Origin of the sequence: Yersinia enterocolitica (assembly GCA_002082245.2) — a bacterium.
GTDB classification, from domain to species: Bacteria; Pseudomonadota; Gammaproteobacteria; order Enterobacterales; family Enterobacteriaceae; genus Yersinia; species Yersinia enterocolitica_E.
The window spans coordinates 2825900-3056585 of sequence record NBTC02000002.1 but is presented as its reverse complement, the minus strand read 5'-3'; the positions used below and the strand labels follow the sequence as shown (position 1 = coordinate 3056585).

The following is a 230686-nucleotide window of genomic DNA, read 5'->3' as shown; positions in this document are numbered from 1 at the left end:
GATTCAAACCCAATGGTTTATGAAATAGAACCCCTGACGTAGATGCGCCATCTGTCAGGAAGATGTTTTATAGAACAAAGAGATACGTTTGGAGACGCGGATGAAAAAGTTTTTAATTGCCCCATCTATTCTGTCAGCCGATTTTGCCCGTTTGGGTGAAGATACCGCCAAGGTGCTCGCGGCCGGGGCTGATGTTGTGCATTTTGATGTGATGGACAATCATTACGTTCCTAATCTGACCATCGGGCCGATGGTGTGTCAGGCCCTGCGTGACTATGGTATTACCGCGCCGATTGATGTGCATCTGATGGTAAAACCGGTTGACCGTATCGTCCCGGATTTTGCCAAAGCGGGTGCCACGTATATTTCATTCCATCCCGAAGCCTCTGAACACGTCGACCGTACCTTACAACTGATCAAAGAGAATGGCTGCAAGGCGGGCTTGGTGTTTAACCCTGCTACGCCGCTGAGTTATCTTGATTATGTAATGGATAAGCTGGATGTCATCTTGTTGATGTCAGTTAACCCCGGTTTCGGCGGCCAGTCATTTATTCCTGAAACACTGAATAAGTTACGTCAGGTACGTAAATTGATTGATGCCAGTGGCTATGACATTCGCCTGGAAGTGGATGGCGGGGTGAAAGTCGACAATATTCGCCAGATTGCGGCGGCTGGTGCTGATATGTTTGTAGCGGGTTCAGCTATTTTCAGCCAACCGGATTATGCTGCGGTGATTGATGCTATGCGCAGTGAGCTGGCGATGTCTGCTCATGACTAAATTCGATACTATCCGTGGTGTGGCGTTCGATCTGGACGGTACATTGGTTGATAGCGCACCAGGCCTTGCCAGTGCTATTGATATGGCGTTGCAGCATCAAGGCTTACCGGTTGCCGGTAACGCACTGGTATCCACCTGGATTGGCAATGGTGCTGATATTTTGGTCGAGCGTGCGTTACGCTGGGCAGGTCATGAGCCGGATGCTCAGTCAGTCACACATACCCGTGAGCTGTTTGATCACTATTATGCCAAAACGGTTGAACAGGGGAGCCAGCTATTCCCGCAAGTGAAAGCTACGCTGGCTCAACTGGCAGCCCATGGTTTGCCGATGGGGCTGATTACCAATAAGCCGACGCCGTTTGTTGCTCCTTTGCTGGCATCACTGGGTATCGCAGATTATTTCTCAGTAATTATTGGTGGCGACGATGTGGTAGTGAAAAAACCGCATCCGGCCCCGCTCTATTTACTGTTAGCTAAACTTGGCCTTCGCGCCAGCGAAATGCTGTTTGTCGGCGATTCGCGTAATGACATTATGGCTGCGCAGGCCGCGGGTTGCCCTTGTATTGGGCTGACCTATGGATATAACTACGGCGAAGCTATTGCCACCAGTCACCCCGATTGCGTGCTGGAGCATTTTGCCGATCTGTTGCCCGCCATCGGGCTGTCGTCTTTAAAAGATCAGGATGTATAAAATGAGTAAACCCACTGAATTAACCACTGTATCCAGTAAACCAATCAAGCCTATCGTATTTAGCGGCGCGCAACCGTCCGGCGAATTGACCATTGGCAATTACATGGGTGCGCTGCGTCAGTGGGTACAGATGCAGGATGATTATGAGTGCATTTATTGCATCGTTGATCTGCATGCCATTACTGCCCGTCAAGATCCGGCGCAGTTACGCAAAAGAACCTTAGATACGTTGGCGCTGTATCTGGCTTGCGGTATCGATCCGAAAAAGAGTACGATTTTCGTTCAGTCCCATGTGCCTGAACACTCTCAGCTAAGCTGGGCGCTGAACTGCTATACCTATTTTGGTGAATTGAGCCGAATGACTCAGTTCAAAGATAAGTCAGCCCGCTATGCTGAAAACATTAATGCCGGTTTGTTTGATTATCCTGTATTGATGGCGGCGGATATTTTGCTCTATCAAACTAATCAGGTGCCAGTCGGTGAAGACCAGAAGCAACATCTGGAGCTGAGCCGCGATATCGCTGGTCGATTCAATGCGTTGTATGGTGATATTTTCAAAATCCCTGAGCCGTTTATTCCGAAAGCCGGTGCGCGGGTAATGTCTTTGCTAGACCCGACCAAAAAGATGTCTAAATCTGATGACAATCGCAATAACGTCATTGAACTGCTGGAAGATCCGAAATCGGTGGTTAAAAAGATTAAGCGCGCGGTGACGGACTCAGACGAGCCAGCAGTTATCCGTTATGACGTAGAAAAGAAAGCCGGTGTTTCTAACTTGCTGGATATCTTGTCAGGTGTGACGGGTCAGTCAGTTCCTGAGCTGGAAGCACAGTTTGAAGGCCAGATGTATGGTCATTTGAAAGGTGCCGTGGCGGATGCTGTCTCGGGCATGCTGACAGAGCTACAGGCGCGTTATCACACTTATCGTGAAGACGAGGCTTTCTTGCAGGAAGTGATGCGTGAAGGGGCTGCCAAGGCGCGTGCTCGCGCGCAACAGACATTAGCTAAAGTGTACGACGCTATCGGTTTTGTCGCCCATCCGTAAGACTCAATAATATGAAGGGGGTTTGCCCCCTTCATCAGCAAGGTTTCCTAACCCACCTTTTCTACCTGTTCCGCTGTTTTGCTGTGATCAGTACTGGAGAACCAATTCAGTTTTTCACGTAAACGGACCACGCTACCGACGATGATCAGGCTAGGGCTGTTGACCTGCTGGGACAGTAATCCCAATTGGCTCAGTTCGCCGCTGACTACACGTTGATGCCGCGAGGTGCCATTTTCCACCAATGCCACAGACGTGGTAGCCGGCATCCCATGTTGAATCAGTTGCTGCTGAATTTCTCCCGCCTGGGATAACCCCATATAAAACACCAGCGTTTGTTTCTCTGCCGCCAGATTGGCCCAATCTAATTGAGCGTCTTTTTTGGCATGACCGGTAATCAAACGCACACTTTGCGCATGATCACGGTGAGTCAGGGGTATCCCGCTGTAGGCGGAGCAGCCGGAAGCTGCGGTAATTCCCGGCACTACCGAGAACGGAATCCCCGCTTCTGCCAGTGTTTCCAACTCTTCGCCGCCACGGCCAAAAATAAACGGGTCACCACCTTTCAAGCGTACCACTCGTTTACCCTGCTGTGCCTGTTGCAATAGGAGCTGATTGATACTTTCTTGCGGAACGCAATGGTAGCCGGACTCTTTTCCGACAAAAATCCGCTCGGCATCGCGCCGTACCAGATTCATCACCTCATCAGACACCAACCGGTCATACACCACCACGTCTGCTTGTTGGATCTGCTGTAACCCTTTTAACGTCAGCAAACCGGCATCTCCCGGCCCGGCACCCACCAGAACCACCTCACCGCGATCACTCAGCGGCGCATTGAACAGATGCTCAATATGTTGTTCGATTTGTCGCTGATCGTCGTTAGCCAATGATTGCGCCAGGCGGTCGTGAGTAAGCAGTTTTTCCCAAAAGCGGCGGCGATCGGCCATCGCGGTAAAATGTTGCTTCACCCGCTGGCGCAAATTGCCCGCCAATTGTGCCAATTGGCCCAAATGCTGTGGCAACATTGCCTCGAGTTTTTCGCGCAGCAAGCGCGCCAATACAGGGGCTTTACCGCCGGAAGATATCGCTATCATAATCGGCGAGCGATCAATGATGGACGGCATGATAAAGCTGGTGCGTTTCGGGTCATCCACCACATTGCAGAACACCCGCTGTAGATTGGCGCTCTGATAGACCAAGGCGTTGACTGCCACCTGATCAGTTGCTGCAATCACCAGCCACTTCTCTGCCAACAAATCCGGTACAAATTCGCCGCAGACTAATGTGAGCAGCCCCTGTTCCGCCCAGTGGTGAAACTGTGGCGTAAACTCACAGGCATTGACGGTAATTACCGCACCCGCATCCAGCAGCAAGCGAGCCTTGCGTTCGGCAACTTCACCACCGCCGACCAACAGGCAGGCTTTATGTTGCAGTTGGCAGAAAATCGGGAAGTAGTCCATCGGCAATCCTTCAGTCTAGGGGCGGAAGTGGCTATTGATAAGTTCAGTGATTGAAGGGGCGACCATACCCCGTGGCGCTTCGATGGTTTACACCGAATGGCTCCAACGGCACGTTTCCCCTTAATCAACATTCTCAGTACGTTACTGTTTCACAGCTTGCGGCGCGTTAACTGCCGCAGGTTGCGGGCGGTTTTCCCGTGGTGTGGCATACCAGTAGCCAAGGCCCATAAAGACTGCGCCTGACAAGGTATTACCCAGGGTTACCCACAACAGGTTGTGACCGATGCCACTTAAGGTGTAGGCCTCGCTATGATTACCAAACCAAGACAGGGCAAACAGTGTCATGTTGGCGACAGAGTGCTCGTAGCCTGAGGCAATAAAGGCCAGTAAACACCACCAGATAGCGATAAATTTGGCGGCACCCTCCACACGGATTGCCATCCAGATCGCCAGACAAACCAGCCAGTTACATAATACACCTTTGAAGAATAAGGTCATAGCGGGCGCAGAGGTTTTTGCTAATGCCGCGGTGTGTACCAAGCTGGTATCCACCGACAGCAGGTTACCGCCACCGTAGTAATAGAGCAGAGCCACAAAAACGGAACCCAGTAGATTTCCCAGCCAGGTTTGTGGCAATACTGCCCACATCTGGCTGGATTTGATGGTGCCGGCCTTCACACCGAAAGTCAGGAACATGGTGTGACCGGTGAACAACTCGGAACCCGCAATAATGACCAACGTCAGCGCCAGGCCGAAGGTGGCTCCCATTACCAGTGGGCGGTAAGCAGGATCGATTAGGTTACCCAGTGTGAAAATCAGAATAATGCCAAGGCCGACGTAGGCACCGGCCATTGCTGAGCCAATCCAGAAACCCAACGGGCTTTCTTTTGATAACTTGACGATGCGAGCCGCGTTGGCGGCGCATTTGTTGATCGTATCTGTATACATACTCATACCTGTGATCGAGAGTTATTTTATGGTTATCTGGTACTGACCGGATAACTGTTATTTATCACGCTTTGACTTGCACCATGCCGTCGCGAACTCGCACGTCATAATGGGCAACTGAGCGACTTTCATCTTCCAGACAGAAACCATCATGCAGGCGGAAGTGTTGCTTTTTCAGCGGACTGGCCACCCATAGATCACCTTGATGTTCCGCGATTAATCCGCGTGATAACACACTGGCCTGTGCGAAGGGATCTATATTGCTAATGGCAAAGAGTTGTTCGTCAGCATAAGGGCGGAAAACCGCGACATGCTGCTCACCGATCAAGCCGCATACGCCGCTACCGGGTAAAATATCGTTTAATGGACAAAGTGGAATCCACTGGCTCATACGTTATCCTCCAATTCCAACACCCGGACTGGGATACGCTCATCTGGGCGCGCTGGGCGATGTTGTTCACGTTCAGGTACCACTTGTACATTCGGGTCGCGTAGCGGGCTGTTAATGAAGTGGGCAAAACGAACCTGTGCTGCTGGGTTCTCAACCGTCACTTTCCATTCACAGGTCACTTTGTCGCGTAGGCGGGCAATATCGGCTTCCAACTGGTCGTTAATAGCTAACTTGTCGTCGAGGATCACGGCGCGCAGATAATTAATGCCGCCTTCCAGACTTTCCAGCCAGACGGAGGTGCGTTGCAGCTTATCGGCGGTGCGGATGTAGAACATCATAAAGCGGTCGAGGTAGCGCATCAGGGTCTCTTCATCCAGATCCGCTGCCAGCAGGTCAGCATGACGTGGCTTCATACCGCCGTTACCACAGACATACAGGTTCCAACCATTTTCGGTGGCGATAATTCCGACATCTTTACCCTGAGCTTCCGAACATTCACGGGTACAGCCGGATACGCCAAACTTCATTTTATGCGGTGTGCGAATGCCTTTGTAACGATGCTCCAGCGCCACACCAAAGCCGACGCTGTCGCCGACACCAAAGCGGCACCAGGTACTGCCAACGCAGGTTTTTGCCATACGTAGGGCTTTGGCATAGGCGTGTCCGGTTTCAAAACCGGCTTCAATGAGTTGCGCCCAGATAGCGGGCAGGTCATCTTTTTGCGCGCCAAACATCCCCACCCGCTGAGAGCCGGTCAGTTTGGTATACAAATTATAGTGTTTGGCGATACGGCCAATGGCTAACAGGCCATCCGGTGTGATTTCCCCGCCCGGTGAGCGAGGGATAACCGAATAGGTACCATCTTTCTGAATATTACCGAGGAAGTTATCGTTGGTATCCTGCAACGGCGTGTGTTGCGGCTCTAAGATATACTCATTCCAGCACGATGCCAGCAGTGACCCTACGGTTGGCTTACATACTTCACAACCGTAACCTTTACCGTATTTCTCCAGCAAGGCATCGAAGGACTTAATCCCTTCAACCCGAATCAGGTGATATAACTCTTGGCGCGAATAGGCAAAGTGTTCACACAAATGATGGTTAACTTCAATGCCTTGCTTACTCAGTTCGGCATTCAGTACCTGGGTGACCAGCGGAATGCAACCGCCACAACCGGTACCGGCTTTAGTGGCGGATTTCAGTGCGGCAACGGTGTGGCAACCCTGGCCGATAGCCTGAATGATGTCGCCTTTAGTCACATCAAAACAGGAACAGATTTGCGCGCTGTCCGGTAGCGAGTCCACGCCCATTGCCGGTTTGCTACCCGCATGGGCCGGCAGAATCAGGCTGTCCGGGTTTTCTGGTAATTCGATGTTGTTCAGTGCCAGTTGCAGCAAGTTGCCATAATCGGTGGTATCACCCACCAGCACTGCCCCTAACAGGGTTTTGTTATCTGCGCTAACCACCAGACGTTTATAAATTTCTTTACTTTCATCCAGATAAACGTAGCTACGAGCACCCTCAGTGCGGCCATGAGCATCACCAATCCCACCGACATCCACGCCCAGTAGTTTCAGTTTGGCACTCATGTCGGCACCGTGGAAGGCGTTTTCGCGGCCAAGTAGATGGTCTGCGGTGACCTGCGCCATTTTATAGCCCGGCGCGACTAAGCCAAAGGTGCGCTCTTGCCATGAGGCACATTCGCCAATGGCGTACACATCAGGGTCGGAGGTTTGGCAATAATCATTGATAGCAATACCGCCACGGCGCGCGGTGGCTAAGCCGCATTGGTGTGCCAGTTTGTCTTGTGGGCGGATACCGGTGGAGAAGACGATAAAATCTACTTCTAACTGGCTACCATCGGCAAACAGCATGGTTTTGCGGCTGTTTTGGCCTGAATGAATAATTTCTTGGGTATTTTTACCTGTATGGACTCTGACCCCCATGCGTTCAATCTTCTGGCGTAGTTGGTCACCCCCCATCGGATCAAGCTGTTCGGCCATTAATACCGGTGCAAACTCAATGACATGGGTTTCAACGCCAAGGCTTTTCAGGGCACCAGCGGCTTCCAACCCTAACAGCCCGCCGCCGATAACCGCGCCACGTTTGCTACGGCGAGTACAAGACTCAATCGCATTCAGATCTTCAATGGTGCGATAGACAAAGCAATCTTGCCCTTCACTGCCTTTAATCGGCGGGATCCACGGGTAAGAACCGGTTGCCATAATCAGCTTGTCGTAATACAGCGTACGGCCACTGTTGGAATGGATCACTTTCTCGGTGCGATTAATAGTGATGGCACGTTCGCCAACCAGCACTTTTACACCGTGCTTTTCATAAAAGCCTTCACGAACCAGTGATAACTCTTCCGCAGTGTGGTGGGAGAAGTAAGAAGAAAGATGTACCCGGTCATAAGCGATGCGCGGTTCTTCGCAAAATACGGTTATCTCAAATTGGTCTTTATCTGCTTTATCTAATAAGTCTTCGATAAAGCGGTGGCCGACCATACCGTTGCCGATGATGGCAAGTTTGACTTTGCTCATTTTTGCCTCAATTTTTAATTTTCTACGCTTACAGTAATCCTCCCTACACCGCACTTCTTGATGTAAATCAATTTGCTTTCCATATACCTCTAAGGTGGTAGATGGATGATTTTTAACGATTTTTGATAAGTTGCGGATTTCATTCATCTTTAGCTGAAAGGTTTCAGTTTTAGATTTTAAATGACGGGAAAAGAAAATCGGGCAGCATACTGTTGGTCGGGTAAGCTAAAGCAAATAGCTTTTGGTTATGACCAGAATATAAAAGGGATCATGGAGGCATCGATGACAACGCAATCCTTACCAAATCACTTACTCACCACTATCAATAATGTGCGGCTTGCCGGGCAAGCGGGCTTTTGGCAGATAACTATCGCGGAGGGCAAAATCAGTGCTATTAGCCCGCAGCCGGAACAGCAGACGGTTGGCGCCGGGGTGCTGGATGCGCAAGGTGGGTTGGCATTGCCGCCTTTTATTGAGCCACATATCCATCTGGATACCACCCAAACGGCCGGGCAACCGAGCTGGAATCAGTCAGGTACTCTGTTTGAGGGGATTGAGCGCTGGGCAGAGCGCAAAGCCTTGCTCACGCGCGAGGATGTTAAACAGCGGGCATGGCAGACGTTGAAGTGGCAAATCGCCAATGGTATTCAGCATGTCCGTACCCATGTGGATGTTTCCGATCCTAGTCTGACGGCACTCAGTGCGATGTTAGAGGTAAAAGAAGAAGTCAGCCCATGGGTGGATATGCAGATTGTCGCTTTCCCACAAGAGGGGATTCTCTCTTATCCCGACGGTGCCGCGCTGTTGGAAGAGGCGCTGCGACTGGGAGCTGATGTGGTTGGGGCCATCCCACATTTTGAATTCACTCGCGAATATGGTGTTGAATCTCTGCATATCGCCTTCGCCTTAGCACAGAAATATCAGCGGCTGGTAGATGTGCATTGTGATGAAATTGATGATGAGCAGTCACGTTTTGTTGAAACAGTGGCGGCCTTGGCGCACCGGGAAAATATGGGGGCGCGCGTTACCGCCAGCCACACCACAGCAATGCACTCCTATAATGGGGCTTATGCTTCCCGGCTATTTCGTCTGTTGAAAATGTCCGGTATCAACTTTGTCGCCAATCCATTAGTGAATATTCATTTACAAGGGCGCTTTGATACTTATCCGAAACGGCGTGGTATTACGCGGGTTAAAGAGATGTTGGCGGCAGAAATTAATGTCTGCTTCGGCCATGACGATGTATTCGACCCGTGGTACCCGCTAGGCACTGCCAATATGCTGCAAGTCCTGCATATGGGGCTACATATTTGTCAGTTGATGGGGTATAGCCAAATTAACGATGGGCTGAATCTGATAACCACCCACAGCGCCAGGACAATGCATTTATCTGATTATGGCTTGCAGCCAGGTAATAGCGCTAACCTGATTATTCTGCCCGCAGAAAATGGGTTCGATGCCGTGCGGCGACAGGTGCCAGTGCACTATTCCATTCGTCATGGAATGGTGATTGCCAAAACCCAGCCAGCCGAAAGCCGCATATATCTGGGGCAGGAAGAGGTAGTGAATTTTAAATAGGCGCTGCCCTGCAACCGTGATGGCGGCAGGGCAGTAAAACCGATAAATCAGTCAGTCACATGGCCGTGGCTGCGGTGCTTGGTGAAGAAGCCCAGAATCAGACACATCACAAACACTGCCAGGTACAGGCCGTTTGCTGTTGCCAGCGCGGCATGAACACCACTGTTGGCGACAATCGGGCCAGTCACCACGAAGGTCAGCATGGTACCGACAGTACCGCAGGTCAGGATGAAGTTAACCAGTTTTGGCGAAGAGACTTTGGTTTGCAATGAACCCAGAGTAATCAGTGTGGTGTAAATTGCACTGGAAACAAAACCCAACGCCAGAATGTAGTAGCTCAGGTATTGTGGGTTATCGGTGCTGACAAACAGATACATCGCCAGTGTTGCCAGTGCCGCCAGTACAGTTACGATGCGTTGTAGGTCAAAGAAGCGCAGGATAAAGCTGAACACCCACATCCCAATCATATAAGAGATCCAGAAGTTACTGACCAGTTGGCCAGCCTGACTGATATCCATATTGAACTATAAGGGCTTCCCCGGCATGTCAACACCGGTTTTTTCGGTTCCTGTCTGCTCGTCATTAAAATTAAAGGGGAGAGACTGCGGTACTATAAACGGTCATGAGGAATCGTAATCGATTCGGACCCTGATGAAAGACGCTCGTGAGATTCTTGTTCGTTTAACGGATACGTATATCCTGTACAATAGTCAGATATATCTCACGGGGTCTAACCCTTTATCATCAACGAGTTGCAGTTAAGATGGTTAATCAGTTTCGTGCTTTAGCTCACTGAGTACAACCTGAAATCATCACCATAATGTAGTGATGCCCAGCACAGTCTTGCATTTTTAGCCGCTATGGCCACAACGGCACGCCAGTATCCTCTGCGCTCAACTAGCGAGCAAACCCAACGACTGAATGAGTCTGTCTTTTTCTCGGCGCCAATCAGAACTGAACGAGCGCCCTGGACCAACAGCGTTCGTAGATACGAATCGCCCGCCTTCGTTATCCTGCCAAGCTTTGATTTTCCGCCGCTACTATATTGCGATGGCGTTAGTCCCAGCCAAGCTGCCAGTTGTCGTCCATTTTTAAAATCGTGTGCATTACCGATACTGGCGACCAGAGCACAGGCTGTTGTGGGGCCAATCCCTTTCAGTTCCATCAGTCGTTGGCTGCGGTGATCCGCTTTTGCCATGCGGGACAGGATCCGGTCATATTCAGTAACGTTATTTTCAATGCGATCAATGTGTTTCAGCAGGTCATCAACACATTGCTGAACCTGAAGCGGCAAAGATTTCTTCTGTTCAGATACCATGTGGCGCAGGGCATCTGTACTTTGTGGAGCGATGACGCCGAATTCAGAGATCAACCCTCGCAGGCGATTATATGTTGCTGTTTTCTCTTCGATAAAACCTTGCCGGGTACGATGTAAACACTGCATGGCCTGCTGGCTTTCGTCTTTCACTGGTACGAACCGCATATGCGGACGACGAACAGCTTCACAGATAGCCTGAGCATCAGCAGCATCATTTTTCCCTGATTTACCTGCCATACGGTAAGGCGATACAAATTTAGCTGCCATCAGGCGCGGTTCATGACCATACTGCCGAAACAACCTTGCCCAGTAGTGAGCCCCAGAGCATGCCTCCATCCCGATAACACAGGGAGGTAAACTGGCAATCAGCTCAGGAAGCGCAGCACGCGGTACTTTGGGTTTAACCAGAACAGTTTTACCGTGTTGGTCAACGCAGTGAACAGCAAACACATTTTTAGCAAGATCGATACCGACAGTAGTGATGGTCATAACGAATCCCTCCGGGGCTATGTTTACCCCATGATTGCATAAGAGTTAATCAGGCGCATATCCAGGGGAAGTCCCTTCCATTCGTTTTGGTAGCGTATTCCGGTACCCACTGGATAAAACCAAGTTGGCCAAGGATATAGCACAATGCGGCAATCGACAGGAACAGCACGCCAACCCCCCATTTCTCTTTCGCGACCGGTTTGCTTTGATCAGCGGCTTTGTGGCCCAGAACTGGGAACTCAGAGCACAGTGTTAGCACAAAAATACCGACATACAGCAGGCCGATACAAGCGTACACCCAGTACCATTCGATATGGCGTGCCAGCAGCATTGCGGCGGCGACAGGGAAAATCATCCCAGCCATACTGAAGAACGAATCGGTAAACAGCAGGCGTGAACCGCGCTGACGCCCCTCGTACATATGGGTTATCAGGAAGGTACCAATCGACATGGTTATCCCGCTGACCACCCCGAGGATGAACATGCTGATTGAGAAGACCATTAGATTATGGCCAACCATCAATCCGGCGATAGCAATCAACATCAGAATAAAGCCAAACACCAACTGGCGTTTTAATGGAATGATTTCCATTAACCAGGCATTGAGGAAGATGGAGATTAAAATACCCGCGTTAAGGAAAGTAAATGTGTTACTCATACTGGCAATAGGCAGATTGAAATACTCTGCGATATTCCCCATCACCATCCCGGTGACAATAACTAACGCACCAGTAAGGGCGTAAGAGAAGTAACTGATCCAAGTGAGCCGAATGCGATTGCTGTTATTCATAAATAGGCCTGTGCGTCAGTATCAAATAAATAAAGAGTTAAAGACAGATAATTGCTAAAAACGGACATAGGGCTAAAAGGAGGTCAAACCGGTTTTCAGCACTAAGGCGGCGGATCCTAGCACAGGCATAGTGAGTTTTTGTGATTTACATTCAACTTTTAATGTAATGACTGAAAAGCAATTGCGAATAATAGTGAGCCGTCACAGATTACGATGCGGCCTCAAATGATAAAGATTCTTAATTCTATTAAAGTGTGGGTCGTGTTAAGGTTGCTTCAGGTATGATTTGCCCCGCTTGTAGATCAGTAAAAACTCATATACCGGTCGCCCTTCAAGATACAGGGGTGTTGGCAGCCCTTGCTCAGCCCAGTCACTTAGTTATCTAAGCTGCAGGGGATTTGCTCGGTTGCCGTCTACCTGCATCTCAAAGTAACTTGGGTATAAAACTATTAATAAAACAGATAATTAATCCTCCTTACTTTCTTTTTTTCATCGATATAAAGGAATTTATCGTGATGAGAAGCGTGAACACCGATGTAACACCAACGGCGATAGGCTGCCGTTGAGCCAAATTCTTTATCAAAGAAGGCGCTTTTCTGCCTGGTTGGGGATAGCGGCGATCCTGATGTTATTTATCGCTCCGGTGGTTTCAGTTTCACTGGCGCTTTCGTATGAGCAAAAAACCATCTCAACGATGAGTGTGAGTGCTGCTAAGGCCAATTGTGCTATGGATATGGCGCATCACGCTGACCATCAACAGAGCCAGGCAACGGCCCAACATAGCAATACCGCACAGGCCGGAGGCGGTCATGATGGCATGATGATGGATCATGCAGCTTGTGGTTATTGTGTATTACTGACTCATTTGCCCCTACTGAATACAGCTTCCAAAGCGGATATTCGCTCTGCACTACTGTTAGCCGAGATCCCTCCGCCGTTATTTATCTATTGGTTAATTATTCAAGATACCTATTCAGAGAGCCAACCACGCGCACCACCTGCCTTTTATTCCTGATAATCCGATAAAAAATAAAAACCATTTTTCTGGTGTGGATAAATACTCACCGGAGTAATTTGTATTGCCCAAGGAATAATTATGTCTGGCAAGAGTAAAACCTATAAAAAAACATTATTAGCATGCGCAGTAACCGCTGCTTTTTCGGTATTTGCCTTAAATACCGTTGCCGCTACGCATGATCATCTGATGACTCATGATCCGGTGGCGAATAACACCATCAACGATAGCAGTGATAAAAAACTCAATGATGCTGATGTCATAACTGTTAGCGCGCCTCTTCATTCGCCGCTGGTTATCGTGACCTCGCCTAAAGCGCCGCGCCAACCTGTTCCCGCCAGTGATGGGGCTGACTATCTGAAAACTATCCCCGGTTTCTCGCAAATCCGTAATGGGGGTACCAATGGGGATGTGGTGTTCCGTGGCATGTTTGGTTCACGGATAAAAATTCTGACAGATGGTGGGGAAACACTGGGGGCCTGCCCATCAAGGATGGACGCGCCCACATCCTATATTTCACCAGAGAGTTTTGACCTGCTGACCGTAGTGAAGGGACCACAATCGGTGTTGTGGGGGGCTGGTGCTTCCGCCGGTACTATTTTGTTTGAGCGGCAACCCCCTCACTTTGACCAGGCGGGCATCAAAGGGAATGCCAGTCTATTGGTGGGCTCTAATGGTCGCTGGGATAAAAATCTCGATACCAGTTTAGGTAACGAGCAAGGCTATTTGCGCATGATGGGTAATCAGTCTCAGGCTGGTGATTACAAAGATGGCAATGGGGCGCGGGTGCCCTCGAAATGGGATAAATGGAATGCCGATATCGCCGTGGGCTGGACACCAGACAGCGATACGTTGCTCGAGCTAACGGCGGGTAAAGGTGACGGTGAAGCAAGGTATGCCGGGCGCGGTATGGACGGTTCCCAGTTCTTGCGCGAGAGTCTGGGCGCACGCTTTGAAAAAACAAATATCGGTGACGTGTTGGATAAAATTGAAGCCAAAGTCTACTACAATTATGCCAATCACATTATGGATAACAATACCTTACGCACACCACCGATGATGGCGATGTCCAGTAATGTGGACCGGCGCACGATGGGGGGCCGGGTCATGGGCACTTGGTTGTGGCGGGATCTGAAATTGGAGGCGGGTACTGATTTGCAAACCAATACGCACCGTAAAAATAAACAAGGCCATTGGGATAAAGATGCTCGCTTTACCAGCAACGGCTTGTTTAGCGAACTGACCTGGAGTGCCAGCGATCAGGATAAACTGATTACCGGTGCCCGCATTGACCATCATGAAGTCACCAATTATGCCCGTGCTTTTCAACCGACACGCTCTGCAACGCTCCCCGCCGGTTTCATGCGTTTTGAGCATAATCTGGCTGACTTACCGGTGATGTGGTACGCCGGTTTGGGCCATACGCAGCGTTTTCCTGATTATTGGGAGCTATTTTCGCCGACGTTCGGGCCTGTTGGCTCCAGCAGTGCTTTTGAGGGGGTGAAGAGTGAAAAGACCACTCAACTTGATATTGGCGCGCAATACAATGGTAAGCAGCTCAACAGTTGGGTCTCTGCTTATCTTGGTCGGGTCAATGATTTCATTTTGTTCAAGTATGACCCGAACAATCTGCGCATCAGTCAGGCAGATAATATCAACGCAACTATTATGGGGGGTGAGATGGGGGCCGGCTATGCCTTTAACGACAATTGGAAAGCTGACGCCAGCCTGGCTTATGCCTGGGGGAAAAATACCAGTAATCATCGTCCGTTGCCGCAAATCCCTCCCCTTGAAGCACGGTTAGGATTGACGTTTGAAGCAGGGGATTGGAGCAGCACGGCATTATGGCGGTTAGTCAGCAGCCAGCACCGGGTCGCGATTAACGAAGGGAATGTGGTAGGTAAAGACTTTGCTGATAGTGCGGGCTTCGGTGTGCTGTCTGCCAATGTGGCTTACAAGGTTACAAAACAAGTCAAAGTCAGCACTGGTATCGATAATCTACTGAATAAAGCGTACAGCGAGCACCTCAATCTGGCCGGTAATAGTGGATTTGGGTACTCGGCTAATACGTCGTTGAATGAGCCGGGTCGAACTCTTTGGGCAAAGTTGAATGTGACGTTTTAATAGAGCGACCCTTGGTACGTGAAGCAATAGGGGTGTTAGGCACGCAGTCGCATCACTTATTCATGTGAGTGATGCGGGTGATGAGCCTCTGATAAGGTTTATTCTGTGCCAGCAACGCCAATAACATTCGCTATCTTCATGAACGAAAAGAGAGATAAGCAGGAAAGAGCGATAACTTGCCACCGGGGCTGACTAGCGGAGTTGTTTCGGTGGCATAACAGAATCGCGCATAATAATTGTTGGCGGGAAACTGGCACTGGGGAGCTGCGGATTAATCAACAACTGGGTGGCGAATTGCGCCATTCCAACAATCGGGAAATGCAGACTGGTTAATGCCGGACTAACAAAAGGAGCGCGTTCGCCACTGTCATAGCAAATCAATGAAATGTCCTGTGGCACCTGCAAATGGTGTTTATTAATAGCCAACAGCGCGCCGATTGCCATTTCTTCGTTACAGCAATAGATAGCGGTTGGTAGGCGAGGCCGCTTTAAGATCTCGTCCGCGCGTTGATAGCCACTTTCCAGATCGTAAACGCCTTCCACACAGGCGGTAGGTTCTAAACCTGCGAGTTGCATGGCATCCAAAAAACCCTGACGGCGTAACACACTGGAATAGCGCTGAGAAGAACCACTGATACAGGCAATATGACGGTGGCCTGCATCGATAAGTACCTGAGTCGCCATCTGACTCGCATGCCGGTGATCAAAGGTCACACAGCGGGATTCAAGACCGGGAACCATCCTGTCTAATAACACAAATGACCGGCCTGCCGCTGCAAGTTGTTGCAGTTTCTCGTCACTGAGAAAACGTACATGGAGGATTAAACCATCGCAGCGTAAGTTATACAGGCGCTGAATTGCCTGCCACTCTTTATCAGCATTATCCCGCCCTTGGGTGACCAATAACTGCTTACCCTGTGATTCTGTTTCGGTTTGTACGAAGTCCATCAACGCGCCAAAAAAGCCACCGCGATATGAGGTTGTCACCAACCCCAAGGTATTACTTTGGCTGGAAGCCAGTGCACGTGCGGCAGGGTTTGGGGTGTAACCCAATACCGCGACCGCTTGTTCAACCTTTTCGCGGGTCAGGGTTTTGACATTGGTATCACCGTTGACCACGCGGGAAACCGTAGCGCGGGAAACCCCGGCTAATACCGCGACGTCTTCCAGTGTAACCATTTCATGCTCCTGTTTAGGCTAAAAGTAACCCTTGGCTATTGAGGCCGCAGGGGGTTAGCGGCGTTCGTGACTCACTCCAGACCGCAGCAATCAGCATTCAAATCTGCCGATTGGTCACCCGAATCGCTTGATTGCGCAAGTTCATCGGGATTTGTGCGGGTTATCTGGCTATAACGCCTATAGCGTTGGGTATAAAGTCAGAACCCGCAACAATAGTTAATTTACCATCACAGTTCTGTGAACTGAGGCAAGTAAGGTTTATTTACCTGTAGAACTTCCTCCAATAGTGGCTGAGCAATGCTGGCGTTAGCAATCAGTGGGTTAGTCACTAACGCCAACAAGGCACTACGACGGTCACCGTGAACCGCAGCTTCAATAGTCAGGCGCTCGTAGGCTTTTACTTGCTGGGTCAACCCATGCATAGCAACAGGTAATGGGCCGAAGGTGAGTGGGTGTGCACCTTGTGCATCAACAATACAGTTAGTTTCTACTACTGAGCCGTCAGATAAACCGCGAATTGCACCCCGGTTTGTTGTATTGACAACAAGTTGCGTACCTAAATTATTATGAATGGCACGAATAAGTTCCAGTGCAACTTCAGAATAAAATGATCCGCCACGGAAGCTGAGTTGCTCTGGTTTACTGTCCAAATGCGGATCAGCGTACAGCTCGAACAGCTCTTTTTCTACCTGCATAACTTGTTCCGCACGGGTGCCACGCTCGGCTGCTGCGGCCATCTCTTCTGCCAACATATCCTGAGTCTGATAGAAATAGCGATGATACGGACAAGGAATCGCCCCCATTGCCCGCAGGAACTCTGGCGGCCATGGTGCTTCCTTAATGTTGTTCATGGTTAGTGAGGCCCCGTCACACAACATGTCCAGTACCTCGGCGGTAACATCTTTGCCACGTTGTAACACCTCATGCACCCACACCATATGATTTAGCCCGGCAAAGCGCAGTTGGATATCTTCATAAGGTGCGTGGAGCAAGTTGGCAATCATATGGTGCATGCTGATTGGGACATTACACAAGCCGATGATTTTCGCTTTGCTATAACGTGTCACTGCTTCAGTAACGATACCGGCTGGATTGGTGAAGTTAATGATCCAGGCATCCGGCGCTAACCGCTCAACTCTGGCGGCAATATCAAGCATCACCGGAATGGTACGCAGAGCTTTGGCAAACCCACCAACCCCGGTAGTTTCCTGCCCAAGCAGGTTATATTTCAGCCCTAAACGTTCATCCGCGGCGCGTGCAGGGAGTTGGCCGACACGGAACTGTGTCAGGACAAAACTGGCTCCGGCAATCGCGTCATCCAGTGAGAAGTGAATGCTGACTTTTACATGCTCTAGCCCATGCCGGTCCAGCATTCTTCGGGTTAATGCAGCAATGATTTCCACTTTTTGACGGCCCAATTCGACATCAGCCAGTGCCAGTTCAGTGACCGGTAACTGGTCAATACGCTGAATCAGCCCATCAACCAACTCCGGGGTATAGCTACTACCGCCACCGATAATGGCAATTTTAAAGGTTTTCATCATTTGGCTTCCATATAGATTAATTAGAAATGAGAGCGCTCTCATTTGGAAGCAGACTAGCGATTAACCAAAAACAAAATGAGATGTTTCTCTCAAAAATGGCAGATAAGATAAAGGAAAATAAACAAGACGTGATCCCTATAGCAGAATTCCACTGTTGCCTGGGAGTGCGGGAATGGTTTAATTTGGCTAATTAATCATCATGGTGTGGTTTAACTGCTGAAGAGGCAGCTTTTCAGCCTAAATGCGCATTCTGTTACGTAAAATTCCGTAAATGGGTGGCATTGCGCGGGTCAGCTCTCTAGAATCAAAGCGCTTTTCCGTTGTTCGCATCCTACAGAAAGGAACCGTTAATGTTTAAACGTACTTTAGTGACCTTCATTGCACTTTGTTCCCTTAGCGCCGTGGCCCCCGCAGCGTTTGCTGCCGGTGAGCCTCATGTGTTGTTAACGACGTCAGTTGGGAATATTGAGTTGGAACTCAATAGCCAGAAGGCCCCGGTTTCAACACAAAACTTCGTTGATTATGTTAACAACGGCTACTACAACAACACTATTTTTCACCGTGTTATCCCTGGTTTTATGGTTCAAGGTGGTGGTTTTACTGCTGACTTCAAACAGAAAACTGCTAAAACACCAATCAAAAATGAAGCGGATAACGGCCTGCGCAACCTGCGTGGCACCATCTCTATGGCCCGTACTGCTGATAAAGACAGTGCTACCAGCCAGTTTTTCCTGAATGTGGCAGACAATGCCTTCCTTGACCACGGCCAACGTGACTTCGGTTATGCGGTGTTCGGTAAAGTGGTTAAAGGGATGGATGTGGTAGAGAAGATCTCCCAGGTTCAGACCGAAAATGTCGGCCCGTATCAGAATGTGCCGGTTAAACCTATCACTATCCTGTCAGCGAAAGTTTTACCTTAATCGCTGGTTACCAGCCTTCACGTTAAACCTCGAAGGCTGGTTTACAACCAAGCTGTCTTTTGCTTGCTGCCCACCTGCAACGCCACGTTCTTTGGGTAACAGTCGCATTGCTGTCATAAATTAATCCGTTTGCCCGAATCGGGTGCTTATAATCAATTATCTGTCTCTAACGTAAACGTGATGGGGTGAAGGTTTATGAGTGAAACATTGCTTATCGCGAAGGTGCCGCCGGCACAGGATTTAGTGATTTTATCGGCTCTGGCTAACCGTCATGGCTTGATTACTGGCGCGACCGGCACGGGTAAAACAGTCACCCTGCAAAAAATGGCTGAGCAATTTTCCCGTATTGGTGTGCCGGTATTTCTCGCCGATGTGAAAGGGGATTTATCTGGCATTGGGGCGGAAGGGGTTGATTCGGAAAAACTCCAAACCCGACTGGCAGCGATAGGTGTTACGGATTGGCAGCCACAAGCTTGCCCGATTGTGCCGTGGGATATCTTCGCTGAAAAGGGTCATCCGATCCGTGCCACTATTTCCGATCTTGGCCCGCTGCTGCTAGGTCGTCTGCTTGATCTGAATGACGTGCAAAGTGGTGTGTTGCAACTGGTATTCAAAATTGCCGATGACAACAACCTGCTGCTGCTTGATATGAAAGACTTGCGGGCTATCGTGCAATATGTTGGTGACAACGCGAAACAGTTCCGTACGCAATACGGCAACATCACGCCGGCCTCAATTGGTGCTATCCAGCGTGGTTTACTGGCTTTGGAAGAGCAAGGTGCCAATCAATTCTTTGGCGAGCCGATGCTGGATATTCACGATTTAATGCAAATCGACAGCCATGGGCAGGGAGTTATCAATCTGTTAGCGGCTGATCGGTTAATTAATCAGCCCAAACTGTATGCGATTTTTCTGTTGTGGTTGCTGGCTGAACTTTTCGAGCAACTTCCTGAAGTGGGTGATGTTGATAAACCTAAGCTGGTGTTTTTCTTTGATGAAGCCCATCTGTTGTTCAGTGATGCGCCAACGGCGCTGGTGGATAAAGTTGAACAGGTGGTCCGGCTGATTCGCTCGAAAGGGGTCGGCATCTATTTTGTGACGCAAAATCCATTAGATATTCCCGATAAAATCCTCGGTCAACTGGGCAACCGGGTACAGCATGCTCTGCGTGCCTTTACCCCACGGGATCAAAAAGCAGTTAAAGCTGCAGCTCAGACTATGCGCGCGAATCCGGCATTCAGTGCCGAACAGGTGATTACCGAATTGGGGGTTGGCGAGGCTCTCATCTCTTTCCTTGATGAGAAAGGGCGGCCTAATGTGGTCGAGCGGGGTATGGTTATCGCGCCACAATCAAAAATGGGCGCATTGGATGCGGCAGCGCGTAATCACGCCATCAATCATTCCCCACTATATGGTCGTTATGAAGAAGGGGTGGATCGCGAGTCTGCTTATGAGAAATTATCTGCGGGTGGATTCTCTACCATGGGGGATGCAGCGCCCGGAGGGGGGGCGGCTTCTCAGCCGTCAACCGATCAGCAGGGTAGTGCGGGCGGTGGTTTGATGGATGGGCTGAATGATTTACTGTTTGGTTCTACCGGCCCGCGCGGTGGCAAACGTGATGGTATCGTCCAGACGGCAGCTAAGAGCATGGCGCGGGACTTGGGGCGACAAATTTTGCGTGGTGTCTTGGGGTCAATTACCGGTGGGCGTAAGCGTTAACCTGATTTTTTGGATATGAAATGCTGCTATTGATCGATAATTACGATTCGTTTACTTACAACCTCTACCAGTATTTTTGTGAATTGGGGGCTGAGGTGGTGGTTAAACGTAATGATGAGGTACAACTTGCTGATATTGAAAAGTTATCACCCTCACATTTGGTGATTTCGCCTGGCCCTTGCACGCCCAATGAGGCCGGAATTTCTTTAGCGGCCATCAACCATTTTGCCGGAAAATTACCGATACTGGGTGTTTGCTTGGGGCATCAGGCACTAGGGCAGGCTTTTGGCGCACGTGTAGTGCGAGCGCGGCAAGTGATGCACGGTAAAACCACGGCTATTTGCCATAATGGTCAGGGGGTTTTTCGGGGGCTTAACCAACCGCTGACCGTGACCCGTTATCACTCTTTGGTGATTGCGACCGACTCATTGCCAGACTGTTTTGAACTGACCGCCTGGACGGAACATGAGGGAGTGATGGATGAGATTATGGGTATCCGTCATCGCACCTTGTCATTGGAGGGGGTGCAGTTCCATCCTGAGAGTATCCTCAGCGAGCAAGGTCATCAATTATTAGATAATTTCCTTAAAAATTAGCTGGTTGAGTTGTATTTATTATTTAATTGTTTTTTTTGTTTGCCTGATTGTGATTTTTTATGCATATTTTGTGATTATATTTTCATATACCAATAATTGGTAACTCAATGGATTATACCCAAAGTAATTGGAGTTGCAGATAGGCAGCCCGCAAACGAATCCTGATGAGCTTACACAGTCAAGTGATTCAGGTGACAAATCTGTCGGGAACAGATTTGAACGCTGCTTGCAGCGGCCTCGAAGAGGTGAGGCCCAGGGATGGGCCGAATAATGCGTGCAGCTAACAACCCTGTAGCTTCAAGTGCGAAGGGGATATCAGGGTGGACAGTATAATGGCGGATAAGTTAGCAGTAACTCGCAGTACATTCGATCAGGTTATTTTGCCTGTTTATGCACCAGCACAGTTCATTCCGGTAAAAGGGAAGGGCAGCCGAGTGTGGGATCAACAAGGCAAGGAATATATTGATTTTGCTGGTGGAATTGCGGTTACTGCTCTGGGGCATTGCCACCCGGCGCTGGTAGCGGCATTGCATCAGCAAGGTGAGACGTTATGGCATACCAGTAACGTTTTCACTAATGAGCCTGCACTGCGTTTGGCGCAAAAACTGATTGATGCCACCTTTGCGGATCGCGTGTTTTTTGCCAACTCGGGTGGCGAGGCAAATGAAGCGGCCTTTAAGCTGGCTCGTCATTATGCCATTGAACGTCATAGCCCCTATAAGACTAAAATCATTGCTTTCCATAATGCTTTCCATGGCCGCACCTTATTTACTGTATCGGTGGGTGGTCAGCCCAAGTATTCCGATGGTTTTGGCCCGAAACCTGCCGATATCATCCATGTGCCGTTTAATGATCTGGCTGCGGTGAAAGCCGTTATGGATGACCATACTTGTGCGGTGGTGCTCGAACCCATTCAGGGAGAAGGGGGGATCACCTCTGCGACGCCTGAATTTCTACAAGGGGTGCGGGCTTTATGTGATCAACATGATGCGCTGCTGGTATTTGACGAAGTACAAAGCGGTATGGGGCGTAGCGGCAAGCTATTTACCTATATGCATTATGGTGTGACGCCAGATATTCTGACCACGGCGAAAGCCTTAGGTGGTGGTTTCCCTATCAGTGCGATGCTAACCACGGAAGAAATTGCGTCGGTAATGGCGGTGGGAACTCACGGCACCACCTATGGGGGCAATCCTCTGGCCTGTGCCGTCGCTGAGGCTGCTCTGGATGTGATTAATACCCCTGAGGTACTTAATGGTATTGAACAGCGCCACAGCCTGTTTGTGCAGGCGCTGCAAGAGATCAATAACAAGTATCACCTGTTTGACGATATCCGTGGCATGGGGTTATTGATTGGTGCCGAGTTAACGCCGCAATACCATGGCCGTGCGCGCGAGTTGCTGATGGCTGCGGCGGCTAATGGCTTGATGGTCCTCAATGCCGGGCCAAATGTGTTGCGGTTAGCCCCTTCATTAGTGGTGGAGCTGGATGATATCAAACAAGGAATGGCGCGGTTAGAGCAAGCCATCGCCAGTCTGGTCCAGGGTTAACTCAATTATGGAGAGGTATTTTGCCTCTCCATTGCTATACATGCTCCCGTAATCTCTGACTGCGCCAAATACCGTGATGGGGTTGTTGTTGCCAAGCCATGGCAGACACCGTATGCATCACGCTTAAGTGTGACAAAACCCGGCGTAAATTACGTTCCAACTCAGAAATTTGTGTGTCCGGTGTGACATCCGGCATCTGCACGAAATCGTTATTCCCCTCGCTGTTGTCTGACTCCAGCCGTTGCTGGCATTGCTGAATGGCTATCTCACAGAGTTGTAAATAATCTGCCGCCAGTTCGACGCTGAGCTGAATGTGATATTTACCTGGTACTGAACTCCCCAAGGGATAAGCCCGCGTCAGGATAGTCATCTCATTGATATGCCCAACAATCAACTCACTGTGAGTGGCCCATAATCGCATATCTGCCAAATATTTTGAGTTGAACCCCGGCTCTTGCATCGCCTGATTTAAGGAGCTTAACACGGTGTTACTGGCCTTATTTACTTCAATGCGTTTATAGGCCAGTTGGTTGATATCAGGCTCAGGCGTCAGCAGCAAGCGCAAAATCTTCTGATATGCCTCTAGCGCCTGATGGGCATTCTTACGCAGTAAACCGCTCTGCCACTGAGGCCACAGCCATAGGGCGCTGGCAAAGGCCAATGCGCAGCCAATTAAGGTATCTAGCAATCGCGGAACCAAGAAGTCAGCGCCTTCTCCGGTCAATAATTGCAAGATATAGACTGCGGTTATGGTTCTGCCAACAACAGATAGCCCGTAGTTTTTACGTTGAACCAGATAAGCGGCAAGGGTAATGAGCAGCATAATGCCAAGGGTGGCACCCTCTGGCATTGGCAGATGCAATAGACCAGCGGCCAATATCAGCCCAATCAAGGTGCCGAGTGCACGGTGATGGATTCGTACCTTGGTGGCGTTATAACCGTTCTGCGTTACCAGCATCACAGTAAGCAAAATCCAATAAGGTTTGGGTAGATGAATTAAGTTACCGATATAGCTACCTGCTGCCAGTGTTACGCCCAGACGAGCCGCTTCCCGCAGTGCACCTGATTTGAACGACAGATAGCTGATCAACGCCGGCCAGAAAGGTTGTGGTTGTTGGCTGGACATCAGGTCACGGTCATACAGTGGTCGCCGGTCACTCAATAGCTGGGTCACGTGGCTGATATGGTAGTAGTAGAATTGTGCGACCGGGTTGTCTGGGTGTGCCTGTGCGATGCTTGCCAGTTCTGTCAGACCATCATCGGCAGTGAAATGCTCATCAGCATGGTGGTGATAGAGAATGTCGTTGGCGATGCTGCGCATTTGAGCTGAGATTTTCTGGCAATTACGGCGTATCACGCTCTCAATCTGTGTCTGCTCCATTAACTCTTGTGCTTTTTCTGGCTGAATCAGGGCCGCAGTAATGTGCTCTTGCAAATCGAGAGCCATTTGGAACAATCCCAACAACCGTTTCTGTTCTTTCTTCGTGGTGTTATGAATCAGATTAAATTGCTGATAAAGCTGATTAATCTTGTCCATAATCGCCTGTTGTCTGTCCAGCAGCGGCGGTATCGATTTTTCCGGCTCAAGGTGCTGAGCAAACAGGCTGTATTTGGTGTCACAATAATCGGCTAGTAAGCGATAAAGCTGACTCAAAGGTTCGCGAATCGGTTGATCCTTGCAGAGTCGGAACCATAACCCGTTAAACACCCCATACCACAGTGTCCCTACGGCACACAGCAACGGGGCTTGCCAGATCGGAGCGCGGCCCACCATGCTGAGGCTGAAAATAGCAGCAATCAGTGCCGCGGGTAACAAATGGCCATTCAATTGGCTAATCGCCCCACTCACTCCTAGAACTAATGCCAGGCTGAGCATGACAGCAGGCAACGGAATATCCCATAGCAGCAGTTGCTGGGTTAGGAAGCTACTCACAGTAAACAGCGCGCCGCCGACCAGCAGACGCCGGAAAAAATGTTGGTGTGGTGTATCCAGTGAGGCAATGTTGCAACAGGCGGGTATCAGAGAAAACATCAAGCCCAGCCGAAGTTCGCCGAGAGCGAACCCTAATGCTGCAGGCAGGCAGAGCACTAATGTTTGGCGTAGTGCGTAATTAACTTCAGGATGATAAATAAGCCGTTGCCATTTCATAAAGGCCCCAGAAATTTATTGATCACAAAAGATTAAAAAACTGATGCCGACAGTATCGGCACCAGTTTAGGGGGAATTAACGGGTGCCGTAGACGACAATCGTTTTACCGTGTGCGGAGATCAGGTTTTGATCTTCCAGCATTTTTAGTATCCGCCCCACGGTTTCGCGGGAGCAGCCAACTATCTGACCAATTTCCTGGCGGGTAATTTTAATCTGCATCCCATCTGGGTGGGTCATGGCATCAGGTTGTTTTGCCAGATTAAGCAGCGTTTGTGCAATACGCCCAGTCACATCAAGGAAAGCAAGGTTGCCCACTTTCTCAGATGTAATCTGTAAGCGACTCGCCATCTGTGAAGATAGGCGCATTAAAATATCTGGATTGACCTGAATCAGCTGACGGAATTTTTTGTAAGAAATTTCAGCCACTTCACAGGCGGTTTTTGCTCTAACCCAGGCGCTACGTTCTTGGCCTTCTTCAAATAATCCAAGTTCGCCGATGAAATCTCCCTGATTAAGATAGGAGAGAATCATCTCTTTACCTTCCTCATCTTTGATAAGCACCGCAACGGAGCCTTTCACGATGTAGTAAAGCGTTTCGGCCTTTTCACCTTGGTGAATCAGCGTACTCTTCGATGGATATTTGTGGATATGGCAATGAGACAGGAACCATTCGAGAGTCGGGTCTGTTTGTGGCTTGCCGAGAACCATTCGCTGTTATCCTCTGTTGTTATCGCTGCCTAACATAACAGGGCTCAGAGTTCCCTGTACGGCGTGCTTATAAAATACACTTTCTCGTAGCATATTAATTTGCTCAACTGCCGAAAGGTATAGCCAAGATACGTACCGGGTAGAAACCCTCCACTGAGTATTGAGAAGCTACCCTATTTAATTCTAGAAACAACACTTTCGGTTCTGTTTGTAGCACAGGATGAAGCCAGTGTCTTGTGTTGTATCGCTTCAGCATGATGAACATCGGGTTACATTGCCAGTTTGTAAATGAAAGGGTAGTCTGGATCAGAAAATTTAACCGGGAGCAAGAGTTATGCAGGCACGTGTAAAGTGGGTTGAGGGGCTGACATTTTTGGGTGAATCGGCATCAGGTCATCAGGTGTTGATGGACGGTAATGCTGGAGACAAAGCACCGAGTCCGATGGAAATGTTGTTAATGTCAGCAGGCGGTTGTAGCGCGATTGATGTGGTCTCTATTTTACAAAAAGGCCGCAATGATGTGCGTGATTGCGAAGTGACATTAACCTCGCAGCGTCGCGAAGAGGCACCGCGTCTATTTACGCAAATCAACCTGCATTTTATTGTCAGCGGCAAAGGTCTGACCGACAAAATTGTGGAACGAGCCGTTGAGCTGTCAGCAGAAAAGTATTGCTCCGTCTCACTGATGTTGGGTAAAGCGGCGACGATTACCCACAGTTTTGAGATCCGTGACATCGCCTAAGCAAACCCTTCGTACTTGAAGCTGCAGGGTTGTTAGCTGCGTTCGCTCACCCGAATCACTTACTTATGTAAGCTCATCGGGATGAGTTCGTTTGCCGCCTACCTGCAGCTCCAATTACTTTGGGTTGGGATAGAGTCAAATTATTTTTTTCTCTCCAGCCATTGCTATACTGCGGCTTCAAGAATGAAGGAGATTAACCGATTTTCTCCCCTTCCAGCAACTGCTGCACTAGCGGCGCCATAATCAGCTCCATTGCCAGCCCCATTTTTCCGCCGGGTACCACTAATGTATTGATATTAGAGATAAATGATCCTTGCAACATCGCCAGTAAGTAAGGGAAATCAATTTGATCCAAACCCCGGAAATGAATAACCACAAAGCTTTCATCCAGTGACGGAATCGCTTTGGCAGCAAACGGATTTGATGTGTCAACGGTTGGCACGCGCTGGAAGTTGATATGAGTGCGTGAGAACTGCGGCGTAATGTAGTTGATATAATCATCCATGGAGCGCACTACGGAATCCATCACCGCTTCACGCGAATGGCCGCGTTCGCCGGTATCGCGTACTAATTTCTGAATCCACTCCAGATTGACGATAGGTACCACGCCCACCAACAGATCGACGTGTTTCGCCACATCATGATGTTCAGTCACCACGCCGCCATGCAGCCCTTCATAAAACAGCACGTCGGTGGGTTGTGGTAATGCTTCCCACGGGGTAAACGTGCCGGGAATTTGGTTGTATGGCACCGCTTCATCATAGGTATGTAAATACTTACGTGAACAGCCAGTGCCGTGTTCACCGTATTCCGACACACTTTGCTCCAACTGGCCAAAGTCATTGGCTTCGGGGCCAAAATAGCTGATATGTCGGCCTTGATCTCGTGCTTTACGGATGGCTGCATCCATCTCAGGGCGGGTATAGCGATGGAAACTGTCACCTTCAATTTGCGCTGCGCGAATATTCAATTGCTGAAAGATCTTACGGAACGCCAGGCTAGTGGTGGTTGTCCCTGCGCCACTTGAGCCGGTAACGGCTATAACCGGATGTTTAGTCGACATATTAGCTGTAACTCCATGGGGGTTAGATCTTCAGTGACTGGGCTGCAATCGCCTGTTTTTTTATCGTTGATGATTATTTTTAGGGCAAAGTGGCGGGCTTGTCACCCTGTTTCAGCCAATGTCTTCGTAACAGCGAGAGGACTATTGCTGCTCTTCTGCTCCGGCGCGAAATGCGCTGCGCGGCATAATATTGATGGTTTCATGTAATTCGGACCACACCAATATGGCTTCACCGCTGATCAACTGGCGGCGCACATCCTCGACTTTTTGCGCTAATGAGCGCTCATGCTCGCCGTAATCGGTACCTTCACGTAACACAAAGGCTTCAAGTAAGTTATCCAGCGTTTCACCGTCAACTTGCTGCCAGGGAACTATCATTGCTGTTGCTCCAGATAAGGGGAAAGCCAGGCCGGAATACGTTGTTCCAGCCACATTTGTGGGTGTTTCAATGAGCCACTGACGAAACCAACGTGACCGCCATGTTCGGTTAACTGATAGTCAATATTGGCCGGTAACTCGCTGAGATCCGGGATAACTTCAGCCGTCATAAACGGATCATCTTTGGCATGAATGATCAGCAGCGGAGTCGTAATCTGCGGCAATAGCGGCAGGGCGCTGCAACGGCGATAATAATCAACGGCATCATTAAAACCATGAATTTTAGCAGTAATGACATCATCAAAATCTCTGATTCGCCGCAACCCTTTCAATTGAGCCAGATCCAAAGGCAGACTTCCGGGGTAATGCAAAAGCTTACGCGTGGCATTTAACTTTAGTTGGCCCAGTAAATAATGCTGATAGACCCGGGAGAAACCTTGCTCCATACGATTAGCACAGGGTTCAAGCATCAGTGGTGCTGACACCACCACTGCGGCCTGCAACAGGCTATCTTGGCCTTGCTCTGCCAAATACATCGCCAGCATATTGCCACCCAAAGAGACCCCGACGGCGGCGGTTGGCACCTGGCCATAGCGCTCTCGAAGCCAGCGGAGAAAGAAGCGAGCATCTTCTGTTTCACCGGAGTGATAAATGCGTGACTTACGATTTGGCTCTCCACTGCATCCACGAAAATGCATCACCACACCGAGCCAGCCTTTGGCTTGCCATGCACTTAATAACCCATGGGCATAAGGGCTGTAAAAATTACCTTCCAAACCGTGGAAGAGTACGACTCTGGGTTTATCTCTCGCCAGCTCGGGATTTTCACTCCAGGCCAGATCGACAAAATCGCCATCAGGCAGTTCCAGCCGTTGCCAGAACGGTTGCAATTGCACATGCCGTCTGACCAGTCGTGGCAACAGTGTTTGTAGATGTGGATTACTGGCTCCGGCCAGTGGGCGAAATAATTCATGCATATAGTGAATGGAAATCATGTTGTTGCTCTTGTGTGATCAATAACACACTGTTAGCTTCATGGGTATATCGCGCATCATTTTGGGTGAGAGGCACCCGTCTCATGGAACTGAGTTTATTTCTTTCAATGGTAGGCTTTCTTTGGGTTGCAGCTATTACCCCCGGTCCAAACAATATGTTATTGACCTCTGCGGGGGCTAACTTCGGCTTTATGCGTTCTATCTGGCTGATGTTAGGTATTATGTTAGGCATGCAGAGCATGTTGCTGTTGGTAGCTTTTGGTGTCGGCGGCCTGATTCTTATCTACCCCTCCCTCCATCTGGTTCTGAAAATTTTGGGTAGCCTATATCTGCTATGGCTGGCATGGAAAATTGCCACTTCTGCCTATGAGAAATTGGAAACCAATGTCGTACCGCCAAAACCGTTGCGTCTGTATCAAGGCTGGTTATTGCAGTTCCTTAATCCCAAAGCCTGGTTGATGGGACTCGGGTCAGTCGCCAGCTTCAGTATGACCGGGGCCGCTTATAATCATTCTATCGTAATGATAAGCCTTGGTATGTTTATGGTGAACCTGGTGGCCGGTATCATTTGGCTGGGTTTTGGTACTTTGATTGGGCGCTTGTTACGCAGCCGCCGTGCCTGGTTTAGCTTTAATATCTCGATGGGCTTGCTGACGGCAGCTTGTGTGTTATTGATTTGGCATTAATCAGTGGAGCTAATAGATGGCCTATAACTATTTTCATGTTGATGCTTTTGTTGGCGCAGGGTTATCTGGCAACCCGGCAGGGGTGTATCTGCTGAAGAAACCGTTGTCGGCCGCAGAGATGCAAAGTATCGCGGCCGAGATTAATTTACCGGAAACCAGTTTTGTCTGGGATGAAGGGGATAAATCGGCGATCCGCTGGTTTACGCCGGAACGTGAAGTCGACTTATGTGGACACGGCACATTGGCGGCGGCGCATGTGATGTTCAGCATCATTAATCCTGGCTTGCATGATATCTGTTTTCGCAGTGCCAGCGGTGACTTGTACGTCAAGCGCGATGGCGATAACTTCGGCCGACTGTCGCTGGATTTCCCTTCATTACCGCCCGACCAAATTGCTGTCGCGGCAGAGTTGAGTGCATTGCTTGGCAGCAACATTCAGCAGGTATGGCAGGCAAAATCTCTGTTGGTGGTGCTGGAAAACGAGCAGCAGGTACAGCAGTTACAACCCGATATTGTTGCGCTGATTGCCTATACCGGTCGTGGGGTGATTGTGACCGCGCCGGGTGATGAAGTGGATTTTGTTTCGCGTTACTTTACCCTTGGCAGCAATGAAGATCCGGTTACCGGCTCAGCCCATTGTACCTTAATGCCCTATTGGGTCGCGCGACTGGGAAGGTCATCACTGCACGCCCGGCAGATATCAGCACGCGGTGGCGAATTATTCTGCACCTTAGCCGGTGATCGTACTTTAATTGCCGGTGATGCCCGCATTTTTATGAAAGGCCAAATAGATCTTTAAGTTAACTGCATAGACAATTCCTTCAGATTTTTATTATCACTAAAAGGAATAAAGAATATTCTTTTATTCCTTTTATCGTATTACTCCTTCGGGTAACACTGTCATCTCAGAGCGCCCGGTGCGCTCAGGGTCGCAGCGATAGCGAATGACACAGTTAACCCAGCGGAGTGAACCATGGCGATAACCTTATCTTCTGCAAGTCTTACCGCCGCAATACGCGGCTTTTTACGGCCAGGTGGTGCACTGTTAGCTCTGTCGCTAGTTGCTGCCAGTGCACATGCTGTCGATGTGACAGTGGCTTATCAAACTTCCGCAGAACCGGCAAAAGTCGCGCAAGCGGATAACAGCTTTGCCAAGTTGTCCGGTGCCAATGTGGATTGGCGCAAGTTTGACAGCGGCTCTAGCGTTGTGCGGGCATTGGCCTCGGGTGATGTACAAATTGGTAATATCGGCTCCAGCCCATTAGCCGTTGCTGCCAGCCAAAAGGTGCCAATTGAGGTCTTCCTACTGGCGTCACAACTGGGAAGCTCAGAGGCGCTGGTGGTGAAGAAAGACATTAAAACCCCACAAGATTTAATTGGTAAACGTATTGCCGTGCCGTTTATCTCCACGACACATTACAGTCTGCTGGCAGCCCTGAAACATTGGGGAATTAAGCCGGATCAGGTCACAATCCTCAACTTGCAGCCACCTGCTATCGCCGCCGCTTGGCAGCGGGGTGACATTGATGGCGCTTATGTTTGGGCTCCTGCCGTTAACGAATTAGCCAAAACCGGTACCGTCCTGACTGATTCTGCCCAAGTAGGTCAATGGGGCGCGCCAACCCTGGATGTCTGGGTGGTGCGCAAAGACTTCGCCAAAGCCCATCCTGAGGTGGTTACCGCCTTCGCCCGCAGTGCATTGGCCGCCCAAGGTGCTTATCTGGCCCAACCAGAACAATGGCTGAAAAATCAGCAGTATCTGGGGCAGCTTTCGCGCTTAAGTGGTGTCCCTACCGATCAAGTGCCGGAGCTGGTGAAGGGCAATACTTATTTGCCTGTCGCTGAGCAGATAACGCAACTGGGTCAACCAGTGGATCAGGCCATCCGCGATACTGCCGCGTTCCTGAAAGAGCAAGGCAAAATCCCGCAAATTGCCAGTGATTATAGTGATTTCGTCACTGACCGCTTTGTGAAAGCAGTGCAGGCCACACCGCAGTCCTAGGAGTCATCATGCTAAACGTGCGCGGCCTGTGGGCCGAATATCAGGGCAAACCTGCCTTACAGGATGTGTCACTACAAATCGCATCTGGAGAGTTGCTCGTGGTATTGGGGCCATCAGGTTGCGGTAAAACCACGTTATTGAATCTAATTGCCGGATTTATGGAGCCTTCAGCTGGCAGCATCACTCTGGATGATATACCGGTTCACGGCCCGAGTGCCGAACGGGGAGTGGTGTTCCAGCATGAGGGCTTACTGCCGTGGCGGGATGTGGTCAGCAATGTGGAGTTTGGCCTGCAACTGGCAGGATTAAGCAAACAACAGCGGCGCGAAACTGCCCTGAAAATGCTTCATCGGGTAGGGTTAGCTGGTTTTGAACATCACCTTATTTGGCAACTCTCTGGTGGGATGCGCCAACGAGTAGGGATTGCCCGTGCACTGGCGGTTGACCCGCGCTTGTTGCTGTTGGATGAGCCGTTTGGCGCGCTGGATGCTTTTACCCGCGAGCAGATGCAAGAGCTGTTGCTGACTATTTGGCGTGATACCGGTAAACAAATTTTGCTGATCACCCACGATATCGAAGAGGCGGTGTTTCTGGCCAGCGAGCTGTTATTGCTGTCTCCAGGGCCGGGGCAGGTGGTCGAACGACTGTCGCTGAATTTTGGTCGGCGTTATGCCGCTGGTGAGCCATGCCGATCCATTAAGTCTGATCCTGAATTTATCGCCCGCCGCGAATATGTGTTGGGTAAAGTCTTCCAGCAACGGGAGGTATTGATATGAGCCTGCACAGCACGTTACGTAATCAAGCCGTCACGCTGCCGGTTCACCGCCTACCGGCTAACGATGAACCCCCGCTGATTGCCAAGAAAGCGGTTCGCCGTTTACCTGCGGGTAATGGCCTGTGGCTTAGCATCACTACTCTGATTGTGGTGGTCGCGTTATGGTGGGCGGTGACGGCGTTACAGCTTATCAGCCCACTCTTTTTACCCGCGCCGCAGCAGGTATTACATCAGTTATTGGTGATTGCCAGCCCGCAGGGGTTTATGGATGCCACGCTATGGCAACATCTGGCTGCCAGTTTGGGGCGAATTCTCATCGCATTACTCGCTGCGGTCGCACTTGGTGTTCCAACGGGCATTGCGATGGGGCTAAGCAGCACCGTACGGGGTGTGTTGGACCCACTGATTGAGATTTATCGCCCCGTTCCCCCCTTAGCCTATTTACCCCTTATGGTTATCTGGTTCGGCATTGGTGAAACCTCAAAGATCCTGCTGATTTATCTGGCGATATTTGCGCCGGTGACGTTAGCCGCTGTGGCTGGCGTGCGTAGCGTGGCACAGGTGCGGGTGAGAGCTGCTCGTGCATTGGGGGCCAGTCGCTGGCAGGTTTTATGGTTTGTGGTGCTCCCCAGCGCCTTGCCAGAAATCTTAACCGGTATCCGCATTGGGTTGGGTGTGGGGTGGTCAACGTTGGTGGCTGCGGAGCTTATTGCCGCTACGCGCGGATTGGGGTTTATGGTGCAATCAGCCGGTGAATTTCTCGCAACCGATGTCGTCATCGCCGGCATCAGTGTGATTGCTATTATCGCTTTTGGTATGGAGCTAAGTTTGCGGGCGATCCAACGTCGGCTAACACCTTGGTATGGAGCACAGCAATGAATGAACGCTTGGTAGTCACGCCGTTAGGGCCGCATATTGGTGCTTTGGTTGAGAATATTAATATTGCCCGCCCGTTGGGTGATAGTCAGTTTGAACAGCTTTATCACGCGTTACTCAAACATCAGGTACTGTTTTTCCGCAATCAGCCCATCACGCCATTACAGCAACGTGAACTGGCCGGGCGTTTTGGTGATTTACATATTCATCCGGTTTATCCGCACACCAAAGAGTGTGAGGAGATTATCGTGCTGGATACCCATGATAATAATCCGCCGGACAACGATAACTGGCACACCGACGTGACGTTTATTGCCAATCCGCCATTAGGTGCGATTCTAGCGGCAAAGCAGCTACCGCCAACCGGTGGTGATACCTTGTGGAGCAGTGGGATTGCGGCTTATGACGCACTTTCTGCTCCGTTTAAACAGCTTTTGGCCGGTTTACAGGCCGAGCATGACTTCGCGCACTCCTTCCCCGAGCACAAACATCGTGCGACCCCGGAAGAGCATCAACGATGGCTACTGGCTAAAGAGAATAATCCGCCGATATTGCATCCGGTGGTACGTACCCATCCGGTGAGTGGGCGTCAGGCATTGTTCGTCAATGAAGGATTCACCACCCGAATCGTTGAGTTGAGTGATAAAGAGAGCGATGCTTTACTGCGTTTCCTGTTTGCGCACACCACCAAACCCGAGTTTCAAGTACGCTGGCGCTGGCAGCAGGATGATGTGGCGATGTGGGATAACCGTGTCACCCAGCACTATGCCAATGCCGATTATCTGCCACAGCGGCGGGTGATGCATCGGGCGACTATTCTGGGGGATAGGCCGGTGTACCGGCCTGGTTAACGGGCGGTTTGATTTAGTCTGTGATTAACAATGAGCGGGCCGCTGCGTCAACAGCATCAACGGTGATGTCATCAACCTGTGGCCCGGCATGTAACAACACATGGCGGGTTAACGGGTACCAGCGCCGGTATTTTTCTGGCCGCGACTCAAACAGTGCGACGACCGGGATCTGTAATGCTGAACTGATATGGACCGGTGCGCTATCAGCCGAAATAACTACATCCAATTGACTGGCTGCGGCCACGAACTCATCAACTGACGGTGTGAATAGACTTCGGCCGTGGATGCTCGCCAGTTGCTGTTCACTTGGCGGTGCGATGGGATCATACAAAATCACTATCTCGGCCTGATCACTGAGCTTCAGTGCTAACTGTTGCCACTTTTCCCACGACCAACGCCGTTGCGGTGCTTTATTCGAGACAAACAGCCCGATGCGTGGCCGATTGTGTTCACCTAATTCTGCCTGCCATTTTGCCTGAAATTGTGGGTCAGGATAGAGATGTAACTTGAGCGTATCGATGTCGACCCGCCCCAGTTCGGGTAGCAGTGCAAAACCTGACAGTGCCTCATGGCGTATTGGCCGATTGGTCACATGGTCAGGATTGCGGTCATCAAATTCACTGCCCGGGTTATGCCAGCGGCTATCGACCACATTAAGTTGTTTAGCGAACTGGATACTGTTTTTGTTCATGCCACCGTTAGGGATAACCAGTAAATCAAAACGTAAACATCGCAGTCGCCAAATCAGGGCCAGACGATTAAACAGCGCCTTGATCCTGCCCGGTTGTTGGTTTCTTTCACATTGCTTACTGTAAACGTAGGTGTGAACGGTGCTGATATCGGGGTTACGTGCCAGTGCATCTCGATTGTATTTATTTGCCAGCACATGAATTTCGGCTGCTGGCCAGCGCTGCTTTAATGCATGTAATAAAGCAGTGGTACAAACCAGATCGCCAAGGAAATCAATTCGGATAACCAAAATGCGCTGCATCTATACATATTCCCAGAAGTAATTTTATGCCTTATTAAACATGAAAATTTCCTGAGTAATAACAAAAATAAACGTAAATTTGAGATCTATTTTGATAATGAATGCTTCTGCTGCGCATAACGCCATAGAGTGACTGATAAACGTACCGCTCGCCAGAACTCACTGATATTCCCCGCGCCCTGAAACAGCGCTTTGGGTAAGCCTAATGCCTTAAACTCAGCCGCGAGTGCCGAACGTTCTGGTGACGGGGATAATCTCTTACGCATCAACCCAAAAAAATGGCCGCTCTCCTGATTAGCGTGACGTAACAGCGCACGGCATAACGGCGGTTGTTGCGTGGCAGAAAGGTTAATTAGCGCGTTAATAATTCTAAGATAGCTATTGGCGCGAGCCAACAAGGCTTGGGGTGACGGAGAGAGGGTGATGGAGTGTGGGTTGGTGCGATAACCATAAAATGGCGTATCACAGAAACCGACACGTTGTACGGCGAGTGCCAGATGGGTGGTCCACAGAATATCTTCATGTAGCATTCCAGGGATGAATGCGAGTTGATGGGTCGCGACCAATTCGCGCCGAATCAATTGTAGCCATACATAATGTGGCCACTCATTATGTTCAATACTGCGAATAACCCATTGCTGGCCGCTAAGTATCTCGCTCCACGGCTGTTTATATAACAAGGGGCTGCTGGGCGCTAGGTGGGGATCAGTGGTAAAGGTAAAACCATTACCTATCAGTAAATCTAATTGCTGCCGATTGGCCTGTTGCAACCAAGTTGATAAAGCATCAGAGGCCAGCCAGTCATCGCCATCAACAAAAGCAATCCAGGGGGCGGTTGCCCGAGCGATTCCGGCATTACGGGCCGCAGAAAGCCCCTGATTGGCCTGATTAACAATGACCAGCCGCGAATCACGGCGCGCGGCGGCTACTAATATCGTCAGGCTGTCATCGGTCGAACCATCATTGACGGCAATGATTTCCAATGACACACCCGACTGCTGGTACAATGAATCCAGTAGTTGTGTGAGGTAAGCGGCGCAATTAAATACCGGAACCACCACACTAATATCCTTATTAGTCATGATCTTATTATCCTTAATACTGGCGTTTTCTGAAAAGCGGGTTATCCCGCTTCAAATATCTTAGTGAGGTTCTCCAACTGCTCCTGAGCATCTAGCCAGTGCATTTCAGTCTCTTCAAGTTTGGTTTTCACTTGCGTCTGCTGCTGTAAACATTGGGTCAAATCAGCCTTACGTGCAATATCGTATAAGGCAGAATCAGCCAATTGTTCTTCGATGACTGCCAGCTCGGTACTGAGCTTATCCATCTGTTTTTCCAGCGTCATAATCTGCTTACGCAATGGCTGAGTCTGGGTTCGGAACTCTGCCTCACGGCGTTTTTGATCTTTACGCTGTTGGGCACTATTACCTGACAACTCTTTTGTCGGATTATCCTGCTGGCTTTGCTGGCGCTGCACATCGACCAAAAATTGCTGATAATCTTCTAAATCGCCGTCGAATTGCTCTACTTTGCCATCATGCACCAGATAGAGGTCATCGGTGGTGGAACGCAGTAAATGGCGGTCATGGGAAACCACCACCAATGCGCCTTCAAAATCAATTAAGGCTTCGGTTAGCGCCTGACGCATATCAAGATCAAGGTGGTTGGTTGGCTCATCGAGTAGCAATAGGTTAGGGCGCTGCCAGATAATCAGTGCCAGTACTAAACGTGCTTTTTCACCGCCGGAGAAGCGGGCCGTTGGGTCAGTAACCTGATCGCCCTGAAAACCGTAGCCACCTAAATAGTCGCGCAGTTGTTGTTCCGACTCTTTGGGTGCCAGGCGGCTCATATGCTGTAGCGGTGATTCATCCGCACGCAAAAACTCCAACTGATGCTGGGCGAAGTAACCCAGTTTAATCCCTTTGGATAAACCAATCTCACCGCTTTGTGGCTCTAAAGTGCCGGCTAGTAACTTAATTAGCGTAGATTTACCCGCACCATTGCGCCCCAACAGACCGATGCGTGAGCCGGGGACCAGATTGAGCTTAATGGACTGCAAAATCGTACGATCACCATAGCCTGCGCTCACTTTCTCCATGCGGAGTAGGGGGTCAGGCAAACTTTCCGGTGTACGGAAGCTGAAGTGGAATGGGTTATCCACATGGGCAGGTGCAATCAGTTCCATCCGCTCAAGCATCTTGATGCGGCTCTGAGCTTGTTTGGCTTTAGTCGCCTGTGCACGGAAACGGTCGATATAGCTTTGTAAATGCGCCACTTTTTCTTGCTGATGCTGATACATCGACTGCTGCTGCGAGAGCTTGGTCGCTCGCTGGCGTTCGAAAGATGAATAGTTACCGGTATATTCATTCAGCGTCTGCTGTTCAATATGCAGAATCTTATCAATAATAGGATCAAGGAAATCGCGGTCATGAGAAATTAATACCAGCGTGCCAGAATAGCTTTTCAGCCACTTTTCCAGCCAGATAACCGCATCTAAATCCAAGTGGTTGGTTGGTTCATCCAGTAGCAGCAAATCAGAGCGGCAAACCAGCGCTTGGGCCAGGTTAAGGCGCATGCGCCAGCCGCCGGAAAATGAACGTACCGGTTGCTGTAATTGCTCTTGAGAAAACCCCAGCCCGTGTAGCAAACTGGCGGCACGGGATTGAATTGTCCAGGCATGGATGGCATCAAGTTTGCCGTGCACGGTGGCGATGGCATGACCATCGTTTTTTTCATTAGCGGCCTGAAGTTCGGCCTCCAATTGGCGATATTCGCGATCCCCGTCGATAACATACTCTATCGCCGGAATATCCAGTGCCGGAGTTTCCTGATTAACCCAGGCCAGTGCCCAGTTACTGGGGAAAGTGGCATTGCCCCCATCGGCGCTCAGTTCGCCTTTGAGCAACGCCAGCAGGGTGGATTTACCACATCCGTTCTTGCCGACCAGCCCGACCTTTTGGCCAGGATTAATCGTTGCTGTAGCGTTGTCCAGCAAGACGCGGGTACCACGTCGTATTTGAAGCGAAGAAAAAACAATCATAGAGTGCCGTATGTTTAGAGTTTACCCGTCATACTTCAAGCTGCATGTGTGTTGGCTGCGATCGCTCACCCGAATCACTTACTCTAGTAAGCTCATCGGGATTCTCTCGCTTGCCGCCTTCCTGCAACTCGAATTATTTTGGGTATATGTTAAATTATTATCCCCGTGGTTCTTGTCGCTACCGACGGGTAACGCCAATGACTTTGGGTATAAATCTTAGTCTTTTTTAGTCTTTGCGAAGTATGGTAACGGAAAAACCGGACCCTGACGACGCTTTGGAGGGGAATGATGTCGCAGCCACCGAAGGTTTTGCTGCTGTATGCCCATCCGGAATCACAAGACTCGGTGGCAAACCGGGTTTTACTGCAACCGGTGCAGCAGTTAGAACATGTTACTGTGCACGATCTCTATGCACATTATCCTGATTTCTTTATTGATATTCACCATGAGCAGCAATTGCTACGTGAGCATCAAGTTATTGTATTTCAACATCCTCTCTATACCTACAGTTGCCCGGCGTTGCTGAAGGAGTGGCTGGACCGGGTATTAGCTCGTGGGTTTGCCAATGGTGTGGGTGGTCATGCTCTGACGGGTAAGTATTGGCGCTCGGTAATTACCACCGGCGAACCGGAAGGGGCCTATCGGGTAGGGGGCTATAACCGCTATCCGATGGAAGATATTCTGCGCCCTTTCGAATTGACAGCGGCTATGTGCCATATGCATTGGATGAACCCGATGATTATATACTGGGCGCGACGTCAGAAACCGGAAGTCTTAGCCAGCCATGCGCAAGCTTATACGCAGTGGTTGCTGTCGCCGTTGCCTGCGGGAGGGCACTGATATATGGAAGGCTCAGCGCTACTTACTGCCATTTTATTATTTTTATTTGCCGCTGTGGTTGCGGTTCCTATTGCTCAACGCCTGGGTATTGGTGCGGTGTTGGGTTATCTGATAGCCGGTATTGCTATTGGTCCATGGGGGTTAGGTTTTATACGTGATGTTGACGAAATACTGCACTTCTCCGAGCTTGGTGTGGTGTTTCTGATGTTTATCATTGGGTTGGAGTTGAATCCAGCCAAGCTATGGCAGTTGCGGCGCTCTATTTTTGGTGTCGGTGCGGGTCAGGTTGTTATTACAGCGGCAGTATTGGGGGCATTACTCTATTTCACTCAGTTCGCCTGGCAGGCGGCGGTTATCGGTGGCATTGGTTTAGCAATGTCCTCGACCGCGATGGCATTGCAGCTAATGCGGGAAAAAGGCATGAACCGCAACGAAGGCGGGCAGCTCGGATTCTCGGTGTTACTGTTCCAGGATATGGCGGTTATACCTGCTTTGGCGTTGATCCCTATTCTGGCGGGGGGCGGTGGTGCTGCCAATGATTGGGTCAAAATTGGTATTAAAGTTGCGGCGTTTGCGGGCATGTTGATTGGTGGTCGCTATCTGCTGCGCCCCTTGTTTCGCTATATTGTCGCCTCTGGTGTGCGGGAGGTTTTTACTGCGGCCGCATTACTGGTGGTATTAGGTTCTGCACTGTTTATGGATGCATTGGGCCTATCGATGGCGTTAGGGACATTTATCGCCGGGATATTACTGGCCGAAAGTGAATTTCAGCACGAACTGGAAATTGCCATCGAACCTTTTAAAGGGTTATTGCTCGGGTTGTTCTTTATTTCGGTTGGGATGGCGCTGAATCTTGGTGTGCTATTCACTCACCTGCTGGATGTGTTGTTAGGTGTGCTGGCGCTGGTATTTATCAAAGGCACCGTATTGTATGGTTTGGCACGTACATTTGGCTTGCGCCGTTCGGTGCGCTTGCAATTTGCCGGAGTGCTCAGTCAGGGCGGTGAATTTGCTTTCGTCTTGTTCTCCGCTGCATTCTCTCAACATGTTCTAAATGCTGAACAACTGGCATTGCTGCTGGTGGTGGTTACGTTGTCGATGATGACGACACCATTATTGATGCAGGCTATCGATCGCATTCTGATCCGCCGTTATAACGCGCAGGAAGAGAGCGATGAGAAGCCGTTCGTGGAAGATAATGATCCGCAGGTGATTATTGTTGGTTTTGGGCGATTTGGTCAGGTGATTGGCCGCCTACTGATGGCGAACAAAATGCGTATTACCGTGTTAGAACGTGATGTCAGTGCGGTGAGTGTGATGCGCAAATACGGTTACAAAGTCTATTACGGCGATGCCACCGAATTGGAACTGTTGCGGGCCGCCGGCGCGGAAAAAGCTAAAGCTATTGTTATCACCTGTAATGAGCCGGAAGATACCATGACATTGGTGCATCTGTGCCAGCAACATTTCCCTGATTTGCACATTCTGGCGCGTGCCAGAGGGCGTGTTGAAGCACATGAACTGTTGCAAAATGGCGTCAAAGACTTCACCCGCGAAACCTTTTCCAGTGCGCTGGAGTTGGGGCGTAAAACGCTATTGGGATTGGGAATGCATCCACATCAAGCTTATCGGGCGCAACAACATTTCCGTCGTCTTGATATGCGGATGCTGCGTGAATTGGTGCCGCAGCATCATGGTGATGTGGCGCAAATCTCCAGAGTTAAAGAGGCCCGCCGTGAACTGGAAGATATTTTCCAGCGAGAAATGCTACATGAAAGTCGGCAGTTAGATGGGTGGGATGAATACGAATAATGTCGGAGAAAACGATGACAAGTGCTCTTAATAAGACAAAAACGCGCAAAAGATTTATCGCTGGAGCGGTTTGTACAAAATGTAAGGCATTGGATACATTGGCTTTATGGCGTGAAGATCAGGTAGAGGTGGTCGAGTGTGTCAAGTGTGGTCACCATCAACGCCAGACGGATGAACAGGTCAATCAACACGTCCGCCCGCATGAACAAGTGATCGGTATTTTCCATCCCGAGTAGCGTTATCCTTCGCGATTTTTTATGCTGGTGGGTACAGCGGTGCAGATTTCAGCTACAATCTGTGCCAATTTTTGTTCCAAGGGTAGGAGATATCATGAAAGTAGCAAAAGACTTGGTGGTCAGCCTGGCTTACCAGGTACGTACAGAAGACGGTGTTTTAGTTGATGAGTCTCCGGTGAGTGCGCCGTTGGACTACTTGCATGGACACGGTTCCCTGATCGCTGGTTTGGAAAAAGCGCTCGAAGGTCATGAAGCTGGCGACAGCTTTGATGTGCGCGTGAATGCAGACGAAGGCTACGGCAGCTATGATGAAAATCTGGTGCAGCGCGTACCGAAAGACGTCTTTATGGGCGTTGACGAGCTGGAAGTTGGCATGCGTTTCCTGGCTGATACCGATCAAGGTCCAGTACCGGTAGAGATCACTGCTGTTGAAGATGAGCACGTGGTGGTTGATGGTAACCACATGCTGGCGGGTCAGGATCTGAACTTCCACGTTGACGTGGTTGCTATCCGTGAAGCAACAGAAGAAGAGCTGCAACATGGCCACGTACATGGCGAGCATGATCATCATCATGAACACGGTGATGGTTGCTGTGGCGGTCATGGCCATGATGAGAGTGACCACGATCATGAACATGGTAAAGGTGGTTGTGGTAAGGGCGGCTGTGGCTGTCACTAAGATCTGACTCTGTCAGTCAAAAGCCAGCCTTGCGGCTGGCTTTTTGCTATCCGCATTAATAATGCGGAGGCGGTGTCTCTTCTGCTGGCGAGGCCATCATGGAAGACTGAGATTCGCGCAGTTTATCGGTCAACAAGCGCAGATGCTCCCGCAATTTGGTCATTTCCATTTGGTGCTCCGTCACGATCAAATTGAGTTCCTCAATCGTCACTTCCTGAAATGCCAGACGGCTTTCCAGCATTTCCAGCCGTTGTTCAAACAGGGATTGTTCCATATTAATTTCCTCTCATGACTGCAAACCATACCCTCTTATTATTTCCTATTTGATACTCATAGAGAAAAAACAGGGGAGGGGCGATTCTACCTGTAAAACGCCGTGATTGCCTTGCGAGGGTCAAGATATCGATAAAACGAAACTTCTTGTAGTAAAAAAAGTCTTAATATCACTTAATAGCATCAGCATAGAGATTGTTTTGTGTTCGCACAGACAGTTATAGTACAAGTTACACTTATAATCGTTGCTTGGGGTAAGTGTCCTTAAGCCAATGGAGAAATGGATGAAATCACTGTTTAAAGTAACGCTACTGGCTACCACCATGGCGCTGACCCTGAATACCTCTGCTACTTTCGCTGCTGAAGCAGCCAAAACCGCAGCCGCGCCAGCAACGACCAATAGCGCATTTAAAAATGATGACCAGCAATCTGCTTATGCATTAGGCGCATCATTAGGGCGTTACATGGATAATTCCCTAAAAGAACAAGAAAAGCTGGGTATTAAACTGGATAAAGACCAGTTGATCGCCGGTGTTCAGGACGCGTTTGCTAACAAAAGCAAACTGACTGATGCAGAAATTGAAAGCACTCTGCAAAGTTTTGAAGCTCGCGTAAAAGCTTCTGCTCAGGCAAAAATGGAGCAGGACGCTAAAGAAAATGCCGATAAGGGCGCTAAGTATCGCGATACTTTCGCTAAAGAAAAAGATGTGAAGAAAACCGCATCTGGCCTGCTGTACAAAGTAGAGAAAGCCGGTACTGGTGAAGCACCAAAAGACAGTGATACCGTGGTTGTTAATTACAAAGGGACACTGACTGATGGCACTGAGTTTGATAACTCCTACAAGCGTGGTGAGCCATTATCCTTCCGCTTGGACGGTGTTATCCCAGGTTGGACTGAAGGCCTGAAGCAAATCAAAAAAGGTGGCAAGATCACCCTGGTTATCCCACCAGAACTGGCTTACGGCAAAACTGGCGTCCCAGGTATCCCAGCTAACTCTACTCTGGTATTCGATGTAGAACTGTTAGATGTGAAAGCGGCACCAAAAGCTGATGCTCCAGAAGAGCAACCAGCAGCAGCTGCAGGCGAAAAAGCGAAGAAGTAATTCAGCTTAGTTCACCGATTCTGCTTATAACCGCTGCGATAATTGTCGTGGCGGTTTTTTTTGCGGCACATCTATCAATTTTCACTTCTGTTCGTTGATAACTTGACGGTTTATGGCTTGTGGGCTTAACGTCAATATCACGCGCAAACGCAAGGATTTTATCTCAGCATATTTGCTAGACTTAAAATCTAAGATATTGAGTTATGAGTCTGCCAACGATATTGAGACAGGCTTTACCTAGAGGATGGTGTCTTCGATGTCTAATTCGCTTCTCAGTAGCGAAACCAGTGAACTGGATTTACTGGATGAACGTCCGTTCAGTCAGACGGACCATGAAATACTAAAATCATACGAAGCTGTCGTTGATGGCTTAGCTATGCTTATTGGCGGCCACTGTGAAATCGTTCTGCACTCACTGGAAGATCTGAAAAGCTCTGCGGTAAGAATTGCGAATGGAGAACACACTGGAAGGCAAATTGGTTCACCGATAACCGACTTGGCTCTACGGATGTTGCACGATATGGCCGGTGCTGATAGCAGTGTTTCAAGAGCTTATTTCACCCGAGCCAAAAGTGGTGTACTGATGAAATCAGTCACTATCGCTATCCGTAACCGTGACCAGCGTGTTATTGGCTTGCTGTGCATCAACATGAATCTGGATGTGCCTTTCTCACAAATCATCCAAACGTTTATGCCGCCGGAAACGCAGGAAGTTGCTTCCTCGGTCAACTTTGCCTCATCTGTTGATGATTTGGTGGCGCAAACACTTGAATTTACCATCGAAGAAGTCAATGCGGACCGTAATGTTTCTAACAATGCGAAGAACCGCCAAGTGGTACTTAATCTTTATGAAAAGGGTATTTTTGATATCAAAGATGCCATCAATCAGGTTGCAGAACGGCTTAATATCTCTAAACACACCGTCTATCTCTACATTCGCCAATTCAAAAGTGGCGACCTTGTAGGGCACGACCGTTAATGTCTGGCGTGAAAAGATATTGTCTTATGGTCACTGGGCCTGCTTATGGTACGCAGCAGGCCAGTAGTGCTTATCAATTTGCACAAGCGCTGATAAATTCAGGTCACAGTTTGGTGAGTGTTTTCTTCTATCGCGAAGGCGTTTTGAACGCTAACCAATTAACTGCCCCTGCCAGTGATGAATTTGACTTGGTAAGGGCGTGGCAACAATTGGCGGCTGAACATGCTGTTATGTTGCATGTGTGTGTGGCGGCGGCATTACGCCGTGGTGTAACCGACCAACAGGAAGCCGAACAACTCAATCTTGCGGCAGCGAATCTGCAACCGGGTTTTACCTTAACCGGCTTGGGTGCGTTAGCCGAAGCCGCATTGACCTGTGATCGCATGGTGCAATTTTAATGGCAATGAAACGTGTCGCTTTTGTTTTCACCCAAGGTCCGCATGGCAATTCGGCAGGGCGGGAAGGGTTGGATGCCTTACTGGCCACATCGGCATTAAGCGAAGATTTAGGTGTATTCTTTCTGTCAGATGGTGTCTTGCAGCTATTACCTCAGCAACAACCGGAAATAATTCTCGCCAGAAACTATATTGCCACTTTCGGTGTCTTACCCCTGTACGATGTTGAGAATTGTTATATCTGCGAAGCCTCATTAGAGCAACGCGGGTTGAGTGGTGTGACGAACTGGATCCTTGATGTCGAGGTATTATCTCCGGTAAATTTACGTCGCCAATTGGCAACTTATGATGTTGTGCTGACTTTTTAATGGGATTTGGGTCGCTATAATGCTGTATACCGTCAGTCATTCTCCTTATCGTTGCGATTTATCTGCTTTGCTGAGATTAGTCACATCCGAAGATGAGATTCTCTTTCTACAAGATGGCGTTATGACTGTTTTGAAAAACAGTGAAAGTCTTAAGCTATTGTTAAATAACCCAGCTTCTCTATTTGTGTTAGAAGATGACGTTATTGCACGTGGTTTGTCTGGTCAAATTTCAGACAGCGCTACGCTAATCGGCTATACTCACTTCGTGGATTTGACCCTAAAACATCAGCAACAACTGGCATGGTAATGCAGTCAATGCTGTATATTTCTTGACACCTTAGATAGTCAGCCATAAAATTCTGCGTCCTCGTTCTCTGCCAGTCGTGCAAACGAGGGGGATTTATCACGTGTTTACGAAGCAAAAAACCAGGAGCTTTTTTAATAATGGCAACGATTAACCAGCTGGTTCGCAAGCCACGCAGCATGAAGGTTGCTAAAAGCAACGTTCCTGCGCTGGAAGCATGCCCGCAGAAACGTGGTGTATGTACCCGCGTATATACCACCACCCCGAAAAAACCTAACTCCGCACTGCGTAAAGTTTGCCGTGTGCGTTTAACTAACGGTTTTGAAGTCACCTCCTACATTGGCGGTGAAGGTCATAACCTACAGGAACACTCCGTGATCCTGATCCGTGGCGGTCGTGTAAAAGACTTGCCAGGTGTGCGTTACCACACCGTCCGCGGCGCGCTTGACTGCTCAGGTGTTAAAGACCGTAAGCAATCACGTTCTAAGTACGGCGTGAAGAAGCCAAAGGCTTAATGGTTCTCCGTTAAGTAAGGCCAAACATTTTCACATTAATGTCAAAATAAACTCTTAGAGTTTTGGACAACCCTGAATTAACAACGGAGTATTTCCATGCCACGTCGTCGTGTAATTGGTCAGCGTAAAATTTTGCCAGATCCTAAGTTCGGATCTGAATTGCTGGCTAAATTTGTAAATATCCTGATGGTAGATGGTAAAAAATCTACTGCAGAAGCAATCGTCTATACCGCGCTGGAAACCCTGGCTCAGCGTTCTGGTAAAGATTTTCTGGAAGCTTTCGAAGTAGCTCTGGATAACGTGCGCCCGACTGTCGAAGTTAAGTCTCGCCGCGTTGGTGGTTCTACTTATCAGGTACCAGTTGAAGTTCGTCCGGTTCGTCGTAATGCCTTGGCAATGCGTTGGATCGTTGATGCTGCTCGTAAACGCGGTGATAAATCCATGGCTTTGCGCTTGGCGAATGAACTGTCTGACGCAGCAGAGAACAAAGGTTCTGCTGTTAAGAAACGTGAAGACGTTCACCGTATGGCCGAAGCTAACAAGGCGTTCGCGCACTACCGCTGGTAATTACCACGCAGTAGCTATGCTAACCATGCGGGCGCTTTAATAGTTAACCCGCATGGTTAATCGAATGAACGCCTAAGGCAATAGAGGAATCAAATGGCTCGTAAAACACCCATTGAGCGCTATCGTAATATCGGTATCAGCGCTCACATCGACGCCGGTAAGACAACCACTACCGAACGTATCCTGTTTTACACCGGTGTAAACCATAAGATCGGTGAAGTTCATAACGGCGCAGCCACTATGGACTGGATGGAACAAGAGCAGGAACGTGGTATTACCATTACTTCTGCGGCTACTACCTGCTTCTGGTCTGGTATGGCTAAACAGTATGAACCACATCACATCAATATCATTGACACCCCAGGGCACGTTGACTTCACCATTGAAGTTGAACGTTCTATGCGTGTTCTTGACGGTGCGGTAATGGTTTACTGTGCAGTTGGTGGTGTTCAGCCACAGTCTGAGACCGTATGGCGTCAGGCGAACAAATATAAAGTCCCACGCATTGCGTTCGTTAACAAAATGGACCGCATGGGTGCTAACTTCCTGAAAGTTGTTGGCCAGCTTAAAGCTCGTCTGGGCGCGAATCCAGTTCCATTGCAACTGGCAATCGGCGCGGAAGAGAAATTCACTGGTGTTATCGATCTAGTGAAAATGAAAGCGATCAACTGGAATGAAGCCGATCTGGGTGTGACCTTCGAATACGAAGAGATCCCTGCTGATATGGCTGAGCTGGCTGCTGAATGGCACCAGAATCTGGTTGAATCGGCTGCAGAAGCGTCTGAAGAGTTGATGGACAAGTATTTGGGCGGCGAAGAGCTGACCGAAGAAGAAATCAAGAAAGCTCTGCGTCAACGTGTTCTGCGCAACGAAATTATCTTGGTTACCTGTGGTTCTGCGTTTAAAAACAAAGGCGTACAGGCAATGCTGGATGCAGTTATCGATTATCTGCCAGCGCCAACTGACGTTGAAGCAATCAACGGTATTTTGGACGATGGTAAAGATACTCCGGCTGTTCGTCATTCAGACGACAAAGAGCCGTTCTCTGCATTGGCATTCAAAATTGCTACCGACCCGTTTGTGGGTAACCTGACATTCTTCCGTGTGTACTCTGGCATTGTTAACTCCGGTGACACTGTGCTGAACTCAGTACGTTCGCGTGAAGAGCGTTTGGGTCGTATCGTACAGATGCACGCCAACAAACGTGAAGAGATCAAAGAAGTTCGCGCAGGCGACATCGCAGCAGCGATCGGCCTGAAAGACGTGACGACGGGTGACACCTTATGTGATCCAAAGCATGTGATCATTCTGGAACGTATGGAGTTCCCTGAGCCAGTGATCTCTGTTGCCGTTGAACCAAAAACCAAAGCCGACCAGGAAAAAATGGGTATGGCTCTGGGGCGTCTGGCAAAAGAAGATCCATCATTCCGTGTGTGGACTGACGAAGAATCAGGTCAGACTATCATCGCTGGTATGGGTGAGCTGCACTTGGATATCCTGGTTGACCGTATGCGCCGCGAATTTAGCGTGGAAGCAAACATCGGTAAACCTCAGGTTGCTTACCGTGAAACTATCCGCGATACCGTCAAGGACGTGGAAGGTAAGCACGCTAAGCAGTCAGGCGGTCGTGGTCAGTACGGTCATGTTGTTATCGATATGTCTCCGTTACCACCGGGTGGCGCTGGGTATGAATTCGTCAACGAAATCGTTGGTGGTTCTATTCCTAAAGAGTTCATCCCTGCTGTTGATAAAGGTATCCAGGAACAACTGAAGTCCGGTCCTCTGGCTGGTTATCCGGTTGTGGACGTTAAAGTGCGTCTGCACTACGGTTCTTACCATGATGTTGACTCCTCAGAATTGGCGTTTAAATTAGCCGGTTCTATCGCCTTTAAAGAAGGTTTCAAACGAGCTAAACCAGTTCTGCTTGAGCCAATAATGAAGGTTGAAATCGAAACCCCTGAAGATTATGCGGGTGACGTAATGGGTGACCTGAGTCGTCGTCGTGGCATGATCGAAGGTATGGAAGATACGTTAACTGGTAAGACTATTCGTGCCCAGGTTCCGTTGTCTGAAATGTTCGGTTATGCTACTGACCTGCGCTCTCAGACCCAGGGCCGTGCTTCATACTCTATGGAGTTCCTGAAGTATGCTGAAGCGCCGAGTAACGTCGCTCAAGCCGTTATCGAAGCCCGTGGCAAATAAGCTTTCGGGTTTAAAACAATGATCCAGTGCTCTCTCATAAGTGGTAGAGCACCAGAGTAAGGAATATAGTCGTGTCTAAAGAAAAATTTGAACGTAACAAACCCCATGTAAACGTCGGTACTATCGGCCACGTTGACCATGGTAAAACTACCCTGACTGCAGCAATCACTACCGTACTGGCTAAAACCTACGGCGGTAGCGCTCGTGCTTTCGATCAGATCGATAACGCACCAGAAGAAAAAGCTCGTGGTATCACCATCAACACTTCTCACGTTGAATATGACACCCCGACTCGTCACTATGCGCACGTTGACTGCCCAGGACACGCCGACTACGTTAAAAACATGATCACCGGTGCTGCTCAGATGGACGGCGCGATCTTGGTTGTTGCTGCAACTGATGGTCCTATGCCACAGACTCGTGAACACATCCTGTTGGGTCGCCAGGTTGGCGTTCCATACATGATCGTATTCATGAACAAATGTGACATGGTTGACGACGAAGAGCTGCTGGAACTGGTAGAAATGGAAGTTCGTGAACTTCTTTCTGCTTACGATTTCCCAGGCGACGACATTCCAGTAATCAAGGGCTCAGCTCTGAAAGCACTGGAAGGCGTTCCTGAGTGGGAAGCAAAAATTATCGAACTGGCTGAAGCATTGGATACTTATATTCCACTGCCAGAACGTGCTATCGATAAGCCATTCTTGCTGCCAATCGAAGACGTATTCTCTATCTCAGGCCGTGGTACTGTTGTAACTGGTCGTGTAGAGCGCGGTATCGTTAAAGTTGGTGAAGAAGTAGAGATCGTTGGTATCAAAGATACTGTTAAATCTACTTGTACTGGCGTTGAAATGTTCCGCAAACTGCTGGACGAAGGCCGTGCTGGTGAGAACGTTGGTGTTCTTCTGCGTGGTATCAAACGTGAAGATATCGAACGTGGTCAGGTTCTGGCTAAACCAGGTTCTATCAAACCACACACTACCTTTGATTCAGAAGTTTATATTCTGAGCAAAGACGAAGGCGGCCGTCATACTCCGTTCTTCAAAGGCTACCGTCCTCAGTTCTACTTCCGTACAACTGACGTAACCGGTACCATCGAACTGCCAGAAGGCGTTGAAATGGTAATGCCTGGTGATAACGTGAACATGGTTGTTACCTTGATTCACCCAATCGCAATGGACGACGGTCTGCGTTTCGCAATCCGTGAAGGTGGCCGCACTGTAGGCGCTGGTGTTGTTGCTAAAGTTATCGCTTAATTGCTTACTGATTAATTATTTTATTGATCAAGTAACCAAGGGTGCTTCGGCACCCTTTTTTATTGATAAAGTGAATAATCTTAATTGAAATAACACGCATTCTTATTTACACTTGAGAGATTGGTTAAGAAGTGAGTCTCTCTATGTATGTTTGTCTGTGTAATGCGGTATCTGACAAAGTTATCCGTAAAGCTGTACGTCAGCACCATCCACATACCATTAAACAACTGCGTCAATTGGTACCCATTGGTACAGACTGCGGTAAGTGCATCCGACAGGCCAGAGAGATACTGATCGAGGAACGCGCGAACATTCCAGAAATGAATGATGTTGCCTAATAGTTAGCAGGGAGAAGTATTCCCCACACTTTGCCATCTGGTACTACACTTTGTGTACTGGAAGCGGAGGGTATAGTTATGAAAGGCGATAAAAAGATAATTGCACATCTCAATACACTACTCGGCAACGAGCTAGTTGCCATCAATCAATATTTTCTCCATGCCCGAATGTTTAAAAACTGGGGGCTGATGCGCCTTAATGATAAGGAGTATCACGAATCTATAGACGAAATGAAGCATGCCGATAAATACATCGAACGTATTTTATTCCTCGAAGGTATTCCTAACTTACAGGACTTGGGTAAGCTGAATATTGGCGAGGATGTTGAGGAAATACTGAAATCAGATTTAGCTCTCGAGCTCGCCGGGGCGAAGGATCTGCGTGAAGGTATTGCTTATGCTGATTCTATCCATGATTATGTTAGTCGCGATTTATTGAAAGAAATTCTTGCTGATGAAGAGGGCCATATTGACTGGCTCGAAACAGAACTGAGTCTGATTGAGCGTTTAGGTATACAAAACTACTCTCAGGCACAGTTGGCGAAAGACTAAACACTTGCAAGATAGCTTGTTTATTAACCATAAGATTACGCAGTCAAAAAGAGTGAGAATCCTTCTTGGACTCACTCTTTTTTTCATTCCTACCGCACAAATTAACCTTATATCCCCTTAATTAAATTATCTGGCAAGTTTTTGCATAGATTCCCAACACTGACTTGCTTCCTGCTGGTATTTACGTATAATGCGCGGGCCTACCTAATCTTGGTTGGCCAGATTGAAACTAATCTGTCAGTCATAGCCTAGTGCTGTTACTGAACAATACTCCCGATATGGGGGTTATATGTTGAACGATTACACTCCCCCATCAATCGAAATGGGTGCGAGGAGTAATCATTTACGTTTATAAATAATTGGAGCTCTGGTCTCATGCAGAACCAAAGAATCCGTATCCGCCTGAAAGCGTTTGATCATCGTTTGATCGATCAATCAACTGCGGAAATCGTCGAGACTGCCAAGCGCACTGGTGCGCAGGTTCGCGGTCCGATCCCGCTGCCAACTCGCAAAGAGCGCTTTACCGTTCTGATCTCTCCGCACGTCAATAAAGATGCGCGCGATCAGTACGAGATTCGCACTCACAAGCGTCTGGTTGACATCGTTGAGCCAACCGAGAAAACCGTTGATGCTCTGATGCGTCTGGATCTGGCTGCTGGTGTAGACGTGCAGATCAGCCTGGGTTAATCAGGTCATTGAGCGATTGAGAGGTTGAAACAATGATTGGTTTAGTCGGTAAGAAAGTGGGTATGACGCGTATCTTCACTGAAGATGGCGTTTCAATCCCAGTAACTGTTATCGAAATTGAAGCGAACCGCGTAACTCAGGTCAAAAGCCTGGAGAACGACGGATACCGTGCTGTGCAAGTAACTACCGGTGCTAAAAAAGCTAACCGCGTTACTAAACCAGAAGCGGGTCATTTCGCTAAAGCTGGCGTAGAAGCTGGCCGTGGTCTGTGGGAATTCCGCCTTCCAGAAGGTCAAGAATTCACTGCTGGCCAAGAAATTAGCGTCGAAATCTTTGCAGACGTTAAGAAAGTCGACGTTACAGGTACGTCTAAAGGTAAAGGTTTTGCCGGTACTGTTAAGCGCTGGAACTTCCGTACCCAAGATGCTACCCATGGTAACTCCTTGTCTCACCGCGTTCCGGGTTCTATCGGTCAGAACCAGACTCCGGGCAAAGTGTTTAAAGGCAAGAAAATGGCAGGCCATATGGGTGATGAACGTGTAACTGTTCAAAGCCTGGATGTAGTACGTGTTGACGCTGAGCGCAACCTACTGCTGGTCAAGGGCGCTGTACCGGGAGCAACCGGTGGCAACCTGATCGTAAAACCGGCTGTCAAGGCGTAACGTCGAGGAGATAGGAATGGAATTGGTAATGAAAGACGCGCAAGGCGCGCTGACTGTTTCCGAAACTACCTTCGGGCGTGATTTCAATGAAGCGCTTGTACATCAGGTTGTTGTTGCTTACGCAGCAGGTGCCCGTCAAGGTACTCGTGCTCAGAAGACCCGTGCTGAAGTAACAGGTTCCGGTAAGAAACCGTGGCGCCAGAAAGGCACCGGCCGTGCGCGTGCAGGTTCTGTAAAGAGCCCAATCTGGCGTTCAGGTGGTGTGACCTTTGCTGCGAAGCCTCAGGATCACAGTCAGAAAGTAAATAAAAAGATGTACCGCGGCGCGCTGAAAAGCATTCTGTCCGAATTGGTACGTCAAGATCGTCTGATCATTGTCGAAAAGTTCTCTGTTGAAGCACCTAAAACTAAGTTGCTGGCGCAGAAACTGAAAGATATGGCTCTGGAAGATGTGCTGATCGTAACGGGTGAACTGGACGAGAACTTGTTCTTGGCAGCTCGCAACCTGTACAAGGTTGACGTTCGCGATGTAGCCGGTATCGACCCAGTTAGCCTGATCGCCTTCGATAAAGTGGTTATGACTGCTGATGCTGTGAAGCAAGTTGAGGAGATGCTGGCATGATTCGTGAAGAACGTCTGCTGAAAGTACTGCGCGCGCCGCATGTATCTGAAAAAGCGTCCGCTGCGATGGAAAAGAATAACACCATCGTTCTCAAAGTTGCCAAAGACGCGACCAAAGCAGAAATTAAAGCTGCAGTGCAGAAACTGTTTGAAGTCGAAGTCGAAGACGTTAACACCTTGCTGGTTAAAGGCAAGAGTAAGCGTCACGGTCAGCGTGTTGGTCGTCGTAGCGACTGGAAAAAAGCTTACGTCACCCTGAAAGAAGGCCAGAATCTGGACTTCATCGGCGGCGCAGAGTAAGTCGGAGGAGTAAAACAATGGCAATTGTTAAATGTAAACCTACATCTCCGGGTCGTCGCCACGTTGTTAAGGTGGTTAACCAGGAGTTGCATAAGGGTAAGCCTTATGCCCCGTTGCTTGAGAAATTAAGCAAAAGCGGTGGCCGTAACAACAATGGCCGTATCACTACCCGTCATATCGGTGGTGGCCACAAGCAACATTATCGTCTGGTTGACTTCAAACGCAACAAAGATGGTATCCCTGCAGTGGTTGAGCGTCTGGAGTACGATCCGAACCGTTCCGCGAATATCGCGCTGGTTCTGTACAAAGACGGCGAACGCCGTTATATCCTGGCGCCAAAAGGCCTGAAAGCTGGTGACCAGATTCAATCTGGCGTTGATGCGGCAATTAAAGCAGGTAACACCCTGCCTATGCGTAACATCCCAGTTGGTTCAACGGTTCATAACGTAGAAATGAAACCAGGTAAAGGCGGCCAATTGGCTCGTTCTGCTGGTGCATACGTTCAGATCGTTGCTCGTGACGGTTCCTACGTTACTCTGCGTCTGCGCTCCGGCGAAATGCGCAAGGTTCAAGCTGATTGCCGCGCCACCTTAGGTGAAGTCGGTAACGCTGAACACATGCTGCGTGTGCTGGGTAAAGCAGGTGCTAGTCGTTGGCGTGGTATTCGTCCTACCGTTCGCGGTACGGCGATGAACCCGGTAGATCACCCACACGGTGGTGGTGAAGGTCGTAACTTTGGTAAGCACCCGGTAACTCCGTGGGGCGTTCAAACCAAAGGTAAGAAGACCCGTAGCAACAAGCGTACTGATAAGTTCATCGTACGTCGCCGTAGTAAAAAATAATTAGAGGATAAGCCATGCCACGTTCTCTCAAGAAAGGTCCCTTCATTGACCTGCACTTGCTGAAGAAGGTAGAGAAAGCGGTGGAAAGCGGAGACAAGAAGCCAATTCGGACTTGGTCCCGTCGTTCAACGGTCTTTCCAAATATGATCGGTTTGACCATCGCTGTCCATAATGGTCGTCAGCACGTTCCCGTTTTTGTAGCCGATGAAATGGTCGGTCACAAACTGGGTGAATTCGCGCCGACCCGTACTTATCGCGGCCATGCGGCCGATAAAAAGGCTAAAAAGCGCTAAGGTAGGAGGAAGAGATGGAAACTATCGCTAAACATCGCCACGCTCGTTCTTCTGCTCAGAAGGTTCGCTTGGTAGCGGACCTGATTCGCGGTAAGAAAGTGTCGCAAGCTCTGGAAACTCTGGCCTATACCAACAAGAAAGCTGCTGGTTTGGTTAAGAAGGTACTAGAGTCTGCCATTGCTAACGCAGAACACAACGATGGCGCTGACATCGATGATCTGAAAGTCACGAAGATCTTCGTAGACGAAGGCCCTAGCATGAAGCGCATTATGCCGCGTGCAAAAGGTCGTGCAGATCGCATCCTGAAGCGCACCAGCCACATTACTGTGGTTGTGTCCGATCGCTGAGACTCTGGAGACTAGCAATGGGTCAGAAAGTACATCCTAATGGTATTCGACTAGGTATTGTCAAAGCTTGGAACTCTACCTGGTACGCAAATACCAAAGAATTCGCTGACAACCTGGACGGCGACTTTAAAGTTCGCCAATTCCTGACTAAGGAATTAGCGAAAGCTTCCGTTTCTCGCATCGTTATCGAGCGTCCAGCGAAGAGCATCCGTGTGACTATTCACACCGCTCGTCCTGGCATCGTTATCGGCAAGAAAGGTGAAGATGTCGAAAAACTGCGTAAGGTCGTAGCGGATATCGCTGGCGTTCCTGCACAGATTAACATCGCCGAAGTCCGTAAACCGGAACTGGACGCAAAATTGGTTGCTGACAGCATCACTTCACAGCTGGAACGTCGTGTTATGTTCCGTCGTGCTATGAAGCGTGCTGTACAGAACGCAATGCGTCTTGGCGCTAAAGGTATCAAAGTTGAAGTAAGCGGCCGCCTTGGCGGTGCTGAAATCGCGCGTACCGAATGGTACCGTGAAGGTCGTGTTCCGTTGCATACACTGCGTGCGGATATCGATTACAACACATCTGAAGCGCACACCACTTATGGTGTAATCGGCGTTAAGGTATGGATCTTCAAAGGTGAGATCTTGGGTGGTATGGCTGCTGTTGAACAACCGGAACCGGCTGCTCAACCTAAAAAGCAGCAGCGTAAAGGCCGCAAGTAAGGAGAATCGCTGATGTTACAACCAAAGCGTACAAAATTCCGTAAGATGCACAAAGGCCGTAACCGTGGCCTTGCGCAAGGTACGGATGTTAGCTTCGGTGAGTTCGGCCTGAAAGCTTGTGGCCGTTGCCGCCTGACGGCTCGTCAAATCGAAGCAGCCCGTCGTGCGATGACACGTGCAATTAAGCGTCAAGGTAAGGTCTGGATCCGTGTATTCCCGGACAAGCCGATCACCGAGAAGCCGCTCGAAGTGCGTATGGGTAAAGGTAAGGGTAACGTAGAGTATTGGGTTGCCCTGATCCAGCCAGGAAAAATGTTGTTTGAAATGGCTGGTGTACCTGAAGAAACTGCTCGCGAAGCATTTAAGCTCGCAGCAGCGAAACTGCCTGTAGGAACCACCTTTGTAACTAAGACGGTGATGTGATGAAAGCACAAGAGCTGCGTGAAAAAAGCGTTGAAGAGCTGAACACTGAGCTGCTCAACCTGCTGCGTGAGCAATTCAATTTGCGCATGCAGGCGGCTAGTGGCCAGCTGCAACAAACTCACCTGTCGAAACAAGTGCGCCGTAATATCGCACGTGTTAAGACTTTACTGACTGAGAAGGCGGGTGCGTAATGACTGAGCAAATCCGTACTCTGCAAGGTCGCGTAGTTAGTGACAAAATGGAGAAATCCATGGTTGTTGCTATCGAACGTGTGGTGAAACACCCTATTTACGGGAAATTCATCCGTCGTACGACGAAATTGCATGTACATGACGAGAACAATGAATGTGGAATCGGTGACGTGGTAGAAATCCGCGAATGCCGTCCACTGTCAAAGACTAAGTCTTGGACGCTTGTTCGCGTTGTAGAGAAAGCGATTCTGTAATAGAGTAGCCAACTCGAACATAATAAACGGCTCAGAAAGTGGGCCGTTTATTTTTTCTACCCATAATTTGGAAGCGGTGTTATAATGCTGCGCCCTCATTAATGGGGCTTTTAAACGACCTATTCTGGGTCCTAAAGTAGTAGTTGACATTAGCGGAGCACTAACATGATCCAAGAACAGACTATGCTGAACGTGGCCGACAACTCCGGTGCACGTCGCGTAATGTGTATCAAGGTTCTAGGTGGCTCGCACCGTCGCTACGCAGGCATCGGCGACATCATCAAGATCACCATCAAGGAAGCAATTCCTCGTGGCAAGGTGAAGAAAGGCGATGTTCTGAAGGCGGTAGTGGTGCGCACCAAGAAGGGTGTACGTCGCCCGGACGGTTCTGTCATTCGCTTCGATGGTAACGCTTGTGTTATTTTAAATAATAACAGCGAGCAGCCAATCGGCACGCGTATTTTTGGGCCGGTAACTCGTGAACTGCGTAATGAGAAGTTCATGAAAATTATCTCTCTGGCACCAGAAGTACTCTAAGGAGCGAACCATGGCAGCGAAAATCCGTCGTGATGACGAAGTTATCGTGCTAACCGGGAAAGACAAAGGTAAGCGCGGTAAAGTAAAGAATGTCCTGTCTGCTGGTAAGGTCATTGTTGAAGGTATCAACCTGGTTAAAAAACATCAGAAGCCGGTTCCGGCCCTGAACCAACCAGGTGGCATTGTTGAAAAAGAAGCTGCAATTCAAGTTTCCAACCTTGCGCTGTTCAACACGACAACCGGTAAGGCTGACCGTGTAGGCTTTAGATTCGAAGACGGCAAAAAAGTCCGTTTCTTTAAATCTAATAGCGAAACTATCAAGTAATTTGGAGTAATACGATGGCGAAACTGCATGATTACTACAAAGACGAGGTGGTCAAACAACTGATGTCTCAGTTTGGCTACAACTCTGTCATGCAAGTCCCTCGGGTCGAGAAGATCACCCTGAACATGGGTGTTGGTGAAGCGATCGCTGACAAGAAACTGCTGGACAATGCAGCAGCTGACTTGGCAGCAATCTCCGGTCAAAAACCGTTTATCACCAAAGCACGCAAATCTGTTGCAGGCTTCAAAATCCGTCAGGGCTATCCGATCGGCTGTAAAGTAACCCTGCGTGGCGAACGCATGTGGGAATTCTTTGAGCGTCTGATTACCATTGCTGTACCTCGTATCCGTGACTTCCGTGGCTTGTCCGCTAAGTCATTCGATGGTCGTGGTAACTACAGCATGGGTGTGCGCGAGCAGATCATCTTCCCGGAAATCGACTACGATAAAGTCGATCGTGTACGTGGTTTGGATATTACCATTACCACTACTGCGAAATCCGATGATGAAGGCCGTGCATTGTTGGCTGCTTTTAAATTCCCATTCCGCAAGTAAGGTAGGGTTACTGATGGCTAAGCAATCAATGAAAGCACGCGAAGTTGTTCGCGTGAAACTAGCTAACAAATACCGCGCTCAACGCGAGGAATTAAAAGCTATTATCTCTGGTGTGAACTCATCCGACGAAGACCGTTGGAATGCTGTTCTGAAGCTGCAGTCTCTGCCGCGTGATTCCAGCCCGTCCCGTCAGCGTAACCGCTGCAACCAAACTGGTCGTCCGCATGGTTTCCTGCGGAAGTTCGGGTTGAGCCGTATTAAAGTCCGTGAAACCGCAATGCGCGGTGAAATCCCGGGCCTTAAGAAGGCTAGCTGGTAATTGTCACCAATTGAATCACGGGAGTAAAGACAGATGAGCATGCAAGATCCGATCGCGGATATGCTGACCCGTATCCGTAACGGTCAATCCGCAAACAAAGTCGCGGTCACCATGCCTTCCTCCAAGCTGAAAGTGGCAATTGCCAACGTTCTGAAGGAAGAAGGTTTTATTGAAGATTTTAAAATCGAAGGCGACACCAAGCCTGTTCTGGAATTAGCTCTTAAGTACTTCCAGGGTAAGGCAGTGGTAGAAAGCATTCAACGTATCAGCCGTCCAGGTCTGCGCATCTATAAGAAAAAAGATGAGCTGCCAAAAGTTATGGCCGGTTTGGGTATCGCTGTTATTTCTACCTCTAAAGGTGTTATGACCGATCGTGCAGCTCGCCAAGCTGGTCTTGGTGGCGAGATTATCTGCTACGTAGCTTAATTCGGGAGGAAAGAATGTCTCGTGTTGCAAAAGCACCCGTCGTCATTCCTGCCGGCGTAGAGGTAAAACTCAACGGTCAGGTTATTTCGATAAAGGGTAAGAACGGCGAGCTGACTCGTACCGTCCATAGCGCTGTTGAAGTTAAGCAAGAAGAAAATACACTGACTTTCGCTCCACGCGAAGGCGCTGTAGACGGTTGGGCCCAAGCGGGTACCACTCGTGCACTGCTTAACGCAATGGTCGTTGGTGTTACCGAAGGCTTCACTAAGAAGCTTCAATTGGTAGGTGTAGGTTACCGTGCCGCAGTTAAAGGCAACGTGGTGAATTTAGCTTTAGGCTTCTCTCATCCAGTTGACCATGAATTGCCGGCTGGCATCACTGCAGAATGCCCGACCCAAACTGAAATCGTGCTGAAAGGCGCTGATAAGCAGGTGATTGGTCAGGTTGCAGCAGATTTACGTGCCTACCGTCGTCCTGAGCCTTATAAAGGCAAGGGTGTCCGTTACGCCGACGAAGTCGTGCGTACCAAAGAGGCTAAGAAGAAGTAAGGTAACACTATGGATAAGAAAGCAGCTCGTATCCGTCGTGCGACCCGCGCACGCCGCAAGCTCAAAGAACTGGGTGCGACTCGCCTGGTGGTACATCGTACCCCACGCCATATTTACGCGCAGGTTATTGCACCAAACGGTTCAGAAATTTTGGTAGCAGCTTCTACTGTAGAAAAAGCTATCAATGAGCAATTGAAGTACGCCGGCAACAAAGATGCCGCCGCAGCTGTAGGTAAAGCTGTTGCAGAGCGCGCATTGGAAAAAGGGATCACGAAAGTATCCTTTGACCGTTCCGGTTTCCAATATCATGGTCGAGTCCAGGCACTGGCAGATGCTGCCCGTGAAGCTGGCCTTCAGTTCTAAGGTAGAGGTGTAAGATGTCACACATCGAAAAACAAGCTGGCGAACTGCAGGAAAAGCTGATCGCGGTAAACCGCGTATCTAAAACCGTAAAAGGTGGCCGTATTTTCAGCTTTACCGCACTGACAGTAGTTGGTGATGGTAACGGTCGCGTTGGTTTTGGCTACGGCAAAGCACGCGAAGTTCCGGCAGCGATCCAGAAAGCGATGGAAAAAGCCCGTCGCGCTATGATTAATGTTGCTTTGGATAACGGTACTCTGCAGCACCCAGTTAAAGGTGCTCACACAGGTTCTCGTGTATTCATGCAACCAGCTTCTGAAGGTACCGGTATCATCGCCGGTGGTGCAATGCGCGCCGTCTTGGAAGTTGCAGGGGTTCATAACGTATTGGCCAAGGCCTATGGTTCTACTAACCCGATCAACGTGGTTCGTGCAACTATTGCAGCTCTGGAAGATATGAAATCCCCAGAAATGGTCGCTGCCAAGCGTGGTAAGTCCGTCGAAGAAATTCTAGGGAAATAACCATGGCAAAGACTATTAAAGTAACTCAAACAAAAAGCAGTATCGGTCGTTTGCCGAAACATAAGGCAACTCTGATCGGTTTAGGTCTGCGTCGTATTGGTCATACTGTAGAGCGTGAGGATACTCCTGCTGTGCGTGGTATGGTCAACTTGGTTTCCTACATGGTTAAAGTTGAGGAGTAACAGATGCGTTTAAATACTCTGTCTCCGGCTGAAGGTGCCAAGCATGCGCCGAAGCGTGTAGGTCGTGGTATCGGTTCTGGCCTGGGTAAAACTGCTGGTCGTGGTCACAAAGGTCAGAACTCACGTTCTGGTGGTGGCGTACGTCGTGGTTTTGAAGGTGGTCAGATGCCTTTATATCGTCGTTTGCCGAAATTCGGCTTCACCTCTCGCAAAGCTATGATCACGGCAGAAGTTCGTCTGTCTGAACTGGCTTTAGTGGAAGGCGACGTAATCGACCTGAACACGTTGAAAGCCGCTAACGTTGTTGGTACCCAGATTGAGTTCGCGAAAGTTATGCTTTCAGGCGAAATCACTCGTGCGGTAACTCTTCGTGGTCTGCGTGTCACCAAAGGCGCTCGTGCTGCTATCGAAGCTGCTGGCGGTAAAATTGAGGAATAAGTAGCAGATGGCTAAGCAACCAGGATTAGATTTTCAAAGTGCTAAAGGCGGATTAGGCGAACTGAAGCGCAGACTTTTGTTTGTTATCGGTGCGCTTATTGTTTTCCGTATCGGCTCTTTTATTCCGATTCCTGGTATCGATGCCACTGTGCTTGCTAAATTGCTCGAGCAGCAGAGAGGGACCATCATTGAAATGTTTAACATGTTCTCTGGTGGTGCTCTCAGTCGTGCTTCTATCTTTGCCTTGGGTATCATGCCGTATATTTCGGCATCGATTATTATCCAACTGTTAACGGTGGTTCATCCAGCGTTAGCAGAGATAAAGAAAGAAGGGGAGGCTGGCCGTCGTAAGATTAGCCAGTACACCCGTTATGGCACGTTGGTATTGGCTATATTCCAATCGATCGGTATTGCTACCGGTCTGCCGAATATGCCTGGGATGCAAGGTCTGGTAATCAATCCAGGCTTTGCTTTCTACTTTACCGCTGTTGTTAGCTTGGTCACCGGGACTATGTTCCTGATGTGGCTGGGCGAACAGATTACTGAGCGTGGTATCGGTAACGGTATTTCAATCATAATCTTTGCTGGTATTGTTGCTGGTCTTCCACCTGCAATAGCCCATACCATCGAGCAAGCTCGGCAAGGCGACCTGCACTTCCTCCTGTTGCTGTTGGTTGCAGTATTAGTGTTTGCAGTAACCTTCTTCGTTGTTTTCATTGAACGTGGTCAGCGTCGTATCGTCGTTAACTATGCTAAACGTCAACAAGGTCGTCGTGTTTATGCAGCACAGAGCACACACTTACCGTTGAAAGTGAATATGGCTGGGGTTATTCCAGCAATCTTCGCTTCCAGCATAATTCTGTTCCCTGCCACGATTGCATCATGGTTTGGGGGCGGGACAGGTTGGAACTGGCTGACGACTATTTCGATGTATTTGCAGCCGGGACAGCCGCTTTATGTGTTACTCTATGCGTCTGCAATCATCTTCTTCTGTTTCTTCTACACGGCGTTAGTGTTTAACCCGCGTGAAACAGCAGATAACCTGAAGAAGTCCGGTGCATTCGTGCCAGGAATTCGTCCGGGAGAGCAAACGGCGAAGTACATCGATAAAGTAATGACGCGTCTAACCTTAATTGGTGCGATGTATATTACTTTCATCTGCCTGATCCCGGAGTTCATGCGTGACGCGATGAAAGTACCATTTTACTTTGGTGGTACCTCCCTACTTATCGTAGTGGTGGTCATCATGGACTTTATGGCTCAAGTGCAAACTCTGATGATGTCTAGTCAATACGAGTCTGCATTGAAGAAAGCAAACCTGAAAGGCTATAACCGCTAATTCAGGGATGTTTGAGAAGTTACGGAGAGTAAAAATGAAAGTTCGTGCTTCCGTCAAGAAATTATGTCGTAACTGCAAAATTGTTAAGCGTAACGGTGTCGTTCGCGTAATCTGCAGTGCCGAACCAAAGCATAAACAGCGTCAAGGCTGATTTATCTTGCATATTTTTCTTGCAAAGTTGGGTTGAGCTGGCTAGATTAGCCAGCCAATCTTTTGTATGTGACTGCAATACTATTTGAGTATCCTGAAAACGGGCTTTTCAGAATGGTATTGCTGTATAAAATAGTAGGAGTGCATAGTGGCCCGTATAGCAGGCATTAACATTCCTGATCAGAAACATACCGTAATCGCGTTAACTGCGATCTACGGCATCGGTAAAACCCGTTCACAGGCTATCTGTGTTGCTGCGGGTATTGCTGAAAATGTTAAGATCAGTGAGCTGTCTGAAGAGCAAATCGAGAAGCTGCGTGACGAAGTTGCCAAGTACGTTGTAGAAGGTGATCTGCGTCGTGAGGTGACCCTGAGCATCAAGCGTCTGATGGACCTTGGGACTTATCGTGGTTTGCGTCATCGTCGTGGTCTACCAGTTCGCGGTCAGCGTACTAAGACCAACGCACGTACCCGTAAGGGTCCGCGTAAACCGATCAAGAAATAATCGGGGTGATTGAATAATGGCAAAGGCACCTATTCGTGCACGCAAGCGTGTAAGAAAGACAGTCTCTGACGGTGTGGCTCATATCCATGCTTCTTTCAACAACACCATCGTTACTATTACAGATCGTCAAGGTAACGCATTGGGTTGGGCAACAGCAGGTGGTTCCGGTTTCCGTGGATCTCGTAAGTCTACTCCGTTTGCAGCGCAAGTTGCAGCAGAGCGCTGCGCTGACGCAGTGAAAGAATACGGTATCAAGAATCTGGAAGTTATGGTTAAAGGACCTGGTCCGGGCCGTGAGTCTACTATCCGTGCGTTAAACGCGGCTGGTTTCCGCATCACTAATATTACTGATGTGACTCCGATCCCTCATAACGGTTGTCGTCCGCCGAAAAAGCGCCGCGTATAACGCTGCTTTTAGGTTTGTTGGAGAGAGAAAATGGCAAGATATTTGGGTCCTAAGCTCAAGCTGAGCCGTCGTGAGGGCACAGACCTGTTCCTTAAGTCTGGCGTTCGCGCGATTGACACCAAGTGTAAGATTGAACAACCACCTGGCCAGCACGGTGCGCGTAAACCGCGTCTGTCTGACTACGGTGTGCAGTTACGTGAGAAACAAAAAGTTCGCCGTATCTATGGTGTTCTAGAACGTCAATTCCGTAACTACTATAAAGAAGCAGCACGTCTGAAAGGCAACACAGGTGCAAACCTGTTGCAACTGCTGGAAGGTCGTCTGGATAACGTAGTTTACCGTATGGGCTTTGGCGCAACTCGTGCTGAATCACGTCAGCTGGTTAGTCATAAAGCTATCATGGTAAATGGTCGCGTTGTTAACATCGCTTCTTATCAGGTATCTCCGAATGACGTAGTCAGCATCCGTGAGAAAGCTAAAAAGCAGTCTCGTGTTAAGGCAGCTTTGGAGCTGGCTGAGCAGCGTGAAAAGCCGACTTGGCTGGAAGTTGATGCTGTCAAGATGGAAGGTGTGTTCAAACGTATTCCTGAACGTACTGATCTGTCTGCGGACATTAACGAACACCTGATCGTCGAGCTTTACTCCAAGTAAAGCTTAGTACCAAAGAGAGGACACAATGCAGGGTTCTGTGACAGAGTTTCTAAAACCGCGCCTGGTAGATATCGAGCAAGTCAGTTCGACGCACGCCAAGGTGACCCTTGAGCCGTTAGAGCGTGGCTTTGGCCATACTCTCGGCAACGCACTGCGCCGTATTCTGCTTTCATCTATGCCGGGTTGCGCGGTGACCGAGGTTGAGATTGATGGTGTACTGCATGAGTACAGCACCAAAGAAGGCGTACAGGAAGATATCCTGGAGATCCTGCTCAACCTGAAAGGGCTGGCGGTGAGAGTTCAGGGTAAAGATGAAGTTATTCTTACCCTGAATAAGTCTGGCATTGGCCCTGTGACTGCAGCCGATATCACCCATGACGGGGATGTCGAAATCGTCAAGCCGCAGCACGTTATCTGCCACCTGACCGATGAGAACGCATCTATTAGTATGCGTATCAAAGTTCAACGTGGTCGTGGTTATGTGCCGGCTTCTGCCCGAATTCATTCGGAAGAAGATGAGCGCCCGATTGGTCGTCTGTTAGTAGACGCATGCTATAGCCCTGTAGAGCGTATTGCCTACAATGTTGAAGCAGCGCGTGTAGAACAGCGTACCGACCTGGACAAGTTGGTTATCGAGATGGAAACCAATGGTACGATCGATCCTGAAGAGGCGATCCGCCGTGCGGCAACTATCTTGGCTGAACAGCTTGAAGCTTTCGTTGATTTACGAGATGTACGTCAGCCGGAAGTTAAAGAAGAGAAGCCAGAGTTCGATCCGATCCTGCTGCGCCCTGTTGACGATCTGGAATTGACTGTCCGCTCTGCTAACTGCCTCAAGGCAGAAGCTATCCACTACATCGGTGATCTGGTACAGCGTACCGAGGTTGAGTTGCTGAAAACGCCGAACCTGGGTAAAAAATCTCTTACTGAGATTAAAGACGTGCTTGCTTCACGTGGTCTTTCTTTAGGCATGCGCCTAGAAAATTGGCCACCAGCTAGCATTGCTGACGAGTAACCGGATCACAGGTTAAGGTTTTACTGAGAAGGATAAGGTCATGCGCCATCGTAAGAGTGGTCGTCAACTGAACCGTAACAGCAGCCATCGCCAGGCTATGTTCCGTAACATGGCCGGCTCTTTGGTTCGTCATGAGATAATCAAGACGACCCTGCCGAAAGCGAAAGAGCTGCGTCGCGTTGTTGAGCCGCTGATTACTCTTGCCAAGACCGACAGCGTAGCTAATCGTCGTCTGGCATTCGCCCGTACTCGTGATAACGAGATCGTGGCAAAACTGTTTAACGAGCTAGGCCCGCGTTTCGCGAGCCGCGCCGGTGGTTACACTCGCATTCTGAAGTGTGGCTTCCGTGCAGGCGACAACGCACCGATGGCTTACATCGAGTTAGTTGATCGTGCTGCATCGCAAGCAGAAGTAGTTGCTGCAGAGTAATCTGTAAACGCGTAAAAAAACCGGGCTTGCCCGGTTTTTTTACGTCTACAATTCAGTGATATGCGTTTATCCTTCCCATATATTGCCAATCCTCTCTTATTATTTTGCTACCGATCCTTTAACCTTAACTATTCTTCGATTTTATAAAGTCTGATCTCTTGGTCGTGATATGGAATTAATTGATGAATGGGCGGAACGACGCATTATTGATGCTCAGCAAAAGGGCGAACTCGATAATCTGTCAGGCAGCGGTAAACCACTACAGCTAGATGATGACTCCCTAGTTCCTCTTGATTTGAGAGCAGGTTACAGATTACTGAGAAATGCAGGGTACCTCCCCGTTGAATTGCAGGATCGTCAAGAAGCGCTTACTGTCGCCGAATTGTTGTCACAGATAGATAAGCAGCACGATAACTACCAGAATTTACATAAGCGCTTGGCATTATTGGAACTGAGATTGAGACAAGCAGGGTTTAGCACTGACTTTCTCCATCAGGAGTACCAACATAAAATGGTCGATAAACTGTCAAAAGAGGAGTAACTAAATGTTAAAAATTGGGCAACTCGCTAAACTGGCTGATGTTACACCAGATACTATTCGCTACTATGAGAAACAAGGAATGATGGATCATGGCAAACGGACAGAAGGTGGTTACCGACTGTATAGTGAACAAGATTTACAGCGTTTACGTTTTATCCGCTATGCGAAGCAGCTCGGGTTTACATTAGAAACTATCGCCGAATTACTGTCGATTCGTGTCGATCCTGAACATCATACCTGTCAGGAATCAAAAGCAATTGTGGATTCTCGATTACATGATGTGGAAAGTAAGATAACTGAGTTTAAAAGAATGCGTGAATCACTAAAACGCCTTAGTAATGCCTGCTGCGGAAGTACTCATGCAACGACTTATTGTTCTATTCTGGAAGCACTGGAACAAGGGGCGACTGAAGAACTCGCTAAAGACTAAATTTTAGGTGGGTAGTTTAAATCAGCTTACATTAGCAGTATTATGCGTAGGATTTTTAATCAATAAATTTATCAGTGAGGTTTTATTATGGCGGTATATCGACATACCAAGGGGAAAATTAAAGATAATGCGCTAGAAGCATTACTCCATGACCCACTTTTCAGGCAACGTATCGAGCAGAACAGTAAAGGAAAAGGAAGTTATCGGCGTAAAGAAAAATACGCAAAAGGTGGTAACTGGGAGGCCAGTGGTAAGCAATCAATAGATTCATTACCACTGGTCTTCTGATTTGAAAGCAGTAAAAAGCCATCGTATGATGGCTTTTACGTTTATCAAAACTGAACTTACTTTGATTGCTGCGCTTTCAGTAAATCACGAATCTCGGCTAACAGCTTTTCTTCTGTTGTTGGTGCTGGCGGTGCTGCAGGCTCTTCCGCTTTTTCACGGCGCATTTTATTCATTAGTTTCACTGCAGAAAATATAGCGAGTGCCACAATAACAAAATCGAAAATGCTCTGAATGAATGTACCGTAGTTCATTACTACAGCAGGTATAGTCCCTTCAGCAGCACGTAATATGAAATGGAATTGCTTGAAGTCGACCCCCCCAAGCAATAAGCCAAGTGGCGGCATGATGATGTCGGCAACAAGTGAAGAAACAATTCTGCCAAATGCGGCACCAATAATTACCCCGACTGCCAAATCGACCACATTGCCACGCATGGCAAATTCACGAAATTCCTTCATAAAACTCATAAATGACACCCCCTTTAAAAATGAATGACTTAATCTTAGCTAAATAAAACTCGGTAGAACCATAATTATAGAAAATTTTCCCACTATCTACGGAAATAGTTTTAATTTATAAATGGGTTCGAACTAGTTAATTATTAATAATTACAGGAAGAATGGGCTTGGTTGGAACAAACGCTCCACATCGGGCACGAATTTCTTGTGAGTAATAAACATCACTACGTGGTCACCCTGTTTAATTATGGAGTTGCTGTTGGCAATGATAACCTCATCCCCACGTACAATTGCCCCAATGGTAGTACCTGGTGGTAACTTTATATCCTCAACCATTCGGCCAACAACTTTTGATGTGGTTTCATCACCGTGGGCAATTGCTTCGATTGCCTCAGCAACACCTCGCCTTAATGAAGAAACACTGACAATATCCGCTTTACGGACATGACCTAAAAGGGCTGAAATAGTGGCCTGCTGCGGTGAGATGACAATATCAATAACGCTTCCTTGAACCAGATCGACATAGGCGCTACGTTGGATTAATACCATTGCCTTTTTTGCGCCCATCCGTTTTGCCAGCATCGCGGACATAATATTGGCTTCATCGTCATTGGTAATGGCAATAAAGACATCGACCTGTTCAATATGCTCTTCTGCCAGCAGTTCCTGGTCTGACGCATCGCCATAAAATACGATAGTATCGTGTAACATCTCGGCTAATTCGGCGGCTCGCTGCGGGTTACGCTCAATTAATTTTACACTGTAATCTTTTTCTAATCGTAGGGCTAAACCGGCTCCGACATTACCACCGCCAACAATCATAATGCGCTTATAGGGTTTTTCAAGACGTTGTAACTCACTCATTACAGCGCGGATATGCTGTGAGGCAGCAACAAAGAAGACTTCATCACCTGCTTCAATGATAGTTGAGCCCTGTGGACGAATTGGTCGGTCTTGACGAAAGATTGCTGCCACTCTGGTATCAATATGAGGCATATGTTCACGCAGAGAGGATAATGCATTCCCCACCAATGGGCCGCCATAATAGGCTTTTACCGCCGCAATACTGACCTTACCTTCAGCAAAATTAACTACCTGTAATGCACCAGGATATTCGATTAGTTTATAGATATTATCGATAACTAGCTGTTCCGGTGATATCAAATGGTCAATGGGTACCGCTTCTGGTAGAAAAAGCTTATCAGCTTCACGAATATATTCAGCCGAACGGATACGTGCGATGCGATTTGGTGTATTAAATAGTGAATACGCAATTTGGCAGGCAACCATATTGGTTTCATCAGAATTGGTCACTGCAACCAACATATCGGCATCTTCAGCCCCCGCTTCCCGCAAGACTCTCGGATGCGATCCATGCCCTTGTACTACACGCAGATCAAATTTATCTTGCAACTGGCGTAGGCGGCCAGAGTCAACATCCACAACGGTGATATCGTTGTTCTCGCCTACCAGATTTTCTGCCAGGGTTCCGCCAACTTGCCCCGCCCCAAGAATAATTATTTTCATAGCGTTCTCTGTTCCACACTGAAATTAGGTTTTGAGGCATAGCCAAAGCCACGATTATCTTTTGATTAACTTCGCATAAAAGAAACCATCGCCATCCTCAGGGTGTGGCAAGTTTTGTTTACCGGGAGTCGCGTTAGTACCAGTTTCAACCAATTCTGCTTCACAATGTCGTTGCAGGAAAGCGGCTATCTGTTGCTGATTCTCTTGCGGCAATATCGAACAAGTAGCATAAACCATTACGCCACCTTTCTTCAGTCTAGGCCAGATAGCTTCAATGATCTCAGATTGTAATTCTGCCAGATCGGCAATATCACTGTCTCGGCGCAACCATTTGATATCAGGGTGGCGACGAATCACACCGGTGGCAGAGCAAGGTGCATCTAGCAGAATACGATCAAATTGCTGATCGTCACACCATGTATCCGGGGTTCGACCATCGCCGACTCGCACCACTGCATGTAATTTCAGACGTTGTAAATTTTCCTTAACCCGGCTGAGCCGTTGTTCATCAATATCCACAGCTAATACATGTGCTTTTGGCGCAGCTTCGAGGATGTGTGTTGTTTTACCGCCCGGAGCGGCACATAAATCAAGGATCTGTTCACCATTTTGCGGATCAAGTAGATCAACACAACCTTGGGCTGAAGCATCTTGCACTGTTACCCAGCCTTGTTCGAAACCAGGCAGATCATTGACGGCGCACGGGGCAATAAGCCGTACTGCGTCGGGATAAAAGGCATGAGGTTCTGCATCTATCTCCGCTTGCTTTAACAGCTCGAGATATTCACCGCGGGTATGATGGAGACGATTTACCCGCAGCCACATTGGTGGCTTTTGGTTATTCGCGTCCACAATCTGCTGCCATTGTTCTGGATAGGCTTGCTTAATACGCGCTAATAACCAGCTAGGATGCAGGTAACGGCTATCACTATTTGCAGCGCGCTCCAGTAATTCCACTTGCTGACGCTGGAATTGACGTAGTACACCGTTGATCAACCCTTTTAGTTGCGGACGTTTCAGCGCAGTGGCACCTTCAACCGTTTCGGCTAAAGCAGCATGTGGCGGAATCCGGGTATAAACCAACTGGTATAGCCCGATCATAATCAGGTAGTGAAAAACACGCTGTTTACCAGTCATTGGGCGCGCCATCAACTGCTGGATACACCACTCTAGCTGTGGTAGAACACGCAAAGTGCCAAAACACAACTCCTGTAGCAATGCGCGATCTTTATCGGAAATATTTTTCTGTAGCCCAGGCAAAACGGTACTGAGCGATTGCCCCTGATCCAATACCTGGCTAATTGCTTTAGCAGCGATGCTGCGGAGATTATATGTGTTTTTCATAACCAAAAAAGCCGACAAACGTCAGCAAATAAAGGGAAAGTGGCCCGATGATGAAGTATCGGGCGATGAAACCTACATCCGTCATCTTTCAAGTTGCAGGGGTGTTGGCTGATCTCGTTACTTGACCATCTCTGGACCGGCCTTCCTGCATCTTGACATCTATTAGGTATATAGCTGTAGCTGCTGAGTTATTATGCTAGTTGACTACCGGGCGCAAACCATTCGCGACGTGAATTTAATAAGTCAGCTGCGGACATGGCTTTCTTGCCGGCTGGTTGCAGTTGCGTGATATTTAAAACGCCATCTGCGGTAGCCACTTGGATCCCATGTTTATCTGCATGAATGATGGTTCCGGGCTTGGTATTATCTACTTTAGGGAGTACCTGTGCCTGCCAGACCTTGATGAGCTGTTCATCAACGACAAAATAGCTAACTGGCCAAGGATTAAAAGCACGAATACAGCGTTCTAACTGAGCCGCAGAAAGTGACCAATCTAATTTGGCCTCCTCTTTACTTAGCTTTTCTGCATAAGTGGCTTGTGCTTCATTTTGTACTTCCGGCTGTGCACTGCCTTGCGCTAATTGCTGCAATGTTATCAATAAGCCCTGAGGGCCTAATTGCGCCAGCTTATCGTACATTGTCGCACTGGTATCATCCGGCTGAATGTCACATTCAATTTTATGCAGCATATCTCCGGTGTCTAGCCCAACATCCATTTGCATGATTGTTACCCCAGTTTTTGCATCACCGGCCCATACTGAACGTTGGATAGGCGCAGCACCACGCCAGCGTGGTAATAGGGAACCATGGACGTTAATACAGCCTAATCGCGGCATTGCCAAAACAGATGCAGGCAAAATCAGACCATAGGCAACTACGACCATAATATCAGCATTCAGATCAGCCACGAGATGTTGGTTCTCCTCGGGTCGTAGCGATTTCGGCTGAAAAACGGGAATACTTTGTTGTTCTGCCAATACCTTCACTGGGCTCGGGGTCAGTTTATTACCTCGGCCAGCGGGACGGTCCGGTTGAGTGAAAACACCAACAATCTGATGTTGGGAAGACAACAGCGCGCCAAGATGGCGCGCTGCAAAATCAGGCGTTCCTGCAAAAATAATCCGCAAAGAGTCAGACACGTTGGTTTCCTGCATTAGATGGGGTTAGTCGGCTCGGGCATTTAACTTGGCCATTTTCTCCAACTTTTGGCGGATACGCTGACGTTTCAGCGGCGATAAATAGTCCACAAACAGTTTGCCAACCAAATGGTCCATTTCGTGCTGAATACAGATTGCTAATAAATCATCCGCTTCCAGTTCGAACGGTTTACCATCACGGTCCAGCGCTCTGATTTTTACTTTTTCAGCGCGAGGGACTAATGCCCGTTGCTCAGGAATTGATAAGCAACCTTCTTCAATGCCGGTTTCACCGCTTTTCTCCAACAGCTCTGGGTTAATCAACACCAGGCGTTGGTCACGATTTTCCGAAACATCAATCACGATAATTTGTTTATGAACATCCACTTGGGTTGCGGCAAGGCCAATGCCTTCCTCTGCGTACATGGTCTCGAACATGTCGTCCACAATACGCTGGATTTCGCCATTGACTTCTTTTACCGGCGCAGCAATTTTGCGCAGCCGCTCATCTGGGTAATGTAATACTTGTAATACTGACATAAATATCTAGATCTGCGTCCGAGTAGTGAATGATATTCAATCTCTATTCTAGACATTTCCGGCTCTGATTGACAGCATCGTCTACCAATTGAACAAATCGGTGTCAGCATAGAAAGCAAGCCAGGGAGGCAATATGTTAGCGGCTGAATTATGGCTCAGGATGAGCAAGGTTAAGGGATTTGGGGTAGTGAAAAGCAGTGCATTGGTCAGACGGTTACTTGTCCGTGGTGATGTCCACCCCGGCAGATTGGCTGCTTACGGATTGGATGCTCAGCAATGCCAGCAGTTTTATCAAGTAGATCCCCGCTATATTGAGGCCAGTTTAACTTGGCTGAGTCAGCCTTCTCACCACTTATTAGCCTACGGTGAGCCAAGCTATCCACCCCGTTTGGCTCATATCTCTGCCGCTCCTCTGGTGCTGTTTGTTTCTGGCGAGCTCGATGTGTTGTATCGCTCTCAGATTGCCATGGTGGGTAGCCGTCATTTCAGCCACTATGGTGAGCAGTGGGGCTGTTACTTTGCTTCAGAACTGGCTCGAACGGGGTTGGTTATCACCAGTGGTCTGGCAATTGGGATTGATGGGATTTGTCATCAAGCGGCTTTGAATGCTAAAGGAAAGACCATCGCGGTATTAGGTAGCGGGTTGGAGAACATATATCCACGTCGACATCGTCATCTGGCCAAAGACATTGAGTGCCAAGGTGGAGCTCTGGTCTCTGAGTTTTTGACAACAGCATTGCCGGTCGCTGCCCATTTCCCCAGAAGGAATCGTATTATCAGTGGGCTAAGTTCTGCTGTATTAGTGGTTGAAGCTACGCTGAAAAGTGGCTCTTTGATTACTGCCCGCTATGCTATAGAGCAAGGGAGAGATGTTTTTGCTTTACCGGGGCCATTAGGGAGTGCAACCAGCGAAGGTGTGCACTGGCTGATTCAACAAGGCGCATATCTGGCGAGGTCAGCACAAGAGATAGCTACACAAGTGGGCGGTTCACTTCAATGGATATCATTGCCCGGGAAAGTAACTATTTCTGCATCAGAGGAGCAAGTTGAATTGCCATTTGCTGATGTGTTGGCTAACGTAGGAGATGAGGTGACACCCGTTGATGTCGTCGCCGAACGTGCCGGCCAACCTGTGCCAGATATCGTCAGCAAATTGCTTGAGCTGGAGTTAGCAGGGTGGATCGCAGCTGTACCCGGCGGCTATGTCCGATTAAGGAGGGCAGGCCATGTTCGACGTTTTAATTTACTTATTTGAAACTTATATGCATAACGAGTCGGAAATGCTTGTTGATCAAGACAAGATTACTGACGATCTTGCTGACGCAGGTTTCTATCGTGAGGATATCAACAACGCCCTGAACTGGTTAGAGGCTCTCGCAGACCTACAAGAAGGGCAGAAAGCACCTTATCTTTATGCTGCGGATCCGCAAGCATTGCGGATTTATACGGCGGAAGAAGCCCAACGTCTGGATACCACTTGTCGCGGCTTCATCCTATTTCTTGAGCAAATTCAGGTGTTACATCTTGATACCCGTGAGATGGTCATCGACCGTATTATGGCGTTGGACTCTAATGAGATTGACTTGGAGGATCTCAAATGGGTTGTGCTGATGGTGCTGTTTAACATTCCGGGTTATGAAAGTGCCTATCAGCAGATGGAAGAGCTACTTTTTGAAGTCAATGAAGGTTATTTGCACTAAGTGGTAGTATCGCTGGCTAATAACCTTATATAGAAGGCGTTATGACGAAAACAGTTATTGCCAAGGATAATGGGTCGTGTCCTGAATGTGGATCGGCTTTAGTCATTCGTAGTGGGGGTCATGGCCCATTCCTTGGTTGTTCACATTATCCCGGCTGCCAGTACATGCGCCCGTTGAAAGCACAATCTGATGGGCATATCGTGAAAGTTCTTGAAGGACAATATTGCCCTGAATGCGGTTCAGAAATGGTGTTACGGCAAGGGCGTTTTGGTATGTTTATTGGTTGTAGCCAATATCCACAATGTGATCATACTGAAGTTATTGATAAGCCTGATGAAACAGCGATTGATTGCCCACAATGTGGCCAAGGCAAGTTACTACAGCGCAAGTCCCGGTTTGGAAAGATCTTCCACGCCTGCAATCGCTATCCCGATTGCCAGTTTACAATTAATCAGCAACCCATTGCCGGAGAGTGTGCGTATTGCCACTATTCCTTGTTAATGGAAAAGAGAACCGCGCAAGGCGTAAAACGTTTTTGCGCTAGCAAGTTATGTGGGAAGGCAGTGGTAAGTGAGTAATAACAGCGTGAATAAACAAGAAAATAGTGGTGCTCTGTCAGATGTATTGCGGGCTTTGCAACAAGAAGAGGTCATCGCTTATCCAACAGAAGCCGTTTTTGGTTTAGGTTGTGACCCTGATAGTGAAAAAGCAGTAAATGCTTTATTAGCTTTAAAACAGCGGCCATGGCAAAAAGGTTTGATCTTAATCGCCGCTAACTATGAGCAGTTGAAGCCATATATTGATGACTCAATGCTGAATACAGCGCAACAGGAAATGCTCTTCTCCTGTTGGCCTGGGCCGGTAACATGGGTTATTCCAGCGCGCGCTAAGACACCGCGTTGGTTAACAGGCAGTTTTAGCTCATTGGCTGTAAGGGTGAGTGACCACCCACTGGTACAGCAGCTTTGCTCGCAATATGGCAAGCCACTGGTTTCAACCAGTGCCAACTTAAGCGGTCACGAGCCATGCCGTACAGAAACTGAAGTGAGAATGCAATTTGGCCCTTTTCTCCCAGTGCTCTCTGGCGAGGTGGGTGGTCGTTTGAATCCATCTGAAATAAGAGATGCGTTAACCGGTAAGCAATTTCGCCAAGGATAGAAAGTAGCATGGATCAGAATTTCGCAGTGTTTGGTAACCCCATTGGGCACAGTAAGTCGCCAAGGATTCATGCGCTTTTTGCCGAGCAGACAGGTATAGAGCATCAATACGGTATGGTATTAGCCGCTCATGGCGCTTTTGAGGAAACGTTAACGTCGTTTTTTGCAGATGGTGCATTAGGCGCGAACATTACCACGCCGTTTAAAGAGCGCGCTTATGCCAAATGTGATGAACTAACCGATCGTGCGTCACTGGCAGGTGCTGTCAATACTATCAAGCAATTAGAAGACGGACGCTTGTTAGGTGATAATACGGACGGTATTGGTTTGCTCAGTGATCTTGAGCGCCAGGGTTTGATCCGAGTCTCTGATCGGATCTTATTGATGGGCGCGGGGGGGGCTGCGCGCGGTGTGATCTTGCCGTTACTCTCTTATGGATGCACTGTGGTCATCACTAACCGGACTTATAGCCGCGCACAGCAGCTTGCCGAAGTCTTTCATCATTTGGGTGATATCGAGGCTGCCGAAATGCAGGCGCTGAGTGGACAGCAGTTTGACTTAATCATAAATGCTACCGCTGCTGGAATTCATGGCGAAGTACCAAACTTATCTAAAGATATTATGAGTCCTGCAACACGTTGCTATGACATGTTTTATCAAGTGGGGGATACACCATTTTTAGCTTGGGCTAAGCAGTTGGGTGTGGCGAGTTACGCTGATGGCTTAGGGATGCTGGTGGGGCAGGCAGCCCATGCTTTCAAACTTTGGCATGGTGTGATGCCACAGATAACACCGGTGCTAAATAAGTTGCGTGATGAACTGAGCCGATAGAAAGATATTCAATAATGCAGGGAAGGTAATGATTTACTCCCTGCATCTTATGTTACTGCTTATTTAGTTTCTGCCAGATAGTCATCTTTCCAGCGTACGTAGTTGCTCGCAGAATAAAGTAGGCCTTCTAATTCTGCCGGCGTTAAAGGGCGAACTTGTCTGGCTGGGCTCCCCATATAGAGGTAACCACTGACTAATCGTTTACCTGGGGAAACCAGACTCCCCGCGCCAATCATCACATCATCTTCGATAACTGCACCATCTAACAAAATAGACCCCATCCCCACCAGTACCCGATTGCCAATAGTACAACCGTGGAGCATCGCTTTATGGCCAACAGTAACGTCTTCACCAATAACTAGGGGGTTCCCTTCAGGATTATGCTCTGAATGATGGGTTACGTGTAACACACTACCATCTTGAATATTTGAACGAGCGCCAATGACGACCTGATTAACATCACCACGAATAGCAACCAACGGCCAGACACTGACATCATCACCCAAAATGACATTACCAATGATCACGCTCGATCCATCGATCATCACGCGTTTACCAAGAGTAGGTGAATAATGAAGATAAGGGCGGATAGGGTCGGACATAGCAATAGCCTCTCAATAAGATCACACTTTACCGGCAATACTAGCCTTTGCTGATGGAATTACAACCAATCGACCGTAGGGATCATAGGGAAAATGCAGCGGATCGACCAAGATCTGCACGTAAGGAGTGAAAAGTATTCAAACAGTAGAAAAAGGCGAAAAAAGAGTTGTGCAAAAAATTCGACTCCCTATAATGCGCATCCATCGAGACGGCACACAACGAATCAAGTAGTTAAGTGACCGGCAAAGAGAACAGAGAAATTCAACGAAATTAGTAGTTGACTCTGAATGAGGAAAGCGTAATATGCGCACCTCGCGTTACCAACCACCGGTTGCTAACGCACTGCTCTTTAACAATTTATCAGACAATCTGTGTGGGCACTCGCAAGACGATATCGAAGCCTGTTTCGGCAGGCAGAAGAAATATCAAAGTCTTGAAGAGTGACCAAAGCAGTACACATTTGAACTTCGGTTCGAATGCATATTTGCAGAAAGTAATCTTTGAGCATCGCTGCTTTTATTAGCAGCAAATCAAACAAATCTTAAATTGAAGAGTTTGATCATGGCTCAGATTGAACGCTGGCGGCAGGCCTAACACATGCAAGTCGAGCGGCAGCGGGAAGTAGTTTACTACTTTGCCGGCGAGCGGCGGACGGGTGAGTAATGTCTGGGAAACTGCCTGATGGAGGGGGATAACTACTGGAAACGGTAGCTAATACCGCATGACCTCGCAAGAGCAAAGTGGGGGACCTTAGGGCCTCACGCCATCGGATGTGCCCAGATGGGATTAGCTAGTAGGTGGGGTAATGGCTCACCTAGGCGACGATCCCTAGCTGGTCTGAGAGGATGACCAGCCACACTGGAACTGAGACACGGTCCAGACTCCTACGGGAGGCAGCAGTGGGGAATATTGCACAATGGGCGCAAGCCTGATGCAGCCATGCCGCGTGTGTGAAGAAGGCCTTCGGGTTGTAAAGCACTTTCAGCGAGGAGGAAGGCAGTCGTGTTAATAGCACGGTTGATTGACGTTACTCGCAGAAGAAGCACCGGCTAACTCCGTGCCAGCAGCCGCGGTAATACGGAGGGTGCAAGCGTTAATCGGAATTACTGGGCGTAAAGCGCACGCAGGCGGTTTGTTAAGTCAGATGTGAAATCCCCGCGCTTAACGTGGGAACTGCATTTGAAACTGGCAAGCTAGAGTCTTGTAGAGGGGGGTAGAATTCCAGGTGTAGCGGTGAAATGCGTAGAGATCTGGAGGAATACCGGTGGCGAAGGCGGCCCCCTGGACAAAGACTGACGCTCAGGTGCGAAAGCGTGGGGAGCAAACAGGATTAGATACCCTGGTAGTCCACGCTGTAAACGATGTCGACTTGGAGGTTGTGCCCTTGAGGCGTGGCTTCCGGAGCTAACGCGTTAAGTCGACCGCCTGGGGAGTACGGCCGCAAGGTTAAAACTCAAATGAATTGACGGGGGCCCGCACAAGCGGTGGAGCATGTGGTTTAATTCGATGCAACGCGAAGAACCTTACCTACTCTTGACATCCACAGAACTTAGCAGAGATGCTTCGGTGCCTTCGGGAACTGTGAGACAGGTGCTGCATGGCTGTCGTCAGCTCGTGTTGTGAAATGTTGGGTTAAGTCCCGCAACGAGCGCAACCCTTATCCTTTGTTGCCAGCACGTAATGGTGGGAACTCAAGGGAGACTGCCGGTGATAAACCGGAGGAAGGTGGGGATGACGTCAAGTCATCATGGCCCTTACGAGTAGGGCTACACACGTGCTACAATGGCAGATACAAAGTGAAGCGAACTCGCGAGAGCAAGCGGACCACATAAAGTCTGTCGTAGTCCGGATTGGAGTCTGCAACTCGACTCCATGAAGTCGGAATCGCTAGTAATCGTAGATCAGAATGCTACGGTGAATACGTTCCCGGGCCTTGTACACACCGCCCGTCACACCATGGGAGTGGGTTGCAAAAGAAGTAGGTAGCTTAACCTTCGGGAGGGCGCTTACCACTTTGTGATTCATGACTGGGGTGAAGTCGTAACAAGGTAACCGTAGGGGAACCTGCGGTTGGATCACCTCCTTACCTAACGATACGCATTGCGCAGTGTCCACACAGATTGTCTGATAGAAAGTAACGAGCAAATAAGGCCGGACTGAGAGATTAGTCGGACTTTAGTACCTTGTTGGGTCTGTAGCTCAGGTGGTTAGAGCGCACCCCTGATAAGGGTGAGGTCGGTGGTTCAAGTCCACTCAGACCCACCAACTCATCCTCATAGTGCGTTACAGACACACTCGTTTATACCCATAAACGTCGCGTGACTGCGCCTTGTCTGAGAATGAGTTATGCCGATAAGGTATTTTGCTTTTTATATGGGGCTATAGCTCAGCTGGGAGAGCGCCTGCCTTGCACGCAGGAGGTCAGCGGTTCGATCCCGCTTAGCTCCACCATATAAAAAAACTATTTCAAAACGTACTGCGGCCGTAAGGCACAGTGTGTTGTGAAATATTGCTCTTTAACAATCTGGAACAAGCTGAAAATTGAAACATTACAGCTGAAATTTATCTCTCCGTAGATGTACTGAGATAAAAAGTAACCTGTAATAGAGTCTCTCAAATAATCGCAATGCCAATGTGCATTCTGATGAAGAGAGTCGCGTGAGCTAAGTGAAGGCAAGGCGTACGGCACGGAGGAAGCGGAGTGAACTTCATGTTCATGAGCATTCCGAGTACCGCACAACGCTGTATTGACGACGCGCAACCGACTTGAACATAAGAAACACCTTTGGGTTGTGAGGTTAAGCGACTAAGCGTACACGGTGGATGCCTAGGCAGTCAGAGGCGATGAAGGGCGTGCTAATCTGCGAAAAGCGTCGGTAAGCTGATATGAAGCGTTATAACCGACGATACCCGAATGGGGAAACCCAGTGCAATTCGTTGCACTATTGCATGGTGAATACATAGCCATGCAAGGCGAACCGGGGGAACTGAAACATCTAAGTACCCCGAGGAAAAGAAATCAACCGAGATTCCCCCAGTAGCGGCGAGCGAACGGGGAAGAGCCCAGAGTCTGAATCAGTTTGTGTGTTAGTGGAAGCGTCTGGAAAGTCGCACGGTACAGGGTGATAGTCCCGTACACCAAAACACACTTGCTGTGAACTCGATGAGTAGGGCGGGACACGTGACATCCTGTCTGAATATGGGGGGACCATCCTCCAAGGCTAAATACTCCTGACTGACCGATAGTGAACCAGTACCGTGAGGGAAAGGCGAAAAGAACCCCGGCGAGGGGAGTGAAATAGAACCTGAAACCGTGTACGTACAAGCAGTGGGAGCCTACTTTGTTGGGTGACTGCGTACCTTTTGTATAATGGGTCAGCGACTTATATTTTGTAGCAAGGTTAACCGAATAGGGGAGCCGTAGGGAAACCGAGTCTTAACTGGGCGTCTAGTTGCAAGGTATAGACCCGAAACCCGGTGATCTAGCCATGGGCAGGTTGAAGGTTGGGTAACACTAACTGGAGGACCGAACCGACTAATGTTGAAAAATTAGCGGATGACTTGTGGCTGGGGGTGAAAGGCCAATCAAACCGGGAGATAGCTGGTTCTCCCCGAAAGCTATTTAGGTAGCGCCTCGTGAACTCATCTTCGGGGGTAGAGCACTGTTTCGGCTAGGGGGTCATCCCGACTTACCAAACCGATGCAAACTCCGAATACCGAAGAATGTTATCACGGGAGACACACGGCGGGTGCTAACGTCCGTCGTGAAGAGGGAAACAACCCAGACCGCCAGCTAAGGTCCCAAAGTCATGGTTAAGTGGGAAACGATGTGGGAAGGCATAGACAGCCAGGATGTTGGCTTAGAAGCAGCCATCATTTAAAGAAAGCGTAATAGCTCACTGGTCGAGTCGGCCTGCGCGGAAGATGTAACGGGGCTAAACCATGCACCGAAGCTGCGGCAGCGACACTTAGGTGTTGTTGGGTAGGGGAGCGTTCTGTAAGCCGTTGAAGGTGACCTGTGAGGGTTGCTGGAGGTATCAGAAGTGCGAATGCTGACATAAGTAACGATAATGCGGGTGAAAAACCCGCACGCCGGAAGACCAAGGGTTCCTGTCCAACGTTAATCGGGGCAGGGTGAGTCGACCCCTAAGGCGAGGCTGAAAAGCGTAGTCGATGGGAAACAGGTTAATATTCCTGTACTTGGTGTTACTGCGAAGGGGGGACGGAGAAGGCTAGGCTAGCCGGGCGACGGTTGTCCCGGTTTAAGCATGTAGGCGGAGCGACTTGGTAAATCCGGTTGCTTATCAACGCTGAGGTGTGATGACGAGCCACTACGGTGGTGAAGTAGTTGATGCCAAGCTTCCAGGAAAAGCCTCTAAGCATCAGGTAACATTAAATCGTACCCCAAACCGACACAGGTGGTCAGGTAGAGAATACTCAGGCGCTTGAGAGAACTCGGGTGAAGGAACTAGGCAAAATGGTGCCGTAACTTCGGGAGAAGGCACGCTGGCATTAGGTAATGGGACTTGCTCCCGGCGCCGAAGCCAGTCGCAGATACCAGCTGGCTGCAACTGTTTAATAAAAACACAGCACTGTGCAAACACGAAAGTGGACGTATACGGTGTGACGCCTGCCCGGTGCTGGAAGGTTAATTGATGGGGTCAGCCGCAAGGCGAAGCTCTTGATCGAAGCCCCAGTAAACGGCGGCCGTAACTATAACGGTCCTAAGGTAGCGAAATTCCTTGTCGGGTAAGTTCCGACCTGCACGAATGGCGTAATGATGGCCAGGCTGTCTCCACCCGAGACTCAGTGAAATTGAACTCGCTGTGAAGATGCAGTGTACCCGCGGCAAGACGGAAAGACCCCGTGAACCTTTACTATAGCTTGACACTGAACATTGAGCCTTGATGTGTAGGATAGGTGGGAGGCATTGAAGTGTGGACGCCAGTCTGCATGGAGCCAACCTTGAAATACCACCCTTTAATGTTTGATGTTCTAACTCGGCCCCGTGATCCGGGGTGAGGACAGTGTCTGGTGGGTAGTTTGACTGGGGCGGTCTCCTCCCAAAGAGTAACGGAGGAGCACGAAGGTTAGCTAATCACGGTCGGACATCGTGAGGTTAGTGCAAAGGCATAAGCTAGCTTGACTGCGAGAGTGACGGCTCGAGCAGGTACGAAAGTAGGTCTTAGTGATCCGGTGGTTCTGAATGGAAGGGCCATCGCTCAACGGATAAAAGGTACTCCGGGGATAACAGGCTGATACCGCCCAAGAGTTCATATCGACGGCGGTGTTTGGCACCTCGATGTCGGCTCATCACATCCTGGGGCTGAAGTAGGTCCCAAGGGTATGGCTGTTCGCCATTTAAAGTGGTACGCGAGCTGGGTTTAGAACGTCGTGAGACAGTTCGGTCCCTATCTGCCGTGGGCGTTGGAAGATTGAGAGGGGCTGCTCCTAGTACGAGAGGACCGGAGTGGACGAATCACTGGTGTTCGGGTTGTCATGCCAATGGCATTGCCCGGTAGCTAAATTCGGAAGAGATAACCGCTGAAAGCATCTAAGCGGGAAACTTGCCTCGAGATGAGTCTTCCCTGGGGCTTTAAGCCCCCTGAAGGAACGTTAAAGACTATGACGTTGATAGGCTGGGTGTGTAAGTGCAGCGATGCATTGAGCTAACCAGTACTAATGATCCGTGAGGCTTAACCTTACAACACCAAAGGTGTTTTAGATTTGAGAGATAGAAATTTTCAGCGAAGTTCCGAGATTGGGCTGGCTGGCTGTGTGTAGGATTACATAGCGGGTTAGTTTAGACAGAATTTGCCTGGCGGCCATAGCGCGGTGGTCCCACCTGATCCCATGCCGAACTCAGAAGTGAAACGCCGTAGCGCCGATGGTAGTGTGGGGTCTCCCCATGCGAGAGTAGGACACTGCCAGGCATCAAATAAGCAAAAGAGGCTACCCTAACGGGTGGCCTTTTTTGTTTGTCTGTTGTGCAGGTTCGATTCGAGCATGATATGCAGTTTGAACATTGAATAACTTTTTCTTTTTGCTTTCTGTCATTTTTATAACCCCCACCACAGAAAATAACCTTTTTTACCTTAAAATCATTCAATCAAAAATTGAAACGATGTTTTGATTGTGAGGTTTGAATGAATGCCGGTCTATTTGTCTGTTCGCTCGCCCTGTCAGCGATACTTACTGCCGCAACAGCACAGGCCAGTCCTGTGACGTATCAAAAAGAAGCTATTACTGAAAATAGTCTGCCAGTATTTTATCCACAGCTAAAAAAACAGATGACTTATCAAAGTTCATGGCTGGCAGGGAGATACACTGACTTTTCACAGTGGAAGAGTGACACCAGAAAGATCTTCCGACAAGCATTGCTCACCCCTGACTCAACAATTGCATTTTCAGCAGAGAAAATAGATCAGCAGGACCGTGGCCGCTATATTGCTGAAAAAATAGCATTAAACATCACAGATGAAAGCCGTGTCCAGGGCTTGCTATTAACACCGAAAAGCAAAGGCCCTCATCCGGCGATTGTTCTTTTGCATGACCATGGGTCTAAATTTGATATTGGCAAAGAGAAAATGATCCGGCCTTGGGGCGATAGCGCGCAGCTTGCCTCAGCGCAGGCTTGGTCGGATAAATTCTTTAGCGGTAAATTCATCGGCGATGAGTTGGCAAAACGCGGTTATGTTGTGCTTTCTATTGATGCTATTGGCTGGGGTGATAGAGGCCCTATCAGCTATGAGCAACAGCAGGCTTTAGCTAGTAACTTCTTTAATCTTGGCCGTTCATTAGCGGGCACGATGGCTTATGAAGATATACGAACGGTTGATTTTCTGGCGACACTTCCATCAGTTGACCGCCAACGTATTGGTGCTCTTGGATTTTCTATGGGAGCGTATCGTGCCTGGCAGTTAGCTGCATTATCGGATAAGGTCGCGGCCACTGCGGCTATCTCTTGGTTTGGTAACTATCAAGGTTTGATGACCCCAGGTAATAATGTACTTCGTGGGCAATCCGCTTTTTACATGCTCCACCCTGGTATTGCCAATAAGTTGGATTTCCCTGATATTGCCAGCTTAGCAGCACCAAAACCGATGCTTCTTTTTAACGGCGGGAAAGATAAATTGTTCCCATCGGATGCGGTCGAGCAGGCTTACAGTAAAGTGCATGCAATCTGGCGGTCACAAAATGCGGAATCACGCTTGGTCACTCGTAGCTGGCCTGCGTTGGGGCACGTATTTTACCAAGAGCAACAAGATGTGGTTTTCCCTTGGTTAGACCGCTGGTTGAAGCCATAAAAAAGGCCCCGAGGGGCCTTTTATCCGCCGAATACGATCAGTGAGAGCTACTTTGAGAGGCACCCAACCCCGTTTGTGAACGGACAAACTGTGCTTTGAAGCGCAGACGTTCTTGCTTACCTTCTTCTGAATTATCGGTGACGGAGAAGAACCATATCCCGACAAATGCCACTATCATTGAGAATAATGCTGGGTATTCATATGGATAAATTGGTTTTGCGTGCCCTAGAATGGTTACCCAGATAGTTGGGCCTAAAATCATCAGGAGCACCGCAGTCAGTAACCCCAACCAGCCACCAATCATTGCACCACGCGTGGTCAGTTTATCCCAATACATTGAAATGAAGATGATTGGGAAGTTACAACTGGCGGCAATGGAGAATGCCAAACCTACCATGAAAGCAATGTTTTGCTTCTCAAACAAAATCCCCAAGCCGATTGCCACAAACCCTAAAATAACGACTGTGATTTTAGAAACTCTCAGTTCATCGCGTTCATTTGCTTTACCCTTCTTGATGACACTGGCGTAAAGGTCATGAGAAACAGCAGATGCCCCCGCTAATGTCAGACCGGCAACCACCGCCAAAATAGTTGCGAAAGCAACTGCCGAGATAAAGCCTAAGAAGAAGCTACCCCCCACGGCATCAGCCAGATGCACTGCTGCCATATTATTACCGCCAAGCAGTGCCCCCGCCGCATCCTTAAAGGCTGGATTCGGGCCGACCAACAGGATTGCGCCAAAACCAATAATAAAGGTCAATATGTAGAAGTAACCGATAAAGCCAGTGGCATAGAACACGCTCTTGCGGGCTTCTTTGGCATCACTTACCGTAAAGAAACGCATTAGAATGTGTGGTAAGCCTGCGGTACCAAACATTAATGCCAAGCCGAGCGACAATGCTGATATTGGGTCAGAGACTAGCCCTCCAGGGCTCATGATCGCCAAGCCTTTAGGGTGAACTTTAATGGCCTCACTGAATAAGGTATTGAAGTTAAAGTTAACCGACTTCATAACCATAATGGCCATAAACGAAGCACCCGCCAGCAGTAACACCGCTTTGATAATCTGTACCCACGTTGTGGCTAACATGCCGCCAAACAAGACGTACAGTACCATCAGGATGCCCACCAACACGACAGCTACATGGTAGTTCAAGCCAAACAACAACTCTATCAGCTTACCGGCACCGACCATTTGAGCTATCAGATATAAAGCGACCACCACTAACGAACCACAGGCAGATAATGTTCTTATCGGCCTTTGTTTCAAGCGATAAGAAGCCACATCAGCAAAAGTATAGCGACCCAGATTACGCAGCCGCTCGGCAATTAAAAACAGAATGATTGGCCAGCCGATTAGAAAGCCGATGGAGTAAATCAAGCCATCATAGCCAGAGGTATAAACCAGCGCGGAAATACCCAGAAATGATGCCGCAGACATAAAGTCCCCAGCAATGGCCAAACCATTTTGGAAACCGGTTATGCGCCCGCCAGCGGTATAATAATCACCCCGGGAACGGGTGCGCTTTGATGCCCAGTAGGTAATATATAATGTCGCGCCAACAAACAGTACGAACATAATGATCGCTTGGATATTGAGCGGCTGGCGATGAACTTCGCCGGTAATTGCTTCTGCCTGTGACAGCGCAGGCAGAGTCAGTAAGGAAAGTACGGACCAATGGCGAGTCTTCATTGCTTCACCTCACGAAGAATTTCTGCCGTCAGACGGTCAAACTCGCCATTAGCACGAATAACGTAAATACCTGTAAGAACAAAAGAAATAACGATCAACCCCACACCAACGGGTATGCCGCGAGTAATGCTGGAGCCTGCATATAGCGGGGTACCGAGCCATTGTGGTTCGAAAGCAATAAGGAAAATGAAACCGACATACAGCGCTAGGGTAATGAGCGACAGTATCCAGGCAAAGCGGCCACGCTTTTGCACCAACTCTTTGAAACGCGGGTTATTTTCAATCTCTTGATAAATGCTGTCATTCATCAGAGTCTCTCCTTTGAGGCATTAATTAAGTTTGCCGCCGGTAGGCGGCACAATTTACGACGGTGTTTGCATTGATTGTTTTTCTTCCAGTAATTTGTCCACTACGCCCGGATCGGCCAGTGTTGAGGTATCCCCTAAGTTGCTGGTATCGCCAGCCGCAATTTTGCGCAGAATACGGCGCATGATCTTGCCTGAACGGGTTTTTGGCAGTGAATCAGTCCAGTGCAAAATATCTGGGGTCGCAATTGGGCCAATCTCTTTACGCACCCAATTACGCACCTCGGTATACAGCTCTGGTGTTGGTTCCTCACCGTGATTCAGCGTGATGTAGGCATAGATAGCTTGCCCTTTAATACTGTGTGGGACACCGACGACGGCAGCTTCGGCAATTTTCGGGTGTGAAACCAATGCGGATTCAATTTCAGCGGTCCCTAGGCGGTGACCTGAAACGTTAAGTACGTCATCGACGCGGCCGGTTATCCAGTAGTAGCCATCTTCGTCACGGCGAGCGCCATCACCACTGAAATACATGCCTTTAAAGGTTGAGAAGTAGGTCTGCTCAAAACGGTCATGATCGCCGAATAAGGTTCTGGCCTGACCCGGCCAAGAGTCGGTTATCACCAGATTGCCTTCGGCTGCACCTTCTTGCAGGTTACCTAAGTTGTCGACCAACGCTGGCTGTACCCCAAAGAAGGGGCGAGTAGCTGAACCGGCTTTTAACTCTGTGGCTCCTGGCAGTGGCGTTATCATGAAACCGCCCGTTTCAGTTTGCCACCAGGTATCAACAATCGGGCATTTACTGTTACCAATCTTGTTGTAATACCATTCCCATGCTTCCGGGTTAATAGGTTCACCAACTGAACCCATAATGCGTAGGGAGTCGCGTTTTGTCCCTTCGATGGCTTTGTCACCTTCGGCCATTAAGGCACGAATGGCGGTAGGAGCGGTATACAGAATATTAACCTGATGTTTATCGATAACCTGACCCAAGCGATTGACGCCTGGATAGTTAGGAACACCTTCAAACATCAGAGTAATAGCACCGCAAGCCAGTGGGCCATACAGCAAATAGCTGTGGCCGGTGACCCAACCAACGTCCGCGGTACACCAGTAGATATCGCCGGGGTGATAATCAAAAACGTATTTAAAGGTCAACGCGGCATAAACCAGATAACCGCCGGTGGTATGTAAAACCCCTTTTGGTTTGCCAGTAGAACCCGAGGTATAAAGGATGAACAGTGGGTCTTCGGCATTCATCTCTTCTGGCGGGCAGTCGGCGGAGGCTTCTTTTATCAGGTCATGCCACCACAAGTCTCTCCCGTCTTTCCAATAGCTGGCATTGCCAGTACGTTGGAAGACGACCACATTTTTGATACTGGTGATAGCTGGATTTTTTAGGGCTTCATCGACATTTTTTTTCAGTGGAATTGCGCGACCAGCACGAATGCCTTCATCGGCAGTAATCACCAGTTTTGAGTTAGAGTCGATAATTCGGCCAGCAACGGCATCAGGTGAGAATCCACCAAAAATAACAGAGTGCACGGCGCCAATACGCGCGCAGGCCAGCATAGCAACAGCGGCTTCTGGCACCATCGGCATATAGATTGCAACCACATCACCTTTCTTGATGCCCAGTTTTTTCAGCACATTAGCAAACTGGCATACATCGTGGTGAAGCTGTTTATAGGTGACGGTTTTTGATTGGTTAGGATCATCACCTTCCCAAATAATTGCGGTTTGATCGCCACGCTCTGCCAGGTGACGGTCAAGGCAGTTAGCTGCAAGATTCAGTGTGCCATCTTCGAACCAGCGGATGCTGATATGACCGGGGTCAAAGGAGGTGTTTTTAACCGTTTTATACGGTTTAATCCAATCAATAATCTTGCCATGTTCGCCCCAAAATTCATCTGGGTTCTGCACAGATTGTTGATAATATTGCTGATATTGTTCAGGGTTTATCAGGGCATGCTCTGCAATTGCAGTTGGAATAGGGTGTTTATGTATTTGGCTCATAATAGTTCTCCTTGAGATTGTTAATAATATGTCAATCAAAAGTTAATTATAGTGTGGAGGGCCGTTTTGTTTCTTTTTTGGGCGGCAGATCACGCATAAAAGATGTTGATTTAGAGACTTACTTAATGTGCTGCGTGGTGAATCGATATCTTAATGATAGGAGACGTGCCTTGTGATCATGCAATAAAGGAAAGGAAATGTGCAGATCAGCTCATTTCTAGCGTGAAATAAGAATATTGAAGGGGGAATGTCACTAAAAGTACTAATGTAGCGTGACTAATGCAATTTAATAGTAGTTGTTAACCAAAAAATTAAAAATTAATTTACAATCATCGGAAAGTTTATATTTTTATATTTTACTGTAATTAGAATTACATATATATATCAACTGAGAATATGAATATATAAATACAAAGCCCAATGGAATAAATATGCAATTTACTATTTTCTCTATTTGAATAAATTTCTCTTATTTCGCTGAAAAAAAATCGACTTTGGTTGCGAAACCTCCAGAATAAGCGGAGAATTAAAATGGCTGAATTTAACAAAATAAAAACAAAATAAGTGAAAAAATAAAACACAATGAGAGTTTATCATGTAATTTAATTTAGCTTGTTTTTTATACAGACAGTTGCGATGTTATTTGTCTCTGATGGATTTTATTATTTTAATAACAAATATTTACTGTGATCTAAAGATTTTTGGGGCTGAAGTTATGCCTCAGCATCATGTGGGCTTAGTGTAAACAAGGCTTGCAGAAGAGTGTCCAGAAATGATACTGATTTATAACGTGGTCGGCTGGCGGGAGGCTGAACCATACGTTTTATCAACTATAGCCCCGTATTTAATGATTAAGTATTCTATTTGAAATGCTTGGTAACTTGCATTTTATAGGATGCTTTGAGGAATTTTTAGGGTATGAAAAGTGTAAAAATAGGTCTGGCCTGGCAAATACTCATTGCGCTGGTATTAGGTATTTTGGTTGGTGCGGTTCTGCATAATCAAATTGAATCCAGAGAGTGGTTAGTTAGTAATATTTTAAGTCCAGCAGGTGATATCTTCATCCGCTTAATTAAAATGATTGTTGTACCGATAGTTATTTCGACCTTGATCGTGGGTATTGCTGGTGTTGGTGATGCGAAGAAGCTTGGGCGAATTGGCCTGAAAACCATTATCTATTTCGAAGTTATCACTACCATCGCCATTATTGTTGGGATCACCTTGGCGAATGTGTTTCAACCGGGGCACGGCATTGATATGTCGGCATTGACGGTGGTCGATATCTCCCAGTATGAAAAGACCACTGAGCAAGTACAAAGTGGTAGCCACAGCCTGGTGAGCACTATCTTGTCGCTCATTCCTGCCAACGTCTTCGCTTCCATGGCGAAAGGCGATATGTTGCCAATTATCTTCTTCTCAGTGTTGTTTGGTTTAGGGCTGTCTTCATTGCCAAAAGAAACCAAAGAGCCACTGTTGAATGTGTTTAAAGCAATTTCTGAAAGCATGTTCAAAGTCACTCATATGATTATGCGCTATGCGCCTATCGGGGTGTTTGGTTTGATCTCGGTGACGGTTGCCAATTTTGGTTTTGCCTCGCTTATTCCATTGGCCAAGCTGGTTATTTTGGTTTACGCCGCGATTCTATTTTTTGCACTGGTCGTGCTGGGCACCGTTGCCAGATTATGTAAATTACGTATCTGGACATTGATTCGAATTTTGAAAGATGAGCTGATTTTAGCTTACTCTACCGCCAGTTCAGAAACTGTATTGCCACGAATCATCGAGAAAATGGAAGCCTATGGCGCGCCAAAATCGATTACCAGCTTTGTGGTTCCGACGGGCTATTCCTTCAACTTAGATGGTTCTACCCTTTATCAGAGTATTGCCGCCATATTTATTGCCCAGTTATATGGTATCGAGCTGTCCATTGGGCAAGAGATCATTCTAGTCCTAACCTTAATGGTGACTTCTAAAGGGATTGCTGGTGTTCCGGGAGTTTCGTTTGTTGTCTTGTTAGCAACGCTAGGCAGTGTAGGTATTCCACTGGAAGGTTTGGCCTTTATCGCTGGTGTGGACCGTATTCTGGATATGGCACGTACCGCACTGAACGTGGTGGGGAATGCGTTAGCGGTGCTGGTTATTGCCAAGTGGGAACATCAGTTTGACCATAAAAAAGCCAAGGCATACGAGAAGGCGTTATTTGCACCAAAACAGACGCCGGTTAACCAAAGCTAATACTCTTTACCCTTGATGTTCCGGTGATGTTAGTCGCTCGTATTGGCCCGAATCATTTACTCATATAAGATCATTCGGGCTGATTTATTCGCTGCTTGGAGTTGGGCATTGATATTTGTAGGCCCCCTATCGATGAGCGACAGATAGGGGGTTTTTATTTGTGTCTATCATCAATAAAACACCAGTGACATTATTCATTTAGTCCTAAGCGGTATGACCAATGGATAAGCTCAGCGACTTTGTGCACATCCAGTTTTTTCATCATATTAAGGCGGTGGGTTTCTACGGTTTTTTGGCTGATAGAAAGGTGAACCGCGATAATACGATTACAAGCACCCTCGGTAATCAGTTTTAGGATCTGTCGTTCTCGTGGTGTTAGTACTGGTTGGCTGGCATCGCTACCTTGTGCCAGTTTATTAACCAGAGAACTATTGAGTGCGGGATCAATATAGCGTTTACCCACCGCCACCGTTTGAATGGCGGCCAGCAGAATTTGCTGTGGGCTTTTTTTCAGAACATAACCTAGCGCGCCACTGCTTAACGTTTTGCTGGCGTGATGTTCCTCATGACGGGCTGTTAATGCCAGAATCCTCATCGTCGGCCAGCGGCGAAGCAGTTGAATAATGACATCAAGGCCATCCATGCCAGGCAATCCGAGATCTATAATCGCAATGTCTGGTTCTGTCTGGCGGCATAAATTGTATACATCCAGCCCATTATCAGCTTGGCCAACAATTTGATAACGTGGATAAGCTGCCAACATATTTTTAATACCATTAATGATTAGTTCATGATCGTCGACAATCAGTAATTTCGTATTCATAAAGTTATTCCCTTTACCTGATGATTGAAATGGTGTCGCGGGGCTCCCGCGGTTGAAACAGAAAATGGATTATCTCGTCGAGGTGATCGATATCTTGCTGTGTAATGAGTTCATGATTTTCGACTGCTATTTCCAGCTGAATCACAGCGTCTTGTAACTCAATAAGGCCCGCTTGCCCGGCACAGCCTTTTAAGGTGTGAAGCTGGTGCGATAACGTGGGGGTATGGGTGAGAGACTCTCTCACTTGCTGCACTAATAGTTGCAATGATTGTAATAGTTTAAGGCGCAATGAGCTGTCAGCCAGATTCAATAGTGGCCTCGGTGTTGATAACTGGGGAGAGAGAGTGACCCCGCGTTCGAGCTGGAATTGTGCGGTCAGATCCAGTACTTCTGCCAGTTGGCTGAAAGTTACTGGTTTAGAGAGATAATGATTCATCCCCGCCTGACTGGCCCTTATCTTTTCCTCAGGATTGGTATTGGCACTTAATGCCGTAATCATGCAGCGATTATCCTGGTTGGTCGCATCATCACGCCAATAGCGGGTTGTTGCCAGCCCATCCATACCTGGCATACGAATATCCATCAGCACCAGATCAAAACGCTGCGTTTGGCCGAGGCGTAGTGCGATTTCGCCACTCTCTGCCAGAGTCACTTGATGCCCCAATTGGCGCAGCATCATGCCGGTGATATCTCGATTGGTTTCAGCATCATCGACTAACAATATGGTCATATGCCAAGGTTGTAGTGGGAGAGCATGTGGTATCTCTTGCTGAGATGAGGCGGGCTGCTTCTCTCCGTTAAGATGCTTTTTAACGTTGCTATATAAGCGACCGGGTAGGTAGCACAGCTCTTTATCGTTAAAGGGGGTCTGCGGCAGGTGTACTGATTGATTACCTTCTGGCGGGCAGGTTATCCCCCACGAAGATAATTGAGCATGTAATGGCTGTGGTGCACATATTTCACCTTTAAACGGTTTGAGCACTATTATCCCACAAAATGGCAGACTTAATGAGAAGCGACTACCGTGGTCTGGTAGGCTAAAAAGTGTAATATTCCCCCCCATCATTCTTGCCAGATTATCTGCAATAGTTAGTCCCAACCCCGTTCCCTGCCCGTGCTCATGGGTCTGGACAAAAGGGTGGAATATCTCTTGTTGAAGCTGCAAATCAATACCACAGCCGGTATCTTCAACAGTGAAGCAGAGCTGCTGGCCCTTACGGACTACATTGAGCCTAATATGGCCACATTGCGTGAATTTAACGGCATTGCCCAATAAGTTAACCAGAATCTGCTTTAAGCGTTGTTTGTCCAACTCCAGTTCCAGCGGCACATCCGAACTGACGTAAGTAGAGAGGGTGATGGCTTTACTCAAGGCCTGGCTATGAATAGTTAACATGGCCTGATCCAATAAGGGCAATAAGGCGGTTTTCTCTTGAGACAAGGCCATTTGCCCCGACTCAATACGTGAAAAATCCAACAGGTTGTTAACTATCATCAGTAAAGAATGTGAGCACTGGCGAGCGGTCTCGGCCAACCGATATTGCTCGCAGGTCAGTGGGGTATTTTGTAATAACTCAACCGCACCTAGCGTGCCATTTAAAGGGGTACGAATTTCATGACTGATAGTGGTTAGATGGACACTCTTACGGCGATTAGCCTGTTCGGCCAGCTGTTTTGATTTTGCCAGTGCCAGCGTGCGTTCCTTTACTTTCATTTCAAGGGTGTCGTACTGCTCATTCAAGGTGTCTAGCAAGTTGTTATAAGCACGAGCAATCTGCCCTAACTCATCCATGCGTTTCACTGGTAAACGCGGCTCCATCGCTTGTGGGCCGGTGGCACCAATAATATTGATGAAGTTCCATAGGGGAATAGCGAGGTAATATCGCAGTAATAAAGAGAGCACTAACGTGAGCAGCAGCAAAATAGCCAGTGCAAAGGGGAGTTGATGTAATGCGGGTTTGGCCGCTTCCCAGGCAAAACCGACGCGGGGATAAATAACTAACTGTTGCCAACCGGGGCCTTTTAACTGGGTTCTTAATACCAAATAATCAGGTGTTTGTTGCCAACCATCATGTAAATTTCGGTCTTTTAGCTGGCGAAGAATCTCATGTAACTGATGCGAAGGTATATTTTGCTGAGATATCGGTAACAACTCGCCACTCTTATCCAACCATAAATTAATATCTCTCTGTTCAACTGGCTGATTATCCGTCACCAACTCATTCAGTTTTAATGAGAATCCAGCTAATGAACCGGCGTGGTCACATGCGGCAACAGAAACATGCCAGCCTCGTTGTGGGCTATAAGTCGGCATCCCCCAAAAAATATTGTCATGGGTAGGAAATATTGGCAGTAAAAGTAATTCTTTACGTCGCTGGTTCAAATAGTTATTTGATACCGCCTGTGGTCTGAATATGGTAATACCTTCTTTGTTTTTAATCGTGAAACTGTCGAGATAATAAGTTTGACCAGAAGTTCCATATGCCTGAGCGATGCGAAGGTCATGTCTGGATTGGATGGCATTACACATTCCTGAACTAAAAGGAATATTGTCGCTCGGATCATCATCTGTATGTCTAATAGGCAATCGCCAGGTGGCTTGGTAACTTGTCTGGCGACTTATCAATGCGGTTGCGTCCCGTTCTGCGCCTTCAAATTGGTAATTACTTAAATCTGCGCGTAATGATGCCATGTGGGTTAATTCATTCACCAAACGTTGGCGTGTATCCTCATATGAGAAGAATGCCATGGCCGCAATTGAAATAAGCCATATGGCCATTAAGGTCATGCCCAGTAATAGTGTCAATCGAGTGACGAGTGATGATGAATTTTCCATAAAGTCACCTGACTGTTTTTTTTAGTACGCCACAGCCAAAATTTGATATCAAGAAATACACTGATTTCATTACTGCTCGTTATAGATTCATTTAGTTCTGTAAAAAGAGTAAATCAGGGTTTTACCTTATAACGAATATTTAATTACGGAGGATAATTAAATCGTACTGATGCAGGAGTTACCGCCGATGCTTGAAATGTTGAAGAGACAACCCTTAGTTAACGACATTGATTTATCAGATATTAATATTGTTCAATTCACGTTGAAGGGAATTCCTGCCAAAGCGATGGATTACCATCATTCTATTTGTATTGGTGTTTTTTTTATTGAGAGAAAAATGATATCCAATACTGTTATTCGATATATTGCACTTATGCTGGTGGCGCTGGAGAATACGCAGGATTTTGCTTTACAGTTTAACGATGGCAATTGGTGGTTATGGGGGCGATATACACTTGATAATAGCGAGAGGATCGCCGGTGAGAATCAAGATCTCTCGATGAAATTAGAACAAATTCATGCCGTTATTCAGCATTTAAGTGGCTTGGTAGCCACATTGAGTACTTCCCAAACAAACGTCTTAACCAAACCGAAGAAGCATGTCAGCAAGGCTATCTCATGAAAGAACTTGCCAGTTTAATATTACTGTTTTCAGTGTCACTGGCCCATGGACAAGCTATTCCCTGGCAAGGAGAGCCTTTCTTTATTTATAGCCGGGGTATGAGTGTATCTAACCTATTAAAAGATTTAGGGATGAATTATGGCATCCCGGTAGTCATTAGCCCGGAAATAAACGAACACTTTAGTGGGAAAATTCGCGACAAAACACCAGAAGCAATCCTGTCTAAATTAGCCGGTCTATACAATCTTACCTGGTACTATGATGGTGAAATACTCTATTTTTACAAAGCTCAAGCCATCCGAAGGGAATTTATATCGCCAGATGGATTATCAACGACAACTTTAATCAAATATCTACAACATAGCGGAGTAGCCGCAGGAAAAAACTGTGCGATAAAGGCTATTTCTCGTCTGGATGCTATTGAGGTTACAGGTGTTCCTATCTGTATTGAACGGGTGACGACATTGAGCAAAATGCTTTCGTCTCAAGCCCGTAAGCAAAACCAAAATAAAGAAACAGTGAAAGTCTTCCTGCTAAAATATGCCTCTGCGGCTGACTCTAATTATCAGTATCGTGATCAGCAAGTTAAATTACCGGGCTTAGTCAGCGTATTGCGCGAGATGAGTCAGGGCAATAGTCTGCCTTTAGTTGCAGGAAAAGAACAAGATGAGGCGCATACCAGCATGCCTCTTTTCTCGGCTGATCCTCGGCAAAACGCAGTTATTATCCGTGATCGTCAGGTCAATATGCCGGTCTATCGTAGTTTGATCGCCCAGTTGGATCAGCGGCCAGTTCAAATAGAAATATCAGTGACCATTATTGATGTTGATGCCGGAGATATTAGCCAGCTTGGTATCGATTGGTCCGCATCTACTTCCATTGGTGGCGCGGGTATCTCGTTTAATAGTAATTCGGGGAAAAATAGTGCTGATGGTTTCTCCACTGTAATTGGTGATACTGGGAACTTTATGGTTCGCTTGAATGCGTTACAAAAGAATTCACGTGCCAGAGTCTTATCACGCCCTTCGGTGGTCACCCTAAATAATATTCAGGCGGTACTGGATAAAAACGTAACGTTTTATACTAAGTTGCAAGGCGATAAAGTGGCAAAACTTGAATCGATCACCTCTGGGTCATTATTGCGAGTGACACCGAGAATGATTGATGCCGATGGTGTAAAAGAAGTTTTGCTTAATCTTAACATTCAGGATGGGCAACAGCAGGCGCCAATAAGCAGTAGTGAACCGTTGCCGGAAATACAAAATTCAGATATCTCAACGCAAGCCACGTTGCGTGTTGGGCAAAGTCTGTTATTGGGTGGCTTCATCCAGGATAAACAAATTGAGTCGCAAAACAAAATACCGCTACTGGGCGATATTCCATTATTAGGTGGGTTATTTCGCAGCACTGATAAGCAATCTCACAGTGTTGTCAGGTTATTTCTGATCAAAGCTGTACCGGTTAATACAGGGGAATAGCATGGCAGTACGGTTTAAACTCCGCCTGTTAAATGGTGAACTTAATGGGCGTGAGCTGATGTTACCTGAGGGGGAGTTTACGCTAGGGGGTCAGCAGTGCGACGTATTATTACCCTTACTTCAGGGGCAAATATTGACCTTGAGAATAAGTGATGAGCACATAACTTTGCAGACATCTGGGGATGTCTGGGTTAAGGGGGAGCGGTATGATTTACAACAGAAACTCCCACTCGGACAGGCGATTGAAACCGGGGGATTAATCTTGGTTGTTGGTGAGGCGGGCGATAATTTAAGTGATATTCATTATATCCCTCGCGCTCGGCCACGCTTATTACTCTGCTTATCTGTACTGGCATTTATCCTATTGTTACTGCTATCGGTAGTTATATTCTGGTTTATACAGCAGCCAAAAGCGCTACTGGCTTATCTTCCTCCTGATATTCCAACACAACTCTCAGAGCAGTTAAAGCAACCCGCTTTACAGGGGATAAAAGAAAACTGGTTATTAGATGGCAGTGTTGTTTTGAGTGGTCACTGTAGCTCATCACCCGCAGTGATTAAGTTGCAGAATTTCCTGGTTCTTAACCGTATTGTTTTTCGTAATCAATTAGTCTGTGATGACCATCTGCTCAGTAGCGTCAAGGATGTATTACACCAGTATGGCTATCAGGATATAGAGGTCGACACGGGGAAACATCCAGGGCATATCACAATCCATGGTGCTATTGAAATGGGGGGGCAATGGTTAAAAGTTCAGGAAACACTGGCGACAGTGGCTGGGTTAAAGGGCTGGGCGGTTATTAATAGCCATGATGGGCAAATTGCGCAATTAGTTGAGCGCTTGAGGGAACTGGGGTTATTAGGCTATCTCAGTATGGCGCAAAGTAATAAGGAAATCATTATCAGCGGTATATTGTCGCTCAGCCAACAACAACAACTGATGGAAATGTTGACAGCATTGGCCCGGCAACAACCGGACTTTCTGGCGGTGAGGTATCAGAATATTCCCACGTCAGATCAAACTGCTCAGCTTCTTCCCGCTGCAATTGTCAGCTATGGCGGAAATAAATTTTCAGGATTCGTGCAATTAGCTAATGGATTACGCTTACAGCAAGGGACGGTACTGGCGAATGGCTATAAAGTTATTTTTATTGGAGAGCAAGGCATATCATTACTAAAATCTAACAATTTAATCCATATACCCATGAATTTTTAAGGATTAGGAGATCAACGAGTGTCGCATATTACTGAACTGGAAGATGCTATTAAATATGACGAGAAAAAAACACAACAGAAGAATGCGTTGTTGGAAAATGGGAGGTTATTAATTTCACAACAATTGTCTCTACAGCAAACACCTGATAATTATAAAACTCTTAACAATATGATGCTGGCCCTAAGTAGTGCGGGGAAAATAATAGCAACACTGTCAACTCGCTATGGAAATTAAAAAACAATCATCATGCCATTTTATGGAAAAAATGGAATAAATATAAAAGACAGATGCTTTTTAGTGAGACAAAATAATATTATATATTTATCAGTGCATCAGGAAATTCAATATGAATGATAATGATTCTATTCAGAGCATGTTAGGGGACCTACACAGTCGGTATAGTAAATTACTGTCTGATCTAGGGAAGTTGAAAGGATTCCAGCAACAAATCGAATTACTGAAAGAAAAAGCCAAAAATGACAGTAAAGCAAGAGAGAGGTTAATTCGCTTGAATGAAGCCTTTCCGAATGGTTTAAATCAAGAAAAAGCACAAATGGTGGTATCTATTGCAAACATGAAAGTACAGTTTAAACAACTGGAGACGCAGCTCAGAAATATAAGTTCAGGTGAGGCAATGTAGTTAATCTCTTCCTGAAATATCATTATTATCTTGAGTTAAGGAGTATTTCTATGGTCGCGAACACTGGTGTAAATAAATCAGACAACACTTCCTCGTATGTTAACCAATCTTCCAATAATGAATTTAATTTTTCCGTTTTGGAAAATAAATTTAATAGTCTTCACAACAATATTAATAATGTTGGCAGTAATCTGAGTAATAATCTAAGTGAGCATGCTGATATTTTCAGTATGGGATTGAGTGCCTTTTATGAGTACCTGGACGTACTTGAATCACTTGCCAGAAGTGCCTATGACGCTATGCACACCCGATCAAAATATGCCAATGATATACAGGATAACGCTAATCAGGTTGATTCCGTAATTGCCGAAGCGGCTAAAGGTGACGATAAAACAACCAAGCCGCTACCGGATTCAGTTATCGAGTTTATGCGGGAGCATGGCATCAAAGTTGATAAGATGAGTATTGATGAGTATTTAAAGAAGAATGGGCCAGAACTGGATAAAGGACAATTACAGGCAGTAAAAGCGGCATTAGATAATGAAAAGACCCGCGCGTCAGATACCATGACTCAAGAACAATTACAGTTACAGAAGTTTATGCAAAGTTATAACGTTAATGTTAATAACATCAGTACATTGCAGACAGGTTTAAAAGATATATTAACGACGATTGCCCGCAATCTTTGTTAACCAAGTTATGGCCGTAAGGATGATTCGATATGAATATTGAACCTACTGATCAACTTATTAATTTTATGCGACGTGGCGGTTCTCTGCGTATGTTGGCAAATATGTCAGAGCAAGACTTGACGTTAATATATGAATATAGCGTACAACTTTGTCACGGCGGAGAATATGACAGCGCAAAAAAACTGTTAAATATATTGATTCGTTTCGACCATTGGAATTTTGCTTATTGGTTAACATTAGGTTCGTGTTATCAACAAACCGGGGATTGCCATCAGGCGATTTATTGCTTCAGCCGCGCGGGGCAAATTCAGGTCGATGACCCTCGTCCATCTTGTTTCGCTGGGGAATGTTATTCCGCTTGCGGCAATACTATTTATGCTGAAAAAGCATTCCGTGCCGCATTGAACTGGTGCCATGCTCACCCTGAGCAGGCTCAAGTCCGCCAGCAAGCTGAACGGGGACTGGCGGCATTATTACTGGAGGTGAGACATGCCTAATAGTATTGCATTTAAAGCCGACACACAGACTGATTGGGCACTGGCTGCCGCAGGTAAAAGCACACCTTTGGCACCGGCGAAAATGCCAGATTGGTGGGCAATTTCCGGGTTGTCACCCTCGGCGGATATGAATATGACGTCACCCAAGGTGACGCAGCAAAAAGCCCAGGCCGCCTTGGATCGCCTGCTGGTCGCCTTACCCCGTTCCGGCGCCAAAGCAGGGGACAGTGGCCGGCTTTCCCTTGATCAGTTGGGCAGTACAGATATGCAGCTTATCCTCTCGATGGCTGGCAACCTGAGCCTGGTTTTTTTTTCTGATTCCTGTAAGTCAATCCGCCAGCAGATGGAGCGGGCGACGGATGTGCAGACTTTTTTACGCGATAAACGGGTTAATGAGTATCAGCAACAGATTGATAAAGCAGTTCAGCAAGCGGATAAAGCTCACAAGGCTGGTATTTTCAACATGGTGCTTGATTGGGCCATCGGCTTAGCCGAGATAGTTTACGGTGCGATTAAGGTCTCTGCCGGGGTATTAACCGGGGATCCGGTGGCAATGGCTTCCGGGGTCGCATATTTGGCGGCGGGGACCGCCGGTTTGGTTAAAGCCGCCGCCGAAACGGCGATGCTGGCTGGAGCCTCAAAAGAGAAATGTCAGGAAGTTATTGATGTTGCAGGTAAAGTTCAACTCGGTTGTGAATGCTTTGCTATGGCAATCGACCTGTTTCAAGCCGCCCGCGCGATTAATGCCGCTCGAGCGGTGACCAAAGGGGCGGGTGATGTGCTAAAAGCGGGCGGAGCTGATGCGTTGACCGAAGCGATGAAGAATCTAAGTCAACAAAAAGTGCAACAGTTAACTGAACAGTTCGCCAAGAATGCCTGTAAGCAGATAACTGAAACGGAAATGGCCTTGATGCACAATATCAGCAACTCTTTTACCCACGCTGGCGTTGAAAAACTGGTGGGCGATGTGACGAAAGATCTGGTTAAAACCGCGATTAAGAAAGGCACTACGCTCACTGCGGAACAATTTACTCGCCAATGTACCAAGAAAATTATGAAGGAGATGGTTAAGAAAATAATAAAAGATATCAGCCTCTCACCATTAAATATAATGCAAAAAGTTACTCAAGGGTTAGTGCAGGTTAATAGTGGCCAGTTGGCGATCCAAAATGGAGGGCTGCAAAAAGAAATTGAAAAATTGATGCTTGATCAAGACTTCACGCAGTTTATGGATCAATGGGTTGAGCGGAATAAACAGCAGCAAAGTAAACAACTCAAAGATATCTCTCAGAGCGCACAAGACACATTGGAGAAATTAAGCGATAACATCCATCAAAGCGGCATGCTACAAACGAGAGTGGCAGGTTCATTAATATAATGAGGTTATAATGAATACACCTATCAGCCAGGACATAAAAATAAACGACAAAGCCCTACAGGCTGTCGATGATGATGGGAAATTAGATAATAATATTGGCAATATCATTAGTGATATCTCCGATATTATTTCCCAAATGTATGCATTATTTAAAAAAATGCGTGATTTACTGAGTGCCTATGGTGGGAAACAATTCTAACTTCTATTTAATATCAAAGCTACTGCTATGAAAAATCAACGCGAAGCTATCGATAAAACAGCATCAGCGGCCATCGCCAGCGGAGTTTGCTCCATGCTATCCGGTATATTTAGCGGCGTCGGTGCTGGAGCAGGCGACCGGTGGGGCGGTATTGGTGGGCATATTAGTAATGCTACTGGGCAATCTATTATCGGTATTGGGAAACTGGCCGAGGGTGATAAAGCCCGTGCTGCGGAAACCTTGCGCATGGCGAGTATTCTGCAAAGCTCTAGCTCTGATAGTTATTCAAAAAATTCCAATGAAATACAGGATAAAATAGTAGAGCTAAGGCAAGCATTCAAGGAATTTGGCAATACCTTGACTAACCTAATAAACCATATTTCCATGGCGGTGAAATTATGATATATGAAATTTAACTCTCAGTGCATTGAGCAATACTTACTCAGTAAAGGCTGTGTGACTCAAGCAGCCTTTTTCGAAAATAGCCCTATAAAATTAGGGCGTGAGTTTTTATTTGATGCATATCGGGTAATCTACCGTATTGAACAGCATGAATTAATTATTTGTTCTTTGGAGATTTCCACTGAAAAAAATACGACGGGGAATTTTTTGGCATTATTTAATTTCCTGCTCCATTTAGGTGAGGAAATTACTGATATATCGATAGTCAGGATGCTGATTATTAATAATGTCGCTAATCAGCCGTTGCGGTTGATCCGCAGTAGACTTATTCGAATATTAATAGTTAAAGGAGCATTCAGTAAAAATATCGATGGTAATGATTGGCTACTATTTGATGTCAGTACGGGGAAATAGAATTAAGGAGGCCCAATGGACGATTTTTCTGCCGATGATTTCCAGTCCCTGTGTGTAAAGATAAATAGTGTATTGAAAGAACAGAATATTATTCAGTACCCAATGAGTGATTTTAAGCAGCAACCTGATCCGCAGGAAGTAGAAACGCGCTATACACGGGGTTATCAGGCCTGGCTGGCAGATGACTATACTGCTGCGATTAGCGATTTTTCTTGGCTTACACTCTGTTGCCCCTTAGTGTCACGGTTTCATCTGGCTTTGGCCGCAGCTCTGCAAATGCAGCAAGAATATGCTCTGGCGCTGAGTGCTTATGCCGCCGCGCTATTACTGGATGCAAATGATCCTGAACCGGTATATCAAATGGCGGTTTGTTTACGCGCGCTGGATAAAGGGGCTGATGCCAGAGAAGCATTACAAACCGCCATTGAAATGAGTTATCTGAACCCTGAGTATGCGTCTACAGCAACGAAAGCCAATCGATTATTGAATGAAATATAAATGAAATAATACGAATGTTATGGCCAATATTTAAAAGGGGATAGCGATGGATGGCATAGACAATATTAATTGTGTTAATGATTTATCTGAGCCTAATGCGGTAGTTAAACCGAATATCGAGGGGAGACCCTCTATTAGCCCCCCTGAAGCATTAGCAAATGACTTTCTGAACAACACTGTTCCGAATGCTAAGGACAAAATAATTGAAATTTTTGTGACTCAAAAAGATATTGTTATTAAAGAGCATGAAATCAGCGTTAAGTTAGCCAAAAAACAGTTTTTCATCAATGTGATTGAGTTGACGGTTTCTCTGGCTTCATTTGTTGTCAGTGTTGGCATGAGTATTTGCAGTGGCGGGGCGGCGACCCCGGTTGCCATAATTACTGGGGTGAACTTAATGTTATCACTGTCTAACCTGGCATGCGCCTACCATAACTGGAATTGTGCCAGTAAAAATAAAGAGGGGCTAACCATGGGCAGTGATGCAATTCAGCAAGCTGCCTTTATGCTCGCTAAATCCTGTGGTGTTTCATCCGATAATTGCAAAAAAATCGCGCGCTACACATCGTTCTTTATTCGTGTTGGTATCGTGGCCTCTTTAGCAGGTATAGGGCTACTAACGCACCCGGTCGTTACCAACAGTTTATGTTTACTTGCTAAAAACTATAATCCAATAGTGGCCTCTATAACCAGTATTATTACTGCCGGTGCGCTAGGTGTGTGGATAAGTAATGATCATGATCAGAAAAAAGAAATAGAGGGTATTTTAAGGAGTAATGAGCTGGAAGCAAATGAAATACTAATAACAACTCATGCTGAGGGGGCTGCATATCGAAAAATCGGTATCATCAAGGATAATGTACAAACAAATTTCGCTTAGGGTGAATGCCGGATAGTCTCTTTAGTGTTATTTGTTAACCTTGTATAAGGTTAATTACTCTCTAAGGGATATGATGAAATCAATACAGTTTATTTTATTTCGGCAAGAGGGAACATTACGTAGCAACGGAGAATGTTATACCGTACCTGCGGGGAATTTGGTTGTTACCCACGAGTTGGCTACGGTATCTTCTTTCTCACAGAGCACTTTTATTTCAATATTGTGTCATTCGATAGATCTTTTACCTATATATCAAAACTTAGCCAGTAAAATGGTGCAGTCGAATAAATTTCGCTTACCCCATAAAATATCTGATCACTACAAAATATTGCCAGCAAATAAAGATGTTATTCACGCAACTGAACAGTTAATTGATATTGAGCGCTCAGCATCATTACGCTTTCTTTACCTGTATTGTTTAGGTCTGGATTCAGTTTATTTCTCCAGATTGTTGGAATCAATTGTGGGTACCAATAATGAGTTACTGGAGTTTTTTGAACAAAATCGCCTCAATCCCTGGACGGTATCGCGCTATGCCGATGAATTAGGTATTTCCACCCGTAAATTGAATTTTCTGTTTTACGAAAAATTCGGTATGTCTGCAAAGCAGTGGTTACTGGATCAGCGTTTGAAAAAAGGCTGTGAATTGCTGTTATCTACACAGCTACGCGTGGCAGATATCGCCATGGAATGCGGTTTTAGCAATCACGCACATTTTTCTGATAGCTTCCGTCGCCGTTTTCAGCAGTGCCCATCGCATATGCGGTCACTTATGGAATAGGGAGGTTTGATGGATATAAACGCATTAATGAACGAAATGACGAATAGCATTAATAAGATAAGTCAGGACTTTCAAAACCAGATGGCGGCCGGTAATCCCTCTGATCCTGAACATATGCTCAAGATGCAATTTGCCATGCAGCAGTATTCGTCTTACATCAACTTTAGCAGTGCGCTGATGAAGAATATTAAAGATATGACCAGTGGGATTATTGCCAAAATATGATCTTACTTTCAGCACAATGTCGCCAGTTGGTGGTTGAAGCCGCCTTGGCCGGGGTGAATCACAGCCTACAGGCTGAAGCCCAAAATATCCTTAATGTGTTACCCCAACTGATACCGGACCCTCAGGTACGTTTGGTCTGCGAGGCAATGCTGCTATTCGGACTTAATGACAGAGTGGCAGCGCTGGCGTTACTGGCAACATCCGCATCTGAAGATGCGCAGGCCATGTTGGCGTTGCTACAACAAGGGATCTCTGCTGCTGACTCAACGTCATTGGCGTTGCCGATAACAACGCGGCAGCCTCTGGTACTAAAGGCATAACACCGCAACGGTATAAAATTGCTTATCAACAAGGAGATCATTAGATGGAAATTGATGCCATTCAGGCTGCTTCAATGTTGAATACCCCCCTTCAGCCAGCGGCCGGTGAGCTGCAACAAATCGCCAAATTTACGCAGTTAATGCAACAGGCGGAACCTGGCACGGCAATGATGTCGCCATCCCAATTATTGGGCGTTCAGTCGCAATGGATGTACGCCACATTAGCAGTAGATTTAACGGCTAAAGTGGCCGGTGTTCTCGGGCAGAACATCAATAAACTGGTCAATATGCAATGAAGCACCTGCGGCGTGCGATAGCGCTCTTGCTGGTGGTGATCTCCCTTTCAGGCTGTGGTATGGAGCTATATAGCGGGCTTTCTGAGGGGGAGGCCAACCAGATGCTGGCGTTGCTGATGTTGCACCAGATTAAAGCCGAAAAGCAGTCCGAGAAAGGCGGGACGGTAGGGCTGAGTGTCGATAAAAGTCAGTTTATTAATGCAGTGGAACTGCTACGACAAAATGGTTTTCCGCGCCAGAAATTTACGACCGTGGATACGTTGTTTCCGTCGAACCAGCTCGTGACATCACCTGGCCAAGAGCAGGCCAAGATGGTCTATTTGAAAGAACAGCAGTTGGAAAGCATGTTGAGCCATATGGATGGGGTGATTCATGCCGATGTGACCATTGCCATGCCAGCGCCGACCGACGGGAAAAGCAGTGTTCCCCACGCCGCCTCAGTGTTTATCAAGTATTCCCCCGAGGTCAATTTACAAAGCTATCAGCCACAAATTAAAAATCTGATCCGCGATGGTATCCCCGGTATCGATTACTCACAGATTAGTGTGGTGATGCAGCCTGCCAATTATCGGTTTATCGCCGCTGAGCCACACCAGCACGCTGAGGCACAACTGAGCTTGCAATGGCTATTACGCCACGCCGGTGCGATACAGATAGCGTTAGGGCTGGTGTTGGTGCTGCTGGCTGGGTTGTCAACGGTGTGTTTATTACGCTATTTGCGCCGATAAATCGCTAATGGAAGGGGAAAGGGATGATATTACCGTTAACCGCTGATATCCGGCATTTGCATCAGTTAGCCTGGCGACCCGCACAGTTTGCCCATCCTCTATGGTTGGCAGCGATGGGAATTAAAACAGAGAACTACTGTTATGGCCGCAGTAAAGCGCTGGACAGAGTGTTGGATAATGCGCTAATTCAGCAACGAAAATTCCCACAGCAAGCCCTGCCTGCGGTGCTGAGCAAGCCGCAGCGAGAGCGAATGGCAAGCTATCCGCGCTTATCTGCCCACTGTCTGGCGCTGGGGTTGGTTCATTTACAATGTGGTGATTATTTGCGCCTACGGCGTTATCGCGAGAGGCTTTCGCCGCTGTTGGATGAGGCTGATATTCAACAACTCATTGGTATGGGATATCAGGGTCACCTGCCTGCCAGCTTAAGCTCACAGCATCTGCCCATGGTTGCCTTACGTCTGGGGCATAGCCTGGCACATCAGGTACGCCACGATGATGTGGTTTGGCGTGCAATCTCTATCTCATTACCTCCTCAGCCCCGTGCGTTATTTTTGTCCCAGGCCTTCTCTTTTGCGGTTGACGGTTGGTTAACCCGACTGGAGCGTTTGCTGTGAACCCTTTTCATCTCAGGATAGAGAAGTTTGATTATTCGCTGCCAGCGGGGCGAGTCATTGCGGCGGTTCAGTTACAGGAAATGGCGCAGAGTCGCGATATTTTGTCTGCTGCTCGGGTGCAGGCAGCCGAGATTGTGCAAGCAGCGCAGGATGAGTGCCGCGTGTTGTTGGCGCAAGCACGGCAACAAGCAGACATGCTGATGGTTAAAGCGCGGAGTCAAATAGAAGCTGAGGTGGTGGCGCAACATGTTGGCTGGCTAGTGGCGGCGGAGCAATTGGAGGCATCCTTGATTACACAAGCCCGTCAGCAGATTCTGGCAGCGATTACGGCGGTGGTAACTGCCTGGGCCGGTCAGCAATCTGTGGAACAGATTTTGATTCATCGGCTGGGGGCGCAAGTGGAGAAAATGGCGCACGATGAAAAGTTGCTCTTACAGGTTCACCCGCAGCATCTGCCTGCCGTGGTCTCTGCTCTGGGTGAACGGGTGCAGTGTGTGGGGGATGAGAGCATGCCTGAAGATACCGCCCGCTTAGGTTCGCCAATGCTGCAAGTCAGCCTTTCTCTGCGTAGCCATTTGGCGCAACTTATCCTTTGGCTACAGGAGCCAGCTCATGATTAGTGCCAATAATGTGTCAGAGACCTTGGCAGTTCACGGCTCTGAGCAACATGTGGGGAAGGCTCATGGCGAAGTAACCCCCGCACACTCAGTCATGGAATTGGCCAGCATTGAATTATCTGAAGTGAGACAAACCGCGCTGGAAGAGACGATGGAAGAGATCGGGCTGAGTCTCGGCTCCCGTTTGAAAGATCAAAAATCCATTGAGGCTGAGGAGCGTAATCTGCGCCGCCAACAGCTATTGGTGAAGTTGATAACCCAGCTCTCCGGTAGCAACGATATGCTGTTTTCACAGAACATTCCGCTTGATGTGGATATTGTTTCGCTTGCCAATAAGCTTCGACAGGGTGAGCTATCGGCAGGGCAGCAAGTGTTACTGTTGGCCGCCATGCTGGCACACAGCAAAAATAATCCATTACGCCGCCGCAGCTTATCGCAACTACTTGGCCCACTACTTGAGCGTGAAGGCTGGGAGGTTGAGCTATTTGGTCTGTTGGAGCTAGGCGCAGAGGGTAGCCGCTCGCTGGGAGCCGTCAAACAGTTGTTTCAGCAAAGTATTCATCAAAGTGAATTGTCGCTGGCGGAGTGGTTTACCCGGGTGAGTCGTTGGCCACAGCGCCAGCAACGTGTTCGGGTACTCATGCGTGCCGTCGCGTTTGATTTGTCCTGTCGGCCGTTCGCTCAATACGGTGAGCGTTTGTCCGCGACACTCCACCAGTTGCGCCGTTTGCTGATGTTTCTCGGGTTGGAAGACCATTGCAGCCAGGTGGGGAATGTCTGTGGCGTGGCAGGAGATATGATTCTGAACGAGGTACTGGCAGTGGTGGGGCAACCCTGGTTATTCAGTAGCTGGTTGCAGCCACGAATTGAAGCGATTACCGGTTCGGATGCAAAAGCACAGCGAGGATTCATTCGTCGGTTTTATGAGTTGTTTAAATTGATGCCAGTGGATTGTTTCAATGATCAGGAACAACAAGCACAAATTTTAGCCACCTTGCTGGAGATATGACTTTTCGTTTCAGGCGAACCCCCGATGGTTGATAAGGCATTAGCTGCTTATTCTTTTCATTGTTTATTCTCGTCATTTTTCAACTTGCAGGTGTGCTGGCTGCGCTCACGACCCGACCCGGCCACAACCGATTTGTCTCTTGCTTGCCGCCGGCCTGAATTTTGAAATCTATTATGTATAGCGAAAAGTTGCATCAAAAGGACATTGGTTATGGAGATGGATTTAGTTGTTACCCGTAACCTTCAATTGTTTATCCGCATGGCGGAATTGCCCTGCTCGGCTATCACCTCTCGCATGCAGTGGCAGATAGAAAAACGGATTATTTTCCTTGAGTGGCGAGCATCAAGGTTACTGCTCACTTGCGGTTTACAACAACGGCACTACAACCATGATGATCTGCTGCGGCTCCAGCAATGCTGGCGGCTTGAGCGATTTAATGGCGTGCCACAGCGTATCTACTTACTGAAAATGGGTATTATGGTCAGTTGCTCCCCGCCAGCATTGTCCGATGCTGAGTTTTGGTATCAGCTCTACCGGCAGCAGTGTGCCTTGCTGTGCCGACTGCCGGGAGCATGTCCATGAGGCAATCGGCGTTGATACGTGGCTTGCTGATGATAACTGCGCGGCAGGATATTTTTCTGGCGATCATGCTGTTGGTAGCGATCTTTATGATGATCCTGCCTCTGCCAACCGTGTTGGTAGATCTGCTGATTGCGATCAATCTGGCTTTCTCAGTCATCCTGCTAATGATCTCGATTTACCTGCGCGATCCCCTCGAATTCTCGGTTTTCCCGTCGTTATTGCTGATTACCACGCTCTATCGCTTGGCGCTGACTATCAGTACTACGCGCTTAGTGCTGCTCCAGCATGATGCCGGTGAAATTGTCGAGGCATTCGGTCAGTTTGTGGTTGGCGGTAATCTGGCTGTGGGGTTGATCATTTTTACTATTATCACCGTGGTCCAGTTTATCGTGATTACCAAAGGCTCAGAGCGAGTGGCAGAGGTCAGCGCCCGTTTCTCGCTTGATGGCATGCCCGGTAAGCAAATGAGTATTGATGGTGATATGCGGGCGGGCGTGATTGATGCGGCCGAGGCTGGGCGGCTAAGGGAGAGGGTGCAAAGAGAGAGCCGGTTGTTTGGGGCGATGGACGGCGCGATGAAGTTCGTTAAAGGCGATGCTATTGCCGGGATTATTGTCATTCTGGTGAATATTATTGGCGGCATCACCATCGGTGTGCTGCAACATAATATGTCGGCGGAACAGGCGATGATCACCTATGCGGTGCTCTCGGTTGGCGATGGGCTATGTGCCCAAATCCCATCGTTACTTATCTCCATTACTGCTGGGATTATCGTGACCCGCGTTCCTGGCGGCGATAAGCAGAGTTTGGCTAAAGATCTGGCGGTACAAGTGGGGCGTCAGCCAGATGCTTTATGGTTAGCCGCCGCCATCCTGACTGTTTTTGCTTTGTTACCCGGTTTTCCATTCCTGATCTTTATCATACTGGCGGCGCTGGTGGCCGCGCCTGCCTTTTTACTCTATCGCAAGAATCAGTCAATACGGCACAGAGGTACGGTAACGGGGGCTGGTGACAGTGGCTTATCTGCGGACCATGCAATGACACCAGGTGCGATACCTTTGATGTTGCATTGTGCGACCAACCTGGATTATCCCGAGTTGGCCCGAGATATTGATAGCTTGCGTTGGCGCTGGTTTGAGCATCTTGGCGTGCCATTGCCGGAGGTGGAGATCCGCAGTGATCCTACCTTGATTGAGAACAGCCTATCGATCCGGGTCTATCAGGAGCAAGTGCTGGAACTGACATTACCATCAGATGATTTGCTACTGACTCAGCCCAGTGCCCAGCTAGAGACGCGCAGCCAAAGGTTAGGCAGCAGAATGGGCACTTTTGAGTGGTTAGCTGCAGATCAGGGCAGCCATGCCAGCATCTTGGGCATCCCATATGTACAAGGGCATAAACGTATTATCTCTTGCCTGACACGGGTATTTGAGCGACATACGGCTGAATTTATTGGTGTGCAGGAAACCCGTTATCTGATGGATGCGATGGAAGGGCGTTACGGGGAATTAGTGAAAGAACTACAGCGCCAGATGCCGCTGGGCAAAGTCGCGGAGATACTGCAACGGCTAGTGGAGGAGGATGTGTCGATCCGGGATTTGCGCGCCATTTTCGGCGCGCTGGTGGTCTGGGCACCGAAAGAGAAAGACAGTGTCATGTTAACCGAGTACGTGCGCATCGCCTTACGCCGCCATGTGTGTCGCCGGTTCAGTAAAAACAGCGTCTGGTTACCGGTATTGCGGCTGGGAGAGGGGGCTGAGAACTTGATTCGTGAATCTATTCGCCAAACCTCTGCGGGTGCTTACTCGGCGTTAGCCGATAAACACTCACGCTTGATCCTCGACAAGATAAAAGCCGCTGTTGCACAAAACAGTGATGTTGTCCTGCTGACCGCCATCGATGTACGGCGTTTTCTGCGCAAAATAGTTGAGCGGGATATTTTCACGCTGCCGGTACTTTCCTGGCAGGAATTGGGTGATGAGATGAATATCAAGGTGGCAGGCACTATTGAGTTGATTGGTGATGAACTTGATGAAGCTGCCTGATAGTCCAACACTAAGTGCTCAGTTGCATCAGCAATTGCGCTTATCGTCTCTGCCGCCGGATGGTATCGCCTATCGCGGGCCAATACTGGATGTTGGCCCAACCCTATTACGCGCCAATCTGCCCGGTGTGGCGCTGGGGGAGTTATGCCGTATTGCGTCACCGGACATGCTGGCCGAAGTGGTCGCTATTGAACAACAGACCGCGTTGCTATCGCCATTCGCCTCTTCAGCCGGTTTGCGCAGCGGTCAGTGGGTGTCACCACTTGGGCATACCCACCGTGTCAAGGTGGGGCCATCACTGGTTGGGCGGGTTTTGGATGGTTTGGGGGTCGCCATGGATGGCGGCCCTCCGGTTATCGGGCATTGGCGTGAGTTGGATTGCCAACCCCCGGAGCCACTAACCCGCCAGCCGATTCGGCAAATACTGACCACCGGGATCCGGGCCATTGATGGCGTATTGAGCTGCGGTGAGGGGCAGCGAGTCGGTATTTTTGCGGCGGCAGGGGGCGGGAAAAGTAGCTTGCTGAGTATGCTCTGTGCGGGCAGCAATGCGGATGTCATGGTGTTGGCGTTAATTGGTGAACGTGGCCGTGAAGTGCGGGAGTTTCTTGACCAGGTGCTCACCCCTGAAACCCGTGCTCGCACCGTAGTGGTAGTCGCAACCTCTGATCGTCCGGCTCTGGAGCGGTTGAAGGGTATTTATACTGCTACTACCGTGGCCGAATACTTCCGTGAGCGCGGGTTGAAAGTGTTGTTAATGGTGGATTCGCTAACCCGCTATGCCAGAGCGGCTCGAGAAATAGGGCTGGCGGCCGGTGAACTGCCTGCGGCGGGCAGCTTCCCTCCCAGCGTCTTTGCGGCATTACCCCGCTTATTGGAACGGGCCGGTAACAGTGAATGCGGCAGTATCACCGCTTTTTACACCGTACTGGTGGAAGGGGACGATATGAATGAGCCGGTGGCTGATGAGGTGCGTTCGCTGTTGGATGGGCACATTGTGCTATCCCGCCGACTGGCCGGTGCCGGGCACTATCCGGCTATCGATATCGCCGCCAGTGTTAGCCGTATCATGCCGCAAATCGTCACGGTAGAACATCTGGCGCTGGCACAGAAATTGCGCCAAATACAAGCCTGCTATCAAGAGATCGAACTGTTGGTTCGCGTGGGTGAATATCAGGCGGGGCAAGACCCGCAGGCTGATGACGCACTGCAACGTTACCCGAAGGTCTGCGCCTTTTTGCAACAGGAGAACGCCTTATCGTGCCATTCCGACGCCGTCAGCCTCAACCACACCTTGGAACAACTCGGCCAAATAATCAATTGAACCACCCCGCGCTGGATATTTTGCAGCGCTTGCTCTGTTTACGGCAACGCAAGGAGCGCCGGTTACGCCAACAACTGTTCCGTTGGCAGCAAGAACAACAGCAGCAGGAACTGCAATTGATACAGTGCCGTCGCGAACGCTACCAGTTATGTCAGCAGTTACAACAACTTGTGCAATGGCGCGGTAGGTTGCTCCCCGCGCAAGCGGATCAGCAGAGAGTTTTACAACATCAGGTGTATCAGGCGGAGCGGCAGCAGCAAAAGCAAATTAGCGCGTTGCACGCTCTGGGGCTGCAACAACGGAGCGCTATAGCAGCACAACAGGCGCTGATACGGAGTAATCAGCGTGAACAGGAAAAATTACGGATGTTAATAAAAGATGAGTCGAATCGATATTGAAGGTGCATTACCTCTGCTCAGTGAGCATTATTTGGACGGTTATTCGCAGCGGCTAGTCGGTAATGAGAGACAAAAACAGCAATTTGCCCGTTATCTCTCTCCGCGCGTTCTTCCCATGGCGGAGATGGCCGATGCAATTACCACGGTGAGAGATCGTGGCTTGATATCCACTGATTACTGCATTGCCAGTGGGCCGTTGCGTGGGACACGCGTCAGTGTCAGCCTGGCTGTTCAGGGCTTAACTATTGTGCTCAGCCACGCCAATGGTGAATTGGTTGAACGTTTGCAACGTATACAGTCGCGCTGGCAACGGCAACTGCACTTGTTAGGCTTTCCCTGCTGGTTGGAGGTCATCCATGTTCGAGAGTCTGACGGCTGAATTACGCCAACTCAGCGCCGTGATTGGTCATGGGCGGCATTCGGCTGGGGTGTCTGCAACCTTCATCAAAGCTGGGGGCGAGGGGGTTTATCTGCCATTGCAATTTAACGGGCAGGAATGTGGCTTGTGGTTATCGCAGTCATGTTGGCAGCACTGGCTGGCTTATACGCTGGCAACGGATGATGCCCCTCTTCTGGCGGCAGAATTGGTGAATGCAATGGCGCATTGGGCCGTCAGTCCACTGCTTGCATCGCTACCTGAGTTGGTCATTCATGGCACGCCGCCTCAGGCGATGACACTGCTGACGCAGTGGGCGGTGGGGCTGACTTTCGAACTGGAAGGGCAGCAACTCAGTGTCGTGCTGTGTAACTGGCCGCCGGTGGCATTAATAGCAAGGTTATCCCACTGGCAGAGTGAGGCGCTGCCAGCCCAGCAAGATGCTGTCTGGCAAGCTGGCTTAGTGGTTGGTTGGAGTCATTTATCCTTACACCAGTTACAGCAAATCAGGCCTGGAGAGGGGGTGCGGATACTGGCGGCCGCTGAACTGGAACAGGGGAATTGTTGGTTATGGCAGAGGTCATCCGCGCAGATTTATATCAAATTAGAGGATGGAAACAAAGTGACAATTCAACAGGTTAATGACGATATTGACCGGTTGCTGGCGCTGGATATTGCCACGGTGACCCAAGAGCCACCGGCGGTGGCGCTAGAGCAATTACCGCAGACACTCGTCATGGAAATAGGGCGGCTGACACTGCCGCTGAGTGATATCAAGCAGTTAGCCGTCGGGCAAACACTGGACTGTAAAACCGCCTTCTACGGTGAAGTGAATATTCGTTTGCATGGGCAATCGGTCGGCAGTGGCAGCCTGTTGTGTTGTGATGAGCAGTTGATTGTGCGGATTGAGCAATGGTTTCTCACCGCTCACCCTTGATAATGCGGCGCTGTTGGGCTGAGGCTCTGAGGTTATTCAGGTCATGACCTGATTCCGGCTAAGGCGGGCTGGGCAAATACTGTGGGTATTGTTTTTACTCAACAGGCCAGCCTTTTGCGGAACCGATTATGGAGTTACTGAATTCGTCCTCTCAATTGATTGTCCTACTTTTTTTGCTGTCGGTGCTGCCACTGCTGATGGTGATGGGCACCTCATTCCTCAAACTATCGATAGTTTTTTCTTTGTTACGCAATGCGTTGGGTGTTCAGCAGGTGCCCCCTAATATCGCTATTTACGGGCTGGCCTTGGTGTTAACTATTTTCATCATGGCACCGGTTGGCTTAGATGTGCACGCCCGACTGCAAGATGAGCCGCTACCCAACGATATTGGCGCTTTGCTACAACATATTGATGATCATGCACTGGTGCCATACCGCGATTTTTTGCAACGTAATACCGATACAGAACAAGTCACCTTTTTTAACGATATCGTCCAAACCAAATGGCCCGAACGCTATCGCAATAGTGTAAAACCCAATTCACTGTTGATATTAATGCCTGCATTTACGCTAACCCAACTGACAGAAGCATTCAAAATCGGTTTGTTGCTCTACTTGCCGTTTGTGGCGATCGACTTAATTGTGTCCAATATTCTGTTAGCCATGGGCATGATGATGGTGTCACCCATTACCATTTCACTCCCATTCAAACTATTGATTTTTATTCTTATTGACGGCTGGGGATTGCTGCTAGGTCAGTTAGTGGGGTCGTACTTATGATTCTCCACCGAGGGCTGCATCAATGAGCAATGCCATTGTTGTTCATCTGGCGACCCAACTGTTGTGGATAGTTTTACTGCTCTCGATGCCAGTAGTGGTAGTGGCCTCCGTGGTCGGGTTAATTGTCAGTTTGTTGCAAGCGCTCACCCAAATCCAGGATCAGACATTACAGTTTTTGATTAAATTACTGGCGGTGTCCGCCACGTTATTGATTACCTACCATTGGATGGGGTCGACACTGCTGAATTATACCCAGCAGACCTTTTTGCAAATCACCAGTATGCGGTCCTGAGATGCCAGACTCTCTGTACTGGCTCGAGGCGCTGGGGTTGGCGATGATGCGCCCTTACGGCATGTTGCTGATATTACCCCTGTTTACTGCGCGCAGTCTGGGCAGTAGCTTATTGCGTAACGGCCTGGTTTTTGCCATCGCTTTGCCGGTCACACCACTGTTTTTCTCCCTGCCACTGATAACCCACGATAGCCTCATCGGTTGGTTTGGGGTGCTGTGTGTTGAGCTATTGATTGGGGTGATGATTGGCTTTGTCGCGGCGCTGCCTTTCTGGGCCATCGATATGGCGGGGTTCCTGATTGATACTCTGCGTGGTGCCACCATGTCCACTTTGTTTAACCCCAGTATGGGCATGGAATCGTCTATTTTTGGTGTGTTGTTTACGCAAATATTAACCGTACTGTTTTTATTATCTGGCGGTTTCAATCTGGTGCTGGCAGCACTCTACAGCTCCTATGACATTCTGCCTGCTGGCAGTGGTATTCGCCCCTCATCAGCAATGCTGCACTTCCTACAAAGTGAGTGGCTACTGATGCAGGAACTCTGTCTGAGCTTTGCGTTACCCGCGATGCTGGTGATGGTATTAGCTGATTTATCTTTAGGATTAATCAATCGCTCGGCACAACAACTGAATGTTTTCTTTCTGGCGATGCCGATTAAAAGTGCATTGGCCCTGCTTTTATTGCTGATTAGCCTGCCTTATGCCCTACATCACTATCTGGTGGGGATTAACCAGACCGAACAGAAGATAAACACACTTATCCCGCTGATAAATGGGGCTGCTGATGGGGGGTGAGAGCAGTGAAAAGAATGAAAAACCTACCGCGAAACGCCTGAAGGAAGCCAGGGAGAAAGGGCAGGTGATTAAAAGTGTTGAGATAACCTCCGGCGCCCAGTTAGTGGTGCTGGTGGTTTACTTTCTCCTGACAGGCTACACGTTGGTCGATCAGGCCATAGTACTTATCCGTAGCTCCATCAGCCAATTACAACAACCGTTGGCCATGGCACTGGCCCGCATTGGTGCGGAGTGCATGGCAGTACTTATTCATATTATGGGGATATTAGGCGGTGCGCTGATTTTAGTCACCATTCTGGCCGGTATCGCGCAAATCGGGCCGTTATTGGCAACCAAAGCGGTAGAGTTTAAAGGCGAACATATCAATCCAATCAATAATGCCAAACAACTATTCTCACTGCGCAGTGTGTTTGAACTGACCAAGTCATTATTGAAAGTAGGGGTGCTCACACTGATTTTCGGCTATTTATTGCTGCACTATGCGGTTTCTTTTGGTTATCTGGCTTACTGCGGAAGTCGCTGTGCGATCCCCGTCTTTGCCACATTAATGAGCTGGCTACTGGGTGCTCTGGTTGCCTGTTATGTGGTTTTCTCTTTGATGGATTATGCCTTTCAACGCTATAACACCATGAAACAACTCAAAATGTCTCTGGAAGAAATCAAGCGGGAACATAAAGACAGCAACGGAGACCCACACATCAAGCAGAAACGCCGACAGTTACAGCATGAAGTGCAAAGTGGCAGTTTCGCAAAAAACGTCAGACGCTCTACAGCAGTGGTCCGTAATCCCACCCATTTTGCGGTTTGCCTGTTTTATCACGCTGATGATGCACCCTTGCCCGTAGTGATTGAAAAGGGTCATGGCGAACAGGCCGGGCTGATCATTGCATTAGCAGAGGAGCAGGGTATCCCGGTGGTGGAAAATATTGCGCTGGCACGGGCATTACACCGCGATGTAGCCTGTGGCGATACCATACCAGAGCAATTCTTCGAGCCGGTGGCGGCTATCCTGCGCTTGGCATTGGCATTGGATTACCAGCTGCCAGCGGGTGAAGATAGCTGATCGTGGATGTTTCCTGCCTCTCCGGCACTGTTACTGACGTAACCTTTGATTAACATCTAACTTACGTCACAACATACTTCATTGAATGGATAATTGGCTTATTATATCTAGGTCTATTTTATCGTCGCCGCGAATAGTCTTGATATCGCAAGTGACTGTATCTATTTGGAGGTATCAGTGTGAGCTGGCAAGTATTTAAATCTCAATATCTGGTGCGCTTTTGGGCGCCACTACCAGCGGTCATTGCTGCTGGTATCTTATCGACTTATTACTTCGGCTTAACTGGTACCTTCTGGGCGGTGACTGGCGAGTTTACCCGCTGGGGAGGCCACCTCATGCAGTTGTTTGGCGCGCATCCGCAAGAGTGGGGTTACTTTAAAGTTATCGGATTGGAGGGGACGCCGTTAGATCGTATTGATGGCATGATGATTATCGGCATGTTTGCCGGATGTATCGCGGCGGCTCTGTGGGCTAACAACGTTAAGTTGCGCAAGCCTCAACACGGTATTCGCATCGCACAAGCGCTGGTTGGCGGCATTATTGCGGGTTTTGGTGCGCGTCTGGCGATGGGCTGCAATTTGGCGGCTTTCTTTACCGGGATTCCACAGTTTTCACTACATGCCTGGTTCTTTGCCCTTGCGACGGCGGCCGGCTCCTACTTTGGTGCCAAATTTACGCTGTTACCTCTGTTTCGCATTCCGGTAAAGTTACAAAAAGTGACGGCTGCATCGCCCTTGACGCAGCATCCGGCCCGCGCCGCACGCCGTTTTCGTCTTGGTATGGTGGTGTTTGTTCTGGCACTAAGCTGGTCGTTGATTGAGCTGTTCCGTCACCCAAAACTGGGCATCGCCATGTTGTGCGGTATTGGTTTTGGCTTGCTGATTGAACGTGCGCAAATTTGTTTTACCTCTGCGTTCCGTGACTTGTGGATAACCGGGCGTACTCACATGGCAAAGGCCATTATTCTTGGGATGGCGGTCAGTGCGATTGGTATTTTCAGTTATGTCCAACTGGGGGTAGCACCTAAGATTTTGTGGGCCGGGCCGAACGCGGTGATTGGCGGTTTGCTGTTTGGCTTCGGTATCGTGCTGGCCGGAGGCTGTGAAACCGGCTGGATGTATCGCGCGGTCGAAGGGCAGATTCATTATTGGTGGGTGGGGCTGGGTAACATTATCGGCGCGACCATTTTGGCCTATTATTGGGATGATTTCGCCCCTGCTTTGGCGACCAATTATGACAAGGTGAACTTGTTGCAGATCTTCGGGCCAATAGGCGGATTGTTGGTGACTTACCTGATGTTAGCCATTGCCTTTGCTGCCATGCTGTGGTGGGAAAAACGTTTCTTCCGTAAACAGAAAGCGGCCACATCCGTTCTGGCTAAGGAGCTACTATGAGTCATTCCTCATCGACAACGACCGTCATCGTACCTGATTACCGCTTAGATATGGTGGGTGAACCGTGCCCATATCCCGCGGTGGCGACGCTAGAAGCCATGCCGCAACTGAAGCCGGGCGAAATTCTGGAAGTGATCAGCGACTGTCCGCAATCGATTAATAATATCCCATTGGATGCGCGAAACTACGGCTATACCGTGCTGGATATTCAGCAGGACGGCCCTACGATTCGTTATTTGATTCAGCGCTGAGATAAGTAAGTCTATGGCTCTGATTTTTCCTTTGGGGTTAATGCCTTATCTGCTCAGTGGCCGGGGTGTAATCTGAAAATGTTTAGTTTGAGTGAGGCGAAATAAGTGATTAGGTGGCCATGAGCATTATTGTTATTAATAATATTCATGGTCTACCCGATTAGTTCAACTCAGTTGCGGTTTTGCTGGGTGTTGCCACCGCAAGAGACACGCCTGCGGCCCTAAGCCGTTTTAATATGCTGAATAACAAAGAGCTTTTGGTATTACTGACCATTCGTGGACTGGGGACTAGACCGGTCACACTGAGGACAATACCGTCCGGGCTTAACTGACTGAATTTCACTGATGGAGCCGGGGTATCAAGTATCGACTCGTGTTCTTCATAAGCTTCTATCAACAGTGCCTGTGCCAGTTCAACATCCAAATCCAGTGGGAAGGTCAGGGCAATGGTCACCACCCCTTGAGCATTAGCCATGGTGGCGTTACGCACATTCTGCGAAATCAATTGGGAGTTCGGGACAATAACTGTTGAGCGGTCACTGAGTTGGATCTCAGTAGCGCGAACATTGATGCGGCGAATGTCCCCTTCAACCCCACTGATACTGATCAAATCCCCCACTTTGACTGGCCGTTCGGTCAGCAAAATAATGCCGGAAATAAAGTTTTTCACAATCTCCTGCAAGCCAAAGCCGATACCCACCGACAGTGCACTGACAATCCAGGCTAATTTATTCCATTGGATACCCAGTACCGATAAGGTCAGTAGAATCACCAGCACGTAACCGATGTTACTGAAAAGCGTTACCGCCGAGGTCTTTATACCGGAATCCATCTGGGTTTGTGGCAAGAACTCATTATTCAGCCAACGCCGTGCGGCTTTGAGCACGTATAAACCGACCAGTAAGCAAACCAGCGCATTAAATAAGTTAGTGGGAACAATATTTAATTTTTCCAGACCTTCGCCACTTAATAACTCTACCGCTTTTTGCAGTAGTGAAATCGGGGTAGTGGAACCAAAGGTGCCATTAAGTAATGCGATAATAGCCAACAATATCAGCAGTACTTTGCTGGAGGCGGAGAGTAACGTTGCGGCCTGGGCTAAATGGCGGTCATCAATATTCAGTGATTGCTTAATGGCTTTACCGGCGCTGCTGGTGGGCGAGAAAATGCTTTCCGCCAAATCAACACACAGATGAACTAATAAATATAAACAGGCGATGACCAGACAGCTCCACACCAACTTGTAACTTAAGAATTTCGCCAGTGCGATATAACCGACTAACAATGACAGTAATATGGCTATTGCCGTAATGCCGATGGCGAAATGAATCAATCCCGCTAGCGTGGAATAGGCTTCAGGTTTTTCGCCATTTACCACCAGATTACGCCGTACCCGATTAGCACGTAACGGAATAATCGCCGCAGTAAGCGCCACCAGCAGCGCCGAAATACCATTACTAAAAATTGCCCCAGACACACTGATATTGATCATATTGTTCATCTGATCAAGGGCACCAAAAATCATGATGCAACTGGCTAGCAGAGGGGGGAATAGTCTCAGTGATGTGGCCACTTCATCAGCGATGGCAGGTAACCGCCATGAGGGGCGTTGGTTGGATAAAAATGCCCGCCCAAGGCCCGCGATTAAAGCGGAGAAGAACATGAGCTGAACAAATGCCAGCGCAAAATCCATCACTACCTGTGAGACATCCGGCGTGCGAGTAAAGGTTTGAGTGATACATTGCGCCACTGTGACGGTGATCAACACCGTACAAAGCGTGGTGGCTGAGGCCATAAAGCTGCGGCGTAGCGGGCCTGGTGGTAAGCATTTGGTACAAAACCAGGCGGTCAGCACATCGAGAAATTTAAAACCAAATATGCTGATTAAGAGTGCTAGCAGCAGATACATCGTGGTGCCGAAACGCCATTCGGGTTCCCAGGCGGCGCTCCAGGCATCGGCCAGCTCTTGGGTAAAATCTTTCAGTCGGCGGTCATCGTCAACATTGGGATTGACGATCGGTGCCCAGAAGTTCGCACCCAAAATGCTGCCAGAATTTAAGGCAATTTGTGATTTCAACGCGGTGCGCCGTAACGCGATGATCTGTGTTGCCAGGTTTTCCGCGTTGGTTTTGATAGCTTGGGCCTGATCATTCTGGCCATCTAACTGGATTTTACGGGTATTCAATATCCGCCGCTGCTGGGCGACTACTGGGGTCTCTGCCAATGCTCCGGCGGCAGGTAACGGGCCTAAAACCTCCAACTGTGTTTGCAGTTGTTCCCGCTTGGGCTTCAGGTCGGCTATCAAGATATCAGCATCACGCGCCAGTGCCAGTGCGGTCTCGTTTAGCACACTCAACTGGTTATCGGAGGTACTGGCAGAGACACTCTGTTTCAGCTTATCCAACTGTTTTTGTAGGCTAATCAGTTGTACTGATACTGCCGGTTTTACTGGCACCTCACTGTTTTCAGCCGTAGCATCTGATGCTATGGCGGCAACGCTGGTACCTGATATTGACGCAAAAATAAGCGTTAGCAGCAGCCACAGCAGCGGATAGTTTCTACGTGCAACAACGTACCCAATCTTTTTCATAAAACCGATCAGCCTGAAAGTGAGTGCCACAATTAACCCAAAAATCCGATAGGTGTGCTGTTAAAGCCAGCCTGACCGCCATTGTGGCACATTCTGCACCTTACGGAATAATCTTACTCCGATAATTACTCCCCTCACTCAAATGATAAAGATAATAATTATCATTGAAATTAACACTCTCATTTAATAGATTGTGCGCTGAACTTATGGACCCACGATATGTGGCACGCAGGCAATATTATTGCGCTGTGAAATAGCAATGGATGCTGATTATAACCATCTATTTTATATGCCTAATTATCTGGGGAAGATAACTATGTTTTCGGTTTTTGTCATAAAGCGTTCTGCTATTTTATGTTCATTGGCGATGTGTATTCCTTTCGCTTCGCTGGCTGAAGATACGATAGAAGTCACGGCCAAAGCAGGTAATGCTGCTGATCTCCCGACCTCGGGCTACACCGCGATAACCACCAAAGGGGCGACTAAAACTGATCAACCCTTAATTCTTACCGCCCAGGCGGTATCGGTGGTGACGCGTCAGCAGATGGATGACCAAAATGTCGCTACGATTAATCAGGCGCTGAATTACACTCCTGGCGTGTTCACCGGTTTTTCCGGCGGAGCCAACCGCTATGACACCATCGCACTGCGGGGTTTCCATGGCGGTGATGTGAACAATACCTTCCTCGATGGTCTGCGCTTACTCAGTGACGGCGGCAGCTTTAACGTGTTGCAAGTAGACCCGTGGTTCCTGGAGCGCATTGATGTCATCAAAGGCCCCTCTTCGGCACTGTATGGTCAGAGTATCCCCGGTGGTGTGGTGATGATGACATCTAAACGCCCACAGTTTACTTCTGAAGGCCATTTCCGCCTGACGGCCGGTAATAACAATACACAAGCGGTTGCCTTTGATTATACCGATGCTATATCCGAGCATTGGGCGTTTCGTCTCACCGGGATTACCCGTAACAGTGACACCATGTACGACCATCAGCGTGAAGAACGCTATGCCATCGCACCCTCATTGTTGTGGCAGCCGGATGAGAATACCTCTTTGTTATTGCGGGCTAATTTGCAAAAAGACCCTTCTGGTGGTTACCACAGTTCGGTGCCGGCTGATGGTAGCATCTATGGGCAGAAATTAAGCCGTGGCTTCTTTGATGGCGAAAGTAACCACAATGTATTTAAACGTTGGCAGCAAATCTATAGCTATGAATTTTCACATAAATTTGATGATGTTTGGTCATTCCGCCAGAATGCCAGTTACACCCATTCCAATACTCAGTTAGAACAGGTTTATCAGGGAGGATGGAATAGCGATCGCACTCTGATGAATCGCTATTATTCCGGTGAGGACTCCTCGCTCAACGCGTTTGCTATTGATAACCAACTGGGTGCTGATTTTGCTACCGCCGCAGTTGAACATAAAGTGATGCTGGGCTTTGATTTCCAGAAGTTCAGCAATAATCTGCGCAGCGACAGCGCTTTTGCGACCACACTGAACCCTTACACCGGTATTTCGGCGGGGAGCACGCTTTATAGCGATTATCTGTTGACCACTCCGGGCATCAACACCTCCTATTTAAACCGCCGCTATGAACAGAGTGGCATCTATTTGCAAGATGAAATGACGCTGGATAATTGGCACCTGAATCTATCAGGTCGTTATGACCGGATGAAAACTGAAAACATTAATAAGACTGCCAATAGTACCGATGAACGCACCGATAAACATGCCAGTGGGCGCGCGGCATTACTGTATAGCTTCGACAGCGGCATTTCACCCTATGTCAGCTACAGCCAGGCCATCACGCCAAGTCTGTTCCCGGATGCACAACAAAACTTATTGAAACCGATGACCAGCGAGCAGTATGAAGTCGGTATCAAATATCAGCCGCCGGGCAGCACTTCACTCTATTCCGCCGCTTTATATGACCTGACACAAAATGATGTGGCAAACCGTGCCGTGCCGGCGACCTATTTTGTACCAGCCGGTAAAGTTAATTCACAGGGGTTGGAATTGGAGGCCAGAAGCCAGGTTAATGACCGGTTAAGTGTGATTGCGGGCTATACCTATAATCGGGTGAAATTCAAAGATGCTATTGATGGTAATGATGGCAATACACCGGTGTTAGCACCGTCAAATATGGCATCACTGTGGGCGCAATATGAGGCAGGTTACGGCATCAATATTGGTGCGGGTATCCGCTATATTGGCAAGCAGTGGGCTGATGATGCTAATACTTTGCGCGTACCCTCTTATACACTGGGCGATGCCTCTGTCCGTGCTGATTTAGGCACTTGGGCTGCGTCGTTGAAAGGGGCATTTGTTCAATTGAATGTGAATAATATCGCCGACAAAAAATACGTCGCAGCCTGTTACAACACCTCTTATTGCTACTGGGGTGCTGAGCGCTCAGTGCTGGCAACCGTCGGTTATGATTTCTAACTAATAATACTGGCTTCGGTACGGTATTACACCGAAGCCAGTCTATTCAGCTTTAAGCTTATTTACTGCCATGAGAACCCTAACTCAGCGCCAGAACGGGCGGCTGTAATCCCGTTTGATATCATCCCGGCTTAGGCCAATATCCTTTAATTGATCTGAATTCAATCTTGACAGTGTATTCGCGGTTTTACGTCGTTCATTGCACTGGTATAGGTATCTGTATGCTTTCAGCCACACTTGAATAAAAATATTGTGGCGGCTTTTCGTTGCTCGAGCAGCCGACGAACAACATTCATCTATTTGATCTTCAATTATATTATTCATCATCGACTCCCCGTCATTAGGTGAGCCACTAGCATGAAACTTTGGCGAAAAACATTACAGATGCAAATGGGGACTATTATTTCCATACAGATATGCGATATATAAACTGAATGGTACAAATAAGCGCCATCTGTACTGGTCCCACTCAATTTATCAGGTGATATCAATGACTCGTTACCAACAACTGGCTGATATTCTTAGTCAACGGATTAAAGAGGGGCTGTATATTGCAGGGGAGCGGCTGCCTTCTGTCAGAGTATTGAGTGACGAGCATGGTGTCAGTATCAGTACCGTCCAGCAGGCTTATCGGCAGTTGGAAGAGTGCCTGCTAATTGAAGCGCGCGCGAAATCGGGCTATTTCGTGCGTTGCAGTTCAAACCTGCCTTCCTTACCGGCGACATGCACCCATGCCCAGCGGCCGGTAGAGGTATCACAGTGGGAAAATACGCTGGCATTTTTGACCAGGGGCGATCAAGCGAATGTTATCCATTTGGGCGTCGGTTCGCCCGACCTGTCTGGGCCGGGACTAAAAATACTCAGTCGATTGCTTAGCCGGATTAGCCTACACCAAAGCGAGGAAGTGCTGGAGTACGACAATATTTATGGTACCCCGGCTTTGCGTGAGCAAATTGCCCGGCTGATGCTGGATAGCGGTAATCATCAGTCGGCTGAAAATATCATTATTACTTCTGGCTGCCATGGCGCATTGGCTATCGCATTGGGGGCGGTTTGTCAGGCCGGTGATATTGTTGCTATCGATTCCCCCAGTTTTCACGGTGCGATGCAAACCCTGAAAGGGATGGGAATGAAGGTGATTGAGATCCCGACCGATCCGGTGGTGGGGATCAGTCTGGAGGCATTGGAAATGGCACTGGATCAATGGCCGATCAAAGTGATTCAGCTTACTCCAACCTGCAATAACCCTCTGGGCTACAATATGCCGGCCGAACGCAAAAAGGCTTTACTGACCTTAGCTCAGCGCTATGATGTGGCGATTATTGAAGATGATGTATATGGCGGGTTGGCTTATCAATACCCGCGCCCACCGACCATTGCCTCATTTGATGATGATGGTCGGGTACTGCTGTGCAGTTCTTTTTCTAAAACGGTGGCACCTGGTTTACGCATTGGTTGGATTGCACCGGGGCGCTATTTAGAGAAAGCGCTGCACATGAAATATATTTCTGCTGGGCGGGTGGCGTCGTTGCCACAACTGGCGATGGCTGAGTTTATCAAGCAAGGGCATTACATGCAGCACTTGCGCCGGATGCGCCGCCAATATCAACGTAACCGCGATATTATGACCAGTTGGGTAATGAAATACTTTCCACCGAGTACCTGTCTGAGCAGGCCGCAGGGCAGCTTTATGCTCTGGGTCGAGTTGCCTCATGGATTTGATAGCTTGCGGCTTAATCGCTGCTTATTACCACAGGGGGTACAGGTTGCCGCTGGGTTTATTAGTTCAGCTTCAGGGAAATACCGCAATTGCCTGCGGCTCAGCTACAGCAAACCAATGACCGCAGAAATCGAACGAGCAGTGCAAATTGTGGGTAAGGCAATTTATGAATTGTTGGCTGATGCAGAACCGAAGGTGGCGTTAGAAAAGCAAAGCTAGCCTTAGACGGGTGAGGTTAATGGCAAAGTGCCGGCGGCGCAGAGAATAGGCAGATGGTAACATCGCCCTTGGTGGTTCGAGCTGCGCCATCCCAGGCGCGACGTTTTACTCTTTTTTCTATTCTCACGGCTTCAGATCGCATCATCGTGATTTGTCGTCAGTCTGACTGGCCGCTCGCTTTGAGCCTCGCAATGTGTATCATTTACTGGCGCAGATAGATCTGTGGTAGTGCGGTTTCAGGGTGGCGTGAAATCCCCAAATCTGCCTGATACCAGCGAGTCAGCGTCTCGGCATTGAGCACTTCCGCTGGTGTGCCACAGGCCACCAGTTCGCCCTGTGCTAGCAGCAAAATACGATCGGCATAGAGTGCGGCCAGATTCAAATCATGCAACACACAGCACACCGCCAAGGGTTCTTGGTGGGTGAGCTGGCGCAATAGGCGCAGGGTATGCTGTTGATGATACAAATCTAATGCGGAGGTCGGTTCGTCAAGGAACAACCAGCGTGGTGTCGGTTGTGGTTGCCACAATTGTGCTAATACGCGGGCTAATTGTACCCGTTGTTGCTCACCACCAGACAGTGCGCGATAGTCACGCTGTGCCAGTGACAAACAGTCCGTTTGAGCCATCACCTCTTCTAAAGCTTGCCTATTTTGTGCCGCGCCATAAGGGGCTCGGCCCATCTGAATCACTTCGCTAACACTAAATGGAAAAGCCAGACTGCTGTATTGCCGCATGACTGCACGGGTACGGGCCAATTCCTGCGGCTGCCAGCTCTTCAGATCTTTGCCGAGCAATTGGCATTCGCCATCAGAAGGGGTGAGGTAGCCGGTTAACAAGCGCAGCAGGGTTGATTTCCCCGCGCCATTCGGCCCGATAATGGCTACCATTTCGCCGCTGGCAATTTGTAGCGAAACATTCTTGATTAGCCTCTGGCCCTGCACATGATAGGCGAGCTGATTAGCCTCTAATAACGCCGGCGGTGTTACTGCCTGATTAACTCCAGCTATATTAATCCCTGCTATATCAACCACTGAGTTGCTCCCGCTGACGTAAAATCAGCCATAGAAAATAAGGGCCACCCAGTAGGCTGGTTATCAACCCGACCGGCATTTCAGCCGGGGCGACTAAGGTACGGGCCAGAGTATCGGCGGTCAGTAATAGACAAGCCCCACCCAGTGCGGCACCGGGCAGCAACCAGCGGTGGTCAGCACCGATACGCATGCGGATAAGATGTGGCACGACCAGCCCGATAAAACCGATAACTCCACTGACAGCCACCGCGGCACCGATCAAGATGGCGCTCAGTAATAGCAAACGCAGCTTGGCTTGGCGTACATTAACACCGAGGTAGTGTGCCTCTTCATCTCCTAGCTGCAACAGATTCAACTGACGCGCCTGTAATAATCCAAGAACACAGGCGGGTAGGATCAGAGAAGCCGCCACCATCAGTGTTGACCATTGAGCCTGGCCTAAGCTCCCCATACTCCAGAGTGAGAACTGGCGTAATTGCTGGTCATCACTGATATAAGTCAGCACCCCGACCGCCGCACCGCACAGCGCATTAATGGCGATACCAGCCAGTAGCAGGCGGGATAAGTTGCCATGGCCCCAGCGGCTGAGGGTAAAAATAATGGCTGAGATGGCCAGGCTGCCAATAAACGCGCCGACCATATGGCTATAAAGGGCTAATAGTGGCGGCAGGCTGAATGGCATGACAATAATTAGCCCGACACACAAAGCGGCACCACTACTGATACCCAATAGGCCGGGATCAGCCAGCGGATTACGGAATAACCCTTGCATGATGGCACCGGAAACCGCCAGCGCGCAGCCGACAACCACCGCCAACAACACGCGCGGCAGGCGGATATTCAACCAGATATGCCACATAGCATCATCTAATGATGCATGCCACAAGGTACGGAACGAGAGCGTCAAAGCCCCCATATTGGCCGAGCCGAGTGCTAATAAGATTAGAACCATCAGTAAGATGCTCAGCATCAGGCGTGGATGGATACGGCAATTCATTGCGCTTGTTCCATGCCTTTGCGCAGCAGCGCCAGCACTTGCGGCGTTTCCAAGCCAAAGCCAAGTAATGCCATGTCATCCACCACTAACAGGCGCTTATGTTGACCCGCGGGTGTCAGGGCTATACCGGGTAATTTCCAGACCCCCTCATTGCCACCCAGTGCTTTCACACCGGCACTGGTAATCAGCAATAAGTCAGGTGCACTAGCGATAACCCCCTCTTGTGACAGTGGGCGGTAGCGGCTAAAGCCTTGCATGGCATTGCTACCACCGGCGGCACGGATCATGGCATCTGCGGCAGTATTCTGACCGGCAGCCATCGGTGTCAGGCCACCGTGACTCATAACAAACAGCACTTTTACCGGCAGTGGCGTACTGCTCACCGCAGCTAAACGTTGTTGGTAGTCTTTAATCAGTTTTTGGCCTTGTTCTGGCTGATGAAGCGCTGTGGCGACCGCACTAATCTTCGCCGTTACACTTTCCGGCGTGGTTTGTCCCGGTACAGTAACCACGTTAACCCCGCTGTCGGCAACCTGTTTGAGTACCAATGAGGGTTGAGCCAGTTCGCTGACCAACAGCATGGTCGGCTTCATCGCCAAAATCCCTTCGGCATTGAGCATTCGCATGTACCCCACGTCAGGCAGCTTCTGCACTGCCTGCGGTTGTAGACTGGTACTGTCACGAGCCACAATCTCGCCACCAGCACCGAGTGCATAGGCGATTTCTGTTACATCACCACCAATGGTGACAATACGTTCTGCGGCGAATGTATTTAGCGGCAGAATACCGGCGCTCAGTGACAGAATGAAAGGGAGTGACAGCAGCCTTAGTCTCATGCAGCGATATCCTTATTGATCAGGAGGGCAATCTGCTCACGCCATTGATTTTGTTCTGGTTGCCCTTCGGTGCGTTGACCATAAAGTTGAGCAAGTTGGGTACCATCGGCGGCAAACAGTTCCAAACTGGTGACAAACCCATCTTTGGTTGGTTTACGGGTGATCCAGCTTTCAGCAATAGCAGTTTCAATCAGATGCAGCGTAAAGCGTTTATTGAAAACGTTAATCCAGTCTTGATGCGGGGCCACTTTCTCAATTAAACCGGTGAAAATTTGCACGCAGCCGCGGTTACCCACAAAAATCATGATTTCGTTCTGATCCTGCTGGGCGATATTCAGTAGTTGTGTCAGTGAACTGTTATCAACACGATAGGCGAGATCATCCCCGACGGCGCGGAATGCTTGCTGGCGGGTCAAATTATTGCGCTTAAGCAACTGGAAGAATTGGTGTACATCGGTCATGGCACGCCATTCGGTATCCACGGTGGCATCATCAACTGTTGGCTCGGCCACTTCAGGTGTGCTCAGTGCTTCTAATGGCAATGCTGGATTTTCTGTACTGATAAACTTCGCCAGCACGGCTTGCCAAGCCACCATATCCGTCTGTTCAGTAGCATAGACTTTATGTAACGCATCACCCTGCTGGTCAAAGAACTGGATACTATGGCGCACACCGTGGCGTGTCTCTTCTGACAGTGTGAATGCACTGGCCCACTGATTGAGGAACAACCGCAAATCCAATTCACGCGGGTTAAGGATTAAACCCGCATGACCGTTCAGATGTTGATTCTGGTAACGGCCCATCTGCTCATGCACGGCATAGGTGTTGCGGGTGATAGCTTTGGCTTCCCCCACCGCCTCCAATGCGGCCAGTAGGGTGCGGGCATCGCCTTGTAAGCGTTTTGCATCATGACCCACACGGCTATGAGTCAATTCCGCTTCTGAAATACCCATTAGTGTCGCTAAATCACGCGCGTATTTGCCTGGGTTATCCGCTTTGGCTTGTATGTACTGCTCATATATAGATTTGCTCATTAATGACATCCTCGTTCTATTGATTTTTTATATGCAGGTGACAGCGTTAAATGATAATCCGGTAACCCATAAATTGGATTACCGGATGAGTAGTTTCAGACTATCTTTTTTTAATGAATTACCACTGGTAACTCACAAATAGCTTCGCGTTGCGGCCATCTTGTGGCACGCCTTGCGGCGCGTAGTACTCTTTGTCGAATGCGTTGCCCAGAACCACGGTAGTTGTGACACCTTTCAGTTGTTCCTGGCCTTTATAGCTGACATAGAAATCATTGAGACCATAACCGGCCTGACGTTTACCGGTGCTTAACGGTTTGGAGCGGTCAGCAAATGTGGCAATCCAACCCACCGCGAAACCACTGCTGGCAACCGGGATATCCACTACGCTGGTGACGGTATCCGGGTTAATGGACTCGAGCCATTTATTGGTGCTCTGATTTTTACCCCGGGTACGGTTATAGGCCAGATCCCAGTTAAACAGGGCTGTTTTATAGCTCATGGTGGCATCCCAACCCCAGATTTTTACCCGGTCGATATTCACTGATGATGTGGTCATCGCCGTCATATTAACGCTGGTGTCGATATAGTCTTTCGCATTGGTATCGAAGTAGCTGGCCTTGAATTGCAGGTCATCTTCAGCCATTAGCAAATCATTGAAACGTAAACCAAACCCGTACTCTTGGGTTTCATTAGTTTCCGGTTTTAGATTCGGATTGGGCACCCAGTAGTTGGTGAGTGTCATTCCCGGGCGGATAGGAATTGAGAAGTGTTTTGAGTCGTTGTACATCTCGCCCATGGTTGGTGCGCGGAAAGCTTGGGCATAGGAGCCAAACAGCATCAACCAGTCAGTGGGGGTAACACTCACTGCGCCGCGTGATGACCATTTGTCGGCATCGACGTCAGCATAGCCTTCGCTGCTGCCGCTATAGTTGTCATAACGGGTACCGGCTAAAATGGACACTGGCAGGTCGCGCAGGGTGATTTCATCTTGTAGCCAGCCGGAGCCAAACCGAATATCTGCTTGTGGGAAGCTGGTCGTCGCGCCTCCCGGCGTCTGCTCTTGTTTATAGGCTTCTGTGCCGTAAGTCAGCAGGTGTGATGCAAAGCTGTCGGTAAACAAACGCGTCCGGTTTTCCAGCTTTCCGCCTTCCGTGGTTTGTTTACGTCCCTCTTCGGTTGCACCTTGTGGCCGTGCATTGATTTCCACTTCAGAGTAGTAAACCCGTGCGGTGGCATTCAACCACTCCTGATCCAGTGGCTTAAGGTGGTAACTGAGTTGGGCATCACGTTGGATCGTTGAACGATTGGTTATGACATTGCCACTGGAAGCTGCACTGGTTTGTGGATTTTTGGGTTCTATTGCGTTGTTGTTGTAATAGCGCAGATTGGCACTCAGTGATTGAATCTGGTCAATATGCCATGTTCCTTTTGCCAGCACATTACTGATGGTTTCGTCATTTGGTGCATCAAAACCATTACTCTGACGGATATTGCCGATATCACGGGTACCGAAGGAGAGAATGCCATCAACATCATCGGTGCGGCCATAGGCACTGGCACCGAGGCCGAAACTGTGATCACCGGTAGCCGCAGAGCTGTAAACGCGGTAACCGGTATTTTGGCCCGCTAACAGCAAGTCAGCGGCATCGACAGTTTCAAAAGAGATAACACCACCTAATGCGCCACTGCCGTACAGCAGGGCAGATGGGCCACGTACTACTTCAACACGTTTCACCAGTGCCGGATCAAGGAAAGTGGCGTTCAGATGGCCGGTATCGGTACCTTGGCGAATACCATCAACCAGAGTCAATACACCTTGCTTACCGTAGCCACGTAGTGTCACATCCTGGCCGTTGACCCGCCCGCTGCCGGTGACGGTCAGCCCCGGTATTTTGCGCAGCATATCTGCCGCAGAGGTGGCGGTCTCGCTGGTCGGCGAGGTACCTTCAATCACGGTTACCATCATCGGTGCTTCAAAACTACTGCGCTCATTACCTGTTGCCGTAACCACCATGGTATCGGTAGTGTGCTTTTTACTGCTTGTCGGCGTGGTAGTGGTATCAGCCGCTTGAACGGCCAAAGGCAGCGTGCAAGCGATTGCCAAACTGAGTGGGGACCAGCGGAAACGGTCAGAAATGAAACGAGGCATGTCGGCAATTCTCCATATTTTCTATGCGAATAAAACAGATATATAGGTTGCTGGCTGCCTTGATTCGAGAATCTGGGTGGCTTGCTATCCCCTTCGTCTTTTGATGCTACAGCAGTATTAGCGGCCCGTTACTCGGCTCTGTACGGCTGCTGTTTTGCTGTAATACCCATGACGTGGGTTCTGTGTATGTTATTTGGTCAGTATTAGTTTGCCGGCCTTGGTCTGGCGCAGTTGATAGTGTTCGCCTTGATGGACGATAAAGGCGACACCGTGCTCTCCCAGCAGTTGTTCGCTGGTGACAGACAAGGGCTTACTTGCTGTCGGATACTCGACAGCAGGTTCGTCGTTCAACCTCGGTGTTTTATTCAACTGTGTGTCCATATATTTAGCACGGAAATGATAACGAGTATCAATATAATAAGCATTATCATGTATGATCGAATGTTACATCAAGACATATTTATTGTTAATTGATTTTTTAGCTGGCGAACTAAATCTGGCTCGACAAGTGCGTAAGTTTGATGCCAGTACCATCCGTGGCTCAAGGCCGTTAATGGTTGAATCAGGCAATCGCATGCGGGTCAGTAGTTGGTTTGGCTGGATGGACGAGATAATCGCGTAGCTGTACTTAGCCAAAAAACACCCACAGCCACGACGGTCTATGGCCTTCTGACGGCACTGGCAGAAAGTGAAGAAACTAAATATAATGAGGTCATACATTAACCAGAATTATATTAAGGAGGATTACTATGTTGACCCGTGAATTGTTTCTTTATTCACTCGTCTTTAGTGATCGTGATTGCTCAAGCGTTACCGGTATCGTGCTGCGATAACCTGCTTGAGCGAAGCTAACTAACACTCTGACAACTTCCCTCCGGCTTACCGGTTATCGTCGGCTTTATTGACGATAGGCATCTCTATGCCTGTAAAACTTGAGTAAGCAATGACCACATTACTTTCTGCAAAATCTGTCGGTTACGACAACACTTTCGGCCCACTGCTGGCTGAGATTTCCTTCGGCCTGAAAAAAGGTGACCGCATTGGTTTGATAGGCCATAACGGTTGTGGAAAAAGCACTCTGCTGAAAATCCTCAGCGGTGATCTTCCCGCCACGGCCGGTACTATCACTACCGCCAACCAGTGCCTGATGGCTCGGGTTGAACAACATCTCCCCGCCGCTTTAGATGATTGCACCTTACTGGATGCGGTGCTCAATCACCTCCCCAATAGCCTGCATCAACCAGAACGTTGGCAAGCAGAGGTTTTGCTCGTCAGCTTGGGGTTTGATGAACCCACTTGGACACTGACTGCCGGTACGTTAAGTGGTGGTCAGCATACGCGTCTGTTGCTGGCACGAGCACTGATCCGCCAGCCAGATTTGTTGCTATTGGATGAACCCAGTAACCATCTGGATTTACCTACCCTGCTGTGGCTGGAGCAGTTTCTCCTGAATTGGGGGGGCAGTTTTGTACTGGTTTCACATGATCGCAGTTTGCTGGATCGTGTGACCAACTGTACCTGGATTTTGCGTGACAAAAATCTGCAATTTATCCGCCTGCCTTGCACTCAGGCACGGCAGGCATTGGCGGAGAAAGATATCTCGGACAGTCATCGCCGTTTAGCCGAACAAAAGGAAATTGATCGGGTAGCAAAAAGCGCCAAGCGACTGGCCATCTGGGGCAGCGTGTATGACAACGAAAAGCTGGCGCGTAAGGCTAAACAAATGGAGAAGCAGGTCGATCGCCTCAAGGATGATCAAACTCAGGTTACCGCCGGTAATCAGTGGCAATTGCGCCTAAATGGCGAAGCTCTGGCGGCAGACCGAGTGCTGGCACTCTCAGATTTACGGGTTCGACCAGCGGCTCAGGCACCGGTGCTATTTGAATTGGCACAATTTCGGGTCAAAAGCGGTGATCGCGTCGCACTGGTAGGCCGCAATGGTTGCGGTAAATCTTCTCTGTTGCACTGCCTATGGCGGGCTTTTAGCCAACCAGAGACCGCCGACGTGGGAGTGACGTTCCATCCTAGGGTACGTGTGGGCTATTACGACCAAAGTCTGCAACAACTGCGTGACGAAGACACTCTATCCGAGGCTTTAGCCCCCTTTGCACCCTTGACCGAAGATCAGCGAAAAATGGCGTTGATCGGTGCCGGATTCCCCTATCTTCGGCATCAGCAGCAGGTTAGCACCTTGAGTGGTGGCGAGCGTTCACGCTTGTTATTTATCGGCCTGACACTGGCTAACTATTCATTGCTACTGCTTGATGAACCGACTAACCATCTTGATATGGAAGGTAAAGAAGAGCTGGCAAATACGCTGAAAACCTTCAGTGGTGCGGTGTTGCTGGTTTCCCATGACCGTACATTGATTGAACAAAGCTGCAATCGTTTTTGGTTAATCGATAAGCAGTGGTTGGAAGAGTGGCACCATCTAGAACCGGTCTATGCCATTTTGGCCGATAAACCCGCATCAGTTTCTGTGCCCGCCTCCACATTCGAACCTGAGTCGATAATGTTAGTGGAAAGTGAAGAAGAACAGTTGTTGGCTGAGTTGTTGGAATTAGAAAGTAAGCTGAAACAGGATCTGGCACGTAAGTTCAAGCATCAGAAGCCAGAGCTGCAATGCCAGTGGCGACAACAGATAGCGCAATTAAACACCTTACTTGATTTGACGTAATGCTCAAGCCGCAAGGATGCGGCTTGTTTTTGTGGCACGGCTAATCGAACTCAGCAAGCCCATTTTAGATTATAAAAACTAATCCAAATTCCAGAATGTCGACCGCGTTACATTTATTGAAATAAACAACTGGTTGAAAGATCAAGATCACTTCTTTTTGCTGTAATCATCACATTAATGCAGTTTTTTGTGTCGTAGCATCCTGCCGAACGAAATACATAATTCTTAGGAATTTTAATCTGCAAGGCTATGAAAGATGAAAATTTACAGTAACTTACCGATAACTCTCAATGATGTAATTGATGCACAAAAACGATTGAGAGGTCATATCTACAAAACAGGATTAGCGAGGTCGAATTATCTGAGTGAGCGCTGTCATGGCGAGATTTATCTGAAGTTTGAGAACATGCAACGTACCGGGTCATTCAAAATTCGCGGCGCATTCAATAAGCTCAGCTCACTCAGCGAAGAGGAGAGAAGGCAAGGGGTTGTGGCTTGTTCTGCGGGTAATCATGCGCAAGGGGTTTCTTTATCCTGTGCCATGTTGGGGATTAACAGCAAGGTGGTGATGCCAAATTGCGCCCCTAAATCAAAAATTGCGGCGACCAGTGAATATTCTGCGCAGGTGGTGCTACATGGTGAGAATTTCAACGATACCATAGCAAAAGCCAGTGAAATTATTGAAATGGAACACCGTATTTTTATTCACCCTTTCGATGATGAGAAAGTGATTGCTGGTCAGGGCACTATCGGGCTGGAAATACTCGAAGATCTCTATGATGTCGATAATGTGATTGTCCCTATTGGTGGCGGTGGATTAATTGCCGGTATCGCGCTGGCAATTAAATCTATTAATCCAACCATTAATATTATTGGCGTCCAGTCAGAGAATGTTCACGGCATGGCGGCATCTTATTATAGCGGTAGTATTACTAATCATCGTAAAACCGGTACGCTTGCCGATGGTTGTGATGTGACTCGCCCAGGTACGTTACCTTTTGAAATCGTCAAAACATTGGTTACCGACATTGTACTGGTCAGTGAAGATGAAATAAGAAAAAGTATGATTGACCTTATTCAGCGTAACAAGATTATTACCGAAGGTGCAGGTGCATTAGCATCCGCAGCATTATTAAGCGGCAAACTAAAAGATTATATCACCGGCAAAAAGACCGTCAGCATTATATCAGGCGGCAATATTGATTTATCGCGCGTATCACAAATAACGGGATTAGGCAGTATTTCGTAAAATATATTAATAAGGAATTTATTAATGGATATCGATAATGCTATTACAACCACTACCGCAATCGAAACAAAAACGTGGCGCAAATCAGATACAACCTGGACTTTGGGATTATTTGGCACAGCAATAGGGGCAGGCGTTTTATTCTTTCCAATCCGCGCAGGTTTCGGCGGTTTAATTCCTATTTTAATTATGTTGGTGTTGGCTTATCCGATTGCCTTTCTCTGTCATCGGGCATTGGCGCGTTTATGTTTATCTGGCAGTAACTGTTCTGGCAATATTACGGAGACCGTGGAAGAACACTTCGGTAAAACCGGTGGTGTGGTGATTACCTTCCTCTATTTTTTCGCCATTTGTCCGTTGTTGTGGATTTACGGCGTAACCATCACCAATACCTTTATGACCTTCTGGGAACATCAACTCCAACTGGCTCCGCTAAACCGTGGTGTGGTGGCACTGGCGTTGCTGTTGCTGATGGCTGCAGTGATTTACTTCGGTAAAGATCTGATGGTTAAAGTGATGAGTTTTCTGGTATTTCCGTTTATTACTTGCCTGGTATTGATTTCACTCTCACTGATCCCTTACTGGAATGCCTCGGTTATTGAGCAGGTAGATTTGAGCCAGATTTCTCTGCTAGGGCACGATGGCATACTGGTGACCGTGTGGTTGGGTATTTCCATCATGGTGTTCTCTTTCAATTTCTCGCCGATTGTCTCTTCTTTCGTGGTCTCAAAGCGCGAAGAATATGAACCGGAGTTTGGCCGGGATTTTACTGAGAAAAAATGCTCTCAGATTATTAGTAAGGCCAGCATGTTGATGGTGGCTGTGGTGATGTTCTTTGCCTTTAGCTGCCTGTTTACGCTGTCGCCGCAAAATATGGCAGAAGCTAAGGCACAAAATATTCCAGTGCTGTCTTATCTGGCAAACCATTTTTCTGCCATGTCCGGTAGCAAATCGACCTTCTCCATTACGCTGGAATATGCCGCTTCACTGATTGCGCTGGTCGCTATTTTTAAATCTTTCTTCGGACATTATCTCGGTACGTTGGAAGGTCTCAATGGTCTGATTATTAAGTTCGGCTACCAAGGCGATAAAACTAAAATATCCGGTGGCAAGCTTAATCTGGTCAGTATGTTTTTCATCATGGGATCAACCTGGGTGGTGGCTTATCTCAACCCGAATATCCTTGATTTGATTGAAGCCATGGGGGCACCAATTATCGCCTCACTACTGTGTCTGCTGCCTATGTACGCCGTTCATAAACTGCCTTCTCTGGCCCGTTTCAGAGGCCGGCCAGAAAACTATTTTGTTACCCTCGTCGGTCTGCTGACCATCTTCAATATCGTCTACAAATTAATATAAGACGGCGCTTAAAAGCCCGTATTTTGCCCAAAAAACACGGGCGGAGTAATCACATGACATTAAATCCTACAGTTTTGGTTATTAACTGTGGTTCATCATCCATTAAATTTTCAGTACTGACCGCCGACAATTGTGACGCGGTAATCTCCGGGATTGCCGACGGTATTGGCACTGAAAAACCTTTTTTGCGGATTGATAGAGTCACTCAATTTCAATTGGCTCAATGGAATTATGTTGATGCATTAGCAGCGATTGCCGATGAGCTGGAAAAGCGTGGCCTTAATAAATCAATTTCGCTGATTGGCCACCGTATTGCCCATGGTGGTGAAATATTCAGTGAATCAGTGCTGATTGATGATTGGGTGGTGGAGGAAATCAAAAAGGTTTCGCCATTGGCTCCGCTACATAACTACGCCAATTTGCACGGCGTTGAGGCGGCACGCCAGCTATTTCCCGGCATTAAACAAGTCGCCGTATTTGATACCGGTTTTCATCAAACATTAAAACCGGAGGCTTATCTTTATGCGCTACCTTACCGCTATTTCCGCGAACAGGGGGTACGACGTTATGGTTTTCATGGCACGTCGTATCGCTATGTGGCAGGGCTTGCCGCGAGTTTCTTCGGATTTGATGGGAGCGATTGCGGCCTGATTATCGCTCATTTGGGGAATGGTGCATCTGTCTGCGCGGTTCAGGACGGCAAAAGCGTTGATACATCGATGGGCATGACCCCATTGGACGGTTTGGTCATGGGAACACGCAGTGGTGATGTGGACTTTGGCGCACTGGCATATCTGGCGCGCCAAACCGGGAAAAGTCTGGAAGATTTGGAGCATATGCTTAATAAGGAGTCCGGTTTATTGGGGATCTCTGGTCTGTCTGCTGATATGCGGACGCTGGAGAAAGCCTATCACGAGGGGCATGAAGCGGCGCGTCTGGCGATACATACCTTTGTGCATCGCCTTGCACGCCATATTGGCGGGCATATCAGTTCGCTGCGCCGGTTCGACGGCCTGATTCTGACCGGGGGAATTGGCGAAAACTCATCGCTTATCCGTCAGTTAACGCTGGAGCATCTGGCCGTTTTTGGTGTCGACATCGATCACGGTAAAAACAACCGGCTACAGCATGGAACCTCTCATGTCATCACTACCGCCCGCTCACGGGTCGTTGCCGCAGTTATCCCCACCAATGAAGAAAAAATGATTGCGCTTGATGCGGTCCGCCTTGGCTATGCGCAACAGGACGCAGCGGTTTCCGAGGCTGTTTTTTGACCCTCAACCCCATGAAATCACCAGCTATATTCTGTTTATTGGAGTTTGTTCATGAAGATTGATGTTGATGTAAATAATAAAAAATATGCCGATGCATGGCTCGGATTTAGCGGGAACAATTGGCATAGCGAAATTAATGTCAGAGATTTTATCCAGCAGAACTATCAACCTTATGAAGGTGATGAGTCGTTTCTCTCCGGCGCCACCCCTGCGACCCAAAAATTGTGGGAGCAGGTTATGGAGGGGATTCGTTTGGAGAATGCGACTCATGCGCCGGTAGACTTTGATGATGATATTGCCACCACCATCACTGCCCATAAAGCGGGTTACATTGAACAACAGCTGGAAAAAATCGTCGGGCTACAGACCGATAAACCCCTGAAGCGTGCGTTACATCCTTTTGGCGGTATCAACATGGTGCAAAGCGCATTTGACGCCTATGGCCGTGAGATGGATGCCAACTTCAAATATATCTTCACTGATTTACGTAAAACCCATAATCAAGGCGTGTTCGATGTTTATTCGCCTGAGATGCTGAAATGTCGTAAATCCGGCATTTTGACCGGCCTGCCGGATGGCTATGGACGAGGGCGAATTATTGGCGACTATCGGCGTATCGCACTGTATGGCATTGCCTATCTGGTGCGGGAACGTGAGCTACAGTTTGCCGATTTACAGCCACAACTTGAGCAAGGTATTGAGTTGGAAAGTGTGATTCGTTTGCGCGAAGAGCTGGCTGAGCATCGCCACGCGCTGTTGCAGATTCAAACCATGGCCGCACGCTACGGTTGCGATATTTCAGGACCGGCCAAAAATGCTCAAGAAGCTATTCAGTGGCTCTATTTTGGTTATCTGGCCGCGGTGAAATCGCAAAATGGTGGTGCGATGTCACTGGGCCGCACCGCGACATTCCTCGATATTTATATCGAGCGCGATTTAGCCAACGGGGTGTTGAGCGAGCAGCAGGCGCAGGAGCTTATTGATCACTTCATCATGAAGATTCGCATGGTGCGTTTCCTGCGGACACCTGAGTTTGATTCACTGTTCTCCGGTGATCCGATTTGGGCCACGGAAGTGCTGGGCGGAATGGGCTTGGATGGCCGAACCTTAGTGACCAAGAATACCTTCCGTTATCTCAACACGTTGGAAACCATGGGGCCAGCGCCGGAGCCTAATTTAACCATTTTATGGTCGGAGGCGTTGCCACAGGCATTTAAGCGTTATGCGGCCAATGTCTCGATTCAGACATCTTCGTTGCAATATGAAAATGACGATCTGATGCGGCCAGATTTTAATAGCGACGATTATGCGATTGCCTGCTGTGTTAGCCCGATGGTGATCGGTAAGCAAATGCAATTCTTTGGTGCGCGCGCCAATCTGGCTAAAACGCTGCTGTATTGCATCAATGGTGGCATGGATGAAAAACTCAAAATTCAGGTCGGCCCGAAATGTGCCCCGATGACCGATGACGTGCTGGACTATGAACGGGTGATGGCTAGCCTCAACGTGTTTATGGATTGGTTAGCGGTGCAATATATCAGCGCCCTGAATCTCATCCATTATATGCATGACAAATACAGCTACGAAGCGTCACTGATGGCACTACATGATCGCGATGTTTATCGCACCATGGCCTGCGGTATCGCCGGGCTTTCGGTAGCGGCGGATTCGCTTTCAGCCATTAAATACGCCAAGGTTAAACCAATCCGTGATGCCGATGGGCTGGCTGTCGATTTTGCCATTGAGGGCGAATATCCTCAGTACGGTAACAACGACGAGCGTGTCGACACTATTGCTTGTGATTTAGTTGAGCGTTTTATGAAGAAAATCAGCAAGCTGCCAACCTATCGCCATGCAGTGCCGACGCAGTCAATTCTGACTATTACCTCTAATGTGGTGTATGGACAGAAAACGGGTAATACCCCCGACGGCCGACGCGACGGTATGCCATTTGCACCAGGTGCCAACCCTATGCATGGCCGTGATCGCAAAGGGGCCGTGGCATCACTCTCCTCTGTCAGCAAGCTGCCGTTCAAATATGCCAAAGATGGGATTTCTTACACGTTTTCGATTGTCCCTGCGGCCTTGGGCAAGGACTCGGCGGTGCGTAATAATAATCTGGTCGGCCTGCTGGATGGTTATTTCCACCATGATGAGTCGATGGAGGGTGGGCAGCATCTTAATGTCAATGTCATGAATCGCGATATGCTGCTGGATGCCATCGAACATCCAGAAAACTATCCAAATCTCACCATCCGTGTTTCTGGTTATGCCGTACGTTTTAACGCCCTGACGCCCGAGCAGCAGCAGGATGTGGTCTCCCGAACCTTCACCAATACGTTATAATTGTTAGCCCCTCCCTAACAAGAGGGGCCAATAGCTTATCTCTGCGTATTTCGCACTTTAATCCGGCTTTACGTTGTAGTGATGTTGAGCATAGCCGATTCGCCCTAGTCACTGTCACTTTCTGCCTGAGGCCATTCCCGCAGTTCGTATGCAATGACTGCCGGGTTGATATAAATCATATGCCAGCTACGGGCGCCTTGAACGGGTAGATCATCATGAATTTCAGCGGGGTTGACCATGATGATATCTCCGGCTGAAGACTCAACTCTGCCGATGTTACTCCATGAATGTTGTGATCCCTGAACAAAGATACCGATGCCAAACTCGTCATGGGAATGACGGGGAAAGGTGTGCTCGGTCAATAATGACATCGCTTCGGCCCCCGGAATCACCTGATGATGCAGTTTGATTTGGTGAATTGCGCGTTTTAACGTCATCTCTCAGCAAATTCGAGAATTAAAATCAGAGAGTTAGAATCAAGCTGACGATAAAACCATTACTTCATTCGTACGTGTCTTACGCTAATATTGAAATCCGAGAATGGATTATCTTTAAAGCTTATCACTCTCTGGTTCTCAGTGAAAATACGTGCAGTATAGTGTGACAAATATAATAACCTGTTGAAAAGGCAATTTCATAATCCTCCTGATTTTAGGATGTAAAATTAAGCTGCTGATAATCCATCTTTATTTCTGTCAGAGAGTATACTATCACTTGATCGAAGTACCTTTTTTCTGCCCGATAAACAAAATGGATTTTTTGTCAAAAGTGTCAAAATAATTTTTTGATCGACTAAAAAATGATTATATCTAAACTTTATATTTATTTTGCCGATAACTCATTATCAACTGGATGATGGCTTGATATTGTCGTTGTGTTAGGCGAGATAGGGTGGTTCATCATATGACATTATGAAGATAATATTATTATCTTAAGGGATACTTATGTTGCCAACATCTCATGATAATATAAAGATTGAATTTTTATTTGGTGGGTTTATATTTTTAATCGCATATTTTTTTGTGTTCATATTTAATTTAAGTGAGGTGCTGTTTCCCTATTTGTCAAAATATAAGAAATATAATCTAGATGCGGTTTTTATTGCACTAAATGTCACCGGATTGCTGGGGTTTATCTATAGCTCATTGCGAATAAACAGAATGTCAAAGGAGATAGCGAAACGTATTGAGGCAGAAAAGAGCATCAACTGGATGTCTGACCATGATATTTTAACGGACCTACCTAACCAAAAATTTCTCGACTCTTATATTTCACGTTCTGCTAAGAATAAAGATGCACTAAATTATGTGGTTCTAAGTATAGAGATTAATAAGTTTAAAGATGTCAACGATCTGCTCGACTACGGCCACCGAAATGAAATATTTAAGCTGGTTGGACAACGTCTCTCTTATATGTTCCCAGATAATGTCTATAAATTACGTGGTGATGAGTTTTTGGTATTAAAGTCAAATAAAGATAAAGCGGACCTATCATTGCTGGGCGAACGCATAGTGAAGACTATTTGCAGCCTTATTCAAATTGGCGGCTTTACCTTTAATATAGCCGCCAATGTTGGTATCTCCCGCTATCCTGAAGATTCTGGCGATCTTCGACAAGCTATTCAGCAATCGGCCTGTGCTTTGTACATTGCTAAGAAGGCCGGTCGTGAGGAAGTCCGAGTCTTTACTCCCTTGATGCAGAATACACTTTTATCCCGAGCCCAACTTAAGAGTGATTTTAAGAAAGCGTTGGCGAGTAATGCATTCTCTGTCTATTACCAGCCGTTAGTGGACCTGAGAACCGAAAAAACAGTCGGTTTTGAAGCCCTTGCGCGCTGGGAGATTTCCCCAGGCAAATTCATTTCCCCTACTCTATTCATCCCTCTGGCAGAAGAGATGGGTAAAATCTCTGAGCTGACGGAGCAGTTGTTTCGGCGGGCCTGTCTCGAAACATTAAGCTGGCCTGCTCATCTGGTACTGTCATTTAATATTTCCCCGATACTGCTGTGTAATAAGCAACTGAGCACGCGCATCATGAGTGTCATGAATGAGTTGGGGCTGCCCGCAGATCGTCTGGAGGTAGAAATCACGGAAAGTGCACTTTTTCAGAATGCCAATGTAGCCCGATTTACGCTTAAAAAACTGAGGGATGAGGGAATAAAAATTGCGTTAGACGATTTTGGTACCGGTTACTCCAGCCTTTCTCAGCTTTGCAACTTCTCATTTGATAAGTTAAAGATTGATAAGAGCTTCATCGATACTTTCCAACACAATGAAAAAAAAGAAAAAATCGTACGTGCCATTATCTCATTGGCCAGTTCTCTGGGGGTGAAAGTCACCGCCGAAGGTATCGAACACACCAGTCAACTTGTGCGTCTACAGGATATTGGGTGTGATATTGGCCAGGGATATCTGCTTGGTATGCCCGCAGCGAAAGCGGTCCTATATCCGGTGGAATCCTTATTGATTTATAAATTTTCTCCAGAAGTCGCTGAGAAAGAGAGCGCATAAAAACAGGAGGATATACCGCTGAGGTATTGGCAGTGGGCAATATTTCTCTGTGGGAGTATGAGGGGGGAATCATTGAGGGTACGCTGTGCCCTTCGCTGGCAGGCAGCGAAGGGCGGTAACATTAAAACTTAGTCCAGCCGCCCTGTTCTGCGACTAATGCGACACTCTTAATTCGTGTCTTTGGCCTGAGCAGAGGGCCTGTTGAAACGCCAGGTGCCTTTCCTTTGATTTTAAATACCGAGACAATTTCTGTTAGTTGACGAGCCTGCTCTTCCAGCGAGGCAGCAGCAGCAGCAGATTGCTGCACTAAGGCGGCATTTTGCTGCGTGACGCTGTCCATTTGAACCACCGCAGAACCAATTTGGCTGATCCCTTTACTCTGTTCGGTCGAGGCTGCGGCTATTTCGCTCATAATGTCATTTACGTTGCTGACTGAGCTCACGATTTTGTCCATCGCATCACCTGCTCGCGTCACCTGTTCAGACCCGGATTTAATATTTTTAACTGACTCATTGATCAGCACATCAATCTCTTTTGCTGCCTGTGCGCTGCGTTGCGCCAAATTTCTCACTTCACTGGCGACAACGGCAAATCCCCGGCCTTGTTCCCCTGCTCGTGCTGCTTCGACCGCGGCATTTAACGCAAGAATATTGGTTTGAAACGCAATACTGTTGATGACGCCAATGATATCGACGATTTTATGTGAGCTGCTGGTAATTTTCGTCATGGTGGCAATGACGCCACTGACAATTACGCCGCCCTGTTGTGCTTCCCGAGTGGCCTGGTTCGCCAGTGTACTTGCCTGACCGGCATTATCTGCATTCTGCTGAACGGTTGAACCGAGTTGTTCCATGCTGGAGGCGGTCTCTTCCAGCGCCGAGGCTTGTTCTTCAGTTCGGGAAGACAAATCGGTATTTCCGACTGATATCTCACTAGAACCCCTGTAAATCGAATCCGCACTGTTGCGGATTTCAAACACCGTTTTGGCCCAGTTATCCTGCATCTTGTTAATATAAGGAATTAACTGGCCAATACAGTTTCTACCCTGATCTACGATGTTGTGGTCAAGTATGCCTTGTGCCAGAGATTCAAGATGAGCTTTTACTCTGTTCAAAGGCTTAACGAGAAAGTTAACCAGATAGCGGTCGGTTGTTACCATGATCAGCACACTGATTAATAACGCACTGACTAGGATATATTGACACCACACTAGCCATTGGGAAATCCGCTGATTTGCTTCTTCATTTAGGGATATAATTTTTGCGTTGTATTTGTCTATCGCTGCACTGAAGTTCCGTCTTAACGGAAGATATTTACCTGTTTTTATTACTTCAAAATTGTTTATATTTTTCTCTCTTGCTGATTCAAACATCGGCAAAACTGCACTGTTATAGAGATTAAAAGAACTGTTATAAATATCATCTATTGTGGTTGAGTCAATTTTCCCATGATCAATAGTTTTAAATTGACTGAGCCCATTTTTAAGGCCGTCTAATTCGGTAAGAGTTGCCTTCATCTCAAGATCGAAAACTCCAGTGTCATTTTTCGCCATTGCTCCCATAGCACGTTCCATCGCTGTTGTCGCGCGGTAGTATTGTGCATTGGCACTATTAATAATATCGCCATTTTGCTGCTGAGTATGGGTTACACCTAGCTCTTGGTTTAATTGCTTAAGAGAGTATAAAGCAAAGCCTGATGCCCCGGCCCACAACAGTGAAAACACGATGAGAATGAGTATAAGTGCCGTTCTTATTTTAATATTTTGTATGAATCTCATGTTATTAAACCTCAAATGTCGGACACGGGAAAGATACCTTGGAAAGGCAGTTAATAACTAATTTCGGTGTCTATAAAATAGTTGAGTAAATTGTTTTATATTTCATCTTTATTATTATCGGCGGTTGAGATTTTATCTTGAGTTGTTTTTTTTGTTATAGAGTAAATAATGTGTTTTTAATGAAGTGATAAAATTATATTTATACATTAGGCCATCAAGATTAGACCTATTAGCTCACTTGATTAAATGAGTTGGTTATAATTAGTACAATAAATAAAAGGTGAAATACTCATGTTTATCATGATCTAATGTGGTTTATTAAATTTAAAATTGAATTGCTCAATAGATATCACATAACAAATTATCAAGAAGTGTCATTCTTTATAAGACTTAATTATTCAAAAATAGGATGTGTTTTCTGAATAATTTGAATTTATGGGCACGGCCAATATCACTTTCTTCTTGGAGAAATCAGCACGATTGGAAAAGTTAAAGATCAAAGTGACATTATTTTAGGGTGGATTCACTGAGTTTTTTGAAAAACTTGCCGAAAACTTATAAATTTCATAACACAGGTATGATTTATAATGACAGAATTAAATATCTATGGGCAAGCACTGGGCAAATCATTACCCGACTGGTTGCCTCGAACAACTCCCCAACGGATTATCCTCAAAGGAGACTATTGCCTCCTTGAACCTATTGATATCAAGCATAGCAAGGATCTATTTGAAGCCTGGCACAGCATTGATGACGAGCGTGACTGGACTTACTTTCACATTAATCGCCCCATCACAATTAGGCAATGTGACCATTATATTGCCTCTCTTAGTGCAAGTAAGGACCCTCTCTTTTATTCAGTCATCAATTACTCCACCGGAAAAGCAGTAGGTTTTATCGCGTTACAACGCATTGACCCCGAGAATGGGGCGGTAGAAATCGGTTGGATTAACTGGTCACCGTTGATGAAACGTACTTTATGCAGCACTGAGGCAATATTTCTTTTGCTATCCTATGCGCTGGATACTTTGCAATACCGGCGATGTGCGTGGAAGTGTGACAGTTTGCACCAGCCAGCGATTCAAGCGGCAGAACGCTTGGGATTTCAATACGAAGGTACTTTCAGACAAATACAAGTATCCAAAGGGCATAGTCGTGACACCCGTTGGTATTCTATTATCGAGAGTGAATGGCCAGGGATTCGGCGAGCTATACAGCTTTGGCTAAGCTCAGCTAACCTGGATGACCGGGGTAAACAGAAGCAGAAATTGGCCGAGTTTATGCCAGTGACAGAAGAGTAGTTATTTTCAATTAGCGTAATGCTGGCTTCACATCACCGAAGTCAGTGTATGGCATCTTATTGTTTATTATAGTATAAATCGTAATTCTGGTTAGTTATGCTGCTCATTTAGAGGTTAGTGGCAAATCATGGGGTGATTTTACTCAATGTGAGACGTAATAGTCATTTTGGTCTTCAATCAGCGCAAGGATTGGAAGACGATGTAGAAAATAGTTTGGCTATATAATAAATTGATATTGAAAGTTATTTTTTGTGTGACTTTTCGATGATGTAGTGAGCACAAAATCTCTACATGAGTGAGTGACAGTGCGGAGTGTCCTACCATTTACTGCCGAATGGTATTTGTCAGCCTGGGTGCACAAAACGGAAATCGATAACGCCTAATGCTAGAGCTAAAATGTGGAAGCAATACCGCCATCGTAGTACTACATGAGATTTATGGTATTAATCCGCATATCAGGCGGGTGTGTCATGAATATCATGCGATGGAGAGGGACGTTTATTGCCTCAATCTTATTGGGCGTGATGAGCCATTTAGCTATGCACAGCAGAATGAGGCATATCGCTATTTTATTGAAAATGTAGGTTTTGACACATCCCATATCGTTACTCTGCTCCAGACTCTGCGGCCACAGTATGACAATCTTATCCTCGTAGGATTTAGTGTTGGAGCCACGCTTGCGGCCAGAAGCGGGTTATGTGCAAGGGTTGTCTGCCACTACGGTTCACGTATCCGCGAGCACAGCGATATTGCGCCACCTTGTCCAGCCCTTGTCATCCTTGCCCGACATGAGGCTTCTTTCGACACGACAATCCTGCAAAGTGAACTAAAAAAATATCCTAATGTTGATAGCCGCATATTCAGCAGCCATCATGGGTTTTGTGATGGGGATAATGCCAACTTTGATGCAGAAAATGCCGATCTTGCAACTAGATTGGTACACCAGTTTATAGGGTAGCTTTGAAAAAATGGGCAAGTTTTCCATTAATACTCTAGCCCGCACGATTAGCGACTACTTTTGCGGTAGTGTATGTCCTATTACGTTAATGAGGCTCGCGGCTACTGACTTTCTTCTCTATATTTTAAATAATAAACATTTAAATTGTTAATGCCATATTTTCTACAGATACTACGACGATAGCCACTGACGGTTTTATAACTGAGTGATAACCTTTTTGAAATCTGAACAGAATTTAAACCTGATATAATACATTGTAATGTTTCATTTTCTCGTTTAGTTAATTTATTTTTAACAAGATTATCGTCATCAAGAGGTATGAAATGACCGTCATAGCGGTTGTGACATATTGTCCCTATTGTTTTTTTGATGTAAGGCATATTACTTTTTCTGTATATGACTGCATGATATATATTAGGGAGGTTAGACAGGTCAGAGTAGTTGTCACAAAATAAAATAATCCCTACATTGTGGGATGACTTTATTTTAATTAATAGATCATGAACTTCACTATGTTTGAATCCAGTAATGTCAAGTAGTATCAGCTTGAGTTTCCCATCTATATTTTTTATCAGTGAGGGAATAGAACGGTAAACCCTTATTACTGAGTCTTCTGAATGTTGGTATAGCACATCATTCAATAGTATTTTGAAAGAGAAAGACATAAGCCCGCACTGACTGAGGATAAAATAGTTCATATAATAATTCCTTTTATTTTTAACTAATGAATGAAAATAAGAAAATCCACTGCGAAATAGTGATGTATTTACTGATGATACTCTCGGAAAGATAAATATAGCCGTAGTGAACATCATTGCTAAAGGCCAAAAATCGCCATGCCTTCCCCCAATAATGCTTCGCTGAAAACAGCGGCTATCTAAAGGGAAAGTCAATTAGCCTGCCAGAAAAATTGATAGCTAAGTTTATTAGAACTTAAGATTTCAGCTATTTGTAGCAGGCCATAATCATCTGATTTTTATTTACTTATATCTAATATAGAAATCTAGATTAGAAATTATATTTCACACCTAGCATTACAGCGGTATCACTGTAACCTTTGTTGCCGATTTGCTGGGCAACATTACCCCACAGGTTAACTTTTTTATTGATTTGGCCTTCAACACCCACTTTTAATTCACCGATATTGGCGGCTCCATCTTGCTTCACTGTCACGTTATCCATAGTGACACCAAAGTCTTTGGTATTATGGATCCAGTTTGCTTCTACAAATGGCTGAAATACTCGGTCTTTACCTTTATCCTGGCTGCTATAGCCATTCATAAAGGCTTTCACACCCAGACGGGTCTGAATATTGCCATCACCTTCACCAGAGACATTCGTGCCGTTAGCTTCTTTATGGTCGTCAGCTTTCACACCCATCCAGGTCACCTGCGCTTTAGGCTGGATAAAGTAGGTGGCATTTTTAGCGGCATTTTCACCGATTTTGAAGGTATAACCACTCTCAACCGAGGCAGTTATCCCCTTAGACTTATATTCTTCAGTATTCAAATCTTGACCGTCAACGGTGTTGTTGAACCAGCTGTATTGCGCCCAACTGTCGACATATAAGCCGGACTTATCGGCCTCGTTGGCATACCAGGTCCCGTAGACACCGGCGCTGTAACCGTCAGTTGACCCTTTAGCGTTGTAACCGGACACTTGCGAGATGGTGGTGCTTTTGCTGTTACCATACCCAGCCATAACGCCCAGATGGAAACGGTCCATGTCGTTATTGCTCCACTGAGCAATATCTCCGCCTAATTGCAGCACATAACGGTTAGCCTGTGTGCTCAGTTGATCTTGAGAATCACGGAAACGGTTATGCCCACCCTCGTTACGCAACCACATACTGGTTACTTTCTGTTCGCCAGTCAGTGCGTCGATATACTGAGTTTCGCCCAAACGATCATGCAAACGAGTGACAAACATATTATTAGCCGAGGCTAAGTTGGCAGTATAGCCGCCAGCTTCTGGACGCTCAGTCATAGCAGATGGAACTGTTGGGTCTGAAGGTGGCGTAGGAATAACAGCATTAGTCAGATACCAGTTATTGGCATTAGCATCAGAACCGCGCATCAATGAATAATCATAAGCACCGGCAACGATACGATCCTTTTGAATAAACTCACCGTCAGATAAGCCATTAACCTGAATCAATTCAATACCGTTTAACGTTGTCGCGCCAGTGCCACCCGCGTTAGTCACGCTGACGAAGGTGTTCCCTGAAGTGTTACCTTCGACGATCATTTTATCCGTTATGGAGTTGTCGTCATTTAATTCAGTATTAAACAATAAGTTACCGTTATTACCAATATAGTCACCATGGACAGTTAATACGTCGCCTGCAATAGGATTGGAGAAATTAATTGTCCCGGCGTTAGTCAGCTCAGCGACGTCAGAACTTGCCATCATATTCCACATGGCGCGACTATCAATATTCACCTGGCCGCCATTACGTGCAAGACCATTCCATTGTGTATTGTTAATGCTGAGATTAGCTTGGCTACCTAAACCTGACTGGATATCACCATTTAAAACCATATCGTTTGCATTAACATTAACGATACCAAAGTTCGCCAGGCTAGCATCGGTATCTGCATTTATTAATATGCCATTGTTAATAACACTACTGTTATCAAGGACTGCATTGATGGTGCCACCAAGAGCATTAAATGTTTTGCCGTTTTGACTATGTATATTGGCATTCTGTTGATTCATAGTCACAATTGCTTGTGTGTTACTATTCACTGCATCAGCGTTATTACCACTAGTAACTATATTGGTATTAGTCACATTAACAGTGGTCCCACTGTCATTAGCCTGAACAGCATACGCATTATTACCCACCGTACTGATGTTATTGCCCTGACTAATAATAGAACTCGCGGAACTGGCCATCATGGCTACTGCACCATTACTGGCTGTACTGATAGTGCTACCCGTAATATCAGCCTGGCCGCCTAAAACTGCCTGGATAGCGGTATTATTAGCGCCGAGGGTTTTAACCGATGCTCCTGGGTTAATAACAATTTTACCACCTGGCCCTCTCGCACTTACTGCGGTTGCCTGATGAGTGATAATTTGCGTATTTCCACTGACAGTAGCTAAAGATGATCCATTACCATTCAGTTCAGAAGAGACTAGCGCAGTACCCGCCCCGAATGTTTCCAGGGTACTGTCGATGATATCAAATTGAGTATTTGCACTATTTGTTGTTTCAACGAAGACCGCAGCGGCAGAGGCTCCACCGGTACTGGCGTATGAGCCGGTCATGCTCCCTCGTGAACCATTTGCTATTTGTAAAGCACTGGCACTTGAGCCGAGATAAGCACCTGTTGTTGTCAATCTAGAGTTATTGATAATTACTGAACTATTATTAGCAGCTATACCCTTGCCACCGGCACCTGTTGCTGAAATGGTACTGTTATTTAATGAAATTTGGCTATTAGAGACCAGTGACAGGCCGGAGGCATTTGCCCCTGAAACTGAAATATTTGCGTCATTCAAGTTAACACTGGCGCCAGTTTGCGCATACACGCCGTGTGAGCCAGTCCCTGTAGTGGTTAATGTACTTCCGTGTAAAAAATCGACACGTGAGCCTGCCCCAGAAGCATATAAAGTATCAGCGGCATTACCCCCAGTCGTTAATGTGATATCACCGTCAGCAATTAATACGCCACCATTTGATACCGTTGCTGCATGCCCAGAAAAATCGTTAATCAAGCCAGTATCTACTACTGTCCCATCAGGGGCATTTACAGTTGTGCCATTTACTATAATTTGGGAAAAAGCAGGCGTTGTTATTGATGTAAAGGCAATAGCGATTAGAGTTTTTTTAAAGGCAGGCATATTATATCTCTCATTTTTTTAAGTAAAAATCTGTTTATTAACAAGTGGTTATATTATTGGTGTTTTTAATGTAATTGAACCGTTCTCGATAACCATTTTTACTTTAGTAAATATGGAGTGTAGGCTACGCCACAGTGTATTTAATATTATATGGCATACTAATGATTGAGTTTTTATATCATGCTGTGATTATAGCTATAATTTATTTTGTTAAATATAGGATATGATACATATCGCTGTAGGAATTTTCTTGATTTGTTTTTTTGTAAAATGACATGGAAAATTTCTTTAGTATTATTTAACTAAATGATTAACATTTCATATCTACGAGGGGAAACCTATTTTTGTATCTAATGGGGGGATACTCTGGCGTTGACGTATTTTAACACTTATCCATTTGAGTTTTGTAGGAGAGTGAGCCAAGAACAATGTCTTCTAACTGAAAATAGACATTGTTGAGCATCAATGCTTAACGTCCTCTCAACTTGTCATTTTAAACGTAAATTATCTTATTAAAAATACAAAAACAAATGAGGAAACTATAGATGCGATAAATATAGAGATGCCGATTAGTATATCAGTCATGAGATCATTCATAATGAATCCCTGTTAAAATCACTCTAGCCTATTTTAATTTACGAATATATTGTCAACTTAGCGGCATTAGCATCCACACTATGCACCAGCGAGTAATCATAAACACCCTCCACGATCATGCCATTTTGAAAGCTCACTGTTAGAGCCAAAGCCATTAAACTTAATCAGCTCGAAACCATTTAGTGTCTTTTCACCACGATAACTAAGGTTATTTAACCTATCCGCTGTTATCTAATGGTGCTAACGTGCTATCACATAAGCTGCACATTAAACAGTATCAATTAAACAGACAGTTTGATTAAACTTTATTTAAAACTAAAATAGTCTACAGTTTTATACGTGATAGTTATGATTAACATCAGCGGTGTGGAGGATTTGAATAGTAATAAATACTAAAGTGTTAACACAATTATAGGATTGAAAAAATAACGAGTCGTCACTCACCGATCTCATTATCTCCAGTTCCTATTATTTGATAAAAAATAACAGGGATCCCAATGTGTTTATATTGCTACTTTAGATGGAATAGTTAAATTTATTTTGCTGGAATAGTTAATTATAATTTTTTAAGTTATACCAGCGTTTATTTAAGTTCCCCTGTATTGATTGACAGATGGATTAGCCACATCAATCAATAGGGCAACGCGTCGTGTTTATACGTCCCTTATTGTAATCAGAGAGTGAATAATTAAAAACTCATCACTATATTAACCATTGTTGCTGCATGTAGATCTCCTGCTTTGGCTCAAAATGGAGACTTTTATGAACCTAATGCTTCTGCATCACAAACCAGTGTAAATGATGGTTTTATTGCATATGGCTTTCAATGTAACATCTGATAAACTGGAGCATCTCTTTATCTGGCAGGTTAATCGATACGCTAATTTCATGGTCGATATTTTCTGGGTATTATTATCCTCTGGAACCTACGCTGGTATTGCAAATAGGGTATCAACTGCCATAAACGCCAGATAATGTTCGCAGTACGTGCTACTGCGAGGGGGGAGATATTCTACGCTTAATCAATATGCCAATGAAATTGGTAGGAAATGTTAATGTCCACTTGAGGAGTTCAATGTGTCTTTGAGCAAAAATTACTTATATCAGGCTGGAGCTACCCAGGTAAGATGGGCTAGCGAGTTATTTTCGGCCTCTATTTTATTATTTTGTGGACTAATACTCTATTCAGTTAATTTGTGCGCGGCACAATCTCTTCCCCATAACGACTTACTCACTAAACCCGGCGATGTTATTCAAATTAAGCTCAGTGAGTTGCATCCGACCCAAATAACCGTAGGTAAGCTCCAGATTGCAGGTGATTTGGCTGATTATGCTAGCGATTCAAAGCACTTATTCAACGATTTGTGTAAAGTTCAAGGGGCAGGGAAACTGGCTAAATATAGCCTGTCATCAACACCGAAAGATCCCACTTCATATACCTGTAAACAGGCTATAGGAACCAATAAAGCTGATATGAACACGGTTGATATCGGACCAATGGGGAAACTTTACCTGACTGATGGTCATCATGCATTTAACAGCTTTTGGGATGCACCCGGTGGTGGCGGTGATGTGACCTTAAGCGTACTGGTCAGGCAGAATATAAGCCGTGACAACGACGGAACGTTATTTACTCAAGCTCAGTTCGAACAACAGATGACTGAACTTAAACATTTTCTCCCTATTGATGCCGAGGGGAAACCAATTACGTTCTCTCAATTGCCTGCAACCCTGGGGACGAGTGCTTTTCAGGACGATCCATATCGCTCAATACTCTATTATCTACGCGGTATATCTTACGATAAGTCTGATAAAAATCTTAACCCTGAAACGGGTAAGCCTTATAAAGAAATACCTTTCCTCGAGTTTTATTGGGGACAGCTATTACGCAGTAAGATGGATTTAAAACGTTATAATTTGCATAAGCAAGATGACTATATCAAGGCTCTGGAAGACGCCGCAACCCTGATGGTGAATGTACCCAAGCAGCAACTGATAGGGCATTCAGGTCAAACGGCAAGAGCTTTAGGCCAGCTGAACAGCATTGATGAAAAGCGTTTAGATAAACTGGCGAAACCAGATTCTAAATTAGCGAAGGCACTTAATTATCAGTCAACTAACTGAGTTATAAAAATAAGATCTTTGTTGAATAAATCGAACTTTTAGCCCTAATCAGGTTTGGATCACCACATTTCTGATGATATTGCAGTATCTCGTGGCAAAACAAAGGTTCGATATCATCCATTGGACAGCTTACAACAAGGCGCTCATCAGTCGCGGCTTGCTAACATTCTGGCTGGATGAGTCGGTCATCTAGACTTGGTGTCGATAGGAACAGGTGAGTTCGGTTGATATGGGGATGAGAATAATAAAAATAACGGAAAGATTTCAGCTGGCCCTGCCGGGCAGGGCCAAACCGTTTAGCACGAGATCAACTTAAATCGACATCCTTATGCCCGAAAAGCCACGTCAGGATAAACCCGGAAATATACGAAATAACCAGACCAGCCACATACACCAGCATCCCGGCGAAAATACCTTGGGCTGATGTCATCAGAGGAATAGATACCAAGCCAGATGGGCCAAACACGGTATTCAGGCCCACCGGTAATCCCAACCAGGCAACAAGGCCAATAAAGAAGCCGCCGACAGCACCGCCTAAACATGCGGTAATAAAAGGCTTCAGGCGTGGTAACGTTACGCCATAAATAAGCGGCTCACCGATCCCCAGTAGCCCAGGGAAAATAGCCCCTTTAATCTGTGTCCGCAGGACTGAACCTTTTGGCGAACGAGCATAAAGTGCCAGTGCCGCACCCACCTGACCGGCACCCGCCATGGCCAGAATAGGGAATAATGAGTTAAATCCTTGTGCATCCATTAAGGCGAAATAGACCGGAACAAACCCTTGGTGGATACCAAACACTACTGCAATCAGGAATAACCCTGCCAGAATGGCAGTACCAAACGGGTTACCATTCAAATGCATAAACAGCCATGACATCCCCTTAAACAGCTCGCCACCCACTGGCATGATAACAACGAAAGTGATTGCTCCTGTAGCGAGTAACGTTATCGCCGATGTCAGGATCATATCCAGATTATCAGGGATAAAACGGCGCACCTGTCGCTCAATCCATGCGCCCAAGATACAGGCCAACAGAACCCCAATGATATTGCCGCGCGGGTCAATTGCCAGACCAAAGAAGTTTTCCATGCCACCGTAGTAGCCGACGGTACCTTCCGGCACATAGCGTAAAATAAATAGCGAAGCGATAATTGCGCCGTTGACCCCCGTCCCACCAAAGGCTTGCTGCGTATTAAAGCCAATCAGAATGCTAAGGAAAGTGAACAAGCCGATGCTAAATACTTTCATGTATGCAATCAGTGCCGCCAGCCATGGAGACTGAATAACGCCGTCCAATGCCAGTGTCTGCTGGAGTAATGTTGCTATCCCCAATAGTAATCCTGCGGCAATGAACCCTGGAATGAGTGGGGTAAAAATGGTGGCGAATTTGGCCAGAAAACTATGAACAGCGCTTTTTTGTTTCGCTTTCATTTGCTGTTTTGTCTGGCTGGCTAGCACCTGCAAATCAACATCCTGAGCACTTTCATGTCCCTGCTGCGGTTCAGAACCCAGGAGCTTGTTCATCATCTCGCTGGCGGTCTGGGCTTTGCCCGGCCCGAGAATGATTTGCAGTTGATCATCGCTGTTCACCACCCCCATCACTCCAGGGATTTTTTTCAGGTCGTCATGTTGTATCAGTTGACGGTCTTTTAAGGTGAGACGGAGCCTTGTCATGCAGTTTCCGCAGACAATGATATTTTTACTCCCGCCCGTGAAGAGTAAAATTTGGTCTATCGTAGTGCCGGTTATTTTCGCCATAGTTATACTTTAATCTCCTGTAGCGCTTTACCGATAAATCCCTTATTTTTGTTAAGGATAGCGCTAGCTTCCTCAGCAGACATACCACTTAGGATCATCATAATGGCTGTTTTACAGTGTCGGTTGTACTCATTTCACTATTTTGATTACAGGAAATAGCCACTACGCTAGTGCCAACATGGCGTGCATAGGCCATAGCCCCCAATACATAAGGTGTGCGGCCACTTGCTGCAATGCCCACTAACACATCATGTGCATTAAAATTGAGGTTATGCAGGTATTGCTCACCCATTTTGCGGCTATCTTCTGCATTTTCAACTGCCTGTAAAATAGCAGTATTACCGCCAGCGATCAGCCCTACGACCATTTCTCGCAGCGTACCATAAATTGGCGGGCATTCGCTCGCATCCAACATCACCAAGCGACCAGAAGTGCCTGCCCCACAGTAAATTAATCTGCCACCTTGCGCGAAAGCAGTACCTCTTTTTTGTTTTTATTATTTTGGATGGGTTGGCTAACCCCCGAGCTGCTCTTCAAAAAACGAATACACGGCTATTCTGGTAATAACTCATCCACAATATAAGGACATTGCTCATGAAGAGAGGTGTCTCCGCCGCACAAATCATCAATATGTCGAAAGATCTCTAAAATTGAATAGTTTGTTTGCGCGGGATGCTTACAGGGGGAAATCTATTGAAATCGTGTCAGTAATGGATAGGGAGTCGGAGCGGAAATAGAGCAGAATCCAGATACGAAAAAGCCCCGCTTTGCAGCGAGGCCTTATAAATAGTGGTGCCCGGACTCGGAATCGAACCAAGGACACGGGGATTTTCAATCCCCTGCTCTACCGACTGAGCTATCCGGGCAACGGGGCGCATTAAACCGTATTGGCCGCTGATCGTCAACGAATTTATGGTTTAAAACCACTAAAACTGTACTGACTGCTCTCTTTTCAGACAAAAGAACCAGAAATTATCTCAGGGCAGCGATAAAACTTAGTGGTAAATTACTTAACCCAGTGCGCCATTTTTACGGCATTGCGCGACTTCCAATACATCTTCAGCCAGGCGCTTGGCAATTTCAACATCGACGAGTTGACGTTTAACCAGCAGTTTGCTCAAACAACCTTCCAGAATCAGTTCCATCTGTTGTGCAACCATAGCTGCATCATCAGCGTCCATCTCTTGCAACAGCTCTTGGGTATAGAGTAGTGAGGCCTGTTTCTGCTGTTCAGCCAACTGGTGGATCGGGTGTTCATTATCGGGATAGAAACTGCATGCAGCAATAAATAAGCAACCGGGGTAACGCTGATTCTGCACTTGCTCACCTAGCGTCTGGTAACGCGCCAGTAACTTTTGTTTGGGTGATAAGGTCTCGTCCAGTTGCAATTGTCGCCGCCAGGTATCTATCTGCTGGCCATGAAAGCGCAGACAGTCATACAACAAAGCTTCACGATCCGGCCAGAAACGGGCCAGATCACTGACTTCAACTGACACCTCTTTTGCCAGCATCTCCAGCGTGGTGTTTGCCAGTCCTTGCTGCTCCAATAGATTGAGCGCACTGCTTAAAACTTGTTCACGTTGCACGTTGCTCTCCTCCAACCGCTTATCTGGCAAGTGTGGTTTACCACCGCCTATGGTGCAAATAGTCTATACCCTGCGTACTGATTAATAGACATCGGCAGGTATGGACATTTTCTGCCAGCAGACTCTGTACCTTATCATTACTACGGCGACATTTTTCTAACTCTTTACCCTTTAGTTGTTTGTTAATTTATAACGACAAAATCACCGCACGATTTTTGCTATTTAGCAGTCTGTGAAGCAGGGCGCATTTTATTGTGCATCTGCCTATAACGATTGGTGAATAACTCATAATTCCTGTTCTTTTGCCTGATGGTTTATTGGAACGGGGTTTCTATAATGATCATCGTGAACCGTAAATAGAAAAAATCTTACAAAACAGGCGCAAAATTAACGACTAACACCCACTGCCGTGTGCGCTGGCAACCTGAATTGCATCACGTCCTGCATCGAGCCGTCGTTCCATCCGGGCGTTCAATTATAAGGATCGAAAATGAGTCTGCAAAATTATCCTAATCAGTTCCGCCGCAACCTACAACAAGGGCAAACCCTTATTGGTTGCTGGAGTGCACTGGCAAATCATATTTCAGCCGAAGTGCTGGGCCTGGCGGGTTTTGACTGGTTGGTTCTGGACGGTGAACATGCGCCGAACGATGTTACGACGTTTATTCCACAACTCATGGCGCTGAAAGGCAGTAATAGCGCACCGGTTGTACGTGCGCCCTGTAATGAACCCATCATTATAAAACGCTTATTGGATATCGGTTTTTATAACTTCCTGATCCCGTTTGTTGAAAACGAAGCAGAAGCCATACGTGCGGTTGCCTCGACCCGTTATCCACCGGCGGGGATCCGCGGGGTTTCTGTGTCTCATCGCGGTAACAATTACGGCACCGTACCCGACTACTTTGCCACCATCAACGACAACATCACCGTACTGGTGCAAATCGAAAGCCAGCAAGGGGTGGATAATATTGATGCTATCGCCGCCGTTGATGGGGTGGACGGTATTTTTGTTGGACCGGGCGATCTGTCGGCGGCATTGGGTTATCTGGGGCAGCCCAATCATCCCGAAGTACAAAAAGTGATTCGTCATATTTTTGATCGCGCTAAAGCACAGGGTAAGCCGAGCGGTATTTTGGCGCCAGTTGAAGCTGATGCCCGCCGTTATCTCGAATGGGGGGCAACCTTTGTCGCTGTTGGCAGTGATTTGGGCGTATTTCGTAGCGCGACTCAGGCGTTATGCGACAAATTTAAAAAATAACCATCAGTCTGTTTTGACAGTTTAGTACTGCCGCGTTGACGGCCTTCCGACTTAATTGAGGAGTAATAAATGAAAATCGGCTTTATTGGTTTAGGGATTATGGGAAAACCAATGAGTAAAAATCTGCTGAAAGCGGGCTACTCATTAACAGTCCTCGATCGTAATGCTGCGGTGCTGGATGAATTGATCACGGCTGGCGCGCGTACGGCAACGACACCAAAAGCGCTGGCAGCAGAATGCGATATCATCATTACCATGCTACCTAATTCGCCTCATGTAAAAGAAGTGGTACTGGGTGAAAACGGTGTTATTGAAGGTGCTAAACCGGGTTCTGTGCTGATTGATATGAGTTCGATTGCACCGCTGGTTAGCCGTGAAATCAGTGAAGCGCTGGCACTAAAGCAGGTTGCAATGTTGGACGCGCCAGTCAGTGGTGGTGAGCCAAAAGCTATCGATGGCACCTTGTCAGTGATGGTGGGTGGTGATAAAGCGGTATTCGAGAGCTGTTTCGAGGTGATGAAAGCCATGGGGGGATCGGTGGTGCATACTGGTGATATTGGTGCTGGTAATGTGACTAAACTGGCCAATCAGGTGATTGTCGCACTGAATATTGCCGCGATGTCTGAAGCCTTGGTGCTGGCAACTAAGGCGGGAGTGAACCCTGATCTGGTATTCCAAGCGATCCGTGGTGGTCTGGCAGGCAGTACCGTGTTGGAAGCCAAGGCACCGATGGTGATGGATCGTAACTTCAAACCAGGCTTCCGTATCGATCTACATATCAAAGACTTAGCTAATGCCCTCGACACCTCACATGGCGTCGGTGCTCAGTTGCCCCTGACCGCAGCCGTGATGGAGATGATGCAGGCGCTGAAAGCTGATGGTTTGGGCACCGCTGACCACAGTGCATTGGCGTGTTATTACGAGAAATTGGCTAAAGTTGAAGTCACTCGTTAATCGGTGGCACCGGTGCCTGCGGGTGCCGGGCTACTGGGTAACAGGGCTATACTGGTAAGCATTCCGTTATCCTGAGCGGCCGGTTTATAACGTCGGAGCCTGTGCGGTATTGGATAGCTCATGAGATTGAATCATTTATGAAAATAGTCATCGCCCCAGACTCTTATAAAGAAAGCTTATCTGCGCTGGATGTTGCGGTGCAGATTGAAGCGGGTTTTCGCACTCAATTTCCCGATGCACAATATATCAAATTGCCGGTCGCGGATGGTGGTGAAGGTACCGTTGAGGCCATGGTCGCGGCCACCACTGGCCGGATTATTCAGGTCAATGTGACCGGCCCGTTAGGTGACGAAGTTGCGGCTTTTTACGGAATATCCGGTGATGAAAAATCGGCTTTTATTGAAATGGCGGCCGCCAGCGGGCTAGAGCTGGTTCCACCAGAACTGCGCAACCCACTGAAAACCACTTCCTACGGTACCGGCGAATTGATTTGTAATGCGCTGGATCAGGGGGTCAAACATATAATTATCGGCATCGGTGGCAGTGCCACCAATGATGGCGGTGCGGGCATGGTGCAAGCGCTGGGTGTCAAACTGCTGGATAAGCAGGGTAAGCAGATTGGTTTTGGCGGCGGGAAGCTGGCTGAACTGGATGTTATTGATATCTCAGGACTGGATCCGCGGATTAAGCAGTGCCAAATCGATGTTGCTTGTGATGTCACCAATCCACTGACTGGCAGTGAAGGGGCATCGGCTATTTTTGGGCGGCAGAAAGGGGCGACACCTGAGATGGTTAGCCAACTGGATGACGGTTTGCAGCATTATGCAGGTATCATTAAACGTTATCTTGATATTGATGTTGACCAGGTTGAAGGCGCTGGCGCGGCGGGTGGTTTAGGCGCGGCATTACTGGCGTTTTGCGGTGCAACCTTAAGTCCCGGTATTGATATTGTTACCGATGCTCTTGGTCTGGACGCTTTGGTTAGGGACGCGACATTTGTTATTACCGGCGAAGGGCGCATTGATAGCCAAACCATTCACGGCAAAGTGCCGATTGGTGTCGCGAGAGTTGCCAAACGTTATAATAAGCCAGTGATTGGTATTGCCGGTAGCCTGACAGATGATGTTGATGTGGTGTATGAGCATGGTCTGGATGCGGTATTCAGCGTGATCTACAGTATCTGTACTCTGGAGCAGGCACTGGATAATGCGGCAGCCAATGTGTTTATGACCGCACGCAATATTGCCGCCACGCTGGCGATGGGGATGGCTGTCGGTAAATCAGCGCAAGAAAGTAAATAACACGCTTTTGGTCATAACCATCCACCGGTAAATCTCTATCAGGGCTAACGATTGATTGGCCCTGATTTCCTCGTTGGCGCTCAACTTTGCCAGCAACATGCCCCCGGTCTTGCCATTTATGTGACCCGTCCCTCAACTCTCTTTCTTTGTGGTGTGAATTGGGCGTTTGTCCAATGTATTCCCCTTCCAGACCTCATATGCTGGTGCATCAGCCCAGACTGAGGCCCATTCATGAGTGTATATAATCTTGACCCCCGGCTAGCCCAGGATATTGTTACCCGTACCATGAAGATCATTGATACCAATATTAATGTGATGGATGGTAAAGGGCGGATCATTGGTAGTGGTGATGAAGAGCGCCTTGGCGAACTGCATGAAGGGGCGCTCTTGTCGCTGTCTCATGGCCGGATTGTCGATATCGATGAAGCTGTTGCTCGCCAGTTGCACGGGGTGAGGCCAGGGATCAACCTGCCATTGCGCCTTGAGGGCGAAATCGTGGGGGTGATTGGCCTAACCGGCAACCCGGGGCAACTACGTCAATATGGCGAACTGGTGTGCATGGCAGCAGAGATGATGATGGAGCAGGCGCGGTTGGTGCATCTGCTGGCGCAGGATAGCCGTCTGCGTGAAGAGTTGGTATTGAACTTGATCCGCACCGAAGAAATATCACCGGCACTGATTGAATGGGCGCAGCGCCTTGGGGTGGATATCAATGAACCACGGGTCGTAGCCGTGGTGGATGTGGACAGCGGCCAGTTGAGTGTCGACAGTGCTATGTCGGAATTACAAGAGCTGCAAACCCTGTTGACGACGCCAGAGCGCAATAACCTGATTGCGATTGTTTCACTGACTGAGATGGTGGTGCTTAAACCGGCGCTAAATAGCCATGGCCGCTGGGATGCTATTGATCACCGGCGGCGTATGGAGTCTTTGCTGTCGCGCATGACTGAGCGGGGCCGGTTGCGAGTGCGCCTGTCGCTTGGCAATTTCTTTACCGGGCCGGGCAGTATTGCGCGCTCATACCGTACCGCTCGTACTACCATGGCGGTCGGTAAGCAACGGATGCCGGAGCAACGCAGCTATTACTATCAGGATTTGGTGTTACCGGTATTGCTTGATAGTTTGCGTGGTGGCTGGCAGGCCAATGAATTAGCCTTACCACTGGCTAAATTACGGGCGATGGACAGTAACGGTCTGTTGCGGCGCACTCTGGCCTGCTGGTTCCGTAATAACGTGCAGCCAACGGCTACTGCCAAAGCGTTATTTATTCATCGCAATACCCTGGAGTATCGGTTGAATCGTATTTCCGAACTGACCGGTTTAGATTTAGCGAACTTTGATGATCGCTTGCTGCTGTATGTGGCGCTTCAATTGGGCGAGCAGGAGTAGAGATAGATGTGATAGCAAGAAGAGCAGGCCGAGTGAGTGTCACCCGGCCTGATGATTCACTGATACTTAGGTCACTGGTGCCGGATTAAACACCGCCAAGGCATTGCGCAGCCCCCATTGATCGGACCACGTCCGTTTGCGGTCACTGGCAATATCCAGAATAAATTCAAATAATTGCTGACCAACCTCTTCAATAGTGGCATCACCTGTCGCAATGGTTCCGGCATCGATATCCATCAGGTCATGCCAGCGGTTAGCCAGATCAGTGCGGGTTGCCATTTTGATTACCGGCACTGCCGCCAGACCATAAGGGGTGCCGCGCCCGGTGGTAAATACCTGAACGGTAATACCAGATGCTAACTGTTGCGTGCCGCAGACAAAATCACTGGCTGGGGTGGCTGCAAAAATCAGCCCACGCTTGGTGGGGCGCTGCCCCGGTGAAAGCACTTCCACAATGGCGCTGCGGCCGGATTTGGCAATGGAACCGAGTGCTTTTTCCACGACGTTTGCCAATCCGCCCTTTTTATTCCCGGGTGAAGGGTTGGCGCTACGATCGGTTTTGCCGGTTTCGAGATAGTCGTCGTACCATTTCATCTCTTCCAGTAACCTTCTGCCAACCTCCTCGTTAATCGCCCGTGGGGTTAACAGATGGATAGCATCACGCACTTCCGTGACTTCAGAGAACATGACGGTTGCGCCGCAACGCACCAGTAAGTCTGAAGCATAGCCCACTGCAGGGTTGGCGGTTACGCCAGAGAAAGCGTCACTGCCACCGCATTGCATACCGACCACCAATTCAGAGGCCGGGCAGGTTTCACGTTGGCGCATATTCAGGCGTTGCAGGTGCTTTTCCGCCACTTGCAGAATGTCATCGACCATGGAACGGAAGCCGATGTGTTTCTCATCCTGCAAGCGCACGATATTGCTTTCATCCAGTGAGATAACCTGCACGTCAGGTGTCCCTTCCAGCAGCCGCTCGGGTTGGAGCTTTTCACAACCGAGACCGACGACCATCACTTCGCCACCAAAATTGGGGTTAAGGGCCAAGTTATGAATAGTGCGAATGGGCACTACCGCTGCTGGGGCATTGATTGCCACTCCACAGCCATATAAGTGATTCAGTGCAACTACGCCATCGACATTGGGATATTTGGGTAGTAGGGTGCGCTCAATGATATTGACCACATAATCCACCACGCCAGCGACGCAATGTACGCTGGTGGTAATCGCGAGTAGGTTTTTGGTCCCGACACTGCCGTCAGCGTTGCGATAGCCCTCAAAGGTATAACCTTCCAGTGGTGGCAGAGCCTCGGGGACTGCGGTGGCAAGGGGTAAGGTCTCCAGTGCAGGTGCGGCAGGTAATTCAACCAACGATTCATCTATCCAGCCGCCGCGAGCGATATCCCGCACTGCCAGACCAATCACCTCAGCATAACGAATGATTGGGCCGCCTTTAGGAATATCGACCAAAGCCACTTTATGGCCTTGTGGCACATGCTCAATAAGTTCAAGGCCACATTTAAACCGAGTGCCAGCACATAGGCCATTGTTATTAACCACAATGGCAACATTATCCGCGTCCTGTACTTTAATATAAAGCGGGTTGTCTACAGGACTATTACAAATGCTCATAATATTTCCCTTATATACCCTTTAATTTTTTTGGGTACGATAATTATGTTGATAACATAACTGTTATTTTTATCAATACAGCCATTATTTGTCTTAAACATAATGCTCACTAGCTTGTAAATAAGTATACGCCGCTAAAAAGAGCAAGGCATTGTGCGGATGACCTAGATGCTAATGGGTTTAATGCCTATTTTTGTTCGCAAGCCCAAAAGCAGGTGAGCATTATCACGAAAAGGTCATTTATCGCCGACATACTTTGACATTAAAAATGCATATAAAAAAAGCCCTTCGACAAAGGGCTATGTTAAAAAGGGGTACGCGGGCTTTTATTATGCTGATGCTTTGATATCAAATGATGCTTTGATATCAAATGAGGCTATGCCAATATTAATAACAGAGGCGATATTGCGAGAAGCAGTTCTGATATTTTCAGTTGCCTGAGAGAGTGCATCGTCAAGTGTACAAATATGGTAAATAATACTGAAAATAGCATCAACACCATGTTGATGAACAATGTTGGCATCGGTAGCCAGGCTGCCGGCAATACCAATCACTGGTTTATTGTATTTTTTGGCTAATCGAGCGACACCGACCGGGACTTTGCCATTGATACTTTGGCTGTCTATCCGGCCTTCACCGGTCAGAACGAAATGACAGTCTTTGATATAGGTTTCCAGGTCTAATGCTTCAGCGACTATCTCCACGCCCTGGCGCAACTGTGCACCGCAAAATGCTAACAATGCGGCCCCCATACCGCCAGCGGCCCCCGCGCCGGGTATCCTATCTACGTCTATTCCCAGATATTGTTTAACCATCTGCGCGTAATGGACCAGGTTATTATCCAGTATCACAATCATTGCGGCCGTAGCCCCCTTCTGTGGGCCAAAAATAGCGGAAGCACCTTGCTCACCGGTCAGCGGATTGGTCACATCACAAGCGACTTCAATGCGGCAATCTTTAAGGCGTGGGTCCAGCTGCGACACATCTATCGAGGCAATGTTATGTAAACTGCCGCCACCAAAATCAATCTCTGCGCCGTAGGCGTTACGCAATTTGGCTCCTAGCGCCTGTACCATACCTGCACCGCCATCGTTGGTGGCACTGCCACCGATACCGATAATAATATGACGCACGCCTGTTTGCAGCGCCGCACGGATTAATTCACCGGTACCGTAGGAGGTAGTATTTAACGGGTTCCTCAATTCGGGAGGGACCAATTCCAGTCCGCTGGCCGCTGCCATCTCAATAAAAGCCGACTTCCTATCACCTGATAATCCCCAGAAAGCCTGGATTTTATTACCCAGCGGCCCGGTAACATCAGTCATGATTTTTTGGCCGCCGGTTGCGCTGATCATGGCGTCGACAGTGCCTTCACCACCATCAGCCACGGGGATCTTGATGTATTCAGCATAAGGGAATATTTCTCTAAAACCTTGTTCAATAGCCTGAGCTACTGCTATTGCCGATAAACTTTCTTTATAAGAGTCTGGTGCGATGACTATTTTCATTAGGTGTCCTGTCGCTATATTTCAAACAACAAGTGCCCCATAAGAGGCACCTATTGTTATTCCCTTAAGATGTTTTCAATTCCAGACGTTTGATATCGCCTACAACAAATAAGTAGCAGAACATAGCCATAATGGCAGAGCATCCAACAAAGATTAATGCGGCATTAAAGGAGTGTAATTCTTTCACCAGATAACCGATAACCAGCGGTGTGACAATAGAGGCGACGTTACCAAATACGTTAAATAATCCGCCACATAAACCAACAATTTCTTTTGGTGCGGTATCAGCAATAACTGGCCAGCCCAATGCACCGAAACCTTTACCAAAGAAGGCCAATGCCATCAGTGCGACCACCACTACGTCACTATCGACGTAGTTACACAGAATAATGCTTGATGCCAATAACATACCTAACACGATAGGGACTTTACGGGCAAAAGTCAGAGAGTGACCACGTTTAATGAGTGAGTCAGAGAATACGCCACCTAATACACCACCGGCAAATCCGCACAATGCCGGGATAGAGGCCACCATCCCCACTTTTAAAATAGACATCCCTTTATCTTGTACTAAATAAATGGGGAACCAGGTTAGGAAGAACCAGGTAATGGTATTAATAAAGTATTGACCAAAGAAGACACCTAACATCATTCGGCTAGCCAATAATTGCTTCAGATAATCTAATTTAGGACCGCTTTTATGACCGTCAGGTTTCTTGTGGTCCATATCGACAACAGCACCACCTTGTTTTATGTATTCAAGTTCAGATGCAGACATACCCGGGTGATCGGTCGGGTTATGGATAAATTTAACCCAGGCAATGGTTAATACGAAACCTAGCCCGCCCATCACAGTAAATACATGCTGCCAGCCCCAGGCAAAGGTTAAATAACCTAATAACGGAGAGAAAAGGGCCAGAGAGAAGTATTGTGCAGAGTTAAAAATGGCTGAAGCGGTGCCTCTTTCTTTGGTTGGAAACCAGGCCGCGACAATTCTGGCGTTAGCCGGGAAAGAGGGGGCTTCAGAGAAACCTAACATAAAGCGCATGATAAACATGGAGATAGCGGCATACGCTATCGGGAACATGTCGACAAACCCTTGCGTAAAGGTAAATAACGACCAGAAGAACAGGCTATAGGTGTAGACCCGCTTGGAGCCGTAGCGGTCTAATAACCAACCACCCGGTATTTGCATTAGCAGGTAAGCCCAACCAAAGGCTGAGAAGATATAACCCATTGCAACAGCATCTAATTGCAATTCTTTTGCCACTTCGGTGCCTGCAATTGACAATGTTGCCCGGTCAGCATAGTTAATTGCAGTCACAATAAAGATAATCAATAATATTATATATCGGACGTGGGTCCGTTTTTCAGTCACAGCGGCTTCCAGACTCATTTTTATACCCTCTATAATCATTATTTAGGTTGCCGCATTTAAATTCGTTATGAATGAGATGCAATAACCTATTTTTTATTTGGTGTTATATAAATAAAAAAATCAATTTTCATAAATGTCTTCGTTAGCGCCAGATACATTATATGGAGCGGAGAAATAATTCGCATTGTGCATAGGCCCAAAAAAATGCGGCTAAATTATTTAATTGTTGTGTGGCTGTACAGCGAAGTGGGGTTATCATCACAAATACCCGTCGGACTTGAGGTTGCGACGGTGCGAGCGGTCTTACCGCAACAGCAACTAGTTTGGTTATATCCCAATGAGATTATTTTTAATCCTGATAATAAACTGATCTAGATCAAAATTATCTTTAGTATTCAGATGGGGTAAATAAACATCTAATTAACATTGTCCGAGTTAAATCTCTTTATTATTGTAAATAACTGGGTAAAATAACTGTGATTAATCGATTCTTCCCGCTATTTATTACTCTTTATCTTCGTGCATTTGCCTATTTAATTATCCCGAAATATCAGCAATGGCACGATTCTTTTGCATTAAAAATTAATTGTAATAATACAATATTATAGACACTATGTTTGTAAGGTTAATGATTTGATAGAGTTGTGAATAGTTGTTGCAAATAATAATTATTTATCCGGCAATGGCGTGACTTCTGGGAAGAAATAAGATGAATCCATTTATTGTGGCTGACGCCGAAAGTTGTATTGGCTGTCGGAGCTGTGAAGTAGCTTGTGTGGTCGCTCATCATGAGGGGACATTCCCTGATAAACCTGACTATTTCACACCTCGGGTGAAAGTATTTAAAGGTAACCAAAGTGCCACTGCGGTCTTTTGTCACCATTGTGAAGATGCCCCTTGTGCCAGCACTTGCCCGAATGGTGCCATCGTTGAGTTAAATAACAGTGTTCAGGTTATTCAGGAAAAATGTATCGGCTGCAAAACCTGCATGATCGCCTGCCCGTTTGGCATGATGACGGTGGTGACCGAGACGGTACAACCTGCGAGTCATCGTCTGGCCGATGCCTATCAACGTACTGAAGCACAGAAATGCGACCTTTGTATTGATCAGCCTGATGGCCCTGCTTGTATCAAAACCTGTCCGACGCAGGCCCTGACACTGGTTGATCAACATTATCTACTCCGGCAACAGCAGCAAAAGCGCCAGCGCACCGCATTGAATGAGCACAATGGCCGTTTGTTCAGTAGTGCTACTTCTGCTGGCGCGGCGCACTCATTCAGCCCACTGAGCAAAAATATTCGTGATGTGGCACCGGTTAATCTATTGCAGCGGCCACGAACACCGCGCCTTGAGCCTAAAAAAATCCCACTGGCGGAGCGTAAGGCAAGTTTTGCCGAGATCTATCTGCCGTTCACCGAAGGCCAAATCCATGAGCAGGCTGAACGTTGTTTAAATTGCGGTGATAAAACCATCTGTCAGTGGACCTGCCCGCTACATAACGCTATCCCGAAATGGATTTCATTGGCTCATCAGGGCCGTATTCATGAAGCAGCTGAGTTATCCCACCAAACCAGTAGTTTGCCAGAGATATGTGGCCGAGTTTGCCCGCAGGACCGTTTGTGTGAACAAGCTTGTACTTTAAACGACCACGATGGCGCAGTGACGATTGGTCAGATTGAACGGCATATTACGGAAACGGCATTAGCCACCGGCTGGCGGCCGGATATGTCGCAAGTCAAACCCACGGGTAAACGTGTTGCTATCATCGGTGCAGGGCCTGCGGGGTTAGGGTGTGCGGATATTCTGGTCCGTAACGGCATTACACCGGTGGTGTTTGATCGTTATCCCGAAATCGGTGGTTTGTTAACCTTTGGTATTCCGGCATTCAAATTAGAGAAAGGTGTGATGACCCGTCGGCGTGAGATTTTTAGCGAGATGGGTGTCGAGTTCTGCCTAAATACCGAGATTGGGCGGGATATCACCATGGAGAGCCTGCTTAGTGATTTCGATGCCCTATTCCTCGGCGTGGGAACATACCGTTCAATGCGCTCCGGGTTGGAAAATGAGGATGCTCAAGGGGTTTACGATGCTTTGCCATTCCTGATCGGCAATACCCAACACCTGATGGGGTACGCGGGCAGTGGTGCTCACCCTTATGTCAGCATGGAAAACCAACGGGTAGTGGTTTTGGGCGGCGGCGATACTGCGATGGATTGTGTGCGTACGTCGTTGCGCCATGGTGCTAGCAGCGTGATTTGTGCTTACCGCCGTGATGAAAAGAACATGCCTGGCTCCAAGCGAGAGGTGAAAAATGCGCGCGAGGAGGGGGCCGAATTTATGTTCAATCTTCAGCCACAAAAGATTGAGGTGGATGAACAGGGGCAGGTTACTGGTATCAAAATGGTTCGCACTGAAATGGGGCAGGCAGATGCTAAAGGGCGGCGGCAGGCCCGCCCAATCACCGGCTCCGAGCACATTATTCCGGCCGACGCGGTGATTATGGCCTTTGGTTTTAGCCCGCACCGTATGTCGTGGCTGGCAGAACACAATGTGGTGCTGGATAAGCAGGGGCGAGTGGTCGCACCGACGATTTCCGGTTACCCGTATCAAACCAGTAACCCAAAAATCTTTGCGGGTGGTGACATCGTGCGTGGCGCAGATCTGATTGTCACGGCCATTGCCGAGGGGCGCAAAGCGGCCGAAAGCATTGCTTATTATCTCAATGTTTTATAACCCCGGCGGCCAGGAGAGAAGATGAACCGATTTGTAATCGCCGATATGACGCAGTGCATTGGTTGCCGCACCTGTGAAATTGCCTGTGTGGTGGCGCACAGCCCCGATAATAACGCCAGCACCATTACGCCAGAGCAGTTCCATCCGCGCTTGAGCGTAATGAAAAGCTTTGCCGTCAGCACCCCAATCTTGTGTCATCAATGTGAGGATGCGCCCTGCGAGAACTCCTGCCCGAACGGTGCCATTGTCACAGGCATTCATGGGGTTCAGGTAATGGCATCTCGCTGTATTGGCTGCAAAACCTGCATGTTGGTCTGCCCATTCGGGGCGATGAATATGGTTGAGCAGCCAAGCCATGACTCAATGGTACGGGCGCAAGCGCATAAATGTGATTTATGCCATTCCCGTGAGGCAGGCCCAGCCTGTATAGAAGTCTGCCCAACCAACGCATTGAAATTGGTGACGCCGATGGCGTTGGAAACGCTACAGCGGGACAGGCAATTGCGCGCTGCTCGTGGTGCTGCGCCGGGTATCGTCCGGTAACCTTTGTGGTCATAAGGATAATAAAATGGAAAAGATCCTCACGGTCTGCCCTTATTGCGGTTCTGGATGCAAATTAAACTTATTGGTTGAGGATGGCGAAATTGTTGGCGCCCAGCCGGCCAATGGTGTCACAAATCAGGGGGAGTTATGCCTGAAAGGTTACTATGGCTGGGATTTCCTCAACGATACCCGGTTGCTAACCCCACGACTGACCGCGCCATTATTACGGCATAAGCGGGGTGAGGCATTTCAGCGTGTGAGCTGGCAGGAAGCCATTGCCTTTATTACCACCAAACTCAAAGCAATAAAAAAGCGCCATGGTGCGGATGCCATCATGATGACTGGCTCCTCAAGGGGGCCGGGCAATGAGGCCAACTATGTGATGCAGAAGTTTGCACGTGCCGCCATCGGCACCAACAATATCGATTGTTGCGCTCGACTGTGTCATGGCCCCTCGGTAGCAGGATTGCAGCAAACACTGGGCAATGGGGCGATGAGTAACTCGATTGGTGAGATTGAAAATACCGACTGTGTGTTGGTGTTTGGTTATAACGCGGCTGACTCTCACCCGATTGTTGCCAGACGGATCCTCAAGGCCAAAAACAAGGGAGCCAAACTGATCGTTTGCGATCCGCGACATATTGAAACTGCCCGTATTGCTGATCAATGGTTGGCACTGAAAAATGGCGCGAATATGGCACTGGTGAATGCCTTTATCTATGTGCTGATTGAAGAAAAACTGTACGACGCTAATTATGTTCGTGCACATACGCGCGGCTTTGAAGAACTGCAAGCTGGAGTGGCAGATTACCGCCCAGAGGATGTTGAACACATTACTGGCTTGCCGGCACAAGCGGTACGACAGGCCATGCGCACTTATGCTGCCGCTCCGGCGGCCACTATCTTGTGGGGCATGGGCGTCACCCAATGGGGGCAGGCGGTCGATGTGGTTAAGGGCTTGTCTTCGCTGGCGTTATTAACCGGTAATCTGGGGCGGCCAAATGTTGGCGTCGGGCCGGTACGCGGCCAAAATAATGTGCAGGGCGCGTGTGATATGGGCGTGCTGCCCAATACCTTCCCCGGTTATGAGAAAGTGACTGATGATGAAGCCAGAAGCCGCTTCGCTGCTGCCTGGGGAGTGCCTGAGTTACCCGCGCATATCGGTTACTCGATTACCGATGTGCCGCATAAAGTTGCAGAAGGCAAGTTGAAAGCCTATTACGTGTTTGGTGAAGATCCAATCCAGACCGAACCTGATTTGGCTGCAATGCGCGCCGCGTTCGAGGCATTAGAGCTGGTGGTGGTGCAGGATATCTTTATGACTAAAACCGCCGAATTGGCGGATGTGGTACTCCCAGCGACCTCGTGGGGTGAACATGAAGGGGTTTATACCAGCGCCGATCGTGGCTTCCAGCATTTTAACAAAGCCATCGAGCCGAAAGGCGATGTGAAGCCTGACTGGGAAATAATTAGCCTGATATCCACGGCAATGGGTTACCCAATGGCGTATCAAAATACTCGCCAAATTTGGGATGAAATGCGCAACCTGTGCCCACCGTTCTATGGTGCAACCTACGAGAAAATGGCCGGTTTGGGTTATGTCCAATGGCCTTGCCCGACAGAAGATCACCCCGGCACGCCGTATCTCTATACTGATAGCCAGTTTGCTACTGAGGACGGTAAAGGCTTACTCAGTTGTGCACCATGGCAACCGCCCCATGAGCAGACTAACCCTGATTACCCACTGGCACTTTGCACCGTGCGGGAGGTGGGCCACTACAGTTGCCGCTCGATGACCGGTAACTGCGCTACATTGAAGATTCTGGCAGATGAGCCTGGCTATGTACAAATACACCCAGAGGATGCCAGCCAGCTCGGTGTGGTTGATCAGGCACTGATCTGGATCTCCTCGCGGCGTGGCAAAGTGATCGCTCGTGCCAGTGTTACCGATCGAGCCAACCTAGGGGCGGTGTATATGACCTATCAGTGGTGGATTGGTGCTTGTAATGAGTTGACGGTGGATCATGTTGATCCGGTGTCAAAAACACCGGAATTCAAGCATTGTGCCGTTAAGGTTGAGGCGATTAGTGATCAAAACGCGGCGGAGCACTATGTTGAGCAACAATATAGCCAGATGAAAAAGCGCTTATCCGATGCGGCTACCGTGCAGTAATTGATAACCTACCGCGCCAGACCATTCGCATGGTTTAGCGCGGCATGGTTTGCTGCAAATGTGCTAAGAACTCAGCGGCGTTCATAAAACCGGTCACTCTGGCGGCGGGAACTTCTTTACCCTGCGCATCAAAAAATAGAATAGTCGGTAAGCCCAATACCTTGAGTTCTTTCAACATCGCCGCATGTTCGGCGCTGTTGCTAGTGACATCAGCCTGAATGAGCACAGTATCCGCGAGCTGGCGCTGAACATAGCTATCACTGAAGGTATATTTCTCAAACTCTTTACAGGCCACGCACCAGTCGGCATACAGATCCAGCATCACCGGCTTGCCCTGCGCTTGCGCTAATGCAGCCTGTAATTGCGGCAAATTAGCCACTGGCTGGAAGGTTAAGTGTTTGATTTCAATCTGCTGTGTGTTGCCATTAAAAGCCCAATCCTGTAACGGGCGGGCAGCGATTAACAGTGCTGCCAATAGCAACAACTGTAAGGCCCGCGCCCAGCCAGAATGAGCTTTAAGGCTGAGTACAAATGCCCAGCCGAAGAAGGCGATGGCCAGCAGGCTCCATAAACGCAAGCCCCAGACATCACCCAGTACTCTTTCCAGCAGAAATACCGGCAGCGCCAGAATCACAAAGCCGAAAGCTTCTTTGACATATTGCATCCATGGGCCGCTACGTGGGATCAGCTTGTTGCCAAACAGCGTTACAACTACCAGTGGAATACCCATACCTAACGCATACAAATACAACGTACCGCCACCGGCCAGCATATTTCCGCTTTGCGCGATATACAGCAAAATGGCGCTGAGGGGCGCGGTGGTGCACGGCGAGCAAATCAGGCCCGCCAGTGCGCCCATGGCAAAGACACCGGCCAGCGAGCCGCCACGTTGGCTGCTACTCCACTGCACCAACCGGGTTTGCAGTGACGAGGGCAGTTGCAGCGAATAGAGGCCAAACATCGATAGCGCCAATAATACGAACAGCACCGATAGCCCAATCAACACATACGGGTGTTGCAGCGCGGCCTGAAATTGTAAGCCAGCCGCCGCCACCACCAAACCGAGCAAGGTATAGGTCAACGCCATGCCCTGCACGTACACCACCGCCAGTATCAATATTCGCCGCTGGCTGTGGGGCTTTTCACGGCCAAGAATAATGGCGGAAATCAGCGGATACATTGGCAATACGCAGGGGGTAAAGGCGATGCCGATACCAATTAACAGCGCCCATAGTGGTGAGAAGGGTAATTCAGCCGGTGTGGGCGCGCTTTCTTGGAGGGGCTGTGCCGTGCCCTGTGGGTTAACGGCGGGGGTTGCAGAGCTTGCGATAACGGCATTAAGCGGCACCACCCGCACTTCTGGCGGGTAACAGAAACCAGCTTCGGCGCAGCCCTGATAGGTGACACTGACACTCGCGCCTTCCGCAGCCTGCGAAATCGGGATTTTCAGCACGAGCTGCTGTTTGAAAATCGCCACTTCACCGTAGAACTCATCATGATGCGCAATACCCTCTGGCAGAGTAAATTCCCCGAGAGTGGCGTGCTGTGGCACAATTTTTATTTGCTGGCGATACAGATAATAATCGGGATGAATCTGCCAACTCAGTGTGAGCTGGTCACCTTGTTGGCGAAAATCAAAGGCAAACGCCCTATCGACCGGAAGAAACCGGCTCTGGCTGCTTTTTTGGCCAAGAGGGGAGCTCTCACCAAATAGTGAAGCCTGTGCGCTGTGCGGTGCGAGTAAAGCACTGCACAGCAGCAGAATCAGAGTAATGAAGCGTTGAGCCATGACAGGTAATCTTTATCTCCGCCCTGTACCGGTAACACCAGTAATTCTGGCGTCTGGTAGGGGTGATGTTGTTTGATGTAACTGAGAAGGGCTTGCTGATGATCTGTATCGCTCTTAAACAAGAGTTGTACTTCATACTCTTGCTGGAGCTTACCTTCCCAGTAGTAAATCGAGGTTGCACCGGGCAACAGCGTGGCACAGGCGGCCAATTTCTCACCCAGAACCTGCGCGGCTAAATCTTGCGCGCTGGCTTCATCAGGGGCGGTGCACAATACCACAATTGCATCACAATCAGACATCTTAACCTCATCGGTCGCGTGGCTTATATGACGAAGCGGAGCGTAACGTGCTGAATATACGCGTTACCTGAATACTTGCCTGGATACTATAGCGCGAAGCGTGGGCAGGTCAGAAGATGATTTATGTAACAGTGAGATGGATTCGATGAAAGTTGCCAATGAGCGTTGTAGAGGAAAATTGTTGATGTGAGTGGGGCGCAAATGAATTGCGCCCCAAAACGCTTACAGAACCAGACTGCCCATCACAAAACCGAAGCAAACGGCCAGCGCCACCCCGATGGTGCCAGGGATGAAGAATGGATGGTTAAACACGAAACGACCAATACGCGTGGTACCAGTGTCATCCATTTGTACCGCGGCTACCAATGTTGGGTAGGTTGGCAGAATAAACAGACCAGACACCGCCGCGAAAGAAGCAATGGCTGCCAGTGGTGACACGTTCAGGGCCATTGCCATTGGCATCAACGCCTTGGCAGTTGCAGCCTGAGAGTACAACAGTGCAGAACAGAAGAAGAAGATAACGGCCAGTAACCATGAGTGGGCCTGAATCAGGCTACCCGCAGTTTCTTTAATCCACTCAAGGTTGTGCTGTACAAAGGTATCACCTAACCAGGCTACACCCAGGATACAGATACAGGCACTCATACCGGCTTTGAAGGTGCTGGAGTTCAGGATTGAATCGGTATCAACCGAGCATACCAGCGTAGTGATAGTTGCCACACTCAGCATGATGATCAGGATGGCGTTAGTGGTATTCATCAGCGGAGTTGCAACCAGACCGACACTTGGGCTGTTGATAATCGCATAGGCAACCACACAAAGAACGCCGGCCAGGAACAGCAGCACTGACGTTTTAGCCCGTGGCTTGATCACTTTTACAGTGTCGCCGCGCAGTGTTACTAAGCCTTCTTCCAAGCGTTTGATATAGATAGGGTCATCAGACAGTTTGGAGTTAAAGCACAAGGATACGATCAGCGACATCACCAGCACCGCACACAGGGTAGAGGGGATGACTATCATCAGCAGATGCAGATAGCTAACGCCATGACCTTCCATAACGGAAGACATGTAAACCACTGCCGCGGAAATCGGTGAGGCAGTAATGGCTATCTGTGCGGAGACCACTGCTGTGGACAGAGGGCGGCAAGGTTTAATGCCTTGCTCTTTCGCCACTTCTGCAATCACGGGCAGTGCTGAAAGAGAAATGTTACCTGTCCCGGCAAAGATGGTCAGAAAATAAGTGACCAGCGGAGCAAGAATGGTGATGTGTTTTGGATTCTTACGCAGTAACTTTTCAGTTTGCTGTACCAGATAATCCATACCGCCCGCTACCTGCATCGCAGAGATTGCAGCAATAACGGCCATAATAATTGAGATAACATCGAACGGAATGCTACCGGGTTTAACGCCAATCATGGCTAAAACCAAAACACCGATGCCGCCTGCAAAACCGATACCGATACCACCTAATCTGGCCCCTAAAAAAATGGCCAGTAGGACGATGACTAACTCTACGGCTATCATAGTGTTTACTCCTTGATCCAAATGAAAAATTAAAGTTAAAAAATTGTGTTTGCCAGAAAGTAAAAAGGCACGCCGTCCAGAGGAGCATGCGTGCCTTTCAGGGCTACCGGATGATTATTTTATTGTTCATTTTCATCGGTATAACGTTTCGCTTTATAAGCCGGATGCATCAGGTTTTCAACAGAGAAAATGTCGTCCAGCTCAGCTTCAGTCAACAAGCCGCGTTCTAGAACAACTTCCCGCACATTTTTACCGGTTTCTGCACAGATTTTACCCACGATGTCACCATTATGGTGGCCAATGAATGGGTTGAGATAGGTGACGATACCGATGGAGTTAAAGACGTAACGTTCGCAGACCTCTTTGTTGGCAGTAATACCGTTAATGCATTTTTCCAACAGGTTATAACAGGCGTTTGTCAGGATATGGATAGACTCAAACATAGCCTGACCAATCACTGGCTCCATAACGTTCAACTGGAGTTGGCCTGCTTCGGCCGCCATAGTAATGCAAGTGTCGTTACCGATCACCTTAAAACAAACCTGGTTAACGACTTCAGGGATAACCGGGTTAACTTTGGCCGGCATGATTGAAGAACCTGCCTGTAATTCTGGCAGATTGATTTCATTCAGACCAGTACGTGGGCCAGATGACAGCAAACGTAAGTCGTTGCAGATTTTTGACATCTTAACGGCCAGGCGTTTTAGCGCACTGTGCACCATCACGTAAGCGCCACAGTCAGAAGTAGCTTCGATCAGGTCTTCCGCCGGAACACAAGCCAAACCACTGATTTCAGATAATTTCTGTATTGCTAACTGTGAGTAGCCTTCTGGTGTGTTCAGCGCAGTACCGATAGCGGTGGCACCCAGGTTAACTTCCAGCAGCAATTCTGCGGTACGTTGCAGGTTCTTGGTTTCTTCTTTTAATAAGATAGCAAAGGCTTTGAATTCCTGACCCAGCGTCATTGGCACCGCATCCTGTAACTGAGTACGGCCCATTTTCAGGATTTTTTCGAATTCTTTGGATTTTCTTTCGAAACCTTCTTTTAACTGATCAATCGCCTCGATCAACTTCATGATGGAAGTATAAACCGCAATGCGGAAACCGGTTGGGTAGGCATCGTTGGTGGATTGGCATTTGTTCAGATGGTCGTTAGGGTTAAGGTATTGATACTCTCCCTTCTGGTAGCCCATCAGCTCCAGACCGATATTGGCCAGAACTTCGTTGGTGTTCATGTTTAAAGAGGTACCGGCGCCGCCTTGGAACACGTCAACCGGGAACTGATCCATACACTTCCCTTTATCCAGAACTTCATCACATGCCTGAATAATGATATCCGCGATTTTGCGTGGAATAGTGTGTAGCTCTTTGTTCGCCATTGCCGCTGCTTTTTTTACCATGACCATGCCGCGTACAAACTCTGGAACATCACTGATTTTGCTGTTACTGATATAGAAGTTTTCAATCGCACGCAGGGTATGAACACCGTAGTAAGCCTCTGCGGGGACTTCTCGTGTACCTAACAGGTCTTCTTCAATACGAATGTTATTTGACATGAGAACCTTCTCTATTGTGCTGTCTTGTTTTGTATTTGTTAATTTAATAATGCCGCCGTGAGCAATATGATGCCGCTATGAACCTTTAGTGCGGAAAGATTAACCACTCATCTTCTTGCTGACAGGATCATATGCTGCTTAGCGACAAAAAGCCTTGAACTGAGATCACTATATGGTCGGAATTAATCGAGATGATCTGATATCTGTGATTCTTCTCACAGTTAGATTAATTAGTAATAAAAGTATGGCTGCAACTTGAAAATAGAGCCAACCATCACCATTTTACTGTAGTCGACCCACGTTGAAGGGGGAGCTGACGCTGCAATCCGCTAATCGAGGGGAAATGGCGTGTTAGCATCAGCCGGGTCAAGGTTTTCATGGTATCTGTCAGGCAGGTTTACCTGATGAGGGATACTGAATGATTGGAATAAGGAGAATGCGGTGCGTTGGTTACCGTTAGCGCTGATATTTTTATTGGCATATATAGAAATATCGATATTTATCAAGGTTGCAGCTGTATTGGGTGTGTTGGTTACCCTGCTGTTGGTGATCCTTAGCTCCTGTGTGGGGATCTCTCTGGTGCGTAACCAGGGGATAAAAACCTTTATGCAGATGCAGCAAAAACTGGCTGCCGGGGAAAGCCCGGCGGCGGAGATGGTTAAAAGTGTGTCGCTGATCTTGGCTGGCTTCTTGCTGTTGATCCCCGGCTTCTTCACCGACTTCCTCGGTTTGTTGCTGCTATTACCACCGATTCAAAAATCGTTAACGCTAAAACTGATGCCACATCTGAATATTTATCGTGGTGGCGGTTTTACTCACAATGGTACTGGCCCAATGGGCGGTGGCAATACCTTTGATGGTGAGTTTCAGCGCAAAGCTGATGACCACTTCACCGTAGAGCATCATCCCGATGAGGATGATAAACCTACAGATAATCGTTTCAAAGATGAGAAGTAAGTTGTGGGCTTATTCTAATAGCCTGTTTATTAATCATAAATTTATAAAGTAAATCACAGGGCTTTCTGTGGTGGGTAGGCCACCTGGGGATGAGAATCTTCCTGCTCAGGGTGAAAAAAAGTGAAATTTTTTTTGTCGTCTCCCTTGAAGGGATGAGAGGCTGCCCCCACTTAGAATGTCACGGTATCGGTTATGAAGGCATACCGATATTAATCCTAAATCTGATACGGACCTTCTCATAGGAGAGCTATCAATGAAAATTCGTCCATTGCATGACCGCGTTATCGTCAAGCGCAAAGAAGTTGAATCCAAATCTGCTGGCGGCATCGTTCTGACTGGCACTGCAGCGGGTAAATCTACTCGTGGTGAAGTACTGGCAGTCGGCAATGGTCGCATCCTGGATAACGGCGAAATCAAGCCGCTGGATGTGAAAGTAGGCGACGTCGTTATTTTCAACGATGGTTACGGCGTGAAGTCAGAGAAGATCGACCATGAAGAAGTGTTGATCATGTCCGAAAGCGACATTCTGGCAATTGTTGAAGCGTAATTCACGCTCTCTAATCTTCTGAACTGAACGAGTTAAGGGAAATACCAATGGCAGCTAAAGACGTAAAATTCGGTAACGACGCACGCATCAAAATGCTACGCGGCGTAAACATCCTTGCTGATGCAGTGAAAGTGACCCTAGGCCCGAAAGGCCGTAACGTAGTTCTGGACAAGTCTTTTGGCTCTCCAACTATCACCAAAGATGGTGTTTCAGTTGCGCGTGAGATCGAACTGGAAGACAAGTTTGAGAACATGGGTGCACAGATGGTTAAAGAAGTTGCCTCTAAAGCGAATGACGCTGCGGGTGACGGTACCACTACTGCAACTGTATTGGCTCAATCCATTATCACTGAAGGCCTGAAAGCAGTTGCGGCCGGCATGAACCCAATGGACCTGAAGCGCGGTATCGACAAAGCAGTTATCGCTGCTGTTGAAGAGCTGAAAAAACTGTCTGTACCTTGCTCTGATTCTAAAGCTATCGCTCAGGTAGGGACTATCTCTGCCAACTCTGACTCCACCGTAGGTGAGCTTATCGCTCAAGCGATGGAAAAGGTCGGTAAAGAAGGCGTTATCACCGTTGAAGAAGGTTCAGGCCTGCAAGACGAGCTGGACGTAGTTGAAGGTATGCAGTTTGACCGTGGTTACCTGTCTCCTTACTTCATCAATAAACCAGAAACCGGTTCTATTGAACTTGAAAGCCCATTCATCCTGCTGGCTGACAAGAAAATCTCTAACATCCGTGAAATGCTGCCAGTGCTGGAAGCGGTAGCGAAAGCCGGTAAACCACTGCTGATTGTCGCAGAAGACGTTGAAGGCGAAGCCCTGGCGACCCTGGTGGTTAACACCATGCGCGGTATTGTTAAAGTTGCAGCGGTTAAAGCACCTGGCTTCGGCGACCGTCGTAAAGCTATGCTGCAAGACATCGCGACACTGACTGGTGGTACTGTTATCTCTGAAGAGATCGGTCTGGAACTGGAAAAAACCACTCTGGAAGATCTGGGTCAGGCAAAACGCGTTGTTATCAATAAAGATACCACTATCATTATCGATGGCGTAGGCGACGAAGCGTCAATCCAGGGTCGTGTTACTCAGATCCGTCAGCAAATTGAAGATGCGACTTCTGACTACGACAAAGAAAAACTGCAAGAGCGTGTCGCTAAACTGGCTGGCGGCGTTGCCGTTATCAAAGTTGGTGCCGCAACTGAAGTTGAAATGAAAGAGAAGAAAGCACGCGTTGAAGATGCTCTGCACGCAACCCGTGCGGCAGTAGAAGAAGGCGTAGTGGCTGGTGGTGGTGTTGCACTGATTCGTGCTGCATCTGCTATCACTAAATCGGGTCTGAAAGGTGATAACGAAGACCAGAACGTCGGTATCAAAGTTGCTCTGCGTGCGATGGAATCTCCACTGCGTCAGATCGTGGTTAACGCCGGTGAAGAAGCCTCTGTTATCGCGAACAACGTTAAAGCGGGTTCAGGCAGCTACGGCTACAACGCTTATACCGAAGAATACGGTGACATGATCGCGATGGGTATCTTGGATCCAACTAAAGTGACTCGTTCTGCTCTGCAGTACGCAGCCTCTATTGCTGGTCTGATGATCACTACCGAGTGCATGATCACTGACCTGCCACGTGATGACAAAGGCGGTGATATGGGCGCTGGCGGCATGGGTGGTATGGGCGGCATGGGCGGCATGATGTAATGCTGCCAACCTTTGAGCTGCCATTAGATTGGTAGCAAAAGGGACAAGCTGTTGATGAAAGCGAGTGGGGTGACCTGCTCGCTTTTGTTTTATCTATTGCCACCAAAATCTGCCATAACGCTACTCCGTGTTATCCTATACTCAGTCTTTTCTGGTTCAAATTTCGTAACCAACCATCATAAAAGCGGTTTTATTTCATTCAGTGTGATGATTGCAGGACTTTTTTTAGTCGTGGCAGTAATTTAATGTGTAAACTGTTAATCATTAACCATCAGGCTCGACATCGAGTATTTGGATAATTTCGGCAACGGATGCCTAAGCGGCAGCGGTGCTTTCTGGTAATCTTTAGCGTGATTCTCAACTTCGAATGGGGAAAAAAATGCGGATTAAAGTGTTACTTGGCCTTTCAGCAGCGCTGTTGCTGGCGGGTTGTAGCTCCACTAACCAATTAAGTTCGGCGGGTGAGCAAGTGAAATTCTCTGATACGAAGCCTGGTGCTGAATGTCAGTTGGTCGGCCAGGTGGCTGGTACTCAGAGTAACTGGTTCTCAGGTGGTGGCGGTGAAAGCAGTTCTATGCGTGGGGCAGCAAATGACCTACGTAATAAAGCAGCAGCAATGGGCGGCAACGTAATTTACGGTGCTACCAGCCCGAGCGAAACCTTCTTATCAAGCTTTGCACCACTGGATAGCAAAATGGTTGGTGAAGTTTATAAGTGCCCTTGATAGCTCAAGCAAGAATTTAAATAAAGCAGGGGATGCCATGGCATCCCCTGCTTGTTACAGCCGTCATCTTTCTGGCTGCACTCGTTACTCGGCCCATTCATGGACCTCGCCTCTACAAAGCCGCTGCAAGCCGCGTTCAAATCTGCTCCCGGCAGATTTGTCACCCGAATTATTCATCCTGCATCAATCGGAGATCCAGCGGGGTCTTGCTCGGTTCACCGCCGATTTCCCGTGCTAAACGGGGAACCAAATAACCGGATACGCGGCTTAGCAGACCTTTCATTAATAGCCGTGCTTCGTCATCATCGACCATAAAGTGAGCCGCACCTTGCACTTTATCCAGTACATGAATGTAGTAAGGCAGAATACCAGCATCAAACAAGGCATTGCTTAATGTTGCCAATACCTCGGCATCATCATTGACCCCTCGCAACAGCACACTCTGATTTAAGAGGGTTACACCCGCCCGTTTGAGCTGTGCCATACTGTCCCGCAAAGGCTGATCGATTTCATTGGCGTGGTTTATATGTGTAACCATTAGCACTTGTAATCGAGTATCACCCAGCCGCTGGCATAGCGCCGCAGTGATACGGTCAGGGATAACCACCGGTAACCGGGTATGGATGCGTAAGCGTTTGATGTGAGATATGTTTTCCAGCTCATCCAGCAACCAACTGAGCTCGTGGTCTTTCGCCATAAGCGGGTCACCGCCGGAAAAGATGATCTCGTCTAGCTCTGGGTGCTGGCGGATATAATCCAGTGCCTGATGCCAATTGGCTTTGTTGCCTTGGTTATCCTGATAAGGGAAATGGCGGCGGAAACAATAGCGGCAATTGACGGCACAGCCGCCTTTTACCAGCAGCAGTGCGCGGTTGCGATACTTGTGCAACAAGCCGGGTACGACGCTGCGTTGTTCATCAAGCGGGTCATTGGTAAAACCGGGTACTGCGATAAACTCTTCGCGTGCGGTCAGCACCTGAAGCAATAATGGGTCAGACGGATCTCCCAGCCGCATACGCGCAACAAAAGCGCGAGGTACTCTGAGAGGGAATAAACGACGAGCCTCAATACCTTGTTGCAGGTTGGGGTGTTCATTTAAGGAAAGAATTCTTAGCAATTCGGCCGGATCAGTAATTACATCGGCGAGTTGTTGCAACCAATCTTCTCTAATTGGCATGTTTCGGGTTACAATACTTGCCATTTTTTAGGCTTAACTACCAGTTTCTTGAGGACCATTATGGCCACTTATTATAGCAACGATTTTCGTCCCGGTCTTAAAATCATGTTCGAGGGCGAGCCTTATGCAGTTGAAGCCAGCGAGTTCGTAAAACCAGGCAAAGGCCAAGCTTTTGCTCGTGTTAAGATGCGCCGCCTGCTGACCGGTTCACGCGTTGAAAAAACCTTTAAATCTACCGACTCAGCCGAAGGCGCAGACGTTAACGATTTGAACCTGACTTACCTGTACAACGACGGTGAGTTCTGGCACTTCATGAATAACGAGACTTACGAGCAGTTGCAAGCTGATGCCAAAGCCATTGGCGATAACGACAAATGGCTGATTGATCAGGCTGAATGTATCGTGACTCTGTGGAATGGTCAGCCTATCGCTGTCAGCCCACCAAACTTTGTTGAACTCGAAATCACTGACACTGACCCAGGTCTAAAAGGTGACACTGCCGGTACCGGTGGTAAGCCTGCAACTCTGAGTACCGGTGCCGTGGTCAAAGTGCCATTATTCGTACAGGTTGGCGAAGTTATCAAAGTTGATACCCGCTCTGGCGAATATGTTTCTCGCGTTAAGTAAGTCTTAATAAATAAGATGCGCTGGGAATGAAAGAAAACCGCTTAAACGCGGTTTTCTGCTATCTGGGCCTGTCGGATGTGGGTTTTATCGATAGCGCACTGTAGTGCTGTTAATTGAGTCGGAAAAAGTGCAATGCTGTTTTTTTGACTATCCTTATAAGGTGAGTAAGCCAAATGCCCTATAAGGAACCTTTATAATGTTAAAGAAAAGCATCGCCATTATTTTTTCATTGTTGGTTATCTCTTCATTGAGCGCCTGCAACACCACGAAAGGTGTTGGCAAAGATGTTCAAAGTGCAGGTAGTGCGATTGAACGTAGCGCTGAATAAACGTCTGTTTATATTCTTATCGGCGGCGATTGCCGCCGGATTTGTTTTTGATCGGCCATAATATTGCTGCTTATTATTTAGCGTGATAACGTATCCCTCTTACCTTTATGCTGTTCGGGACGACCTGGGCACGCATCTGTTTTTCGGGGACGACCCCGCCTGAGCGAGGTGGTTACCATGGCTTGGATTATTCTGGTTATTGCTGGTTTATTAGAAGTTATTTGGGCTATTGGCCTGAAGTATTCTCATGGTTTTACGCGGCTGACCCCCAGTGTTATCACTCTGGTAGCGATGGCGGTCAGTGTCTTTTTGTTGGCCTATGCCATGAAAACGTTACCAGCAGGCACGGCCTATGCGGTTTGGACCGGTATTGGTGCGGTAGGTACTGCTATTTTAGGTATTGCCCTGCTTGGGGAGTCTGCCAGTTTGGCGCGGGTGTTTAGCTTGGGGCTAATTTTAGCTGGAATTATCGGCTTGAAGTTGGCGTCATAACAAGGGATTTCCTTTAGCGCTCGCGGAATGAACAGCAGATCGGGTTATAGTTCGATCTGCTGTTACAGATTGAAGGCTAAAACACAGCATTATTACTTTTTAATCTCTGCGCTCGGCCCTTCCTGCTTAACCCATATCAACTTATCAACCGGGAAACCATAATTCCTCGCTACGGCAACCAAACGATCGCGGGTCTGAGTATCGATCGTTGGCGTACGGGATAAAATCCACAAATAATCCCGATTAGGGCCGGCAATTAAGGCATGCTGATATTTATCATCTAAATCAATGACATTATAGCCACCATAGAAAGGCCCAAAGAATGACACTTTAAGCGAGGCTTGTTGGGGGGAACCAATAAAATAGGCTTTGCCGATACTCTCCTGCCATTGCTGCTTCTGCGGGTTATAACCCCGGTTAATGACTTTTACACCACCATCATCTCGTGGCGTGTAATTAGCGCTGACCCTCTCCAATCCACGTTCAAAAGAGTGGTCCAACCGGGCTATTTCATACCAGGTGCCGAGGTAGCGAGGGAGTTGGAAGTTATCAACCACTTTCACGTCTTTAGGCGGGGTCACGCTACAGGCGACCGAGAGCAGAGTTGCAGTTAATACGGATAGTTTTGACCACAGGCGCATTGGCGTTCCTTAGTTTTCTGATAATTACTCTATGGTTGAGAATAGCTATCAGTTATCAGGGGCGCAAATAGATGAATCTGAGTTATTAGCTGAGTGCGGAAAAAAAACGGCCCGCTAAAGAGCAGGCCGCAGATTAGGCATGAATAATTACAGCGTCAGGACACCGATGATAGTGACCACACTCAGAATGGCTGCCAGACCATAGAATACCCATTTCCCGGCAGGGACATGGATTTTCAAATCATGCATGGCGTGATGGATACGGTGTAAACCGCACCACAGTGGCAGAATAATCATCAGCAGCAGGAAGGTCCGCCCAATGAAACTCTGACAGAATGCCAGAATACGCTCATAACTCAACGCATCACCAGGGAAGGCACCCAGCGGCAGCAAAATGGCAACCAGCAGAATTACCGCCGGCGCAATAATTGCACTCCACATACCACCCGCGCCAAACAGACCCCAGAAGATAGGTTCATCGGAGCGTTTAGGGACTTGATTCATCTTGTTCTCCTCCGAGTTAGAGTAAGGCAACGGCCAGAATAATCGCGGTAGCCACGACAGTCACAACCCACAGTGCCTTGATAATTGGCTCTGGACCCATTTTTTCGCTATTAACGATAATATTGGCGGCTTTCGGTGCCAGTTCAAACCAGGTTTTGGTATGTAGCACAGCGGCCAATAACGTAATAATATTGATCAGTAACACCAGTGGGTTTTGCAGGAAACCAACGAAGCCTTCCCACCCCGCCGGGCCACTTTTCAACGCGAACACGCCGTAAATCAACAGAACACTGAACCATACTGTCGGAATCGATGTACCTTCGCGCACCATATAAAAGCGGTAGAAACCGAGCTTCTGCCACCAGTTTGGGGCCATGGTACGGACATAAGCTTTACGTTTAGTAGTCATTACTGTCTCCCCTCCCTTATTGTGGTTTAAGCATGGCGATCATGAAGTCTTTAGCACTCTCGACCTTGCCTTGTTGGATAGCAGCAGCCGGATCAACGTGTTTCGGACAAACTTCAGAACAGTAGCCAACGAAGGTACAGCTCCAAACACCATTTTTACCGTTAAGCTGTGGCATACGCTCTTTTTTACCGTGGTCACGGTTATCTAAATTGTAACGGTGCGCCAGGGTAATAGCTGCCGGGCCGATAAACTCAGGATTCAAGCCAAACTGCGGGCAAGCGGCATAGCACAAGCCACAGTTAATACAGCCGGAGAACTGATGGTATTTCGCCATCTGAGCCGGAGTCTGCTTATTCGGGCCGTCTTGCGGTTTCCGCTCGTTACCAATAATGTAAGGCTTGATAGCTTCCAGGCTCTCAATAAAGTGAGTCATATCAACGACTAAATCACGTTCAATCGGGAAGTTACCCAGTGCTTCGACTTTCATTCCGCCAGTGTATTCGCGTAGGAAAGTCTTACAGGCAAGTTTTGGAACCTTATTGACCATCATGCCGCATGAGCCGCAAATCGCCATTCGGCAAGACCAGCGATAAGAGAGGTCCGGTGCCAGGTTATCTTTGATGTAGCCTAATGCATCAAGCAGAGAGGTCTGCTCATCGTAAGGTACTTCAAAGGTTTCGAAGTGAGGTTCGCTATCACTTTCTGGGTTATAGCGCATGACCTCCATTTTCAGGAGTTTCATATCAGTCATTCGCCTGCTCCTTATCCTTCAAATCTTTTGCATCTTGTGCGGTGGCTTCGCCACCATAAACACGTTTTGCCGGTGCCAGCTTGGTAATCTTAACGTCGCTGTATTCAAGGCGTGGGGCGCCACCCGGAGTATGGAAGGCCAGCGTGTGTTTGAGGAAATTAACATCATCACGCTCGGTGCAGCCTTCATCCAGACGCTGATGCGCGCCACGGGATTCTTTACGGTTAAGTGCAGAGTGGGCCATACATTCAGCCACATCCAAGCCGTAACCCAGCTCAATGGTGTACAGCAAGTCAGTATTGAAAACACTGGAGGTATCGGTGATTTTCACGCGTTTGAAGCGCTCTTTCAACTCGGCCAGTTTATCCACCGTTTTCTGCATCAGTTCTGGTGTGCGGTAAATACCACAACCTTCTTCCATTGACAGACCCATCTCATCGCGGATTTTAGACCAATTCTCGGTCCCTTCCTGTTTCATGAGATTACTTAGGCGGGTTTCCACATCACGGGTTTGTGCATCTAGCGCACTGCCATTTGCCGGGCCGGTTTCCATGGCACGCGCTGCTGCTTGTTCACCGGCAACACGACCAAATACCACTAACTCAGCCAGTGAGTTAGAACCTAAGCGGTTAGCGCCATGTAAGCCAACAGAAGAACATTCACCTACCGCGAACAGCCCTTTGATACGGGTTTCGCACTGTTGGTTGGTTTCGATACCACCCATGGTGTAATGCGCAGTTGGACGCACTGGGATGGGTTCTTTGACTGGGTCGACACCGACATAAGCTTTTGCCAGTTCACAGATGAACGGCAAGCGCTCAAGCAGTTTTTTCTCGCCCAAATGGCGCAGATCCAGATAGACCACATCACCACGTGGCGTGGCGATGGTGCGGCCAGCACGCCATTCATGCCAGAAGGCTTGCGAAACTTTATCGCGTGGGCCTAATTCCATGTATTTGTTTTTGGGTTCACCGAGTGGGGTTTCTGGTCCCATCCCATAATCCTGCAAATAACGGTAGCCGTCTTTATTGACCAGAATACCGCCTTCACCACGACAACCTTCGGTCATCAGGATGCCAGAACCTGGCAGGCCAGTTGGGTGATATTGCACAAATTCCATATCTCGCAGCGGAACGCCGTGGTGGAATGCCATCCCCATACCATCACCGGTAACAATACCGCCGTTGGTGTTATAACGATAAACTCGGCCTGCGCCACCGGTCGCCATGATTACCGCGTTCGCACGAATTTGTACACGGGTGCCTTCCATCATATTCATGGCAACTACGCCACGTGCCTGACCGTCATCGACCAGAATATCTAACACGAAATGCTCATCAAATCGTTGAATTTGTGGGTATTTCAAAGATGTCTGGAACAGTGTGTGCAGCATATGGAAGCCGGTTTTATCGGCAGCAAACCAGGTGCGCTCAATTTTCATCCCACCAAAGCGGCGAACGTTAACCGAGCCATCAGGTTTGCGGCTCCATGGGCAGCCCCAAATTTCCAGCTGTGCCATTTCTTGCGGGCAACTGTGGACAAAATGGTCAACAACATCTTGTTCGCATAGCCAGTCACCACCGGCTACCGTGTCGTTGAAATGATAGTCAAAGCTATCGTGGTCTTGTGTGACGGCGGCTGATCCCCCTTCGGCGGCCACAGTATGGCTACGCATCGGGTATACTTTCGAGATCAGAGCAATCTTCAGTTGGGGGTTGGCTTCCGCTGCGGCTATTGCTGCACGTAAACCAGCGCCTCCGGCCCCGATAATAGCAAGATCGGCGTTAAAGGTTTGCACTGCGCTTCTCCATTGTTCAAGTGAAATACCCTTCATACTTCAAGCTACATGTGCGTTGGCTGCTTTCATTCACCCGAATTATTGACTGGCGTCAACTCATCGGGACTCACTCAATTGCCGCCTTCCTGCAACTCGAATTATTTTGGATATCTAATTAAAATATATAATTTTAAATTATTATTAGGCTAACTTATTCGCCGTTAACCAGAATGATGGTATTAAGAATAGCTATTTCTTACTTTTTGTATGGGAATAATTATACCTAATGCTAAGTGCTATAAATTTGATGTGATCGATTGTTTTGTTTTATTTGAACCTACTCAGGCGCATTACTAGCAAAAACGTGATCCCAAACAGGATCTACTGGGCTAAAGTCTTTTTTGCAGCGTGAAATGCTGAATTCAAGCCAAAAATCGGGCTGATGAGTGACAGATTTGTCTGAGTGAGTAGATGCGAGTAGACTGCATCCCCTGTTTGATTTCGGAGTTAACCACCATGAGCGAAACGGCAAGCTGGCAGCCGAGTGCACCTATCGCCAATTTGTTGAAACGCGCAGCAATAATGGCAGAGATCCGGCGCTTTTTTGCCGATCGTGGCGTATTAGAAGTTGAAACGCCAACCATGAGCCAAGCGACAGTGACGGACGTTCATTTAGTCCCATTCCAAACCCGGTTTGTTGGCCCGGGCGCTGCCGATGGTATGACGCTGTACATGATGACCAGCCCGGAATACCACATGAAGCGCTTGTTGGCGGCAGGCAGTGGATCTATCTATCAATTGGGGCGCAGTTTCCGCAATGAAGAAGCTGGCCGTCATCACAATCCTGAATTCACCATGCTGGAATGGTATCGCCCACATTATGATATGTATCGCTTAATGAATGAGGTTGATGACCTGTTGCAGCAAATACTGGATTGTAATAGCGCTGAAACCTTGTCTTATCAGCAAGCATTCCTGCGCCACTTAGACATTGATCCATTGTCGGCAGATAAAGCACAATTGCGTGAAGCCGCGGCAAAACTGGATTTAAGTAATATTGCCGATACAGAAGAAGATCGCGATACGCTATTGCAGCTGCTGTTTACCGTCGGAGTCGAGCCACACATTGGCCGCGATAAACCCGCCTTTGTTTATCATTTCCCCGCGTCTCAAGCTTCACTGGCGGTGATCAGCACTGAAGATCACCGAGTAGCAGAACGTTTTGAGGTTTACTTCAAAGGTATTGAGTTAGCGAATGGTTTCCATGAGCTGACTGATGGTGATGAACAACTGCAACGTTTTGAGCAAGATAATCGCATTCGAGCCAAACGGGGTTTACCGCAGAACCCAATTGATATGAACCTAATTGCCGCCTTGAAACAGGGCTTGCCGGATTGCTCAGGAGTGGCGTTAGGTGTTGATCGTCTGGTGATGCTGGCGCTGGGGGCGGAAAGATTAGATGAGGTTATCGCATTCCCAGTAGGGCGTGCTTAATAACCCCTCGCCCTTGGCGCCGCAGCGGTGTTCGCTACGTTCACGAACCCGAATCACTTACTGATGTAAGCTCATCGGGATTAATGAACTTGCTGCCTTGCTGCAACACCAATGACTTTGGGTAATATTCCTGATTATTGGGCCTGACTCTTCACAGAGTCAGGCCATTTTTCTATCGATACGTCAACTTAACTTACAAGCTACCCGGTGTGCGGCCGCGCCCTGAAGTAATAGTGCGGCCAGCGCCACGCCCCAGTGTTTCCAGCCGAGCCTGGAAGGGTGGGAATGGCAGAGTAATGCCGTGCTCACGGTAACCGGCCAGAATCAACTGGTGGATTTCATGGCGCAGTGGCATACGATGTCCCATTTCGGCGGCGTAAATACGCAGTTCGAAAATCTGAATCCCTTGTTGAAGATCAACCAGATAGACCTCGGGTGCCGGGTTATCCAATACCAAGGTACAGCGGCGTGCAGCAGTAAGTAACACCTCAGTCACTTCCTCACTGCTGGTTTCAGCCGGAGCCGGCACTGTGAGTACCACACGGGTAATTGAATCCGACAGTGACCAGTTAATAAATTGCTCAGTAATAAATGCCTTATTCGGCACGATAATTTCTTTGCGATCCCAGTCAGAGATAGTTGTGGCACGGGTATTGATTTTGGTCACGCTACCGGTGAGATCACGTATGGTCACGGTATCGCCGATACGGATCGGTTTCTCGAACAAGATGATCAGACCAGAAACAAAGTTGGCAAAAATTTCCTGCAAACCGAACCCCAAACCTAGACCAAGTGCGGCAACCAACCATTGGAATTTCGCCCACTCGATCCCTAACATAGAGAAACCGAGCAAGCTGCCGAACAGGATCAACAGATATTTGGTGATGGTGGAGATGGCATAGCCCGTCCCCGGCGTCAGATCCAGATGCTGCAATAGCGCCAGTTCCAGTAGGGCAGGCAGGTTGCGCACTAGCTGGGTAGTCACAACCATCACTAAAATAGCGATCAGCAGTGATCCCATGGTGATCGCCTGCACCGACTCAATACCGTTAATGGTGGATGACACATCCCACAGGCGAATATTTTCCAGAAAACCAAAAGCTGAATGAATCTCAGACCACAATGCTATCACTGAAACCAAGGCGATCATCGTCAGGATCGATCGCACCAGACGTAGAGATTGGGCGCTGATCACATCCAGATCAATGACCGGTTCCTCAACATCAATGGACCCTTCGGTACTGTTATTGTGCGGCGTATCTTCTTCACCGCGGGCGCGCTGCGCCAGAATATCGGCTCGCCGCTGCTTAGCTCGGTCAAAAGCAATACGGCGGCGCTGAATCAGCATCCAACGGCGGATAATATGGTAAACCACCAACAAGAAGAACCAGATGGCAACCGAGGTTTCCAAACGCGCCAGTAGCGCCTGTGAGGTGGTGAGATAACCGAGCGCCGAGGCCAATGCCGCAATCAGTGGGGCAGATAGCAGTAGCCCCCATAACGCCACGTTAATGATGTTCTCGCCCGAGCCTTTTTTATCCAGATAGAGTGGAATACCGGCTCGTTTCAGGCTATTGGTCACCAGACTTAAGGCAACACACAGCAAAATAAAGCACAGGCGGCCCAGGGTACCAGCGAATTCACGGTCATTATAATTCTCGAATGTAATCAGTGCCATCATCAATGGGATAATCAACCACACTGACATGCGATAAAAACGCATTGCCCGCCCGACCTGCGCCGGTGACCAGCGGAAGTGGGTGATAAACAGGCCATGAGGATGTGCAAACGAGGCACTTATCATAAACAGCCACAGTACTGGCACGGTGGCAGTGACGGCATTACCAATGGCGATCGCCATCGGATATGACCAAGCGTTTTGCAGGCCATAGCCGAGCGCGGCCCACAATACTGGTAGCGGCAGCGCCATCAGAATTGACCAGAAAACGGTACGTAATGTCAGGGAGAAATGGTCTTGCGTAACCTTACCCACCCGGCTGCTAGCACGCTCCAGGAAGGCATGATAGTGGCGACGCAAGCTGATACTGAAACCGACAAACAGCAAGGCTGCGCTGATCGGTAGCAGTGTCTCTTGGCTGGTCATCATCATGACGAACGCGCCACTTAACTGCGAAAGTGTATCCAGCGACAGTAAGCGGGTCAGGTCATGGGCAACGTTAATCGGGTAAGACAGTGATATTGGGCTGACATCTGCGACCCAAAACAGATAACGGTGAGTGGCCTCGCGAACTTCACTTAGCGCATCCACCAACTGACTGTTGGCCACTTTCAACTTGGTTAATTCTAGAATCTGGGTGTCATAGCCAGACAGCAGAGAATTCAGCAATTCGCGCTGTGTGCGCCATTGAGCATCAAGGATCCGCTGCTGTTCGGTGGTGAGCGGTGTACCATCATTTTGCTTTAATTTGACATTTTGCTGCTGTAACTTCTCCAACATGTCTTCATATTGCAGACGTTGAACCCGCAACTGCGCCATATCACGATCCAGTTGCTGAGATTTCGGTACGTCAGGCAATCTTGCAACTTGTGCCCGCAGTGTTTCCCCCAGTGCGGTTGAAACGCCCAGCCACTGGGCCTGTTCACGAATAGTACTGAGAGCCTGCCGGACTTGTTGGGTTTGGGCTACCGCTTGCCGTTGTTGCGAAGAGATCAGATCAATGCGTTGCGCCTGTTGATTTAGCGCTTGGGATAGCTCGCGGTTGATTTGCAGTTGCTGGATGATTGACTCAGGTAAATCGCCCCCTTGTTCCGCCAGTAACTCGGTGCGCTCAAGTGCCTGTTCAGCCGCCTGCTGACGCTGGTTATTGAGATTATTACGTAAGGTTTGGAGCTGAGCATCAACCCGTTCTTGACGCTTTTTGTATAACTCGGCGCGCAGCCGTGACAGCTCTTGCCGGTTGTTGGCTGAGAGCTGAGAAAGCTCCAGTTCATTGGCTTTAGCCTTACGGGCCACGGCTTCTGCTTGTAGTAATGCAAACTGTGCCTGTGCGACCGGATTGGCGGGGTTACTTTGTGCCTGAAGGCGGGTGCTGATTTCAGTCAGAATTCGCCGAGCTTCTGATTGCTGCTGAGGCAACTGGCTGAGGGATTCACTGATTTCCCGCGCCCGATCCTGTTCTTGTTGCGACAGACGGCTTAATTCCAACAACTGGCTGCTGATTTGCAGCACTTGTTGTTCCAGCTCGGAGGTAGACATGTTACTGGGTACGGGCAGGGGTTTATCCCCTTCTTGCGCCAGTTCCTGGCGTAACTCGCGGGTCAGTTTGGGGAAGTCATCAATGGCTTTTTGATACTGCTGGGCGCGGATATCAGACTCTTTTGCATCCGCCAGCCAACTAAGAGCCGATTGCAGCGCCTGAACAATTTCGGTCTGATTTGGCATCCCTTTATTGGTTTCAGCCTGTTTCAGCTCTTGTCTGAGCTGATCTTCATTAGGCTGAGTTGCCGCATGCAACGGCAAAGACAGCAGCATGACAAATGACAGTAACAGGCCAAAAGAGAGTGATTTACCAAAAAATCGAGAAATTATTAGGCGCACGTAAGGGTTCCTTAACATCGATTACGTTTATACCCGTCATACTTCAAGCTGCATATGCATTGGCTGCTCTCGCTCACCCGAATCATTGACTAGCGTCAACTCATCGGGTTTATTCGCTTGCCGCCTTACTGCAACTCGAATTACTTAGGGTATAGCAGTAGGGACGGCTTCGGCTAATACTTCACCCATGCGGGTAACAGAACCACTGTTTAACTGTGGTGCTAAATAGACTTTACCTTCAGCAAACAGGTTAATCACTGTCGAGCCTAACTTAAAGCGGCCCATTTCTTGCCCTTTTTCCAGCACTACCGCGCCTTCAGTTCCTGCTTGCGGATAGGTCCATCGGCGAATCACACCTTCTCGTGGCGGGGTAATGGTGCCAGCCCAGACGGTTTCTATGCTGCCAACAATAGTGGCACCTACCAGAATTTGTGCCATCGGGCCAAAAGCGGTATCAAAGATGCAAATAACACGTTCATTACGTGCGAAGAGATTAGGCACATTAGCCGCAGTCAATGGATTGACCGAGAACAAATCACCTGGCACATAAATCATTTCGCGCAAGATACCGTCACACGGCATATGGACGCGATGGTAGTCACGTGGAGCCAGATAGGTGGTGACAAAATGGCCATTTTGGAACTCAGCAGCCAACATATAGTTACCGGCGAGTAGGGCTTCCAGCGTGTAGTTGTGGCCCTTTGCCTGCAAAATTTGCCCGTCATGAATTGCGCCTAACTGGCTAATAGCGCCGTCGGCAGGTTGGGCCAAGAGGTTTTCTTCCGCTACAACAGGGCGCACACCCGCGCGCAGTGGGCGCACAAAGAACTCATTAAACGAACGATAAGCAGAGAACTCAGGGTCCTGGGCTTCCTTCATATCAACATGGTAGTAGCGGGCAAATGCCTTGATCACCAGTTGGGTCAGCCAGCCACCTTGCTTATCTGCCCCCCAGCCTGCCAAACGAGTCAGGCCAAGTTTTGGGAGTAAATATTGTAATCTGATTTTGATACTGTCCAGCACGTAGACCTCTGGGTAAACATTAAAATTAATGAGGGGGCGCATAATACCCGTCGCCCTTCAAGATACAGGGGTGTTGGCTGCCTCACACCAGTCACTTACTTGAGTAAGCTCCTGAGGCTTCGCTCAATTGCCGCCTACCTGCATCTTGAAGTCACTGGGTATATATCTTTCTGCGCCCACAGTTTTTAGCTAAAGCATGTTCAACAGGACTATCGAGACATCATTTCTCGTCGCTATCAGATGTCTTACGCGGCTTCGCCTGTTCCATACTTTCCAGGATTCGATGGTAATTATCGAAACGCTCTTCAGCGATTTTGCCTTGTTCTACCGCTTCGCGCAGTGCACAACCGGGATCGGTGGTATGGCTGCAATCACGGAATTTGCAATGGCCGAGATAATCACGGAATTCGACAAATCCTTGAGTGATTTGTTCCGGTGCCAGATGCCAGAGGCCAAATTCACGCACCCCCGGTGAGTCAATCACATCGCCGCCTTGCTGGAAGTGATATAAGCGGGCTGCGGTGGTGGTGTGCTGACCCAGACCTGAATTACCCGATACCGTATTGACCAGAATTTCGTTATCCGTTGGTGGTAACAGGGCATTCAGCAGGCTGGATTTACCCACGCCGGACTGACCGGCAAAGATACTGATGCGCCCAGCCAGTGCCTTTTCAAAGGCTTCCATCCCTTCACGGGTTTGACTTGAGACTTCCAGCACGTTGTAGCCAATGCGACGGTAAATCTCCATCATGCCATCAACGAATTTACGGCCATCGGCATCCAGTAAATCGATTTTGTTCAACACAATTAACGGTTCGACTTCCAGTGTTTCACAGGCCACCAGATAGCGATCGATAATATTAAGAGAAAGTTCAGGTAAGATCGCCGAAACGATCACGATCTGATCGATATTTGCGGCGATCGGTTTCACGCCGTCGTACAGATCAGGGCGTGTCAGCACGGATGTACGCTCATGTACGGCTTCGACAATGCCTTTAACCCGCACACCTTCCTGAGCTTGCAAGCCTGGGCGCCAGACCACACGGTCACCGGTAACCAGTGATTTAATGGTACGGCGGATGTTACAACGGTGTTGAACACCATCGGTGGCTTCGACATCGGCGTGCTGGCCGAAACGACTGATTACGATACCTTCTTGCGCATCGCCAAGCTGAGAGTCATCTAACTCAGGTTTTCTATCAGTGCGTAGCCGACGCTGATGGTTTGCCTGCACACGGCGTTGTTGACCTTTCGACAGTTTATTCTTACTCACTGCGCCTCACTTGAATCTGCATTAATACCCTTCATACTTGAAGCCGCTGGGGCTACTCGCTTCACTCCCCCGCATCGGTGTAATCTTATCGGGATTCGTTTGCTTGCTACCTACCTGCAACGCCAATTTCTTTGGGTATATCGCTGGTTGCGACCAAAAGGGCTATGATACACATTATTTTATCAATTAACCGTTTGTTCGGTAGTCTCACCCGCTAACAGGCAGGAAATATTATGGCAGAGAATCAAAATAATCTGATCTGGATCGATCTGGAAATGACCGGTCTTGATCCTGAGCGCGATCGGATCATTGAGATAGCCACTCTGGTCACCGATGCTAATCTCAATATTCTAGCCGAAGGCCCAGTATTGGCGGTTCATCAGTCGGATGAACAGCTTGGGCTTATGGATGAATGGAATGTGCGTACCCATACCGGCAGTGGTTTGGTGGAACGGGTTAAAGCCAGCCCATTTAGTGATAGTGATGCTGAATTACAAACCATTGAATTCTTGAAACAGTGGGTTCCAGCGGGCGCTTCACCTATCTGTGGTAACAGTGTGGGCCAAGACCGCCGCTTCCTGTTCCGTTATATGCCAGAGCTTGAAGCTTATTTCCACTACCGCTATCTGGATGTCAGCACGCTAAAAGAGCTGGCACGCCGCTGGAAACCAGAGATTCTGCCGGGTTTCAAAAAACAAAATACCCATCAAGCACTAGACGATATCCGTGAATCTGTGGCTGAGCTTGCCTATTACCGCGAGCATTTTATTCAATCTTGATCCCCTGCGGCCTTGAAGTAGCAGGGGTGTTAGCTGCGTTAGCTCACCCGAATCACTGACTGCCCGTTGACCTTAAAATAAATAGACTCATCGGGATGCGTTTGCTGGCAGCCTACCTGCTACTCCAATGACTTTGGGGTTTTGTTGCGGCCTTGAAGCAGCAGGGATAGTCGCGCTTACACTCCTGCTGTTTCAATAACTTTAGGTATATACTTTGCCCGGCGCTGGTAAAAACGCCACATTGCTGTTTTAATCGTCACTTGAACCAAAAAATGATTTTTTTGCTTTTAGGGGCTTGCGGCAAAACGGATTTCTCGTATAATGCGCACCCCGTACCGATGAAGAATTCGCAAACATGCGCAGACCGATTTAGTACGAGTTAAGTGTAGAAAACGTTGTAAAAAGTAAGACGGCACCAAGCGGGAATAGCTCAGTTGGTAGAGCACGACCTTGCCAAGGTCGGGGTCGCGAGTTCGAGTCTCGTTTCCCGCTCCAATCTTTAACCATAAAGATAGTGACCGGCAGTACAGCAGCTTTAGTTCAGAAGTCAGAAATATAAGTGATACGTTGTTATGACGTATGGCAGCGACGCGGGAATAGCTCAGTTGGTAGAGCACGACCTTGCCAAGGTCGGGGTCGCGAGTTCGAGTCTCGTTTCCCGCTCCAAAATTTATTTCTGAATAAGCAGTAAATATCAAATGCTGTCACATACAGCAGGGTGCAAAAGCATCTCAATGCGGGAATAGCTCAGTTGGTAGAGCACGACCTTGCCAAGGTCGGGGTCGCGAGTTCGAGTCTCGTTTCCCGCTCCAAAATTTTTATTCAATTCTATTATTTTTATCCACAGCTACATAACGCGCCATGCCGCGTTGTACATACAATGTATTAACTTCGTCAACAGACTTATCCACAGATTCTGCTTTTTTTATATCCAGCTCATATTTTATCCACTGCGCAACCCTCTTTCATATCTCTTTGATTTAGCGATATATATTTTTCTGTGAAAACGTTATACCGATCACTTGCGCTTTTTTTCGCACTTGATTGCCAAGGTGTTTTTATTTTTATGCACAGGAAAACTCCGAGTTCATTCATTATAAAAATACATAAAAAAAAGCCATACCAAACAGCATATAGTTTCAGGTAAAGGGGGATATCAGGCATCCCGTGGTAGGCCTTTCTCAATAGCCCGCACCAGCCTTTTTTTCTGTGGCGATTGAACATCCACAATCAGTGTAGACCGTCTTTTCAATTGTTGTGAGATTGACCACTCAATATGTTCATCTAACATTGGATCAATCCCGCGGCGCGCTTCCAGTGCCAATACGATACTGTCGAGATAGGGGGCATTGCCCAGTGCGACCGAGATATTACGTAGCCAGCGTAGGTGACCAATGCGGCGGATGGCTGAACCTTCCGTAACCCGCAAAAATTTCTCTTCATTCCAGGCAAATAAATCCAATAACTGTGGCGTGTGTAGCACGGCGCGTGGGCTGAAATCTTCCTCATCAGTTAATTGTGAGAAGCGGTTCCAGGGGCAGATAAGCTGACAATCATCACAGCCATAAATACGATTTCCCATTAGTGGACGAAATTCTTCTGGTATCGCCCCTTCAAGTTCAATGGTCAGGTAGGAGATACAGCGGCGAGCATCAACGGTATAGGGTGCAACGATAGCGCCGGTCGGGCAGGTGGTGATACAGGCAACGCAACGGCCACATTGCTCCTCTTGCGGCTTATCGATCGGCAGCGGCAGATCAATTAGTAATTCGCCAAGAAAGAACCAGGAGCCCGCATCACGATTTAAAATCAGTGAGTGCTTACCAACCCAGCCAATCCCTGCTTTTGCAGCTAATGACCGCTCCATAATGGGGGCAGAGTCGACAAATGGGCGGAAATTGATGTCACCGTGAGCCTGCTCCAGACAGTAACTCTGAATCATATCGCCCAATCTTTTCAGCCGCTGGCGCAGCAATTTATGATAATCACGGCCCAGCGCATAGCGACTGACATAACCTAACTTAGCATTGTTCAATGTGCTGGCAAATGCAGCCTTGGCAGGGAGATAATTCATCCGCACGCTAATCACCCGTAAGGTTCCGGGTAATAATTCATGGGGCCGCGCGCGCAGCATACCGTGGCGAGCCATCCAGGCCATCTCGCCATGATATTGTTTATCAAGCCAAGTTTGTAACCGCGGTTCTTCCGCAGACAAATCCGTATCGCAGATACCGACTTGCTGGAAACCTAGCGATTGCCCCCATTGCTTGATATGTTGGGCTAATTGATTCAGATCGAGGGGGTGTGCCATGACGGACCATAGTAAGAAACAAATCGGTGTCAGCTTACCACACTCTGTTTTTTCTGCGGACTGGGTACGCCAGAACGAGGCCGTGGCCGCGGCACACTTTTCTCTAACGTTGTTTGATCTGATGGTCAGAGCGGGCGATGCGGCCTTTGAACTGGCGCGTAAACAGTACCCAGCGGCGCGTCACTGGTTGATATTGTGTGGCCACGGTAATAATGGTGGCGATGGTTATATCGTTGCGAATCGGGCATTAGCCGCGGGGCTGAATGTTACGCTTATTGCCTGCCCCGGCAATCGGCCATTACCCGCACAAGCGCATCAGGCGCAATCCCAATGGTTGGCGGCAGGTGGCATAATTCACCAGCCTGAGACACCGTGGCCACAACATGTTGATTTGATTATTGATGCATTGTTGGGTATTGGCCTGCGAGCGGCACCGCAAGGCGTTTATGCTACGCTGATTGACACCGCGAATCGCCATCGGGCCGCAAAGATTGCCTTGGATATTCCTTCTGGACTCAGTGCCGACAGTGGTGCTGCTCCCGGATCTGTTATTCGCGCAGACCACACCCTGACTTTTGTCGCGCTGAAACCGGGTTTGCTCACCGGTCAGGCCCGTGATTGGGTGGGGCATTTACACTGCAATGACTTGGGGCTGACAGCATGGCTGCTCACTCAACCGCTACAAATTGAGCGAATGACTGCAGATCACCTACCGCAATGGCTACAGCCACGCCGCCCTTGTGCTCATAAAGGGGAACATGGCCGATTGTTGCTAGTGGGCGGAGATAAAGGGCTGGGAGGTGCGATTCGCATGGCCGGTGAAGCCGCTCTGCGCAGTGGGGCTGGCTTGGTGCGAGTGCTCACTCACATTGAGCATGTGGCACCGATTCTGGCGGCAAGGCCAGAGTTGATGGTACAAGAGTTAACGCCGGAAACTCTTGAACAAGGTATTGGCTGGGCTGATGTACTGGTTGTCGGTCCAGGGTTAGGGCAGTCCGATTGGGGCCGGAATGCTCTGAATTTATTGCAACAAAGTGATAAACCAGCATTATGGGACGCAGATGCGCTCAACTTGCTGGCATTAAATCCACATAGGCGTCAGAATCGGGTATTGACCCCACATCCAGGGGAAGCTGCTCGTCTGCTTGGTTGTCGCGTCGCTGATATTGAGAGTGACCGCTTACTTTCGGCCCGAAACATCGTTAAACAATATGGTGGTGTGGTGGTATTGAAAGGTGCTGGTACCCTGATTGCCAGTGAGCAGGGCGAGATGGCGATTGCTGATGTTGGTAATGCAGGGATGGCCTCCGGCGGCATGGGGGATATTCTGTCCGGTATTATTGGTAGTTTGATAGCACAAAAGCTGGTGCTGTATGATGCTGCCTGTGCAGGTTGTGTCGTGCATGGCGTTGCCGCAGACAAACTGGCTGAAGTTCAAGGCACCCGGGGTTTACTGGCAACAGATTTACTGTCAGTTATTCCGAAGTACGTTAATCCTGAGTTAGCAAGATAGATATCACAGAATGAAAGAACTCGTTTTACCTCTGCCTGATGAGGCAGCGACCGTTGCATTAGGGGCTAGTTTGGCCCATGCCTTCAATGGTGCTAGCGTTATTTATCTGTTCGGTGACTTAGGTGCCGGAAAAACAACTTTCAGCCGCGGCTTCCTTCAGGCCCTTGGCCACATTGGTCATGTTAAAAGCCCTACTTATACCTTGGTTGAACCTTATGCGTTAACTCCAAGACCGGTTTACCATTTTGACCTATATCGTCTGGCGGACCCTGAGGAGCTGGAGTTTATGGGTATTCGTGATTATTTCGATGAGCGGGCAATTTGCCTGGTGGAATGGCCACAGCAAGGTGAGGGGTTCTTACCTCGGGCCGATATAGAGTTACATTTGGCGTATCAGGCTGAAGGGCGTGAAGCCCGTCTGGTTGCCCTTTCTGATGCGGGTGCGGATGTATTGCGCCGTTTAGCTGCTGTGCAAGGATAATTTGATAATGATGCATAGCTTGATGCTAATAAATCGCTACCAACGATCGTTTACCGCAGTCATGTTGGTTATGGTGAGTTTATTAAGCCTACCTTCCGCCTTGGCTATGAAACTCACCGATATTAAGGTGAACAATGGCCCGACGGAAAGCCGGGTGACGCTCAGTTTTGATGGTAAACCGATTTATGCCTTTTTCTCGTTGAGTTCGCCTGAGCGAGTGGTGTTGGATGTCCGCCAAAGCGGTAATCTCTCTGGTTTACCCTTGGAGTTCAGTGGGCAGAATCTGCTGAAAAGAATTCGTTCCAGTACCCCGAAAGATGAGCAAAGCACCCGTCTGGTGCTGGAATTGACGCAAAAAGTTAAAACCCGCGCGGTGACACAGCAGTCGGGCAGTAACTACACGGTGGTCATTACCATGACCGCAGCCGCCCCTGCTCGTCAGGTACAAACCACGTTAAGCCCGAACAATACGTTAAGCTCAAACAGTACGTTAAGCTCAAACAACACGTTAAGCCCAAACAGTAGGCCACTCAGCCAAACCAATACCCCTAGCCCGAATGCTGGGCGTTTGACGCCGCCGGTCAATAACGTGAATACGACACCGCGCGTGACCAGTTCAAACACCACATCGGAGGCTAAAAACCCGTTTAACAATAAGCCGACCGTGGTTGTCAGCAGTGATACCGTCACCACCAATACCGCCCGCCCGATTAAAGCCAGCCGTGTTGCTAATAGTGATCGTGTAGTGGTGGCAATCGATGCCGGTCACGGTGGGCAAGACCCAGGTGCAATCGGGCAAAATGGCCTGAAAGAGAAGAATGTCACGATTGCCATCGCCCGCCGACTTGAAGCATTGCTTAATAGCGACCCGATGTTTAAACCGGTTTTAACCCGCAATGGCGATTACTTCATTTCGGTGATGGGCCGTTCGGACGTGGCCCGTAAGCAGGGGGCTAACGTGCTGGTTTCTATTCATGCGGATGCGGCACCTAACCGCAGTGCTACTGGGGCTTCGGTCTGGGTTCTGTCAAATCGCCGTGCTAACAGTGAAATGGGCAACTGGCTGGAACAGCATGAGAAACAATCTGAATTGCTCGGTGGTGCCGGTGACGTGTTGGCGAATACCGCGTCAGACCCCTATTTGAGTCAGGCAGTATTGGATCTGCAATTCGGCCACTCCCAGCGGGTGGGCTATGACGTAGCGACCAAGGTGCTGCGTGAGCTACAAACAGTAGGTGACATTCATAAACGTCGGCCTGAACACGCCAGTCTTGGGGTGTTACGTTCACCGGATATTCCATCGTTATTAGTGGAAACCGGCTTTATCAGTAATAGTACGGAGGAGCGGCTGCTTGGCAGTAGCGCGTATCAGGAGAAGATTGCTCAGGCCATTTATAAAGGCTTGCGCAGTTATTTCCTCGCGCATCCGCTACAAGCCGACCCAAAGGTCGAAAACCGTCCGCTAATAGAAACAGCGGCGGTTGATTCTTCAGTGCAGCGTTCAAATGTTAATCAGCCAGAACCGATTGTCAGCAATGCGCAAAGCGGCAGAGTTTCTGCCGTCAAGCCTGTGGCGACAGGGAAAAGCCAAATCCATAAAGTACAACGTGGTGAAACCTTATCCGGCATTGCGAGCCAATACGGTGTCAGCATGGCGCTATTGCGGCAAAATAATACGCTGAAAAATGATGTGGTGTGGGTGGGGCAGCGTTTGAAAGTGCCGGCATTGGGCAGCACGGTAACGGCAGCGGCACCAAAAAACCAAACAATTGCTAAAAACAAAACAGTAAAACATCTGGTAAAACGCGGTGATACGCTATCAGCCATTGCGGCCAGATATGGCGTGTCGATGAGTGAGATTGAGCGGGCGAACAAGATAAAGTCAGGTAATGTCCAGCTAGGGCAAACCCTCACGATTCCACAATCGTAAGCGAAAGGAACTGCTATGCCGATTCATATTCTGCCACCACAGCTTGCTAACCAAATTGCCGCCGGTGAAGTGGTAGAGCGGCCTGCGTCGGTGGTTAAAGAGTTGGTAGAAAACAGTCTGGATGCAGGAGCTACCCGGATTGATATCGATATTGAACGGGGTGGCGCCAAACTGATTCGTATCCGCGATAATGGCTGCGGCATCGGCAAAGAAGATTTATCACTGGCGCTGGCGCGCCATGCCACCAGTAAGATAAGTTCGCTAGAAGATCTGGAAGCTATCCTCAGCATGGGCTTTCGTGGCGAAGCACTGGCCAGTATCAGTTCAGTCTCACGTCTGATTCTGACTTCCCGCACTGCCGAACAAAATGAAGCCTGGCAGGCTTATGCGGAAGGGCGTGATATGGCCGTCACTATCAAGCCAGCGGCGCATCCGGTGGGGAGTACTCTTGAAGTGTTGGATCTGTTTTATAACACGCCAGCGCGCCGCAAATTTATGCGCACTGAAAAAACCGAGTTCGGTCATATTGATGAAGTGGTGCGGCGCATTGCGCTGGCGCGCTTTGATGTGGCAATAAACCTGAGTCATAACGGTAAGTTAATGCGTCAGTACCGCGCAGCCCCTGACCCTTCACAGCACGAGCGTCGGCTGGCGAGCATCTGTGGCCCGGCTTTTTTGCAGCATGCACTGGCCATTTCCTGGCAACATGGTGATTTGACTATTCGTGGTTGGGTGGCTGATCCTGCCGCCAGTCGTACACTCAGTGAAATGCAGTATTGTTACGTCAATAATCGCATGATGCGTGATCGGTTGATTAATCACGCTATCCGTCAGGCCTATCAAGATTTACTCAAAGATGATCAACAACCCGCTTATGTTTTGTATCTGGATATTGATCCGCATCAGGTGGATGTAAATGTGCATCCGGCGAAACATGAGGTGCGTTTCCATCAGGCGCGGTTGGTACATGACTTTATTTATCAGGCTGTTACCACTGTTTTACAGCAGACTGCCTCGCCAGTGCTAAATATCAATGAAGATGGTGAAGAGATAGAAGCACCCCGCTGGCAGCCGGAAAACCGTGTGGCGGCGGGGGGGAATAAATATGCGCAACCAGAGCCTGCAAAAGCGCCAGCGGCAGAACGGACACGGGTTTCAGATAAAGTATCGTCTTCAGAACCCACGCTAGCGGCAGCGCGGTCTCCTGCCCGTGAACAGGCAGCACCTGGCTATAGCGCTGGGCAACCCTACCAAAAGCAGCAAGGCGAATTGTATCGTCAATTGGTGCAACCCGCCGCTGTGAGCCAAGCCGTAGAACAGCCTGCATCGGTGCCAGCCCCGCGCTTTGCATCAGCAGATGAACCACTTCATGGTGATTATTACAGCTTTGGCCGAGTATTAACGGTATTCCCACCTTGCTATGCTTTGATTGAATATAAGCAAGGTGTGGCATTATTGGCACTGACTGTTGCCGAGCGCTGGCTGAAACAAGCTCAACTGAATCCGCCAGCCGAGGGTTTACGCCCTCAGCCATTACTTATTCCATTAAAACTGACATTAGATAAGAATGAGGCCGCAGCCTGTCTGCGCCATCAGAACTTATTGGTTACTATGGGGATAGAATTGACCGTTGAGCAGACAAGAGCCACTTTACGTGCGGTATCTTTACCATTACGCCAACAAAATTTACAAAAACTGATACCGGAACTGTTAGGCTATCTGTCGCAGCATGAAGAGATATCGCCAGATGTTCTGGCCACATGGATTGCCCGCCACCTTGGCAGCGAACATGAGGTTTGGAATATGTCTCAAGCGATACAGTTATTGACGGATGTGGAACGTCTTTGTCCGCAGTTGGTGCAATCACCGCCTGCTGGATTATTACAACCTATTGATATAAAGGCTGCATTGGCAACCCTAACACATGAATGATATTGAAAATCTAGACCGGCCACCGGCAATTTTTATTATGGGGCCTACCGCTTGTGGTAAAACAGCGCTCTCCATTGCGCTTCGCCAGCGGTTACCTGTGGAGTTAATCAGCGTCGATTCTGCCTTGATCTATCGTGGCATGGATATCGGCACGGCGAAACCCAGTGCTGAAGAACTGGCGTTAGCACCACACCGGCTGATTGATATCCGTGACCCGGCTGAATCCTACTCAGCCGCTGATTTCCGTAAAGATGCATTGAAAGTGATGGCCGATATTACCGCTGCCGGGCGAATTCCGCTGCTGGTGGGGGGGACCATGCTGTATTTTAAAGCGCTGTTGGAAGGATTATCTCCGTTGCCACCCGCAGACCCACAAGTGCGCGAGCATATTGAACAGCAGGCCGCTGAGCTGGGTTGGGAGGCATTGCATCAGCAATTGGCCAAGATAGACCCAGTTGCTGCGGCGCGAATTCATCCTAATGATCCCCAACGGCTCTCTAGAGCACTGGAAGTTTTTTTTATTTCAGGTAAAACTTTAACGGAACTGACTAAAATTTCGGGTGAAACCTTACCCTATCGGGTTCACCAATTTGCGATTGCGCCTGTTAGCCGGGAACTGTTGCACCAGCGGATTGAATTACGTTTTCATCAGATGCTGGATGCAGGGTTTGAAACAGAGGCTAGGGCGCTTTTTGACCGCGGTGATTTGCATACGGATTTGCCTGCCATTCGTTGTGTGGGATACCGGCAGATGTGGTCTTATCTGTCCGGTGAGATTGATTACGACGAAATGGTTTACCGTGGAGTTTGTGCGACACGTCAACTGGCAAAGCGCCAAATGACTTGGTTACGGGGCTGGAGTTCAGTTCAGTGGCTCGACAGTGATAAGCCGGGAGAGGCTTTAGACTCTGTAATACAGGTTGTTAGTGCATAGGTTGAATGATTGTGTACAATTGATTAGTACTCAACGCGCGGATTTTTTTTACGCAGTTTATTTTCGAGCCGATAGGTTCTTAGTTAAAAACAACAAGCAAATAAGGAAAATATAGAATGGCTAAGGGGCAATCTTTGCAAGATCCGTTCCTGAACGCATTGCGTCGTGAACGGGTTCCGGTTTCTATTTATTTAGTGAATGGCATTAAACTGCAGGGCCAAGTTGAGTCTTTTGATCAGTTTGTCATTCTGTTAAAAAACACAGTCAGCCAGATGGTTTATAAACACGCCATCTCTACTGTAGTGCCTTCTCGCCCGGTTTCGCATCACAGCAATACGCCGAGTGGAAGCACCAATAATTATCATGGTAGTAATCCGTCTGCGCCGCAACAACCGCAGCAGGATAGCGATGACGCTGAATAAAGCGCATTGCTGGTCGACCATGACGGGGAACATAAACAACGGATTCGGGTTTATGTTCTCCGCACTAGCGGTTTTAATCCGTTTGAGAGGTTGCACGTTTGTTTGACCGCTATGAAGCCGGTGAGCAGGCCGTACTGGTTCATATCTATTTCTCGCAAGACAAAAACTCAGAAGATCTGCGTGAATTTGAAGCGCTGGTATCTTCTGCGGGCGTAGAAGCTTTGCAAATTGTGACGGGTAGTCGCAAAGCACCGCACCCTAAGTATTTTGTCGGTGAAGGAAAGGCCGAAGAAATTGCTGACGCGGTGAAAGCCAGTGGCGCGTCTGTCGTCTTGTTTGATCATGCCCTTTCCGCAGCGCAAGAGCGAAATCTTGAGCGTTTGTGTGAGTGTCGGGTCATTGATCGTACTGGGCTAATCTTAGATATTTTTGCCCAACGGGCCCGTACCCATGAAGGTAAATTACAGGTCGAATTAGCGCAATTACGCCATATTGCGACCCGTTTGGTACGTGGCTGGACGCATCTTGAGCGTCAAAAGGGGGGGATTGGCCTTAGAGGGCCAGGTGAAACCCAGTTGGAGACCGACCGCCGTTTGTTACGCGACCGTATCAGCTTGATTTTGAGCCGTTTGGAGCGGGTGGCAAAGCAGCGTGAGCAGGGGCGACGTGCGCGTACCCGTGCTGAAATTCCGACAGTATCTTTGGTGGGATATACCAACGCCGGTAAATCCAGCCTGTTTAACAAAATTACGGCAGCTGATGTTTATGCGGCTGACCAATTATTTGCCACGCTGGATCCTACTTTACGCCGTATTAATGTGGCGGATGTGGGTGATACAGTGTTGGCGGATACGGTAGGTTTTATCCGGCATTTGCCGCATGATTTGGTCGCTGCTTTTAAAGCGACATTACAAGAAACACGGCAAGCCTCATTACTGTTACACATTATTGATGCAGCAGACCCTCGGGTAACCGAGAATATGGCCGCAGTTGATTCTGTTTTGGCAGAAATCGAAGCGGATGAAATACCTACATTATTAGTAATGAATAAAATTGATTTGTTGGATGATTTTGTCCCGCGAATTGATCGCAACGAAGACAATCTGCCAGTCAGAGTTTGGCTTTCGGCCCAAACCGGCGCAGGGATCTCGTTGCTATTTCAAGCGTTGACGGAGCGTCTTTCAGGTGAGATCGCACACTTTGAATTACGTTTGCCACCTCAGGCAGGTCGTCTACGTAGCCGTTTTTACCAGCTTCAGGCAATTGAAAAAGAGTGGATAGACGAGGACGGAAACGTCGGTATGGTGGTCAGAATGCCTATCGTTGATTGGCGTCGTCTCTGTAAACAAGAGCAAGATTTGGTCAGTTATATTATTAATTAGTCGGTGTGGCTAATTAGTTGATTATTTGACCTTTTTTGTGAGATTAAGAGCCAGCTTCTTTGGCATGTGCTCTTGGCCTGAAGAAAACCAATCATAGAAGAATGGAGCTAAAACATGGCGTGGAATCAGCCCGGTAATAACGGACAGGACCGCGATCCGTGGGGGAGCAGCAATAATAATGGCGGCAACTCTGGCGGAAATAACAATAATAAAGGTGGTCGTGACCAAGGGCCGCCTGATCTGGATGATATCTTTCGAAAACTGAGCAAAAAACTGAGTAGCCTCGGTGGTAAAGGTGGCGGCAGCGGCAATGATAACAGTGGTACGACAAGAGGCCCTGGTTTCAGTGGCCGGATTGTGGGCATTGCTGTGGTTGCTGTGGTAGTTATCTGGGCGGCAAGTGGTTTCTATACAATTAAAGAAGCCGAGCGCGGTGTCGTTACTCGCTTGGGTAAATTAAGCCACATTGTGCAGCCTGGTTTGAACTGGAAACCGACCTTTATCGATGAAGTAACGCCAGTTAACGTTGAATCGGTACGTGAATTGGCAGCGTCCGGCGTGATGCTGACTTCTGATGAGAACGTGGTTCGCGTCGAAATGAACGTGCAGTACCGTGTGACTGATCCGGCCGCTTATCTGTTTAGCGTGACTAACCCGGACGACAGCTTGCGTCAGGCAACTGACAGCGCAGTACGTGGTGTTATTGGTAAATACACCATGGACAAAATCCTCACCGAAGGCCGTACCATCGTTCGTAGCGATACTCAACGTGTACTGGAAGAAACTATTCGTCCATACAATATGGGTATAACGCTGCTGGACGTTAACTTCCAGGCGGCGCGTCCACCAGAAGAAGTTAAAGCGGCATTTGATGATGCGATTGCAGCCCGTGAAAACGAACAACAGTATATTCGTGAAGCGGAAGCTTATACCAACGAAGTCCAACCACGGGCGAATGGTCAGGCGCAGCGTCTGTTAGAAGATGCGCGTGCTTATGCCGCACGTAAAGTGTTGGAAGCGCAGGGTGAAGTCGCAGGTTTTGCTAAGTTGTTGCCTGAGTATAAGGCGGCACCAGAAATTACCCGTGAGCGTCTATACATCGAAACGATGGAGAAGGTCCTCGGTCATACCCGCAAAGTACTAGCGAGTGATAAGGGTAATAGTCTGATGGTGTTACCACTGGACCAAATGCTGCGCGGCCAAGGTGCAGATAAGGCAGCGGATGGCAATAAAGACACAAGCCTGATTCGTCTGAATCCGCCTTCTTCTGCTAATAGCAGTCAAGAGTCTGGTGCAAGCAACGCCAATACCAGCTCAACCAGTGGCTCTATCATGGATCAGCGCCGGGCGAATGCTCAGCGTGATACTTCCACTCGCGTAGGGAGAGAATAACCAATGCGTAAGTCTTTTTTACTTATCGTCGTTGTGGTGTTAATCGCACTCTACGCTTCTCTGTTTGTGGTACAGGAAGGCCAGCGCGGCATCGTGCTACGCTTTGGCAAGGTATTACGTGATAGTGATAACAAGCCGCTGGTGTATGCACCGGGCTTGCACTTCAAAATACCGTTTATCGAAACCGTGAAAAGGTTGGATGCCCGTATTCAAACCATGGACAACCAGGCTGACCGTTTCGTTACCAACGAGAAGAAAGACCTGATTGTTGACTCCTATTTGAAATGGCGTATCAGCGATTTCAGTCGTTACTATCTGGCCACCGGTGGTGGTGATGTTTCTCAGGCCGAAGTGCTGCTGAAACGTAAGTTTAGTGACCGTTTGCGTTCTGAAATTGGTCGTTTGAACGTGCGTGACATCGTTACTGACTCACGTGGGCGTTTGACTTCAGATGTCCGTGATGCGCTGAACACCGGTAGTGTGGGTGATGAAGCTGTGACCACCGAAGCTGATGATGCAATTGCCTCTGCGGCAGCCCGTGTTGAGCAGGAAACCCGTGGCAAACAGCCTGCGGTTAACCCTAACAGTATGGCAGCGCTAGGGATTGAGGTCGTTGACGTGCGAATCAAGCAGATCAACTTACCGGCTGAAGTGTCTGATGCTATCTTCCAACGTATGCGTGCTGAGCGTGAAGCGGTAGCCCGTCGTCATCGTTCACAAGGTCAGGAAGAAGCAGAGAAGTTGCGTGCAACAGCTGACTATGAAGTAACACGTACACTGGCAGAAGCAGAACGTCAGGCGCGTATTACTCGTGGTGGCGGTGATGCAGAAGCAGCTCGTCTGTTTGCTGACGCATTCAGTAAAGACCCAGACTTTTATGCCTTCATTCGTAGCTTGCGTGCGTATGAAAACAGCTTTAACAGCGGCAATGATGTGATGGTTCTGAGCCCGGATAGCGATTTCTTCCGTTATATGAGGTCGCCGGATAACTCCAGCAAACGTCCATAACGGCTGTCGTTACAGCTCGTCTTGACCGTAACAATAAGGCCCGTTAACGCGGGCCTTTTCCATTTGAGACAAATAATGAATTCAACCATCTTGTTAGCATTGGGTCTGGTTTTGGTGCTCGAAGGGCTTGGCCCGATGCTGTACCCCAAAGCCTGGCGCAAAATGATTCAGGCGATGACCCAATTACCGGATGCCACTTTGCGCCGTTTTGGTGGCGGATTAGTGGTTGCTGGTGTGGTTATCTACTACATGTTGCGTAGCCGCATGGGTGGCTGAATGTAAGCACAAAAATTGTTCAGTTATGTGTTAAAAAGTACTGAAAGCAGCCGAATGAGATGTTAGAATCCTTTTTTAAGCAACCTGGTGATTTTTGAGATGGGTAAGAACGTCGTCGTACTGGGCACCCAATGGGGTGACGAAGGTAAGGGCAAGGTCGTTGACCTGCTGACTGAACGGGCTAATTATGTTGTGCGCTATCAAGGTGGTCACAACGCTGGCCATACTTTGGTTATCAACGGTGAGAAAACCGTTCTTCATTTAATTCCCTCAGGTATTCTGCGTGAAAACGTAACCAGCATCATCGGCAACGGTGTTGTATTGGCACCTGACGCTTTAATGAAAGAGATGACAGAGCTTGAAGCGCGCGGTGTGCCTGTACGTGAGCGACTGTTACTCTCCGAAGCATGCCCATTAATCCTGCCTTATCATGTGGCTTTGGATAATGCGCGTGAAAAAGCACGTGGTGAAAAAGCTATTGGTACTACCGGCCGTGGTATTGGTCCTGCTTATGAAGACAAAGTTGCCCGCCGTGGTCTGCGCGTCGGTGATTTGTTCAACAAAGAAACCTTCGCTATCAAACTGAAAGAAATTGTGGATTACCACAACTTCCAGTTAGTGCATTACTACAAAGCTGATGCAGTTGACTACCAAACAGTGCTGGATGAAGTATTAGCTATTGCTGATATTTTGACTGCCATGGTGGTTGATGTTTCTGACTTGCTGGACAGCGCCCGCAAGCGCGGTGATCTGATCATGTTCGAAGGCGCACAAGGCACCTTACTGGACATCGATCACGGTACTTATCCGTATGTAACTTCATCTAACACCACTGCTGGTGGCGTAGCCACCGGCTCTGGCTTGGGTCCACGTTATGTTGATTACGTCTTAGGTATCGTTAAAGCTTATTCCACCCGTGTAGGTGCAGGTCCATTCCCTACCGAGTTGAATGATGAAACTGGCGAATTCCTGCGTAAGCAAGGTAACGAATATGGCGCAACAACAGGCCGTAGCCGTCGTACCGGTTGGTTGGATATCGTTGCAGTGCGTCGCGCCGTGCAGATCAACTCCCTGTCTGGTTTCTGTATGACCAAACTGGACGTGTTAGATGGTCTGAAAGAAGTGAAGCTGTGTGTTGGCTACCGCATGCCAGATGGTCGCGAAGTTGATACTACCCCACTGGCTGCTGAAGGTTGGGAAGGTATCGAGCCAATTTACGAAACCATGCCAGGCTGGTCAGAAACCACCTTTGGTGTGAAAGAACATAGCAAGTTGCCACAGGCAGCCCTGAACTACATCAAACGAGTAGAAGAGCTGACCGGTGTTCCGGTTGATATTATCTCTACCGGTCCTGATCGTGAAGAAACCATGATCTTGCGCGACCCATTTGATGCATGATTCGTTTGATTTATGATTAAGTGGCTAACCGCCAAATAGTCAGAATTCAGACTTTAATAAACCGGGCTTAGGTCCGGTTTATTGTTTATACCCGTCATACTTCAAGCTGCATGTGCGTTGGCTACGTTCAATCACCCGAATCACTTACTCATGTAAGCTCATCGGGGTTAATGAGCCTCATCCTTGAGGTTCACCCTACGGGCTAGCATAAATGCTGTTCAAATCGGTTCCCGACCGATTTGTCTGTCTCTTGCCGCCTTCCTGCAACTCGAATTATTTAGGGTATATACCCTAAATACATTGTTAACTGCAAAGTCAGCTATTTTGGGTATAATGAGATGCAGAAGTGACCTCGGATATGCCGTTTTATACCAAAAGCGCCACCCTTCACCTAAATGATTAGCCGCAAGCTTTATGGCTGGTTTATCATTCAAAGAATATATCCGTCATACTTCAAGTTGCATGTGTGTTTGGCTGCCTTCATTCACCCTAATCACTTACTGATGTAAGCTCTTGGGGATTCGCTTAGTTGCCGCCTTCCTGTAACTCGAGTTATGTAGGATATGAGTTTTCTGAATCACACTTGGAATCGCACTTATAACCTATCCAAAAAGTGTTATTTCCGATGGGGTTAAGCCGGGTAAATTGATACTCAGGGGTATACGTGCAGTTAACAAGTTTTACTGATTATGGTTTGCGGGCGCTTACTTATATGGCCTCGCTACCGGAAGGCCAAATGACCAGCATTTCTCAGGTAACTGAGGTATATGGTGTGTCTCGCAATCATATGGTTAAAATAATCAATCAGTTGAGCCGTGTCGGTCTGGTGACCGCTGTGCGGGGCAAAAATGGTGGTATACGGTTGGGTAAACCGGCTAACCAAATTCTAATTGGTGATGTTGTGCGCCAACTGGAGCCACTGTCTCTGGTGAATTGCAGTAGTGATTTTTGCCACATAACACCCGCTTGTCGCCTGAAACAAGTGCTTAATCAGGCGGTACAGAGTTTCCTTAACGAGCTGGATAACTATACTTTGGCTGACATGGTTAAAGATAATTCCCCGCTCTACAAACTGTTACTTGTTGAGTAGATTTTTGCTTAATCAAAGATATATATACCCAAAGAACTTGGAGTTGCAGGTAGGCAGCCAGTAAACGAATCCCGATGAGCTTACACTGGTAAGTGATTCGGGTGAGAGCGCGCAGCTAACACCCCTGCGGCTTCAAGTACGCAGGGTATAAGACCTGCTGCTGACAACGGAGGAACCGCAATGTCACAAGATCCATTCTTGGAACGAGAAGCAGAAAAATATGAGTCACCGATCCCTAGTCGGGAATTCATTTTGGCTCATCTCGCGAAGCGCGAAACACCTGCCAGCCGTGAAGAGCTGGCCAATGAACTTAATTTAACCGGCGAAGAGCCTTTAGAGGCACTGCGTCGCCGCCTGCGCGCTATGGAGCGCGATGGGCAATTGGTCTTCACCCGTCGTCAGTGCTACGCCTTGCCTGAGCGTCTCGACTTACTGCGTGGGACTGTTATTGGTCACCGTGATGGTTTCGGCTTTTTACGCGTTGAAGGCAGTAAAGACGACCTGTATCTCTCCGCAGAACAGATGAAAACCGCCATTCATGGTGATGTGGTATTGGCCCAAGCAGTTGGCGCAGACCGCAAAGGCCGCCGTGAAGCACGTATCGTGCGTGTATTAGTACCGAAAACCAGCCAGATTGTTGGTCGTTACTTTACTGATGCCGGCACCGGTTTTGTGGTGCCAGATGATGGTCGATTGAGTTTTGACATTCTGATCCCGCCAGAGGCAATCAACGGTGCGCGGATGGGTTATATGGTGGTGGTCGAGTTGACTCAGCGCCCGACCCGCCGGACTAAAGCGGTAGGTAAGATTGTTGAAGTGCTCGGCGAAAATATGGGTACCAGCATGGCGGTGGATATCGCACTGCGTACCCATGAGATCCCCCATACCTGGCCGCCACAAGTTGAAAAACAAGTTGTGGATCTGAAAGAACAAGTACCGGAAGAGGCGAAGAAAGGGCGGGTGGATTTACGCAACCTGCCATTGGTCACTATTGATGGTGAAGATGCCCGCGACTTCGATGATGCTGTTTACTGTGAGAAGAAACGCGGTGGTGGCTGGCGCTTGTGGGTGGCGATTGCTGATGTCAGCTATTATGTGCGCCCACGCACCGCGCTGGATGATGAAGCTCGCAGCCGTGGTAACTCGGTTTACTTCCCGTCGCAAGTGGTTCCGATGCTGCCGGAAGTGCTCTCAAACGGCCTTTGCTCCCTGAATCCGCAGGTAGACCGCCTGTGCATGGTGTGTGAGATGACCATCTCCTCACAGGGTAAGCTGTCGTCGTATAAGTTCTACGAAGCAGTGATGAGCTCCCACGCACGTCTGACCTACACCAAAGTGTGGCGGATTATTGATGGTGAAGAGACACTGCGTGAGCAATATAAGCCGCTGGTGCCGCATCTGTTAGAACTGCATACCATGTATAAAGCGCTGGATCAGGCCCGTGCTGAGCGTGGTGGTATCGCGTTCGAAACCGAAGAAGCCAAGTTTATCTTCAACGCTGAACGGCGCATTGAACGTATTGAATCGACGGTGCGCAATGACGCGCATAAGTTGATTGAAGAGTGCATGATTTTGGCGAATATTGCAGCCGCTCGTTTTGTCGAAAAACACAACGAACCTGCATTGTTCCGTGTACATGACCGCCCAAGTGATGACCATATCTCCGCACTGCGTAGCGTGCTGAATGAGCTAGGCCTGACCTTAGGTGGCGGCTTGAAGCCCGAGCCGAAAGATTACGCTGTACTGATGGATGAAGTTGCCGATCGCCCGGACCATGAAATGCTGCAAACCATGTTGCTGCGCTCAATGAAACAGGCAATTTACGATCCAGAAAACCGGGGTCACTTTGGCCTGGCATTGGCCTCTTATGGCCATTTCACCTCACCAATCCGCCGTTATCCTGACTTGGCGATGCACCGCGCTATCAAGTACCAGCTCGCCAAAGAGCAAGGCAATCAGAAAGAGCGCTGGACACCAACCGGTGGCTGGCACAGTGAATACGAAGATATGCTGCAATTGGGCGAACACTGCTCAATGACTGAACGCCGCGCTGATGAAGCTACCCGTAACGTAGCGGACTGGCTGAAGTGTGATTTTATGCAGGATCAGGTTGGTAAAGACTTCACCGGGATCATTGCCAGTGTTACCGGCTTTGGTTTCTTCGTGCGTTTGGATGATCTGTTTATTGATGGTTTGGTGCATGTTTCCAGCCTGGATAATGATTATTACCGTTACGACAACATCGGCCAACGTCTGATCGGCGAATCCTCAGGTCAGGTTTACCGCTTGGGTGATACCGTAGAAATTCGGGTTGAGGCGGTACATATGGATGAGCGCAAAATTGACTTTGCTCTGGTCTCCAGTACCCGTAAGCCGCGCGGTGAGGGTAAAACAGCCCGTGATAAGGCGAAGAAAGCTGATGGGCAGCGCACGATGCGTGATACCTCAACCGGTCGTGGTGGGCGTGGTAGTTCATCTGGTGCTCCGCGCCGTGATGGCGCGCCAGCCGGTGGTGGGCAGCAACGGCCTCGTCGGGCAAAAAAACCAGTGAACTTCGAGCCGGATAGTGCATTCCGCCCAGCAGATGCCGCCGCTAAACTAGACGATAAAGCACTGGCTGAGAAAAAAGCCAAAGCGAAAGCAAAACGAGCGTCCGCTAAAACCAAAAAAATTGCCGCCGCCACCAAGGCCAAGCGTGCGAAGAAGAAAACCAGCAGCGACCAGTAATGGCCTGCTGATTGTCGGGCGGCCCCGGTCGCCCGCATTCGTTTACTTATTAATACTTAATCATTTATAAAAGAGCATCATGAGCGAAATTATTTACGGTATTCACGCCGTCAAAGCCCTGCTAGACAATGATCCGCAACGTTTCCTGGAAGTTTTTATTCTGAAGGGTCGTGACGATCGCCGTCTGCAACCTTTGGTCGCGGAACTGGAAGCTGCCGGTTTAGTGATTCAGGTGGCTAGCCGCCAATGGCTGGACTCTCAGGTTGAAGGGGGTGTCCATCAGGGGATCGTAGCGCGAGTGCGTGAAGGGCGTCAGTATCAGGAAAATGACTTACCTGCCCTGCTGGAAAGTGTGGATATGCCGTTCTTGCTGGTGCTGGATGGCGTAACTGACCCGCATAATCTCGGGGCATGTTTGCGTAGCGCCGATGCCGCCGGTGTCCATGCGGTTATTGTGCCACGCGATCGCTCGGCGCAGCTTAATGCTATTGCCAAGAAAGTGGCCAGTGGTGCCGCTGAGAATGTGCCATTGATTAAAGTGACTAATCTGGCGCGTACCCTGCGGTTACTGCAAGAACACAATGTCTGGATTGTTGGCACTGCCGGTGAAGCAGACCACACCTTGTATCAGAGCAAAATGACTGGCCCGATGGCGCTGGTGATGGGGGCTGAAGGTGAAGGCATGCGCCGTTTGACCCGTGAGCATTGCGATGAACTGATCAGTATTCCAATGGCGGGTACGGTTTCTTCGCTAAACGTCTCGGTTGCCACTGGGGTTTGCTTATTTGAAGTTGTGCGCCAGCGAGCATTGAAAGCGTAATATCTCTTTTGCTATTGAGTTCAGAAAGCCAGCATTTACGGATGCTGGCTTTTTTATAGGAATTTTAATTAAATCATCAGTGATATATAGGGCTTTCATCCCCGTTTGTGATGAGCCTGCCAGCAAAAATTCGCGCCTGCACCATACTTAACCCTGATTTATGAATGCCGATGGTACAGTTATATCCAAAGTAACTGAAGTTGCAGGTAGGCGGCAAGTGAACGAGTCCTGATGAGCGCACGACGGTGAGTGATTCGGGTGAGTAAGCGTAGCTAACACCCCTGCGGCTTCAGGTACGAAGGATAGAATACCGAAATGGAGGAAGGTATGGAGTGGCAGACTCACTTGGTTTTCAATCAGCCGGAGCCATTGTCGAACAGTAATTTATTTTTGTCTGACATGGCGTTGCGGGAAGCAGTGATGCGTGAACACGCTGGTTGGGATGGAGAGACTCTCTCTTTGATCGGGCTACAATTGGGATCACAGGAGTCTCTTGAACTTGGGCGGCTGGCAAACACCAATCCTCCTGAGTTATTGCGCTACGATGCTGCCGGGCAGCGGTTGAACCAAGTGCGATTTCATCCCGCGTGGTATATGTTAATGCAAGAGCTGGTCAATCATCGCCTGCATAATCTACCGTGGCAGGAAGATGCTCGAATCGGTTCTTTTGCCGCCCGTGCGGCGCGTTTTATCCTGCATGCACAGGTGGAAGCGGGCACGCTCTGCCCAATAACCATGACCTTTGGTGCTATCCCACTACTACAGCAAACACTCCCACCACTATTTCAAAACTGGCTATCGCCACTACTTTCTGATCGCTTTGATCCCCATCAGTCCATTGGTAGCCAGAAACGGGGCTTGTTGATAGGAATGGGCATGACAGAAAAACAGGGTGGTTCCGATGTACTCAGTAATACTACCCGGGCTGAGCCGCTGGAGGGGCGGGGCAATGGTGAGGCTTATCGTCTGGTGGGGCACAAGTGGTTTTTCTCGGTACCACAAAGTGATGCACACCTAGTGTTGGCGCAGACCGATGGCGGGCTATCCTGCTTCTTTCTGCCTAAAATATTGCCGGATGGCAGCTATAACGCCATTCGATTAGAACGGCTGAAAGATAAACTTGGCAACCGCTCCAATGCCAGCAGTGAAGTTGAGTTTGATAATGCGACTGCTTGGTTATTGGGGGATGAGGGCGACGGTGTGCGCCAAATTTTAAAAATGGGGGGCTATACCCGTTTTGATTGTGCGCTGGGTAGCCATGGTCTGATGCGGCGTGCCTTTTCCGTCGCGCTGTATCATGCGTGGCAGCGGCAGGCCTTTGGTAAGCCACTGGTAGACCAACCTTTGATGCGACAAGTGCTGAGCCGCATGGCATTGCGTCTGGAGGGGCATACAGCACTGCTGATGCGCTTAGCTAGCGCCTGGGGAAAGTCAGATGAGGCTCATGAGAAGATATTTAGCCGTCTACTCACTCCTGCGGCTAAATATCGGGTATGTGGGCAAGGCAGTGGGTTTGTTGCCGAGGCGATGGAGGTGCTGGGTGGGATTGGCTATTGTGAGCAGAGTGAACTGCCACGGCTCTATCGTGAAATGCCGGTAAACAGTATTTGGGAAGGTTCCGGCAATATTATGTGCCTTGATGTGTTGCGCACATTTCGCAAACTACCGGCAGCCCTTGAGATGCTACAGCAGGAGTTCTATCCGGTTCGCGGGCAGAATCGATTGTTTGATCGTGCGTGGCGGCAATTACAGCAGCGGCTGAAAAACCCCAAAGAGGAACAAGGGCGGGCATTAACTCAGCAACTGTTCGATCTGTGTTGTGCTTCTCAGCTACTGCGTTTTGCCTCACCACCACTGGCCGATGCCTGGTGCCGCATGACCTTGGATCACCGTGATCAATATATGCTGCCGGAAGCGGTTTGCGCGCGACTGCTCAGTCGCGGCAGCGGCTTTCAATAGGGGAATCAGCAGTCAGCAGCAATGAGTTACTTATACAGCAGTGCGTTGGCATACCAGGTGCCGGGATAAATGCTGTCGGACAACATAATAATCAAATAGTAGGGCGCGCCACTGGCATTAGCCCTACGTTGAATTTCGGCTTCTATATCCATCGGGCTACCAAATACCTGTGCTGAGACGGTGCCTACTTTTTGCAAATTAAGGCTCTGGGCGCGGGTAATTTCTTGTGCATAAGGCTGGATTGCAGGAGGGGGGGCTGGTGTCGTATGCAAAACACTACAACCCGAAAGCCCGAGCGCCAGCAGCAAAACCCCCATCACACGTTTTATCTTCATTTATTGCCTCTTTATCAACGGCGCGGTTACCGTAAAACCCCAAGGTGAAGCGTAATATCTTGGAAGAAATTGATTTAAGACTTTATATCCTCATTTTGGCACACTGCCTTGTTCCTTGGGTATATTACGCTGGTTTTTCCTGTTTACGCGCCGCTGCATCAATAAAGGATTTTTGCCATGATTGAGATATCGCTGGAAAATATTAATGGTATTGAGGTGATTCATGCTACCCCTGCGGGTAAACGCCAGCAGCAGCTACCGACCATTTTTTTCTATCATGGCTACACCTCATCGAAAGAGGTCTATTCCTACTTCGCCTATGCCTTCGCACAAGCCGGTTTTCGCACCATCTTGCCAGATGCGGATATGCACGGTGCGCGGTTTAACGGTGATGAATCACAGCGCTTATCCTATTTCTGGGAGATCCTGAAATCAAACATTGATGAGTTGCCTGCGATTAAACAATATTATCAACAAGCAGGATTGATTGACGGTGATCGCATTGGCGTGGCGGGTGCATCAATGGGCGGTATGACCACATTGGGGGCGTTTGCTCGCTATCCATGGGTGAAAGTGGCCGCAGACTTTATGGGGTCAGGTGATTTTACCTCACTGGCCCGCTCACTGTTTCCGCCATTGAAAGCGGGGCAGCCGGTCAACGCTGCTGAATTTGAGCGCCGTTTAGCGCCGTTGGCGGATTATGAACTGAACCATCAGTTAGAAAAGATTGCAGAGCGGCCCTTATTGGTCTGGCATGGCGAGGCTGATGAAGTGGTGCCAGCAGCAGAAAGTACGCGATTGGTACAGGCGTTAAGGGCTAGCGGGCGCGCTAATCAGCTAACCTATATTACCGAGGCCGGTATTGGCCACAAAATTACCCCAAGTGCATTAAAGGCTGGAGTCACATTCTTCAGCAGCCACTTATAAAAAAGCCCCCAAAGGTCTGGGGGCAAGGGCATATCAAAGGGCTTTTTTGGTTGTTGGTCGTCGTATTCACCGGTGTTGTATCTATACTGCTGCGTCTAACGGTAAATCTCAGCATTGACCCGAATTGAGCTGTTGCTACCCGGCTCATGCATCTGAGTAATGTGGTATGCCGTAGCGCCGCGCTCATCAGCCATTTTGCTAATTTGTGCCACGGCGTCATCCGGTGACACCACATTATGGTTAAGAGAGATCTCGCCGATACTGACACGCTGCTGCTGCATCGCTTCCTGGCGGCTGATTTCTGTGGCGGCAAACGTGTTGGCGGATAAGAGCAAACTGACTGTGGCTGCGATGATGAGTGTATGTCTCATAGGTGACTCCAATATTTTATACCCGTCATACTTCAAGTAGCAGGCGCGTTGGCTGCCTTCGTTCACCCCAGTCACTTACTGGTGTAAGCTCCTGAGGATTTGCTCAGTTACCGCCTTCCTGCAACTCGAATTATTTAGAGTATGTTTATATACTTTGAATAACTTTCCATTAACGCTACCGCTTAATATGCGGTGGATGTAAATAATTCTAGTCGCTTTTGTTAATTTAAAAATACGTAGTAATTGATTCACTTGGTCAAAAAAAATGAATGATATTTTCACTGAGCCAATGATTTTATTGAAAGATTTAATAGACTAATGGATCTACATCCATTGGTTATTTAATGAACAAAAAATGCCTTTTTAGCGAAGTAAGGGCCAGAACAAGAATAAATCCCCGTCAGTTCTTGAGTTTCAAACCGCCCGCAAGTATAGTTACGCGTCATTTTTCAGCCGCACACAAACACGTTCCTTGCCTCCATGGGCCGCGGTTGACCCTATCAGGAGGCTGAATAATCCGTAAGGAGCAATAATCGATGCGTCATTACGAAATCGTTTTTATGGTCCATCCTGACCAAAGCGAACAGGTTCCGGGCATGATCGAGCGCTATAGTGCAACTATCACTAATGCTGCTGGTACCATTCACCGTCTGGAAGACTGGGGCCGCCGTCAACTGGCTTACCCGATCAATAAACTGCATAAAGCTCACTACGTTCTGCTGAACGTTGAAGCCCCGCAGGAAGCGATCGATGAGCTGGAAACAAACTTCCGCTTCAACGACGCCGTTATCCGTAGCATGGTTATGCGCGTTAAACACGCGGTAACTGAAGCATCACCAATGGTTAAAGCGAAAGACGAACGCCGTGAGCGTCACGACTTCGCATCAGAAGCCAATGATGATTCTGAAGCTGGGGATTCTGAAGAGTAATTGCCGTGGTGACCACTAATCGTCTGGTACTTTCTGGCACAGTGTGCAAGACGCCGGTTCGAAAAGTAAGTCCTTCTGGTATTCCGCATTGTCAATTTGTGCTTGAGCACCGATCAACACAGCAGGAAGCCGGATTTAGCCGACAAACATGGTGCAGAATGCCGGTTATTGTCAGCGGACAAAAGTCACAAGCATTAACTCACAGTATAACGGTCGGCAGTCAGTTAACCGTTGAAGGCTTCATTAGCTGCCATCAAGGTCGCAATGGGCTGAACAAATTGGTTCTGCATGCCGAGCAGATTGAATTTATAGATTCTGGAGACTAGCCAAATGGCACGTTATTTCCGTCGTCGCAAGTTCTGCCGTTTTACCGCGGAAGGCGTTGTAGAGATTGATTATAAAGATATCGCTACGCTGAAAAACTATATCACTGAAAGTGGTAAAATTGTCCCGAGCCGTATTACCGGTACTCGCGCAAAATACCAGCGTCAGCTCGCCCGTTGTATCAAGCGCGCACGCTACCTGTCTTTGTTGCCGTACACTGATCGTCATCAGTAATCGGCCACTGTCCATTAACGACTTTGAGAGGATAAGGTAATGCAAGTTATTCTGCTTGATAAAGTAGCAAACCTGGGCAGCCTGGGTGACCAAGTGAACGTTAAAGCGGGCTATGCTCGTAACTTCTTGGTTCCACAAGGTAAAGCTGTTCCGGCAACGAAGAAAAACGTAGAGTTCTTTGAAGCACGCCGTGCAGAATTGGAAGCCAAATTGGCTGGCGTTCTGGCTGCTGCTGAAGCTCGCGCAACCAAAATTAACGAACTGGGCAGTGTCACCATCGCGTCTAAATCTGGCGATGAAGGCAAACTGTTCGGCTCTATCGGTACTCGTGATATCGCTGACGCAGTAACTGCGGCTGGCGTTGAAGTTACCAAGAGCGAAGTTCGTTTGCCGAATGGCGTTCTGCGTACCACAGGTGATCATGAAGTTCACTTCCAGGTACACAGCGACGTGTTCGCTAAACTGAACGTGATCGTGGTTGCAGAAGCGTAAGTTACGCTGCTGTTAACCTGCTAAAACGCCAGCCTCGTGCTGGCGTTTTGCTATCTGGTGGTTGATGAAAATAGCCATCTGCATGTTTGGCTCAACACTAAAAGCTTAACCCGCCGCTAAAATTTCAAACTTGCACTCTTCGGCGGCAACACCTGAACACTGGTAAATTTCTAGAAAAGGATTTTGTTGGTACACCCAGAGTGGTTGCCCATTGACCGATACTGGCCAAGTTTTATTACCGTAGAACATATCTATCTGCCTACCTTGCGCCTGCAAGTTATAGGTACACTTTTGAAACTCACCCTGTCCAACGATATTGTTTTTATCACTATCAATGATGATCAGCGCTTCACTAAAATTTTTAACTGAACTGTTTGGTGGAAGGGTACCTTGTAATATGCCAACCCATTCTTCATTACCTGCCGCAGGTGCACTGTAAACTCCACCAATCTGTTTAATTGTATCCACTGGCGGGCAATGCAACTGAGCTAAGGTACCAAACGAGGTGAATAGCATTAAAAAAGGTAATTTGTATTTCATATCATAGTCACTCCCTTTATTTCTCCCCGCTATCTTTCAGGCTGCTGGTGTGTTGGCGATAGTCATGACTCTTGGGGACGCTCATCGGGTTCTATGCGCTTGTCGCCTGGCTGCATCTTGAAATCTATTGGGTATATGAATGTGGTTATCAATGGTGGATGGCGTTAACCATCCAGAAAACAACCTAATTCGGAAGAGACGACGTGACAATATCAAAGAAGGTAACGGGCAGGACAAAAGTGGCTATGGATAACGGCGCTTAACGGTCGCGACGATAACTGCCATCGCTCTGCCGGGTAAACAGCACTTCTGTATTATTGGTGGTTTCAATGGCCAGTGCGGCAACTACACCTTGAGCGTCCAACATAATTTTAATTTCTTGCCCAGCTTTCAGATTACTCAATGGCTTATCGCTACCCTCAACCTGTGCCATCGCAAAAACTTCATTGACCGGCAGGTTATTATCACGGAATAACTGTGCCAGTGTTTTCCCTGATTGAATTTGATAACTTTGCCAATTTCCCTGCGTCAAAGTCGGTGGTTCGGGTTCGGGAGACGCCACCGTTGGCGGTGGCGGAGCATCAAGATTGCCCTGTAATTGGGCTTGTAGTGGCGCGCTGCTGGACGGCGCGCTCACTGGGAAGGAAAGGTTGGTGTTATCCCGCGATGCGGGCCACAGCAGTGCCAGCAGCAATACAGCGGTGGCGACAATAACCCAGCGGCGATGGAACAGAGGCAAAGGTTCCATCCATTCGAAACTGTCCGGCAAATGCCAGATTTTCAGCAGCAGACCTTTGATCCCTTTTTCTGCTGTGGCGGTTGCCACGGATTCAGGGGGCACATTAACGTTTGCAGAAACGCTATCTTCGATAGTAACAACGTTCTCCGCAGAGGCTGTGTGCTCAGGCGCACTGATTTCAGACATCAGGTTTTGCTCATCGGCAGCTTTAGAATCCGGCATGATCTTCTGCCTAATCGTCAGCCAGGTGTGCAGCAGTGGTTGATAAACCCGATTATTCTTCCTTCTCCTGGGCGCGATTCTGCCCATGGTAACCTCTCTTCAACAACGTAAAACAACATAAAATTAAATATGGGCGGTAACCCCATAGGCTTCTAAGTATATACCTTTATCCCCGTTACCTTCCAAACTACGGTTTGTTGGGTGCTTTTAATTACCCGAATCACTGGCTTGAGCCATTCAACGGGGTCCACGCGCGGGGTGTCATTGTTTCTTTTTCTTCGACAAAAGTCATCATTCACGACGCAAGATTTTACCGCGCTCCCCTGCTGCTGTTATGCTGGCAGCTTCAATATGATGAGTGACTAAAGGAAAATCCATGACGACCCCTTCTTTTGATAGCGTTGAAGCGCAAGCGAGCTACGGAATTGGTTTACAAATCGGGCAGCAATTGCAAGAGTCCGGGCTGGAAGGTTTATTGCCAGAAGCACTGTTGGCAGGTTTGCGTGACGCGATGGAAGGGAATGCACCGACCGTCCCGGTTGATGTAATACATCGCGCACTACAAGAAGTGCACGAAAAGGCTGATAAAGTGCGTGTTGATCGCCAGAGTGCGTTGGTAGAAGAAGGCAAAACCTTCTTAGAAGAAAATGCCAAGCGTGATGATGTGACCACCACTGAGTCTGGCTTACAGTTCTCCGTGTTACAGGCTGGCGAAGGCCCGATCCCATCCCGCCAGGACCGTGTTCGTGTGCACTATACGGGCCGTCTGGTTGACGGTACGGTATTTGATAGCTCAGTTGAACGTGGCCAGCCAGCAGAATTCCCGGTCAGTGGTGTTATTCCTGGTTGGATTGAAGCCTTATCCATGATGCCAGTAGGTTCTAAGTGGAAGTTGTACATCCCGCACGGCCTGGCTTATGGCGAGCGTGGCGCGGGTGCGACTATTCCACCTTTCAGCGCATTGATGTTTGAAGTGGAACTGCTGGAAATTCTGTAATTTCTGCATGCGGTGAAACCAGAAAGGGCGGCGTGATGTCGCCCTTTTGCATTTATTGATGCCGGCCATGACCAATAGCGAGATTATTCGCCTTTTAGCGCGCGCGGGAACAGCAAATTGTTTTCCAGATGAATATGTTCCATTAGATCAGTTATGAATTCATTGATACCGGTGTAGAGTGCCCGCCAGGTATTGCAGGCTCCTTCTGGTGGGGTGACATTTTGTGTTAACTGTTTTACCACTTCTAGCTGCTGCCCAACTGCATCGTGTTCCGCTTCCATCACAAATATTGGCCCACCAGCCTGAGACCCCATACCACGGGTTATCATTGGGAACAGAATTTGTTCCTCTTTGTACATATGCTGGGTTAGCTCTTCTAAAATTGCAGTAAGTTCAACCGCCAGTCCACGCGGACAGGCTGGTTTCTCGCCGTGTACCCGTTCAACTTTTTCCGCCATCAGAATTAATTCCGGTAACTGCTCACGATGGCGGTTATGGTAGCGGCTGATAATAAAATCGATGATATTAGCCAGCGACTGCTGTTGCCAATCTTCAGATGACTGAGGCTCGGATTGCAAGGCACTCAGTTGTGCTTCCAGCTCATCGATATCCAGGTTCAGCTTATTGGCTGCGCGTAGCAGTGTCTGTTTACCACCACAGCAGAAATCGAGCTGGTGGTGACGGAATAATTTTGTGGCTCGTGGAATAGCGATAGCCAGGGCACCGAGAGACTGATTGCGGTAATCCATAATGACACCTCATTGAATAGTTAAACGCCTATAACATGCATAATAAATACATGTTATAGATTGCGATATAACCACAAAGAGGTACTTGTGAAAAGTAACAGCGCGTTGAAGCGCTGTTATCCGAGATTATTTGTTCTGTAAGTCGATTTGATAAACGGCAAAGCCAATTTCATCAGTACCTTGTGCTTTCATCGGGTACTGCGCTTTTTGCTTGATAAATTCAGCGGCTTTAGCACTTGGTGACGTTTCAAAGCGGATATCCAGTGGCTGCTTACTGTCGATCGTTGCCAGACGCCAGTTATTATCAGCCTGTGGGGTAACTTGCCCGTGTTTCTTGGTTTCAGCACTGATATAAGCTGACAGTACCGCCCGGTTTTCATCAGGAGAAGCAAATGCAATATGGCTGTCACCCGTACCGGCAAATTTACCGCTATAAGCCCGATAGTTGTTGGTCGCAATCAGGAATGTGGCTTTCGGATCGATAGGTTTGCCATTAAATGTCAGGTTTTTAATCCGTTCGGCTTTATCGTTGATCAGTGCGCATTCACCGTCATAGCGCGCAGGTTGGCTGACATCGATTTCATATTTCACGCCATCGATAACATCAAAATTATAAGTACGGAAACCATCCCAGTTAATCAACGATTGTGGCTTGCTGCTGGTCACATCAATTTGATTGAATTGCGCGGCAGAGCACTCTAACCATTGCTTAACTTCTGCCCCACTGGCTTTCACCACCACCAGTGTGTTCGGGTACAGATAGAGATCGGCGGCATTACGGAAGGTCAGCTCGCCTTTTTCCACTTCAACGAAACTGGCGGGATCATTTTTACGCCCGCCGGCTTTGAAGGGGGCAGCGGCAGAGAGTACCGGCAAATTGGCTAAATCGGGGTCGCCTTGAATAAAGTGTTCGGTATAGGCGCGTTGAGCATTGTTCACAATCTGCACTGTCGGGTCATCTTGGATGAGTGCCAGATAGCTGTACATATTGTCCGATGCTGTGCCGATCGGCTGACTGACGAAGTCACGAGTACCCTGATGGTCTGCTGCTAGCACTTTTACCAGATTGGCATCTTCGGTTGCCAGCGATTTTTGTGCTGCTTTATCATAGATTGGGCGTGCTTCAGCTTTGGCTCCAGTAACTTGCCATGGGCCTTTATCATTATTCAGGACGAAATCGACCACCCCCAGATGATCACCCCACTGGCCCGGCATTACTGCTGCAATACCATTTAAGGTGCCTTGAGCGATATCAGCACCTTTGATGGCGGCAAAATCTTTACTGGGGAAAACGGCATGGGCGTGGCCGAACATGATGGCATCGATCCCCGCAACCTGGCTGAGATAATAAACTGAGTTTTCCGCCATGGTTTTATAAGGATCACTGGAAAGCCCAGAGTGCGGGATAGCCACCACCAAATCAGCACCTTGCTTGCGCATCTCAGGTACCCATTTTTTGGCCGTTTCAGTGATGTCGTTAACGGTCACTTTTCCGCTCAGATTTGCTTTATCCCATATCATCACTTGTGGCGGGACAAAACCAATGTAACCAATGCGCAAGTTATGGGTTTTACCTTCACGATCTTGCACTGGCGTGTCGACAATCAGATAAGGCTGGAACAGCGGCTTACCGGTTTTCACATCAATCACGTTGGCATTCACATAGGGGAATTTTGCGCCAGCTAGCGATTTTTTCAGATAATCCAGACCGTAGTTAAACTCATGGTTACCGATATTCCCCACCGCATAATCCAGCGTATTCATTGCTTTGTAGACTGGGTGAATTTCTCCGGCTTTCAATCCCTTGGCTGCCATATAGTCACCAAGCGGGCTACCTTGGATCAGGTCACCGTTATCCACCAGTACGCTGTTGGTTGCTTGTTGGCGGGCAGCACTGATCAGGCTTGCAGTGCGCACCAGACCAAACTTTTCGGTAGGTTTATCTTTGTAGTAATCAAAATCCATCATATTGCTGTGCAGGTCGGTGGTTTCCAATACCCGCAAATCAACGGTAGCAGCAGTTGCTACAGACATTGAAGTCGCGACAGCAATCAGGCTGGCAAGAAGAGATAACGTCAGCGGACGCGTGATCATGGCTTTCTCCATTAAAATCTATTCGACATGTATCGCAAAAGAATATGTAACTTTAATTAATTGCTACAACAAAGTGTGAAGTTTGGCAGAAAACGCCCTAGGATAACGCGCAGAAGTTCACAGTTGTGGCAGGTTAATCCCACTGATTTTATTGGAAGTTACCGACATTGATGGCTATTTGGTAGGAATCTTATTAGTCTGCAACTCTGATGATTGAGGGCATATCCCCGTTATCTTGTAACTTGCAGGTCTGCTGGTGGCACTTGTTGCCTTCATCTGGAAATCTATTGGGCTTAGATAATTAATTTTTACGTTTGCGTTCTAAACTGTATATATGGCGAACGAGTAGCGCGAGCCACTATTGGTCTAAACAATCACTATTGGCCTAAACAATCACTATCGATTTAAACAGCCATTATCAGTATCCGGCATGACTCATAATACCAAGGGGTGGATGATGTTAGAGCAAATTTGCCAGTTGGCCCGCGAGGCAGGCGTGGCGATTATGGCGGTCTATCAGGGGGATAAACCCCTTGATGTGGCCCATAAGAAAGATGATTCGCCAGTGACAGCGGCTGATCTTGCCGCTCACCAGATTATCAAAGCCGGATTGGCGGCACTGACTCCCGATATCCCACTGTTATCTGAAGAAGATCCGCCGGTTTGGGCGGTACGTCAACACTGGCAGCGCTACTGGCTGGTTGATCCGCTGGACGGTACTAAAGAGTTTCTACATCGGAATGGCGAGTTTACCGTTAATATCGCGTTGATTGACCAAGGAGTACCGGTGCTTGGCGTGGTATATACCCCAGTGACTGAAGTGATGTACAGCGCTGAAAACGGCCAGGCGTGGAAAGAGGAGTGTGGCAGGCGCATGCAGATTCAGGTGCGTGCTGCACTACCGCCGTTAGTGGTAGTCAGTCGCTCTCACAGTGATGCTGAATTGGAAGATTATTTGTCGCAATTAGGTGAACACCAGACTGTATCAGTCGGTTCGTCACTCAAGTTTTGTCTGGTGGCGGAAGGGAAGGCGCAACTGTACCCGCGCTTTGGGCCTACTAATGTATGGGATACTGCCGCCGGGCATGCAGTAGCTATTGCTGCCGGAGCACTGGTTCACGATTGGCAGGGTAAACCACTCTCTTATACCCCACGTGAATCTTTCCTGAACCCCGGCTTTAGAGTGTCTTTATTCTAACCACATAGCCAAAGAGTGTGGCGTTGCAGGGAGGTGGCACGCAAACGAATCATATGATTCGGGTGAGTGCCCGCAGCGAATTCCCTGCAGCTTCAAACCTTAAGGGGAGATTACTGTTTCACCAGTTGGTGCAATTGATCGATCACCTGCTGTACTTCCTCCGGTGTCAATGCGCCATCTTTGGCAAATCTCACATTCCCTTGTGGGTCCAATACCACAATCGCCGAGCCCTTTTCCGCTAAACCCCAGGCCTTTTTGACATTCCCGTCGCTATCGACCACAAATTGTGACCAGGGAAAGTCGCGTTTATTACTTTCAATGCTGTTACGCACAAACACTGCCGTGCCGATGATGGCGTCATCAGTATTGACGATTGTCGTCGTTTGGTAATGTTCGTGTGGCAGATTAGCGTGCTTAATGGCTTCCACTAACGGGGCATTCAGCTCTTTTGCCGAGGTGCGGCCAGCAATATGTTGGATCACCCGCACTTTGCCGGGCAGTTGCGAGCTATTCCAGTTTTTGTAGCTAAACTGATCAGTAGCTTTATCATAATTTAATTCGCCTTTATCGCTGACACCCACCGGCGGTACCCGCTGGTTGATTTGTAGGGAGTGAGCGCAGGCCATTAGTGGTGTGAGTAGTAGTGACAGTATCAGCAGGCTATTTTTTATCATGGCATGTCCTTGTGGGATCTTATGGGTAATGTCGGGTACTAAGTCCTGCATGCAGGTCTACCCGTAGTCTTTCAAATTGCAGCTGTGTTGGCAGATTGTGTTTGCCGCTTGCCAGCATCTTGAAACCTATTGGGCATCAGTTTTCCAATAATAGGTGCAGATCAGAGGTCTGTCCTGTTTCTCTACAGTATTTATTTCTGACACTGACTAGATGGTTATTCTGTAATTAAGTCTCATTTTATCTATATGACCCTGTAATTTTGTGTAAATCCAGCAGCAATGACTGGTTTTAGCGGAACTAAAGCCCATACTCTAGGTCTATTACTCTGCAATTATATTACGTTACCTGTGATCTTGGTCGCTAAGGCACCAGAGGGAGCGTATTGATGTCATGGGAGGAAAGTAAAAAAATGAGGATCTTCCAACGTTACAATCCGGCTAAAGTGGCGATGTATGTCAAAACGCTTTTCCGAGGGAGGTTATATATCAAAGATATGGGGGCTTTTGAGTTTGACAAAGGTAAGATTTTAATCCCGAAAGTTAGGGATAAACGCCACTTTGAGGTGATGTCAGAGGTTAATCGTCAGGTGATGCGTTTGCAGGCTGATACCCTTCTTACATAATTGCTTTGGGTATGACATTAGTCTGAACAGAATTAATTGCGGCCCCTATTGTGGGGCCGCTAATGTTTTAAATAATGACTGATTTAAACTTTCATTAGGCATCACTGCTTTCGTGTGGGGCTTTTGGCAGTATTGGGGCTGGTAGGTCACTGAGTTTAGTCACCAGTAGCTGATCGATTTTGTAGCTATCGATATCGACTACTTCAAACTTGTAGCCGGCATATTTGACGAAATCCGTGCGTTTGGGAATTTTGCGCAGCATATACATCATAAAGCCGCCGATGGTTTCATAATTGCCAGACTGCGGGAACTCATCGATATGCAGCACTCGCATTACATCTTCAATCGGGGTACCGCCCTCAATCAGCCATGAACTTTCATCACGAGCAACAATTTGCTCTTCCTGCCCCTGACCGACCAAATCCCCCATCAGCGTGGTCATCACGTCATTCAGGGTAATGATACCAACCACCAGGGCGTATTCGTTGAGGATAACGGCAAAGTCTTCACCGGCGGTTTTAAAGCTCTCCAGCGCCTCGGAGAGTGTCAATGTGTCTGGCACAATCAGGGCTGAGCGAATTTGCACGCCACTGCTCAGTACCAGACTCTGGTTACCTAATACCCGGTTCAGCAAGTCTTTAGAGTCGACATAACCCACAACTTGATCGATATGACCATCACATACCAAGAATTTAGAGTGTGGGTGGGTCGAAATCTTCTCTTTTATGCTGTCTTCGCTTTCCCGCAGATCAAAATAAATCACACTTTCACGTGACGTCATCGACGAAGGAACAGTACGTGACTCCAGTTCAAAGACGTTTTCGATCAATTCATGCTCTTGTTTACGTAACACCCCGGCTAATGCACCTGCTTCCACGACGGCATAGATATCATCTGATGTGATGTCATCATTGCGTACCATTGGCAGCTTGAATAGTCGGAAGATTAGATTCGCCATCCCATTGAAGAACCAAACTAGTGGGCGACAAATCATCAGACAGAAGCGCATCGGGTTGACGATCCGAACGGCAACCGCTTCAGGTGAAATCATACCGATGCGTTTCGGGGTTAAGTCGGCAAAAAGAATAAATAAACTGGTGACCAGAACAAACGAGCAAATGAAACTCACCTGGTCGGCAAGCTCTGGTGACATGAAGCGTTCAAACACCAATTTAAAGGAGGGGGAAAACGCAGCATCACCGACGATACCCCCCAGAATGGCGACGGCATTCAAGCCAATCTGGACCACAGTGAAGAAAATCCCCGGAGTCTCTTGTAATTTAAGTACCCGCAAGGCGTTGATATCGCCTTCATCTGCCAGAAGTTTTAGTTTAATTTTGCGCGAAGCTGCCAGTGAAATCTCTGATAATGAGAAGAAGGCACTCACCGCAATTAAAAAAAGAATCAGTAAAATACTGTTTAACATAATCTGTCCGTGTCGTACCGACAATCGCGCCGGCGATCGTAAGGAAGGCCATACATTTGTTTGAATTAAAAAATACTGTTTAAATTTAAGATAACGGCAGAAAGCCGCCATCGGGCCGAGTGAACAGCCCGAATAGTATAACCCGTCTTACTTTAAGTTGCAGCGGAGTTAGCTAGGTTCATTACTCCGGCCATGCTTGAAATCCCCCTGTGGGCTAGCATAAATGCTGTTCAAACCGCATTCCAAGCGATTTGTCATTCCCTTGCTGCCAACCTGCAACTCTACGCAATTTGGGGATAATCGCAGCGATAAGAGCGTGGGCAACCTTACAAATCAGGCGGCATACACACGCCAATACCGCCAAGGTTACAATATCCATGTGGATTTTTGTGCAAATATTGCTGGTGGTCATCCTCTGCATAGTAAAACGGTAGTGCAACCGCCACTTCACTGGTAATCAACCGGCGATCAGCCGCTTGCTCCATGGCTTGCTGGAACAAGGCTTTGCTCTCGTTAGCTTGCACTTGCTGCTCAGGTGTCAAAACGTAAATGGCTGAACGATATTGTGTTCCGACATCTCCGCCTTGACGCATTCCTTGGGCGGGATCGTGATTTTCCCAGAAAATCTGCAATAGTTGCTTATAGCTGATGATGGCCGGATCAAAGACAACACGAACCACTTCTGCATGGGCTGTGCGGCCACTACAAACTTCATGATAGGTTGGGTTTGGTGTGTAGCCACCGCAATAACCTGCGGCAGTACTGTAGACGCCAGGCAGTTGCCAGAACAGGCGCTCAACCCCCCAGAAGCAACCCATGGCGAAGATAGCGATCTCCATTCCGTCAGGGATATGTGTCATGGAATGCCCATTCACCACATGGAGAGTTGCGACTGGCATTGGTGTGATTCGCCCGGGTAAGGCATTCGCCGCATCAATGACGGCAGTTTTGTCAAAATTTTGCACCAAAATAGGCTCCAATGTTTACAGTGAATTTGAAGTTTACAGTAAATTAATAACAAGATGTTTACAGTGAATAGGTATAGACAGTTGTATCTGATTGCGAGTTTGCACACAATAAGAGCCATTCTGCGTTAATGTATCGGCTTAAGGTGGAGTTTTAGGGATAACAGGTTTAAATCGGTCTTTAAGTGCGGAATGATTGCGTAAGTGATAAAAAGTCCGTCAGATCGTTTTTACAGGAAAATATACCCAATAGGTTTCAAGATGCGGTAAAGCGGCAAGGGAGAGAACCCTGATGAGCTTATAGGGTAAGTGATTCGGATGACAAATCTGCTGGGAGCAGATTTAAATGCTGCTTGCAGAGGTCAGGTCGAGTAATGAGAGTTGCCAATACACCTGCAATTTGGAAGATGGCAGGTATAAAATTAATTAGGAGTACGCGTGCCACGATACCCTATTTTGTGTTTTTTGTGCGTATTGCTCGCCACACCTCTTGCCTACGCTGCCAATGTGCGGTTGCAGGTCGAAGGTCTTAGCGGGGATTTAGAGAGAAACGTCAGGGCGCGTTTATCAACAATTGGTACGGATGAAGTGACGTCCGATGGCCGTTTCCGCTCAAGGGTGGATGACGCCATTCGTCAGGGGCTACGCGCGTTAGGTTATTACGACCCCACCATCACCTTTGATTTGCAGCCGCGCCCGGCACCTGCACGTTCCGTTTTAATTGCCAAAGTGATTCCTGGTGAACCGGTTTTGATTGCTGGTGTTGATATTGTGCTGCAAGGTGGGGCGAAAACTGATCCTGATTATCTATCATTGGTACGCCGCGATACCCCTAAAATTGGCTCAGTCCTCAATCATGGTGATTTTGATAATTTCAAAAGTTCACTGACGGGCTTAGCGTTACGCCGTGGTTATTTTGACGCCAATATGATCAAAAGCCAGTTGGGTGTTGCCGCTGAGTTGCGCAAAGCTTTTTGGGATATTGATTTTGACAGTGGCGAGCGCTACCGGTTTGGTAAAGTAGCCTTCCAAGGCTCGCAAATCCGTGAGGATTTTCTGCAAAATTTGGTGCCCTTTCATGAAGGTGAGTTTTATACTTCTGATGAACTGGCCGAATTGAACCGCCGTCTGGCTGCGACTAACTGGTTTAACTCGGTGGTGGTTTCACCGGATTTTCGCGACGCGAGAAAAACCAAAGTCCTGCCACTGGATGCGGTCGTCACTCCACGTACCGAAAATACGGTTGAATTGGGGGGCGGTTATGCGACCGATGTCGGTCCACGTCTGACGGCCAGTTGGCGTAAGCCGTGGATGAACTCCTACGGGCATAGTCTAACCACCAGTACTACACTTTCCGCGCCCGAACAGACGCTGGATTTCAGCTATCGAATCCCACTGTTAAAAAACCCGCTGGAACAGTATTACCTGTTACAGGGTGGGTTCAAACGCACCGATCTGAATGATACAAAATCTGACACCACCACCCTGAACGTTGCCCGTTTCTGGGATTTGTCCAGTGGTTGGAAGCGCTCAGTTAACCTGCGTTGGAGTTTGGATCACTTTACTCAAGGTAGTGTCACTGATACCACCATGTTGCTGTATCCGGGGGTGAACATCAGCCGTACCCGTCAGCGCGGCGGTGCTATGCCGGTGTGGGGGGATAGTCAGAATTATTCTATTGATGTGTCTGATACCACATGGGGGTCAGATGTCGATTTCGCCATATTCCAAGCGCAAAACGTGTGGATTCGGACTTTGGGTGAGAAGAACCGTTTTGTCGTTCGGGGTAACTTAGGCTGGATTGAAACCAATGATTTCGACCGGGTACCGCCGTCACTGCGTTTCTTCGCCGGTGGGGATCGCAGTATTCGTGGCTATAAATTCCGTGATATTTCCCCACGCGATAGCGAAGGTAAATTAACCGGTGCCTCTAAACTGGCAACCGGTACGCTTGAGTATCAATATAACGTTACCGGAAGATGGTGGGGGGCTGTATTTGTCGATTCGGGTGAAGCGGTTAACGATATTCGCAAGAGCGATTTCAAAACTGGCGCCGGGGTTGGGGTCCGTTGGGCTTCTCCGGTCGGTCCGATCAAGCTAGACATCGCCAAACCTATTGGTGACAACGAAGCACGTGGCGTGCAATTTTATATCGGTTTGGGGC

Annotated in this window: 223 protein-coding genes, 6 tRNA genes, 3 rRNA genes and 9 pseudogenes (1 of these 241 only partly in view); 165 read left to right on the top strand and 76 right to left on the bottom strand. The window is 48.3% G+C overall.

Annotation, left to right across the window (positions count from 1 at the left end; genetic code table 11):
* Window positions 1-100: 100 nt before the first annotated feature.
* The 3 genes from A6J66_015580 to trpS are packed head-to-tail and all read left to right on the top strand — an operon-like array spanning window position 101 to window position 2514.
* Window positions 101-778, top strand: coding sequence for a ribulose-phosphate 3-epimerase (locus tag A6J66_015580; protein ID PNM25473.1), 678 nt, complete (start codon window positions 101-103; stop codon window positions 776-778).
* Complete coding sequence (locus A6J66_015575) at window positions 771-1469, top strand: phosphoglycolate phosphatase (GenBank protein PNM25472.1); 699 nt, start codon at window positions 771-773, stop codon at window positions 1467-1469. The genes A6J66_015580 and A6J66_015575 overlap by 8 nt, the downstream gene beginning before the upstream one ends.
* A gap of 1 nt (window position 1470) precedes the next feature.
* Window positions 1471-2514 (top strand): tryptophan--tRNA ligase, encoded by a 1044-nt coding sequence (gene trpS, locus A6J66_015570; GenBank protein ID PNM25471.1) that lies wholly within the window; start codon window positions 1471-1473, stop codon window positions 2512-2514.
* A gap of 47 nt (window positions 2515-2561) precedes the next feature.
* Here the strand turns inward: trpS and cobA are convergent, their stop codons facing one another.
* From cobA to A6J66_015550, 4 genes are all read right to left on the bottom strand, one after another.
* Entirely contained in the window at window positions 2562-3974 is a 1413-nt protein-coding gene (gene cobA, locus A6J66_015565; GenBank protein ID PNM25470.1) for a uroporphyrinogen-III C-methyltransferase, read from the bottom strand.
* A 141-nt stretch (window positions 3975-4115) separates the two neighbouring features.
* Window positions 4116-4922 carry a nitrite transporter NirC gene (locus A6J66_015560; GenBank protein PNM25469.1) on the bottom strand — a complete coding sequence of 269 codons (807 nt, stop codon included), beginning with the start codon at window positions 4920-4922 and terminating at the stop codon, window positions 4116-4118.
* 64 nt (window positions 4923-4986) lie between these two features.
* The gene (nirD, locus tag A6J66_015555; GenBank protein ID PNM25468.1) at window positions 4987-5313 is read right to left on the bottom strand and encodes a nitrite reductase small subunit NirD; all 327 of its coding nucleotides are present in this window, start codon (window positions 5311-5313) and stop codon (window positions 4987-4989) included.
* Complete coding sequence (locus A6J66_015550) at window positions 5310-7856, bottom strand: nitrite reductase large subunit (protein PNM25467.1); 2547 nt, start codon at window positions 7854-7856, stop codon at window positions 5310-5312. Before A6J66_015550 ends, nirD begins: the two co-directional genes overlap by 4 nt.
* Window positions 7857-8126: 270 nt before the next feature.
* Between A6J66_015550 and A6J66_015545 the strand changes: the two genes are divergently transcribed.
* Entirely contained in the window at window positions 8127-9434 is a 1308-nt protein-coding gene (locus A6J66_015545; GenBank protein PNM25466.1) for a cytosine deaminase, read from the top strand.
* A 47-nt stretch (window positions 9435-9481) separates the two neighbouring features.
* On the opposite strand, the pseudogene A6J66_015540 reads toward A6J66_015545, so the two are convergent.
* The 3 genes and pseudogenes from A6J66_015540 to A6J66_015530 form a co-directional block, all read right to left on the bottom strand.
* Window positions 9482-9958 (bottom strand): annotated as a pseudogene (locus A6J66_015540) (MFS transporter TsgA).
* A 260-nt stretch (window positions 9959-10218) separates the two neighbouring features.
* Window positions 10219-11241, bottom strand: a complete 1023-nt coding sequence (locus tag A6J66_015535) for an IS110 family transposase (protein ID PNM25465.1) — start codon at window positions 11239-11241, stop codon at window positions 10219-10221.
* Between the two features lie 82 nt (window positions 11242-11323).
* A pseudogene (locus A6J66_015530) lies at window positions 11324-12031 on the bottom strand (MFS transporter TsgA).
* A 556-nt stretch (window positions 12032-12587) separates the two neighbouring features.
* Between A6J66_015530 and A6J66_015525 the strand changes: the two are divergent.
* Both A6J66_015525 and A6J66_015520 read left to right on the top strand, forming a co-directional pair.
* Window positions 12588-13046, top strand: coding sequence for a DUF2946 domain-containing protein (locus A6J66_015525; protein PNM25464.1), 459 nt, complete (start codon window positions 12588-12590; stop codon window positions 13044-13046).
* A 78-nt stretch (window positions 13047-13124) separates the two neighbouring features.
* Complete coding sequence (locus tag A6J66_015520) at window positions 13125-15170, top strand: TonB-dependent copper receptor (protein PNM25463.1); 2046 nt, start codon at window positions 13125-13127, stop codon at window positions 15168-15170.
* Window positions 15171-15362: 192 nt separating this feature from the next.
* On the opposite strand, the gene A6J66_015515 is transcribed toward A6J66_015520, so the two are convergent.
* Together A6J66_015515 and A6J66_015510 are read right to left on the bottom strand one after the other, a co-directional pair.
* A complete protein-coding gene (locus A6J66_015515) occupies window positions 15363-16349 on the bottom strand; it encodes a LacI family DNA-binding transcriptional regulator (protein PNM25462.1) in 987 nt (328 codons plus the stop codon).
* A gap of 227 nt (window positions 16350-16576) precedes the next feature.
* Window positions 16577-17890 carry a 6-phospho-beta-glucosidase gene (locus A6J66_015510; protein ID PNM27034.1) on the bottom strand — a complete coding sequence of 438 codons (1314 nt, stop codon included), beginning with the start codon at window positions 17888-17890 and terminating at the stop codon, window positions 16577-16579.
* Between the two features lie 353 nt (window positions 17891-18243).
* On the opposite strand from A6J66_015510, the gene A6J66_015505 reads away from it, so the two are divergent.
* The 4 genes from A6J66_015505 to A6J66_015490 all read left to right on the top strand — a co-directional run bounded on the left by A6J66_015505 (window position 18244) and on the right by A6J66_015490 (window position 22678).
* The gene (locus tag A6J66_015505; protein ID PNM25461.1) at window positions 18244-18813 is read left to right on the top strand and encodes a peptidylprolyl isomerase A; all 570 of its coding nucleotides are present in this window, start codon (window positions 18244-18246) and stop codon (window positions 18811-18813) included.
* A 195-nt stretch (window positions 18814-19008) separates the two neighbouring features.
* A complete protein-coding gene (locus tag A6J66_015500) occupies window positions 19009-20532 on the top strand; it encodes a DUF853 domain-containing protein (protein ID PNM25460.1) in 1524 nt (507 codons plus the stop codon).
* Window positions 20533-20552: 20 nt separating this feature from the next.
* The gene (locus A6J66_015495; GenBank protein PNM25459.1) at window positions 20553-21128 is read left to right on the top strand and encodes an aminodeoxychorismate synthase component II; all 576 of its coding nucleotides are present in this window, start codon (window positions 20553-20555) and stop codon (window positions 21126-21128) included.
* Between the two features lie 332 nt (window positions 21129-21460).
* Complete coding sequence (locus A6J66_015490; GenBank protein ID PNM25458.1) at window positions 21461-22678, top strand: aspartate aminotransferase family protein; 1218 nt, start codon at window positions 21461-21463, stop codon at window positions 22676-22678.
* A gap of 34 nt (window positions 22679-22712) precedes the next feature.
* On the opposite strand, the gene A6J66_015485 is transcribed toward A6J66_015490, so the two are convergent.
* Window positions 22713-24827 carry a hypothetical protein gene (locus tag A6J66_015485; GenBank protein ID PNM25457.1) on the bottom strand — a complete coding sequence of 705 codons (2115 nt, stop codon included), beginning with the start codon at window positions 24825-24827 and terminating at the stop codon, window positions 22713-22715.
* 76 nt (window positions 24828-24903) lie between these two features.
* Entirely contained in the window at window positions 24904-25536 is a 633-nt protein-coding gene (locus tag A6J66_015480) for a cAMP-activated global transcriptional regulator CRP (GenBank protein ID PNM25456.1), read from the bottom strand.
* Between the two features lie 334 nt (window positions 25537-25870).
* Here A6J66_015480 and A6J66_015475 point away from each other — a divergent pair, with 334 nt between their 5' ends.
* A complete protein-coding gene (locus A6J66_015475) occupies window positions 25871-26278 on the top strand; it encodes an OsmC family protein (GenBank protein PNM25455.1) in 408 nt (135 codons plus the stop codon).
* 193 nt (window positions 26279-26471) lie between these two features.
* Here the strand turns inward: A6J66_015475 and A6J66_015470 are convergent, their stop codons facing one another.
* The 3 genes from A6J66_015470 to A6J66_015460 form a co-directional block, all read right to left on the bottom strand.
* The gene (locus A6J66_015470) at window positions 26472-27341 is read right to left on the bottom strand and encodes a phosphoribulokinase (protein PNM25454.1); all 870 of its coding nucleotides are present in this window, start codon (window positions 27339-27341) and stop codon (window positions 26472-26474) included.
* Between the two features lie 141 nt (window positions 27342-27482).
* On the bottom strand, window positions 27483-27719 hold the full coding sequence (locus A6J66_015465) for a hypothetical protein (GenBank protein PNM25453.1): 237 nt from the start codon (window positions 27717-27719) through the stop codon (window positions 27483-27485).
* Window positions 27716-28696: a hydrolase gene (locus A6J66_015460; GenBank protein ID PNM27033.1), complete on the bottom strand. Its 981-nt coding sequence runs from the start codon at window positions 28694-28696 to the stop codon at window positions 27716-27718. The genes A6J66_015465 and A6J66_015460 overlap by 4 nt, the downstream gene beginning before the upstream one ends.
* 101 nt (window positions 28697-28797) lie before the next feature.
* On the opposite strand from A6J66_015460, the gene A6J66_015455 reads away from it, so the two are divergent.
* The 6 genes from A6J66_015455 (at window position 28798) to A6J66_015430 (ending at window position 33904) form a co-directional block, all read left to right on the top strand.
* Window positions 28798-29400: a LysE family translocator gene (locus tag A6J66_015455; GenBank protein PNM25452.1), complete on the top strand. Its 603-nt coding sequence runs from the start codon at window positions 28798-28800 to the stop codon at window positions 29398-29400.
* A gap of 16 nt (window positions 29401-29416) precedes the next feature.
* Window positions 29417-30199, top strand: coding sequence for a PhzF family phenazine biosynthesis protein (locus tag A6J66_015450; GenBank protein ID PNM25451.1), 783 nt, complete (start codon window positions 29417-29419; stop codon window positions 30197-30199).
* A gap of 174 nt (window positions 30200-30373) precedes the next feature.
* On the top strand, window positions 30374-31402 hold the full coding sequence (locus A6J66_015445; protein ID PNM25450.1) for a taurine ABC transporter substrate-binding protein: 1029 nt from the start codon (window positions 30374-30376) through the stop codon (window positions 31400-31402).
* Window positions 31403-31410: 8 nt separating this feature from the next.
* Window positions 31411-32178: a taurine transporter ATP-binding subunit gene (gene tauB / locus A6J66_015440; GenBank protein PNM25449.1), complete on the top strand. Its 768-nt coding sequence runs from the start codon at window positions 31411-31413 to the stop codon at window positions 32176-32178.
* On the top strand, window positions 32175-33056 hold the full coding sequence (locus A6J66_015435) for a taurine transporter subunit (protein ID PNM25448.1): 882 nt from the start codon (window positions 32175-32177) through the stop codon (window positions 33054-33056). The genes tauB and A6J66_015435 overlap by 4 nt, the downstream gene beginning before the upstream one ends.
* Window positions 33053-33904, top strand: a complete 852-nt coding sequence (locus A6J66_015430) for a taurine dioxygenase (GenBank protein ID PNM25447.1) — start codon at window positions 33053-33055, stop codon at window positions 33902-33904. Before A6J66_015435 ends, A6J66_015430 begins: the two co-directional genes overlap by 4 nt.
* Before the next feature lie 13 nt (window positions 33905-33917).
* Here the strand turns inward: A6J66_015430 and A6J66_015425 are convergent, their stop codons facing one another.
* From A6J66_015425 to A6J66_015415, 3 genes are all read right to left on the bottom strand, one after another.
* Window positions 33918-34895: a lipopolysaccharide heptosyltransferase family protein gene (locus A6J66_015425; GenBank protein ID PNM25446.1), complete on the bottom strand. Its 978-nt coding sequence runs from the start codon at window positions 34893-34895 to the stop codon at window positions 33918-33920.
* Window positions 34896-34981: 86 nt separating this feature from the next.
* Window positions 34982-35956 (bottom strand): glycosyl transferase, encoded by a 975-nt coding sequence (locus A6J66_015420; protein PNM27032.1) that lies wholly within the window; start codon window positions 35954-35956, stop codon window positions 34982-34984.
* 62 nt (window positions 35957-36018) lie between these two features.
* On the bottom strand, window positions 36019-37935 hold the full coding sequence (locus A6J66_015415) for an ABC transporter ATP-binding protein (GenBank protein ID PNM25445.1): 1917 nt from the start codon (window positions 37933-37935) through the stop codon (window positions 36019-36021).
* Window positions 37936-37979: 44 nt separating this feature from the next.
* Between A6J66_015415 and A6J66_015410 the strand changes: the two are divergent.
* From A6J66_015410 to A6J66_015390, 5 genes and pseudogenes are all read left to right on the top strand, one after another.
* Window positions 37980-38087: pseudogene (locus tag A6J66_015410) on the top strand (type I methionyl aminopeptidase).
* Between the two features lie 133 nt (window positions 38088-38220).
* Window positions 38221-38775 carry a glutathione-regulated potassium-efflux system ancillary protein KefG gene (locus tag A6J66_015405; GenBank protein ID PNM25444.1) on the top strand — a complete coding sequence of 185 codons (555 nt, stop codon included), beginning with the start codon at window positions 38221-38223 and terminating at the stop codon, window positions 38773-38775.
* A gap of 3 nt (window positions 38776-38778) precedes the next feature.
* Window positions 38779-40587 (top strand): glutathione-regulated potassium-efflux system protein KefB, encoded by a 1809-nt coding sequence (locus A6J66_015400; GenBank protein ID PNM25443.1) that lies wholly within the window; start codon window positions 38779-38781, stop codon window positions 40585-40587.
* Window positions 40588-40601: 14 nt separating this feature from the next.
* Window positions 40602-40823, top strand: coding sequence for a hypothetical protein (locus tag A6J66_015395; GenBank protein ID PNM27031.1), 222 nt, complete (start codon window positions 40602-40604; stop codon window positions 40821-40823).
* Window positions 40824-40917: 94 nt separating this feature from the next.
* Window positions 40918-41502, top strand: coding sequence for a peptidylprolyl isomerase (locus A6J66_015390; GenBank protein PNM25442.1), 585 nt, complete (start codon window positions 40918-40920; stop codon window positions 41500-41502).
* Window positions 41503-41557: 55 nt separating this feature from the next.
* Here the strand turns inward: A6J66_015390 and A6J66_015385 are convergent, their stop codons facing one another.
* Window positions 41558-41776, bottom strand: coding sequence for a lysis protein (locus A6J66_015385; GenBank protein ID PNM25441.1), 219 nt, complete (start codon window positions 41774-41776; stop codon window positions 41558-41560).
* Window positions 41777-42059: 283 nt separating this feature from the next.
* Between A6J66_015385 and A6J66_015380 the strand changes: the two genes are divergently transcribed.
* The 42 genes from A6J66_015380 (at window position 42060) to A6J66_015175 (ending at window position 65655) form a co-directional block, all read left to right on the top strand.
* Window positions 42060-42878 carry an FKBP-type peptidyl-prolyl cis-trans isomerase FkpA gene (locus A6J66_015380; protein ID PNM25440.1) on the top strand — a complete coding sequence of 273 codons (819 nt, stop codon included), beginning with the start codon at window positions 42060-42062 and terminating at the stop codon, window positions 42876-42878.
* Window positions 42879-43122: 244 nt separating this feature from the next.
* Window positions 43123-43857: a hypothetical protein gene (locus A6J66_015375; protein ID PNM25439.1), complete on the top strand. Its 735-nt coding sequence runs from the start codon at window positions 43123-43125 to the stop codon at window positions 43855-43857.
* Window positions 43857-44255, top strand: a complete 399-nt coding sequence (locus A6J66_015370; GenBank protein ID PNM25438.1) for a sulfurtransferase complex subunit TusD — start codon at window positions 43857-43859, stop codon at window positions 44253-44255. The genes A6J66_015375 and A6J66_015370 overlap by 1 nt, the downstream gene beginning before the upstream one ends.
* Window positions 44255-44620, top strand: a complete 366-nt coding sequence (locus A6J66_015365; GenBank protein ID PNM25437.1) for a sulfurtransferase complex subunit TusC — start codon at window positions 44255-44257, stop codon at window positions 44618-44620. The genes A6J66_015370 and A6J66_015365 overlap by 1 nt, the downstream gene beginning before the upstream one ends.
* 19 nt (window positions 44621-44639) lie before the next feature.
* On the top strand, window positions 44640-44927 hold the full coding sequence (locus A6J66_015360; protein ID PNM25436.1) for a sulfurtransferase complex subunit TusB: 288 nt from the start codon (window positions 44640-44642) through the stop codon (window positions 44925-44927).
* Window positions 44928-45064: 137 nt separating this feature from the next.
* Window positions 45065-45439, top strand: coding sequence for a 30S ribosomal protein S12 (locus tag A6J66_015355; GenBank protein PNM25435.1), 375 nt, complete (start codon window positions 45065-45067; stop codon window positions 45437-45439).
* A gap of 96 nt (window positions 45440-45535) precedes the next feature.
* On the top strand, window positions 45536-46006 hold the full coding sequence (locus A6J66_015350; protein PNM25434.1) for a 30S ribosomal protein S7: 471 nt from the start codon (window positions 45536-45538) through the stop codon (window positions 46004-46006).
* A 93-nt stretch (window positions 46007-46099) separates the two neighbouring features.
* Entirely contained in the window at window positions 46100-48208 is a 2109-nt protein-coding gene (gene fusA / locus A6J66_015345) for an elongation factor G (protein ID PNM25433.1), read from the top strand.
* 71 nt (window positions 48209-48279) lie between these two features.
* Window positions 48280-49464 carry an elongation factor Tu gene (tuf, locus tag A6J66_015340; GenBank protein PNM25432.1) on the top strand — a complete coding sequence of 395 codons (1185 nt, stop codon included), beginning with the start codon at window positions 48280-48282 and terminating at the stop codon, window positions 49462-49464.
* 143 nt (window positions 49465-49607) lie between these two features.
* Complete coding sequence (locus A6J66_015335) at window positions 49608-49802, top strand: bacterioferritin-associated ferredoxin (GenBank protein PNM25431.1); 195 nt, start codon at window positions 49608-49610, stop codon at window positions 49800-49802.
* A 78-nt stretch (window positions 49803-49880) separates the two neighbouring features.
* Entirely contained in the window at window positions 49881-50354 is a 474-nt protein-coding gene (locus tag A6J66_015330) for a bacterioferritin (protein PNM25430.1), read from the top strand.
* Between the two features lie 375 nt (window positions 50355-50729).
* Window positions 50730-51041, top strand: a complete 312-nt coding sequence (locus A6J66_015325) for a 30S ribosomal protein S10 (GenBank protein ID PNM25429.1) — start codon at window positions 50730-50732, stop codon at window positions 51039-51041.
* A gap of 32 nt (window positions 51042-51073) precedes the next feature.
* A complete protein-coding gene (locus A6J66_015320; protein ID PNM25428.1) occupies window positions 51074-51703 on the top strand; it encodes a 50S ribosomal protein L3 in 630 nt (209 codons plus the stop codon).
* Window positions 51704-51719: 16 nt separating this feature from the next.
* Window positions 51720-52325, top strand: a complete 606-nt coding sequence (locus A6J66_015315; GenBank protein ID PNM25427.1) for a 50S ribosomal protein L4 — start codon at window positions 51720-51722, stop codon at window positions 52323-52325.
* Complete coding sequence (locus A6J66_015310; GenBank protein ID PNM25426.1) at window positions 52322-52624, top strand: 50S ribosomal protein L23; 303 nt, start codon at window positions 52322-52324, stop codon at window positions 52622-52624. Before A6J66_015315 ends, A6J66_015310 begins: the two co-directional genes overlap by 4 nt.
* 17 nt (window positions 52625-52641) lie before the next feature.
* On the top strand, window positions 52642-53466 hold the full coding sequence (locus A6J66_015305) for a 50S ribosomal protein L2 (protein PNM25425.1): 825 nt from the start codon (window positions 52642-52644) through the stop codon (window positions 53464-53466).
* 14 nt (window positions 53467-53480) lie between these two features.
* The gene (locus A6J66_015300) at window positions 53481-53759 is read left to right on the top strand and encodes a 30S ribosomal protein S19 (protein ID PNM25424.1); all 279 of its coding nucleotides are present in this window, start codon (window positions 53481-53483) and stop codon (window positions 53757-53759) included.
* A gap of 14 nt (window positions 53760-53773) precedes the next feature.
* The gene (gene rplV, locus A6J66_015295) at window positions 53774-54106 is read left to right on the top strand and encodes a 50S ribosomal protein L22 (protein ID PNM25423.1); all 333 of its coding nucleotides are present in this window, start codon (window positions 53774-53776) and stop codon (window positions 54104-54106) included.
* Between the two features lie 17 nt (window positions 54107-54123).
* Entirely contained in the window at window positions 54124-54822 is a 699-nt protein-coding gene (locus tag A6J66_015290; GenBank protein ID PNM25422.1) for a 30S ribosomal protein S3, read from the top strand.
* 12 nt (window positions 54823-54834) lie between these two features.
* Window positions 54835-55245, top strand: a complete 411-nt coding sequence (locus A6J66_015285; protein PNM25421.1) for a 50S ribosomal protein L16 — start codon at window positions 54835-54837, stop codon at window positions 55243-55245.
* Window positions 55245-55436: a 50S ribosomal protein L29 gene (locus A6J66_015280; protein ID PNM25420.1), complete on the top strand. Its 192-nt coding sequence runs from the start codon at window positions 55245-55247 to the stop codon at window positions 55434-55436. Before A6J66_015285 ends, A6J66_015280 begins: the two co-directional genes overlap by 1 nt.
* Entirely contained in the window at window positions 55436-55690 is a 255-nt protein-coding gene (locus A6J66_015275; GenBank protein PNM25419.1) for a 30S ribosomal protein S17, read from the top strand. Before A6J66_015280 ends, A6J66_015275 begins: the two co-directional genes overlap by 1 nt.
* A 165-nt stretch (window positions 55691-55855) precedes the next feature.
* A complete protein-coding gene (locus tag A6J66_015270) occupies window positions 55856-56227 on the top strand; it encodes a 50S ribosomal protein L14 (GenBank protein ID PNM25418.1) in 372 nt (123 codons plus the stop codon).
* 10 nt (window positions 56228-56237) lie between these two features.
* Complete coding sequence (locus tag A6J66_015265; GenBank protein PNM25417.1) at window positions 56238-56552, top strand: 50S ribosomal protein L24; 315 nt, start codon at window positions 56238-56240, stop codon at window positions 56550-56552.
* A gap of 14 nt (window positions 56553-56566) precedes the next feature.
* Window positions 56567-57106, top strand: a complete 540-nt coding sequence (locus A6J66_015260; protein PNM25416.1) for a 50S ribosomal protein L5 — start codon at window positions 56567-56569, stop codon at window positions 57104-57106.
* 13 nt (window positions 57107-57119) lie between these two features.
* Window positions 57120-57425, top strand: a complete 306-nt coding sequence (locus tag A6J66_015255) for a 30S ribosomal protein S14 (GenBank protein ID PNM25415.1) — start codon at window positions 57120-57122, stop codon at window positions 57423-57425.
* Between the two features lie 33 nt (window positions 57426-57458).
* Window positions 57459-57851, top strand: coding sequence for a 30S ribosomal protein S8 (locus A6J66_015250; GenBank protein PNM25414.1), 393 nt, complete (start codon window positions 57459-57461; stop codon window positions 57849-57851).
* Window positions 57852-57865: 14 nt separating this feature from the next.
* The gene (locus tag A6J66_015245; GenBank protein PNM25413.1) at window positions 57866-58399 is read left to right on the top strand and encodes a 50S ribosomal protein L6; all 534 of its coding nucleotides are present in this window, start codon (window positions 57866-57868) and stop codon (window positions 58397-58399) included.
* A gap of 9 nt (window positions 58400-58408) precedes the next feature.
* Window positions 58409-58762: a 50S ribosomal protein L18 gene (locus A6J66_015240; GenBank protein ID PNM25412.1), complete on the top strand. Its 354-nt coding sequence runs from the start codon at window positions 58409-58411 to the stop codon at window positions 58760-58762.
* A gap of 14 nt (window positions 58763-58776) precedes the next feature.
* The gene (gene rpsE, locus A6J66_015235) at window positions 58777-59280 is read left to right on the top strand and encodes a 30S ribosomal protein S5 (protein PNM25411.1); all 504 of its coding nucleotides are present in this window, start codon (window positions 58777-58779) and stop codon (window positions 59278-59280) included.
* 2 nt (window positions 59281-59282) lie between these two features.
* Window positions 59283-59462: a 50S ribosomal protein L30 gene (locus A6J66_015230; GenBank protein PNM25410.1), complete on the top strand. Its 180-nt coding sequence runs from the start codon at window positions 59283-59285 to the stop codon at window positions 59460-59462.
* Window positions 59463-59465: 3 nt separating this feature from the next.
* Window positions 59466-59900, top strand: a complete 435-nt coding sequence (locus A6J66_015225) for a 50S ribosomal protein L15 (GenBank protein PNM25409.1) — start codon at window positions 59466-59468, stop codon at window positions 59898-59900.
* 7 nt (window positions 59901-59907) lie between these two features.
* Window positions 59908-61239 (top strand): preprotein translocase subunit SecY, encoded by a 1332-nt coding sequence (locus tag A6J66_015220; GenBank protein PNM25408.1) that lies wholly within the window; start codon window positions 59908-59910, stop codon window positions 61237-61239.
* Between the two features lie 34 nt (window positions 61240-61273).
* The gene (locus A6J66_015215; GenBank protein PNM25407.1) at window positions 61274-61390 is read left to right on the top strand and encodes a 50S ribosomal protein L36; all 117 of its coding nucleotides are present in this window, start codon (window positions 61274-61276) and stop codon (window positions 61388-61390) included.
* 147 nt (window positions 61391-61537) lie between these two features.
* Window positions 61538-61894 (top strand): 30S ribosomal protein S13, encoded by a 357-nt coding sequence (locus A6J66_015210; protein PNM25406.1) that lies wholly within the window; start codon window positions 61538-61540, stop codon window positions 61892-61894.
* A 16-nt stretch (window positions 61895-61910) separates the two neighbouring features.
* A complete protein-coding gene (locus A6J66_015205) occupies window positions 61911-62300 on the top strand; it encodes a 30S ribosomal protein S11 (GenBank protein PNM25405.1) in 390 nt (129 codons plus the stop codon).
* 30 nt (window positions 62301-62330) lie between these two features.
* Window positions 62331-62951, top strand: a complete 621-nt coding sequence (locus A6J66_015200; protein PNM25404.1) for a 30S ribosomal protein S4 — start codon at window positions 62331-62333, stop codon at window positions 62949-62951.
* 25 nt (window positions 62952-62976) lie between these two features.
* Window positions 62977-63966, top strand: coding sequence for a DNA-directed RNA polymerase subunit alpha (locus tag A6J66_015195; GenBank protein PNM25403.1), 990 nt, complete (start codon window positions 62977-62979; stop codon window positions 63964-63966).
* Window positions 63967-64006: 40 nt separating this feature from the next.
* Window positions 64007-64396, top strand: a complete 390-nt coding sequence (rplQ, locus tag A6J66_015190; GenBank protein ID PNM25402.1) for a 50S ribosomal protein L17 — start codon at window positions 64007-64009, stop codon at window positions 64394-64396.
* A gap of 169 nt (window positions 64397-64565) precedes the next feature.
* Entirely contained in the window at window positions 64566-64937 is a 372-nt protein-coding gene (locus A6J66_015185) for a hypothetical protein (protein PNM25401.1), read from the top strand.
* A 4-nt stretch (window positions 64938-64941) separates the two neighbouring features.
* The gene (locus A6J66_015180) at window positions 64942-65367 is read left to right on the top strand and encodes a Zn(2+)-responsive transcriptional regulator (protein ID PNM25400.1); all 426 of its coding nucleotides are present in this window, start codon (window positions 64942-64944) and stop codon (window positions 65365-65367) included.
* 87 nt (window positions 65368-65454) lie between these two features.
* Entirely contained in the window at window positions 65455-65655 is a 201-nt protein-coding gene (locus A6J66_015175; GenBank protein ID PNM25399.1) for a ribosome alternative rescue factor ArfA, read from the top strand.
* A 56-nt stretch (window positions 65656-65711) separates the two neighbouring features.
* On the opposite strand, the gene mscL is transcribed toward A6J66_015175, so the two are convergent.
* The 5 genes from mscL to A6J66_015150 form a co-directional block, all read right to left on the bottom strand.
* Complete coding sequence (gene mscL, locus A6J66_015170) at window positions 65712-66122, bottom strand: large-conductance mechanosensitive channel protein MscL (protein ID PNM25398.1); 411 nt, start codon at window positions 66120-66122, stop codon at window positions 65712-65714.
* Window positions 66123-66263: 141 nt separating this feature from the next.
* Entirely contained in the window at window positions 66264-67640 is a 1377-nt protein-coding gene (locus A6J66_015165) for a Trk system potassium transporter TrkA (protein ID PNM25397.1), read from the bottom strand.
* 54 nt (window positions 67641-67694) lie between these two features.
* On the bottom strand, window positions 67695-68984 hold the full coding sequence (locus A6J66_015160) for a 16S rRNA (cytosine(967)-C(5))-methyltransferase RsmB (GenBank protein PNM25396.1): 1290 nt from the start codon (window positions 68982-68984) through the stop codon (window positions 67695-67697).
* A gap of 191 nt (window positions 68985-69175) precedes the next feature.
* Window positions 69176-70123, bottom strand: a complete 948-nt coding sequence (locus A6J66_015155) for a methionyl-tRNA formyltransferase (protein PNM25395.1) — start codon at window positions 70121-70123, stop codon at window positions 69176-69178.
* Between the two features lie 24 nt (window positions 70124-70147).
* Window positions 70148-70660 carry a peptide deformylase gene (locus A6J66_015150; protein ID PNM25394.1) on the bottom strand — a complete coding sequence of 171 codons (513 nt, stop codon included), beginning with the start codon at window positions 70658-70660 and terminating at the stop codon, window positions 70148-70150.
* A 133-nt stretch (window positions 70661-70793) separates the two neighbouring features.
* Here A6J66_015150 and A6J66_015145 point away from each other — a divergent pair, with 133 nt between their 5' ends.
* Genes A6J66_015145 through A6J66_015125 form a run of 5 tightly spaced genes read left to right on the top strand, consistent with a single transcriptional unit; the run spans window position 70794 to window position 74348 of the window.
* Complete coding sequence (locus A6J66_015145; GenBank protein PNM25393.1) at window positions 70794-71915, top strand: DNA-protecting protein DprA; 1122 nt, start codon at window positions 70794-70796, stop codon at window positions 71913-71915.
* Window positions 71887-72360, top strand: a complete 474-nt coding sequence (locus A6J66_015140; GenBank protein ID PNM25392.1) for a DUF494 domain-containing protein — start codon at window positions 71887-71889, stop codon at window positions 72358-72360. The genes A6J66_015145 and A6J66_015140 overlap by 29 nt, the downstream gene beginning before the upstream one ends.
* A 41-nt stretch (window positions 72361-72401) precedes the next feature.
* Window positions 72402-72938 carry a hypothetical protein gene (locus A6J66_015135; GenBank protein PNM25391.1) on the top strand — a complete coding sequence of 179 codons (537 nt, stop codon included), beginning with the start codon at window positions 72402-72404 and terminating at the stop codon, window positions 72936-72938.
* Window positions 72939-72945: 7 nt separating this feature from the next.
* Window positions 72946-73518 carry an L-threonylcarbamoyladenylate synthase type 1 TsaC gene (locus A6J66_015130; GenBank protein ID PNM27030.1) on the top strand — a complete coding sequence of 191 codons (573 nt, stop codon included), beginning with the start codon at window positions 72946-72948 and terminating at the stop codon, window positions 73516-73518.
* A gap of 8 nt (window positions 73519-73526) precedes the next feature.
* The gene (locus A6J66_015125) at window positions 73527-74348 is read left to right on the top strand and encodes a shikimate dehydrogenase (protein PNM25390.1); all 822 of its coding nucleotides are present in this window, start codon (window positions 73527-73529) and stop codon (window positions 74346-74348) included.
* A 59-nt stretch (window positions 74349-74407) separates the two neighbouring features.
* On the opposite strand, the gene A6J66_015120 is transcribed toward A6J66_015125, so the two are convergent.
* Complete coding sequence (locus tag A6J66_015120) at window positions 74408-74950, bottom strand: gamma carbonic anhydrase family protein (protein ID PNM25389.1); 543 nt, start codon at window positions 74948-74950, stop codon at window positions 74408-74410.
* Between the two features lie 361 nt (window positions 74951-75311).
* Window positions 75312-75489: pseudogene (locus A6J66_015115) on the bottom strand (hypothetical protein).
* Between the two features lie 5 nt (window positions 75490-75494).
* Between A6J66_015115 and A6J66_015110 the strand changes: the two are divergent.
* The 6 genes from A6J66_015110 to A6J66_015085 all read left to right on the top strand — a co-directional run bounded on the left by A6J66_015110 (window position 75495) and on the right by A6J66_015085 (window position 82258).
* Window positions 75495-77040 (top strand): 16S ribosomal RNA (locus A6J66_015110).
* 99 nt (window positions 77041-77139) lie between these two features.
* A tRNA-Ile gene (locus tag A6J66_015105) sits at window positions 77140-77216 on the top strand.
* A 110-nt stretch (window positions 77217-77326) separates the two neighbouring features.
* A tRNA-Ala gene (locus A6J66_015100) sits at window positions 77327-77402 on the top strand.
* A gap of 336 nt (window positions 77403-77738) precedes the next feature.
* Window positions 77739-80676 (top strand): 23S ribosomal RNA (locus A6J66_015095).
* 92 nt (window positions 80677-80768) lie between these two features.
* Window positions 80769-80884, top strand: a 5S ribosomal RNA gene (gene rrf, locus A6J66_015090).
* The 16S, 23S and 5S rRNA genes sit together here with 2 tRNA genes alongside, the layout of an rRNA operon.
* Before the next feature lie 213 nt (window positions 80885-81097).
* A complete protein-coding gene (locus tag A6J66_015085; protein PNM25388.1) occupies window positions 81098-82258 on the top strand; it encodes a hydrolase in 1161 nt (386 codons plus the stop codon).
* A gap of 37 nt (window positions 82259-82295) precedes the next feature.
* Here A6J66_015085 and actP read toward each other — a convergent pair whose 3' ends face one another.
* From actP to acs, 3 genes are read right to left on the bottom strand one after another with little or no spacing between them, the layout of a single operon-like run.
* A complete protein-coding gene (gene actP, locus A6J66_015080; GenBank protein ID PNM25387.1) occupies window positions 82296-83951 on the bottom strand; it encodes a cation/acetate symporter ActP in 1656 nt (551 codons plus the stop codon).
* Window positions 83948-84259 carry a DUF485 domain-containing protein gene (locus A6J66_015075; protein ID PNM25386.1) on the bottom strand — a complete coding sequence of 104 codons (312 nt, stop codon included), beginning with the start codon at window positions 84257-84259 and terminating at the stop codon, window positions 83948-83950. Before A6J66_015075 ends, actP begins: the two co-directional genes overlap by 4 nt.
* A gap of 54 nt (window positions 84260-84313) precedes the next feature.
* A complete protein-coding gene (gene acs / locus A6J66_015070) occupies window positions 84314-86272 on the bottom strand; it encodes an acetate--CoA ligase (GenBank protein PNM25385.1) in 1959 nt (652 codons plus the stop codon).
* Window positions 86273-87190: 918 nt separating this feature from the next.
* Between acs and A6J66_015065 the strand changes: the two genes are divergently transcribed.
* On the top strand, window positions 87191-88507 hold the full coding sequence (locus A6J66_015065; protein ID PNM25384.1) for a glutamate/aspartate:proton symporter GltP: 1317 nt from the start codon (window positions 87191-87193) through the stop codon (window positions 88505-88507).
* Window positions 88508-88697: 190 nt separating this feature from the next.
* On the opposite strand, the gene A6J66_015060 is transcribed toward A6J66_015065, so the two are convergent.
* Both A6J66_015060 and A6J66_015055 read right to left on the bottom strand, forming a co-directional pair.
* Window positions 88698-89330 (bottom strand): DNA-binding response regulator, encoded by a 633-nt coding sequence (locus A6J66_015060; protein ID PNM25383.1) that lies wholly within the window; start codon window positions 89328-89330, stop codon window positions 88698-88700.
* A gap of 13 nt (window positions 89331-89343) precedes the next feature.
* Window positions 89344-92166 carry a hybrid sensor histidine kinase/response regulator gene (locus A6J66_015055; protein ID PNM25382.1) on the bottom strand — a complete coding sequence of 941 codons (2823 nt, stop codon included), beginning with the start codon at window positions 92164-92166 and terminating at the stop codon, window positions 89344-89346.
* 187 nt (window positions 92167-92353) lie between these two features.
* Here A6J66_015055 and A6J66_015050 point away from each other — a divergent pair, with 187 nt between their 5' ends.
* The 32 genes and pseudogenes from A6J66_015050 (at window position 92354) to A6J66_014895 (ending at window position 115912) form a co-directional block, all read left to right on the top strand.
* Window positions 92354-92788, top strand: a complete 435-nt coding sequence (locus A6J66_015050; GenBank protein PNM25381.1) for a hypothetical protein — start codon at window positions 92354-92356, stop codon at window positions 92786-92788.
* On the top strand, window positions 92785-94266 hold the full coding sequence (locus A6J66_015045; protein ID PNM25380.1) for an EscC/YscC/HrcC family type III secretion system outer membrane ring protein: 1482 nt from the start codon (window positions 92785-92787) through the stop codon (window positions 94264-94266). The genes A6J66_015050 and A6J66_015045 overlap by 4 nt, the downstream gene beginning before the upstream one ends.
* 1 nt (window position 94267) lies before the next feature.
* Window positions 94268-95482 carry an EscD/YscD/HrpQ family type III secretion system inner membrane ring protein gene (locus tag A6J66_015040; protein ID PNM25379.1) on the top strand — a complete coding sequence of 405 codons (1215 nt, stop codon included), beginning with the start codon at window positions 94268-94270 and terminating at the stop codon, window positions 95480-95482.
* An 18-nt stretch (window positions 95483-95500) separates the two neighbouring features.
* Window positions 95501-95716 carry an EscE/YscE/SsaE family type III secretion system needle protein co-chaperone gene (locus tag A6J66_015035; GenBank protein ID PNM25378.1) on the top strand — a complete coding sequence of 72 codons (216 nt, stop codon included), beginning with the start codon at window positions 95501-95503 and terminating at the stop codon, window positions 95714-95716.
* A gap of 112 nt (window positions 95717-95828) precedes the next feature.
* Window positions 95829-96122, top strand: a complete 294-nt coding sequence (locus A6J66_015030) for a chromosome partitioning protein ParA (protein ID PNM25377.1) — start codon at window positions 95829-95831, stop codon at window positions 96120-96122.
* Window positions 96123-96172: 50 nt separating this feature from the next.
* Window positions 96173-96814 carry a chemotaxis protein gene (locus A6J66_015025; protein PNM25376.1) on the top strand — a complete coding sequence of 214 codons (642 nt, stop codon included), beginning with the start codon at window positions 96173-96175 and terminating at the stop codon, window positions 96812-96814.
* Window positions 96815-96843: 29 nt separating this feature from the next.
* The gene (locus tag A6J66_015020) at window positions 96844-97311 is read left to right on the top strand and encodes a CesD/SycD/LcrH family type III secretion system chaperone (protein ID PNM25375.1); all 468 of its coding nucleotides are present in this window, start codon (window positions 96844-96846) and stop codon (window positions 97309-97311) included.
* Entirely contained in the window at window positions 97304-98689 is a 1386-nt protein-coding gene (locus tag A6J66_015015; protein ID PNM25374.1) for a pathogenicity island 2 effector protein SseC, read from the top strand. Before A6J66_015020 ends, A6J66_015015 begins: the two co-directional genes overlap by 8 nt.
* A 10-nt stretch (window positions 98690-98699) precedes the next feature.
* Window positions 98700-99290: pseudogene (locus tag A6J66_015010) on the top strand (chemotaxis protein).
* Between the two features lie 3 nt (window positions 99291-99293).
* Complete coding sequence (locus A6J66_015005) at window positions 99294-99704, top strand: pathogenicity island 2 effector protein SseE (protein ID PNM25373.1); 411 nt, start codon at window positions 99294-99296, stop codon at window positions 99702-99704.
* Window positions 99705-99719: 15 nt separating this feature from the next.
* Window positions 99720-100202, top strand: a complete 483-nt coding sequence (locus A6J66_015000) for a CesD/SycD/LcrH family type III secretion system chaperone (protein PNM25372.1) — start codon at window positions 99720-99722, stop codon at window positions 100200-100202.
* A 46-nt stretch (window positions 100203-100248) separates the two neighbouring features.
* Window positions 100249-101082 carry a hypothetical protein gene (locus tag A6J66_014995; protein PNM25371.1) on the top strand — a complete coding sequence of 278 codons (834 nt, stop codon included), beginning with the start codon at window positions 100249-100251 and terminating at the stop codon, window positions 101080-101082.
* 73 nt (window positions 101083-101155) lie between these two features.
* Complete coding sequence (locus tag A6J66_014990) at window positions 101156-101863, top strand: AraC family transcriptional regulator (GenBank protein PNM25370.1); 708 nt, start codon at window positions 101156-101158, stop codon at window positions 101861-101863.
* A gap of 9 nt (window positions 101864-101872) precedes the next feature.
* Window positions 101873-102088 carry an EscF/YscF/HrpA family type III secretion system needle major subunit gene (locus A6J66_014985; protein ID PNM25369.1) on the top strand — a complete coding sequence of 72 codons (216 nt, stop codon included), beginning with the start codon at window positions 101873-101875 and terminating at the stop codon, window positions 102086-102088.
* The gene (locus tag A6J66_014980) at window positions 102085-102408 is read left to right on the top strand and encodes an EscG/YscG/SsaH family type III secretion system needle protein co-chaperone (protein PNM25368.1); all 324 of its coding nucleotides are present in this window, start codon (window positions 102085-102087) and stop codon (window positions 102406-102408) included. Before A6J66_014985 ends, A6J66_014980 begins: the two co-directional genes overlap by 4 nt.
* A gap of 44 nt (window positions 102409-102452) precedes the next feature.
* Entirely contained in the window at window positions 102453-102704 is a 252-nt protein-coding gene (locus A6J66_014975) for an EscI/YscI/HrpB family type III secretion system inner rod protein (protein PNM25367.1), read from the top strand.
* Window positions 102701-103432 carry an EscJ/YscJ/HrcJ family type III secretion inner membrane ring protein SsaJ gene (locus A6J66_014970; protein PNM25366.1) on the top strand — a complete coding sequence of 244 codons (732 nt, stop codon included), beginning with the start codon at window positions 102701-102703 and terminating at the stop codon, window positions 103430-103432. Before A6J66_014975 ends, A6J66_014970 begins: the two co-directional genes overlap by 4 nt.
* A 23-nt stretch (window positions 103433-103455) precedes the next feature.
* On the top strand, window positions 103456-104049 hold the full coding sequence (locus A6J66_014965; protein ID PNM25365.1) for a hypothetical protein: 594 nt from the start codon (window positions 103456-103458) through the stop codon (window positions 104047-104049).
* Window positions 104046-104669, top strand: coding sequence for an HrpE/YscL family type III secretion apparatus protein (locus tag A6J66_014960; protein PNM25364.1), 624 nt, complete (start codon window positions 104046-104048; stop codon window positions 104667-104669). The genes A6J66_014965 and A6J66_014960 overlap by 4 nt, the downstream gene beginning before the upstream one ends.
* Window positions 104662-105675, top strand: a complete 1014-nt coding sequence (locus tag A6J66_014955; GenBank protein ID PNM25363.1) for a TyeA family type III secretion system gatekeeper subunit — start codon at window positions 104662-104664, stop codon at window positions 105673-105675. Before A6J66_014960 ends, A6J66_014955 begins: the two co-directional genes overlap by 8 nt.
* Before the next feature lie 210 nt (window positions 105676-105885).
* Complete coding sequence (locus tag A6J66_014950; protein PNM25362.1) at window positions 105886-106257, top strand: type III secretion system protein; 372 nt, start codon at window positions 105886-105888, stop codon at window positions 106255-106257.
* Window positions 106254-108302, top strand: coding sequence for an EscV/YscV/HrcV family type III secretion system export apparatus protein (locus A6J66_014945; protein ID PNM25361.1), 2049 nt, complete (start codon window positions 106254-106256; stop codon window positions 108300-108302). The genes A6J66_014950 and A6J66_014945 overlap by 4 nt, the downstream gene beginning before the upstream one ends.
* The gene (locus tag A6J66_014940) at window positions 108289-109626 is read left to right on the top strand and encodes a FliI/YscN family ATPase (GenBank protein ID PNM27029.1); all 1338 of its coding nucleotides are present in this window, start codon (window positions 108289-108291) and stop codon (window positions 109624-109626) included. Before A6J66_014945 ends, A6J66_014940 begins: the two co-directional genes overlap by 14 nt.
* A gap of 20 nt (window positions 109627-109646) precedes the next feature.
* The gene (locus A6J66_014935) at window positions 109647-110024 is read left to right on the top strand and encodes a type III secretion protein (protein ID PNM27028.1); all 378 of its coding nucleotides are present in this window, start codon (window positions 109647-109649) and stop codon (window positions 110022-110024) included.
* Window positions 110005-110403 (top strand): hypothetical protein, encoded by a 399-nt coding sequence (locus A6J66_014930; protein PNM25360.1) that lies wholly within the window; start codon window positions 110005-110007, stop codon window positions 110401-110403. Before A6J66_014935 ends, A6J66_014930 begins: the two co-directional genes overlap by 20 nt.
* Window positions 110381-111337 carry a YscQ/HrcQ family type III secretion apparatus protein gene (locus tag A6J66_014925; GenBank protein PNM25359.1) on the top strand — a complete coding sequence of 319 codons (957 nt, stop codon included), beginning with the start codon at window positions 110381-110383 and terminating at the stop codon, window positions 111335-111337. The genes A6J66_014930 and A6J66_014925 overlap by 23 nt, the downstream gene beginning before the upstream one ends.
* A gap of 128 nt (window positions 111338-111465) precedes the next feature.
* Window positions 111466-112116 carry an EscR/YscR/HrcR family type III secretion system export apparatus protein gene (locus A6J66_014920; protein ID PNM25358.1) on the top strand — a complete coding sequence of 217 codons (651 nt, stop codon included), beginning with the start codon at window positions 111466-111468 and terminating at the stop codon, window positions 112114-112116.
* A 22-nt stretch (window positions 112117-112138) separates the two neighbouring features.
* The gene (locus tag A6J66_014915) at window positions 112139-112408 is read left to right on the top strand and encodes an EscS/YscS/HrcS family type III secretion system export apparatus protein (protein ID PNM25357.1); all 270 of its coding nucleotides are present in this window, start codon (window positions 112139-112141) and stop codon (window positions 112406-112408) included.
* A gap of 1 nt (window position 112409) precedes the next feature.
* A complete protein-coding gene (locus A6J66_014910; GenBank protein PNM25356.1) occupies window positions 112410-113204 on the top strand; it encodes an EscT/YscT/HrcT family type III secretion system export apparatus protein in 795 nt (264 codons plus the stop codon).
* On the top strand, window positions 113194-114267 hold the full coding sequence (locus A6J66_014905) for an EscU/YscU/HrcU family type III secretion system export apparatus switch protein (GenBank protein ID PNM25355.1): 1074 nt from the start codon (window positions 113194-113196) through the stop codon (window positions 114265-114267). Before A6J66_014910 ends, A6J66_014905 begins: the two co-directional genes overlap by 11 nt.
* 179 nt (window positions 114268-114446) lie before the next feature.
* Window positions 114447-115661, top strand: coding sequence for a YeeE/YedE family protein (locus A6J66_014900; GenBank protein PNM25354.1), 1215 nt, complete (start codon window positions 114447-114449; stop codon window positions 115659-115661).
* Window positions 115658-115912, top strand: a complete 255-nt coding sequence (locus A6J66_014895) for a SirA-like protein (protein PNM25353.1) — start codon at window positions 115658-115660, stop codon at window positions 115910-115912. The genes A6J66_014900 and A6J66_014895 overlap by 4 nt, the downstream gene beginning before the upstream one ends.
* 160 nt (window positions 115913-116072) lie before the next feature.
* On the opposite strand, the gene A6J66_014890 is transcribed toward A6J66_014895, so the two are convergent.
* Complete coding sequence (locus A6J66_014890; GenBank protein ID PNM25352.1) at window positions 116073-118532, bottom strand: DUF3772 domain-containing protein; 2460 nt, start codon at window positions 118530-118532, stop codon at window positions 116073-116075.
* Between the two features lie 286 nt (window positions 118533-118818).
* Between A6J66_014890 and A6J66_014885 the strand changes: the two genes are divergently transcribed.
* Window positions 118819-120951 carry a TonB-dependent siderophore receptor gene (locus A6J66_014885; GenBank protein ID PNM27027.1) on the top strand — a complete coding sequence of 711 codons (2133 nt, stop codon included), beginning with the start codon at window positions 118819-118821 and terminating at the stop codon, window positions 120949-120951.
* A gap of 84 nt (window positions 120952-121035) precedes the next feature.
* On the opposite strand, the gene A6J66_014880 is transcribed toward A6J66_014885, so the two are convergent.
* Complete coding sequence (locus A6J66_014880; protein ID PNM27026.1) at window positions 121036-121275, bottom strand: DUF1127 domain-containing protein; 240 nt, start codon at window positions 121273-121275, stop codon at window positions 121036-121038.
* 166 nt (window positions 121276-121441) lie between these two features.
* Here A6J66_014880 and A6J66_014875 point away from each other — a divergent pair, with 166 nt between their 5' ends.
* Window positions 121442-122890 (top strand): PLP-dependent aminotransferase family protein, encoded by a 1449-nt coding sequence (locus tag A6J66_014875; GenBank protein PNM25351.1) that lies wholly within the window; start codon window positions 121442-121444, stop codon window positions 122888-122890.
* A gap of 202 nt (window positions 122891-123092) precedes the next feature.
* Here the strand turns inward: A6J66_014875 and A6J66_014870 are convergent, their stop codons facing one another.
* The 6 genes from A6J66_014870 to A6J66_014845 form a co-directional block, all read right to left on the bottom strand.
* Window positions 123093-123899, bottom strand: coding sequence for a heme ABC transporter ATP-binding protein (locus A6J66_014870; protein ID PNM27025.1), 807 nt, complete (start codon window positions 123897-123899; stop codon window positions 123093-123095).
* A 16-nt stretch (window positions 123900-123915) separates the two neighbouring features.
* Entirely contained in the window at window positions 123916-124920 is a 1005-nt protein-coding gene (locus A6J66_014865) for an iron ABC transporter permease (GenBank protein PNM25350.1), read from the bottom strand.
* Window positions 124917-125756 (bottom strand): hemin ABC transporter substrate-binding protein, encoded by an 840-nt coding sequence (locus tag A6J66_014860; GenBank protein ID PNM25349.1) that lies wholly within the window; start codon window positions 125754-125756, stop codon window positions 124917-124919. The genes A6J66_014865 and A6J66_014860 overlap by 4 nt, the downstream gene beginning before the upstream one ends.
* Window positions 125753-126790, bottom strand: coding sequence for a hemin-degrading factor (locus A6J66_014855; GenBank protein PNM25348.1), 1038 nt, complete (start codon window positions 126788-126790; stop codon window positions 125753-125755). The genes A6J66_014860 and A6J66_014855 overlap by 4 nt, the downstream gene beginning before the upstream one ends.
* A 118-nt stretch (window positions 126791-126908) precedes the next feature.
* Window positions 126909-128939 carry a TonB-dependent hemoglobin/transferrin/lactoferrin family receptor gene (locus A6J66_014850; GenBank protein PNM25347.1) on the bottom strand — a complete coding sequence of 677 codons (2031 nt, stop codon included), beginning with the start codon at window positions 128937-128939 and terminating at the stop codon, window positions 126909-126911.
* A gap of 189 nt (window positions 128940-129128) precedes the next feature.
* Window positions 129129-129320, bottom strand: a complete 192-nt coding sequence (locus A6J66_014845; GenBank protein ID PNM25346.1) for a hemin uptake protein HemP — start codon at window positions 129318-129320, stop codon at window positions 129129-129131.
* A gap of 52 nt (window positions 129321-129372) precedes the next feature.
* Here A6J66_014845 and A6J66_014840 point away from each other — a divergent pair, with 52 nt between their 5' ends.
* The 6 genes from A6J66_014840 (at window position 129373) to pflB (ending at window position 137844) form a co-directional block, all read left to right on the top strand.
* The gene (locus tag A6J66_014840) at window positions 129373-129561 is read left to right on the top strand and encodes a hypothetical protein (protein ID PNM25345.1); all 189 of its coding nucleotides are present in this window, start codon (window positions 129373-129375) and stop codon (window positions 129559-129561) included.
* Window positions 129562-129882: 321 nt separating this feature from the next.
* Entirely contained in the window at window positions 129883-131616 is a 1734-nt protein-coding gene (locus tag A6J66_014835) for an ABC transporter ATP-binding protein (protein ID PNM25344.1), read from the top strand.
* Window positions 131617-131872: 256 nt separating this feature from the next.
* Complete coding sequence (locus A6J66_014830) at window positions 131873-132865, top strand: bifunctional threonine ammonia-lyase/L-serine ammonia-lyase TdcB (protein PNM25343.1); 993 nt, start codon at window positions 131873-131875, stop codon at window positions 132863-132865.
* A gap of 24 nt (window positions 132866-132889) precedes the next feature.
* Window positions 132890-134224 (top strand): threonine/serine transporter TdcC, encoded by a 1335-nt coding sequence (locus A6J66_014825; GenBank protein PNM25342.1) that lies wholly within the window; start codon window positions 132890-132892, stop codon window positions 134222-134224.
* Between the two features lie 53 nt (window positions 134225-134277).
* The gene (locus A6J66_014820; GenBank protein ID PNM25341.1) at window positions 134278-135498 is read left to right on the top strand and encodes a propionate kinase; all 1221 of its coding nucleotides are present in this window, start codon (window positions 134278-134280) and stop codon (window positions 135496-135498) included.
* A gap of 51 nt (window positions 135499-135549) precedes the next feature.
* Window positions 135550-137844 (top strand): formate C-acetyltransferase, encoded by a 2295-nt coding sequence (gene pflB / locus A6J66_014815; protein PNM25340.1) that lies wholly within the window; start codon window positions 135550-135552, stop codon window positions 137842-137844.
* 104 nt (window positions 137845-137948) lie between these two features.
* On the opposite strand, the gene A6J66_014810 is transcribed toward pflB, so the two are convergent.
* Window positions 137949-138281 carry a hypothetical protein gene (locus A6J66_014810; GenBank protein PNM25339.1) on the bottom strand — a complete coding sequence of 111 codons (333 nt, stop codon included), beginning with the start codon at window positions 138279-138281 and terminating at the stop codon, window positions 137949-137951.
* A 507-nt stretch (window positions 138282-138788) separates the two neighbouring features.
* Here A6J66_014810 and A6J66_014805 point away from each other — a divergent pair.
* Entirely contained in the window at window positions 138789-140354 is a 1566-nt protein-coding gene (locus tag A6J66_014805; protein ID PNM25338.1) for a GGDEF domain-containing protein, read from the top strand.
* A gap of 121 nt (window positions 140355-140475) precedes the next feature.
* Here the strand turns inward: A6J66_014805 and A6J66_014800 are convergent, their stop codons facing one another.
* Window positions 140476-142131, bottom strand: a complete 1656-nt coding sequence (locus A6J66_014800; GenBank protein ID PNM25337.1) for a methyl-accepting chemotaxis protein — start codon at window positions 142129-142131, stop codon at window positions 140476-140478.
* Window positions 142132-142718: 587 nt separating this feature from the next.
* On the opposite strand from A6J66_014800, the gene A6J66_014795 reads away from it, so the two are divergent.
* Window positions 142719-143432 (top strand): N-acetyltransferase, encoded by a 714-nt coding sequence (locus A6J66_014795; GenBank protein ID PNM25336.1) that lies wholly within the window; start codon window positions 142719-142721, stop codon window positions 143430-143432.
* A 382-nt stretch (window positions 143433-143814) separates the two neighbouring features.
* Window positions 143815-144390, top strand: a complete 576-nt coding sequence (locus A6J66_014790) for a dienelactone hydrolase (protein PNM25335.1) — start codon at window positions 143815-143817, stop codon at window positions 144388-144390.
* A gap of 101 nt (window positions 144391-144491) precedes the next feature.
* On the opposite strand, the gene A6J66_014785 is transcribed toward A6J66_014790, so the two are convergent.
* Both A6J66_014785 and A6J66_014780 read right to left on the bottom strand, forming a co-directional pair.
* The gene (locus A6J66_014785) at window positions 144492-145205 is read right to left on the bottom strand and encodes a LuxR family transcriptional regulator (protein PNM25334.1); all 714 of its coding nucleotides are present in this window, start codon (window positions 145203-145205) and stop codon (window positions 144492-144494) included.
* A 193-nt stretch (window positions 145206-145398) separates the two neighbouring features.
* Window positions 145399-148239 carry an autotransporter outer membrane beta-barrel domain-containing protein gene (locus A6J66_014780; GenBank protein PNM25333.1) on the bottom strand — a complete coding sequence of 947 codons (2841 nt, stop codon included), beginning with the start codon at window positions 148237-148239 and terminating at the stop codon, window positions 145399-145401.
* Window positions 148240-149913: 1674 nt separating this feature from the next.
* Between A6J66_014780 and A6J66_014775 the strand changes: the two genes are divergently transcribed.
* Complete coding sequence (locus A6J66_014775) at window positions 149914-150960, top strand: hypothetical protein (GenBank protein ID PNM25332.1); 1047 nt, start codon at window positions 149914-149916, stop codon at window positions 150958-150960.
* A gap of 307 nt (window positions 150961-151267) precedes the next feature.
* On the opposite strand, the gene A6J66_014770 is transcribed toward A6J66_014775, so the two are convergent.
* The 4 genes and pseudogenes from A6J66_014770 to A6J66_014755 all read right to left on the bottom strand — a co-directional run bounded on the left by A6J66_014770 (window position 151268) and on the right by A6J66_014755 (window position 154305).
* Window positions 151268-152719: a PTS N-acetylmuramic acid transporter subunits IIBC gene (locus A6J66_014770; GenBank protein PNM25331.1), complete on the bottom strand. Its 1452-nt coding sequence runs from the start codon at window positions 152717-152719 to the stop codon at window positions 151268-151270.
* A 2-nt stretch (window positions 152720-152721) separates the two neighbouring features.
* A pseudogene (locus tag A6J66_014765) lies at window positions 152722-153194 on the bottom strand (hypothetical protein).
* Between the two features lie 315 nt (window positions 153195-153509).
* Window positions 153510-153585 (bottom strand) — tRNA-Phe (locus A6J66_014760).
* 144 nt (window positions 153586-153729) lie between these two features.
* Window positions 153730-154305, bottom strand: coding sequence for a transcriptional regulator (locus tag A6J66_014755; GenBank protein ID PNM25330.1), 576 nt, complete (start codon window positions 154303-154305; stop codon window positions 153730-153732).
* A 490-nt stretch (window positions 154306-154795) separates the two neighbouring features.
* Here A6J66_014755 and A6J66_014750 point away from each other — a divergent pair, with 490 nt between their 5' ends.
* The 4 genes from A6J66_014750 to A6J66_014735 all read left to right on the top strand — a co-directional run bounded on the left by A6J66_014750 (window position 154796) and on the right by A6J66_014735 (window position 159210).
* On the top strand, window positions 154796-155566 hold the full coding sequence (locus tag A6J66_014750; GenBank protein PNM25329.1) for a 2-dehydro-3-deoxyglucarate aldolase: 771 nt from the start codon (window positions 154796-154798) through the stop codon (window positions 155564-155566).
* Window positions 155567-155635: 69 nt separating this feature from the next.
* Window positions 155636-156520 (top strand): 2-hydroxy-3-oxopropionate reductase, encoded by an 885-nt coding sequence (locus tag A6J66_014745; GenBank protein ID PNM25328.1) that lies wholly within the window; start codon window positions 155636-155638, stop codon window positions 156518-156520.
* Between the two features lie 137 nt (window positions 156521-156657).
* A complete protein-coding gene (locus A6J66_014740) occupies window positions 156658-157821 on the top strand; it encodes a glycerate kinase (GenBank protein PNM25327.1) in 1164 nt (387 codons plus the stop codon).
* A gap of 231 nt (window positions 157822-158052) precedes the next feature.
* Window positions 158053-159210: a CdaR family transcriptional regulator gene (locus tag A6J66_014735; GenBank protein PNM25326.1), complete on the top strand. Its 1158-nt coding sequence runs from the start codon at window positions 158053-158055 to the stop codon at window positions 159208-159210.
* 66 nt (window positions 159211-159276) lie between these two features.
* Here the strand turns inward: A6J66_014735 and garD are convergent, their stop codons facing one another.
* The 3 genes from garD to A6J66_014720 all read right to left on the bottom strand — a co-directional run bounded on the left by garD (window position 159277) and on the right by A6J66_014720 (window position 163746).
* Window positions 159277-160842: a galactarate dehydratase gene (gene garD / locus A6J66_014730; protein PNM25325.1), complete on the bottom strand. Its 1566-nt coding sequence runs from the start codon at window positions 160840-160842 to the stop codon at window positions 159277-159279.
* Between the two features lie 329 nt (window positions 160843-161171).
* A complete protein-coding gene (locus A6J66_014725; GenBank protein ID PNM25324.1) occupies window positions 161172-162350 on the bottom strand; it encodes a glycerate kinase in 1179 nt (392 codons plus the stop codon).
* 64 nt (window positions 162351-162414) lie between these two features.
* Complete coding sequence (locus tag A6J66_014720) at window positions 162415-163746, bottom strand: MFS transporter (protein PNM25323.1); 1332 nt, start codon at window positions 163744-163746, stop codon at window positions 162415-162417.
* 691 nt (window positions 163747-164437) lie between these two features.
* Between A6J66_014720 and A6J66_014715 the strand changes: the two genes are divergently transcribed.
* The 3 genes from A6J66_014715 to A6J66_014705 are packed head-to-tail and all read left to right on the top strand — an operon-like array spanning window position 164438 to window position 169178.
* On the top strand, window positions 164438-166462 hold the full coding sequence (locus A6J66_014715; protein ID PNM25322.1) for an oxidoreductase FeS-binding subunit: 2025 nt from the start codon (window positions 164438-164440) through the stop codon (window positions 166460-166462).
* 21 nt (window positions 166463-166483) lie between these two features.
* Window positions 166484-167005: a 4Fe-4S dicluster domain-containing protein gene (locus A6J66_014710; protein PNM25321.1), complete on the top strand. Its 522-nt coding sequence runs from the start codon at window positions 166484-166486 to the stop codon at window positions 167003-167005.
* A 25-nt stretch (window positions 167006-167030) separates the two neighbouring features.
* Window positions 167031-169178, top strand: a complete 2148-nt coding sequence (locus tag A6J66_014705; GenBank protein ID PNM25320.1) for a formate dehydrogenase subunit alpha — start codon at window positions 167031-167033, stop codon at window positions 169176-169178.
* A gap of 34 nt (window positions 169179-169212) precedes the next feature.
* Here A6J66_014705 and dipZ read toward each other — a convergent pair whose 3' ends face one another.
* From dipZ to aspA, 4 genes are all read right to left on the bottom strand, one after another.
* Window positions 169213-170967: a protein-disulfide reductase DsbD gene (gene dipZ / locus A6J66_014700; protein PNM25319.1), complete on the bottom strand. Its 1755-nt coding sequence runs from the start codon at window positions 170965-170967 to the stop codon at window positions 169213-169215.
* Window positions 170943-171266 carry a divalent cation tolerance protein CutA gene (locus tag A6J66_014695; GenBank protein PNM25318.1) on the bottom strand — a complete coding sequence of 108 codons (324 nt, stop codon included), beginning with the start codon at window positions 171264-171266 and terminating at the stop codon, window positions 170943-170945. The genes dipZ and A6J66_014695 overlap by 25 nt, the downstream gene beginning before the upstream one ends.
* 222 nt (window positions 171267-171488) lie before the next feature.
* Entirely contained in the window at window positions 171489-172790 is a 1302-nt protein-coding gene (locus A6J66_014690; GenBank protein ID PNM25317.1) for an anaerobic C4-dicarboxylate transporter, read from the bottom strand.
* A gap of 119 nt (window positions 172791-172909) precedes the next feature.
* Entirely contained in the window at window positions 172910-174346 is a 1437-nt protein-coding gene (gene aspA / locus A6J66_014685; GenBank protein ID PNM25316.1) for an aspartate ammonia-lyase, read from the bottom strand.
* Window positions 174347-174787: 441 nt separating this feature from the next.
* Between aspA and A6J66_014680 the strand changes: the two genes are divergently transcribed.
* From A6J66_014680 to A6J66_014665, 4 genes are all read left to right on the top strand, one after another.
* Window positions 174788-175303 (top strand): membrane protein FxsA, encoded by a 516-nt coding sequence (locus A6J66_014680; protein ID PNM25315.1) that lies wholly within the window; start codon window positions 174788-174790, stop codon window positions 175301-175303.
* A gap of 253 nt (window positions 175304-175556) precedes the next feature.
* Complete coding sequence (gene groES, locus A6J66_014675; GenBank protein ID PNM25314.1) at window positions 175557-175850, top strand: co-chaperone GroES; 294 nt, start codon at window positions 175557-175559, stop codon at window positions 175848-175850.
* A 47-nt stretch (window positions 175851-175897) separates the two neighbouring features.
* Window positions 175898-177550: a chaperonin GroEL gene (gene groL / locus A6J66_014670; protein PNM25313.1), complete on the top strand. Its 1653-nt coding sequence runs from the start codon at window positions 175898-175900 to the stop codon at window positions 177548-177550.
* Window positions 177551-177929: 379 nt separating this feature from the next.
* Window positions 177930-178274 carry a DUF4156 domain-containing protein gene (locus tag A6J66_014665; GenBank protein PNM25312.1) on the top strand — a complete coding sequence of 115 codons (345 nt, stop codon included), beginning with the start codon at window positions 177930-177932 and terminating at the stop codon, window positions 178272-178274.
* On the opposite strand, the gene A6J66_014660 is transcribed toward A6J66_014665, so the two are convergent.
* A complete protein-coding gene (locus tag A6J66_014660; protein ID PNM25311.1) occupies window positions 178259-178438 on the bottom strand; it encodes a hypothetical protein in 180 nt (59 codons plus the stop codon). The two genes, A6J66_014665 and A6J66_014660, sit on opposite strands and share 16 nt — an antisense overlap.
* Window positions 178439-178443: 5 nt before the next feature.
* Window positions 178444-179475 (bottom strand): EF-P beta-lysylation protein EpmB, encoded by a 1032-nt coding sequence (epmB, locus tag A6J66_014655; protein ID PNM25310.1) that lies wholly within the window; start codon window positions 179473-179475, stop codon window positions 178444-178446.
* A gap of 36 nt (window positions 179476-179511) precedes the next feature.
* On the opposite strand from epmB, the gene efp reads away from it, so the two are divergent.
* From efp to A6J66_014640, 3 genes are all read left to right on the top strand, one after another.
* The gene (gene efp, locus A6J66_014650) at window positions 179512-180078 is read left to right on the top strand and encodes an elongation factor P (GenBank protein ID PNM25309.1); all 567 of its coding nucleotides are present in this window, start codon (window positions 179512-179514) and stop codon (window positions 180076-180078) included.
* Between the two features lie 196 nt (window positions 180079-180274).
* A complete protein-coding gene (locus A6J66_014645; GenBank protein ID PNM25308.1) occupies window positions 180275-180406 on the top strand; it encodes an entericidin, EcnA/B family in 132 nt (43 codons plus the stop codon).
* Window positions 180407-180583: 177 nt separating this feature from the next.
* A complete protein-coding gene (locus tag A6J66_014640) occupies window positions 180584-180898 on the top strand; it encodes a quaternary ammonium compound-resistance protein SugE (GenBank protein ID PNM25307.1) in 315 nt (104 codons plus the stop codon).
* 92 nt (window positions 180899-180990) lie between these two features.
* Here the strand turns inward: A6J66_014640 and A6J66_014635 are convergent, their stop codons facing one another.
* The 5 genes from A6J66_014635 to A6J66_014615 all read right to left on the bottom strand — a co-directional run bounded on the left by A6J66_014635 (window position 180991) and on the right by A6J66_014615 (window position 185001).
* Entirely contained in the window at window positions 180991-181539 is a 549-nt protein-coding gene (locus A6J66_014635; GenBank protein PNM25306.1) for a hypothetical protein, read from the bottom strand.
* A gap of 147 nt (window positions 181540-181686) precedes the next feature.
* Window positions 181687-182043: a fumarate reductase subunit FrdD gene (locus tag A6J66_014630; GenBank protein ID PNM25305.1), complete on the bottom strand. Its 357-nt coding sequence runs from the start codon at window positions 182041-182043 to the stop codon at window positions 181687-181689.
* Window positions 182044-182059: 16 nt separating this feature from the next.
* Window positions 182060-182452: a fumarate reductase subunit FrdC gene (locus A6J66_014625; protein ID PNM25304.1), complete on the bottom strand. Its 393-nt coding sequence runs from the start codon at window positions 182450-182452 to the stop codon at window positions 182060-182062.
* A 16-nt stretch (window positions 182453-182468) separates the two neighbouring features.
* Window positions 182469-183203, bottom strand: coding sequence for a succinate dehydrogenase/fumarate reductase iron-sulfur subunit (locus tag A6J66_014620; GenBank protein ID PNM25303.1), 735 nt, complete (start codon window positions 183201-183203; stop codon window positions 182469-182471).
* The gene (locus A6J66_014615; protein PNM25302.1) at window positions 183196-185001 is read right to left on the bottom strand and encodes a fumarate reductase (quinol) flavoprotein subunit; all 1806 of its coding nucleotides are present in this window, start codon (window positions 184999-185001) and stop codon (window positions 183196-183198) included. The genes A6J66_014620 and A6J66_014615 overlap by 8 nt, the downstream gene beginning before the upstream one ends.
* Before the next feature lie 495 nt (window positions 185002-185496).
* Between A6J66_014615 and A6J66_014610 the strand changes: the two genes are divergently transcribed.
* Complete coding sequence (locus tag A6J66_014610) at window positions 185497-186474, top strand: elongation factor P--(R)-beta-lysine ligase (GenBank protein PNM25301.1); 978 nt, start codon at window positions 185497-185499, stop codon at window positions 186472-186474.
* 193 nt (window positions 186475-186667) lie between these two features.
* On the opposite strand, the gene A6J66_014605 is transcribed toward A6J66_014610, so the two are convergent.
* The 3 genes from A6J66_014605 to A6J66_014595 form a co-directional block, all read right to left on the bottom strand.
* Window positions 186668-190051: a miniconductance mechanosensitive channel MscM gene (locus tag A6J66_014605; protein PNM25300.1), complete on the bottom strand. Its 3384-nt coding sequence runs from the start codon at window positions 190049-190051 to the stop codon at window positions 186668-186670.
* A gap of 126 nt (window positions 190052-190177) precedes the next feature.
* Window positions 190178-191056, bottom strand: coding sequence for a phosphatidylserine decarboxylase (gene psd / locus A6J66_014600; protein ID PNM27024.1), 879 nt, complete (start codon window positions 191054-191056; stop codon window positions 190178-190180).
* Window positions 191057-191276: 220 nt separating this feature from the next.
* The gene (locus A6J66_014595; protein ID PNM25299.1) at window positions 191277-192329 is read right to left on the bottom strand and encodes a small ribosomal subunit biogenesis GTPase RsgA; all 1053 of its coding nucleotides are present in this window, start codon (window positions 192327-192329) and stop codon (window positions 191277-191279) included.
* 233 nt (window positions 192330-192562) lie between these two features.
* Between A6J66_014595 and A6J66_014590 the strand changes: the two genes are divergently transcribed.
* From A6J66_014590 to A6J66_014575, 4 genes are all read left to right on the top strand, one after another.
* On the top strand, window positions 192563-193108 hold the full coding sequence (locus A6J66_014590) for an oligoribonuclease (protein PNM25298.1): 546 nt from the start codon (window positions 192563-192565) through the stop codon (window positions 193106-193108).
* A gap of 419 nt (window positions 193109-193527) precedes the next feature.
* Window positions 193528-193603, top strand: a tRNA-Gly gene (locus A6J66_014585).
* A gap of 95 nt (window positions 193604-193698) precedes the next feature.
* Window positions 193699-193774 (top strand) — tRNA-Gly (locus A6J66_014580).
* A gap of 70 nt (window positions 193775-193844) precedes the next feature.
* Window positions 193845-193920 (top strand) — tRNA-Gly (locus A6J66_014575).
* A 124-nt stretch (window positions 193921-194044) separates the two neighbouring features.
* On the opposite strand, the gene A6J66_014570 is transcribed toward A6J66_014575, so the two are convergent.
* Window positions 194045-194272, bottom strand: a complete 228-nt coding sequence (locus A6J66_014570; protein PNM25297.1) for a hypothetical protein — start codon at window positions 194270-194272, stop codon at window positions 194045-194047.
* Window positions 194265-195419 (bottom strand): tRNA epoxyqueuosine(34) reductase QueG, encoded by a 1155-nt coding sequence (queG, locus tag A6J66_014565; protein ID PNM25296.1) that lies wholly within the window; start codon window positions 195417-195419, stop codon window positions 194265-194267. Before queG ends, A6J66_014570 begins: the two co-directional genes overlap by 8 nt.
* Between queG and A6J66_014560 the strand changes: the two genes are divergently transcribed.
* From A6J66_014560 to A6J66_014505, 12 genes are all read left to right on the top strand, one after another.
* Window positions 195418-196932 (top strand): bifunctional ADP-dependent NAD(P)H-hydrate dehydratase/NAD(P)H-hydrate epimerase, encoded by a 1515-nt coding sequence (locus A6J66_014560; protein PNM25295.1) that lies wholly within the window; start codon window positions 195418-195420, stop codon window positions 196930-196932. The genes queG and A6J66_014560 overlap by 2 nt on opposite strands.
* Before the next feature lie 10 nt (window positions 196933-196942).
* Window positions 196943-197413, top strand: a complete 471-nt coding sequence (locus A6J66_014555) for a tRNA (adenosine(37)-N6)-threonylcarbamoyltransferase complex ATPase subunit type 1 TsaE (GenBank protein ID PNM25294.1) — start codon at window positions 196943-196945, stop codon at window positions 197411-197413.
* 64 nt (window positions 197414-197477) lie between these two features.
* Window positions 197478-199343, top strand: a complete 1866-nt coding sequence (locus A6J66_014550) for an N-acetylmuramoyl-L-alanine amidase AmiB (GenBank protein ID PNM27023.1) — start codon at window positions 197478-197480, stop codon at window positions 199341-199343.
* A 15-nt stretch (window positions 199344-199358) separates the two neighbouring features.
* Window positions 199359-201275: a DNA mismatch repair endonuclease MutL gene (locus tag A6J66_014545; protein PNM25293.1), complete on the top strand. Its 1917-nt coding sequence runs from the start codon at window positions 199359-199361 to the stop codon at window positions 201273-201275.
* Window positions 201268-202209 (top strand): tRNA (adenosine(37)-N6)-dimethylallyltransferase MiaA, encoded by a 942-nt coding sequence (locus A6J66_014540; GenBank protein ID PNM25292.1) that lies wholly within the window; start codon window positions 201268-201270, stop codon window positions 202207-202209. The genes A6J66_014545 and A6J66_014540 overlap by 8 nt, the downstream gene beginning before the upstream one ends.
* 116 nt (window positions 202210-202325) lie before the next feature.
* On the top strand, window positions 202326-202631 hold the full coding sequence (locus tag A6J66_014535) for an RNA-binding protein Hfq (GenBank protein ID PNM25291.1): 306 nt from the start codon (window positions 202326-202328) through the stop codon (window positions 202629-202631).
* Between the two features lie 98 nt (window positions 202632-202729).
* Complete coding sequence (locus A6J66_014530; protein ID PNM25290.1) at window positions 202730-204013, top strand: GTPase HflX; 1284 nt, start codon at window positions 202730-202732, stop codon at window positions 204011-204013.
* A 114-nt stretch (window positions 204014-204127) separates the two neighbouring features.
* Window positions 204128-205405, top strand: coding sequence for an FtsH protease activity modulator HflK (locus A6J66_014525; protein PNM25289.1), 1278 nt, complete (start codon window positions 204128-204130; stop codon window positions 205403-205405).
* A gap of 3 nt (window positions 205406-205408) precedes the next feature.
* On the top strand, window positions 205409-206413 hold the full coding sequence (locus A6J66_014520) for a protease modulator HflC (protein ID PNM25288.1): 1005 nt from the start codon (window positions 205409-205411) through the stop codon (window positions 206411-206413).
* 75 nt (window positions 206414-206488) lie between these two features.
* Window positions 206489-206689 (top strand): DUF2065 domain-containing protein, encoded by a 201-nt coding sequence (locus A6J66_014515; GenBank protein PNM25287.1) that lies wholly within the window; start codon window positions 206489-206491, stop codon window positions 206687-206689.
* 99 nt (window positions 206690-206788) lie between these two features.
* Window positions 206789-208087 carry an adenylosuccinate synthase gene (locus A6J66_014510; protein ID PNM25286.1) on the top strand — a complete coding sequence of 433 codons (1299 nt, stop codon included), beginning with the start codon at window positions 206789-206791 and terminating at the stop codon, window positions 208085-208087.
* A gap of 664 nt (window positions 208088-208751) precedes the next feature.
* Window positions 208752-209177 (top strand): HTH-type transcriptional repressor NsrR, encoded by a 426-nt coding sequence (locus A6J66_014505; GenBank protein ID PNM25285.1) that lies wholly within the window; start codon window positions 208752-208754, stop codon window positions 209175-209177.
* Between the two features lie 12 nt (window positions 209178-209189).
* Here the strand turns inward: A6J66_014505 and A6J66_014500 are convergent.
* Window positions 209190-209282 (bottom strand): annotated as a pseudogene (locus A6J66_014500) (methionine aminopeptidase).
* A gap of 75 nt (window positions 209283-209357) precedes the next feature.
* Between A6J66_014500 and A6J66_014495 the strand changes: the two are divergent.
* Together A6J66_014495 and A6J66_014490 are read left to right on the top strand one after the other, a co-directional pair.
* Window positions 209358-211904, top strand: coding sequence for a ribonuclease R (locus A6J66_014495; protein PNM25284.1), 2547 nt, complete (start codon window positions 209358-209360; stop codon window positions 211902-211904).
* Between the two features lie 79 nt (window positions 211905-211983).
* On the top strand, window positions 211984-212724 hold the full coding sequence (locus A6J66_014490; GenBank protein ID PNM25283.1) for a 23S rRNA (guanosine(2251)-2'-O)-methyltransferase RlmB: 741 nt from the start codon (window positions 211984-211986) through the stop codon (window positions 212722-212724).
* 147 nt (window positions 212725-212871) lie between these two features.
* Here the strand turns inward: A6J66_014490 and A6J66_014485 are convergent, their stop codons facing one another.
* Window positions 212872-213069: a hypothetical protein gene (locus A6J66_014485; protein PNM25282.1), complete on the bottom strand. Its 198-nt coding sequence runs from the start codon at window positions 213067-213069 to the stop codon at window positions 212872-212874.
* On the opposite strand from A6J66_014485, the gene A6J66_014480 reads away from it, so the two are divergent.
* Window positions 213040-214683 carry an isovaleryl-CoA dehydrogenase gene (locus tag A6J66_014480; GenBank protein ID PNM25281.1) on the top strand — a complete coding sequence of 548 codons (1644 nt, stop codon included), beginning with the start codon at window positions 213040-213042 and terminating at the stop codon, window positions 214681-214683. The genes A6J66_014485 and A6J66_014480 overlap by 30 nt on opposite strands.
* Before the next feature lie 26 nt (window positions 214684-214709).
* Here the strand turns inward: A6J66_014480 and A6J66_014475 are convergent, their stop codons facing one another.
* Entirely contained in the window at window positions 214710-215018 is a 309-nt protein-coding gene (locus A6J66_014475; GenBank protein PNM25280.1) for a biofilm peroxide resistance protein BsmA, read from the bottom strand.
* A 177-nt stretch (window positions 215019-215195) separates the two neighbouring features.
* Between A6J66_014475 and A6J66_014470 the strand changes: the two genes are divergently transcribed.
* Window positions 215196-215945, top strand: a complete 750-nt coding sequence (locus tag A6J66_014470) for an esterase (GenBank protein ID PNM25279.1) — start codon at window positions 215196-215198, stop codon at window positions 215943-215945.
* Window positions 215946-216040: 95 nt separating this feature from the next.
* On the opposite strand, the gene A6J66_014465 is transcribed toward A6J66_014470, so the two are convergent.
* Window positions 216041-216316, bottom strand: a complete 276-nt coding sequence (locus A6J66_014465; GenBank protein PNM25278.1) for a DUF1471 domain-containing protein — start codon at window positions 216314-216316, stop codon at window positions 216041-216043.
* Between the two features lie 13 nt (window positions 216317-216329).
* Between A6J66_014465 and A6J66_014460 the strand changes: the two are divergent.
* The 6 genes and pseudogenes from A6J66_014460 (at window position 216330) to A6J66_014435 (ending at window position 218295) form a co-directional block, all read left to right on the top strand.
* Window positions 216330-216518 (top strand): annotated as a pseudogene (locus A6J66_014460) (hypothetical protein).
* A 141-nt stretch (window positions 216519-216659) separates the two neighbouring features.
* Window positions 216660-216839: pseudogene (locus A6J66_014455) on the top strand (hypothetical protein).
* 13 nt (window positions 216840-216852) lie between these two features.
* Window positions 216853-217245, top strand: coding sequence for a 30S ribosomal protein S6 (locus A6J66_014450; GenBank protein PNM25277.1), 393 nt, complete (start codon window positions 216853-216855; stop codon window positions 217243-217245).
* Between the two features lie 5 nt (window positions 217246-217250).
* Entirely contained in the window at window positions 217251-217571 is a 321-nt protein-coding gene (locus A6J66_014445) for a primosomal replication protein N (GenBank protein ID PNM25276.1), read from the top strand.
* A 4-nt stretch (window positions 217572-217575) separates the two neighbouring features.
* A complete protein-coding gene (gene rpsR, locus A6J66_014440; GenBank protein ID PNM25275.1) occupies window positions 217576-217803 on the top strand; it encodes a 30S ribosomal protein S18 in 228 nt (75 codons plus the stop codon).
* A gap of 39 nt (window positions 217804-217842) precedes the next feature.
* Window positions 217843-218295: a 50S ribosomal protein L9 gene (locus A6J66_014435; protein ID PNM25274.1), complete on the top strand. Its 453-nt coding sequence runs from the start codon at window positions 217843-217845 to the stop codon at window positions 218293-218295.
* A gap of 105 nt (window positions 218296-218400) precedes the next feature.
* On the opposite strand, the gene A6J66_014430 is transcribed toward A6J66_014435, so the two are convergent.
* On the bottom strand, window positions 218401-218835 hold the full coding sequence (locus A6J66_014430; protein PNM25273.1) for a DUF3757 domain-containing protein: 435 nt from the start codon (window positions 218833-218835) through the stop codon (window positions 218401-218403).
* A 259-nt stretch (window positions 218836-219094) separates the two neighbouring features.
* Window positions 219095-219883 (bottom strand): lysine transporter LysM, encoded by a 789-nt coding sequence (locus A6J66_014425; protein ID PNM25272.1) that lies wholly within the window; start codon window positions 219881-219883, stop codon window positions 219095-219097.
* Window positions 219884-220172: 289 nt separating this feature from the next.
* Between A6J66_014425 and A6J66_014420 the strand changes: the two genes are divergently transcribed.
* On the top strand, window positions 220173-220793 hold the full coding sequence (locus tag A6J66_014420; GenBank protein PNM25271.1) for a peptidylprolyl isomerase: 621 nt from the start codon (window positions 220173-220175) through the stop codon (window positions 220791-220793).
* 83 nt (window positions 220794-220876) lie between these two features.
* Here the strand turns inward: A6J66_014420 and A6J66_014415 are convergent, their stop codons facing one another.
* Together A6J66_014415 and cpdB are read right to left on the bottom strand one after the other, a co-directional pair.
* Entirely contained in the window at window positions 220877-221542 is a 666-nt protein-coding gene (locus A6J66_014415; protein PNM25270.1) for an iron-sulfur cluster repair protein YtfE, read from the bottom strand.
* A 126-nt stretch (window positions 221543-221668) separates the two neighbouring features.
* Window positions 221669-223648 carry a bifunctional 2',3'-cyclic-nucleotide 2'-phosphodiesterase/3'-nucleotidase gene (gene cpdB / locus A6J66_014410; protein PNM25269.1) on the bottom strand — a complete coding sequence of 660 codons (1980 nt, stop codon included), beginning with the start codon at window positions 223646-223648 and terminating at the stop codon, window positions 221669-221671.
* Window positions 223649-224090: 442 nt separating this feature from the next.
* Here cpdB and A6J66_014405 point away from each other — a divergent pair, with 442 nt between their 5' ends.
* On the top strand, window positions 224091-224834 hold the full coding sequence (locus A6J66_014405; GenBank protein ID PNM25268.1) for a 3'(2'),5'-bisphosphate nucleotidase CysQ: 744 nt from the start codon (window positions 224091-224093) through the stop codon (window positions 224832-224834).
* Window positions 224835-224944: 110 nt separating this feature from the next.
* Here A6J66_014405 and A6J66_014400 read toward each other — a convergent pair whose 3' ends face one another.
* Window positions 224945-225508, bottom strand: a complete 564-nt coding sequence (locus tag A6J66_014400; protein ID PNM25267.1) for a YtfJ family protein — start codon at window positions 225506-225508, stop codon at window positions 224945-224947.
* 410 nt (window positions 225509-225918) lie between these two features.
* Between A6J66_014400 and A6J66_014395 the strand changes: the two genes are divergently transcribed.
* Complete coding sequence (locus A6J66_014395; protein ID PNM27022.1) at window positions 225919-226131, top strand: DUF1107 domain-containing protein; 213 nt, start codon at window positions 225919-225921, stop codon at window positions 226129-226131.
* A 94-nt stretch (window positions 226132-226225) separates the two neighbouring features.
* Here A6J66_014395 and A6J66_014390 read toward each other — a convergent pair whose 3' ends face one another.
* Both A6J66_014390 and A6J66_014385 read right to left on the bottom strand, forming a co-directional pair.
* Complete coding sequence (locus A6J66_014390) at window positions 226226-227557, bottom strand: HlyC/CorC family transporter (GenBank protein ID PNM25266.1); 1332 nt, start codon at window positions 227555-227557, stop codon at window positions 226226-226228.
* Window positions 227558-227883: 326 nt separating this feature from the next.
* On the bottom strand, window positions 227884-228522 hold the full coding sequence (locus tag A6J66_014385; GenBank protein PNM25265.1) for a peptide-methionine (S)-S-oxide reductase: 639 nt from the start codon (window positions 228520-228522) through the stop codon (window positions 227884-227886).
* A gap of 438 nt (window positions 228523-228960) precedes the next feature.
* On the opposite strand from A6J66_014385, the gene A6J66_014380 reads away from it, so the two are divergent.
* Window positions 228961-230686, top strand: partial view of a hypothetical protein gene (locus A6J66_014380; GenBank protein PNM25264.1) — the 5' portion only. The gene runs 11 nt beyond the window's last position; only the first 1726 of its 1737 coding nucleotides appear in the window; the start codon lies at window positions 228961-228963; its stop codon lies off the right edge, out of view.

Coding starts and splice junctions, on each gene's coding strand:
- A6J66_014630 (PNM25305.1), bottom strand. CDS start 182,043: ATGAATCAAGTCCCTAAACGCTCCGATGAACCTATCTTCTGGGGTCTG.
- A6J66_015550 (PNM25467.1), bottom strand. CDS start 7,856: ATGAGCAAAGTCAAACTTGCCATCATCGGCAACGGTATGGTCGGCCAC.
- A6J66_014555 (PNM25294.1), top strand. CDS start 196,943: ATGAAAGAACTCGTTTTACCTCTGCCTGATGAGGCAGCGACCGTTGCA.
- actP (PNM25387.1), bottom strand. CDS start 83,951: ATGAAGACTCGCCATTGGTCCGTACTTTCCTTACTGACTCTGCCTGCG.
- A6J66_015355 (PNM25435.1), top strand. CDS start 45,065: ATGGCAACGATTAACCAGCTGGTTCGCAAGCCACGCAGCATGAAGGTT.
- A6J66_014865 (PNM25350.1), bottom strand. CDS start 124,920: ATGAATTGCCGTATCCATCCACGCCTGATGCTGAGCATCTTACTGATG.
- A6J66_014525 (PNM25289.1), top strand. CDS start 204,128: ATGGCGTGGAATCAGCCCGGTAATAACGGACAGGACCGCGATCCGTGG.
- A6J66_015505 (PNM25461.1), top strand. CDS start 18,244: ATGTTTAAACGTACTTTAGTGACCTTCATTGCACTTTGTTCCCTTAGC.
- A6J66_014405 (PNM25268.1), top strand. CDS start 224,091: ATGATGTTAGAGCAAATTTGCCAGTTGGCCCGCGAGGCAGGCGTGGCG.
- A6J66_014725 (PNM25324.1), bottom strand. CDS start 162,350: ATGAAAATAGTCATCGCACCAGACTCTTATAAAGAAAGTTTATCGGCA.
- A6J66_015065 (PNM25384.1), top strand. CDS start 87,191: ATGAAAAGTGTAAAAATAGGTCTGGCCTGGCAAATACTCATTGCGCTG.
- A6J66_014895 (PNM25353.1), top strand. CDS start 115,658: ATGAGTCATTCCTCATCGACAACGACCGTCATCGTACCTGATTACCGC.
- A6J66_015145 (PNM25393.1), top strand. CDS start 70,794: ATGTTAGCGGCTGAATTATGGCTCAGGATGAGCAAGGTTAAGGGATTT.
- A6J66_014905 (PNM25355.1), top strand. CDS start 113,194: ATGGGGGGTGAGAGCAGTGAAAAGAATGAAAAACCTACCGCGAAACGC.
- A6J66_014450 (PNM25277.1), top strand. CDS start 216,853: ATGCGTCATTACGAAATCGTTTTTATGGTCCATCCTGACCAAAGCGAA.
- A6J66_014790 (PNM25335.1), top strand. CDS start 143,815: ATGCTAGAGCTAAAATGTGGAAGCAATACCGCCATCGTAGTACTACAT.
- A6J66_015245 (PNM25413.1), top strand. CDS start 57,866: ATGTCTCGTGTTGCAAAAGCACCCGTCGTCATTCCTGCCGGCGTAGAG.
- A6J66_014515 (PNM25287.1), top strand. CDS start 206,489: ATGAATTCAACCATCTTGTTAGCATTGGGTCTGGTTTTGGTGCTCGAA.
- A6J66_014780 (PNM25333.1), bottom strand. CDS start 148,239: ATGCCTGCCTTTAAAAAAACTCTAATCGCTATTGCCTTTACATCAATA.
- A6J66_014560 (PNM25295.1), top strand. CDS start 195,418: ATGACGGACCATAGTAAGAAACAAATCGGTGTCAGCTTACCACACTCT.
- A6J66_015510 (PNM27034.1), bottom strand. CDS start 17,890: ATGAAAACCTTTAAAATTGCCATTATCGGTGGCGGTAGTAGCTATACC.
- A6J66_015370 (PNM25438.1), top strand. CDS start 43,857: ATGTCTGGCGTGAAAAGATATTGTCTTATGGTCACTGGGCCTGCTTAT.
- A6J66_015260 (PNM25416.1), top strand. CDS start 56,567: ATGGCGAAACTGCATGATTACTACAAAGACGAGGTGGTCAAACAACTG.
- A6J66_015575 (PNM25472.1), top strand. CDS start 771: ATGACTAAATTCGATACTATCCGTGGTGTGGCGTTCGATCTGGACGGT.
- A6J66_014850 (PNM25347.1), bottom strand. CDS start 128,939: ATGCCTCGTTTCATTTCTGACCGTTTCCGCTGGTCCCCACTCAGTTTG.
- mscL (PNM25398.1), bottom strand. CDS start 66,122: ATGAGTTTTATGAAGGAATTTCGTGAATTTGCCATGCGTGGCAATGTG.
- A6J66_015430 (PNM25447.1), top strand. CDS start 33,053: ATGAATGAACGCTTGGTAGTCACGCCGTTAGGGCCGCATATTGGTGCT.
- A6J66_015320 (PNM25428.1), top strand. CDS start 51,074: ATGATTGGTTTAGTCGGTAAGAAAGTGGGTATGACGCGTATCTTCACT.
- acs (PNM25385.1), bottom strand. CDS start 86,272: ATGAGCCAAATACATAAACACCCTATTCCAACTGCAATTGCAGAGCAT.
- A6J66_015335 (PNM25431.1), top strand. CDS start 49,608: ATGTATGTTTGTCTGTGTAATGCGGTATCTGACAAAGTTATCCGTAAA.
- A6J66_015395 (PNM27031.1), top strand. CDS start 40,602: ATGACAAGTGCTCTTAATAAGACAAAAACGCGCAAAAGATTTATCGCT.
- A6J66_014965 (PNM25365.1), top strand. CDS start 103,456: ATGATATTACCGTTAACCGCTGATATCCGGCATTTGCATCAGTTAGCC.
- A6J66_014495 (PNM25284.1), top strand. CDS start 209,358: ATGTCACAAGATCCATTCTTGGAACGAGAAGCAGAAAAATATGAGTCA.
- A6J66_015545 (PNM25466.1), top strand. CDS start 8,127: ATGGAGGCATCGATGACAACGCAATCCTTACCAAATCACTTACTCACC.
- A6J66_014770 (PNM25331.1), bottom strand. CDS start 152,719: ATGGCGAAAATAACCGGCACTACGATAGACCAAATTTTACTCTTCACG.
- A6J66_015250 (PNM25414.1), top strand. CDS start 57,459: ATGAGCATGCAAGATCCGATCGCGGATATGCTGACCCGTATCCGTAAC.
- A6J66_014955 (PNM25363.1), top strand. CDS start 104,662: ATGATTAGTGCCAATAATGTGTCAGAGACCTTGGCAGTTCACGGCTCT.
- A6J66_014645 (PNM25308.1), top strand. CDS start 180,275: ATGTTAAAGAAAAGCATCGCCATTATTTTTTCATTGTTGGTTATCTCT.
- A6J66_015305 (PNM25425.1), top strand. CDS start 52,642: ATGGCAATTGTTAAATGTAAACCTACATCTCCGGGTCGTCGCCACGTT.
- A6J66_015435 (PNM25448.1), top strand. CDS start 32,175: ATGAGCCTGCACAGCACGTTACGTAATCAAGCCGTCACGCTGCCGGTT.
- A6J66_014570 (PNM25297.1), bottom strand. CDS start 194,272: ATGCCTGATATCCCCCTTTACCTGAAACTATATGCTGTTTGGTATGGC.
- A6J66_014975 (PNM25367.1), top strand. CDS start 102,453: ATGGAAATTGATGCCATTCAGGCTGCTTCAATGTTGAATACCCCCCTT.
- A6J66_015230 (PNM25410.1), top strand. CDS start 59,283: ATGGCAAAGACTATTAAAGTAACTCAAACAAAAAGCAGTATCGGTCGT.
- A6J66_015030 (PNM25377.1), top strand. CDS start 95,829: ATGAATGATAATGATTCTATTCAGAGCATGTTAGGGGACCTACACAGT.
- A6J66_014840 (PNM25345.1), top strand. CDS start 129,373: ATGATCGAATGTTACATCAAGACATATTTATTGTTAATTGATTTTTTA.
- A6J66_015060 (PNM25383.1), bottom strand. CDS start 89,330: ATGAATACGAAATTACTGATTGTCGACGATCATGAACTAATCATTAAT.
- A6J66_015495 (PNM25459.1), top strand. CDS start 20,553: ATGCTGCTATTGATCGATAATTACGATTCGTTTACTTACAACCTCTAC.
- A6J66_015280 (PNM25420.1), top strand. CDS start 55,245: ATGAAAGCACAAGAGCTGCGTGAAAAAAGCGTTGAAGAGCTGAACACT.
- A6J66_014735 (PNM25326.1), top strand. CDS start 158,053: ATGAGTGTATATAATCTTGACCCCCGGCTAGCCCAGGATATTGTTACC.
- A6J66_015500 (PNM25460.1), top strand. CDS start 19,009: ATGAGTGAAACATTGCTTATCGCGAAGGTGCCGCCGGCACAGGATTTA.
- A6J66_014635 (PNM25306.1), bottom strand. CDS start 181,539: ATGCGCCTGTGGTCAAAACTATCCGTATTAACTGCAACTCTGCTCTCG.
- A6J66_014830 (PNM25343.1), top strand. CDS start 131,873: ATGAAAATTTACAGTAACTTACCGATAACTCTCAATGATGTAATTGAT.
- A6J66_015515 (PNM25462.1), bottom strand. CDS start 16,349: ATGGTTACACTGGAAGACGTCGCGGTATTAGCCGGGGTTTCCCGCGCT.
- A6J66_015005 (PNM25373.1), top strand. CDS start 99,294: ATGAAATTTAACTCTCAGTGCATTGAGCAATACTTACTCAGTAAAGGC.
- A6J66_015455 (PNM25452.1), top strand. CDS start 28,798: ATGGAACTGAGTTTATTTCTTTCAATGGTAGGCTTTCTTTGGGTTGCA.
- A6J66_014400 (PNM25267.1), bottom strand. CDS start 225,508: ATGATAAAAAATAGCCTGCTGATACTGTCACTACTACTCACACCACTA.
- A6J66_014950 (PNM25362.1), top strand. CDS start 105,886: ATGGAGATGGATTTAGTTGTTACCCGTAACCTTCAATTGTTTATCCGC.
- A6J66_014605 (PNM25300.1), bottom strand. CDS start 190,051: ATGTTAAGGAACCCTTACGTGCGCCTAATAATTTCTCGATTTTTTGGT.
- A6J66_014545 (PNM25293.1), top strand. CDS start 199,359: ATGCCGATTCATATTCTGCCACCACAGCTTGCTAACCAAATTGCCGCC.
- A6J66_015050 (PNM25381.1), top strand. CDS start 92,354: ATGCTTGAAATGTTGAAGAGACAACCCTTAGTTAACGACATTGATTTA.
- A6J66_015380 (PNM25440.1), top strand. CDS start 42,060: ATGAAATCACTGTTTAAAGTAACGCTACTGGCTACCACCATGGCGCTG.
- A6J66_014690 (PNM25317.1), bottom strand. CDS start 172,790: ATGATAGCCGTAGAGTTAGTCATCGTCCTACTGGCCATTTTTTTAGGG.
- garD (PNM25325.1), bottom strand. CDS start 160,842: ATGAGCATTTGTAATAGTCCTGTAGACAACCCGCTTTATATTAAAGTA.
- A6J66_014535 (PNM25291.1), top strand. CDS start 202,326: ATGGCTAAGGGGCAATCTTTGCAAGATCCGTTCCTGAACGCATTGCGT.
- A6J66_015330 (PNM25430.1), top strand. CDS start 49,881: ATGAAAGGCGATAAAAAGATAATTGCACATCTCAATACACTACTCGGC.
- aspA (PNM25316.1), bottom strand. CDS start 174,346: ATGTCAAATAACATTCGTATTGAAGAAGACCTGTTAGGTACACGAGAA.
- A6J66_015385 (PNM25441.1), bottom strand. CDS start 41,776: ATGGAACAATCCCTGTTTGAACAACGGCTGGAAATGCTGGAAAGCCGT.
- A6J66_015140 (PNM25392.1), top strand. CDS start 71,887: ATGTTCGACGTTTTAATTTACTTATTTGAAACTTATATGCATAACGAG.
- A6J66_014415 (PNM25270.1), bottom strand. CDS start 221,542: ATGGATTACCGCAATCAGTCTCTCGGTGCCCTGGCTATCGCTATTCCA.
- A6J66_015445 (PNM25450.1), top strand. CDS start 30,374: ATGGCGATAACCTTATCTTCTGCAAGTCTTACCGCCGCAATACGCGGC.
- rplQ (PNM25402.1), top strand. CDS start 64,007: ATGCGCCATCGTAAGAGTGGTCGTCAACTGAACCGTAACAGCAGCCAT.
- A6J66_015325 (PNM25429.1), top strand. CDS start 50,730: ATGCAGAACCAAAGAATCCGTATCCGCCTGAAAGCGTTTGATCATCGT.
- A6J66_015300 (PNM25424.1), top strand. CDS start 53,481: ATGCCACGTTCTCTCAAGAAAGGTCCCTTCATTGACCTGCACTTGCTG.
- A6J66_014985 (PNM25369.1), top strand. CDS start 101,873: ATGGATATAAACGCATTAATGAACGAAATGACGAATAGCATTAATAAG.
- A6J66_015040 (PNM25379.1), top strand. CDS start 94,268: ATGGCAGTACGGTTTAAACTCCGCCTGTTAAATGGTGAACTTAATGGG.
- A6J66_015450 (PNM25451.1), top strand. CDS start 29,417: ATGGCCTATAACTATTTTCATGTTGATGCTTTTGTTGGCGCAGGGTTA.
- A6J66_014625 (PNM25304.1), bottom strand. CDS start 182,452: ATGACTACTAAACGTAAAGCTTATGTCCGTACCATGGCCCCAAACTGG.
- A6J66_015015 (PNM25374.1), top strand. CDS start 97,304: ATGCCTAATAGTATTGCATTTAAAGCCGACACACAGACTGATTGGGCA.
- A6J66_015365 (PNM25437.1), top strand. CDS start 44,255: ATGGCAATGAAACGTGTCGCTTTTGTTTTCACCCAAGGTCCGCATGGC.
- A6J66_014810 (PNM25339.1), bottom strand. CDS start 138,281: ATGACGTTAAAACGCGCAATTCACCAAATCAAACTGCATCATCAGGTG.
- A6J66_014390 (PNM25266.1), bottom strand. CDS start 227,557: ATGTTAAACAGTATTTTACTGATTCTTTTTTTAATTGCGGTGAGTGCC.
- A6J66_014540 (PNM25292.1), top strand. CDS start 201,268: ATGAATGATATTGAAAATCTAGACCGGCCACCGGCAATTTTTATTATG.
- A6J66_014805 (PNM25338.1), top strand. CDS start 138,789: ATGTTGCCAACATCTCATGATAATATAAAGATTGAATTTTTATTTGGT.
- A6J66_015085 (PNM25388.1), top strand. CDS start 81,098: ATGAATGCCGGTCTATTTGTCTGTTCGCTCGCCCTGTCAGCGATACTT.
- A6J66_015475 (PNM25455.1), top strand. CDS start 25,871: ATGCAGGCACGTGTAAAGTGGGTTGAGGGGCTGACATTTTTGGGTGAA.
- A6J66_014420 (PNM25271.1), top strand. CDS start 220,173: ATGACGACCCCTTCTTTTGATAGCGTTGAAGCGCAAGCGAGCTACGGA.
- A6J66_014980 (PNM25368.1), top strand. CDS start 102,085: ATGATCTTACTTTCAGCACAATGTCGCCAGTTGGTGGTTGAAGCCGCC.
- A6J66_014930 (PNM25360.1), top strand. CDS start 110,005: ATGAGTCGAATCGATATTGAAGGTGCATTACCTCTGCTCAGTGAGCAT.
- A6J66_014480 (PNM25281.1), top strand. CDS start 213,040: ATGGAGGAAGGTATGGAGTGGCAGACTCACTTGGTTTTCAATCAGCCG.
- trpS (PNM25471.1), top strand. CDS start 1,471: ATGAGTAAACCCACTGAATTAACCACTGTATCCAGTAAACCAATCAAG.
- A6J66_015535 (PNM25465.1), bottom strand. CDS start 11,241: ATGACCATCACTACTGTCGGTATCGATCTTGCTAAAAATGTGTTTGCT.
- A6J66_015075 (PNM25386.1), bottom strand. CDS start 84,259: ATGAATGACAGCATTTATCAAGAGATTGAAAATAACCCGCGTTTCAAA.
- A6J66_015000 (PNM25372.1), top strand. CDS start 99,720: ATGGACGATTTTTCTGCCGATGATTTCCAGTCCCTGTGTGTAAAGATA.
- A6J66_015490 (PNM25458.1), top strand. CDS start 21,461: ATGGCGGATAAGTTAGCAGTAACTCGCAGTACATTCGATCAGGTTATT.
- groES (PNM25314.1), top strand. CDS start 175,557: ATGAAAATTCGTCCATTGCATGACCGCGTTATCGTCAAGCGCAAAGAA.
- A6J66_015175 (PNM25399.1), top strand. CDS start 65,455: ATGGCGGTATATCGACATACCAAGGGGAAAATTAAAGATAATGCGCTA.
- A6J66_014470 (PNM25279.1), top strand. CDS start 215,196: ATGATTGAGATATCGCTGGAAAATATTAATGGTATTGAGGTGATTCAT.
- rpsE (PNM25411.1), top strand. CDS start 58,777: ATGTCACACATCGAAAAACAAGCTGGCGAACTGCAGGAAAAGCTGATC.
- A6J66_014885 (PNM27027.1), top strand. CDS start 118,819: ATGTTTTCGGTTTTTGTCATAAAGCGTTCTGCTATTTTATGTTCATTG.
- A6J66_014915 (PNM25357.1), top strand. CDS start 112,139: ATGAGCAATGCCATTGTTGTTCATCTGGCGACCCAACTGTTGTGGATA.
- A6J66_015025 (PNM25376.1), top strand. CDS start 96,173: ATGGTCGCGAACACTGGTGTAAATAAATCAGACAACACTTCCTCGTAT.
- A6J66_014855 (PNM25348.1), bottom strand. CDS start 126,790: ATGAGCAAATCTATATATGAGCAGTACATACAAGCCAAAGCGGATAAC.
- A6J66_014880 (PNM27026.1), bottom strand. CDS start 121,275: ATGAATAATATAATTGAAGATCAAATAGATGAATGTTGTTCGTCGGCT.
- A6J66_015160 (PNM25396.1), bottom strand. CDS start 68,984: ATGAAAAACACATATAATCTCCGCAGCATCGCTGCTAAAGCAATTAGC.
- A6J66_014475 (PNM25280.1), bottom strand. CDS start 215,018: ATGAAGATAAAACGTGTGATGGGGGTTTTGCTGCTGGCGCTCGGGCTT.
- A6J66_015255 (PNM25415.1), top strand. CDS start 57,120: ATGGCTAAGCAATCAATGAAAGCACGCGAAGTTGTTCGCGTGAAACTA.
- A6J66_014695 (PNM25318.1), bottom strand. CDS start 171,266: ATGTCTGATTGTGATGCAATTGTGGTATTGTGCACCGCCCCTGATGAA.
- A6J66_014750 (PNM25329.1), top strand. CDS start 154,796: ATGAGTCTGCAAAATTATCCTAATCAGTTCCGCCGCAACCTACAACAA.
- A6J66_015120 (PNM25389.1), bottom strand. CDS start 74,950: ATGTCCGACCCTATCCGCCCTTATCTTCATTATTCACCTACTCTTGGT.
- A6J66_014820 (PNM25341.1), top strand. CDS start 134,278: ATGACATTAAATCCTACAGTTTTGGTTATTAACTGTGGTTCATCATCC.
- A6J66_015205 (PNM25405.1), top strand. CDS start 61,911: ATGGCAAAGGCACCTATTCGTGCACGCAAGCGTGTAAGAAAGACAGTC.
- dipZ (PNM25319.1), bottom strand. CDS start 170,967: ATGGCTCAACGCTTCATTACTCTGATTCTGCTGCTGTGCAGTGCTTTA.
- A6J66_015135 (PNM25391.1), top strand. CDS start 72,402: ATGACGAAAACAGTTATTGCCAAGGATAATGGGTCGTGTCCTGAATGT.
- A6J66_015020 (PNM25375.1), top strand. CDS start 96,844: ATGAATATTGAACCTACTGATCAACTTATTAATTTTATGCGACGTGGC.
- A6J66_015195 (PNM25403.1), top strand. CDS start 62,977: ATGCAGGGTTCTGTGACAGAGTTTCTAAAACCGCGCCTGGTAGATATC.
- A6J66_015350 (PNM25434.1), top strand. CDS start 45,536: ATGCCACGTCGTCGTGTAATTGGTCAGCGTAAAATTTTGCCAGATCCT.
- A6J66_014945 (PNM25361.1), top strand. CDS start 106,254: ATGAGGCAATCGGCGTTGATACGTGGCTTGCTGATGATAACTGCGCGG.
- fusA (PNM25433.1), top strand. CDS start 46,100: ATGGCTCGTAAAACACCCATTGAGCGCTATCGTAATATCGGTATCAGC.
- A6J66_014435 (PNM25274.1), top strand. CDS start 217,843: ATGCAAGTTATTCTGCTTGATAAAGTAGCAAACCTGGGCAGCCTGGGT.
- A6J66_015055 (PNM25382.1), bottom strand. CDS start 92,166: ATGGAAAATTCATCATCACTCGTCACTCGATTGACACTATTACTGGGC.
- rpsR (PNM25275.1), top strand. CDS start 217,576: ATGGCACGTTATTTCCGTCGTCGCAAGTTCTGCCGTTTTACCGCGGAA.
- A6J66_015265 (PNM25417.1), top strand. CDS start 56,238: ATGGCAGCGAAAATCCGTCGTGATGACGAAGTTATCGTGCTAACCGGG.
- A6J66_014710 (PNM25321.1), top strand. CDS start 166,484: ATGAACCGATTTGTAATCGCCGATATGACGCAGTGCATTGGTTGCCGC.
- A6J66_015215 (PNM25407.1), top strand. CDS start 61,274: ATGAAAGTTCGTGCTTCCGTCAAGAAATTATGTCGTAACTGCAAAATT.
- A6J66_014510 (PNM25286.1), top strand. CDS start 206,789: ATGGGTAAGAACGTCGTCGTACTGGGCACCCAATGGGGTGACGAAGGT.
- A6J66_014720 (PNM25323.1), bottom strand. CDS start 163,746: ATGAGTCTGGAAGCCGCTGTGACTGAAAAACGGACCCACGTCCGATAT.
- A6J66_015240 (PNM25412.1), top strand. CDS start 58,409: ATGGATAAGAAAGCAGCTCGTATCCGTCGTGCGACCCGCGCACGCCGC.
- A6J66_014940 (PNM27029.1), top strand. CDS start 108,289: ATGAAGCTGCCTGATAGTCCAACACTAAGTGCTCAGTTGCATCAGCAA.
- A6J66_015485 (PNM25457.1), bottom strand. CDS start 24,827: ATGAAATGGCAACGGCTTATTTATCATCCTGAAGTTAATTACGCACTA.
- A6J66_015560 (PNM25469.1), bottom strand. CDS start 4,922: ATGTATACAGATACGATCAACAAATGCGCCGCCAACGCGGCTCGCATC.
- A6J66_015290 (PNM25422.1), top strand. CDS start 54,124: ATGGGTCAGAAAGTACATCCTAATGGTATTCGACTAGGTATTGTCAAA.
- A6J66_015125 (PNM25390.1), top strand. CDS start 73,527: ATGGATCAGAATTTCGCAGTGTTTGGTAACCCCATTGGGCACAGTAAG.
- A6J66_014590 (PNM25298.1), top strand. CDS start 192,563: ATGGCAGAGAATCAAAATAATCTGATCTGGATCGATCTGGAAATGACC.
- A6J66_014430 (PNM25273.1), bottom strand. CDS start 218,835: ATGAAATACAAATTACCTTTTTTAATGCTATTCACCTCGTTTGGTACC.
- efp (PNM25309.1), top strand. CDS start 179,512: ATGGCCACTTATTATAGCAACGATTTTCGTCCCGGTCTTAAAATCATG.
- A6J66_014465 (PNM25278.1), bottom strand. CDS start 216,316: ATGAGACATACACTCATCATCGCAGCCACAGTCAGTTTGCTCTTATCC.
- A6J66_015225 (PNM25409.1), top strand. CDS start 59,466: ATGCGTTTAAATACTCTGTCTCCGGCTGAAGGTGCCAAGCATGCGCCG.
- A6J66_014490 (PNM25283.1), top strand. CDS start 211,984: ATGAGCGAAATTATTTACGGTATTCACGCCGTCAAAGCCCTGCTAGAC.
- A6J66_015150 (PNM25394.1), bottom strand. CDS start 70,660: ATGTCAGTATTACAAGTATTACATTACCCAGATGAGCGGCTGCGCAAA.
- pflB (PNM25340.1), top strand. CDS start 135,550: ATGAAGATTGATGTTGATGTAAATAATAAAAAATATGCCGATGCATGG.
- A6J66_015460 (PNM27033.1), bottom strand. CDS start 28,696: ATGCATGAATTATTTCGCCCACTGGCCGGAGCCAGTAATCCACATCTA.
- A6J66_014705 (PNM25320.1), top strand. CDS start 167,031: ATGGAAAAGATCCTCACGGTCTGCCCTTATTGCGGTTCTGGATGCAAA.
- A6J66_014795 (PNM25336.1), top strand. CDS start 142,719: ATGACAGAATTAAATATCTATGGGCAAGCACTGGGCAAATCATTACCC.
- A6J66_014995 (PNM25371.1), top strand. CDS start 100,249: ATGGATGGCATAGACAATATTAATTGTGTTAATGATTTATCTGAGCCT.
- A6J66_014520 (PNM25288.1), top strand. CDS start 205,409: ATGCGTAAGTCTTTTTTACTTATCGTCGTTGTGGTGTTAATCGCACTC.
- A6J66_014990 (PNM25370.1), top strand. CDS start 101,156: ATGAAATCAATACAGTTTATTTTATTTCGGCAAGAGGGAACATTACGT.
- epmB (PNM25310.1), bottom strand. CDS start 179,475: ATGGCAAGTATTGTAACCCGAAACATGCCAATTAGAGAAGATTGGTTG.
- A6J66_014910 (PNM25356.1), top strand. CDS start 112,410: ATGCCAGACTCTCTGTACTGGCTCGAGGCGCTGGGGTTGGCGATGATG.
- A6J66_014845 (PNM25346.1), bottom strand. CDS start 129,320: ATGGACACACAGTTGAATAAAACACCGAGGTTGAACGACGAACCTGCT.
- A6J66_015165 (PNM25397.1), bottom strand. CDS start 67,640: ATGAAAATAATTATTCTTGGGGCGGGGCAAGTTGGCGGAACCCTGGCA.
- A6J66_014785 (PNM25334.1), bottom strand. CDS start 145,205: ATGATGTTCACTACGGCTATATTTATCTTTCCGAGAGTATCATCAGTA.
- A6J66_015405 (PNM25444.1), top strand. CDS start 38,221: ATGATGTCGCAGCCACCGAAGGTTTTGCTGCTGTATGCCCATCCGGAA.
- A6J66_015470 (PNM25454.1), bottom strand. CDS start 27,341: ATGTCGACTAAACATCCGGTTATAGCCGTTACCGGCTCAAGTGGCGCA.
- A6J66_014745 (PNM25328.1), top strand. CDS start 155,636: ATGAAAATCGGCTTTATTGGTTTAGGGATTATGGGAAAACCAATGAGT.
- rplV (PNM25423.1), top strand. CDS start 53,774: ATGGAAACTATCGCTAAACATCGCCACGCTCGTTCTTCTGCTCAGAAG.
- A6J66_014860 (PNM25349.1), bottom strand. CDS start 125,756: ATGAGACTAAGGCTGCTGTCACTCCCTTTCATTCTGTCACTGAGCGCC.
- A6J66_014925 (PNM25359.1), top strand. CDS start 110,381: ATGTTCGAGAGTCTGACGGCTGAATTACGCCAACTCAGCGCCGTGATT.
- A6J66_015200 (PNM25404.1), top strand. CDS start 62,331: ATGGCAAGATATTTGGGTCCTAAGCTCAAGCTGAGCCGTCGTGAGGGC.
- A6J66_014610 (PNM25301.1), top strand. CDS start 185,497: ATGAGCGAAACGGCAAGCTGGCAGCCGAGTGCACCTATCGCCAATTTG.
- queG (PNM25296.1), bottom strand. CDS start 195,419: ATGGCACACCCCCTCGATCTGAATCAATTAGCCCAACATATCAAGCAA.
- A6J66_015480 (PNM25456.1), bottom strand. CDS start 25,536: ATGGTTCTCGGCAAGCCACAAACAGACCCGACTCTCGAATGGTTCCTG.
- A6J66_014620 (PNM25303.1), bottom strand. CDS start 183,203: ATGACTGATATGAAACTCCTGAAAATGGAGGTCATGCGCTATAACCCA.
- A6J66_014875 (PNM25351.1), top strand. CDS start 121,442: ATGACTCGTTACCAACAACTGGCTGATATTCTTAGTCAACGGATTAAA.
- groL (PNM25313.1), top strand. CDS start 175,898: ATGGCAGCTAAAGACGTAAAATTCGGTAACGACGCACGCATCAAAATG.
- A6J66_014835 (PNM25344.1), top strand. CDS start 129,883: ATGACCACATTACTTTCTGCAAAATCTGTCGGTTACGACAACACTTTC.
- A6J66_014715 (PNM25322.1), top strand. CDS start 164,438: ATGAATCCATTTATTGTGGCTGACGCCGAAAGTTGTATTGGCTGTCGG.
- A6J66_014395 (PNM27022.1), top strand. CDS start 225,919: ATGAGGATCTTCCAACGTTACAATCCGGCTAAAGTGGCGATGTATGTC.
- A6J66_014665 (PNM25312.1), top strand. CDS start 177,930: ATGCGGATTAAAGTGTTACTTGGCCTTTCAGCAGCGCTGTTGCTGGCG.
- cpdB (PNM25269.1), bottom strand. CDS start 223,648: ATGGAGAAAGCCATGATCACGCGTCCGCTGACGTTATCTCTTCTTGCC.
- A6J66_014425 (PNM25272.1), bottom strand. CDS start 219,883: ATGGGCAGAATCGCGCCCAGGAGAAGGAAGAATAATCGGGTTTATCAA.
- A6J66_014800 (PNM25337.1), bottom strand. CDS start 142,131: ATGAGATTCATACAAAATATTAAAATAAGAACGGCACTTATACTCATT.
- A6J66_015315 (PNM25427.1), top strand. CDS start 51,720: ATGGAATTGGTAATGAAAGACGCGCAAGGCGCGCTGACTGTTTCCGAA.
- A6J66_014920 (PNM25358.1), top strand. CDS start 111,466: ATGGAGTTACTGAATTCGTCCTCTCAATTGATTGTCCTACTTTTTTTG.
- A6J66_015465 (PNM25453.1), bottom strand. CDS start 27,719: ATGATAGTTCCCTGGCAGCAAGTTGACGGTGAAACGCTGGATAACTTA.
- A6J66_015415 (PNM25445.1), bottom strand. CDS start 37,935: ATGATTGTTTTTTCTTCGCTTCAAATACGACGTGGTACCCGCGTCTTG.
- A6J66_015285 (PNM25421.1), top strand. CDS start 54,835: ATGTTACAACCAAAGCGTACAAAATTCCGTAAGATGCACAAAGGCCGT.
- A6J66_014970 (PNM25366.1), top strand. CDS start 102,701: ATGAAGCACCTGCGGCGTGCGATAGCGCTCTTGCTGGTGGTGATCTCC.
- A6J66_014640 (PNM25307.1), top strand. CDS start 180,584: ATGGCTTGGATTATTCTGGTTATTGCTGGTTTATTAGAAGTTATTTGG.
- A6J66_015185 (PNM25401.1), top strand. CDS start 64,566: ATGGAATTAATTGATGAATGGGCGGAACGACGCATTATTGATGCTCAG.
- A6J66_015045 (PNM25380.1), top strand. CDS start 92,785: ATGAAAGAACTTGCCAGTTTAATATTACTGTTTTCAGTGTCACTGGCC.
- A6J66_015180 (PNM25400.1), top strand. CDS start 64,942: ATGTTAAAAATTGGGCAACTCGCTAAACTGGCTGATGTTACACCAGAT.
- tauB (PNM25449.1), top strand. CDS start 31,411: ATGCTAAACGTGCGCGGCCTGTGGGCCGAATATCAGGGCAAACCTGCC.
- A6J66_015400 (PNM25443.1), top strand. CDS start 38,779: ATGGAAGGCTCAGCGCTACTTACTGCCATTTTATTATTTTTATTTGCC.
- A6J66_015310 (PNM25426.1), top strand. CDS start 52,322: ATGATTCGTGAAGAACGTCTGCTGAAAGTACTGCGCGCGCCGCATGTA.
- A6J66_014740 (PNM25327.1), top strand. CDS start 156,658: ATGAAAATAGTCATCGCCCCAGACTCTTATAAAGAAAGCTTATCTGCG.
- A6J66_015425 (PNM25446.1), bottom strand. CDS start 34,895: ATGCAGCGCATTTTGGTTATCCGAATTGATTTCCTTGGCGATCTGGTT.
- A6J66_015375 (PNM25439.1), top strand. CDS start 43,123: ATGGTGTCTTCGATGTCTAATTCGCTTCTCAGTAGCGAAACCAGTGAA.
- nirD (PNM25468.1), bottom strand. CDS start 5,313: ATGAGCCAGTGGATTCCACTTTGTCCATTAAACGATATTTTACCCGGT.
- A6J66_015220 (PNM25408.1), top strand. CDS start 59,908: ATGGCTAAGCAACCAGGATTAGATTTTCAAAGTGCTAAAGGCGGATTA.
- A6J66_015580 (PNM25473.1), top strand. CDS start 101: ATGAAAAAGTTTTTAATTGCCCCATCTATTCTGTCAGCCGATTTTGCC.
- A6J66_015270 (PNM25418.1), top strand. CDS start 55,856: ATGATCCAAGAACAGACTATGCTGAACGTGGCCGACAACTCCGGTGCA.
- A6J66_015390 (PNM25442.1), top strand. CDS start 40,918: ATGAAAGTAGCAAAAGACTTGGTGGTCAGCCTGGCTTACCAGGTACGT.
- A6J66_015360 (PNM25436.1), top strand. CDS start 44,640: ATGCTGTATACCGTCAGTCATTCTCCTTATCGTTGCGATTTATCTGCT.
- A6J66_015275 (PNM25419.1), top strand. CDS start 55,436: ATGACTGAGCAAATCCGTACTCTGCAAGGTCGCGTAGTTAGTGACAAA.
- A6J66_014825 (PNM25342.1), top strand. CDS start 132,890: ATGGATATCGATAATGCTATTACAACCACTACCGCAATCGAAACAAAA.
- cobA (PNM25470.1), bottom strand. CDS start 3,974: ATGGACTACTTCCCGATTTTCTGCCAACTGCAACATAAAGCCTGCCTG.